Origin of the sequence: Bradyrhizobium sp. KB893862 SZCCT0404 (assembly GCF_018130885.1) — a bacterium.
GTDB classification, from domain to species: domain Bacteria; phylum Pseudomonadota; class Alphaproteobacteria; order Rhizobiales; family Xanthobacteraceae; genus Bradyrhizobium; species Bradyrhizobium stylosanthis.
On the sequence record NZ_JAFCLT010000001.1, the window covers coordinates 502,790 to 723,426 of the forward strand.

The following is a 220,637-nucleotide window of genomic DNA, read 5'->3' on the forward strand; positions in this document are numbered from 1 at the left end:
ACGAGCCTGGTGTTGATCAGCGCCACCGTCCCGCCAACGCTGCTGATGCCCAGCCAGCAGGCGAGGTAGTCCGGCCGGTTCGGCATCAGCAGGCAGACGGTGCCGCCGGCATGGAGGCCGAGGCCCCGCGCCCAACGCGCATAGCGGTTGATCCGGTCGGCGAGCTCCCGATAGGTGAAGGACTGGCCATGCCCGAGCAGGGCGGAGCGATCGGGCTGACGCCGGGCCCAGTCCTCGACGATATCGGCGAACAGGTGGTGGGGCTGGGTCTCCGGCCGTGCGGTTAGCGCGATGGCTTTCAGCCAACTCTTCGCGGCGGAGCGTCTGCGTGGCGGAGCGTCCACTCTCATCGCCGGCTCGGCGTGCGCGCGCACCCGTTCGATGCGGCTCGCCTCGTTGTCGAAGCAGGAGGTCTGTTCAGCCGGATTCATCCCGACCCGGATCCAAGCTGATTGAGTATCATCCGCTCCATCGCCTTCACCGATTGGAAATTTTCGGGCGTGATCTCGAGTTGGGGAAGGATGAGATCGAACTCGGCCTCGACCTTGAGCATCAACTCGACCATGCCCATCGAGCTCAATCCGATGTCCACGAGCCGCGACTCCGGATGCACATCGGCCACGATCTCGTTCTGCTGAAGGACGTTCCTGACGACCGACAGAACGCGGTTCTGAACGTTGACGGCAAAGCTGTGCATGTCAGCCGGTCTCCTGCCGCGGCCAAGCGTGATCGCATGGATGCGACGATACCTAACTGTTGCTTGGGTCAATAGCTCTGCTTCGGAGGTACCTCGCCCGGGACCGGAAGCCTCCTGATACCCACTTCTGCGCCAACGACGCGGTAGGGGAAGTGAGCTAGTTGTCGGTTTCGAGGGTAGATCTCCTCAATCTGTCTCGCATCGACTGGTCACCAAAACCATGAGACGGGAGGCCCGGCCTATGACTGTGCAGGAAGTCCAGTTTCGCGATGTCGCCAAGCAACTCGGGCGAATAGCGTTCTCTCCCGACAACTCCTCTTTCCGGCAGCGAACGGCAAAGGTCGCGGAAGTCGCCGCGGCAGAGGCCGAGACGGTCGATCGCACGGCGTGCTTCCCTCGGAAGGCGATCGACGCGGCGCGCAGGGAGAGACTTCTCGGGGCTCAGATTCCGATCGAGTACGGCGGAGGCGGGGCGTCGATCTCCGAGGTCGCTGACATGTGCTATACGCTCGGCCGCGCCTGCGCTTCGGTCGGGATGATCTTCGCGATGCATCAGACCAAGATTGCGTGCCTGGTTCGTCACGGCGCCGGCAGCGGCTGGCACGAGAATCTCATGCGCCGCGTGGCTGCCGAGCAGTTGCTGCTGGCATCGTCGACCACGGAAGGCCAGAACGGTGGAAACATACGCTTCAGCTCGGCTGCCGTGGAGCACGCCGGCACCGAGATTTCGTTGGTGCGGGATGCGACGGTGATTTCGTATGGCGCGGAGGCGGACGGCATCATCACCATCGCCCGTCGCTCCGACGCTGCCGCCGGATCCGATCAGGTGCTGCTGGCCATCACCCGGGATGACTATACGCTGGAGCGCACCCTCGAGTGGGAGACGCTCGGCATGCGTGGGACCTGCAGTGCCGGCTTCAAGCTGAATTTCAGGGGAGCCGCGGAGCAGATATTCCCGGTGCCATACGAAAAAATCCATGCGCAGACGATGACACCCGTCGCCCATCTGTGCTGGTCCTCGGTCTGGGCGGGAATTGCGGCAGCCGCGGTGGACCGGGCGCAACTCTTCATCCGCAAGGCTGCCCGCGGGTCGGGCGGCAACCTGCCTCCTGGTGCGACGCACTACACTGCCGCCAGGATGAGCCTGAACAAATTGCGCGCCGTGATCGCGGCGTGTCTCCAGTCCTATGAAGCGCGCGAACGCGATCTGCGCGCAATCTCGTCCGTCGATTTCCAATCCTCGATCAATCTTCTCAAGGTGGAGGCTTCCGAGCTTGCGGTTGCGACCGTCATGCATGCGATGCGCACCTGCGGCCTGTCTGGATACCGCAACGACACCGACGTGAGTATCGGCCGCCACCTGCGAGACGTGCTTTCCGCTCCGATCATGATCAACAACGATCGCATCCTCGCCAGCATGGGTACCGCCACGCTGATGAGCGCGGTTCCGGAGTCTCTGTGCGATTGATGTTGTTTTGAGAAGGAAAGGGCCCGATGAAGGTCGCCATCGTTGAAGCTCCGGCGGACGCCAATTCGCTTACGGCAGATCCGTTGGACCATCTTGCCGACACGCTGTTTCATGAGATGGGCTCGCCCGGCGTCTACGGCCGCACCGCGCTCTACGAAGACGTCGTGGAGCGGATTGCGGCGGTGATCTCGCGGAATCGCGAGCCGGACACCGAGGTGATGCGTTTCCCGCCCGTCATGAATCGGGCCCAGCTCGAGAAGTCCGGCTATCTGAAAAGCTTTCCCAATCTCCTCGGCTGCGTCTGTGGCTTGCACGGATTGGATAGCGAGATCGACGCGGCGGTCAGGCGCTTCGATTCCGGCGGTGACTGGACCGCGTCGCTGTCACCGGCGGATCTCGTTCTGTCGCCGGCCGCCTGCTATCCGGTTTATCCGATCGCCGCGAGCCGGGGACCCGTGCCGCCAGGCGGCTGGCGCTTCGACGTGGCCGCCGATTGCTTCCGTCGCGAACCCTCGCGCCATCTCGACCGGCTGCAGTCCTTCCGGATGCGCGAATTCGTCTGCATCGGGAGTGCCGATCTGGTCTCGGGATTCCGCGAGCGCTGGATGATGCGCGCGCAGAAGATCGCCCGGGATCTTGGGCTGACCTTCAGGATCGACCATGCCAACGACCCGTTCTTCGGCCGCGTTGGGCAGATGATGGCGGTGAGCCAGAAGCAACTGTCGCTCAAGTTTGAATTGCTGGTGCCTTTGCGCTCCGAGGAGCAGCCGACCGCCTGCATGAGCTTCAATTACCACCGGGATCATTTCGGCATGACCTGGGGCATCGTCGATGCCGCATCGGCGCCGGCCCACACGGCCTGCGTGGCCTTCGGAATGGACCGTCTCGCCGTCGCCATGTTCCACACCCACGGCAAGGACGTCGACCTGTGGCCGATCGCGGTGCGCGACCTGCTGGGCTTCCCGGAGGCCGACCGCCGGCCGATTTCGACAATCGAGGAATTGCGATGCGCCAAGGAAGTCGGGAGCTAGGCCGGGACCGGAGAGCCGTAGGGCCGGCGACCATGCGCAGAGAAACGCTCGCGGTCCACGGCGGCTTCGAAAGCGACCCGGCAACGAAAGCCGTTGCCGTGCCGATCTACCAGACCGCTTCCTATGTGTTCGACAGCGCCGATCATGGAGCCGCGCTCTTCAATCTCGAAGTGGACGGTTTCCGTTACACCCGGATCGGCAATCCCACCAACGCCGTGCTGGAGAAGCGCGTCGCCGCGCTCGAAGGAGGGATCGACGCACTCAGCGTTGCCTGCGGTCAGGCCGCCGTGAACTATGCGATCGTCAACATCGCGGAGATGGGGTCCAACGTCGTCTCGGTGCCGCAGCTCTACGGCACCACGCATACGCTGTTCGCCCACATCCTGCCGCGGCAGGGCATTGCGGTCCGCTTTGCGGAAGACGACCGGCCGGAGAGCGTCGCCGAACTCATCGACGACGATACACGGGCCGTGTTTTGCGAGAGCGTCGGCAATCCCGCCGGAAACGTCTGCGACATCGAGGCGATGGCCGACGTCGCCCACCGGCGGGGCGTCCCGCTGATCGTCGACAATACCGTGCCGACGCCGATCCTGCTCCGGCCGATCGAGTATGGTGCGGACATCGTCGTGGAGTCGCTGACGAAATTCATGGGCGGGCACGGCACGACGCTCGGTGGAATTATCGTCGACGGCGGCAGATTCCCGTGGGCGGAGCATCGCCGGCGCTTCGCGATGATGAACGAGCCGGAGAAATCGTACCACGGCCTGGTCTTTACCGAGCGTTACGGTGCCGCCGCCTACATTGCGCGCTGCCGCGCCGTCTCTCAAAGGACCACCGGGGCCGTGCTGGCGCCGATGAATGCTTTCCTGCTGCTTCAGGGCATCGAGACCGTCGCCCTCCGGATCGAGCGGCACGTGGAGAACGGCGAGAAGGTCGCACAATTCCTGCGCCATGACCGTCGCGTCGGATGGGTGAATTATGCGGGCTTTCACGACAACCCCTATTTTGCGCTGACGCAGAAATATCTGGCCGGTCGGGCATGTTCGCTTCTGACTTTTGGCGTGGCTGGAGGATTCGAAGCGGGCAAAAGATTTTACGACAGGCTGAATCTCTGCAAGCGGCTGGTCAATATCGGCGATGCGAAGACGCTCGCCTGCCATCCCGCATCGACAACGCACCGGCAAATGTCGGTCGAGGAACAGCACAAGGCCGGCGTACGACCGGAGATGATCAGGCTGAGCGTTGGAATTGAGCACATCGACGACATCCTCGCGGATCTCGACCAGGCCCTCGGCGCCGCGAACTGATGCTTCATCAAGCATAGAGGCAATCGAATGACTGTCCTGATCGACATCGAGTCGCACGAGCACCACCTCTCTTCGAGAGCGTCGGGGGCCGCCGACGCGAAGGCCTCACCGGGAAGGCGGGAGGAATATCTCGACATCGGGCTCGTCAACAACATGGCGGATGCCGCCTTGATGTCGACCGAGCGCCAGCTCTTCGACCTGCTCGATGCCGCTGCCGGACGGCTTTGCGTCAGGCTGCATTTCTACACGATGGAATCGACGCCCCGTTCGGATTGGGGACGCGATTACGTGCGCCGGTACTATCGCGGCATGGGCGATCTGCTGAACGGACGCCTGGATGGTGTGATCGTGACGGGTGCCGAACCCAGGGCCTCCTGCCTGACGGAAGAGCCATATTGGAGCACCTTCGCCGAGATCGCGGATTGGGCGACGGAGAATACCGTGTCGTCGATATTCTCCTGCCTGGCCGTCCACGGGGCGGTCCTGCACCTGGACGGCATTCCGCGCCACAAGCTGCCTGCCAAATGCTTCGGCGTCTTCGCTCAAACGAAGACGTGGCATCATCCGTTGATGCAGGACGTGCCGCGGACCTTCCGGATACCCCACGCCCGGTGGAACGAGGTGCAGGAGGAGGATCTCTCGGACTGCGGATATCAGGTTCTCACCTGGTCGACGGAGGCCGGGGTGGACTGCTTCGTCAAGCCGCAGAAGAAGAGCCTTTTCGTGCATTTCCAGGGTCACCCGGAATACGAAACCCAGAGCCTGCTGGGTGAATTTCGACGGGATATGGGACGCTTTCTCCGTGGCGAGAACGAAGTCTGTCCGACGATACCGCGGGGGTATCTGAACGAGGGCGCGGAAGAGATCCTGATCGCTTTCCGGCAGAAAGCCATTTCCGGCAGACAACCGGAGCTGTTCGCCGAGTTTCCGGTCGATCGGCTGGCGAAGGACCTGAGCAACGTCTGGCGTCTGCCGGCCCAGCGCATCTACCGCAACTGGTTGCTGTACCTGGCGTCGCAGCGAGCCGGGCGCTCAAAATCATCGGGCGCGCGAGACGAGACCTTCTCTGCGGCCCGGCGCCACGGACGCAGGTTGGTTGCCGCGCGATCGGCTCATCCGGCACGTGCGCAAGCCCGCTGACCAAAGGGCGACCCGGGTGCCGCGGGTGAAAGTTCGAACATGATCCGATGTCGTGAGATAGAAATCGTCGATCTCGACGCCATCGTCGATCTCTTGGCAAACGGCTTTCCGGTGCGTCCGCGCGACTACTGGATCGATGGTCTCCGACGCCTGGCCGTGCGCGAGACGCCCGACAGTTTCCCGCGCTTTGGCTATATGCTCGAGCATGACCGGATGCCGGTCGGTGCTCTGCTCCTGATCCACACCGCCAGGTGCGATGGCGGAAATATCTCGATCCGGTGCAATCTCTCCAGCTGGTATGTGCAGCCCGCCTATCGCAGCTACGCACCGATGATGACCAAGGTCGCGCAACGTCACAGGGACGTGACCTACGTCAACATCAGCCCGGCGCAATGGACTTGGGACGCCATCGAAGCGCAGGGGTTCCGCCGTTATTGCGCCGGCCTGTTCTTTTCCTTTCCGGCCGTATCGCGACCTCCAAAGGATATGCGCGTGGAAGTCGTCCGGCAGGATACGCAGGCTATTGAGGGATTATCGGAGTCCGACGTCGCCTTGCTTGCACGCCACGCGCTCTACGGCTGTCTCGTCCTGGTGTGCCGCGCCGTTGATGGCCGCGCCTTTCCGTTCGTTCTGCAGCCGATGCGGCTGGGCCGCGTCAGCTTGCCATCGATGCAAATGATCTATTGCGCCGATGTGGCCGACTATATCGCGTGCGCCGGTGCCATTGGTCGTTTCCTGGTTCGACGCGGTTGGATATCGGTTGCTCTCGACGCCAATGGTCCCGTGACCGGCCTCGTCGGTATCTACAGGGAGCCGATCGGTCGCAAATACTTCAAGGGTCCGCATTGCCCCCGGCTTGCCGATTTGTCGGACTCTGAACTGGTGATCTATGGGCCATGACTGGGGTTAGGCGCGCCGGCCGAGCGGCTTTCCAGGTGGATTGAGCGCCGGACGCCCTGGGAGTCTTGCTGCCGCACTTCGTTTCGTCTCAGCAAAGTGAGGTTCCAAATGGAACCTCGCTGTTTTTTTTGATTTGATTCAGGGAGGGCGAACGAAAGTCACGGACGAATGCCTCGATCCTGCGAGCCCATTGATCATTCGAGGAGAGGCGTCAATTGACCGACAAAGCGCCGATGCAGAGTAGATACTTCATTCGGATGGGCGGCAGAGGGTGGATGGTCTACGATCGAGAGCGCAGGGGGCCGGCAATGATTGGGACGGACCTGGCTGAGAATCTGACCAGGGAGCGGGCCGAGGAAGTGCGGCACATGCTGGCGGCTTCAGGGCGAGGGCAAACGGGATCATCTTGATCTCCCGAATTTGTTGAAAAGCGCGGGAGGGAGTTGTCGGACTGGGTTGCCGTCCTGCTGATTGTCGCCGAAGGCATGGACCAATGGTGGCGGGCCAATCTCGCGGACCCGAAAGCCGCTACAGTCTGCTGCGTGGCTGAAGCCGAGAACTTCCTCCGCGACGCCGATTGCTCCCGCAACGGCTTGACACGATTTCCAATGTGAGTGGTCGCTTTCAGGTTGCGGAGAGGGCGGATGAATTGGGATGCGTTTTCCCGTCCAACATAACTTCCGACATTTTGCGCAACAAAAACGTCCACCAAGACCCGTTGATGCCTCGTAAGATATTGTTTTATATAATGTAATCGTTTGGGGTGGCGCTCATCACCTGCTCCACCCGAACCTCTTCACCCGCGCCAATTCCCCACGGCATTTCCGAGAGTTGACCGCAGCGGCCGTTCTGTCAAAGAAGGACGTCACATCGAGGGTTGCCGCGAAGGGGCGGGCTGCCCGCGCGGTCAGCGGGAGTTAAGGGTTCATATGTCTGAGCGGATCGCTCTCATCACCGGCGTTACCGGCCAGGACGGCGCCTATCTCGCCGAATATCTGCTGTCGCTCGGCTATGTCGTGCACGGCATCAAGCGGCGCTCGTCCTCGTTCAACACCGCGCGCGTCGATCATCTCTACCAGGACCCGCATGTCGGCAACGTGCCGTTCCTGATGCACTATGGCGACATGACGGATTCGACCAATCTGATCCGCCTGGTGCAGCAGATCCGCCCCACCGAGATCTACAATCTCGCGGCCCAGAGCCACGTCGCCGTCAGCTTCGAGAGCCCGGAATACACGGCGAACGCCGATGCGATCGGCGTGCTGCGCCTGCTGGAAGCCATCCGCATCCTCGGCATGGAGAAGGAGACGCGGTTCTACCAGGCCTCGACCTCCGAGCTCTATGGCCTGGTGCAGGAGATCCCGCAGAAGGAGACGACGCCGTTCTATCCGCGCTCGCCTTACGGCGTGGCCAAGCTCTACGGCTACTGGATCACGGTAAACTACCGCGAGGCCTACGGCATGTTCGCCTCCAACGGCATCCTGTTCAACCACGAGAGCCCGATCCGCGGCGAGACCTTCGTCACCCGCAAGATCACGCGCGGCGTGTCGCGCATCGAGGTCGGTCTGGAAGACACGCTCTATCTCGGCAATCTCGAGGCCAAGCGCGACTGGGGCCATGCCAGGGACTACGTCGAGGGCATGCACAAGATCCTGCAGGCCGACAAGGCCGACGATTTCGTGCTCGCCACCGGCGAGATGCATTCGGTGCGCGAGATGGTCGAATTGTCCTTCGCGCAGGTCGGCCGCCGCATCGCCTGGCGCGGCAAGGGCGTCGAGGAGACCGGCATCGACGAGACGAGCGGCAAGACCGTCGTGAAGGTCGATCCGACCTATTTCCGCCCGACCGAAGTCGATCTCCTGATCGGCGATGCCAGCAAGGCGCGCGACGTCCTCGGCTGGAAGCCGAAGCGGAGCTTTGCCGAACTCGTCGCCGAGATGATGGCGAGCGATCTGGCCGAGGCAAAGCGGGACGCGGGCGATGGCAAGCGCACCGTTTGAGCTGAAGGGCAAAAGCGTCTACGTCGCCGGTCATCGCGGCATGGTCGGCAGCGCACTCGTGCGCCGGCTCGAACGCGAGGACGTCCGGCTCGTCACGGTGACGAGGGGCGAGGTCGATCTCTGCAACCAGGCCGCCGTGTTCGACTGGTTCGCGAAGGTGCGGCCGCAGGCGGTCTTTCTCGCCGCGGCAAAAGTCGGCGGCATCGTCGCCAACGACACGCTGCGCGCCGAGTTCATCTACGACAACATCGCGATCTCCGCGAACGTGATCCAGGCCGCGCGTCAGAACGGCGCCGAGAAGCTGATGTTTCTGGGCTCGTCCTGCATCTATCCGAAGCTGGCGCCGCAGCCGCTGCGCGAGGACTCGGTCTTGACCGGCCCGTTGGAGCCGACCAACGAGCCCTATGCGATCGCCAAGATCGCGGGCATCAAGATGGTCGAGGCCTATCGCAGCCAGTACGGATGCGACTTCATCAGCGTGATGCCGACCAACCTCTACGGTCCCGGCGACAATTATCACCCCGAGATGAGTCACGTCGTCGCCGCCCTGATCCGGCGCTTCCACGAAGCCAAGGTGTCGGGCGCGAAGAACGTCGTGGTGTGGGGCACCGGCACGCCGCGGCGGGAGTTCCTGTATGTCGACGACATGGCCGATGCCTGCGTGCACCTGATGAAGACCTATTCCAGCCCGGAACTGGTCAACATCGGCACCGGCGAGGACATCGCCATCGCCGAGTTCGCGCGCGTGGTGGCCGACATCGTCGGCTACAGCGGCGAGATCAGCTTCGACACGTCGCGGCCCGACGGCACCCCGCGCAAGCTGCTCGACGTCAGCCGCCTGGCAAAGCTCGGCTGGCGCGCGACGACCTCGCTTCACGATGGCTTGAAGCGCGCATATGCGGCGTATCAGGTCGAGGCGCCCGGGGCCGTGCAGAGGTAGGAACCTTCGCCACAAGCGCGAGTTGGCCGGTCGGGTAGGGCGAAAGCCACACGAGGCCAACCGTGCAAGAAGCTGTGCGCGTGCGCTCCACCGCGCAAATCGCGGGCCATCCGATTCATCCGATGCTGGTGCCGATTCCGATCGCGTGCTTCATCGGCGCGCTGCTGACCGACATCGCCTACGTCGTCAGCGCCGAGATCATGTGGGCGAATTTCTCCGCCTGGCTTCTCCTGGTCGGCGTCGTTTTCGGCGTGCTGGCGGCGATCGCCGGCCTCGTCGATTTCCTCGGCAACCGCCTGGTGCGGGCGCAGACGCCGGCCTGGCCGCATCTGATCGGCAACGCCATCGTGCTGGTCCTCGCCACCATCAACGCGCTGATCCACACCCGCGATGCCTGGACCTCGGTGTGGCCGGCCGGGCTCATTCTGTCGATCATCACCGTGCTGATCCTGCCCGTCACCGGCTGGCTGGGCTGGGCCATGGTGTATCGCCACGGCGTGGGAGTTGCGCGATGAAGTCTTCGATTGTCCGCGCGCTCGCGTGCATCTCGCTGCTGAGCTTGGCCGCTTGCGATGACGGCAGCGGCGATCCCAAGGCGCAGATCGGCGCCAACCCGAAGCTTCCCGACATCCAGCAATATTGGCTGCCGCCGATGCACATCGCGCGCATCGTCGGCTGGAAGAAGGACGAGACGCCGGCGGTCGCGCAGGGCCTGCAGGCCAAGGCCTTTGCCACGGGTCTGCAACATCCGCGCTTCCTCTACGTGCTCCCCAATGGCGACGTGCTGGTGGTGGAATCCAAGGCGCCCACATCCGCTCCGATCAAGCGGCCCAAGGAAATCGTGATGGGCTATATCGAGTCCTGGGCGACCTCGGGTGGCGATACCGGACCGAGCAATCGCATCACGCTGCTGCGCGACACCAACGGCGACGGCGTGCCGGACACGCAGAGCGTTTTTCTCGACCACCTCAATTCGCCCTTCGGCGTCGCGCTGGTCGGCAACGATCTCTATGTCGCCAACACCGACGCGATCGTGAAATATCCCTACACCGAAGGCGACACCAAGATCACCGCGCCGGGCACGGTGCTGACGCCGCTGCCGGGCGGGCCGATCGACCACCACTGGACCAAGAGCCTCGTCGCCAGCCCCGACGGCTCGAAGCTCTATGCCGGCGTCGGCTCCAACAGCAACATCACCGAGAACGGCATGGAGGCCGAGCACAACCGCGCCGCCATCCTCGAGGTCGATCGCGCCAGCGGGCGCTGGCGGATCTTCGCAAGCGGGCTGCGCAATCCGAACGGCCTCAGCTTCGAGCCGCAGACCGGCGCGCTGTGGACGGTGGTGAACGAGCGCGACGAGCTCGGTCCCGACCTCGTGCCCGACTACATGACGTCGGTGAAGGACGGCGGCTTCTACGGTTGGCCCTACAGCTATTACGGCCAGCACGTCGATCCCCGCGTCAAGCCGGAGCGTCCCGATCTCGTCGCCAAGGCGATCGTGCCCGACTACGCCCTGAGCTCGCATGTCGCCCCTCTCGGAATGGCGTTCTACACCGGCACGAGCCTGCCGAGCGCCTATCGCGGCGGCGCCTTCGTCGGCGAGCATGGCAGCTGGAACAGGCAGAACCTGAACGGCTACAAGGTGGTGTTCGTGCCGTTCAGCGACGGCAAGCCGAGCGGTCCGGCGCAGGACGTCGTCACCGGCTTCCTCAACAGCGACAACAAGGCGCGCGGCCGGCCGGTCGGCGTCGCCATCGACAAATCAGGCGCGCTGCTGGTCGCGGACGACAGCGGCAACACGGTCTGGCGCGTGACCGCGGCGCATCCGCAGCTCACGCAGCGTTAGACCCCGGATTTGATGGACTGGAGGATGAGACCATGGGCCTTGCTCAATACGCGATCGTGCCGGTGCAGGACGAATGGGGCGTGCTGCACGACGGCGACGTCAAGAGCCGATATGCCACCAAGGAAGCCGCCTTCGAGTCGGCGGTCGCTGCGGCGTCGCTGGCCCTGCGCGAGGGCCACGAGGTCCATGTCAGCGTGCCCGGTCGCGAGGCCGGTGAGAACGCGCTCGGCATCTAGCGCGGTCACACGATCAGTCGCCCGCGCCGCGCGGCAATTCCGATCGTGACCTCGGCGCCCGCGTTGAAGTCGAGGCGGTCGGCCTCGACGCCGTCGCTGAAGATGACGCCGTTTTCCGCCATCAGGGACCGGATGCGCAATTGATCCTCGGACGCCAGCCGGCCGCAGACGAGATTGGTCTGCGAGTGGCGGCTCGGGAAGGGTTCGCGCACGGCGAAGCGCAGCTCTGCTGCGTCCCAGGGCAGGGCGTCGTAGCTGGCCGGCGGGGAGGGCTGGCCGAAACTGCCGGCGATCGCAAGCGAGCCGGTGACGATGCTCTTGAACCAGGCGGTCGAGCCGAGCCCGGTCGAGACGATCAGCCCGCTCGAGGACTGCCGCTCCGTCGTCCCGCCGGCCGCGATCTCGTAGACGGCCGAGACATGCGTGCGTGCGCCGACGAACAGGTCGTTCACGGCGTGCAGCACCTGGCCGTCGGAGAGCCGCGCTTCCGCCATCGTCACGGCCTGGCTATCACGCTTCTCGGCGGCGACATCAGGCAGGAGCTTTGCGAGATCCCCAGGCGCGAAAGGCAGGAGAATGCCGTCATGGCGCGCCGGTTCCGGATTGACCCCGATCAGCGGATGGCCGTCGAGATATTTCATCGTGTTGGCGACGACGCCGTCCTGACCGAGCGCAACCACGATGTCGTCGGGCGCGAAGATGAAGTTGGGCAGGAACCCGCGCTCGATGACCTGATAGCGCCCCCATTGCTCCAGCACCTGCAGCGTCGCGTGACGCTGCGCCTGGTAGACCTCGTGCTCGCGCTCGTAGTCGGAGAAGTCGGCGCCGAGATGCTCGACGTAGAAGCGCGCCTGCGCCGGCGTCAGGTAACGCGCGATCAGGTCCTCGAGCCTGGTCCGGCGCGTCACCAGCACGATCTTGCGGTCATTGGCGGCGGGCATTGGCGGCCTCGGGCTTCGGCTTCTCCATCAACTGGCTGAGCAGGTCCGGAGAGACGTTGAGCTGGCCGATCTTCTCGGCCTTTTCGGCGATGCCGGTGAAGGCTTGCGCGATCAGCTGCCCCGGCTGCATGCCGGACGCGGCGAGCGCCTGGATCACGCGGGTGTCGACACCCTCGAAGATCTTCATCAGCGCCCCGACACGATAGGCCTCCGCGTCGGCCAGCGTCCTGGTGTTCTCGGCATTGAGGCCGACGAAATCCTTGCGCTTGCCTTCCAGCACGATGTCCGCGGCCATGCCGGCCTGCCTCAGCTCGTTGCGCTTGGCGGCGACGCTCGCCTCGGCGTCCATCTGGGTCTCGCGGATCGAGCGCTTCTTCTGCTCGACCGCGATCTCGGTGTCGAGCTCGCTTTCGCGAATGGCGCGCTCCTGCTCGACGGCGAAATTGCGCCGGGCGAAGATCGCTTCGTCCGCAGTCTTCAGGATCGCCTCGCGCGCTTCCGCTTCCAGCGCCTTCGCGGTGTCGGGCGTCGGCTTGATGCCGCGAATGGACACGCCGAGGATCTCGAGGCCGAGCGCGGCGATGTCGGCGCGCGCCCGCAAGCCTGCCGCGATGATGTCGGCGATGCGGTCGGAGGACTGCAGCGCGTCCTTCAGCGTCAGCTCCTTGATCGCCTGCTGGGCGAGGACCTCGACCGTGCCGAGGATACGCTGCGGCAGCTTCTCGGGATCGTCGGTCTCGTAGGTCCTGCCGTCGGCCTTCAGCGTGAAGTCGAGCATCGCGGCCGCCTTCTTCGGCTCGTTGATGCGGTAGGTGACATGGCCCTGCACCGTCAGCGTCTGAAAGTCGCGCGCGATCTGCTGGAAGATGAAGGAGGCGTCGCGGCTGCCGATCGGCACGGCGACGAGCATGGTCACCGGCGCGTAGTAGAGCGCGGACAGACCGGCGCCCTCGGCGACGACAGCGCCGGCGCGATACTTCATCAGATAAGTGGTGGGCTGGGCCTTGATGAACCTGACGCCAAACATGGCTTTCTCCGTGGGGTCCTTAGTAAGTGTGTCTGAGCAACTAAGTAAGTTGGACTGTACAACTAACCATGCTACTGTCAAGGCCGATCAGCGGAGGTGGCGATGGCAGGCGAGCCCAGAAGCAAAGACCTTGGAAAGTCAGGGCAATTGGACTTTCCGCGGCCCCTGACCACGGTCGACGTCGTGATTTTCAGGATTTCGGGCGACAGCCTCCAGGTGTTGCTGGTGCAACGCCCGGCGGACGAGGGCGAGCCGTTTCCGCAAGCCTGGGCGCTGCCGGGCGGCTTCGTCGACGTCGCCAAGGACCGCGATCTCGCGGCCTGTGCGGCGCGCAAGCTTAGGGAGAAGACCGGCGTCACGAGCCCTTATCTCGAGCAACTCGGAAGCTGGGGCAGTGCGACGCGCGATCCGCGCGGCTGGTCGGCGACGCACGCCTATTTCGCGCTGATCCCGGACGACGCCGGCACGCTCGCACCCGATGCGCGCTGGTTTCCGATTCAAGGGGGCCGGCTCAAGGACAAGCTCGCCTTCGACCACGGCGACATCCTGGCAACGGCTATCCAGCGCCTGCGCAACAAGGTGGAGTACACCTCGCTGCCCGCCTATCTGATGCCGGCGGAATTCACGCTGCCGGACCTGCAGCGCGTCTACGAGATCGTGCTCGACCGTTCGCTGGAGAAGAGTGCGTTCCGGACGCGGATCCTGTCGGCCGACATGATCGAGCCGGTCGCGAAGATGCGGCGCGGCCCCAACCGTCCGGCGCAGCTCTATCGCCTGAAGAAGGGCAGGGAGCCCGTGTATTTCGTGCGGACGTTCAATCCGCCGGAATGATGTCGCGGCGACCGAGTTCGTGACGCATGATCCGAGGTTCCGGTTCGGCGCTTGCATCACGTCTTGGGGCGGCTGCATCAATGGGCTGTCGCTGATGTCGCTCCTGATCTGACTTCACTTCGGCTTTCGGGGGCAAAGCGGCCGTGACCGGACCTGCTGCTGGCTGGACTCAGTCGTGAATTGGCCCGTTGAGGACAGTCGCATCGATTGGTGCTGCGAAGGAAACCTGACAGCGAGAGACCCGACCGGTCAGGCTTCTACTTCGGGCTTTTTCGAAAGACGTAGCTGTGTCCGTCCATCATCATGATGAGGCTTGTAGTCGCGACGTTGCTTCGGCGAAGTGATCCCGAAAGTCAAAAACTCTGCCCGCGAAATTGAGTAACGCGTGGCTCAATGGATCAATTGATCGCTTGTCCTTTCAATACAATGTCTGACAGCGCAGATGGGGCGACTCGATGTCCACAATCACGACCAATGACGGCGTAAACATCTTCTACAAGGATTGGGGATCAGGTCAGCCGATCGTGTTCAGCCACGGTTGGCCGCTGTCAGCGGACGACTGGGATGCCCAGATGATGTTCTTCCTTCATCACGGGTATCGGGTGATCGCCCACGACCGGCGCGGCCATGGCCGGTCCGACCAGCCAAGCACCGGCAACGACATGGACCGTTGGGTTGCCGACCTCGCGGCCCTGACTGAACACCTCAACCTGCGCGATGCGATCCACATCGGGCACTCGACAGGCGGTGGTGAGGTGGCTCGCTATGTCGCTCGCCACCAGGAGCGCGTCGCGAAGGCGGTTCTGGTCGCTTCACTGACGCCGAACATGTACCGGAGCGAGACCAACGCGTCGGGTCAACCGCAGGAGTGGTTCGAAGCGATCCGGGCAGGCGTGCTGGGCAACCGGTCGGAATTTTACCGTTTCGTCCCTGAGAATCCGTTCTACGGGTACAACCTCGATGGGGCCAAGCCTTCTGAGGCAATCATTGCGAACTGGTGGCGCCAAGGCATGGCCGGTGGTGCTCTCGCTCACCACGCAACTGTCGCCTCTTGGCTCGAAGATTATACTGAAGACCTCAAGAAGATCACCGTGCCGGTGCTGGTGATGCATGGCGAGGCTGATCAAGTCGTCCCGTTCGCAAGCTCCGTGCCGCGTGCGGTCAACTTGCTCAGGAACGGGTCGCTGAAGACCTATCCCGGCTACCCCCATGGCATGCTGACCACGCATGCGGATGTCCTCAACCCCGACCTGCTCTCGTTCATCAGATCTTGACGACATCTCTCATCCGTCATCGCCGTCCCGCGCGAAGGAGATGCCGTTTGCAAGGCGACCTCTCCTTTCAGTTCAGGAGACGGCATGCGACAGCCGCTTTTGGCCCTTAGCGCCATTTGGCTGCGCCACAGCCTGCGCAACAAGGTGGAGTACACCTCGCTGCCGGCCTATCTGATGCCGGCGGAATTCACGCTGCCGGACTTGCAGCGCGTCTACGAGAACAGGCGATTGATCCTTCGCTATCTGGCACGGTCTTTGAGAGCGAAGATAAGCCAGGGGGTAACGAGGGAGATGGCGTAGGCGGGCTGAATAAGGTCGCTATATCCGCCCAGTCCCTCAAAGGACCGATAGCCGCCGCTCGCGGCGATCCAACCCAATATTCCAGAGATCGAGGCGGCAACAAGCGAAGAGTGCTTGGCGAGCGCGGCAGCGCCTGCGGCAACCACGTAGATAATGGCCGTGGTGATCGTGGCGAATACAACGAGCATTGGCAACGTAACGACCATTCGGATGAAGAATTCGCCGCCGGCGCCTTTGTGAGTGATGGCGAGAAGCAGGGCGGCGCTGCTGAAGAAGGCCATCGCCAGAAGCGCGCATTTCATCGCTTGTCGCAACATGGCAATCTCGCACTCTCCGGGGTGCCTCTCGGTTAGGCCATGACCCACACGATAGCATGAGCAGGTTGGACGGATCGTAAACAAGCTTATGGTCGACCGCGCCCGCTGCAGGCCGGACCCAGTCGTGAATTGACCCAAGACAGGCACTGGCCAGTAGTCGCTATAATTTGAATCCTATTCTTCATGCGGACGAAAGCTCGCTTAGCTATTGTTGGTTGTAGGGCAAATGAGGCGCTTCCTTCCATGCCGAAATGGCTTGTTGTACTTGTCGCTCTCCTCGCGGCTAGGGCCTACATCCCTCAGGTCCGCCACAGGGTGATCAACTGGCTTAAGACGCACCCCACGCTCATTGGACCAGCTCTGATCGTCGTCGGAATAGTGGCGGTCTTGTATCCGTTCATCGATCCTACCACTGTCCTATTCTTGGCCGTTGTTGCAGTCATCTCTGGTCTCGCTGCATTTTTTGACCCAAAAACGTATCCCAGCCGATGAGACCCTCGTACGAACGGCAGCTCGCGGCCTTTGAAGCTGCATATGGCGAATTGCTCCTCTCGGCTTTGCAAGCGTGCGCCAAGGGACAATGGGGGCTCTTCGGCTCATACGAACGGGTCGGCCTGCGCAGCCCGGCAAGGGAGGAGCTACTTGAATTGGGCTCAAGAATTGAGCGCCTGCGCGACAAGTGCGGTATGGAATCCTTCACGCTTCATGCGCGGTTCCTGCAGATGGGCTCTCGCCATTCAAACACGCCCGGTGAGCTGAAATTGGCTCAGCAGTGGTTGGACGAGCTGACGTAAGGGATCTAGCGGCTGCAATCCTGCGTGGGCCAGCGCATCCCTTGGAATTCTGCTGTTGGCTTATAGGGGACATAGTGTCCAGCCTTGGCGGAGGTCAGCACTTGACCCAAAGCGGACGTGTCCTGCTCGCTAGGCCGCATTGCCGTGAATGTATTAGCCGCGCTAAAGATACATGATGATGGCTCGCCCGATACCCACGCCTCTCTGGTTCGCGGCGGCCCTCATCCCAATGGCAGTGTCGCAAATTGTAAGACTGCAACAGTCCGATCCGGCAGCATGGATCGCCTGGGATTACGCAGGCCGCCTCGGGGCCTTGGCAGTTCTGTGCGCGATACCTGCTGCGCGGAAGATAGCCTTCCGATTTGAACCACTTCGAATAGCGCGATGGGAAGCGACCATCTGGATTGTTGGCATTGTCCTCGTGGACCATTATGGGGCGGCTGGATCCGACGAACCATTGATGGAGTCCTACCTGCGACAGTGCTCGGGACATATCCTGAAGTGCAAGGCTGGCTACATGTCGTCGATATCTTTTTCGGTCTTGGGCTAGTCGCCTTAAGTGAGGAGATCTTATTCCGCCGCTGTGCGCGTCATCTGCTCAAGAGCTATTTGGATGACGGCTATGCCTTGATTCTCGCAACCTCATTTTTGTTTGGAGCCGTTCACTGGTGGACGGGTTTCGGGAATTTTGGCGCGGCTATGGTGACAGGCGGCTTGTTGATGATGTCGTACCGCCGATCCGCGGCACTTTGGCCTGCAGTTCTTGGACACTACGTAGCTGACATAGTGAACTTCGCGTTTTGAAAGGTTGCTTTTTGGCCCGTACCGGACCTTCCGCAAGCGTCACGTCCTCAACCGCTTTTGACCCGAAGCGTACGCGCGGCCGCATCAATTACGGTCGATTGAGCTCAATTGTACCTTTGATAGAAATCATAACGGTTCAGATCGTTTGAAAGCGTAGCTCCATGATGAAGCCGATCTCCGTCCAGTTGGCCGTTGAGCTTCTTGAGCCAGGGCAACTTGTTTTCGATGCCAACTGTGACTGGGTCATCCGTCACTTCGATGACAGCTTCGCGAAGTGCAACGCCAGGACCGAAGGCTGCAGCTAGATTTGCGGGCTCAACCTGTTCGACCGATTTGGGGTCATCGAGATCACGGAAGTGCACCAACATCGGAATTTCGTCCACACGCAACACGCGACGTGGGCGCTGTTCTTTTAAGAGTTGCACCTTCGGGAGTGGTTCGGCCTCGCGCTTGTGCACGTCGGCAAACGCATGAAACAGCAGCCATGCGGGACCCCCGAGAGTTCTGAAGCCGACGCTCTGCCCCCGCAACAGTGCGAAGAGCGTACCGCGAGGGCCAAGATTGACTATTACAGCTTCGCCATTTACCTCGCTCCCGGTACCTCCCATTGAGCCAAAGAGGGCTCTCATATCGGACTGCTTGACCTGAATGACGCCAGAGCCGCTCACGAGCGAGCCATCGACGTCTACGTTAAATGTCAATCGGTACCTGATGGTCTCGCTGAACGAGCCGCCGCAAGCTGTGAGAATGATGCCCAAAAGGCAGAGTACAGCCAGCCATCTCGCCCGCGACAGATCCATGACCTATACCAATACCTTGAAGCCGCTTACTGGCGAGTCAACGACCTTGGGTTGTGCATAACGAGCAGCTAAGGATTGGTAAATCATCCTGACCGCCAAAAAGGAAAGCTGGCTAGGAGTTCACTTCCGTTTCTGCCCCATCGCGCCATTTGGCTCCGCCACAGCATTCGGCCGCTATTGCTGCATAGCGGACTCTTGCATCTGTCCGCCCGGCAGATGGGCCCTCAGCCCAGATAACATCATGTTAGGTTTATCGCATAACAGGGTAATTGTGTTACCCCGGCGATAGCCTATTGTCGCAGTCAATCAGACACCCATCGGCAGTGACGAGCGCTCGCGGCGACCCGCAGGGCGACCGGAGAATGCTGCCCAATTTCGAGCGAAGCCCGCCAACGGGCCGTCAGCAAATCCAGTGGAGGAATTTTTCAGATGACCGCGACCCATCAGATGAGTCAGTCCCGGAAGGCTGCTGCCAGCGGCTGGATCGGTTCGGCTCTCGAATATTATGACTTCTTCATCTACGCGACTGCCGCCTCGCTGATCTTCCCGCAAATCTTCTTTCCGTCCGAAAACCCCACCGTCGCGATCGTCGCATCGCTGGCGACCTATGGCGTCGGCTATGTGGCGCGCCCCATCGGCGCCTTCGTGCTCGGACATTGGGGCGACACCCACGGCCGCAAGACGGTGCTGATCGTCTGCATGTTCCTGATGGGCATCTCGACCATGGCCGTCGGCCTTCTGCCGACCTATCATCAGGTCGGCATCCTCGCGCCGATCCTCCTCGTCATCCTGCGTCTCGTGCAGGGATTTGCCGTTGCCGGTGAAATCTCCGGCGCGAGCTCGATGATCCTGGAGCATGCGCCGTTCGGCCGGCGCGGCTTCTATGCGAGCTTTGCACTCCAGGGTGTGCAGGCCGGACAAATTCTGGCAGCCGCGGTCTTTCTGCCGCTGGCGGCCTATATGCCGACCGACGCCTTCAACAGCTGGGGCTGGCGCATCCCCTTCCTGCTCAGCTTCTTCGTCATCGTCGCCGGCTACATCATTCGCCGCGAGGTCGACGAGACCCCGGCCTTTGCCCGCGAGGGCGAGCGGGGAGAGACACCGCGGGCGCCGATCGTCCAGGCCATCAAGCTGAGCTGGCGCGACATGCTCAGGGTGATCTGCATGGCGCTGATGAACGTCATCCCCGTCGTCGCGACCATCTTCGGTGCGGCCTACGCGGTGCAGCCGGCCTATGGCATCGGCTTTGCCAAGGACGTCTATCTCTGGATCCCCGTGCTCGGAAACATGCTCGCCGTGTTCGTCATTCCCTTCGTCGGGCATCTCTCCGACAAGGTCGGCCGCAAGCCTCCGATCATCGTGGGCGCGCTGCTCTCCGGTCTGCTCGCCTTCGGCTATCTCTACGCCATCAGCATCAGGAACGTGCCGCTGGCAATCTTTCTCTCGCTGCTGATGTGGGGCGTGGTCTATCAGGGCTACAACGCGATCTTCCCGAGCTTCTATCCGGAGCTGTTTCCGACCCGCACCCGTGTGTCGGCGATGGCGATCTCGCAGAACATCGGCACCACCATCACTGCATTGCTGCCGGCGCTGTTCGCGACCGTGGCGCCTCCCGGCTCGGCCAACATTCCCCTGACGGTTGGGGCGATCGCGTTCGGCATCACGGTCATCGCCGCGCTGGCGGCCCTCACGGCCCGGGAGACCTACCGGATCAGCATCGACGATCTCGGCAATCCCAAGGCCGTGCCGATGCCGCGCGCCGACTACGAGCGGCGGCGCACGGAGGCCGCAAGCGGTGCGGCCGCCATTCCGACCTGACGGAAACGTGACGAGGCCATGCCGCTGCGAACCACGATATTTGCAGCGGCAGGGCTTCAGGCGTTATGTGTCTATCCGGCTTTGTGCGCGCGAGCGCGATCCTCATGAGGTCTCAAGATGAACCCCGTCGTCGTTGCCGTCGCCATCACCGGCTCCGTTCCGCGCAAGAAGGACAACCCGGCGGTGCCGATCCTGCCGTCCGAGCAGATCGAGTCGACGCACCAGGCCTTCGAGGCCGGCGCCACGCTCGCCCATATCCATGTGCGCAACGACGACGAGACGCCGTCCTCCGATCCCGAGCGCTTTGCCCTGGTGCAGCAGGGGATCAAAAAGCATTGCCCTGGGATGATCGTCCAGTTCTCGACCGGCGGGCGAGGGCGCGATCCCTCGGCGCGCGGATCGTCGCTCTATCTGAAGCCGGACATGGCCTCGCTGTCCACGGGCTCGGTGAACTTCCCGACCATCGTCTACGAGAACAGCGCCGCCCTCGTTGACTTGCTCGCCACCGGCATGAAGACGAATGGCATCCGGCCGGAAATCGAGATCTTCGATCTGTCGCACCTGCACGGTGCGCGCCGCCTGATCGAGGCGGGGCTGATGGACCAGCGTCCGCACGTGCAGTTCGTCATGGGCGTCAAGAACGCGATGCCGGCGGACGAGCATGTGCTCGATATCCTGCTGGGCGAATTGCGGCGGCTGATCCCGAAGGCGACCTGGACCGCCGCCGGGATCGGACGTCACCAGGCCGAGGTGATGGGCTGGGCGCTCGCGCGCGGTGCCGACGCGGTGCGGACCGGGCTCGAGGACAATATCCGGATCGACAAGACGCGCCTTGCCGCCAGCAATGCCGAGCTGGTGTCCGTCGCCTGCGAGGCGGTTACGCGCCACGGCCGGCGCGTTGCGACCGCGGCCGAGGCGCGATCCCTGCTCGGTTTGGCGGCATAGTGGCTGCTGCCTCCTCCTGACATGCTTCCGGCCGCCTCCTGCCATTCGGCGGCCGGCGTTCCCGCGCGCCGAGTCTGCGGGTAAGACGGGTAGCTCGGGCGTGATCGGCGCCTGCGGGGCAGGCGACGTTTGGAATGCGATTCTTGAAAACTGACGGCAGGCTCATCGGCGTCCTGCTGGTTCTCGCGATCACCCAATTGATCGGGTGGGGCACAATAGGTCTTCCGGCCGTGGTTGGCCGCGAGCTTGCCGACGGCCTCGGCATGAGCCTGCCGGCGGTGTTCGCGGGCAGTTCGGTGCTTTACGTCACGATGGGGCTTTGTGCGCCGTGGCTTGCCAGGGCCTTTGCGCGGCACGGTGCGCGCAAGGTGATGATGGTGGGCACGGTCGTCTCCGCGCCGGGCTACATCGTCCTGTTTTTCGCGCGTGAGCCGATGCTCTATTTCGCCGGCTGGGTCATTCTCGGCATGGGCGGCAGCGCCACGTTGTCGACCGGTGCCTACATCATGCTCAACGAGGTCGCGGGGCGAGGGGCCAAGAACGCCATCGGCGGGCTGATGCTGGTGACGGGCCTGTCCAGCAGCATCTTCTGGCCGACCACCTCGTTCCTGAGCGGTCATGTCGGCTGGCGCGGCACCTGTCTCGTCTACGCGGCCATGATGCTCCTCATCAATCTCCCGCTCTATGCATTCCTCGTTCCGCGCCGGAAAATTGCGACCGGCGAAGGCGGCGGGCCGGTCAAGGCGGCGCCGCCGCCTGCGATCCCGAGAAGCACCTTCGGTCTCGTCGTCTGCGTGATCACGATGAACGCTTTCGTCAATTTCGGCATCAGCGCGATCCTGATCGAGCTGCTGCGGGCGGAGGGCCTTGCGCCGGCGCAGGCGCTTGCGTTCGGCTCGATGCTGGGCGTGATCCAGGTCAGCGCCCGCGGGCTCGATCTCCTCGGCGGCGGCCGGTGGGACGGGATCACGACCGGGCTGGTGGCCGGCACCGCGCTGCCGGTCGCCATGCTGCTGTTGATGACGAGCGAGGGCGCGACCTGGGCGGTCGCGGCGTTCATCCTGATCTATGGCGCCGGCAGCGGGGCGATGGCGGTGGCGCGGGCGACGATCCCGCTCGTGTTCTACGACCAGGCCGAGTTCGCCAAGGCAATGTCGATGATCGCGCTGCCGCTCAATCTGGCGTCCGCGATCTCGCCGCCGCTCCTCGTCGGCCTGCTCACCCAGTTCGGCAGCCGCGGGGCGCTGGGTCTCACCTTTGTGTTTTCCTGCGCCACGGTGCTGATCCTGGTCCTGCTCGGCCGGCGGCGGCCGCAGGTGGCTGCGGCGGCCGCGACCTGAGGCGATATTCGCGGCACGGAAATTCGCCGCACGGCCGCTCCTGCGCCGGGGCAGGGATGGCCGTATGCCCGCAGTGCAGTGCTCGGGGCCCGAAAATGGTGTATCCGCAGGGAGCGCGGCCCCGCGATCTCGCCGCCGCGCCAAGATCAGCTCTAAGATCCAGTTCCCGGAGGAATTCGACATGTCGGCCTTGCCGCTCTCAGGCATCAAGATCCTTGACCTCACCCGCGTGCTTGCCGGGCCTTTGTCCGCCCAGATGCTGGGCGACATGGGGGCGGAGGTCATCAAGATCGAGCGGCCCGGCACCGGCGACGACGCGCGCGCCTTCGGCCCGCCTTACCTGAACGATCCCGAGGGCAAGGCGAACAACAACAACTCGTTCTACCTCTGCGCCAACCGCAACAAGAAGTCGGTCACCGTCAACATCGCCAAGCCGGAAGGGCAGGCAATCATCCGGGAGCTTGCCAAGGACGTCGACGTCTTCATGGAGAACTACAAGGTCGGCGACCTCAAGCGCTACGGCCTCGACTACGAGACGATCAAGGCGATCAATCCCGGCATCATCTATTGCTCGGTCACCGGCTTCGGCCAGACCGGCCCCTACGCGCCGCGCGCCGGCTATGACGCCATCCTGCAGGCCATGGGCGGTCTGATGAGCGTCACCGGCCACATGGACGGCGAGCCCGGCGAGGGCCCGATGAAGGTCGGTCCGTCCATCGTCGACTACATGACCGGCATGAACACCTCGATCGGCATTCTCTCGGCGCTCTACCATCGCGACGCCAATGACGGGCAGGGCCAGCACATCGACGTCTGCCTGTTCGACACCGTCATCGCCTCGCTGTCGCACTGGCTGCAGATCTACCTCGTCAACGGCAAGACCCCGCCGCGCCGCGGCACCTGGGGCAATGGCGGCATGCCCGCCGGCGTGTTCCGCTGCACCGACGGCGAGCTGATGCTGGTGGTCGGCAATGACGGCCAGTTCCGCAAGACCTGCGCCGTGCTCGGCGCCCCCGAGCTTGCGAGCGATCCGCGCTTCGTCAAGAACAACGACCGCGTCACGCACGGCAAGGAGATCATGGCGATCTTCGCCGGCCTGTTCCTGAAGCAGCCGGTGGCCTACTGGCTGGACAGGCTGGAGGAGGCCGGCGTGCCCTCGGGCCCGATCAACAATTTCGAACAGGTGTTCTCCGATCCGCACGTCCAGTCGCGCGGCATGCGGGTGAAGACCGAGCACAAGTTCGAGCCGGAGCTGTCGCTGATCCGCAACGCGCTGACCTTCTCGGAAACCCCGATCAAGACCTACCGCGCCCCGCCGCTGCTGGGCGAGCACACCCAAGAGGTGCTCGGTGGCAAGCTCGGCTATGACGCCGGCAAGATCGAGGACCTGAAGAAGCAGGGGATTATCTAGCGTCGGCGAAGCGGCGCGCGTTCTTGCCCTCTCCCCCTGCGGGAGAGGGTGGCTCGCCGCAAAGCGGCGAGACGGGTGAGGGGTATCTCTCCGCGAGTCCCTTCACCGTGTTTGTGGACACAGACCCCTCATCCGGCGCTTCGCGCCACCTTCTCCCGCAAGGGGAGAAGGGAAGAGGGCCGGCGCTCCTGGCGCGTGAACATTGGGATGAAATCATATGACCACCGGCAAGACCATCATCACCTGCGCCATCACGGGCAATCTCACAAAACCCGAGCAGTCGCCGTATCTGCCGATCACGCCCGAGCAGATCGCGACCTCCGCGCTGGAGGCGGCCGAAGCAGGTGCCGCCATCGCGCACATCCACGTGCGCGATCCCGCGACGGGACGGCCGTCGATGGAGATCGAGCTCTATCGCGATGTCGTGGACCGCATCCGCGCCCGCAACAGGAGCCTCGTCATCAACCTGACGACCGGCCCCGGCGGACGTTTTGTTCCCTCGCACGAGGATCCCCGCGTCGCCGGCCCCGGCACCACGCTGCTGCAGCCCGAAAAGCGCGTCGAGCACGTCGAGCTGATCAAGCCCGACATCTGCACGCTCGACCTCAACACCATGAATTCCGGCGGCGAGGTCGTGATCAACACGCCGCGCAACGTCCGCATCATGGCCGAGCGGATGAAGGCCGCCGGCGTGCTGCCGGAGATCGAGCTGTTCGATTCCGGCGACTGCCATCTGGCGCGTGACATGCTGGCCGACGGCTCGCTGAAGGGGCCGGGCCTGTTCTCGCTCGTGCTCGGGGTGAAGTACGGCTTCTCGGCGACATCAGAGACGATGTTCTACGCCCGCAGCCTGCTGCCGCCGGGGGCGATCTGGTCCGGCTTCGGCATCGGCCGCGCCGAGTTCCCGATGGTGGCGCAAGCCTGGCTGCTCGGCGGCCATGTCCGCGTCGGCATGGAGGACAATCTCTATATGTCCAAGGGCGTGCTGGCGAAGACCAATGCGGAACTGGTCGCGCATGCCGCAGGCATCTTGAAGAGTCTTGGCGCGAGCGTTGCCAGCGCCGAGGATGCGCGTGCCATTCTGGGACTGGCATGACGCTGCGCGGCACCGGATCACTGCGCATGGACTGGTGACCACAACGTGACGCTGGCGCGGCCTTGTCTGGAGCTTGCGCGCAATCCCCAGATAAACCCTGTCCGTAGTCGCACAGGCTTCCACTTCACGCGCGACTCTGATTCGATCTCTCCACGTGAGCCGGGAGGGAATGAATGTCCTACACGATCGGGTTTCAGTCCAAGAACCAGAAGTCCATTCTGGCAACCGAGGCGGCGACCGCCAATCAGGCCGTTGCCATCATTGCCGCGCTGCGGCAAAGCGCCGACGAAATAAAGTTCATCCGCTCGCCGCAGGAAGGCGAGATGGGCATCGAGATGCTGCTGCTGCTCGCCAAGGAGGAGGCCGAGGAGATGCCGCGGCGGGCCTGATCCCGACACCACCACAGTTCGAGCAGAAGCGAAGCATGCCGGCTACGGAATAATGTAGCAAGGCGCTAGTCTCGCTCGAACCGAAGGTGGCCCGCATGAAACGCGAAGCGCTCCGCGTCGAACCGATCTCGTCCTTTCTCGACCGCGTGAAGGCGCCGACCTCGCCGGTGACGCGCGCCGGCAACATGATCTTCGTCGCGGGCCTGCCGCCGTTCGACCCCGATACGGGCGAGATCGGCGGCATGGCAATCGAGCGGCAGAGCGAGATCATCATGGAGCAGATGAAGCTGTGCCTGCAGGCGGCCGGCGCCTCGCTCGACAATGTCATGAAGTGCAACGTCTACTGCACCTCGACGAAACACTTCGCCACGTTCAACACGGTCTATGCCCGCTACTTCCCCGTCGATCCGCCGGCGCGCATCTTCGTCGTGACGCCGGAATGGTTCGGCCCCTTCGACGTCGAGATCGACTGCATCGCGATGATGTGAGGGGAGCGGTTCGTTTACCTCTTCCCGCTTGCGGGGAGAGGTCGGATTGCATCGAAGATGCAATCCGGGTGAGGGGGGGCAGGTGCCACGACAATCTCGCGCGCGGAGAGAGGCCCCTCACCCCAACCCTTTCCCGTGAGAACGGGGCGAGGGAGCGCAGCGTCGGCGTGGTTAGGGTCTTTCGCTAGCGCGCCGCCACCTTTGCCGGCGCCTTCGCCTCGGCCTTGCCCGCCGTCAGCGCCATCGTCGCCACGCTGACGACGCGGGCGACCACGTCCTCGACGTCGTCGAGGTCGCATTTGCCTTCCGACAGCTTTGTCAGTCGCTCGCTCTCGCGGATGGTGTGGTGCGCCATGGCGAGCGCGAAGTTGAGGCCCCAATAGATATCGACGTCGCTGCGGTCGGGCAGGGACCTTCGCATCGCGCCGGCGAATTTGCGCAAATGGTCGATCTCGCGGTTCTTGATGCGGCGGATCGGCGGCACGGATTCGATCGAGGCGCGGATCATGAAGCGCGCCGCGGTGGAGCGCTGGTTTTCCGGCCCGAGGCAGCCGCGTAGCGTCGGTCCCACCAGCGCGCGCAAAATCACCTCGATCGGCGCGCGGCCGCCGCCGTCTTCTTCCGCCGCCTTCAGTTCGCGCAGGCGCTCGCGGTTGGTGGCGATCGAGCGGGTGACGAACAATTCCGCGATCAGCTCGTCCTTCGAGCCGAAATGATAATTCACCGCCGCCAGGTTGACGCCGGCCTCCGCGACGATGTCGCGCAGCGTCACGTCGCCGAAGCCGCGATCGGCATAGAGCCGTTCGGCGGCGGCGAGAATGGCAGATCTCGTATGATCGCTGGCCATGGCCCTTGTCCCGTCATTCCGGAGCGACGCGCGAGCGTCGAACCTGGAATCTCGCGCCACGATCTCGAGATTCCGGGTTCAGCCCTGCGGGCTGCCCCGGAATGACGTCGGGAGCGAGGGAGTTGCAATTCAAACAGTTGTATGAAACTATCGTTTGAAGGCCGGGAAAAGTCAATCCGCAATCGGGACTCGTTCGCAACTGCGACCGGTTCCGCTGGTGCTCGCAAGCAGCGCATTCGCGCTTGCGGGCCGCGCGCGGCGGGAGGACAGTCCGGCGCAAAACGACAAAGCGAGAGAGAAACGAGGAGCGTCCCATGGATTTCGATCTGTCCCCCAAGCAGAAGGAATGGCTCGACCGCGTGCGGTCCTTCATGGCCAAACACGTGCGTCCGGCGGTGCCCGTCTATGACGAGCAGGATCGCACCGGCGAACGCTGGAAGGTCATCCCGGTGCTCGAGGACCTCAAGAAGAAGGCGAAGGCCGAAGGCCTCTGGAACATGTTCATGCCGCCGAACGAGCATGAAGATGACGAATTCCGCGGCGCGGGATTGACCAATCTCGAATACGCGCTGCTGTCCGAGGAGATGGGCCGCATCACCTGGGCTTCCGAAGTGTTCAACTGCTCGGCGCCCGACACCGGCAACATGGAAGTGTTCATCCGCTACGGCTCCAAGGAGCAGAAGCGCAAATGGCTGCGCCCGCTGATGGACGGCGAGATCCGCTCGGCCTTCCTGATGACGGAACCGGCGGTTGCCTCGTCGGATGCCACCAACATCGAGACCCGGATCGAGAAGGACGGCGACCACTACGTCATCAACGGCCGCAAATGGTGGTCGTCCGGCGTCGGCGATCCTCGCTGCAAGATCGCGATCCTGATGGGCAAGACCGATCCGTCGCTCGCCAAGCATCAGCAACAATCGCAGATCCTGGTTCCGCTCGACACGCCCGGCATCAAGGTCGAGAAGATGCTCCCCGTGTTCGGCTTCGACGACGCGCCGCATGGCCACGCCCAGGTGCTGCTCGAGAACGTGCGGGTGCCGAAGGAGAACATCCTGCTCGGCGAGGGCCGCGGCTTCGAGATCGCGCAGGGCCGCCTTGGGCCCGGCCGTATCCATCACTGCATGCGCACCATCGGCAAGGCCGAGGAGGCGCTGGAGAAGATGGTGAAGCGGCTTTCCTCGCGCACCGCGTTCGGCAAGAAGATCATCGAGCACAGTGTGTGGGAGCAGCGCATCGGCGAGGCGCGCACCGACATCGAGATGAACCGCCTGCTGTGCCTCAAGGCCGCCGACATGATGGACAAGGTCGGCAACAAGACCGCGCAGCTCGAGATCGCCATGATCAAGGTCGCCGGTCCCAACATGGCGCTGAAGATCATCGATCAGGCCATCCAGGCCTTCGGCGGCGCCGGCGTCTCGGACGAGGCGGGCCTTGCCAAGGACTACGCCCACATCCGCACGCTCCGTCTCGCCGACGGTCCGGACGAGGTGCATAACCGCGCCATTGCCAGACTTGAACTTCGGAAGTATGCAAACTCTCCGCGTCACTGAGCACGTCATCGAGTGGGAGCGCCGCCCGGCGTTCCCGGCTTGAAGACAGGGCATGACCGGCATGGGCAACCGCTTGACGCAAGTGCGTCAGCGGGTACCCATTAGGATCATGCCGGACCTGAAATGGTCGGGACTGAAGAGGGAGCGTCACCGTGGCTGACGGCGTCAGGAAAGACGAGGAGTTCTCCGGCACCAAGCCGGTCGAGGAGCGGCATCGTTTCGACGAGCTCCGCCTCGAGGCATGGATGCACGAGAACGTCGAGGGTTTTGAAGGCCCGCTGGTGGTGCTGCAGTTCAAGGGCGGCCAGTCCAATCCGACCTATCGCCTCAACACGCCGAAGCGTTCCTACGTGATGCGCCGCAAGCCGTTCGGCAAATTGCTGCCCTCGGCGCATGCGGTCGATCGCGAATATCGCGTCATCGCGGCCCTTGGAAAACAGGGCTTTCCGGTCGCGCACGCCTATGCACTGTGCCAGGACGACAGTGTCATCGGCGCTGCCTTCTACATCATGTCGATGGAGGAGGGCCGCGTGTTCTGGGATCCGACGCTGCCGAGCCAGGATCCCGACGCGCGCCGCAAGATCTTCAGCAGCAAGATCGAGACGCTGGCCCAGCTGCACATGTTCGATCCCGTCGCGATCGGCCTCGGCGACTTCGGCAAGCCCGGCAATTACTTTGCGCGCCAGATCGATCGCTGGACCAAGCAGTACCGGGCGTCCGAGACCCAGCACATTCCGGAGTTCGAGAAGGTCGCCGAATGGCTGCCCAAGACCGTGCCGGAACAGGCGCGCGTCTCGATCGTCCACGGCGACTATCGCCTCGACAACATGATTTTCCACGCGACGGAACCGCGCGTGCAGGCCGTGCTGGACTGGGAGCTGTCGACGCTCGGCGATCCCATGGCCGACTTCACCTATCTCTTGATGCAGTGGATCATGCCGGGCCTGCAGGGCGCCGACCTCAAGGCGCTCAACATCCCGAGCGTGGAAGAGGCCGCGCAGATCTATTGCAACGTCACCAAGATGACGGTGCCGGACCTCAACTGGTACTTCGCCTATAATTTGTTCCGCCTCGCCGGCATCACCCAGGGCATCGCCGGCCGCGTCCGCGACGGCACCGCCGCCAACGCCAAGGCGCTCGAGTCCGCCAAGCGCACCGTGCCGCTGTCGAAGGCGTCATGGGAATACGCGCAGAAGGCCGGCGCGGTGTAAGAACGACAAAGGCGCGGCTGATGGCCGCGCCTTTTTTGTTTGGGTGAGGGGCATCCTCACGACGCGCTCGTGTCCCGGACGCGGTGCAGCACCATGAGCGCGTTTACGCGCGTCTTCGACGACTATGGTGCTGCTCCGCAGAGCCGGGACCCGGTTACGTCGGCAAGGTATTCAGCTCATCCGTGAGATCGCGCCAAACCGGATTGAGCTCTTCGATCAGCTTGAGCTTCCACGCACGCCGCCAGCGCTTCAGCGTATGTTCGCGTGCGCGTGCTTCGAGGATGGACTCGAACGTTTCGAAATAGACCAGCAGCGTGACGTCGTACTGCCGCGTGAATCCGGGGATCAGCTTGGCCTTGTGTTCGCTCAATCGGCGAACAAGATCGTTCGTTACGCCGACGTAGAGAGTCCCGTTTCGCTTGCTCGCAAGGATGTAGACGAAGAACGGCATAGCCGCGCAACCGGAGCTGACTGTACTGCTTCCTAAAGTTGCATACTTCAATGCCGTCGCCAAGCGCTCTGGGTCCCGGCTCTGCAGTGCGGTACTACGCACCGCACTGCGTCCGGGACACGAGACCGGAATGTTTTGGCGCCTACATCGTCCTCCGCAGGCTGGATCAGCGACCGCTCTCTCGTGTCCCGGACGCGGTGCAGCACGCAGTGCTGCTCCGCAGAGCCGGGACCCAGACTCTGTCGCGAGTGCCGGCTACGAGACAGCACAATGCGCGATCAGCTTCTCCACAAACCCCGCGCATTTCTCCAGCTCCGCCATCTCCACGAACTCGTCCGGCGTGTGCGCCTGCGCGATCGCGCCCGGTCCGATTACCACCGAGGGGATGTCGGCGATGCTGCTGAACAGACTGGCTTCGGTGCCGAAGGCGACCTTGGCGTGGTCGTTGCGGCCCGCGAGGCTCTTGGCGAGCGTGACGATCGCCGCGTCGGCCGCGGTGTCGAGCGCGGGATAGTCGAGGATCTCCTCGAAATCGATGCCGCACGAGGGATTCCTCGCCTTCATCGCCGGCTCGAGCTCGGCCTTGGCCCAGGCCACGATCGCGTCCGTCACCTCGCGCGACTCGGTGATGCCGATGCCGCGGCATTCGAAATCCACCGTGCAGGTATCGGGCACGATGTTCAGCGCGGCGCCGCCATGCACGATGCTGGTGAGCAGCGTCGAATGCGGAACGTCGTAGAGGCTGTCGGACGAGCGCGTGGCGGCCAGCTTCTCGGCGCGGCGGCGGATCTCGACGATCAGCTCCGCCGCATATTCGATCGCGTTGACGCCATCAGGTGCGATCGAGGAGTGGCGGGCGAGCCCATGGAACGTGGCGCGCACGCCGTGCTTGCCCTTGTGGCCGATGATGACCTGCATCTGGGTCGGCTCGCCGATGAAGGCGCCGAGAGGCCTGACCGTCTTCCTGGCGACCTCGCGCAGCATCGGCCGTACGCCGACGCAGCCGATTTCCTCGTCATAGGAGATCGCCAGGTGGATAGGCGTCGTCAGCTTCGCCTCCAGCATCTCCGGCACCATCGCAAGGCACACCGCCACAAAACCCTTCATGTCGGTGGTGCCGCGGCCAAACAGCTTGCCGTCGCGCTCGATCAGCTTGAACGGATCGTGGCTCCAGTCCTGCCCGACCACGGGCACGACGTCGGTGTGGCCCGACAGCACGAAGCCCGGCCGGTCCTCCGGCCCGATCGTGACCCAGAGCGCAGCCTTCTGCCCGGTCTCGTCGACGATGCGCTCGCCCTTGAGGCCGAGGAAGGCGAGATAGCTCTCGATATGGGCGATCAGGGGCAGGTTGGTGCGGTCGCTGATGGTATCAAAGCCGACCAGATCGGCGAGAAGGTGGCGGATGCGATCGGGTCTTGACGTCGGGAAGATCGGGTTCGGCATTGTCATTTCTTGTCGTGGGAACGGAAGCAGAAGCGCTTGCACGAACCATACCAATGTGCGCGTCGAATGGGCAAATCAACACGGGCCTGTAGCCCGGATGGAGCGCAGCGCAATCCGGGGTCTTGGTGCCGCATGGATGGATTCCCGGATTACGCTGCGCTCCATCCGGGCTACGGGGTTCCTCGGGCTACAAGACCTTGTGTTGCCCGGCGGGCAAAACACCCCGGCGATCGGTCAACCGGTGCAGCCGAAAATATTCCACTTTACCGAAATTCGGAAACGGCGTATCCATCGCCGCAACCCGGCCCTTGGGAAGAGGGGCGTATCGCGATCGTCACGAACGCGGGCCGGGCGGCGGTGGACGCGGATGGCGTCGGCGCGAACGGCCTTGCAGGGCGGGAGACCGTGAGCAAGGACCCCGCGCACACGACCGGTGCCATCAGCGTACGGCAAAATCGTGTGGTCCTGACGCCCGGGGTCTGTGCGTCAAGTCCCAGCGGTGATGTGGCGGCCCAACCGGGCTCGTGCATCAGCCATCTCGCGGGACGACGGGGGCAATAGTGCATCGCTCCCCGGGGAGAGCGCGACATAAGCCGTAAAGCCACTGCGCAGGGAGTGGTTAGCCCTAAAAATATCAATAAAATCAACATCTAAGCTGCTTTGTGTCCACCGTTGTGTCGCGATCCGCGATCTCAAAAATATTTTGCATCCATGCGCCTCACCCGATCACCCTGTACCGCTTGGCCCGCTTCCTTCTCGGCCCTGCGGCTCCGTGCCCCGCTTCAGCGCTCGCATCATCCCGATCCGCGCGAACATGACCGGCCCGCCGCTCACCACCAGCAACAGCGCCACTTGCCACTCGGGCTGATCGTGCACGGTCACAGGAAGCGCAGCGATGTATTCGCCCGCGTCGCGCAGGGTCCGCAGCGTCCTGCCGTCATCCAGCCTGATCGGGTCCTCGAACGCGAGGCCCCAGCCCACCTCAGCCATGGGGAGATTGTAGCATACTGAAAAGCGTCCGCTTAGCGGAGCCAACCGGAAGTCATCGCCTGAGGCCCAACCGACGCGATTGACCCGTTGCAAGCAATTCACAAGATCGATGTTGCGCCCGGTGTGCCTCGACGGGCTATTTTGCGTCCCTAAAGGCCTTGATTGCCACGGCTTCCAAGATGATCGTGTGCCCGGCTTCGGTCAGCAGCTTGATTTCACCATACATCTTCGTGACCACAGGCCCACGCTTAGCTGCCATATTTTCTGAGACGTCGGTCCCCGAATTCGATCCGAGCATCCAACCGGTAACTGCATCACCCGATGTGAGATGAACCACGACCTTCTTTCCGCCGAAGTCAGTGGCCTCTAGAACGATCTTTCTCGCATGCTCGTATTCTTCGGCCGTTGTGGTCCAGATTGGCATCGCTTGGCATTCCCTTGTCACAGCATGGTCGGTTACTTGGGAATTCCACGATATATGGCGTTGGGGCCGAATTTCCAAATGTATCGCTGGCGATTTGCCGACCGTCGCCGCCAGAGCGCGGCAAATCGGCCGCTGACGGCCGATTTCGCTCTCACTGCTCCGCGCTCTGGCAGGAAGCCCACCAGCGCTGTGCGATGAGTGCCTGCCGGTCGGCGCTTCATCCGCCTTATCCACAGGTGCCTCCGTAATCCCCCGGCTTCGCACTACCCTGAATTGTGGCATCGTCGTGGTTCCCGATTCGTCAGAAGGACGTACGCATGGCACTGAACGACGGAGAGATCGCGATTGTTAAAGGCATGCTGCTTCGCGGAGACCGGCAGCACGACATCGCAGCGTATTTCGGCATCAACGGTGGCCGCATTGCCGAGATCAGCACAGGACAAACCGGCAGCAGCATCACAGCATCTCCAGCAGAAGACTTGCCGCCTGCGGGGCCATACATGGCCGGCCGCTCGGCTCTCCGAGCGCGCGACACGCTGATCGCGCTCCGCGATCTGATCCAAGATGCGATCAACGACATCGATCTGTACGAAAAGCCGAAAGATTGAAAGAAGATGGATGACGTTATCTTCCTGTACGACCAAGCAATCGAGCATATCGTTCGACTGCATGGATTCTGCTCCAGCAAGAGGCGTGACCTAGGCGACGCTGGAGATGTTCAGGACGACGTGGACAGCGTTGCAGACTTGCTGGCTAAGCGCGATTTGCTCACCTTCTCCGCGTCTCTTCGTAACTTCGCCGAGGCTGCCAAGGCGGTGCAGGAACTACGACAATTGAGGGTTTCCACCTGCAAGCTCATAGCACCACCACAACCGCCTTACTTCGTGGACTCCGGCGAGACACTTTCGCTCTATCAAGTTCTTAGCCGGATCATCCATTCTCATACGGTTTCTATTCTCCGCTCGTCTTACGACTTTCATCTCCTCGTCGCCAAGACTGAGGAGGAATTATTTTCGATCCCATCGCAACCGATCAACGAATCCGGAACCATCTTGCTGGTCCAAACTGAGCAAGACCCAGTGACAATTGTAGCGCTACGCACCCTTATTCAGATCGCTTGCTCTTTCCTTGGGCCCGTGTCTGAGAGACTGCACATCATTCAGCGAGACGACCGCTGAATTGTCAGGAAGCGAGAAATCCCGCGGCACCATGAACAACAGGCTCAACCCGATTCGTCTTTGGTATGTGCTACTCGATAGCCGCCCGCTATCGCATATTTCTTGGTCGTCTATTCGCAGAATTGGTCAGTCACGACTTCTTAGCTTGACCATCATCGTGCCATTTCTGGGCTCAGTCATTCTGTTTAATCAAGCCGTCGTTGACTTACTGAGCATTTCGCCTGAGGTGGTGCGCCGCTGGTTTCACCTTACTAGTGAGCGGCCAGACGAAGCAAAAGCGGCAGCGCACACCCTTACCTTGTCGCGATTATACCTCGTGTACTTCGGACTGAGCTTTCTTGGCTTCGGGTCCGCCGTCTTTGCCCTTTTCTGCCCTGAGTCGATTAAGGAATATCCGTCCGTTACCAATTACCAAAGCGTCGAGGGGCCGTTGGCGACCAAGCCAAGGTTTCGCATCCTGCTGCGTCATGCGGCCCACCATTTCTGTTTCTGGCAATGGAGCATGTACGATGACTTGTTTCCTCTGACGGCGGCATCTCGAACCTTAAGGAGGCTCGGCGAGCCTGTCGATTTTCGAAGGCTATTCATAACAGTCATCCTTGAGGTCTATGGCTCATGGGGTCGCGCACGCGGGTCCGCTCCTGATGATCACGAGCAATATCAGGACGAGGACTCTGGGCGGCTCGATCCATGGAAACTAGCACGCCCTATGGCCTTCAGCCGCAGAACCGAGGAATGGTGGGTTGATGAACTAGCCGACACGTCGTTCGATGTGGCGACGCGCAACGATATCCTTGCTCTAAGCTATATGGCTTATGATCATAGCAAGCCACTTTGGAGGGTGCTTGCCGCTTCTTTTTATGCTGTGGGCTTTGCGCTCTTGCTGATCCCGACGTTTCAGACATTCTACAATGTCTTAAGTAGCTTGTTCGCTCGCCCAGTGTGACTAGAGCGCAGCGGCCTCGCAAGCGCCGCAAGTTGGAGGCCCTACGTTGTCAACCTTAGACCGATGGCGATCATTTCTGATCGCGCCGAAAGCTCTCACCTTTCCTCGAATGCAACTGATTGGACGCGACCACCTTCCTTCTCCGCTCGCAATCGGCAGCGGGACGATCAGCATGCAATCCCTATCGGACTTATCCTACGAATTTCAGGCTTCTTCGATGGATTTCACGTCGCTGATGGACACCATGCGTTATCAGCGGGATAATTCATACGATGCAAGCGCTCGCATGCGTCTCGAAGGTGTGGACGCGGATGGGGTCGAATGGTCATGCGGATACACAATCCCAAATCGAAGAAATATAGTCGAAGGACGGTTTGAGGGGGAACTGTCCTCGCTTATCTGTGACGATACAAGTGAGGGTATCACTCGAACCTCATGCACCGAACTGATCTATTCCGTTGATGGGCACCATCCTCTGGCACTTGCGCTGAACGGCCACAGGGGCAAGACAATTGAGATGCTCGGCTCGGCCATTACATTCACTCATGACCGGGAATCCCATTGCGTCATCGTTACAGCTCCGCATTCGGAGCAGCTTCCTCCAACGTATACAGAGCGATGGTTGGTCGAGCCATTTCGAGTGTTGTTCGGACAGCCTGTTATGCCGCGTCTCTATGCGCGGAATTTCGGCGACCGTTCGATGGTCTGTGTCTCCACTGTGCCGCAGGTGAAAAGTGCGGCTTGGTCCGCATTCTGGCACTGGGGAGATGACCAGAAGTGGGGGGATTTCTTTGAATGGTATAGCCAATTTCTAAGTTTGATCGCGCTTGCGAGAGATGATTGTGGCCGACCCAACTTCGCTCCTCATCCGATAACCAGCTTTTACGACGAGTTGGCGCAAGTTGCATTTGCTTCGCGTTGGGTCATGGCTCTTACTCTGGCGAGCGCGACCGAAGGCCTGACCAAGCTATTGCGCCCGGCAAAACAGGTGGCAAGCAAAGACAAAAAAGCTGATAAGGAGCAGAAAGCCGCTCTAGTTAAAGTAATCGAGAGCGCGACGGCTCCGGACCGGCTCAGGGGAGCGGCAATCAAGGCTGTTCAAAACTTTAGCTTTGAAAATGAAACGACCAAGAATGATCTGCGAAACCTTCGAGAGAGAGCGGCAATCACATCATCGCAGTTTTCGGCATGGAACGACATACGTAACTCGGTGATGCACGGAACGTTACTGTCGCCATTTTCGCAGGAGGAGGAAGATAAGAAGCTGGGTGATTTAGTCGAGCTGGTGCACGCGCTGACGCGCGAATTGCTTCGAGCCAATTATGCGACATATGAGGCCAAAGCATGCGGAACGGCCTATCATCACTAAAACCGTTATCGGCTGTGCCGTGTTTGCAGGCGCTGGTGTTTGCAGGCGCTTATACTCGGCGCCGCGCAAGACATGATGAAGGAAGCAATGCGATTTTCGAATTGGGTGAAGTTTGATCACCGAGACCTGCTGAGGAACACAAATTATCCCGGTGTATACGCCATCGCAATTTCTAGAACGAATATCGCAGGCAGGCGGTTCGGTTGGGTGAAGGAGATCTGCTACATCGGCTTCACAAATGGGGTCAGCGGACTTCGCGGTCGCCTCAATGCGTTCAATAATACGTTGCGTAATAAGTCGGGTCCGGGCCATGGCGGCGCCGAAAGGTTTCTCGGCAAGTACCGCAATGGCAATTCGCTTGCCAGAAAACTTTATGTCGCTGTCTGTCCATTCGAGTGCAACGTCTCCTCAAACCTACCTAGGGACTTGAGGATAATGGGCGATGTCGTCCGAGCTGAGTATCTTGCTTTCGCGAAGTACGCGGCCCTTTTCGGTAGACTGCCGGAGTTCAACGACAAGGAGAAATCACCCAAGAGGCAGATGCTCTGAGGGCTCGGGTTGCTTATCGAAGAAGTTTCCAGCCGAACCCCGTCCCCCGCCATGTTAGCTCAAACTGGCACGTAGCTTCTTTGCGCTTCCGGTTACATGGAGGAACGTCACCTCGTACCTCGATGAATATCTTTAGGGGCACTTGTCCGTTCTGATCCTCGACACGTTTGTCAAAGACGGGTTGCTGGAATTCCTTCTTCCAAGGTGATCCCGTTGCCTGCTCTGAATAGGCGTAGAGATCACATCCGTCGGTGGAGCATGCAGCGCTCCCGTGGAACGTGCAGATCTTACTAGGATCGAACACCGCCACACGCCTACCGTCTCCCCTCTGATACACGGAGATGGTCTTCTCCAAGTCACCGCCAGTGCCGTCCTCACCCGCTCCGTTGCAATCAGCAGCTATATCTTTGGCGGCTTGTCCGACCTCGGCGGGCAAATCGACGATGCGAACCCCTGTTGTTGAATGGTCCTGAGACGCTTTCGGTGGTTCCTGACAAGGAAACCTGTCTTTGAACGCCAACATGAGGGCTTCGGCAGCGGGCAGGTCACGCGCTTCTCTGTGGGCCATTACGTAGTCAAAGAATATCACGCTCATGTCTTTGACCGGCAAGCCTGTCGGGCAGAAAGATCGTGTGCCCTGCATGAAAGCGATGCGTGCGTCATCCCATCCATTTATATAGGCGTTACAGAACTTTGCGTACTCCTCCGACTTCTTGTCTCTCTTAATTCCCGGAACATTGCCCGCACACGCCAGCGCAAGGGCGGCTCCGGGCATATCGCTCGCGCGCACGGGAGTGATGATTGCCCCGAGCGCTATTACAAGCGCCAGCCGTAGCAATGTGCAGGAAGCTCTCAATAAGTGTTGCATGTCCGTTGATGGTTGATAGCTCGCGCGTCCGCCTTTGAAAAACTTTTGAGCTGCTGGCGATTTTGCTGGTTGGGAGTGCCGTGGTCCGCGCAATCGGCTCAGAGCCGGAGCCCAAAGCCGAAAGCGGATGTCCTTGGTGGACAACATCTATAGGGACTAGCCGCCCAATGCTGAATTGGGCGCGCTAATCTACTTGTGCGTCCCGTACTGGTTTCCACTGCTCGGGTTCGAATAGGTGCCACCCTTGTGAGACGATCCCGATCCGCCCGTGTAGGAGCCCCCGTGGCTCGACGTATGGGAGCCACCGCCATAGGAGGTACGGCCACCACTGCCGCCCCGAGCTTGAGCAAGGGTTGTTGAGCACATCAGTGCTACCGCGAATATCGCTAGTTTCCTCAAAACACCTCTCCTTGACCGTCTGATTGACGATGACGTTTCATGCTTAGACACGAGCCGCATTGACAAGGCGGAACTCATTCGTACGCACACGACTAAGGTCTATGCCCTTCAGTTTATGGCGTTTGTTGAAATCGCGTGCTGGTTGCGCTCATATTCGTCCGGGCTAGGGAAAGAATGCGATGTGCAAATTGGGTGTTGCGGTGCTTTGCGCCGCGTTGGGCGGATGTGTAGCAAACAGCGAAACAGTCCAATTCCGACCATCAAACCCGCAGCAGCAAGCGCTAATGCGGGACGGGCAAGCTGCTCTTGTCTCTCGTCAGAAGAGTTCCCTTGTGCTGGTGCGCCCTGCATCGCGACAAGTGCGGGCAAATGGACGGCCTGTCTTCGTCGTTGCGATTAACAATCTGAGCAAAGTCCCCGTAGATTTCCGGGTAGCCCAAGTTGAAGCTACCCAGCATGTGGCTGGGTCGGACTACGGCATGCAGGTGGTGACCTACGAGATGTTGGTTCAGGAGGAGAAGAACCGGCAAGTCGCTGCGGCCGTTTTTACGGGCTTGGCCGCCGCAGGAAACGCGTACAGCGCGTCTCAGGCGGGTTACGGCCATTACACGACGCCAAGCGGCAGAACGGGTACGTTCTATAGCCCAACTGCCGCAGCCATCGCGCAAAGCAACGCCAGTGCGCAGAATGAAGCTATGATCGCCGCTACCGTGGAGACCGGGCAGCGCAACATGGCCGTCCTTGAGCAGTCCGTCATCAAGGACAACACGCTCATGTCCGGCGAGTGGTATGGCGGGCAACTCCATCTCGCTCCGCCCGTTGCTAGTGAGAGCGGAGGGCCGAAGACTTACACCATCGTCATTACGGTCGGGACCGATCGGCACGTGATCGACATTGCGCAAGGGCCGGCCGGGGCATGAACAATGTGCCGGGTAGTTGCGCGGTCGCCATGACTTCGTTGACCTCAAACGTTGTTGGGCGTTGACCGCAGCGTAAAGCCGGAAAACTGGATATGCTGGTATCGAGCCTCGGGGTCCCCTTTAGATTTATACCCTCTTTTGTTCATCAGACCGTTCTCCTCCCGTGTAATCAGGACCGGGGCGTATTCGCCGATGATAGATGCAGCTTTGTCCACTGTTAGAGATGTGCCTTCGGCGTTCAGCATCTCATAGATTTGTTTGAGCGGTCGGGCATGCTCGAAGGTCACCAGCTTCCTCCAATTCCGGTCTCCGCTTCCCCTAATCTTTCGAGCCGCATCGCTGACGCGCGGATATGTTTTCCAATCCTCTTTGTAATTACCGCATTCCAGATACAGCGAGATCGCCCATAACATTTTCCTAATGTAAAAGCTTTGCTTCACGCCCGCGTGGATGAGCTTCACCGTCGCCTCAAGAAGAATTCTCGCCTTTGCAGCGTCGAGATTATCGTCGTGTATCGAGAACTTCATATTAATCGCCCCCGGCCACCAATTCCGATATCCTCGCTCGCGAAATGCGACGCATGCACATATGAAAGCCCGGCGACGGCCGATATGCAAATTATCAATCGGTTGAGTATGACCCGCAATCGCGGGTGCCACAGGCCCTGCCTTATTCGTGTTGGAGCGGCCCGCATGTTGGCCCACCCGTAAATTTCCCAAGTGCTTGCTGTTAGGCTCGCGGGTTAAGTGGCGCAAGTTGAGCGCCGCACATGAAGACACCGAAGCCAAAGCAATGGTCTGAGCAGGAAGTCCGCCGATTAATCAAGCTCGCCCGGCAGAGAGCGGGCACGTTGGAGATCGCCGCCGAGCTGGGGCGTCATGCCGGTTCAGTGAGGCGGATGCACGGTCTATGGGCCTCTTGTTGTTGAAGAAGTAGCCGTTCGACCACGTCATCTGCTTGCAGTCCCGCCACGCACCCGTAATTTTACGGGCATTGCATATTTATCCCGTTTCACATCTACTTGAGATTGTTTTTATGACGATCTTGGTTTTTTGACGGGGCGCCAATGAGCGTCAAAGCCTTGATAGCAGCTAGCCGCCGTCGATTTTCCTTAGTCGAACGCATGGATTCATCCTGCAAGTAAGCCGAGAGGTCAAAAGATGAAGATAGTTGGAGCTTTAGTTATCCTGCTTTCGATTGGCGGTGTTTCATTTGCGGCCGATCGTTGCGGATGCGATACTCGTAGAGATCAAGCGAGCGCCGCTTGCAGGGATCAGATTTGCGGTTCGAAAATTACGTCCGAATACTACGCATGCATGAGGGCATGTTTCCCGCAAACAGGCAATTCAGGAGCTAGTCGCTGAGACCGCGCTGTTAACGCGAATACTGATGATGAGGTGAACAGCAGTCGTCAGAGCAAATCATCATTAGTTCACCATCCCTAAGCGTCGGCCTTCTAAGTCACAGGGCCGCTGTTTACCGAAATTTACAGTAGCGAACAGCAGCGTTGGAGCGAGCAGGCGCGATCTTTCATCGCCAGTTTATCGTCTGCTGCCAAGGCCCCAGCCCGTTGCACTCGCGATTGAGAAAGGGATCTTATGAGGGCGTTACTAGTGAGCATGCTGTTCTTAGCAAGCGCGAGTACTGCGTTGAAGGCCGAAAAGTTGCCGTGCTCGAAGAATCCGGGTCCAAATTGTTACAACGATCTTCGGCCCAGCGAAAAACTAGCGGCCTGCGAGCATACTAAGGACGAGGCTAAGCTGAAATGTTACCAAAAATCTAGCTCGTCAGAACAGCGAGGCTGCATTGAAGTAGTGAATACGCAACATGCGTCATGTGTGACTAACGCCACACATTAAGTCTCGACACACGACTAATCGCTTTGACGGCGCCGAGATGGCCTTTTCCCGGCGTATTCGGTTCGGGGGCTTCGCTCGCTTCGAAACAGCAAAAGCAGCTTAATGACATTCTCGCAAGTTTCACCAGCGATACTACTGATGCCGCAATGCGTACTATCTGCGAATAGTGCTGCTGACACGGAGTTCTTTATGAGATGGACAGCAATCTTTGTTTTTTTCTTCGCAGTATTAGGATCATCTCCCTCGTCGGTCGCAAAGGATAAGTCGCCTCAGAAAGATGGAGGTCGCACCTCTACAGCGCCAGTGAAGTTTTTGCTCGATGAAGAGGGCGAGAGTTCGGGCCATGGCAAAGAGGTCACGAGATCAACGTCGCCGTCTCCCGGTTCATCGCAGCAGAAGCCCGCTTCTAGTAATGTCTCTCAGATGCCAACCTCTTCCTCAGACGTGCAGTCCCGGAAGGAAGCGGCTTACTCGGCGTGCCAATCAAAATGGATCGGAAAGTGCAACGATGGCTTTGAGAAAACAACAATAAGTTGCCGCCGAATATCCCTATTGTCAAATGCCCAAACTATGACTCTCGATCAGTGTGTGGACGCAGCAGCCGACTTTCGAGAAAAATGTTTGAGCAAAAGTGAGCAGCTTTGCCAGATGGAACTGAAGTAATCTGGACAAGCGATCGTCTACGGCATGAAGCTTCCAAGCTGACGTTGTGCATTACAGCCGAAGTCTTGCCGTGCGTACTCACGCCGAACCGCCATATCATGCCAGAGGCTATTTGCATTACCGCAAGGCTGCACGAGAGCTTTTGAATGCGAAAGATCTACATTCCAACGTCCGGTGCTGCGAGCTGGCAATCCCTTCTTGCCGATCCCGAAAAGCATTGGCGCATGGGATACTCCGCGCGGACACTCGCGCACTGCTGGGAAGCCTCAGATGGCCTGCCAACGGAAGTCGCCGCTCTGTTTGGATCAGATGCCGAGCTACTTATTGCAATCCCGGAACACAAGGTTTCGCTGCGCGATACAGGCAGAGAAAGTCAGACAGACCTATTTGCTTTGATCAAAGCGAACGATCGCACGATAGCCGTCGCCGTGGAAGGCAAGGTCAATGAGACGTTTGGGCCGCTCATCAAGGATTGGTTCGCGGAACCATCGCCCGGAAAGCAACAGCGATTGCAATTCTTGTGCGACCTCATCGGCATTGGCTGTCCGCCACCGGACCATCTTCATTATCAATTGTTTCACCGCACCGCTTCGGCCATTCTCGAAGCCGAACGCTTCAAGACGGATGATGCGGCCATGATCGTCCATTCGTTCTCCGCCGAGAACAAGTGGTTCGATGCCTATGCGGCGTTTCTTCATGCCCTTGGGCTAACCGCAGATTGTGAGCGACTTGTCAGCAAGAGGCTGGCAAACGGCCGTGTCCTATATTTTGGATGGGCCAAGGGTGATCCTAAGTTTCTGATAGCCTGATGCGTATTTGACCGTCTGTGAGTGATCAGCGCCTCTTCCTGCACCGATTGCCGAAGGGATGTAGTGCGGAGCAGCACATTGTGAGTGACCTTTTCAAATTCTGGCGCCGCATCGACCCCGCTGACGGCGTACACCCGGATGACGCGCCGACATTCAAGCGCCTGAATGGGCAGCATGGGTTCAGTTTGAACTGCCTGCCGTTGAGCTTCACGGGACCATTAAAGACCGCGCGCGTTGTGCTACTCTACCTGTCGCCCGGATTGCCAAAAGGGCTTGAAGGACACTCAAGATCGCCGGAACTTCAGGTGCTGTACGCTAAGCAGAGAACAGGCACGGCGGAGCTGCCCGACGCGAATTCTCCCGGACATCGATGGCGAGAAAGCCGACTATCGTTCCTAGGAGATTGGGAGCAGCACAGAGACGAGATCGCGGTATTCAATATCGGGGCTTATCACTCGAAAGAGTTCATTGACCACGATGTTTTGGCATCGTTGCCATCGAGCCGCATAGCGCTGGACTGGGCACAATCCGTCCTCTTTCCAGAAGCTGAGGCAGGGAACCGCGTCGTCATCTGCATGCGGGCAGCAAAGTATTGGGGACTTCGTGCGGGCCAGACGTTCGGCAAGTCACTGTTTGCGCCTGAAACGACCCGGGGCGGTCACATGGTGGCAGGCAAGCAACGAGAAGTCATCATCGAGAAGGCGCGACGAGCGCTCGGTACGCGACCACAATGACCAGATCGGATGAGATACGTTCACTTGCAAAGCAAGGCTTAAGTACTGCGAACATAGCTCGACGATTGGGCATTCGCTACCAGCATGCTTACAATGTGTTGAATAGCTCTGGCCCTCCCAAGCAGGCCACGGCAGCACAAGCTTTGATAAAGCCGTCCCTAGATGCAGCCGTACTAGTAAATGGCGGCTTCATACTGTCATCACGCTGGCGGCTCGCCGAAACACTTGAATTGAAGCTAGAGCAGCCGATAACTAAGGAGGTCGGCGTGTATGCTTTCGCCAAGGATAATATCGTTCTCTATGTGGGCGTAGCGACCATGGGGCTTGCCAAGAGATTATATTTTTACGCCAAGCCCGGTTCTACGCAGCGCACCAGTCAACGCCTCAATGAAATTTTGAAAACGGAATTGGCGGTGATGGACTACATCGACATTTATACGGCGACGCCGCCGGATTTGGAGTGGAATGGCCTTCCAGTTCACGGCGGCGCTGGCTTAGAGCTGGGGCTTATTAAGAAATATAGTTTGCCTTGGAACGTTCGAAGCGCTGGCTAGAAATCTCACTTGGAGTTGCTCCGCGCGACGCGGGCAAAAGCAACGCGAGAAATTGATCCCAATGAGGAAGTTGGCCGTGCCGCTGGGGGCCGTAGCTACGACGATGATGGTCTCGTCGGCGTCGCCTAGAGAGGTACCGACGTTTGACGCCGCCGCCTATTGCGAAGCAGAAGCAAGACGCGACAACGCGCTCAATGAAGGTGCGAAGACAGCTTTCGTTGGTCTCTGCGAGAGATCAGTCGAGCCGCACTTTGCTGAGGTCGTCGCCTATAAATGGGGGTACGTCCCCGACCAAATACAGCGTGCGTGCATCAGCTCCGCTCGGGGTAGCTATGAGAGGTTAAACCGCTGCCTCGATAACGCTCTCGACGTATACCCTAGCTCGTCTTTACCACAGATATGGATACTTGAGCGGGCCGCACGTACGATGGCTAAGTATTGGACCATCGACGAATGTATGTCGCGACGGAAACAGGCCGGCGGGGTCTGCCGACTTGGGTCCCCCTGATTTCGCGCTGCCGAGCTATTGTGCGGGTGTTCTTGTTAGCGTTGACCCGCAAGTGGCTTAAGTAAGATAAGCGCCGGACCCATTCGAGATCGCCCGACTGGATATTCCGCCGTTCCTTCGATCACGATGCGGACTGAAGGGGCTTTTACATTGCGCGAAAGCGGCTCGCCTCCAATTCGCTCTTGCGCCAAGCGGCCCGGCGCGCCTTCTCAGTCGCCACCGCCTTGCGCGTCACCACGTCAGAAATGATCTCGTCGATCTCGCGTCCATGCAACGTCCGCTTGATGCGCAGGACCGTAGAAAGCACCATCAAAACATCGCCGTAAGGCGCCAATAGATCACGGGCAACGACATCGCAATGCGCGAGAAACGTCTCGATTGCCTCATCGCTAGAGCAGATCAGCAAAGCCAGCTCACGGGCCTGCCGAAGATCGTCAATGGGATGGCAGGGCTCACCTTCCAGCAGCAGCCGCTCGGCGGCACGACCGGCGACGAATTCGATGCATTTGGCGTAGACGCTGCCGAAGACATCAGCAAGCGGGCTGCGGTCTTCGCCCGCCTTGGGCATCATTGGAGCGATCACGGCCCGTACATCTGAGGCATCGCCGTGGCCTTCAGAATACGCCTCCGCATGGCCGACATCCCAGCATAAGCCCTCCGAGCCACGGACCGGGTCCGGGTTGATCGTAACTCCGCCAACCTGATGGCCGAGCAACCGCGCACAGACCGCGTGACCAGCTTCGTGCACGGCAATCCGTTGATCCTGCTCTTCGGTCCGGCCGAGCGTTGAAAGCAGATAATCGTACTCGTCCGGCGGCTCATCAGGGCCGCCGCCAGACGCAGCGACGACCAATTCAGCGTCGGCGGCGGCCCCAGCTCCGGCAGAATGAACCGCATCCTCAGCGAAGCCATCCTCGACCGGATATTCGTTAGACATAACCGAGAACCTTCAGTTGACGTGCGACCATTCGCGCGCGGATAGCGGCAACGCGAGGGTCGGCAGGTTGCGGCATTGCGCGTGCGATCATCTCGGCGACGCGTGCCGGAATACCGCTTTTGTTCTGGGGATCGACGACCCAGCCGTCAACTCGACTGATGATTTTGTGCGGCTGCCAGCCGGGAGGTGCTGATTTCATGTGAAGGCTCCTCCTAGGTGGGACCGAATTTCGGCTTGATCGGGAGGTAACGGTAGTGGTCCTCACTTGGCGCGGGAGCAGGCACTTCAGCCAAAGCTCCCTCAGGCAACGGCAACTTGGCTGAAGCAGTACCCGCAAGCACAGCATCAGCATGGGCACGCAGCATCGTGCTGACGAGTTCGAGGGCCTGCGGAACCTCGGCAAGGCAGACCTTCGTAAAATTGTCGATGCCCAGAGCCTCGTAAACGATCGGAACAGCCCGACGGGTTTGTTCAGACATCCGCTGAGCAACACCATTGAATTCCGCGCCAATCTCGCCCAGCTTGCGAGCAAGCAGTTCGATTTCCGCAGCAGTCTCAGAACGCAGCTTGCGGTCAGCCATTTCGGCCTTGGTCCGCTCAAGATGGGCGATCTGCTGATCGATCTCGGAAAGCGCGCTCCGCAGCGTGACGGCGCGATCCTGAGCAGAACGAAGAGAAGTTTGGGCCGCGTCCAGCCCGGCGTCATCGCCGGACAGCGCGCAGTCCTTTGCAGCCGACGCGTGACGAGCAATGGCTTGGTCGCATTCGGTCAAGCGTGCGGACACTCGCTCACGATTGGCGGCCGCGGCTTCAATGTCGCGCTGAACCGTCTTTTCAGGTGTCGATTTGAAAATTCGCATGTGATCATTGCCCTCCTATCGCCAACATAGGTGACGAAACGGCGGAGAGCACGGGGTCAAATCCTTCGAAATCCTTCGCCTCTCGGGGCGGGAATGAGGCCCTGCTGCTGATCTCACTGTCGGTCCTAGTTCGGTCCAGAGCTGTGCTCTGGTAGCCAAGGCATGACCGTACTCCAGTGAGCCCCAAGGCGGCGGACCACGGATGAGCCTCAGTCACCGGCCAAACGGCGATATGCGCGACAATTCGCAAAGGGGATGACACAACCCATTGAAATTACTGCGTGTAACACGCTGGACGAGATATCGACATGCTATACACGCGGGGACTATGCAAATTGATGCAAATTTGAGAACGTAGCTTGTGGCATTATCGCCACGATCAACATTAGGGGTGCAGAATGTCTACGCTCTCAAATGCATTCTCAGACTTGGTTACCAACATCGGACGCTGTCCGTATTGTATGCGTAAAGCCTTTCTTTCAATGATGGCAAGTTGCGCGATCTTGATCGTTTTGTTGGTCTTTTCTGTCCCTAACTTATTACTGGCCTCTGCCGGCGCAGTAACAATCGTCTTAACCGCTTTGTGGCTATCGCACGTGACTTCTTACGCGATTAGAGCATCAGCAAAACCAGTCGTCAAAGCGGTAGACGTAAGCGCACGACGCTCTGCGTTCAAGCTTTTTGCAAAAGCACTGGCAGGTGCGGCCTTAGCGACAGCAGCCCCAAGGATCGCGCTGGCCGGGAGCTGCTCCACGACATGTGGAAGTACAAGATACTCGACAAGTTGCCCGGACGGCCATCAATGCAATTGTAACTGCAACCAAGGCTGCTACTGCAGCTGAGGCTACGGCCCTCGATAAACCCGCAGCCATCCCTGCGGGTCATCGAGCGCAGCAACATTACGGTCCACTTTCGGCCAACCGACCTTGGCCCAAAGCTAATCGGCAAGGTGACGCCCGGAATGCGTTCGAAAGAATGAAATCGTTTTCGGGCGTTCCATATAATGCCTGCTCGATAATTACGGGCTATCCGCTGATGATCTAATGCGCTTGATGAATAGCTGGCGGAAGCTGGGAATTCGGACGAACACAAGGATCTGAAGTCGGCTTGAGGTTAAAAAGCGGTTGTCGGGCACGAGTACGCCCTCCGACAGCACAACCCGGACCACCGTAGTTTGGCCGATCCATAGGGCCGCCGTCTATCGGCGCGACCGTGAAAAGCGCTGCCGCAAGCTCGTAACGTTCACGTGCCACCGGCCGCCCTCACGGCGGGCCTCGATCAAGCCCCGCTCGGCGCGCTTGCGAACCCACTCGTACTCAAGGCCGCACTCGCCAGCGGCGGCCTTCAGCGGCATCCACCGAGGCGGAGGACATTCAAGTTCTGCGATCCGCGTTCGCAATTGTTCGATCGTGCGGAGCAGGTCAGCAACGATCTCGCTTTCGATCAAGCTGAGGGCGGGCTCGGCCCGATTTGGTGAAGTCGATTTCATGGCGGTGCTTCGCAACCTTTAATTACAACACCCTTGTAAATGTCTATCGCTAGTTGACGCGGACGCGCAGGTGCGACCCGCATATGGCGTGGTCAGAGAGGAACCTATCACTGCGTGAAGAAGCCGCTCTCCATGTCACGCTTGCCACGCCTGTCCAGCGGGAGTGACAGCCGGGACAACCGTGGCAGCCTGTTTCATTTATCGACCCCCACGCGCGCGGGTAGGGGTCGTGGTAATGAGAAACAGCCGTCACGCTTGCCACGCCTGTCACTGATTACAGATCACGCATCAGAGCCGTCGTCCGGCTTCAAGGCAACGCCGCAAAACTCACGCACGTTGTTGCGCTTGCGGTAGGCAAAGCCCGCCTTCCGCATGCTTTCCTTGAAATCTGCCTGCGTGCCCGGCTTCGCGCCGACCGAGCGGGCGTACTCAGACCATGAACGATAAAGCGTGCTGCTGGCTTCGGAGATCGTGCCGCCAGCGATGCACTGTTCCTCTAACCAGCGCGGAAACACCTCCTGATCGCTGAAGTATTCCTCAGTAGCCTCTATGACGCAGTTCGGCCGAACAAGACCATTTTTCTGCCAGTCAAGACAGCCCTCAATCATCCACTGCAAGATGCCGGGCGCTTCAGTCAGCAGCTTCTCGGGAAGCTGACGATCGGGCGCGGAGGGCTTAAAGATGAACGGCACGATGTTGAACCGCCGACGAGCGGCTTCATCAACGTTGGTCAGGGTCGGCTTGTGATTTCCGATGATTGTCAGCTTGAACTGCGGCATGTAGGTGAAGAAGTCCTGCCGCATGAACCGCGCGCTTATGCGATCACCACCCGTCATCTGCTTGATGCGGGCCTCCGCCCAAGCACGGCCAGCCTCCGTCTCCGATGCCGTGACCATCCGCGCACCGTGCAACATCGCCAAGTCAGTTGGATGCTTATCGCTGGACGATGCGGTGAAGGTTTCCATCGCCGAGACAGCCGCGTAGTCGTGCAAGATATGCGACGTGGTGTTCAGGTACACGCTCTTACCGTTGCCACCGGGTCCATACACGAACAAGAGCGCATGTTCCGACGTGTCGCCAGTCAACGCATAGCCGCACCACTGCTGCAAGAAGCGGATCAATTCGTCGTCGCCGTTCGTCGCCTCCTTCAAAAAGTTGAGCCACAGCGGACAGCCCGTGTTGGTAGGCGTGACCGCTGTGGTTTTCGTGATGCCGTCCTTTGGGACGCTCGCACGCAGTTCGCCGGTACGCAGGTCGACCGTGCCGCCGGGCGTACCCAGCAACCAAGGATCGCGGTCCCAATATTCGCTGGTCACCGCGACGTTCTGATCATGTTTAGAAAAGCGCTCGACGCCAGCCGAGAAGCTGGTCTTATTGGTGATGTAACGCTTTCGCTCGTCTTGGTTCTCCGAAAGTTGGCGAGCGAGCTTACGGGCGAAGTCGAACGCGCGGCCGGTGCTGTCGGGCTTCCAACAGATGCCATTCCAAAAGAACCATGAGCCGTGCGTATGGCAGTAGCGGAGCTTTTCGCCATGCAGGTCAACAAACTGCTGCGCAGCACTGTCTTCAGTCAGGATGTCATTGGGCAGGTGCGCAGTGCCGGGCTGCGCGATGCTGCGATTGCTGTGGGTCGTCTGCGACGACACATTGGCGTACGCTGCACCCGCTTCCCTGTAGTCCAGCCATTCCGCGATCTTGCTCGCCACTTTCTCGCCGAACAGTTCATTCAGCGAGGGGTAACCGTACGTGCGGTCGCCCTTCTCATAGGCAATAGCGGCATCATGCGCCGCCCGAACACGATCTCGCCAATCTTCGTCATTCGCAGCCCGCGCGATGTACTCAGCGCACAGCTTAATATATGGCTTGCCGAAGCCGCAGCGGGCAAGAAAGCCGCCCACGATCAAGGCGCCGTCGTGGCGGCCGCCCTTCATCGGCCAGTAGCGTGCGAGCAAGCAAAGCGCGGCCAGCAGCTTGGCTTGCCGGAGGAGCTCATCGTCTGCAACCTGCGCAGGTTCACCACGCTCCTCCCAACAAATCAGCTCGCCGGTCTCATGCATCGAGCCGGGGAAGACGGTCTGGGCACCCTTGTTGCCACCGCCAATACGAACTTCCAGCAGCATTGTCTTCGTTTCAGGGTCCTTGAACGGCAACGAGCCCTGATCGAGGCTCTCCGCGATGGCGGTGTTATAGAGGTAATGGCTGTCGCGTTTTGATGAGCGACCGAAGATCGCACTAGTCTTCGGCAGCACCGCGCGCGCAATAGCCACAGCCTCCGGACAATCCAGATCGACGTCCGTAAGACCACCCGACTTCGAGCCGAGCTGCACGCCAATGTTCTGCGGCTTATCGCCGAAGAAGCGCTCAACCTTGCTTCCGGTGATGACGTGGTGCTGCCAATCGGTGCCAATCGGCGCTTTCTTACCGAGAGGGAGCGGGATAGGGTTCCAGCCGCGCATTGTATACTGGAGCGCGCTCCATTCTGGCGTACCCAACGTCGGCCACTTCTCGCCCAGCTCAAAGATATTGCCGCCGTCATAGGCCAAAGCGAATTCAGCAAACTCCTCAAACGGGCACTTTGCATTCTCATCGACAGATGTGGTAGTAGTCACGATGTATCCTTTCCAGAGGTACAGTTGGTCGTTTCCCGTGACCTGTGGCTAGGTCATAGGAAAACAGTGGGAATGATGTTGTGATTGGCTTTAAGGCGGCTTGTGACGAGCCGCCTTTTCTATGACTACGCAGTGCTGCTGCCGTTCTCACGCGCCCGCAGCCACACAGCGGCAGCCTCCCGCGAGATCAGCACGCGAGTGCCGAGATAGAAGGTCGGGGGCATCAAGCCCTCCGACTTCAGCTTGTAGAAGAGCCTACGGCTGATGCGGTGACGAGCGCAAAATTCATCAATGCTGTAGGCGTCAGCTTCAATCGTTGAAACTCGATGTGCCAGTTTGCGGCCGGTAACTTCGGGGCGCATTCTCGTCTCTCCACGTGCGTTGTTGTACGTCTCAACGCTGTGGTGTTTCGCGGGAATTTGGAAGCGAGTTACCAACAACTACTGGCAAAGGACCCCGAGTTACCGACATTCAAGTGGCCTGACCGCCAATCCACTTGAATTTGATGTGGACAATTTCCTGATCCAGCGTGCGCGATCGATGCTTAGCTACAACCGTTGCGCTCCCTTGCCCGGTCAACTCGCCAAAGCGATGAGGTTAGAGGTGGTCGTCGGTCCGTCCTGCAACAACGCATTCCGGAACATGTCGTCACCGTGTTCCACGATGTATTTCGAGTAGTGCGCTTCGATCATTCGCACGCTGGTGTTGTGAAGCGATGCCACGTAGCGGATTGGAACGTTCTTCAACAGCATCCGCACGATGCTGGAGTGCCGCAGCGCGTAGATTGTAGTCTCAGCCGGATCGAGGTCGATGCTGGTGACTATCTTGTCTACGTGGCGATGATAGCGCTGGCCGGGATTGTCGCCCCACGGGCTGCCGTCGCTTTGCAGGAGCAGAGCTTCGTCACTCGCACGATCCTTCACCGCCTCCCTCAGCTTCGCCGCCAGAGCTGGAGTGATCGGCACGGTGTAGCGCTCATGCCTCTTTTGGCTGCGGTTTCTCCCCCCACCCTTGGCGGACTTGGGCATCATCAGTTTCGGCCGAATGGGATGATCAAGGAAATCGCCGACCCGTAGCCGCACAGCTTGCGACGGACGTGCGCCGGTGATGGCGAGCACATCGACGAGGAGGCCCAGCTCATAACTGTCCTCGTAAGCGGCGGTGACGAATTCGCGCACCTTGTCGTCTGACAAGATCACGTTCCGCGCTTCGATTGCATCGGGAAGACCGGCAAGACCGACCTCCCATGCCGGTCGATTTTGAATGCGATCGTCATGATGTCTTGCAAGCTCCAGCGCGGCGCCGAGACAGCGGCAGAGCCGGTTGATTGTTGCGGCCGCCATCTTGTTGAGCAGGCTGTCGCGCCACGTCTTCAATTCGTGTGCGGTCAGCAACTGAACTGGCTTGCCCAACAACACGGAAGTCAAATGCTTGCGCGCCCAGTTAGCGTTATACGGATTGGCTCCTCGCGCTTTGAGATCGGTCTCGTAGGCAGTGAGCGCGCCGTCGATAGTGATCGGAGCGGTTCCCGTGTCGCCGCGCGCGATCTTCTTGGCGGCATCTTGAGCCTCATAGAACGTCAGCACACCCTTGCCGTCACTGTCCTCGAAGTCGTCGGCAAGCGCGAAGGCCTTGGTCCAGTAGGCGCCATGACCATCGCTGGCCTTGAGAACCCATGTGCCGTTGGTCTTGTTGCGGCGATACATCAGTGAGATGCCGCGTGCGAGCGATGGGCCGCTGTAGGGCCTACGGCGGACTTTCAGGCGGAGGCGAGCGCTGCGGCTTTCGAGAGCGCTAAAGCTGACTTTGCGAGCCATGATCGTGTCCCCGTTCCCGCGATGTGTCGCGATCGTGTCTGCGCACGCCGAAGCACGCGTACGGCATTATGGGGACAGAAGTTTCGAATAATCAATGAGATGAAGAGTGCGTCCGTGTGCGTGCGCGTGCGCGGGCATATTAATTTTTCCCCTGCGCAGGGAAGGCCGGATGCTTGGCTTCACCTGTATGCCGCTGTGCAAATTCTTGTTGCCACCTTTCGCACAGTGGACCGTGGGTGCCCGGCCGGCACCCGGTCTTCCCTGCGCCCTCTTTCAATCGGGCGTGAATCGATGAAGCAAAGCTCGGGCGAGTGAGCCGCGAGGATGCGAAGCTGTGTCTGCCGAGGCGTAGGATGGGTAGAGCACTTGCGAAACCCATCATGCTTCCGCGAGCGGGAAACGTCGATGGGTTTCGCTGCGCTCTACCCATCCTACGAGCTATTGCCTTACACTCCGTCATTGCGAGGAGCGAAGCGACGAAGCAATCCAGACTGTCCCCGCGAAAGGATTCTGGATTGCTTCCGCCTTCGCCAAGGCTCCGGCGGACAAGTCGCTGCGCTCGCAATGACGATGCAGTTGCGCGCCACAGTCCCGCTCTCGTGCCCCGGACGCAGCGCAGCGTCGCTTCGACGGTGCGCTGCAGAGCCGGGGCCCATGTTGCGGTGTGCCCGGGGCCTGCTGGGTCCCGGCTCTGCGGAGCGGCACTGCGTGCCGCACCGCGTCCGGGACACGAGACCCGTGCTACACCGGCTTGCCCGTATACGGCATCGACGCCGTCAGGCCGCCGTCCACCGGGAAGGCCTGTCCATTCACATACGAGGCTTCGTCGCTGGCCAGGAACAGTCCCATCGCCGCGAGCTCGTGCGGCTGGCCGGGGCGCTTGAGCGGATTGAGCTGGCCGATCTTGTCCTGGGTGCCGCGCTCCTTGGCGCGATCGAAGATCGGCTTGGTCATGCCGGTCTCGATCAGGCCCGGGCATACCGCGTTGATGCGCACACCGGTGCCGGTGAGCGAATAGGCGGTGGTCTGCACCAGGCTGATCACGCCGGCCTTGCTCGCGGCATAGGGATGCCCGCTGGCGCCGGCCTTGAGGCCCGCGACGGAGGCGGTCAGCACGATCGCGCCGGACTGCTGCTTCACCATGTGCGGCATCGCATGCTTCACCGCGAGGAACGGCCCGATCAGATTGACCCGCAACACCTCCTGCCACTGCTCCACGGTCTGCTCGCCGAGCGGGACCAGCCCGCCGGAGACACCGGCATTCGCCCAGATCACGTCGAGCCGGCCGTGCGTCTTCACCGCCTTGTCGATGACGGCGATGACGTCCTTTTCGGAGCCGGCGTCCGCAACCATCGCGTCCGCGACACCGCCGGCCTTCTTGATCTCATCGACGGTCTCCTTCACCGCCTCGGTGCGATCGACCGCGATCAGTTTCGCGCCTTCCCTGGTGAACAGCAGCGCGGCCGCGCGACCGATGCCGCTGCCGGCGCCGGTGATGATGACGGATTTGCCTTGCAGACGGCCCATGCGTTTCTCCCTGTGGTGCCTCGCACGACGCTTGCCGCGCGACGGAATTTCAAACAAGATTTCAAACGGTAAAGTGTTTTGAGACACGTTGCCTACTCACGTACAGCGACATCAGACGGGATGGAAGGGTTTCGATGGCAGCCGAAGACAAGCCCAATGTGGTCACGACAAGGTGGTGGTGGGTCCGTCACGCGCCGGTGCGCAACGACGGCGGCAACATCTACGGGCAGAGCGATCTGCCCTGCGACACCAGCGACACCTACGTCTTCAACGCTGTTGCCAAGGTGCTGCCACGCAAGGCAGTCTGGTATTCGAGCAATCTGATGCGCACGCACCAGACCGCGGAAGCGATCTGGGCGGCGGGCTACCCGAAGCCCGCGTCGATGCCGTGGGAAGCCGATCTCGCCGAGCAGAATCTCGGAAAATGGCAGGGCATGAATCGCGCCCAGTTCATCGCGAGCCGTCCCGTCGGCTCGAGCTGGTTCGCCGACATCAACGAGCCCGCGCCCGGCGGCGAAAGCTTCATGGACCTCTACAACCGCGCGCGCCGCACCATCGAACGGATCAACAGCGAGGCGGGCGGGCAGGACATCATCGCGGTCGCGCATGGCGGCACCATCAAGGCAGCGATCGGCCTCGCGCTCGAAGGCCAGGTGGAGAGGGCGCTGTCGTTCGACATCGACAATGTCTCGATCACGCGGCTCGACTATTTTTCAAGTCCCGGGCGCTCGGTGTGGCGGCTGCCGATGGTCAATCAGCAGCCGTGGATCGCCGATGATGCGCACGCGGAGATGCATCAGCCGGCGGGACCGGAAGTCAAGAAGCTCGCGTGAGTTAAGCTGTCATTCCGGGACGATGCAAAGCATCGACCCCGGAATCTCGAGATTCCGGGTCCGGTCCTCCGGACCGTCCCGGAATGACATCGCCTACGAAAATCAATCTGGGAGAGAAGCATGACCTTGTTCGACATGAAGGGGAAAGTCGCCGTCATCACGGGATCGACGCGCGGCATCGGGCTCGCGATCGCCGAGCGCATGGCCGAGCACGGCGCCAAGGTCGTGATCTCCTCGCGCAAGGCCGACGTCTGCGATGAGGTGGCCAAGGGCATCAACGACAAGTTCGGCAAAGGCACCGCGGTTGCGGTCGCCGCCAACATCTCGTCGAAGGAGAATCTGCAGAACCTCGTCGACGAGAGCAACCGCGCCTTCGGCAGGATCGACGTGCTGGTCTGCAACGCCGCCTCCAACCCGTATTACGGGCCGCTCGCCGGCATCTCCGATGATCAGTTCAGGAAGATCCTCGACAACAACATCGTCGCCAACAACTGGCTGATCTCGATGGTGGTGCCGCAGATGATCGAGCGCAAGGACGGCTCGGTGATCATCGTCTCCTCGATCGGCGGCCTCAAGGGCTCGACCATCCTCGGCGCCTACGCAATCTCGAAGGCCGCCGACATGCAGCTCGCGCGCAACCTCGCCTGCGAATACGGCAAGCACAACATTCGCGTGAACTGCATTGCGCCCGGCCTGATCAAGACCGATTTCGCGAAAGCGCTGTGGGACAATCCGGAGAACCTGAAGGCCTCGACCTCGCGCTCGCCGCTGCTGCGCATCGGCATCCCCGACGAGATCGCCGGCGCGGCCGTGTTCCTGGGCTCGAAGGCCGGCGACTTCATGACCGGCCAGACCATGGTGATCGACGGCGGCGCGACGATCAGTTGACGCGATAGAGCGTCATCCCGGGGCGCGCTTAGCGCGAACCCGGGATCTCGAGATTCTCTGGTGCGCAACTGCGCACCATAGTTCGATGCTTTGCATCGCCCCGGAATGACCCTGCGGGTCACTCCACCGCCGCGTACACGAGATCCCGCACCAGCGTGCGCGTAAAATCACGCTGTCCCGGGCCCTGGCTCATGAACACGGCGAACAGGTCCTCCTTCGGGTCGATCCAGAAGAACGTGCCGGCAATCCCGCTCCAGAAATAATTGCCGACGCTGCCGGGGAAGGGCGCGATGCCGGCGTCGCGGCGCACCGCGAAGCCGAGGCCGAAGCCGTGGCCGGGCGACAGCAGCGTGCCGTTGGTTTTGACGTCGGGCCCGAGATGATCGGATGCCATCAGCTCCAGCGTCTTGCGGCCGATGATCCTGTTGCCGTCGAGCGTGCCGCCGCTGCGCAGCATCAGCGCGAAGCGGGCGTAGTCCATCGTGGTCGAAACCAGGCCGCCGCCGCCGGACTCCATCACGGGCTGCTCGAGCATGTTGAACAGCGCGACTTTGTCGCCGGTCCAGGGATCGGCCGCAAAGGGCTCGGCGAGCCTGTGGGCATTGGTCTCGGAGGTGGAGAAGCCGGTCTCGGCCATCTGCAGCGGGGCGAGGATGCGTTCGGTCAGGAACGCGCCGAGCGATTTGCCGCTGACGACCTCGATGATGCGGCCGAGGATGTCGGTGGAGCGGCTGTAGTTGAACTCGTCGCCGGGCTGGCAGACCAGCGGGAAACTCGCCACCAGGGCGGCGTGCTCGGCATTGGTGATCTTGCGGCTGCGGACGCGGGACTCCTGGTAGAGCTTGTGCACGGGCCCGTCGCCCTGGTGCTCGTAGGTGAGGCCGGAGGTGTGGCGGAGCAGGTCCTGCACCGTCATCGGCCGCTTCGGCGGAACCAGCTCCAGCTTGCCGCCGCTGACCACGCCGACCTTCTGGTCGGCGAACTCCGGAATGAACTTGGCGACGGGATCGCCCAGCAGGAGGTGGCCGTCCTCCACCAGCGCCATGATGCCGACCGAGACGATCGGCTTGGTCATCGAGAAGATCCGGAAGATCGAATCGCGCGCCATCGGCGCCGGCCCGGCCGGGCTCTGCTTGCCGAGCGCCTCGAACCAGCCGACCTGGCCGCGGCGCGCCACCAGCACGGTGAGCCCGGGGACGGTTCCCTTGTCGATCTCGCGCCTGAACGCGTCCGACATGGCCTGGAGGCGGGCGCGCGACAGGCCCAGCGTCTCGGGGCGGGCCTCCGGGAGAGGCGGCGTCAGGGCTGCGGAGGCGGGATTGAGGGCGGCTTGGGCGTTCATGAGGGCTCCCGGGTTGTTATTGTCGTTCGGACCGAACTGTCGCCCAGAAGTCGCGGTGTGAACAAGCGCCCTTGGCGCGCTTCTCCCTTGCAAAGCGGGCGCCCTATGTGCTTGAAAGCGGCCCTGATCCGCGGCAACGCCGGGTCCGTAGGAGTGTAGCTCAATTGGTAGAGCACCGGTCTCCAAAACCGGGGGTCGCAGGTTCGAGCCCTGCCACTCCTGCCAGCAAAATCAATGACTTGGATTGAAGGCTGGCAGGGCGGGACGTAAGTCCCGCATGTCAAATCCCAAACAGGACGCCACCCCAACCGGATGGTCCCGGTCGAGGTCTACGACCGCCGCTCAGAGCGCTGCGGTCCGGCCGGCGTGCGTGGAGATCTGGCTGACGTCGATGTTGCGGATCGGCTTGCGGAACACCAACGCGACGATTGTCTGCGCGAGCTGCAGATAGGTGCGCAGGCGCAGCGCGCGCGACGATCCCTTCAGCTCCGCGTTCAGGCTCACGGGCACCTGCACGTGGGTGAGGCCGAGCTGGAGCAGCGAGATCAGGGAGCCGATCTGATAGCCGTAGCCGTCGACGTTCACCGCGATCTGGCGCAGCCATTTCACGGGATAGATGATCATGCTGTGATAGTCGGACAACCAGAAGCCGAACAGGCAGTTCAGGATGAAGCGCAGCGCATGCGACTGGATCGAGCGGTTGACGGAACGGTCCGACTGGTTGTCGCGGTAGGTGATGACGAGGTCGGCGGCGCCCGCCGCCTTGAACATCCTGGCAATGCCTTCGTTCTGGAAGGCGTGATCGCCGGGGATCAGGGTGATGGCATCGAACTTGGCGCGCGACAGGGCATATTCAAAGCCGGCGCCGACGCCCCGGCGCTCCGCGTTGTGATGCACGATGATGCGCGGCTCGCCGGCCGCGAACTCGTCCATGATCGCGCCGGTGGCATCGGTGCTGCCGTCGTTGATCAGGAAGATCTCGAAATCGTCCAGCAGCTCGCGCGCCAGCGGCAGCACACCATCGATGGTATCGGCGATCTTGTCCTGCTCGTTCAGCGCAGAAATGACGATCGTAAGCCGTCTTGCCGCCCTCGAAGGTGTCATCGGATGCTGCCCCGTTTCCGGCCACTCTGTACTGGTGGAACCCCGATAGAACTTTAGGTCATCTGGGCCGGGCGAACAACGCCGGGCGTGCAGGTCTGGGTCCCGGAACTGGGGAAGTGTGTATTTCGCGCAACTAATCGGCGAAATCGTAGAGACCGGTGTCGCCGATACCAAAGACGTGGCGCAGCCGTCCGACCCGGCCGGCCATGTTCCGGCCTGCCGCCGTGGGGGAAAAATGCGAGTTTTCGGGCTCCACCAGGCCCCCGTCGACGAGGACGTCAATTCGTCCCTGGAACAGACGTGGAACCTGCTGCTCGACGATCACGGAGAGCGGTGCGCTCCGTTCGGGCCGGTTGACGAGGCCAAGGAGGATGTCCAGCGAAACCGATTTGTACACCGCGCCAAAGGCGAAAACATACGCCATGACGAAAAATCCGAAAATCGATGCCGCGTCCCAGTAGTGGAACTGCGCGAGGAGGAGCGCGCCGAGGATCACGCCGAGGGCATGCGAGACGACCGCGGCGATCGCGATCAGCGTCACGGGCGCCAGCGGCCAGGCGCGAGCGCGGGCGATGAGCTGCAAGGCCGGTGCGAGCAGTGCGAAGATGACGACGCCGATGAGTCCGATGACGAAAGACATGGCGCCTACCCAAGACCCGTCGACAGACGAACAAGCTTGACGAGGCGCGCAACCGCCAGCCCCTTCGCCGTCGGGGCGAGCCGTCCGTTGGTCGTCATCACCATGCCCGAGCCGATCAGGAGCTTCAGGCGGTTGTGCGTGAAGGTGCCGAGGTCTCCGCCCTGCATGTAGGCCGCGGCCCATTGCTCCGAGGTGAGGGGACGTCCGGCCTGGACCAGCGACGTCAGCAGCGTCAGCGTGAAGCCCCAGGCCAGCAGGCTGAACAGGACGTAGAAAAACATGATGGCCGTCGCCAGCAGGAAGGCTCCGCCGACCACGTCGTCTAGCTGACGCTGACCCGGGAGTGCGATGCAGGCGATCACGAACAGGACGATCACGCTCAGGCAGCCCAGCCGGAAGCGACGGCCGGATCCGCGAATGATCCGCGCGTAGCAAATCAACAGCAGCGGAAGCGCGGCGCTGAGACAGATCGCAGCGATCTGCGCGGGGCCTGGTAGCATGTTCATTTCGGCAAATCGTCCCGGTTGCCTCTCCGGCCCGGCGAGGGTGGAAACCCTATAGGAGGTCGCTTTTTTACGGTCAAGGGAGACCGGCATCGCTCTCTTGCGGCGCCCCGGCGGGCGTGCCAAATCTGCGCCGATGACCTTCCCATCCCGTCCGGGCAAATCCTCACTGCTGCGCCCGATAGCCATTCTCCTCCTGGCTCTGCTGGCAGCGCACGCACCGATGCTGCTGAACGACGGGCTGTTCATGGACGACTGGTGGGTGCTCAAGCCGCGTCCGGATTTCGTCATCGACATCGATTTCCTCCTCACCGGTGCCGGCCACCCGATCTTCTACAGCTACGACAGGTTCGCGAACTGGACCGGCGCGCCTGTTGCCGTGATGGTGTCGATGGCGCTGGCCGGGATTTTTCTCGGCGCGACCTGTCTGGTGCTGACGGCAACGCGGCTCGATCTGCTCGACCGCGCCGAAGCGGTCTGCTTCGCGCTGATCGTCTGGACCTATCCCGGCTATCAGCTCTGGGCGGGCAAGGCGAATGCCGTCTATGTGTTCAGCTTCGGTCTCCTGTTCGTCGGAACGTGGCTGCTGACGCTCGCCTTCGGCGCGCGGGGGCTGCAGCGTGTGCTGCTTCGCATCGCCACTGCGCTCGTGTTCATCCTGAGCTTCGCGCTCAACTCGACGATCGTGCTTTATGCCTTCGCGATGCTTGGTCTGTTCGTTGCGACATGGCGGAGCGGCGAGGCGGCACACGGCTTCGTTCGTCGCACCTGGCGCGCGGGCTGGCGATGCGCCCTCGGCTATCCGGAACTGGTCGTGCTCCCTCTGGTCTATTGGGGCGCGCTCAATATCTGGTTCAAGCGGATCGGCGTGTACGCGCAGCACTATGGCGCTCATTTCCCGACGCCCGGCGAACTGGTGAGCGGCTGGAAGGCGTTTTTCGTCACGAGCTATGGGGATCTCGTGACCAGTGCGCTCAAGCTGGCGATCGAGGCACCCGCGTTGTTCGTCGTCGCCGCGCTCCTCGTCGGTGCCGCCCCGTTCCTGCTGCGCTCCGAGCCGGAGCCGACCATCGCCAATGACGCGACCTCTGCCAAATCCGCGGTTGCCGCGCCGCTCCTGCTCGCCATCGTCTTGTTCCTGGCCTTGTCGTTTCCCTATCTGGTCGCCGGGTTGCGGCCCTCCAGCCTGCACTTTTACGAGAGCCGTCATCTGTTGATGTTCGGGCTGCCGTCGGCACTGATCTTCCTTGGTCTCAAGCGATGGGGCCAACACTTCATCGGCTCGAAGGCAGCCCTCGTGGGCGTGCTCGGACTTGGATCGGTGCTGTCGATCGGCCTGCTATGGAACACCTACATCTTCATGCAGGCGAGGACCCTCAAGCTGGAAGCGCTCGCGCGCAATCTGGCGGCCCGGCCACAGCCGGCAGCAACGGTCTTTGCGCTCGACGACGGCTTTGTCGACTATCCGTCGCGGCACGTGCCGTTCGGCCTCGCCGAGGTCACCGGCATGCTTCGCCTGGCTTGGGGGAATCAGCCTTTCTTCGGATTTGCGCTGCGCGCCGAGCGGCCCACCATCCTCCAGGAAATGGAAGTGGCGCGGACGTCGCCGGGAAGCGCGTTCACTCATATCGATCCGTCGGGGCCGCAGGCGACGATCTCGTTCCAGCCGGGGCCGGGCGCGGTGCCGAACCAGGCTCTGGTGCGCAAATATTACGGATGCCGGCTGCTGTCGCGCTGCGACGTATCACAGCTCCTGCAGCAACTTGCGGACGTCACCATCAAGCCGGGACCTATCGCGGGAATATTGCCGGTCGATCGCTCGAAAACGGACGCCGCGCCTAGCCGCTGACCTTCGGCTTCCAGATCGCTTCGGCAAGCGCGATGTCGGTCACCGAATCTTCGCCTGACGCAACCGGTGTACCCTGTCCGACGATGTCGGCGACAAATGCATCGGCCTGACGCCGAAACGCCCAGCTGCCTTCGCCCGCGAGGCGCGTGATGTGTCCGCCCTGGTCGATGATGACCTCCGCCTCCTGCTCGGCAAAGGGCGGGGGCAGCTCGATGGTCACTGCGCCGCGCTCGAACTCGATCCTCAGCCCCTCGCGCCAGGTGCCTTCGGAGCCGTTCACAAGCTGCAGCGCGCAGGCAATTCCCGCGAAGTCGAGCGTCACGGTCGCAGCGCCGGAGGTCTCGACGCTGCTGGCGGCGACCGTCGGTGATGATCCGAGCGCGTAGCGCGAAAGATTGATGATATGGCTGAACACGTTCAGAAAATTGTCGTAGCCGGGCCGCAACGCGTCCGGCATCCAGTCGGGGCCATCCTGCCAGAGCTCGAGCCCGTCCGGCCGCGTTTCACCGGTCATGACGAAATTGTCGTGCGACCGCCCGGTGTCGCCGCCGAAGCACCAGCCTTTGGCTCCGACAATGCGCCCGAGGGACCCGCCGCTGCAGAGGCGCTTCAGTTCGGCCAGCGCGCGCGCCACGCCGGCGTCGTGTCGCTTCATGTAGCCGATGCTGTAGACGAGGCTCCGCCGCCGCGCGGCGTCTGCCAGCGATGCGGCCTGAAGCGCCGTATAAGCCATCGGTTTCTCCGACAGCACGTGGCGGCCGCTGTTCAACGCGTCGAGCACGATCGGACCGGTGGCACGACGCTTGGTCACGACGACGACCGCGGAGACCTCGGCGTCAGCGAGCAGCTCCCGATGCGTGGCGTAGATCCGTGGGACGCCGAATTTCTGCGCAGCCGCAGCGGCGAGGTCCGGCCGCAGGTCAGCGATCGCAACGACGCGGCAGGCGGGATTGGCGGCGAAATTGGCGAGGTGGCACATCTGGCCGACCATGCCCGTCCCGATGATGCCAATCCCTGGCTTCACTGCCTACGCTCCCTCGGAGCGCTTCCGGACAACGAGGAAATGCGCCGGCTGGCCCCAGGTGTTGATGAACGCAGGATCCGACTGGGTGAGGGCAGCGATCGCCGAGGCGTCGCGTCGTCCGATCGCGCTGAAGATGCGATGGAAGCTGTCGAGCGTTGCTACGATGGCGTCGATGTCGGCAGCATCATCGGCGAGAATGTCGGTCGTTCGGACCGCCTCGCGCAACGAGGCGAGGCTCGCGACCACGCGGGGCAGGCTGGCGCCGAAGGGGTCGTCGATCATGGCGTCGACGTCGAGCACCAGCGCCTCGATCGATGCCGAGATCGCCTCGACCGCGTCGATCCCGCCGGCCAGATAGAGCTTGCGCCCGCCGAGGAAGCTCAGGCGGCTGCGGCCGAGATGGCGCGTCGTGCGCCGCAATTTATCGTCGGCCGACAGGACTTTCTTGTGCCAGTAGACCTCGAGGCCGTCGCGATAGGAGGGCCACGCCGAATGGATGGCGAATCCCAGCCCATGCGCCGCGCTGCACAGGGCGGCCGCGTCGAGGAAGTAGCGATGGCGCACGAACGGATTTTCCAGCACGTCCATCAGCCAGGATTCGAAGCTGCGGGTGTGCGGAATGCTGTTCCACTTCGGCTCGAACAGCAGCTTCGCCGTTTCGAGCGCAGGGCGTCCCGTCAAGGCCTTGCCGGCTGCATGGATGGCCTTGAGCGCGAGCTCGAAGAAGCCGCCATAGCGTTCGTAATAGGACACGACGGCGTAGCCGTCCGGGTTGAGCAGCCGATGGAAGATGCCGAGCCAGTTTTCGGTCGGCTGCACCGTGTAGATGAAGCCCTCGGCATCGATGATGTCGAAGCGGCGCTCGCTGCGAAATCCTTCGACGTCGGCCAGTACGAGTTCCCGCAGACGCCCGGTCAGGCCGAAATGCGCGAAGTAGGCCTCGATTTTCGGATGCGCGTGCCGGTTCGGCTCGGCCAGCGTCATGTTTGCGCCCCAGCCGGCAAACACCAGCGCGTTCTCGCCGGAATCGGGTCCGAATTCGAGAACTTCCGCGTCGCGGAACAGCCGCGGCGGCAGCACGAGCTTGTCCGAAAACAGCTCGCGCCGCTGACTGGCGTATGCATCGAGTTCGGCGGCCGATTTGAAGTTCCCGAACGTCGGCAGGACGTCCTGACGTTCGTAGTAGTTGAAGAGCTTGTCCTCAGCCATGCCGCGTCCCAAGCGCCGCCTCGAGCTTGTCGAGCTCGCTCCAGATGTCGGAGGGCGCGAAGATGGAAACGATATGCAGCGGCCGCTTCACGCTCTCGCGCAGCCGGCTGCTCACCTTGGCCTCGTTCTCCTGGTTCACCGCGAGCAGGCAGACGAGCGGATCCGACTTGCCGGCGAAATCGTCGGGCGAGCGGATCGGGATGCCGGTGCCGGGCAGGAACAGTCCCTGGCGTTCCTTCTGGTCGTCGACCGAGACGTCGACGAGGTCCGCCAGTTCGTGCGCATTGGTGAAGGTGCAGGCGCGGCAGCCCGCGCCGTAGATGGCGATCTCGGTGCCATCAGCGCGGGCCTTGGCGAGGATCGGGCGCAGGCGGGCGCCGTACTCCCTGGCGCGCTGACCGAATTTCTCACCGACGCCGGCCGGCGCGGGCGGCGCCGTCACCGGGCCCGCAGCACGGCGGGCGGCGATCGCGAGACTGCCGCCACTGAAATTGTATTTCTTCACGGACACCGTTTCGAAGCCGTGGCGTGCGAGCAGCGCGACCAGCGTCGGCTCGGTGAAGTAGCTGACGTGCTCCTCCCAGAGCACCGAGAGATCGCCTGCCGTCGAGCCGGGTGCGAAATCGGGCACGTCGATGAACAGCAGCCCGTCGTCCTTCAGCGCGATCTTCACGCAGGCGAAGAAATTCTCGAAATCGACGATGTGCTCGAGCACCTGGCGCGAGATGACGAGGTCGAACTTGCCGGACTGAGCGACTGCGTCGTGGGCCATCTCAGGGCTGAGCATATCGGCATAGACCTTGATGCCGCGCTCGCGGGCGATCTTGCCCGACACCGGATTCGGCTCGACGCCGACCATGACCTTGGTGCCGCGCTCGCGAAGCTTGTCCATGAACAGGCCGTCGTTGCAGCCGATCTCGAACACGGATTGATGCTTCGAGAATTTCGCGATGGTGTCGAGCTCGTCAACCTGGTGCGGCTCGGGCTTCCAGCTGCTGAAATTGTAGTTGAACTGCCGGTACAGAATATCGGGATCGATCGGCTTGACGATCTGCGGCAGGCCGCACTCGCCGCATGCGAGCACCTCGAACGGATACCGTTCGTCCTGCTCGTTGCGGCTGTGTCGAAGCCGATGCGCAATCGGCATCATTCCGAGGTCGATGACCGGTCGCAGGTCGGTCGAATGGCAGAGGCGGCAATGATCGGTCACGGCTCTAGCTCTTTGCAGGAAAAGCAAGGGAACAACGGCGTCCCGGGGCGGCGCCCGGAGCTTCTAAAAGCCTATATAGCGGGGCAGGCCATGCTACAATTCCTAAGTTGTCCCGGTACGGCTTTTCACAAGCGGGAGCTTGTCTGAAGCTTGCGGCGGCACTCTTCCTGGCCGGCACCGCAGCTTTCATCATTCGCATGTGAAGACCTTGTCGAGGACCGAGGGATCCGCGCGCTTGCCGCCAGGAGGCAAACGGTGCTTCACCACCTCAAACGGCTCAACGCCGTAGGCCTCCCGGTAGATCTCCTTCGATCGGGTCCGTAACGCGGAAATGCCGGTCCCGGCCTGCGGATCCAATGTTTGAGCGCCGGTCTTCCAGGTCAGCAACCAATAGCTTGGCGTCTCGCTTTGGACGGCAAACCGATTCGCCAGTTCGGTCGGTTGAAACAGGTCGGAGAAACCGTTGAGCCAGAAGTCGCAATTCTGCTTCTGGACGTAGAACAGATTCACGCCGAGGGATCGAAGGGCGGCTTCCGCGGCATCGGCGGTCCCCAATGCGACCTTCCGGAAGTCGCGCGCGACGTCGCTCTCGTAGGTGTGGATGATCTTGCCTCGCGTGAGTAGCGGCGAGAAATAGCAGGGCACCATGGCGCGATAACCGTTGAGCGCCAGGATGCGATCCGAGCCGGTCGAACGCTGCAGCTCGTCACAGCGCTGCCAATCCAGGCTGACGCGGGGCATTTGATTGAGAGGCGCACCCTCCACGAAGGAGACGGCCTCATCAGCTATGAAGCTCTTCCAGGGATATTTTGCGGTTGTCCATGCGCAGGCCAGCAGAATGCCAAGGAGGGCGGCGTGGGGAGCGATGCGGTCGCTGAACCAGGCCGGCTTGAAGCGTCGCGCGAGGACCACTCCCCAGCAGGCGATCCCGACGGTCGAAAGCGGGAACAGCGCGTTCACGTGAATCGACAGTCTTATGAGGCTCGGAATATTCAGGGTCATATCCAGAAGCCGGACGCTGGCGACATAGGCGACAACGACGAAAAGTCCCGCAGGGTTGGGGAGCGGCGGCGGCTTTTGGAATTCCGGGGGATCGGAACGGAGCTTCGAGTCCACGACCGCGACGACACAAGTGCCCAGCACGAGGAGCAGTGCGAACTTGAGAACGGACTTGGTCTGCGCGACGAAGGCGAGAAATCCCCACTTGCTCAGAAAGTCGGTGACCTCCAGCGACTGCGACAGCACGAAATAATCCAGAATGTCGAGGCTGCCGAACCTCGCAAAGCGTTCCGCCGAAACGACGTGCCGGAAAAGCGAGTATGGATTTGTCGCGGGGATTCCGAGGTAAGCGTAGTTGATGGCGAGGGTCAGCAGGCACCCTGCGATCGCCCCAACGCCCAGCAGCACGCTGGTGACGAGGCCGGATTTGTCTCGCTGAATTGCCTTGGTGAACGCGCCCAACGACGAAATCACGAAGACGAGCGCTGCGTAGGGCGGATAGGATGCCGCGACGGCAACGGCGCAAATGCCCGCAGCGAACTTGTCCCGCTTTTGGGACGTTCGCACGACGACCAGCAGAAAATAGACGAAGAAGGCCGCCGTTTGCAGATGGTACTTGCCGAATTCCATGATGTAGAGGCCGGGCTTGACGCTCGGCATCGTTCGCGGCCACGCAAGTCCGAGGATCGCCAGGCCAAGTGCCATCGGTATCGCGGCGTCTTCCCAGCGGCGTCCGAGCGCCAGCCACGGCAGAACGATGCGGGCGAGCTCGAAAATGACCGCGCCGATTCCAACGAAATAGAGAAATGAAATGATCTGCGCGACGTGAGGGGGCAGGAACGTCGCAAACATCAAATGCAGGCCGTTGCCGTGGCCGATCTCGAAGTCGGAGAAGATCGGGTTGTCGGCCGCGAGCCAGATGCTGTGATTTCGCGCGACCTCCGCAAGATAGGGCGCATAGAGCTGCTGAACATCGGTCGAAATGACGTCGGGTATGACCGCGCGATCGACGAACACCGTTGCGAGCAGCCAAAGACCGAACAGCGATGTTGCCACGAGCGGCAACGTCACCGCGAGCTTTTGCGGTTTCCTGAAGCTGCGGCTATCCCACAGCAGGACTGCGATCGCGGATCCCAGGACGATCTGCGGATACAGCAGGGAAAGGGCGCCGAGCCCGAAACCGGTCAGTATGAGCGTCGCCGCGCCGACGAAGAATTCGTCGACCCGCTGGGTAGGCTCGTGCTTGATCAGGGAGAAGGTCAGGCGCCCGGTCGCCATCACGAGCCAGCCGAGATAAGGCGTCAGGATGATCCAGGCGATGACGTACAACCGCGTCGTCCAGCCACCGTCGAATAGCAGGGTACGGTATGTGTCGGGGCGGTTCAGAAGCCAGATGGAAACAGCGGCCGGCGTGCCGATGACGATACGCCACAACGCCGCCTGAACGAGGGCGCGCAAATTCGTTTGGGCAACTACCATTGCTTGACTTGTCCATGGTCATACAGCTGAAAAAAGCGTCGATCGACCGGGCGATCCCGCGCCGATCGATTGTGAAATGAGGTGTGGGGTCAGTATTCATGCGTGCCATGGCTAGACCGGTGTGGCGTCTGCCCGTTCGGCAATACCCCGCAGCTTGTCGGTGTTGAAGCCGGCGCGCTCCGGTGCGAAGAGCCATACCAGGCCGCCGATCAGTCCGACGATCAGGCCGCCGAGCCCCAACAATACCGATATCGCAAGCGCCTTCTCGGGCGCTATTCCCGCCAGGCTGAGCGCGGCAACCATTGCGCCCTCACGCACGCCCCATCCTCCGATCGAGATCGGGACCGCCGACGAGAGGATCACGAGCGGCACGAGAACGAATGCGTCGAGCGCGGAGAGCTGCGCCTCCAGCCCGAGCCCGAGGACATAACAGGCTGCGACCGTCATCAGATGGATGACGATGGCGGACACGATCAACGTGCCGCGCCCTTCGGTGGCCAGCAACGGCGCCCTGACCAGGGTCACGAATTGTACGACCTTGGCTGGCAGCAATGCGATCAGGCGAGGCGGCCACCAATCCAAGGTGACCAGGGCGATCAAACCGCAGCATGCGAATGCGAGCACGGTCAGGATCGCAAAGAGGAGCGAACTGTCGCTGATGCGCGGCAGAAGGAACGGCATCCCCAACAGGATGACGACGACGAGAGCCAGCAGCGCGAGGAAACGATCGGCGACGATGCTGCTGATGGTCTGCGACCATTGCTCGCCATGCCGCCGCAGCATCCAGATGCGCACGGCGTCGCCGCCGGCGGGCAGCACCTGGTTGAAGAATGTGCTGATGATGAGGATGCGCCACCCTGCGAGCCAGTCGAGGGAAACGCCCATCGCGCGGAGGATCAGAATCCAGCGGTGACAGAGAAGAAAGGTCTGGGCGAACAGCAGCGACACCGCAAGCGCGAGCATGTCGAGCCTGGCGGCGAGAAGATCCGCCTTCAACGACCCCAGATCCTGGCCGCGCATGATCAGCACGAGGATGCCGATCGAGACCACGAACTTGACCAGGGTCACCAGCGCTTTCGTACCGGGCAGCTTCATCGGCTAGTTCGTCCTCGAAGATTCAAGGCGGGGTCGGTGAGAAGCGGTCGTCGTCGAAGTCTATTTCCTTGTCAGATGCCCGGCGGCGAGCGCCCCCATCCTCGCCACGTAGTCCTGGACCGCAGCAGCGTCGCTGCCATCGGGGGCCCAGTCGGGAAATTCCGTGCGGGCCGGATCGAACGGGCCGGCGGTGGTTTCGTGAAACACCAGCCATTCCGAGGTGATCAGGATCGAGTGGAAGACCTTTTCCGGCATGCGATAATAGCAGCGCTTGCCCTGGCCGTAGGGCGCCATCTCGAGCACATCGCGGATGCTGCCGTCATCCTCGAAGATCACCACCTGCGCGGTGCCCTCGATCACGTGAAACGATTCAGGTTTGCCGAGATGCTTGTGGGGCCGGACATAGGCCTCGCGGTGATGCACGATCAGCATCTCGTGCAGGCCGGAGGAGGGATCGGGATGCGTGCACAGGCGGCTGCGCAGGCGCGGGTTGCCGGCGGCGATCCGCTTCAGCTCGCCGATCGTGGCATCGTCCGCGGTGACGATGGCGTCGTCGGAATAGTAGACTTCCGGGTTCTGCGCACGGAGCGAAGTCGCCGTGCGCGAACGCGCCGTCTCATTCGAAGAAGATGAACCCATGGTCGCCCCGATAGCCGCATTTGTCATAGATCCAGGCCCATGTCTGCGGGCCGTGGAAGCTCAGGCAGGTGAGCTGCCAGTAGAGGAGGTTCGCCTTCTCGCGCTCGTTGCGGAACGATTCCACCATCAGGTATTTCGAGGTGCCGCGTCCGACGCGCTCGATCTCGCCCACCGCGCGGAAGACGTCCTCGAGCGGGAGATTGTGCAACACGCCGAGCGACACCACGAGATCGAAGCTGTGGTCGGGGTAGGGGAGCTCGACGGCGCTGCCGACCTTCAGCTGCGGCCGCACCTCCTCCTTGGCGTTGGCGATGCCGTAGTCGGAGATGTCGATGCCGGCGATGGTGAGATCGGGGACGAGCTGGCTGAACTCGTAGAGCAAATAACCCTTGCCGCAGCCGACATCGAGCACGCTCATGCCGGGCTTGATGCCATAGCGGTCGATCAGGGTCTGGGCGAGCGGACGCCACCGTCCGTCATAGCGGTAGCCGCCATAGCCGTAGCGCCGGTCGCCGTCCCAGTAGTCGCGTCCCCATTGCCGCGCAACGGTCGCCGAGTCCGCCTTGTCATGCTCGACCACGCGCTGAACATAGTTCCGCTTGGTCGAAGCGTGCATCGGCTGGAGCAGGTTGACCTCGGCCATGGTCGTTAACCGGAGCGCGGCATCGTCACAGGATGGTCGCGTATTTATTGACGAGCAGGATATCCTCGACGGCCTGGATGTCCTTCTGCGAGGACAGTGTGATTTCCTCGACGGCGGCGTGCAGGTCGCAGCCCTCGCGCAGCACGCGGTCGTAGATTTCCCGTCGCCGTGCCTCGTCGGGCGGCAGCATGAAGATGCTGTAGAGGATCAGGCCATTCAGCCGCGGGAGCTCGTCGAGGATGTCCTCGAGCACCATGTAGCTGCCCGGCATGATATGCTCGACGGCGCTGAGCAGATATTGCAGGTTCTTGCGCCGTGCATAGTCGCGGATCACGATGTTCTGGACGTGCTGCGGGGAGCGGCTGCCGTTCAGCGGGCGGGCGCCGATATAGCCGCGATGGCCGGCTCGCTCAGCCATGGAAGCCTCCCGGCAGCTTGTATTGCATGCCGACGCGCGTCGCCGGACGCAGCAGGATCGGCTCGAAGAATTCGCCGAAGCGCTTGTCCGCGTAGGGCGACATGATGCTCTTGAACCGGCAGTTCATGCTCCAGCGCGTGCCGGGCTCTTCGTTGACGCGATTGCCGTGCATCAGGGTCTGATTGAACAGCATCACGTGACCGTAGGGAATTTCGATGAAGGTCGCGTGCGGCTTGATCGTCTTGTACAGCTCCTCGGCGCTGCGCAGGCTTGCCATCCGGTCCTGCATGTCGCCGTTCAGCGACGGCGGCAGCAGATACATCGCCTTGGTGCGGTGAACGTCCACCAGCGGCACCCACACCACGACCTCGAACGGCGAGTCCCCCGACCAGACGTCGGAATGGGTGGCAAGCAGCGAGGAATCGTCGCCGGGCATCTGGATGCTGAGATTGACGCGGCGCTGCATGCAGAGCTCGTTGCCGACGATGGTTTCGATCGTCGAGCGTGCCAGGCGGAAATAGGTCGGCCGGAACCAGGGCTCGGCGTTGAGGCCGTTGAAGACGTGCAGCCGCAGGCCGTTGAGATCGTCGACGCTCACGCGGGTATGGATGCCGTCGAGCATCGCATAGGGATCGTTGCTGTGCGGCAGCTTCAGATAGTCGGCGGCCAGCTCTGCGGCGCGCCGCTGGATCCGGTCGAGCCCGGCGCGGTCGTCGGCCGGCGTGGTGACGAAGCCGTTGTCGATGAAGCGCTGCGCCAGCGCCTGCTCATCGGCCTGGAGGAAGTCCGTATCCGTCATGCGAAGTACTCCCGCGCGGTCGCGCAGATATAGCTGATGTCGGCGGCCGAGAGGAACTGGTTGATGGGAAGCGTGAGGATCTGGTCCGCCTGCCGTTCGGTGACCGGAAACGCGCCGCGCCCGTGACCGAGATGCGCGGCGGCCGGCTGGAGGTGGATCGGGACCGGATAGTGGATCGCGGTCTCGATGCCCTTGTCGGCAAGATATTTCTGGAAGTCGTTGCGACGATCGGTCTGCACGACGAAGGTGTGGAAGGTGTTGAACTCGATGTTGCGGCAGGGCGGAATGAACAGCGGCAACCCTGCGAGCTCGGCGCGGTATTGCGCGGCGTTGCGCCGCCGGCGTTCGATCACCGAGGGCAGATTGCGCAGGCGGATGCGCAGCACGTCGGCCTGCAGCGTGTCGAGCCGCGACACAAGGCCCCATTCCTGGACGTCGCTGCGGTTGATCAGGCCATGATTGCGCAGGCGGCGGATGCGTGCGGCCATGTCGGCGTCGGCGGTGACGAGGAAGCCGGCATCGCCCGCGGCATTGAGGTTCTTCAGCGGATGCGCGGAGAAGCAGCCGAACGTTCCCATGGTGCCGCTCATGCGGCCGTCATAGGTCGAGCCGACGGCCTGGGCGCTGTCCTCGATCACGGCGAGCGCGTGCTTGCTCGCGAGCGCCATCAGCGGGTTCATGTCGGCCATGCGGCCGGTCAGGTGCACCGGCATGATCGCCTTGGTGCGCGGGGTAATTGCGGCCTCGACTGCGGCGGGATCGATGTTCTGGTCCGGCAGCACGTCGGCAAACACCGGCGTCGCGCCGACCGCGATGATCGCGGCGGTCGATGCCACGAACGAATTCGGCGGGGTGATGACCTCGTCGCCGGGACCGATGTCGAGCGCGCGCAAGGCGAGGATCAGCGCGTCGGTGCCGGAGTTCAGCGTCACGACGTGCGGCGAGCCGAGATAGGCGGACAGCTCTTCCTCGAGCTTGCCGACCGCCGCGCCGCCGATGAAGTCTCCGCGGGAGAACACGCCCTCGACCGCCTGCATGATCTCGGTGCGCTCTTCCTCGAATTGTGCGGGAAGATTGACGTAACCGATGCGGCGGCGGCCGGTGTCAGCGTCCATGGCAGAACTTCCTGACGGTCTCGATGACGCGATCCTGCTGCGCGCGCGTCAGATGCTGGTCGACCGGGAAGCTGATGACTTCCTTGGCATGTCGGTCGGTGACCGGGAAGGTGCCCGGCGCGTAACCGAGATGCTTGAGACCTTCCTGCTGATACAGCGGGATCGGGTAGTGGATCTTGGCCTCGATGCCGTTGTCCAGGCAGTACTTGTAGAGCTCGTCGCGACGCTCGGCGAACACCATGTAGAGGTGGTAGACGTGCTTCACGTTGGGACGGCGCGCCGGAACGCGCAGGCCCGGCAGGCCGGCAAGGCCCGCATCGTAATAGGCTGCGTTCTCGATCCGGCGGCGCGTGATCTCGCCGGTATGGCCGATCAGCCAGTTGCCGACGACGGCCTGCAGTGAATCGAGCCGCGAATTGCAGCCGAGGATCGAGATCTCGTCGCGATTCTTCATGCCGTGGTTGCGGATCAGGCGGAGCTTCTCGTTCATGGCGTCGTCGTTGGTGACGACGACGCCGGCGTCGCCCCAGACGTTGAGGTTCTTGAGCGGATGCAGGGAGAAGCCGGCCGCGATGCCGTGGGTGCCGGAGCGCTTGCCCGCGAACTCCGACAGGATGCCCTGGCAGGCGTCCTCGACCACGGGAAGGTTGTGGCGCTGGGCGATCGGCATCAGCTTGCCCATGTCGGTGACCTCGCCGGTCAACTGCACCGGCATGATCGCCTTGGTCTTCTTGGTGATGGCGGCCTCGACCTGGTCGACATTCATGCAGAAGGAGTCGTCGCAGTCGACCAGCACGGGCGTAGCCCCGGTCTCCGCGATGGCGCCGACGGTGGCGATGAAGGTGTTGGCGGCGGTGATGACCTCGTCGCCATGGCCGATGCCGAGCGCCTTGAGCGGCAGCTTGAGCGCATCGGTGCCTGATCCGACGCCGATGGCGTGACGCACGCCGATCAGCTCGGCAAAGCGCTTCTCGAATTCGGCGACGGGCTTGCCAAGGGTGAAATCACCGGTCGCGACCAGTCGGCCGATCTCGGCGAGGATCGGGGCGGGATCGGAGAATTGCTCGAGCAGGTAGGAATATCGAACGTCGTACATGGGGCCCGTCAGGTGGAATGGAGTTGAGGAGAGGAGGTGCGCGACGCCGCGAGCGCGTGCTCGATCGAGGTCGCAATGGCGTTGGCGGAGAGCCCGTGCTTCTTCAGCAGCGAGTCCTGCGAGCCGTAATTGTGCATGAAGCGGTCCGGCAGCGACAGCCGAAGCATCGCGGGCAGGCCGGAGCCGAGCTTGTCGATCAGCGTCTCGGCGACCGCACTGCCGAGGCCGCCGGAGGGGACGTGCTCCTCGAGCGTCACCAGGAGGCGCGTCGCGCGCACCGCCTGCAGCAGCGCCTCGGTGTCGAGCGGCTTGACCGTATGCATGTGCAGGATGCCCGCACGGATGCCTTGCGCGGCCAGCAGGTCGGCCGCGGCGAGGGCGCGCTGGAGCATGATGCCCGTGGTGACCATCACGACGTCGCCGGGCGGCCGCATCAGGATGGCCTTGCCGATCTCGAAGCCGTGCTCGGCCTTGGAGACGACGGCGTCACCGCCCTTGCCGAGCCGGATATAGATCGGGCCCTTCCAGTCCAGCGTCTGTTCCATCATGCGGGCCGCTTCGTCGGCATCGCACGGGCAGATCACCGTCATGTTGGGCAGCGCCCGCATGATGGCGATGTCCTCGATCGCCTGGTGGGTGGGGCCGAGCGGCGCATAGACGAGGCCGCCGCCATTGGCGATCAGGCGCACCGGCAGATTGTGCAGGCAGAGGTCGACCGCCACCTGCTCGTAGCAGCGCCGGGTCAGGAAGGTCGCGATGGTGTTCACGTAAGGAACAAAACCTTCCATCGCGAGGCCGGCCGACATGCCGATGATGTGCGCTTCCGAAATGCCCTCGATCAAATGGCGCTTCGGAAACTCCTTGCTCATGTTGCGCAAGGTGCCGGCGCCGGGATCGGAGCCGATGTAGAGCACACGCTCGTCGCGCGCGGCGAGCTTGTGGACCATGTTCATCGCGGTGTTGCGCATGGGGAGCCGATCAAAAATCGCCGACAGCGACGCGGATGGCGTCGAGCTCGCTGTCGGACAGCTTGTTCTTGTGATGCCAATCGGCGTTGGATTCCGCAGCCGGAAGACCCTTGCCCTTGACGGTATGGCAGATGATTGCGGTGGGCTTGCCGGCAACGGGCGGGATCTGCTTGAGCACGGTGCGCAGGGCGCCGACGTCGTGGCCGTTCACCTCCTGCACGGCGAAGCCGAAGCTGCGCCACTTGTCAGCAAGCGGCTCCAGCGGCAGCACGTAGTCGGTGGGGCCATAGCTCTGCAGCTTGTTGTAGTCGATCATCGCAACCAGATTGTCGAGCCCGTGCTTGGCTGCGCCCATCGCAGCTTCCCACACCGATCCTTCGTTGATCTCGCCGTCGCCGAGCAGGACGAAGGTTCGGTAGCTGCGCTCGCGCATCCGCGCGGCAAGTGCGAGGCCGACGCCGATCGAGAGGCCATGCCCGAGCGCGCCGGTCGACGCCTCGACGCCCGGCACCATGCCGTATTCGGGATGTCCGCCGAGGATGCTGTCGGGCCCGCAGAAGCCGTCCAGCTCCGACAGCGGGAAGAAACCGCGATCGGCCAGCAGCGCATAGAGCGCGAGGCAACCATGTCCCTTGCTGAGGATGGCGCGGTCGCGGTTCGGATCGCGCGGATTCTTCGGATCGATCCGCAGCACGTCGTCGTAGAGGACGCGGACCATCTCGATCAGCGACAGGGCAGGGCCGACATGGCCGCGTCCCGCGGAGCGGACAGAACCGAGGACCAGGCGACGCAGGTAGAGACTGCGCTCGTCCAGCGTGCAGGTGAGGGCGGCTTCAGCGTGGGGTGAGGTCTGGATCACGTTGGCAAATCGTTTGATGGAGCCGGCGGGCTTTGTCGAGCTGACCGGCAAGGCGGACCGTCAGATCGCCTCCTTGCGCAGCCAGGGCGCGCCGGGAGCGGCTTTCCGGCAAATAAGCATTCAGGACAATTAGGCACCAAATCGCCCCAAACAGAGGATACAGTACGTCTCGGCGGACCGCAAACGCGTCATCCCTAGCCGAGAAGGCTTGCGTGAGGCGTTCGATCAGGCGATTCGCGTCGTTTACGGGTAGATCGCTACCCGGGTGGATCGCGGTGTCGGACAGGAGTTTGACCGGATCGTCCCAGCCGAAATATTCGAAGTCGATGAAGCGCAGGCGGCCGTCTTCGCCGCGCAGGGCGTTGTGCAGTCCGAAGTCGGACGGGCTCAGCGCGCGATGCGCGGGCGCAAGGTCCGCCGCGGGATCCCGGCCCAGTTCCGCGTAGCGCCGGCGGAGCTGCCGGATGGCGATGTCGGTGCTGGGAACCAGGCTGCCGTCGATGAATGCGCGCAGGTCCGGATGATCATTGGAGGCCCGCCGCAGCCCGTCCAGGCGCTGCTCGTACTGGGCGATCGTCTCCTCGGGCGAGAAGATGGCGGCTGACGCGTTCCGCAAGGTCTGCGCGCCCTCGGCGTCGCGCAGCTTCTGAAGCTCGATCAGGAAGTCGGCGAGCTGATCCGCATCGCCGGCTTGCGGGCGCAGCACCGCCGCCTCGCCGTCGAACCATTGATACAGCGCGCAGTTCGCATCGACGTCCTTGGCGATCGGCCGCGGTGTGGATGTGATGCCATGCTGCGACAGAAACGAGAGCGCGTCGTATTCCTGACCCAGGCGATCGCGCCCGTCGGAGGGATAGTGCTTGAGAGCGAGCGGCGGCCCCTCGGCCATCTCCAGCCGAAACACCCTGTTGTTGCTGCCGGACCGTGCCGGCTGGGCGGACGCGGCCCGCGTGCCGGCAAGGCGGCTGCCGATCGCGATCGCATCCGGCGTGCTGATGTCGGGCTCGCTCATGCCGCGAAGACCTCGCGGCGGATATCGGCCCATGTCGCGATCGGTTCGCAGTGCTCGGGGTGAGGGGACTGCGACCGCGTGAACAGGATCGCGCGCGTCGTCTTCGGGAAATGCGGCTGCTCGAACACATCGACGAGGTCGTCGATGAAGATGTCGAGGTCGAGGCTTGCGAGCCGTTCGACCTTTGCCGCCAGCGTCGCTTCGAAATAGACCTCGCCGAGCGAGATCGCCGCATCGGGCGCATCGATCAGGCCCGCACCGCGCAGCCAGCCGCGCGCGGCGTCGCGCAGATCGACGCGGTCCGGGTCCTGATGGCCGAACTGGGTCTTGTGGCTGACGATGCAGACGCTGGCGCCGGCCTGCCGGCAGGCGGCGAAGAATTCGCGAACGCCGGGATAGATCTCGGCGCCGCCGATACCTTTGCCGTAGACGAAGCCCTGAAGCCCCTGCCAGGCCAGTTCTCCGCCCGGGCGGGACCGCAGATAGTCCCGCACGTCGGTTTTCAGTCCCGCCCATCCCTCGGGCAGCAGGGCACGCTGGCGCGCGACATCGGCAAAGACCTTGTCGTAGCAGATGATCGTATTGTCGAAATCGATGCCGATCCGCACGCCGCTCACTTCAGGCTGATGTTCTGCATCATCTTGATGTTGAAGTACCGGGGATTGTTCAGCGAGTCCGGCAGGCGACCGGACTTGAAGGCGTCCACCAGGCCGGAGACGGCCTGCTCGATCGTGTGCGTCGGGGCGAAGCCGAGCTCGCGGCGGATCTTCTCCGAGGAGACGTGGTAGGAGCGCAGATCGTCAGTCGGCTCGACCGCCACGTCGACGTTGTTGCCGACCACCGATTTGACGATGTCGGCGATCTTCATCAGCGAGTGGTTCTCGTAGCCGATATTGTAGGTCTTGCCGTCGATCTTCGCGTCATCCTGCTGGAGCAGGAACAGATAGGCCGCCGACATGTCCTGAATGTGCAGGTTGGGCCGCTTCTGCGATCCGCCGAACACGCGGATGCGGCCGGTGTTGACCGCAAGGTTGGTCAGGATGTTGACGACGACGTCGAGCCGCTGCCGCGGTGCGTAGCCGCACACGGTGGCGGGGCGCACGGTGCAGGTGACGAAGCCGGAGGCCGCCTCGTCGGCAAGGTCCGTCTCGCACATCGCCTTGAACTTCGAATAGTCGGTCAGCGGCTCGCAGGACAGCTCCTCGGTCACCTCGGCCTCGTCCTTGATGCCGTAGACGCTGGAGGAGGACGCATAGATGAAGCGCTTGATGCCGGCCTTCTTCGCCGCGCGCACCATCGGCCGGAAGCAGTCGTAGTTGATCGACTTGCCGAGTCCCGGGTCGAGCTCGAACGAGGGGTCGTTGGAAATGCAGGCGAGGTGGATCACCGCGTTGTTGCCGCGCAGGGCCTCGTTGATCGCGGCCTCGTCGCGGATGTCGCCCTTGATCAGGCGAAGGTTGGGATTGTCACGAACGGTATTGAAGACGTCGTCGCCGTACATGAAGAGGTCGAGCACGGTGACCTTGTGGCCGGCCGCGAGCAACTGGGGAACCAGCACGCTGCCGACATAGCCGGCGCCACCGGTGACCATCACGTTCCATTTCTGATCAATCACTGTCGTTCTCCAGATTTTTCGGTCGCGCTACTTCAACAACGCGGTGACAAACTTGACCAGCGGCGCCTTCTCGACCGAGCTGCGGTGGCCGACGATGCCGACCTTGATGGCGCCGGCTGCGTTACCGATGAAGGCGACGTCCTCGATGTTGCCGCCGGCCGCCACCAGCGGCGCCGTGATGGTCAGGAAGGCGTCGCCGGCGCCGACGGTGTCGACGACGGTCTTGGTGAATGCGGGCACGCGCGCCACGCCGGTCTTGGCCGAGAAGGGGTAGCAGCCGAAGGAGCCGTGCGTGATGATCATGTTGTCGCAATCGATCTTGGCGTGCAGGCCGTTCTCGATCACGGAGGCGATGTCGTTGAACTTGTCGGTGGCGGCCAGCCGCGCTTCCGGCGCGTCGATGCAGATGTAGTCGGCGCGCGGATATTTCGTGACCAGATTGTAGCCGTGATTTCCGCTGTTGCTCTGGGCGTTGACGGCCAGGAACTTGGAGTTCGCGATCAGCGTGTCGATCGTGCTGGATGCGATCATGCCGTGGCCGAAATCGGTGACGATGACCACGTCCGCCCCGCGCACGCGCTCGGCGGTCACGCGGTCGATCTCATTGCGCGCGGCCTCGTCGAGCGGCGTGTCGTCCATCGTGTAGACTTCGAACAGCTTGTGCAGGTAGCCCATCTCGACGTAGCGCAGCTTGCGGGTGGTCGGACGGCCCTGAATGCGGATCGGCGTCAGCGTGACGTTCGGGCGGACATGCGCGCGAATGAACTCTTCGGGGTAGTCGTTGCCACCGAGCGTCGTGACGATCTCGACCGACTTGCAGAAGCTCGCGACGTGATTGGCCGCGGCGATGACGCCGCCGGCAAACTGCTCGCCGTTCTTGAACAGGGTCGCGACGATGTTTTCCTTCGAGGCCTTTCCGAGCGCCGTGACGTACTGGTACTCGTCGATGATCGTATCTCCGACCAGCACGACGTGCATGTTCTGGATCTTGTCGATCAGGTTCAGCAGGCGTTCGGCGCCGCCACCCTCGCGCACCTTCTGCAGGTAGTCGCGCAGAGGGGGATCGTAGATGTCGAAATAGCGGTTCAGCAGCGTCGACGAGCTGAAGGTCACGTCGCGCGTGAAGACGATCCGTCCGCCATGGCGCTCGACGGCATCGCGCTCGGTGGCGATCTTGCCGGTGACGTCATCTTCAGGGTTTTCGTAGTCCGAGCCCTTCACATAGATGTCGGGGCGAACGGTATCGAGGACCGGCTCGGCGCTGGAGGTCCGGTTGATGCCGACGAAGTCGACCGTGCCGAGTGCCGCCAGCATCTCGGCGCGCATGTTCTCCGGAAAGATCGGTCGCCCGGGACCCTTGTTGACGAAACGGTCGGCGGTGATGGTCACGATGACCACGTCCCCCTCGTTGCGTGCAGCCAGAATGTGCCGGACGTGCCCCAGATGCACGAGATCGAACACGCCGTGGCAGAGCGCGACGGTGCGGCCCTCGGCCTGAGCGGCCCGCGCGATCGCGCCGAGCTCATCGAGCGACTTGATCTTCTCGTGCGGTGCCGGATGGACCGCTGCCTTGTTTGTCGGAGTATGACCCATGTTAATTACCCAAAGTGCCGGCCGGCATCAGCCGGACGGTCCGAAATTGATCGATTCGCGGCAACGATACCCGGCGAACCTGTTCAATAGCTTGCCTTCGGCGTGCCGGACGCCGCATCCTTGTCGTCGCCGAGATACTTGAACCAGTCCTTGGTGGCATCGGCGATCTTGTCGACCGTCCACAGCGGAGCGTCCTTGTACTGGTCCATCGACTTCAGCATCGTCGCGACGCCGTCCTCGAACTTCACCTTCGGGGCCCAGTTCAGGACCCGCTTGATCTTGGTGATGTCGGCGTAGGTGCAGTCGGGCTCGCCGGGACGCTTGGGAATGTGGACCTTGTCGCCGCCGAGCAGCTCGACAAGCCGGTTGACGCTGTAGGTGTTGTCCGAGCCGACGTTGAAGATCTCGTGCGAGACGTCGGACTGCGCGGCCGTGACGAAGGCGTCGGCGACATCGCTGACGAAGGTGAAATCGCGGGTCTGCTCGCCGTCGCCGACCACCGTGAACGGCTTGCCGGCAAGCTTCTGCGCCATGAACACGCCGAACACGGCGCCGTAGGTACCCGTGGTGCGATGACGCGGTCCGTAGACGTTGAACAGGCGCAGCGCGATCGCAGGCAGCTTATAGACCTGGCACCAATGCATGACGCACTGCTCGCCGAGATTCTTGGTCAGCGCGTAGGGATACATCGGCCGGATCTCGGCGCTCTCCGCCGTCGGATAGGCATCGGGGATGCCGTAGCAGGACGACGACGCCGCATAGACGAACCGGCGGGCGCCCGCATGCCGCGCGGCCTCGAGCACGTTGACGGTGCCGTCGACATTGGCGCGGTGATACGGCATCGGCGATTCGATCGAGGGCACGATGTCGGCGAGCGCGGCGAGATGAAAGACCCAGTCGACACCGTGGAAATACGGGCGGATCTGCTCGAGGTCGGTGACGTCGGCGCGCACGACCTTCAAGCGATTCGAATTGGCGTGCGAGGACAGATTTTCGGGACGGCCAATGACGAAATTGTCGAGCGCAATCACCTCATGTCCGTCGTCGAGGAGACGATCGACAAGGTGGCTTCCAATGAATCCGGCGCCGCCAGTAACGATGCATTTCATGGGGAACATCCGTGATGCGAATGCCCAGCGAAACAGGCTCGCCAATGTTGAGTGAAACCCGAAGCCGGTTACCAGCCACGCGCAAGTTTGGCAAGTATTATACCTTTGCAATCCCTAGTAATAGCCGGTATCACACGCCCACATTGCAGCCGAGCCGCGAGCCCATGCCCACCGAGTCCGTTGATCCCGATCACAAGGCTTTCCTCGTCGATTACATGGGGCGGCTTCATCGCGCGACGGCTGTCGACGACGCTGTCTTCGCCCAGATATCGGCCACCCGCGCGGCCTGGTTGCGCGCGCGCGAGCAGGGCGGCCGCGTCATCTTCATCGGCAATGGCGGCTCGGCGGGCATCGCTTCTCATCTGGCGATCGACCTGGCGAAGAACGCATCGGTGCCCGCGCTGTGCTTCAGCGATGCAAGCATGATGTCGTGCCTTGCCAACGATTACGGCTTCGAGGACTGGATTGCGCATGCGGTGCGGCTGAGCGCGCGTGCCGGCGACTGTCTCGTCGCGATCAGCTCGTCGGGGCGGTCGAAGAACATCATCAACGCGGTAGCGCAGGCGCGGACGATGAAGCTCGGCGTGATCACGCTGTCGGGGATGAATGCGGAAAATCCGTTGCGCAATCTCGGCGACGTCAACTTCTGGGTGGACAGCCGCAGCTACAACATCGTCGAGACCACGCACCAGTTCTGGATGATGGCCGCGATCGACCTCGTCATCGGTCGCGCGGAATATCCGGCATCCTGAGGCAGGCATCGATGCAGTCGCGGTTCAAGCAGGCGGCCCTGTTCTCGGTGAAGCTCCTGCTGTCGATCACCGTGCTCGTCTACATCGCACGCGGTCTCGATCTGAACCGGTTGCGCAGCCATCTCGTCTCAGTCGATCCCTCCCTGTTCATTCTCGCGTTGGCGCTGATCTTCCTTCAGACCTTCGCGCTCAACGGCCGGTGGGAGCTGATCATGCGCGCGCTCGGCGTGTCGCTGGACTGGCTCGCCGGCTGGCGGATCCTGATGATCAGCCTCTGGTTCAACCAGGTATTGCCGTCGTCGGTGGGCGGCGACGCCGTTCGGATGTGGATGCTGCGCCAGCGCGGCGTGCAGTGGCCCGAGGCGGTCAAGGGCGTTGCGGCGGACCGCTTCACGGCGTTGATCGGACTGATCGTGCTGATGGTGGCGGGATTTCCGTTCCTGATGTCGCGCGTCTCCAACGAGGCCGCGATTCTGGCGATCGGCGCGCTGACGCTGGCGGGCGTCGCCGGGACCGTGGTCCTGCTGACGCTTGATCGCCTGCCCAAGCGCCTCATCGCGTTTCCCGCGATCGCAAGCTTCGTCCGCTTCGGCACGCTGGTCAGGTTTCTGCTGCTTCGATCCGAGCATCGCGGCTTGCTGTTCGGTTCGGCGCTCTTCATCCATCTCGTGACCGCGACAGCCTGCTATGCCCTGGCGCGCGGCGTGGGGGCGCAACTCTCCGTCGTGGATGCCGGCATCCTGATTCCGCCGGTGGTTCTCCTGACGGCGGTTCCGATCTCGATCAGCGGCTGGGGCGTTCGCGAGGGCGCGATGGTCGCCTGTCTCGGCCTCGCCGGCATTCCGTCCGAGGAAGCGCTGTCGGTCTCGATTCTGCTTGGTGGCGTTAGCGTGATCATCGGTCTGGCTGGCGGCGTGATCTGGCTGGCAAGTCCGGAGCGCGGTTCCTATTCGGCGGACAAGGCAGCAAATGCTGCGGAAGAATCGCCGAATTACGGGCTGGCAAAGGCCGAGGAGGTATCGAGCCACCCTTGACACTCTTGAACCATTGCCGTCGATCTGATCTTCACAGGGCGGGTTCGACCCGCTCGCACGCACATCTCCGTTTTCCGGTCCTCTGATGCAAAACCTGTTCTACGTCCGCCATACCTGCCGTCTCTGCCATTCCGACAAGCAGGAGCTGGTCGTTCCGATGGCCGGCATGCCCATCGGCACGCCGAACTTCCAGGTGCCGAACGCCAGCGTTGACGATCCGGTTTTCCGGGCCGCGGTGCCGATGGCGCTGCACCTGTGCAGGGATTGCGGCCACCTTCAGATCCTCCATGTCGGCAATCCCGAGGTCCAGTACCGCAATTACGTCTACACGACCTCGCTCTCGCTCGGTCTGCGCGAGCACTTCGCCGGTTATGCCAACGACGTCGTCAGCCGCTTCGGGATCGCGCCGGGCTCGCTGGTCGTCGAACTCGGCAGCAACGACGGATCGCTGCTCGGCTACTTCAAGGAGCGCGGCATGCGGGTGCTGGGCGTCGATCCCGCCGTCGACATTGCGCGGCGCGCGACGGAGGCGGGGATCGAGACCATCGGCGATTTCTTCACCGACGTGATCGGTCACCGCATCCTTCAGAGCCATGGCGCGGCCAGCGTCGTGATCGCCAACAACATGATCGCCAATGTCGACAATCTCGATCCGCTGGTGATCGGCGTTCGCGACGTGCTGGCGCCGGACGGATTGTTCGTGTTCGAGACGCAATATGGCGTCGACGTCACCGAGAAGAACCTTCTCGACACCGTCTATCACGAGCATCTGTCGTATTTTAACATCAAGCCGCTGATCCGTTTCTTTGCCCGGCTGGGCATGGAGCTGATCGACGTCCAGCACATCTGGACCAAGGGCGGCTCGATCCGCGTCACGGTGCAGCGCGCCGGCGGCCCGAAGAAGCCGTCCGCGGAAGTTGCGCGCTTTGTTGCCGAGGAGGACAAGCTCGGTGTCGATCAGCCGGCTTATTACGCCCCCTATGTGAAGAGAATCGCCGACATCCGCAACGAACTGGTTGCGATGGCGGATGCCGCCCATGCGCGCGGTCAGTCGGTTGCCGGCTACGGCGTCTCGGTCGGTACCACGACGCTGCTGCCGCAGTTCGGCCTGGAGAACAAGATCGACTTCCTCGTGGACGACGATCCGAAGAAGGGGAACGTGATGGCCGGCCCGGGATACGACATCCCGATCCTGCCGCCCGCCGCCCTTTACGAGCGCAAGCCGGCCTTCGTCGTCGTCTTCGCCTGGCGCTATGTCGACCCGATCCGGGCCAAGCACGCCCGCTATTTTGCCGAGGGCGGAAAGTTCGTGGTGCCGCTGCCCGGCATTTCCATGGTCGACCGGGCCGACTGATAGGGCCGGGCCGGCAGGCGGGCGCCCGGTCGTGGGCGTTCCGCCGGATACCGGCCGGCGCCGGCACCGGCGGGGTTGGATAAGCCCTTGATCCGCATGGGCTCTGCAGGGCCGCCCGGAGGAGGGCGGTCTGCTCGCCCGGGCTGCCACGACCTTGACCTTTGGTCCCATCCGCAGTAGATACCCCGCACTCGCAGCCGGCCCGTTAGACGCGGATCTCCGGCGCGGCTTTTAAATCCCCGAACAATCGAGCCCGGTTTCCGGCTCATCCTTCGAGACAGAGGGCTGGGCCAACGGCGGCTGTTCGGATCCCTGAAATTCATTTGCGTCTATCGACGGACGCTGGACCCTAGGCGATGGCAGTCAGCCCGTTCAAGTTCTTGCAGGAAGTACGCTCGGAGACCGCCAAGGTCACCTGGCCGACCCGTCGCGAGACCACGATCACCACCATCATGGTGTTCGTCATGGTCGCGGTCGCCTCGGTGTTCTTCTTCGCCGCCGACCAGATCATCCGCGTCCTCATCACCTTCCTTCTGGGCATCCACTGATGGCTACAGCAACCGCTCAACTGTCCGACAAGCGCTGGTACATCGTCCACGCCTACTCGAACTTCGAGAAGAAGGTCGCCGAATCGATCCGCGAGCAGGCCAAGCAGCGCGGGCTCGAGGAGCTGTTCGAGCTGGTGCTGGTTCCGACCGAGAAGGTCACGGAAGTGCGCCGCGGCCGCAAGATCGACGCCGAGCGCAAGTTCTTCCCGGGCTACGTGCTGGTGAAGATGAAGCTGACCGACGAGGCGTTCCATCTGATCAAGAACACGCCGAAGGTGACGGGCTTCCTCGGCGCGGAAAACAAGCCGATGCCGATCTCGGAAGCCGAGGCGATGCGCATCCTGCATCAGGTGCAGGAGGGCGTGGAACGGCCGAAAGCGTCGGTGTCGTTCGAGATCGGCGAGAACGTGCGCGTGGCCGACGGCCCGTTCGCCTCGTTCTCGGGTGTGGTCGAGGAAATCGACGAGGCGCGCTCGCGCGTGAAGGTCGCGGTGTCGATCTTCGGCCGTGCCACGCCGGTCGAGCTGGAATTCGGTCAGGTCGAGAAGGTCTGACCGGACGAGGCGTGAGGCTTTCGGGCCTCGCGCGACAAGAGGCCGTGGGAGGACGAGGGCGGTTGCCAGCCGCACATCGGTCCCGACCACGAACCTGAAACCGCCGGCCCTGCCGGCACAACAGGAGTGATACATGGCAAAGAAAGTGACCGGATACCTGAAGCTTCAGGTCCCGGCCGGTGCGGCGAATCCTTCGCCCCCGATCGGTCCCGCGCTCGGTCAGCGCGGTCTCAACATCATGGAGTTCTGCAAGGCGTTCAACGCGCAGACCCAGAAGGAAGAGAAGAACACCCCGATTCCCGTCGTGATCACGATCTACGCCGATCGTTCGTTCACGTTCGAGATGAAGACCCCTCCGATGTCCTTCTTCCTCAAGCAGGCTGCCAAGATCCAGTCCGGCTCGAAGGCGCCGGGCCGTGACAAGGCCGGCAAGGTGACCAAGGCGCAGGTGCGCGAGATCGCCGAGAAGAAGATGAAGGATCTCAATTGCGACACCATCGAATCGGCCATGAAGATGGTCGAGGGCTCTGCCCGCTCGATGGGTCTGGAAGTGGCGGGGTAAGCGGTCATGGCAATCGGAAAGCGTTTGAACAAAGCCCGCGAAGGTGTTGACCGCGAAAAGCTTTACCCGCTCGCGGACGCCATCAAGATGGTCAAGGAACGCGCCAAGGCGAAGTTCGACGAGACCATCGAGGTCGCGATCAATCTCGGCGTCGATCCGCGTCACGCCGACCAGATGGTCCGCGGCGTCGTGACCCTGCCGAACGGCACCGGCCGTACGCTCCGCGTCGGCGTGTTCGCCCGCGGCGCCAAGGCTGACGAAGCCAAGGCCGCAGGTGCCGACGTCGTCGGCGCCGAAGACCTGGTCGAGAAGGTGCAGAACGGCGCGATTGATTTCGACCGCTGCATCGCCACCCCCGACATGATGCCGCTGGTCGGCCGTCTCGGTAAGGTGCTCGGCCCGCGCGGCCTGATGCCGAACCCGAAGATCGGCACCGTGACCATGGACGTCACCGGTGCGGTGAAGGGTGCCAAGGGCGGCTCGGTCGAGTTCCGGGTCGAGAAGGCCGGCATCTTGCAGGCCGGCGTCGGCAAGGCCTCGTTCTCCGAGGAGAAGCTGGTCGAGAACATCAAGGCTCTGGCCGATGCCGTCTCGAAGGCGAAGCCGGCCGGTTCCAAGGGTACCTACATCCAGCGCGTTGCGGTGTCCTCGACGATGGGCCCCGGCGTGAAGGTCGAGCCGGGCACCATTCTCGGCTGAGGTTTGGAAATTTGAATGAGGCGAGGGGCGGAATTGGGCAACCGATTCCGCCCCTCGTCGTTTGTGGCGGGGCTCACCGGAAACAAGAACAATGGCTGACAAGGTCCTGATCTTTTCGCGCTTTCCCAAGACGATGATGGCGCGTTTCGCCGAACGGTTCGAGCTGCTCGACACTGGTGGCAAGCCGGCGCATGAAATGTTTCCGACAGAGGAGTTGAGTGGCATCCGTGCGCTGCTCACCGCAGGCGGCTCGCCGCTCGGCGCGGAAGCGATGGACCAGTTTCCAAAGCTCGGGACCATCGTCTGCTACGGCACCGGTTATGACGGCGTCGACCTGAAGGCCGCCGCCGCACGCAACATCGCGGTCGGCCACAGCCCCGGCGCCAATGCGGCGTCCGTCGCCGACATCGCGATGACCCTGATGCTGGCGACGACCCGGCGGATCCTGGTCGCCGATCAATATGTCCGCAGCGGCGACTGGGCCGCCTCGAAGCAATCGCCGATGATGCGCCCGCAGGCCGGCATGCCCGGCCGCCGCATCGGCGTCTACGGCATGGGCGAGATCGGCCGCAAGATCGCGGCGCGCTGCGCCGCCTTCGAGAGCGAGGTCGGCTATTTCAGCCGCACCAGATACGATCTGCCCTATCAATATTTCCCGTCGCTGGAGGCGCTGGCCGACTGGTGCAGCGTGCTGATGATCGCGGTGCGGGCAGGGTCCGAGACCCAGCACGTCGTCAACGCCGATATCCTGGGGCGCCTCGGCGCCGACGGCTATGTCGTCAACATTTCGCGGGGCTCCGTCATCGACCAGAATGCCCTGGTCGCGGCGCTGACCGACAAGACCATCGCCGGCGCCGGCCTCGACGTCTTCGAGAAGGAACCGCACGCGCCCGACGCCCTGACCGCGCTCCCCAACGTCGTGTTCGCCCCCCATATCGGTGGCCACACCCTGGAATCGCACGTCGCCATGCAGAACTGCGTGCTGGCGAACCTCACCGCATTCTTCGAGGGCAAGCCGCTGCCTTATGGGGTCAAATCCTAGCGGGCGCGATCGAAGCGAAATTTGTCCTGCAACTCGCGCCGTAGCTTGTCGTCTTTCACCGAGGCAATGCGCGCCGCCGCGCGTTCGCGAAGCATCCGGGTCATGGGCGTCAGGGCGGGATAAGGGCTGTTCCAGCCCGCGGCTTGCAGGAACTGCTCGAGTCGCGCATCGGGGGCGCGATCGAGCTGCTGAGCAAGGAACTCGCGCTCCTCCTCATTGCGAATGAGGTAGACCCGTTTGAACGCCAGCACGCGGCTGACGAAGGCATCGCTGGCGTCGTCGCGTATCACACGAAAGCGCTGGCGCTGTTCCTCCACATATTGATCTGATTGATAGGCCGTCTTGTTGGCGAGGCGCAGCGCCAGTTCATATTCCCACGTCTTCAGGTCGCCTCGTTCCGCGAAGATCCGCGCGGCCTGATCCGCGACGCCGGGATATTTCTCAGCATCCCAAGGGAACGGCAGCATGACGTCGTTGTAATCGAAGCCGACGGCGGGGTCCTGCATCCGCGTGACGATCAGGTCGACGAATTTGCGCTGCCGGCCGGGGTCGAGCTTGTACCAGAATTTCTGCAGAGCTTCGCGGACGTTGCTGGGAAAGCTCGACAGCTCGATGAATGACGCCATCACGCCGAGCAGTTCGTCGTCGATGCCGCCCTTGGCCTGCACCGTCAGGGCGATGTCGAGCGCGGCGGTGCGGGTCGGCCCCCTCGAAATCTCGACAGCGCGGCGGATCAACTCGGCAGTGCTGAGATCGGGTGTCTTCGGCGGTGCGGCCCAGTCGATGCCGTAGACGGCAGCCGCGAGGTCTTCGCCGGTGAAGGTGGGGCCTCCGATCCAGACCATTTGCGATGGACCGCCCGAAAATCCCTCCCACAGCGACAATGTCGGGTCCGGCAGGTTGGGCTGCCCGAACAGGGGAGCATAGCTGAGCACGAGGCGACGGCCAGAGTGCCAGGTCGCAGCCACGTGTTCTTCGCCGTTCTGCCGGACATTGAGCGTGCCGACGGTGCAGCAGCCGACCATCGGGTAATAGGGCCTGGGCTTCATGCGAACCACGAGGCCGTCAGGGATGGCGTCGATCGTCGCTGTCTTCAGGCATTCGCCGATGCGCCCTGCGCGTTGCAGGAGTTCCGAGTTGCGCAGCTCGTCGCCGGTGCAATCCTTGGCTGCGGCAAGCTCGGTCATCCGGATGGGGCCGATATGGCCTTTCTCGTCGTCAGTGGCGTGGACGTAGCGATCGACCAGGCCGTCGGCGAGCAGCGTGATCTGACCGCAGCAGCCCCGGACCCCTGGGGTCACCAAGGTGACGGTACGAATGGACATTAATTCGGCCGGGATCGTGCGGACGGCGAGGGCGGGGTCGGTGGTCGCCTCGACGTGATAGCGGCTCCAGACTGATGCGCCGAACCAGATTGCGAAGAACACCGGGGGGGCGGCGATCAGGCCGGGATGTTTCCGGAGCGCGCCATACATCATCATGCCCAGGACCACGATCATCCAGACAATGTTGAGGCCGCCCACGATGATGTGCATGAGAAAGGCGAGGGCCAGCACCGGAAACGAACTGGTTCCCAACGCCCCGAAGACGGCAGCCAGGATCACCAGACCGATGATTAGGGTGACGATGTGCCGGGTCATGCTTGATTCGAATCTGGTCCCTGGACGGGAAGGGGCTCAACCTGTAGCTGAAAGACCTTGTCCGATCCGTAAGGCGTGTGTTCCGATGCGCCGTCGTGTGAAAAGGGTTCCCTAACCTTCGGCGGAAACGTGCCTTTTGCCTCGGTTCAAGCCCCGCCGGCAACGGATTGGAACTGGTGTGAATTTTGCTCTTGGCAAGCCGGCACAGAGCGGTTAAAGAACCGCCTCCGGACGTGCCGGCCTCGGCTGGCGCGTTCGTGCACGCATTCCGAAAACCCGACAGACAGGAGATCATTCCTTTTCAGGACGTCCGCGAGGATTTGCCGGAAAAGGAAGGAAAATCCGTCGGTTGGCTGGGATGCGGGCAGGGGTCGGGCGGTTCGCCGGCTGACCTCGTCCTGTCCAAGACTGCAGGCGCCCGCGGGAAATCTAGATTTCTCAACGGCTTAATCGCATGGCCTGCATAGACGGGTGAAGACCGGATTTCACTTCGTATCCAGCTTTAAGGGCTGGCTCTGCGAAAAGGGTCTGGTTCGGACCTCGACACGCCGTGGGCTCTGATGGGCTCCCGGAGGGCAGGCTTTGAATTGTCGTCTCGCCCGGCGCGTGTCCTGGGGGTTTTGACCCCGAGGTTCAGGTTTTGGGTGGGACGATGGGTGCAACCCGGCGGTCCCGCTTCTTGCGATGACCGCCAACCGGAAAGAGCTTGCTGTGGAACGAGCGGCAAAAAAGGAAGCGGTCGAACAGCTCAACGGGGTCTTCAAGACCACGAGCGTCGCGGTCGTTGCCCAATATTCCGGCCTCACCGTCGCCCAGATGCAGAAGCTGCGCCAGCAGATGAAGCAGGCGGGTGCATCGGTGAAGGTCTCGAAGAACCGTCTCGCCAAAATTGCTCTTGAAGGCACTGACGTCGTTGCCATCGGCCCCATGCTGAAGGGACCGACCGTGATCGCCACTTCGAACGATCCGGTAGCGGCGCCAAAGGTCGCCGTCGAATTCGCCAAGGCGAACGAAAAGTTCGTCATCATTGGCGGCTCGATGGGAAAGACCGTCCTGAATGTCGACAGCGTGAAGGCGCTTGCCTCGCTGCCGTCGCTTGATGAACTGCGCGGCAAGATCGTCGGCCTGCTTGTGGCCCCGGCGACCAAGCTCGCTCAGCTCGCCAACGCGCCCGCGGGCAAGCTCGCGCGCGTCATCCAGGCTCATGCCTCAAAGGGCGAAGCGGCCTGACGCCCTTCGCAAAACTCAAACCCGAACCAGACTTACACGTAAGGAAACTGAACAATGGCTGACTTGCAGAAGATCGTTGACGACCTCTCGAGCCTCACCGTGCTCGAAGCTGCCGAACTCGCGAAGCTCCTCGAAGAGAAGTGGGGCGTTTCGGCTGCCGCGGCTGTCGCCGTGGCCGGCCCGGCTGGCGGTGGCGCTGCTGCCGCTCCGGCGGAAGAGAAGACCGAGTTCACGGTCGTTCTCGCCTCGGCTGGCGACAAGAAGATCGAAGTCATCAAGGAAGTCCGCGCCATCACCGGTCTCGGCCTGAAGGAAGCAAAGGACCTCGTCGAGGGTGCTCCGAAGCCGCTGAAGGAAGGCGTGAACAAGGACGAAGCCGACAAGATCAAGGCCCAGCTCGAGAAGGCTGGCGCCAAGGTCGAGCTCAAGTAAGCACTGCTTACTGGCGGGGATCCCGGGCGGGCATCGGCTCGGCCCGGGATCCTGGTCCGCCCTCAATCGGGGTGGTCCGGATGCAAAAGGCGTGCGACGGAACGAGCCGACGCGGGCCGAACACGAAAAAGTGTGGGGATTTGCGGGTTTAACCCTCGAATCTGCACTATTGTCGCCCCATATCGGGTCGGCAGCACGAAAGCGCGGTGGGCAGGGAAGCCGGATTTTCCTGTAAGCCGTTGGGAGAGCAGGCTATTTCGGGCTTTTGCAGTCCGTGAAGACGATCGTTGTGACGGGCGGGCGCGCGCTAGCGCCCCGCGCGTCGTTTTGCGTTTTGAAGGTCTGAAGAACAGATTCAGGACATTCCCGCCTGAACCTGAGTTTTCCGACCCCCAAAACGGGTTCGAAAAATTCAACCCGGGGAGCGGCGGCAGCCGCGTTCCGGACGGCGCGCCCAGAGCGGGCGACGAAATGAGAGGCCACGATGGCGCAGCAGACATTCACCGGTCGCAAACGCGTTCGCAAGTTCTTCGGACACATCAAGGAAGTCGCCGAGATGCCGAACCTCATCGAGGTTCAGAAGGCGTCCTATGACCAGTTCCTGATGGTCGACGAACCCCAGGGCGGGCGCCTCGACGAGGGTCTGCAGGCGGTGTTCCGCTCGGTGTTCCCGATCTCGGACTTCTCGGGCACCTCGATGCTGGAATTCGTCCGCTACGAGTTCGAGCAGCCGAAATACGACGTCGACGAGTGCCGCCAGCGCGGCATGACCTTCGCTGCGCCGCTGAAGGTGACGCTGCGCCTCATCGTGTTCGATATCGACGAGGAAACCGGCGCGAAGTCGGTCAAGGACATCAAGGAGCAGGACGTCTACATGGGCGACATCCCGCTCATGACGATGAACGGCACCTTCATCGTCAACGGCACCGAGCGCGTCATCGTCTCGCAGATGCACCGTTCGCCGGGCGTGTTCTTCGACCACGACAAGGGCAAGACGCACTCCTCGGGCAAGCTGCTGTTCGCCGCCCGCGTGATCCCGTACCGCGGCTCCTGGCTCGACATCGAGTTCGACGCCAAGGACATCGTCTATGCGCGTATCGACCGTCGCCGCAAGATTCCGGTGACGTCGCTGATGTTCGCCCTCGGCCTCGACGGCGAGGCGATCCTGTCCACGTTCTATAAGAAGATTCTCTACAAGCGGACCAAGGAAGGCTGGCGCGTTCCGTTCGACGCCAACCGCTTCCGCGGCTACTCGACCGTCAACGACCTGATCGATGCCGACACCGGCAAGGTCGTGCTCGAGGCCGGCAAGAAGCTCACCGTCCGTGCCGCCCGCCAGCTCCAGGAGAAGGGGCTGAAGGCGCTGCGTTTGTCGGATGAGGAACTCGTCGGCAACTACCTCGCCGAGGACCTCGTCAATCCAAAGACCGGCGAGATCCACGCCGAGGCCGGCGAGGAAATCACCGACAAGAACATGAAGGCGCTCAACGAGCACGGCTACAAGGAGCTGCCGCTGCTCGACATCGACCACGTCAATGTCGGCCCCTACATCCGCAACACGCTCTCGGCGGACAAGAACATGACGCGTGAAGACGCGCTGTTCGACATCTACCGCGTGATGCGTCCGGGCGAGCCGCCGACGCTGGATTCGGCGCAGGCGATGTTCCAGTCGCTGTTCTTCGACGCCGAGCGTTACGACCTCTCCGCGGTCGGCCGCGTCAAGATGAACATGCGCCTCGACCTCGATGCGCCCGACACCCAGCGCACGCTGCGCAAGGAAGACATCCTCTCCGTCATCAAGACGCTGGTGGACCTGCGCGACGGCAAGGGCGAGATCGACGACATCGACCATCTCGGCAACCGCCGCGTGCGCTCGGTCGGCGAGCTCATGGAGAACCAGTACCGCATCGGCCTCCTGCGCATGGAGCGCGCGATCAAGGAGCGCATGTCCTCGGTCGACATCGACACGGTCATGCCGCAGGACCTGATCAACGCGAAGCCCGCGGCTGCCGCCGTGCGCGAGTTCTTCGGCTCCTCGCAGCTCTCGCAGTTCATGGACCAGACCAACCCGCTCTCGGAGATCACCCACAAGCGCCGCCTCTCGGCGCTTGGACCGGGCGGTCTGACCCGCGAGCGCGCCGGCTTCGAAGTCCGCGACGTGCATCCGACCCATTACGGCCGTATCTGCCCGATCGAGACGCCGGAAGGTCCGAACATCGGCCTGATCAACTCGCTCGCGACCTTCGCGCGCGTGAACAAGTACGGCTTCGTCGAGACGCCGTACCGCAAGGTCAAGGACGGCCGCGTCACCGACGAGGTCGTGTACCTCTCGGCGATGGAAGAGGGCCGCTACACGGTCGCGCAGGCCAACGTGCCGCTCGACCCGAAGGGCCGCTTCACCGAAGACCTCGTGGTCTGCCGTCACGCCGGCGAAGTCTTGCCGGTGACGCCGGACAAGGTCGACTACATGGACGTGTCGCCGAAGCAGCTCGTTTCGGTCGCCGCGGCGCTGATCCCGTTCCTCGAGAACGACGACGCCAACCGCGCGCTGATGGGCTCGAACATGCAGCGCCAGGCGGTGCCGCTGGTTCGCGCCGAGGCGCCGTTCGTCGGTACCGGCATGGAGGGCGTCGTTGCCCGTGACTCGGGCGCTGCGATCGCGGCGCGCCGTTCGGGCGTGATCGACCAGATCGACGCGACCCGCGTCGTCATCCGCGCCACGGAAGATCTCGATCCGACCAAGTCGGGCGTCGATATCTACCGTCTGATGAAGTACCAGCGCTCCAACCAGTCGACCTGCATCAACCAGCGTCCGCTGGTGAAGGTCGGCGACATCGTCAAGAAGGGCGACATCATCGCCGACGGTCCCTCGACCGATCTCGGCGAGCTCGCGCTCGGCCGGAACGTGCTCGTCGCGTTCATGCCGTGGAACGGCTACAACTTCGAAGACTCGATCCTGCTCTCCGAGCGGATCGTGAAGGAAGACGTCTTCACCTCGATCCACATCGAGGAGTTCGAGGTGATGGCCCGCGACACCAAGCTCGGGCCTGAGGAAATCACCCGCGACATTCCGAACGTTTCGGAAGAAGCGCTGAAGAACCTCGACGAAGCCGGTATCGTCTACATTGGTGCGGAAGTGCGCGCCGGCGACATCCTGGTCGGCAAGATCACGCCGAAGGGCGAGAGCCCGATGACGCCGGAAGAAAAGCTCCTCCGCGCCATCTTCGGCGAAAAGGCCTCCGACGTTCGCGACACCTCGCTGCGCGTTCCTCCGGGCGTGCAGGGCACGATCGTGGAAGTGCGCGTGTTCAACCGCCACGGCGTCGATAAGGACGAGCGTGCGCTGGCGATCGAGCGGGAAGAGATCGAGCGTCTGGCCAAGGACCGCGACGACGAACAGGCGATCCTGGACCGCAACGTCTACAACCGTCTTGCCGAGCTGCTCGAAGGGCGGCAGGGCATTGCCGGTCCGAAGGGCTTCAAGAAGGACACCAAGATCACCCGTGCGGTGCTCGAGGAGTACCCGAAGTCGCAGTGGTGGCTGTTCGCCTCGCCGAACGACAAGCTGATGGCCGAGATCGAGGCCATGCGGAAGCAGTACGACGAGTCGAAGAAGGGCCTCGAACAGCGCTTCCTCGACAAGGTCGAGAAGCTGCAGCGTGGCGACGAGCTGCCGCCCGGCGTGATGAAGATGGTCAAGGTCTTCGTCGCGGTGAAGCGCAAGATCCAGCCCGGCGACAAGATGGCCGGCCGTCACGGCAACAAGGGCGTGGTGTCGAAGATCGTGCCGATCGAGGACATGCCGTTCCTCGAGGACGGTACGCACGCCGACATCGTGCTCAATCCGCTGGGCGTGCCCTCGCGCATGAACGTCGGACAGATCCTCGAGACCCATCTCGGCTGGGCCTGCGCCGGCCTCGGCAAGCGTATCGGCCAGACGGTCGATGCCTACCTGTCGAAGCAGGACATCAAGCCGCTGAAGGAAACCTTGAAGAAGGTCTACGGCGAGGACGAGACCATCAAGTCGCTCAACGACAATGAGCTGCTCGAGCTCGGCCACAACCTCAGCCGCGGCGTGCCGATCGCAACGCCGGTGTTCGACGGTGCAAAGGAAGCCGACATCGAGGAGATGCTGAAGCTTGCCGGTCTCGACGCTTCGGGTCAGTCGACCGTCTATGACGGCCGCACCGGCGATGCGTTCGATCGTAAGGTGACGGTGGGCTACATCTACATGCTCAAGCTGCACCATCTCGTGGACGACAAGATCCACGCGCGTTCGATCGGCCCGTACTCGCTCGTGACCCAGCAGCCGCTGGGTGGCAAGGCGCAGTTCGGCGGTCAGCGCTTCGGCGAAATGGAAGTGTGGGCGCTCGAGGCTTACGGCGCGGCGTACACGCTCCAGGAAATGCTGACGGTGAAGTCGGACGACGTCGCCGGCCGCACCAAGGTGTACGAGGCGATCGTGCGCGGCGACGACACGTTCGAGGCCGGTATTCCGGAATCGTTCAACGTGCTGGTCAAGGAAATGCGCTCGCTCGGCCTCAACGTCGACCTGCACAACTCCAAGGTGGGACCGGCGCCGACGTCGGAAGCGGCCGAGTAATTCGACCTTTCATGCCCGGCCTTCGCGGCCGGGCATTGGCGCCCCTCCCGATGCCTTGAGGGCAGGGCGCCCCGCTAGATGATTTTCGAATTTGCGGCCGGAGGCGACCGGTCCGCGAGGAGAAGACGATGAACCAAGAAATTATGAATCTCTTCAATCCGACGACGCCGGCTCAGGTCTTCGACCAGATCCGCATCTCGATCGCGTCCCCGGAGAAGATTCTGTCCTGGTCCTACGGCGAGATCAAGAAGCCGGAGACCATCAATTACCGTACCTTCAAGCCCGAGCGCGACGGCCTGTTCTGCGCCCGCATCTTCGGGCCGATCAAGGATTACGAGTGCTTGTGCGGCAAGTACAAGCGCATGAAGTACAAGGGCATCATCTGCGAGAAGTGCTCGGTCGAGGTCACGCTGTCGCGCGTCCGGCGCGAGCGCATGGGCCATATCGAGCTCGCAGCACCCGTCGCCCACATCTGGTTCCTGAAGTCGCTGCCCTCGCGCATCGGCCTTCTGCTGGACATGACGCTGAAGGATCTCGAGCGGATCCTCTACTTCGAATATTACGTCGTGCTCGAGCCGGGCCTCACCGCGCTGAAGGACCGTCAGCTGCTGTCGGAAGACGAGTATCTGAAGGCGCAGGACGAGTACGGCCAGGACAGCTTCACCGCCATGATCGGCGCCGAGGCGATCCGCGAGCTGCTCAAGGGCATGGACCTCGAGAAGCTCGAGGCCAGCTTGCGCGTCGAGATGCAGGAGACCGACTCCGACATCAAGCACAAGAAGCTCGCCAAGCGCCTGAAGATCGTCGAAGCGTTCCGCCACTCCGGCAACAAGCCGGAATGGATGATCATGACCGTGGTTCCGGTGATTCCGCCGGACCTGCGTCCGCTGGTGCCGCTCGACGGCGGCCGCTTCGCGACCTCGGATCTCAACGACCTCTACCGCCGCGTCATCAACCGCAACAACCGCTTGAAGCGGCTGATGGAGCTGCGCGCGCCCGACATCATCATCCGCAACGAGAAGCGCATGCTTCAGGAAGCGGTCGATGCGCTGTTCGACAACGGCCGCCGCGGCCGCGTCATCACGGGTGCCAACAAGCGCCCGCTGAAGTCGCTCGCCGACATGCTCAAGGGCAAGCAGGGCCGGTTCCGTCAGAACCTGCTCGGCAAGCGCGTCGACTATTCGGGCCGTTCGGTGATCGTGGTCGGTCCCGAGCTGCGCCTGCATCAGTGCGGCCTGCCGAAGAAGATGGCGCTCGAGCTGTTCAAGCCGTTCATCTATTCGCGGCTTGACGCCAAGGGCCTGTCCACCACGGTGAAGCAGGCCAAGAAGCTGGTCGAGAAGGAGCGGCCCGAGGTCTGGGACATCCTGGACGAGGTCATCCGCGAGCATCCGGTGCTGCTGAACCGCGCGCCGACGCTGCATCGCCTCGGCATTCAGGCGTTCGAGCCCGTGCTGATCGAAGGCAAGGCGATCCAGCTTCACCCGCTGGTCTGCTCGGCGTTCAACGCCGACTTCGACGGTGACCAGATGGCCGTGCACGTCCCGCTGTCGCTCGAAGCGCAGCTGGAAGCGCGCGTCCTGATGATGTCGACCAACAACATCCTGCATCCCGCGAACGGCCAGCCGATCATCGTGCCGTCGCAGGACATCGTGCTCGGTCTCTACTACGTCTCGATCATGCGCGAAGGCCTGCCCGGCGAGGGCAAGATCTTCGGCGAGATGGCCGAGCTCGAGCACGCCCTGCACGCGAAGGTCATCCACCTCCACACCAAGATCAAGTACCGGTGGCAGGGCATGGATGAGACCGGCAAGGTCTCGACGCGCTGGATCGAGACCACCGCCGGCCGTGTCATGCTCGGCAACCTGCTGCCGAAGAACCCGCGGATCACGTACGAGATCATCAACAAGCTGATGACCAAGCGCGAGATCTCGGGTGTCATCGACCAGGTCTACCGTCACTGCGGTCAGAAGGAGACGGTGATCTTCTGCGACCGCATCATGGCGCTCGGCTTCTACAACGCGTTCAAGGCCGGCATCTCGTTCGGCAAGGACGACATGGTCGTGCCGCACGGCAAGTGGAAGATCGTCGACACCACCCGTACGCTGGCGAAGGATTTCGAGCAGCAGTACAACGACGGTCTGATCACCCATGGTGAGAAGTACAACAAGGTCGTCGACGCCTGGTCGAAGGCCACGGAAGAAATCGCCAAGGCGATGATGAAGGAGATCTCCGCCACCAAGAAGACGGCGAGCGGAGCCGATGCCGACATCAACTCGATCTACATGATGGCTCACTCCGGTGCCCGCGGTTCGCCGGCCCAGATGCGCCAGCTCGCCGGCATGCGCGGCCTGATGGCCAAGCCGTCGGGTGAGATCATCGAGACGCCGATCATCTCGAACTTCAAGGAAGGCCTCTCGGTTCTCGAGTACTTCAACTCGACCCACGGCGCCCGTAAGGGCCTCGCGGACACCGCGTTGAAGACCGCGAACTCGGGTTACCTGACCCGTCGTCTCGTCGACGTCGCGCAGGACTGCATCATCACGCAGTCGGACTGCGGCACCAAGCTCGGCATCAAGATGCGCGCCATCGTCGATGCCGGCACGGTGGTGGCTTCGCTCGGCTCGCGCATCCTCGGACGCACGGCCTGCGAGGACATCCGCGACAGCTCGGGCAAGGTGATCATCAAGCGCGACACGCTGATGGAAGAGAGCCATCTGGACGCCATCCAGCAGGGTGGTGTGCAGGAGGTGAAGATCCGCTCGGCGCTGACCTGCGAACTCGTCAACGGCATCTGCGGCAAGTGCTACGGCCGCGACCTCGCCCGCGGCACGCCGGTCAACCACGGTGAAGCCGTCGGCGTCATCGCGGCGCAGTCGATCGGCGAGCCGGGCACCCAGCTGACCATGCGCACCTTCCACATCGGTGGTGCGGCGCAGCTCAACGAGCAGTCCTTCGTCGAAGCCAACTTCGACGGCAAGATCGTGATCCGGAACAAGGCCATCGCCCGCAACAGCGAAGGTCACCTGATCGCGATGGTGCGCAACATGGTGGTGGCGATCGTCGATGCCGACGGCACCGAGCGTGCGACGCACCGCGTCCAGTACGGTTCGCGCCTGCACGTCGACGAAGGCGACATGGTCAAGCGCGGCCAGCGCGTCGTCGAGTGGGATCCCTACACTCGTCCGCTCCTCACCGAAGTCGAAGGTACGATCGGCTTCGAGGATCTGGTCGAGGGGCAGTCGATCTCGGAAACGCTCGACGAAGCGACCGGTATCGCCAAGCGCGTGGTCATCGACTGGCGCTCGACCCGCGGCGGCTCGGACCTGCGTCCGGCCATCGTGGTCAAGGGCAAGGACGGCAAGGTGCTCAAGCTCGCCCGTGGCGGCGATGCCCGCTACATGCTGTCGGTCGACGCCATTCTCTCGGTCGACGTCGGAGCCAAGGTCAACCCGGGTGACATTCTCGCCCGTGTCTCGACCGAAAGCGCCAAGACGCGTGACATCACCGGCGGTCTGCCGCGGGTGGCGGAACTGTTCGAGGCACGGCGTCCGAAGGATGCGGCGATCATCGCCGAGATCGCGGGCACCATCCGGTTCGGACGCGACTACAAGAACAAGCGTCGCATCTCGATCGAGCCGATGGACAAGACCGAGGAGCCGCGCGAGTACCTGATCCCGAAGGGCAAGCACATCCACCTTCAGGACGGCGACGTCGTCGAAAAGGGCGACTTCATCGTCGAAGGCAACCCGGCGCCGCACGACATCCTTGCGGTCAAGGGCATCGAGGAGCTCGCGGCCTACCTGGTCAACGAAATCCAGGAGGTCTACCGGCTCCAGGGCGTGCTCATCAACGACAAGCACATCGAGGTGATTGTCCGTCAGATGCTCCAGAAGGTGGAAGTCACCGACCAGGGCGACACGGACATGATCTCCGGCGAGCAGGTCGACAAGATCGAGTTCGACGCGCTGAACGAGAAGGCCAAGGAAGAGGGCAAGAAGCCCGCCACGGGAACGCCGGTTCTGCTCGGCATCACCAAGGCGAGCCTGCAGACCCGCTCGTTCTTCTCGGCGGCCTCGTTCCAGGAGACCACCCGCGTCCTCACCGAGGCGGCGGTCAACGGCAAGATCGATCCGCTCGAAGGCCTCAAGGAGAACGTCATCGTCGGCCGGCTGATCCCGGCAGGCACCGGCGCCTCCATGGCCAAGATCCGCGAAGTCGCAATGAAGCGCGACAAGCTGATCCTGGACGAACGCGAGAAGCAGGCGTCCGTCGTGCCGCCCGCGCCGGAAGCGGAGCTTCCTGCGCTGCCGCCCGCGGAATGATCGTTCATCCGTAGGAATACCGAGGACAATGAAAAGGCCGGCGCAAGCCGGCCTTTTTGCTGCTTTGTTTGCTTGTTGCGATGCGGGATCGACCTTTGTTCATCTTTCCTTCAGGCGCAAAAGCGCTTCTGCTAGGAGAGCTTAGACCGGTGGATCCCGTGACGGGGGCAGGGCCGGAGACCACGGAACGGATATGCTTGATCTCGCAATCGTAGGCGGCGGCCCCGGCGGGCTGATGAGCGCCTGGTATCTGAAGCGCAAGCTCGGCGACCTCTGCCGCGTCACCATCTACGAGGCGTCGGACCGGCTCGGCGGCAAGATCGTCACCCGCAAATTCGATTCCGCGCCCGCGATGTACGAGGCCGGCGTTGCCGAGATCTACGACTACTCGATGACGGGACCGGATCCGCTGCGTGAGCTGATCCAGCATTTCGGCCTGCAGACCATCCCGATGGACGCCGAGCAGGTGCAGTTCGGCGGCGAGCTGCTCAACGACGTGCCCGGCATGCGCCGCAAATACGGCGCCAAGACCGCGGCCGCGATCGAGGCCTTCCGCAAGCGCTGCGCCGAGGTGATGTCGCCGATCGAGTATTACGAGGGCGTCGGCGCGCACGACAACGAGAATCCCTGGGCCTACAAGACTGCCGAGCAGGTGCTCGACGAGGAGGTCGAGGACGAGACCGCAAAGCGCTTCTTCAAGGTGATGGCGCGCTCGGACATCGCGACCGAGAGCCACAACACCAACGGCCTCAACGCGCTCAAGAACTACCTGATGGACGTCGACGGCTATATCGGCCTCTATTCCATCCAGAACGGCAACGAGCAGCTGATCGAGTGCCTGCAGTCGGAAGTGAACGCCGACATCCAGCTCAATCATCGCGTGCTCACCGTCGGCAAGGCGCCGACCGGCCGCTACCAGCTCAAGATGATGAACGGCAAGGGGCCGGAGACGCGCGACTTCGATCTCGTGCTGGTCTGCCTGCCGCATTCCTGGCTCGCCACCATGGGGTGGGAAGGCGAGCAGCTGCGCAAGTCGATGGTCAAGCACGTCTCGTATTTCGACCGTCCGGCGCACTATCTGCGCGTCTCGATCCTGTTCGACTCCCCGTTCTGGGGCGAGAAGATTCCGGGCGCCTGGTTCATGTCGGAAGCCTTCGGCGGCTGCTGCGTCTACAACGAGGGCGCGCGCCACGACGTCAGCAAGCACGGCGTGCTGAACTGGCTCATTCCCGGCTCCGACGCGCTGGCCTTCGCCAATCTGTCGGACCAGGAGCTGATCGACGCCGCGCTGAAATCGCTGCCGGCCTCGCTCGGCGATGCCCGCGCGCATTTCGTGGAAGGCAAGATCCATCGCTGGCTGTCCTCGGTGAACGCTATACCGGGCGGGCTGCCCGTGCGCGACGTCATGACCAATCACCGGCCCGAGCCGAAGGAACATCCCGGCATCGTGGTGGTCGGCGACTACCTGTTCGACTCCACGCTGAACGGCCTGCTCGACTCCTCGGACGCTGCGACCGACATCATCCTCACCGAGATGATGCGCCTGCGCCGCGAGCGCGCGCAGGAAGAGGGTCAGCCGATCTCGGACAGGATCGATCGCGACTATTTCGAGAACTATCGCGGCCTCGGTCCCTACAGCGAAGTGTGGCAGCACTTCACCGATCCCGATTACCTGACAAAGCTGATCGGCATCGTCTGGGGCAAGGCGAAGGGCTCGAAGCTCCTGGTCGCCGGCTCGGCCAGCGGCGAGCTGGTTGGCGCGCTGCGCGATCGCGGCATCGATGCCTGGGGCATCGAGAACAACCGCGCGATCCATGCCAGGACGCCGAAGGCGCTGAAGAAGTACAACAAGCTCGGCTCCATCACCGACATGCCGTTCAAGGACGGTGCGTTCGACTTCGTGTTCGAGACCAGCCTCTGCCACGTTTCCCCGAAGCAGGTGGTGCGCGCGATCCGCGAGCTCAACCGCGTGGTGAAGACCGGCCTCGTGTTCGGCTCGATCACCTCGGACATGGCTTCTGTCGTGATCGACCGCTACGACCTCTTGCGCGGGGTCAAGAAGCTCGGCACCTGGTGGGAATGGTCCGAGCTGTTCTTCGGCAACGGCTTCGATCTGTCGATGCACCGCAAGGACTGCGCCGATGCGCTCTGGGAGGCGACGCTCGCCGCGGGCAAGGGCCCGGGCCAGTGGTACGCCGACGCGGACAGCCTGCGCTATTCGTTCTTCGACAAGGTCGAGGACGAGGACGACGACTAGTCCTTAAGGCCGGGTGAATTCGCCAATTGCTTTGCCGAATGCGTCGTGATCGCATAGAATCGGTGCGATAGCGGTTTTCCGCTGTTTCCTGCTTTCTCTGCGGTCATGCCGGCCGTCAGCATCGGTTGGTTTCATGGCGTCCAAGCCCCTCCCGCCCGACAAACAGAAGCTCGCCGCGGAAGAAGCGGCCGAGCTCGAAGACAAGCTCACCCCCGCCAAGCCGGACCTCGAAGACGACGAGGCCGACGACGACGAGGAGGATGACGAGCTGGAGCTTGATGACGACGATGAGGACGAGGACCTCGTCGTCTTTACCGCGCGCGAGGCCGCCGGCGCACTCGCGACCATCCTGGGTTTCGTCAAACCCGTCCTCGCCAATTACAAGCGGATGCTGTCGTTCGTGGCGTTCGGCGTCATCGTCGAGACGCTGTTCAACGTCATCATGCCGCTCAGCCTGAAGTACTTGATCGACGACGCGCTCGGCGAGGAGGACTTCCAGGCGCTGTACAAGATCCTCGGCGTGCTCGCGGTCGCCGGCATCTTCACCTCGATCGTCGCGGTCTGGTACGAGCGCTGGGATGCGAGGCTGGCCGCCTGCGTCATCTCCGACGTCCGCAAGCGCCTGTTCGAGCACGTCCAGGACCTGCCGGCGTCCTATTTCGGCCGTACCAAGCGCGGCGAGATCCTGTCGCGCTTCTCGGTCGACCTCTCGGCGTTCGAAGGCTCGGTCAAGACCTTCGCCAACAGCGCGGCGCTGCCGTTCCTGGAATTGATCGCTGGCATCATCCTGATGATATTCCTGAACTGGCAGCTCGCCGCGGTTGCGCTGCTGGTGTTCCCGATCACGCTGATCGGCCCGCGCATCCTCACTCCGAAGGCGGTGCAGGCCAATTACGAGCAGAAGCAGAACGAAGCCGCGCTGCTCGGCATGGTGCAGGAGAACATCGGCGCGCAGGCCGTGATCAAGGCGTTCAGCCTGCAGCGCAAGATGTTCGGCTTCTTCACCTTCCGCAACGACGAGACCCGCAACAAGATCGCCTCGGCCGCGTTCCTGTCGACCATGGTGGAGCGGACGGTCACGATCTCGGTCCTGATGCTGCATTTGGTGGTGCTCGCGATCGGCGCGTATCTGGCGACCAAGGGCCAGATCACAATCGGCACCTTCGTCACCTTCGAGAGCGCGTTCTGGGAAGTCTCCTACAACATCGCCCACGTGATGCATTTCATCCCGGTGTCGATCTCCTCGGCCGCAGCGATCCGCCACATCCAGGAGCTGCTCGACGAGCCGACGCGCGGCGCCGATCGCCCCGGCGCACCGGACCTGCCGCGCATCACCCACGACATCACGTTCGACCGCGTGACGTTCCAGTACGAGGGCAGCCAGACGCCGGTGCTGGACAATCTCAGCCTCAAGCTGAACGTCGGCAAGAGCATCGCCATCGTCGGCCCCTCGGGCTCGGGCAAGAGCACGCTGCTCAACCTGATCCTGCGGCTCTACGTGCCCGACGAGGGACGCGTCACCATCGACGGTGTCGACGTCCGCAAGGTGACGCTGGATTCGCTGCGGCGGAGCATGGCCGTGGTGTTCCAGGAAAACATGCTGTTCAACATGTCGATCCGCGAGAACATCCGGCTCGGCAAGGAAGGCGCGACCGACGCGGAGGTGGAGGAGGCCGCCAAGAAGGCCGAGATCCACCGCTACATCATGAGCCTGCCGCAGCGTTACGACACGCCGGTCGGCGAACGCGGCGACACGCTCTCGGGCGGCCAGCGCCAGCGCATCGCGATCGCGCGTGCGATCATCCGCAATCCCTCGGTTCTGCTGCTGGACGAAGCCACCTCGGCGCTGGACCAGACCACGGAAGCGGCGATCAACCGAACGCTGCTGAAGGTCGCCAAGGGCCGCACCATGATCTGGTCCACCCACCGCCTGACCTCGGTGGTCGAGATGGACGAGATCATCGTGATCTCGGGGGGCAGGGCGATCGAGCGCGGCTCGCATGCCGAGCTGCTCGCCCTGAACGGCACCTATCGCAAGCTGTGGAACGACCAGATCCACCAGCCGCACGGCGCGGCGGCTCAGGCCGACGACGACAGCGACGATGCCGACGAGGACGAAGACGACCTCGAGGATGATGAGGACGAGGACGACGACGAGGAGGAGTGACCGAGGAAGTTCGGCTCCAGGTCGAAAGCGCCTCCAAGTGGTCTCAACCATCCCTGAACCGACCAGGCGATGAAGCGCGCCCAGCGCTGCGCCGTCCAGTACGGGCTCGTGCCGGTCGTAACCGAGCGGAAGTCGAACGCCTTCGCCGCCGACCATTCGTCGCAGGCCCGCTTGACCGGATCGGCGTAGAACGCGGCGATCTTGGCTGCATCCATCCCGTCCGAGGCCAGCCATTGCGGGATGTAGATGTTGCAGAGCCGCTCGACGTCGGTGAAGACCTTGTCGCAGCCGGTGCCGGCGACCGGGCAGGAGGTCGAGAAGGCATCGCCCACCAGCACGAGGCCCGGCTGGCCGCTCGCCTCGTTCACATAGAGATCGACCGGGCGAACCTTCAGCTCGCCGGGAATGTCGAACGGGCCGGTGATGCGCTTGAGCCGGGGCAGGGCGGCATGCAGCGTCTCGGCCGGGGCGCGGCGCAGCTCGCGCAGCCAGGGATCGTCGAAGCTGCGATAGACGAACAAATTGGCGCGCATCCGCGTGCCGATCGGAAACAGCGTGATGTAGGGGATGTGGTCGCCCGGCCGCTCCGAGAAATAGGTCAGCGCCGGGAAGCCGAATGAATCCCGCCCGGCCGGGACCACGTCGAACCCGATCGAGATCGAATGGCAGGCGCTGACGATCGTTCGCGCGATGCCGAGCTGGTGGCGCAGGCCGACATTGAGGCCGTTGGCGAGCACAACCAAGCGGGCGGAGACGGTCTCGTCATTGGAGAGGGTGATCCGCTGTCGCTCCGGGCTGGTCTCGACCGCGATGGCCTTGGCGCAGATGCGCTCGACCCTCCCGGGGATCTCGTCGCGGACGGCGTTGACGAGGGAATCATAGAGGATGTTGAACTGCCGGCTCGGCGACCGGTCGAGCAGATAGCCGAATCGCGCGATCCAGTTCTCGCCGGAATAGGTCGCGCGCCGCAGCACCGATTCTGCGATTCCGGTCTTCAGGAATCGGCCGACCTGCACCTCGCCACTGAGTTTTTCGACTCGAAAGTCCGGCGGATAGCTCTCATGCGGATCGATCAGCACGGCCGAAATACCGGCGCGGCCGAGCATCGCGGCGGCGGTCGAGCCGGACAATCCCCCGCCGATGATGGCAATGTCGGTGTAGCGCATGACGCAAATCTCTGCCGAAGGCGTCAGATTGACGCATCAACAGGAAAAAAAGCCTTAGCAGGGGTTATAAAAGTATATTTCGCCCGGGTATAAATAGGTCGCTGGGGTAGCGGAACCGGGCAGGGATCGCCATATCGGGATGGCGCGGTGAGAGCGGTAAACCTCGATTTCGACAGGCGCGGGAAGCGTTTTGTGACTGTCGTTTCACCTTGACTTGACCGATTCTCACTTATAGAAAGCGCCTCACTTACGACAGGCGGTGAGCATCGCCAGCGTCGGAACGGGCCACCCGTCAGATCCTCCGGGATCGTTTTAAAACGGGCACCAACCTCGACGAATGCCGCTCAAACGCTGTCGATCATAGCTAGGCAATGCCAGTGCGATTCTAGGTCTCTTGAGCTCGTTCTCTTGAGGTCGAATTCGGATGCATGACCTCAGTGCGCGAGCCGCGGCGATTTCGCTGATCGGCTTCAATACTGCGGTCCTCTGTGGCGTCGAAGCGCTTTCTGCTCCCTGATGGAGCGGATGGCGTAATTCCGCTTTGTGTGGATTGTTCCGCGCGAGGCGGCCCCGTCGAGTGGGTGGCTCGAACAGAATTTGCGGTCCCGGTAACGGGCTGCGGCAAGACAGCAGGCCCGTGAGGGGCTGCGATAACAAAGGGTAAGGCCAGGATGCCGACGATCAACCAGCTGATCGCTCAACCGCGGGAAGTGCAGAAGTCGCGCAAGAAGGTGCCGGCGCTGCAGCAGTCGCCTCAGAAGCGTGGTGTTTGCACCCGCGTCTACACCACGACCCCGAAGAAGCCGAACTCGGCGCTTCGTAAGGTCGCCAAGGTGCGCCTGACCAACGGCTTCGAGGTGATCGGCTACATCCCCGGCGAGGGCCATAACCTCCAGGAGCACTCGGTGGTCATGATCCGCGGCGGCCGCGTCAAGGACTTGCCCGGCGTGCGCTACCACATCCTCCGCGGCGTTCTGGATACCCAGGGCGTCAAGAACCGTAAGCAGCGTCGTTCGAAGTACGGCGCCAAGCGTCCGAAGTAAGCGGGAACCAGGCCTATGTCTCGTCGCCACTCAGCGGAAAAGCGCGAAGTTCTCCCGGATCCGAAGTTCGGGAACATCATCGTCACCAAGTTCATGAACTCGGTGATGTACGCCGGCAAGAAGTCGGTCGCGGAAGGCATCGTCTACGGTGCGTTCGGCATCATCGAATCCAAGACCAAGCAGAACCCGCTCGGCGTGTTCGAGCAGGCACTCGAGAACGTCATGCCGACGATCGAAGTGCGCTCCCGCCGCGTCGGTGGCGCGACCTACCAGGTTCCGGTCGAGGTTCGTTCGACCCGCCGTCAGGCCCTGGGCATTCGCTGGCTGATCTCGGCCGCGCGCGAGCGCAACGAGAAGACCATGACCGAGCGCCTCTCGGCCGAGCTCCTCGACGCCTCGAACAACCGCGGCAACGCCGTCAAGAAGCGTGAAGACGTGCACCGGATGGCGGAAGCCAACCGCGCCTTCTCGCACTATCGCTGGTAACGGCGACACACGGAATTTAAGGAACAGCCCATGCCTCGCGTTCATGCCATAGAGAACTACCGCAATTTCGGTATCATGGCGCATATCGATGCCGGCAAGACCACGACCACCGAGCGCATCCTCTATTACACCGGCAAGAGCCACAAGATCGGCGAAGTGCACGAAGGTGCCGCGACGATGGACTGGATGGAGCAGGAGCAGGAGCGTGGCATCACGATCACCTCGGCTGCGACCACCGCGTTCTGGGCCGGCAAGCGCCTGAACATCATCGACACCCCCGGCCACGTCGACTTCACCATCGAAGTCGAGCGTTCGCTGCGCGTGCTCGACGGCGCCGTCTGCGTGCTCGACTCCAACCAGGGCGTCGAGCCCCAGACCGAGACGGTCTGGCGCCAGGGCGACAAGTACAAGGTTCCGCGCATCGTCTTCGCCAACAAGATGGACAAGACCGGCGCCGACTTCTTCAAGTGCCTGGCCGACATCGTCGACCGCCTCGGCGCCAAGCCGATCGCGATCCAGCTTCCGATCGGTGCCGAGAACAACTTCAAGGGTCTCGTCGACCTCGTGAAGATGCAGGGCATCATCTGGAACGACGAGTCGCTCGGCGCGAAGTTCGACTATGTCGACATCCCGGAAGATCTGGTCGAGCAGGCCAAGGAATATCGCGAGAAGATGGTGGAGGCCGCCGTCGAGCTCGACGACGACGCCATGGCCGCCTATCTCGACGGCAAGGAGCCGGATGAAGAGACGCTGAAGCGGCTGATCCGCAAGGCGGTGCTGACCGGCGCGTTCTATCCCGTGCTGTGCGGTTCGGCCTTCAAGAACAAGGGCGTGCAGCCGCTGCTCGACGCCGTCGTCGACTATCTGCCGTCGCCGATCGACGTGCCTGCGATCAAGGGCACCGACGATCTCGGCAACGAAGTCGTGCGCAAGGCGGACGACAAGGAGCCGCTGGCTCTGCTCGCGTTCAAGATCATGGACGACCCGTTCGTCGGCACCATCACCTTCTGCCGCATCTACTCTGGCGTTCTCCAGAGCGGCACCGGCGTCGTGAACTCGACCCGCGAGAAGAAGGAGCGCATCGGGCGCATGCTGCTGATGCATGCGAACAACCGCGAAGACATCAAGGAAGCCTATGCCGGCGACATCGTCGCGCTGGCCGGCCTGAAGGAAGCGCGCACCGGTGACACGCTGTGCGATCCCGACAAGCAGGTGATCCTGGAGAAGATGGAATTCCCCGAGCCGGTCATCGAGATCGCGATCGAGCCGAAGTCAAAGGCCGACCAGGAAAAGCTGGGCGTGGCGCTGGCCAAGCTCGCCGCGGAGGATCCGTCCTTCCGCGTCTCGACCGACCAGGAGTCCGGCCAGACCATCCTCAAGGGCATGGGCGAACTCCATCTCGACATCAAGGTCGACATCCTCAAGCGCACCTACAAGGTCGACGCCAACATCGGCGCGCCGCAGGTTGCGTTCCGTGAGCGCGTCACCAAGAAGGCCGAGGTCAAGTACACCCACAAGAAGCAGACCGGCGGTACCGGTCAGTTCGCGGAAGTGTCGATCGTGGTCGAGCCGAACGAGCCCGGCAAGGGCTACGAGTTCGAGTCCAAGATCGTCGGCGGTGCGGTTCCGAAGGAATACATCCCCGGCGTCGAAAAGGGCCTCAACAGCGTGATGAGCTCTGGCGTGGTCGCGGGCTTCCCCGTGGTCGACGTCAAGGTCTCGCTGGTCGACGGCAAGTATCACGACGTCGACTCGTCGGCGCTCGCCTTCGAAATCGCATCGCGCGCTGCATTCCGCGAAGCGCTGACGAAGGGCAAGTCCGTCCTGCTCGAGCCGATCATGAAGGTCGAAGTGGTGACCCCGGAAGACTACACCGGCTCGGTCATCGGCGACCTGAACTCCCGGCGCGGTCAGATCCAGGGTCAGGACATGCGCGGCAACGCCAACGTCATCAACGCGATGGTGCCGCTCATGAACATGTTCGGTTACGTGAACAACCTTCGCTCGATGAGCCAGGGTCGCGCGACCTTCACCATGCAGTTCGACCACTACGCAGAAGCGCCGGCCAACGTGTCGGCAGAAGTCCAGAAGAAGTTTGCCTGATTGTCGTCGGTTGAAAGCTGACGATTGAACGGAGAGTCAAATGGCCAAAGCAAAGTTTGAACGTAACAAGCCGCACTGCAACATCGGCACCATCGGTCACGTCGACCATGGCAAGACGTCGCTGACCGCGGCGATCACCAAGGTTCTCGCCGAAGCCGGCGGTGCAACGTTCACCGCGTACGACCAGATCGACAAGGCGCCGGAAGAGAAGGCCCGCGGCATCACCATCTCGACCGCGCACGTCGAGTACGAGACGCCGAACCGCCACTACGCCCACGTCGACTGCCCCGGCCACGCCGACTACGTGAAGAACATGATCACCGGCGCTGCCCAGATGGACGGCGCGATCCTGGTCGTGTCGGCCGCTGACGGCCCGATGCCGCAGACCCGCGAGCACATCCTGCTCGCCCGCCAGGTCGGCGTGCCCGCGCTCGTCGTGTTCCTCAACAAGTGCGACATGGTCGACGATCCGGAACTGCTCGAGCTCGTCGAGCTCGAAGTCCGCGAGCTGCTCTCGAAGTACGACTTCCCGGGCGACAAGATCCCGATCATCAAGGGTTCGGCGCTCGCCGCTCTCGAAGATTCCGACAAGAAGCTCGGCCACGACGCCATCCTCGAACTGATGAAGAACGTCGACGAGTACATCCCGCAGCCGGAGCGTCCGATCGACCAGCCGTTCCTGATGCCGGTTGAAGACGTGTTCTCGATCTCGGGCCGCGGCACCGTCGTGACCGGCCGTGTCGAGCGCGGCATCGTCAAGGTCGGCGAGGAAATCGAGATCGTCGGTCTCCGCGCCACCCAGAAGACGACCGTCACCGGCGTCGAAATGTTCCGCAAGCTGCTCGATCAGGGCCAGGCCGGCGACAACATCGGTGCGCTGCTCCGCGGCACCAAGCGCGAAGACGTCGAGCGCGGCCAGGTGCTGTGCAAGCCGGGTTCGGTCAAGCCGCACACCAAGTTCAAGGCTGAGGCTTACATCCTCACCAAGGAAGAGGGCGGTCGCCACACCCCGTTCTTCACCAACTACCGTCCGCAGTTCTACTTCCGCACCACCGACGTGACCGGTGTCGTGCATCTGCCGGAAGGCACCGAGATGGTGATGCCGGGCGACAACATCGCGATGGAAGTGCACCTGATCGTGCCGATCGCGATGGAAGAGAAGCTCCGCTTCGCGATCCGCGAAGGCGGCCGCACCGTCGGCGCCGGCGTCGTCGCCTCGATCATCGAGTAATTACGAGAAAAGGGACGGCGAGTAGCGAATGGTGACATTCGCTATTCGCTATTCGCCACCCACTGAAGAGAGACCACGGCAATGAACGGCCAAAACATTCGTATCCGTCTCAAGGCGTTCGACCATCGTATCCTCGATACGTCGACCCGTGAGATCGTGAACACGGCGAAGCGCACCGGCGCGCAGGTCCGCGGACCCATTCCGCTGCCCACCCGCATCGAGAAGTTCACCGTCAACCGTTCGCCCCACGTCGACAAGAAGAGCCGCGAACAGTTCGAGATGCGCACCCACAAGCGCCTGCTCGACATCGTCGATCCGACCCCGCAGACCGTCGATGCTTTGATGAAGCTCGACCTGGCCGCCGGTGTCGACGTCGAGATCAAGCTCTAAGATTTTGGATCCCGTTCGCGAAAGCGGACAAAGAGAACAGGAAGCAAGCCGATGCGCTCCGGAGTGATCGCACAAAAGGTCGGGATGACGCGGGTCTTTACGGAGGCCGGCGAACATATCCCCGTGACCGTGCTGAAGCTCGGCAATTGCCAGGTCGTAGGCCACCGCACCGAAGAGAAGAACGGTTACGTCGCGCTCCAGCTCGGTTCGGGCAGCCGCAAGACCGTTTACATGCCCAAGGCCGAGCGCGGCCAGTTCGCGGTCGCCAAGGTCGAGCCGAAGCGCCGGGTCGAGGAGTTCCGCGTCACCGCGGACGCCATGATCCCGGTCGGCGCCGAGATCCAGGCCGACCACTTCGTCGTCGGCCAGTTCGTCGACGTCACCGGCACCTCGGTCGGTAAGGGCTTCGCCGGCGGCATGAAGCGCTGGAACTTCGGTGGTCTGCGCGCCACGCACGGTGTGTCGATCTCGCACCGTTCGATCGGTTCGACCGGTGGCCGTCAGGACCCCGGCAAGACCTGGAAGAACAAGAAGATGCCCGGCCACATGGGTGTCGACCGCATCACCACGCTCAACCTCCGCGTCGTTCAGCTCGACGTCGAGCGCGGCCTGATCCTCGTCGAAGGCGCCGTTCCCGGCTCCAAGGGCGGCTGGATCCGCGTGCGTGACGCCGTCAAGAAGCCGCTGCCGAAGGACGCTCCGAAGCCCGGCAAGTTCAAGGTTGCTGGCGACGCTGACGCCGCTCCGGCTGCGCAGGAGGCGTGAGATGGAACTGAAGGTCACCACCCTCGAAGGTAAGGAAGCCGGCTCCGTCCAGCTCTCCGACGCCATTTTCGGTCTCGAGCCGCGCCAGGACATCATTGCACGCTGCGTGCAGTGGCAGCTCAACAAGCGTCAGGCCGGCACCCACAAGGCCAAGGGCCGCGCCGAGATCTGGCGCACCGGCAAGAAGATGTACAAGCAGAAGGGCACCGGCGGTGCTCGTCACGGCTCGGCACGCGTGCCGCAGTTCCGCGGCGGTGGCCGTGCCTTCGGCCCGGTGGTGCGTTCGCACGCCACCGACCTGCCGAAGAAGGTCCGCGCGCTCGCTCTCAAGCACGCTCTCTCGGCGAAGGCCAAGGACGGCGATCTGCTCGTGATCGACAAGGCGGCTCTGGAAGCCGCCAAGACCAAGGCGCTGCTCGGTCACTTCTCGGGCCTGGGGCTCACCAACGCGCTGATCATCGACGGTGCCGAGCTCAACAACGGCTTCGCCGCTGCAGCCCGCAACATCCCGAACATGGACGTGCTGCCGATCCAGGGCATCAACGTCTATGACATCCTGCGCCGTCAGAAGCTCGTTCTGACCAAGGCCGCCATCGATGCGCTGGAGGCGCGCTTCAAATGAGCAAGAACATCGAGCCTCGCCACTACGACGTGATCCTGTCGCCGGTCGTGACCGAAAAGGCCACGATCGCCTCGGAGCACAACAAGGTGCTGTTCAAGGTGGCCGCCAAGGCGACCAAGCCGCAGATCAAGGAAGCGATCGAGAAGCTGTTCGACGTCAAGGTCAAGAGCGTCAACACGCTGGTCCGCAAGGGCAAGACCAAGGTCTTCCGCGGCAATCTCGGCTCGCAGTCGAACTCCAAGCGCGCGATCGTGACCCTCGAAGAGGGTCATCGGATCGACGTGACCACCGGTCTGTAAGGTCGTACGACGATGGCACTGAAGACATTCAATCCCACGACGCCGGGCCAGCGCCAGCTGGTCATGGTCGATCGTTCGGCCCTGTACAAGGGCAAGCCGGTCAAGGCGCTTACCGAGGGCAAGCACTCCTCGGGCGGCCGCAACAACACCGGCCGCATCACCGTGCGTTTCCGTGGCGGCGGCCACAAGCAGACCCTGCGCATCGTCGACTTCAAGCGCGACAGGGTCGATGCGCCCGCGACGGTCGAGCGGCTGGAATACGATCCGAACCGCACCGCGTTCATCGCGCTGATCAAGTATCAGGACGGCGAGCAGGCCTATATCCTGGCGCCGCAGCGCCTGGCCGTGGGCGACACCATTGTCGCCGGCAACTACGTCGACGTGAAGCCGGGCAACGTCATGCCGCTCGGCAACATGCCGGTCGGCACTATCATCCACAACATCGAGGTCAAGATCGGGAAGGGCGGCCAGCTCGCTCGTTCCGCTGGCACCTATGCCCAGCTCGTCGGTCGCGACCAGGACTACGTGATCATCCGCCTGAACTCGGGAGAGCAGCGTCTGGTGCACGGCCGTTGCCGCGGCACGATCGGCGCGGTGTCGAACCCGGATCACATGAACACCTCGATCGGCAAGGCCGGCCGTAACCGCTGGCTGGGCCGCAAGCCGCACAACCGCGGTGTTTCGATGAACCCGATCGACCATCCGCACGGCGGTGGTGAAGGTCGTACCTCGGGCGGCCGCCACCCGGTCACCCCGTGGGGCAAGCCGACCAAGGGCAAGAAGACCCGCTCCAACAAGTCGACCAACAAATTCATTCTCCTAAGCCGCCACAAGCGGAAGAAGTAAGGAACGACGGACATGGTTCGTTCAGTCTGGAAAGGCCCGTTCGTCGAGGGTTCTCTGCTCAAGAAGGCAGATGCCGCCCGCGCGTCCGGCCGTCACGACGTCATCAAGATCTGGAGCCGTCGCTCGACGATCCTGCCGCAGTTCGTCGGCCTGACCTTCGGCGTCTACAACGGTCAGAAGCACGTGCCGGTGGCCGTCAACGAGGAAATGGTCGGTCACAAGTTCGGCGAGTTCTCGCCGACCCGGACCTTCCATGGCCACTCCGGCGACAAGAAAGCCAAGAAGGCTTGAGGATTAAACGATGAGCAAACCTAAGCGCGAACGGAGCCTCGCCGAGAACGAGGCCAAGGCGGTCGCCCGGATGCTGCGGGTGAGCCCGCAGAAGCTCAACCTGGTCGCCCAGCTCATTCGCGGCCGGAAGGCGTCTGCCGCGCTCGCCGACCTGCAGTTTTCGCGCAAGCGGATCGCGGTTGACGTGAAGAAGTGCCTGGAATCGGCTATTGCCAACGCCGAGAACAACCACGACCTCGACGTCGATGATCTCGTCGTGGCGCAGGCCTTCGTCGGCAACGGCCTCGTGATGAAGCGCTTTGCCGCCCGCGGCCGTGGCCGCTCGGGCCGGGTCTACAAACCATTTTCGCAGCTGACGATCATCGTTCGTCAGGTCGAAGCCGAAGCAGCGGCTTAAGGGACGCAGGAGAACACGATGGGTCAAAAGATCAATCCGATCGGTCTGCGTCTCGGCATCAACCGGACCTGGGATTCCCGCTGGTTCGCCGGCAAGCAGGAGTACGGCAAGCTGCTGCACGAGGACGTCAAGATCCGCGAGATCCTGCACAAGGAGCTCAAGCAGGCGGCCGTCGCCCGCATCGTGATCGAGCGTCCGCACAAGAAGTGCCGCGTCACCATCCACTCGGCTCGTCCGGGCGTGGTGATCGGCAAGAAGGGCGCCGACATCGACAAGCTGCGCAAGCGCGTCGCGGACATCACCTCGTCGGACGTCGTCATCAACATCGTCGAGATCCGCAAGCCGGAGCTCGATGCGACGCTGGTGGCGGAATCGATCGCCCAGCAGCTGGAGCGCCGCGTGGCGTTCCGCCGTGCCATGAAGCGCGCCGTGCAGTCGGCGATGCGTCTCGGCGCGGAAGGCATCCGCATCAACTGCTCGGGTCGTCTGGGCGGTGCGGAAATCGCGCGCATGGAGTGGTACCGCGAAGGTCGCGTGCCGCTGCACACGCTGCGCGCCGACATCGACTACGGCGTTGCGACCGCGTTCACGACCTTCGGCACCTGCGGCGTCAAGGTCTGGATCTTCAAGGGCGAGATCCTCGAGCACGATCCGATGGCCCAGGACAAGAGAATGGCCGAAGGCGAGACCAGCGGCGGTGGTGATCGCGGTGGCCGTGGGCGCCGTGACAACGCTGCGGCCTGATCCGCACTGAGAATTTGAGGGCTTAAAGCCATGATGCAACCTAAGAAAACGAAGTTCCGGAAGGCGCATAAGGGCCGCATCCACGGCGTTGCGTCTTCGGGCGCGACGTTGGCGTTCGGCCAGTACGGCCTGAAGGCGACCGAGCCTGAGCGCGTCACCGCGCGCCAGATCGAAGCCGCCCGCCGCGCGCTGACCCGCCACATGAAGCGCGCCGGCCGCGTCTGGATCCGCGTGTTCCCCGACGTTCCGGTGTCGAAGAAGCCGGCCGAAGTCCGCATGGGCTCCGGCAAGGGCTCGCCGGAATTGTGGGTGGCGCGCGTCAAGCCGGGCCGGGTGCTGTTCGAGATCGACGGCGTCAACACCCAGACCGCGCGCGAGGCGCTGACCCTGGCGGCCGCCAAGCTGCCGATCAAGACGCGCTTCGTCGAGCGCATTGCGGAGTAATGGCCATGGCCCAGATGAAGATCGAAGACATCCGCGCGATGAGCCCCGACCAGCAGGATGACGCCATCCTGAACCTGAAGAAGGAGCGCTTCAACCTGCGCTTCCAGCGCGCCACCGGGCAGCTCGAGAACACCTCGCGCCTGCGCGAGGCTCGCCGCGACATCGCCCGGATCAAGACCGTCGCCGCGCAGACGCGCGCGAAGAAGAAGTAAGGGGCTTACGAAGATGCCGAAACGTACTTTGCAAGGCGTGGTCGTCAGCGACAAGACTGCCAAGACCGTCGTGGTGCGCGTTGACCGCCGCTTCACGCATCCGATCTACAAGAAGACGATCCGCCGTTCGAAGAACTACCACGCGCACGACGAGGACAACCAGTTCAAGCCGGGCGACATGGTGTGGATCGAGGAATCGAAGCCGATTTCGAAGTTGAAGCGCTGGGTCGTGATCCGGGGCGAACACAAGAAAAGCGCCTGATCTGTTGGCTTTAGCCGACTGACTTCAGGGAAATGTTGAGCGCCGGCTGGGCTGGCGCAAAGAGAAAGAGGACGAGGTGCATCAATGATTCAGATGCAGACCAACCTCGACGTGGCCGACAATTCTGGCGCACGCCGTGTCATGTGTATCAAGGTGCTCGGAGGCTCCAAGCGCCGCTACGCCACGATCGGCGACGTCATCGTCGTCTCGATCAAGGAAGCGATTCCGCGTGGCAAGGTGAAGAAGGGCGACGTGATGAAGGCCGTCGTGGTGCGCGTCCGCAAGGACATCCGCCGCGCCGACGGTTCGGTCATCCGCTTCGACCGCAACGCCGCCGTTCTGATCAACAACCAGTCCGAGCCGGTCGGCACCCGTATCTTCGGGCCCGTGCCGCGCGAGCTGCGCGCGAAGAACCACATGAAGATCATCTCGCTCGCGCCGGAGGTGCTGTGATGGCTGCGAAGATCCGCAAGGGCGACAAGGTCGTCGTGCTGACCGGCCGCGACAAGGGCCGCACCGGCGAAGTGTTCGAGGTTCGTCCCGACGCCGGCACGGCACTCGTGCGCGGCATCAACATGGTCAAGCGTCACCAGAAGCAGACGCAGGCCCAGGAGGGCGGCATCATCTCGAAGGAGTCGCCGATCCAACTGTCCAACATCGCGTATGTCGGCAAGGACGGAAAGCCGACCCGCGTCGGATTCAAGATTCTGGCGGACGGCAAGAAGGTCCGCATCGCCAAGAGCTCGGGAGCTGAGATCGATGGCTGAGGCCGCTTACACCCCGCGCCTGCGCGCGGAATACGATGCGAAGATCCGCACCGCCATGACCGAGAAGTTCGGTTATGAGAACGTGATGCAGGTTCCGCGCCTGGACAAGGTCGTGCTGAACATGGGCGTTGGCGACAGCGTCAACGACCGCAAGAAGGCCGAGACCGCCGCTGCCGAGCTGACCCAGATCGCCGGCCAGAAGGCGATCGTGACCTACTCGCGTATCGCGATCGCGACCTTCAAGCTGCGTGAGAACCAGCCGATCGGCTGCAAGGTCACGCTGCGCAAGGCCCGCATGTACGAGTTCATCGATCGCCTGGTGACGGTCGCGCTGCCGCGCGTCCGCGACTTCCGCGGCCTGAACCCGAAGAGCTTTGACGGCCGCGGCAACTACTCGCTCGGCATCAAGGAGCACATCATTTTCCCCGAGATCGACTTCGACAAGGTCACGGAAGCCCGCGGTATGGACATCACCGTCTGCACCACGGCCAAGACCGACGAAGAGGCGAGGGCCTTGTTGACCGCTTTCAATTTCCCGTTCCGGCAGTGAGACGCTGACCTAAAGCCTCTCAAACGCGGATACCCAGGAGCCAAGCATGGCAAAGAAGAGTTCAGTCGAGAAGAACAACCGGCGCAAGCGGATGGTGAAGAACGCCGCCGCCAAGCGCGAGCGGTTGAAGGCGATCATCGCCGACAAGAAGCTGCCGATGGAAGAGCGTTTCGCTGCGACGCTGAAGCTGGCCGAAATGCCGCGCAACTCGTCGGCGACCCGCATCCGCCTGCGTTGCGAGCTGTCGGGCCGCCCGCGCTCGAACTATCGCAAGAACAAGCTGTCCCGTATCGCGCTGCGCGACCTTGGCTCCAAGGGCATGGTCCCGGGCCTCGTGAAGTCCAGCTGGTAAGGAGGGTCGTTTAGATGTCTACGCACGATCCAATCAGCGATCTGATCACCCGCATCCGCAACGCGCAGATGCGCTCCAAGACCAAGGTCTCCACGCCTGGTTCGAAGATGCGCGAGAACGTGCTCGAGGTGCTGAAGACCGAGGGCTACATCCGCGGTTACGCCACGCTCGAGCACTCCTCGGGCCGCAGCGAGATCGAGATCGAGCTGAAGTATTTCGACGGCGAGCCCGTCATCCGCGAGATCGAACGTGTCTCCAAGCCCGGGCGTCGCGTCTACGCCTCGGTGAAGAACCTGCCGCGGGTCAACAACGGGCTCGGCATTTCGGTGTTGTCGACGCCGAAGGGGATCATGGCCGACCACAGCGCGCGCGACGCGAATGTGGGCGGTGAAGTCCTCTTCACGGTGTTCTGAGAAGGATTTTTCATCCATGTCACGAGTTGGCAAAAGGCCTGTGGCGGTTCCGTCGGGTGTGACCGCGACCGTCGATGGGCAGACCGTCAAGATGAAGGGGCCGAAGGGCCAGCTTCAGTTCGTCGTCCACGACGATGTCGAGGTGAAGCTCGAGAACGGCCAGGTCAAGGTCAAGCCGCGCGCCGAGACCAACCGCGCGCGCGCCCTGTACGGTACCGCTCGCGCCCAGGTCGCGAATCTGGTCGAAGGCGTCACCAAGGGCTTTGAGAAGAAGCTCGAAATCACCGGCGTCGGTTACCGCGCCGCGATGCAGGGCAAGAACCTGCAGCTCGCGCTCGGTTACAGCCACGACGTGATCTATACGATCCCGGAAGGGATCACGATCACCGTGCCGAAGCCCACCGAGATCACGGTCACCGGCAGCGACATCCAGCGCGTCGGCCAGGTCGCCGCCGAGATCCGCGCCTACCGTCCGCCGGAGCCCTACAAGGGCAAGGGCGTGAAGTATGTGGGCGAATTCATCTTCCGCAAGGAAGGCAAGAAGAAGTAACGGAGCCGGTCATGTCCAAAGCCAAGGTTACGAATGCCCGGCGCAAGCGGAGTGTGCGGCTGAAGCTGCGCCGCTCCGGTGGTGGCCGTCCCCGTCTGTCGGTGTTCCGCTCGTCCAAGCACATCTATGCCCAGGTCATCGACGACCTGAAGGGCGAGACGCTGGCCTCTGCTTCCTCGCTCGAGAAGTCGATGCGCGACGGCGGCAAGACCGGCGCCGACATCGATGCGGCGAAGGCGGTCGGCAAGCTGCTGGCCGAGCGCGCCGCCGAGAAGGGCGTCAAGGAAGTCGTGTTCGATCGCGGCAGCTACCTCTACCACGGGCGCGTCAAGGCTCTCGCCGACGCGGCACGTGAGAGCGGGCTGAGCTTCTAACAGAATTTGAGGATTGAGGCGTAAGCCTCTGAAGGATTGGAAAAATGGCAGAACGCGAACAACGTGGTGGACGCGATCAACGCGGCGGCGGACGCGAACGCAAGGAGCGCGAGGAGCGCGACAGCGAGTTCGTCGACAAGCTCGTCCACATCAACCGCGTGGCCAAGGTCGTCAAGGGCGGCAAGCGCTTCGGTTTCGCAGCGCTGGTCGTGATCGGCGACCAGAAGGGCCGCGCCGGCTTCGGTCACGGCAAGGCGCGCGAAGTGCCTGAGGCGATCCGCAAGGCAACCGAGTCCGCCAAGCGCAACCTGACCCGCGTGTCGCTGCGCGAGGGCCGCACGCTCCATCACGACATCGCCGGCCGTCATGGCGCGGGCCGTGTCTACCTGCGTGCAGCTCCCGCCGGTACCGGCATCATCGCCGGCGGCCCGATGCGCGCCGTGTTCGAGACGCTCGGCGTCCAGGACGTGGTTGCGAAGTCGATCGGCTCGTCGAACCCCTACAACATGGTTCGCGCGACCTTCGACGCGCTGAAGCATCAGGATTCGCCGCGTTCGGTCGCAGCCCGCCGCAACATCAAGGTGTCCACTCTGCAGTCGCGCCGTATCGGTGGCGATGCCGAGGCGGCTGCCGACTAACGGAAGCTCTGGAGTAGACTCCCATGGCCAAGGCCAGCAAGACGATCAAGCTCGAGCAGATCGGCAGCGCGATCCGCCGCCATCACTCGCAGCGCTCGACGCTGATCGGGCTCAAGCTCAACAAGATCGGTCGCACCAGCGAACTGCAGGACACTCCGGCGGTCCGCGGCATGATCGAGAAGGTTCACCATCTCGTCCGCATCGTCGACGAGAAGTAAGTAACGGCGCGCGATCCCGAGAGCGGGTGACCTGCTTTCGGTGACGATCGTGCGCAAGACACAAGGAGAAGGGCGATGAAGCTCAGCGATATCGCCGACAACGCCGGCTCGCGCAAGAAGCGTATGCGCGTCGGCCGCGGCATCGGTTCGGGCAAGGGCAAGCAGTCCGGCCGCGGCGGCAAGGGCCAGACCGCGCGTTCGGGCGTGCGCATCAAGGGTTTCGAAGGCGGCCAGATGCCGATGCATCGCCGTCTGCCCAAGCGCGGCTTCAACAACATCTTCCGCGTCGAGTTCGCCGAGATCAATCTCGACCGGCTCCAGGAAGCGGTCGATGCCAAGAAGATCGACGCCGGCAGCGTCGTGAACGTCGAGGCCCTGGTGAAGGGCGGCGTGCTGCGCCGCGCCAAGGCCGGCCTGCGGCTGCTCGGCCGTGGCGAGCTCAAGTCCAAGCTCAACATCGAAGTGCATGGCGCCACCAAGACCGCGATCGCCGCGGTCGAGAAGGCCGGCGGTTCGGTGAAGGTCCTCGCCCCTGCCAAGGAAGAAGGCGAGGCGGCGTAACAACTGCGTCATTGGCCCGCGGCTCGCGGGCCTTTACGCAGGCGGGACGTGGACTTATCGAAGCCGAGCCCCAGATAATGTCCGGCGTCCGCTAGTTAGTAGCCCGGCCGCGGGCATGACGGCGCAACAGGCGGCGGGAGAAAGTCCAAGATGGTCTCTGCAGCGGAACAACTGGCAGCCAATCTCAATTTCGGCGCGTTTGCCAAGGCCGACGAACTGAAGAAGCGCATCTGGTTCACCCTGGGTGCGCTGCTCGTTTATCGGCTCGGAACCTACATCCCGCTGCCGGGCATCGATCCCAACATCTGGGAGCAGGTGTTCAAGTCGCAGGCGGGCGGCATCCTCGGCATGTTCAACATGTTCGCCGGCGGCGGTATCCACCGCATGGCGATCTTCGCGCTGAACATCATGCCGTACATCTCGGCCTCGATCATCATTCAGCTCCTGACCACCGTCTCGCCGCAGCTCGAGGCGCTGAAGAAGGAAGGCGAGGCCGGCCGCAAGACACTGAACCAGTACACCCGCTACCTCACGGTGATCCTGGCCGCGTTCCAGTCCTACGGTATCGCGGTGGGTCTCGAAGGCGCCGGCAACGTCGTCAGCGATCCCGGCATGTTCTTCCGCCTGTCCACGGCGATCACGCTGACCGGCGGCACCATGTTCCTGATGTGGCTGGGCGAGCAGATCACCTCGCGCGGCATCGGCAACGGCATCTCGCTGATCATTCTCTCCGGCATCGTCGCGGAGCTGCCCGCGGCGCTCGCCAACATGCTCGAGCTCGGCCGTCAGGGCGCGATGTCGACCGGCCTGATCCTGGTGGTCATCATCATGGCCGTCGCCGTGATCGCCTTCATCGTGTTCATGGAGCGCGCCCAGCGCCGGCTGCTGATCCAGTATCCGAAGCGCCAGGTCGGCAACAAGATGTTCGAGGGCCAGTCCTCGCATCTGCCGCTCAAGCTCAACACCTCGGGCGTGATCCCGCCGATCTTCGCGTCCTCGCTGCTCCTGCTGCCGGCCACGGTTGCGAACTTCAACGCGGGCAGCGGTCCGGAATGGTTCCAGTGGATCACGACCCAGCTCGGCCACGGCCGCCCGCTGTTCCTGATCATGTATCTGGCGCTGATCGTGTTCTTCGCCTTCTTCTACACCGCGATCGTGTTCAACCCGACCGAGACCGCGGACAATCTGAAGAAGCATGGCGGCTTCATTCCGGGCATCCGTCCGGGCGAGCGCACGGCCGAATATATCGACTACGTGCTGTCGCGCATCACCGTGCTCGGCGCGATCTATCTTGCCATCGTCTGCTTGATCCCGGAGATCCTGATCTCGTACGCATCGGTGCCGTTCTACTTCGGCGGCACCTCGCTGCTGATCGTCGTCAGCGTCACCATGGATACCGTGGCGCAGGTGCAGGGCTATCTGCTGGCCCATCAGTACGAAGGCTTGATCCGCAAGTCGAAGCTGCGCGGCCGCCGCAGGTAAGCCCGCCGCAAATGACGACCGAGCTCGCGCGCCGCATCGCTATCACGATCGGCGCGCTTCTCATTTATAGGCTCGGCACGCAGATCCCGATCGCTGGATTGGATGTTTCGCGGCTCTCCTCGTTCCCCAGCTTGAACGGCCGCCTTTCGCTCTTTGCGCTCGGCCTCATTCCCTATTTGACTGCGGCGATTTTCGTCCGGTTGCTGTCGGTGGTGTGGCGAGGCCTGAGTTCGCTGGAGCGATCGGGCGAGAACGGCCGGGGCAAGGTTGCGCGCGCCACGCTTGTGCTTACGCTGGCTCTTGCGGCCTTTCAGGCCTACGGCATCGCCTCCACGCTGATTTCCTTTCCGGAGCTCGTCAGGAATCCCGACGGCTGGTTCGTGGTAACCGCGACGGCCTCGATGGTTGGAGGTGTCTTCGCGCTGGTGTGGCTGAGCGAACAGATCACCCGCCACGGCATCGGCAACGGCCTGGCGCTGATCCTGAGCGTCGGCATGCTCGTCTCCCTGCCGCGAGACGTCGCCGGCATCGCCGATGTCGTGCGGAGCGGGGCGGTCTCGGGCAATCTCGTCTTCATCCACGCCGTGTTCTGGGCCGTGACCGTCGCCGTGATCGTGCTCGTCGAAGGCGCGCGTCGGAATGTGCGGGTCGCGTTCGGCGCGCTCAATGTCGGCGCGCGGCAATTGCCGGCGCGCGATGCCGTGCTGCCGATCAAGCTCAACAGCGCCGGGTTCCTGATTCCCGTTAGCGTAGCGCCGTGGATATTCTATCTGCCGCTTGCCTTTGCGGGCTTCGTCCTCGGAGGCGATCATCCCCTAGTTGCCGCAACCTACCGGCATCTCCAGCTCGGGCAGCCGGCGCACATGATCCTCGTGTCGATCGCCGTGTTCGCGCTCGCCTTCGTCTACACCGCCTATGTCGTCGATCCCGAATACACTGCCGAAACCCTGGCCCGGCATCGCGGCACTATTCCCGGCATCGCGCCCGGCGAGGCGACGGCCGCCCATCTCGATCGCGTGGTGTCATTGACGACGGTCGTCGGAGCCGTCTACCTGACTGCGTTGCAGTTGATTCCGGAGGTGTTCGACCTTTACGGGATCGGTCTGCCTTATAGTATGGTCGTCAATGGCGGTGCGGCGCTGGTTGTGGTTTGCACTGTCCTTGATATCAAAACACAGGTGCGCGACGTATCGCTCACCAATCCGGGGGGCGTACGCCGATGAGAATTATACTTCTGGGACCGCCGGGGTCGGGCAAGGGGACCCAGGCGCAGCTCTTGGTGCAGCGCTACGGCATCGTCCAGCTCTCGACGGGCGAGATGCTGCGCGCAGCCGTTGCGGCGGGAACGCCGGTCGGGCTGAAGGCCAAGGAGATCATGGCGAGCGGCGGCCTCGTGCCGGACGAGGTCGTGGTCGGAATCATCTCCGACCGGATCGACCAGCCGGACGCCAGGAACGGCTTCATCCTCGACGGCTTCCCGCGCACCGTGCCGCAGGCCGAGGCGCTCGATGAGCTGCTCCGGCACAAGCATCTCAAGCTCGACGCCGTGATCGAGCTCCGCGTCAACGAGAGCGCGCTGCTGAACCGGGTCGAGACCCGAGTCGCCCAGATGCGCGAGCGCGGGGAGGAGGTCCGGGTGGATGACACGCCGGAGGTCCTGACCAAGCGCCTCGCCAGCTACCGCACCCAGACCGAGCCGCTGATTCACTACTATTCCGAGCGGCGGAAGCTCTCCACCATCGACGGCATGATGGCCATCGACGAGGTCACCCGCGCCATTCACCGCCAGCTGCTGGCGCTCGGGGCGGTGGAACCCAAGACCCACGCCCGCAGCGCGGCCAAGTCGGCCCCGGCCAAGAAGGCCAAGGCAACCAAGAAGGCGACCAAGAAGGCTGCCAAAAAGCCGGCGAAAGCGGCCAAAAAGGCTGCTAAACCGGCCAAAACCGCCAAAAAGGCGGCCAAAAAGGCCGTGAAGGGCGCCAAGAAGGCAGCCAAGAAGACTGCCAAGAAAACGGTCAAAAAAGCCGCGAAAAAGACCGTCAAAAAAGGTTCGAAGAAGGGACCAAAAAAGGTCACGAAAAAGCGAGCCAAACGCTAGCAGCGGTTGACGAAAGCCCCTGGAATCCCCTAATAAGCCCCGCATCCAAGTCGGATAGTTTCAGACGATGCCGGGCCCCAGGAAGACCGGGGGTGGGCGTCGTGTTCGCGTTTGTGAACACCTGCCCGAGAAAGCAAGCACTTAAGCCCGATTTCTGACGAGGGATCGGCAACAGGAGAGAAGGCCGTGGCCCGTATTGCCGGCGTGAACATTCCCACCAACAAGCGCGTGCTGATCGCGCTTCAGTACATCCATGGCATCGGCCCGAAGATCGCCGGTGACATCATCGAGAAGGTGAAGATCCCCGTGGATCGTCGCGTCAATCAGCTCAGCGACGCCGAAGTGCTCCAGATCCGCGAAGTGATCGACCGCGACTATCTCGTCGAGGGCGACCTGCGTCGTGAGGTCGGCATCAACATCAAGCGTCTGATGGACCTCGGCTGCTATCGCGGCCTGCGTCATCGTCGCGGTCTGCCGGTGCGCGGTCAGCGGACCCACACCAATGCGCGTACGCGCAAGGGTCCGGCCAAGGCCATCGCCGGCAAGAAGAAGTAAGTTTTCGAATCCAATCGCGGCGTGTGGCGAAAGGGGAGACCCGTTCGCCACGCGCTTTTCGTTCCACAGGTGTAGCCGCTGGCATTACGGCGGCGTTTGAGATCTTCAGGAAAGGGACTCAATGGGCAAGGAAGCCACCCGCGTTCGCCGTCGTGAGCGCAAGAACATCGCCTCCGGCGTTGCGCACGTGAACTCGTCGTTCAACAACACGACCATCACCATCACCGACGCGCAGGGCAACACGATTGCCTGGTCTTCCGCCGGCACGATGGGCTTCAAGGGCTCGCGCAAGTCGACCCCGTACGCGGCGCAGGTTGCCGCCGAGGACGTGTCGAAGAAGGCGCAGGAGCACGGCATGCGCACGCTGGAAGTCGAAGTCGCCGGTCCCGGTTCGGGCCGCGAGTCGGCGCTCCGCGCTCTCCAGGCCGCGGGCTTCACGGTCACCTCGATCCGCGACGTGACCACGATCCCGCACAACGGTTGCCGTCCCCGCAAGCGTCGGCGCGTTTGATTTCTACAAGTTGCGGGCGCATCGGCGCCCGCAACGACTTTGCAAGAAGCCGCGGGAATGCTCTGCGGCCTTTCTCCAACGCCAGTATTTGATGCCTCAAATTGACTGGCCTGTATGGGTGAAACAGTGACGATCCAGAAAAATTGGCAAGAACTGATTCGGCCGAACAAGCTCCAGGTCACGCCCGGCAGTGACTCCTCGCGTTTCGCGACCATCGTCGCCGAGCCGCTCGAGCGCGGCTTCGGCCAGACCCTCGGCAACGCGCTGCGCCGCATCCTGCTCTCCTCGCTCCAGGGCGCGGCGGTGCAGTCGGTGCACATCGACGGCGTGCTGCACGAGTTCTCCTCGATCGCTGGCGTCCGTGAGGACGTCACCGACATCGTGCTGAACATCAAGGACATCTCGATCAAGATGCAGGGCGAAGGCCCCAAGCGCATGGTCGTGAAGAAGCAGGGCCCGGGCGTCGTCACCGCCGGCGACATCCAGACCGTCGGCGACGTCGTCGTGCTCAACCCGGACCTGCAGATCTGCACCCTCGACGAGGGCGCCGAGATCCGCATGGAGTTCACCGTCTCCACCGGCAAGGGCTATGTCCCCGCCGAGCGCAACCGTCCCGAGGACGCGCCGATCGGCCTGATCCCGGTCGACAGCCTGTACTCGCCGGTCCGCAAGGTCTCCTACAAGGTCGAGAACACCCGCGAGGGCCAGATCCTCGACTACGACAAGCTGACCATGACGATCGAGACCAACGGCGCGATCTCGCCGGATGACTCGGTGGCTTACGCCGCCCGCATCCTGCAGGATCAGCTCAACGTGTTCGTCAACTTCGAAGAGCCGCGCAAGGAAGTCGCCCAGGAGATCATCCCGGACCTCGCCTTCAACCCGGCCTTCCTCAAGAAGGTGGACGAGCTCGAGCTGTCGGTGCGTTCGGCCAACTGCCTGAAGAACGACAACATCGTCTACATCGGCGACCTCGTGCAGAAGAGCGAAGCGGAAATGCTCCGCACCCCGAACTTCGGCCGCAAGTCGCTGAACGAGATCAAGGAAGTGCTGGCCCAGATGGGTCTGCATCTCGGCATGGAAGTGCCGGGCTGGCCGCCGGAGAACATCGACGAGCTCGCCAAGCGCTTCGAAGATCATTACTGATCGACTTCACTGTCGCGGCCGGACATTCCGGCCGCGATTTTTATGGGCGAACGCAGGAAGCCCACCTGAGCAACTGATCCGACGAACCATCGCGGCAGTTCATAAGTAAGGAATAGACACATGCGTCACGGTAAGGTTCATCGGAAGCTCAATCGCACTGCCGAGCATCGCCGCGCGATGTTTGCCAATATGTGCGCCGCGCTGATCAAGCACGAGCAGATCGTCACCACGCTCCCCAAGGCCAAGGAATTGCGTCCGATCGTGGAGAAGCTGATCACCCTCGGCAAGAAGGGCGGGCTGGCCATGCGCCGCCAGGCCATCTCCGAGATGCGGGACAAGGACCAGGTCAAGAAGCTGTTCGACGTACTGGCGCCCCGCTACAAGGATCGCCAGGGCGGCTACACCCGCATCATCAAGGCCGGCTTCCGCTACGGCGACAACGCCGCGATGGCTGTGATCGAGTTCGTCGATCGCGACGTCGATGCCAAGGGCCAGGATTCGGGCCCGGTGCAGGAGAAGCAGGACGAGGCGGCGTAAGCCGTAATCGCAATCACGGAATTGAAAGCGGCGCCCTCGGGCGCCGCTTTTGTTTTGGGGCTGGCGATGGATCGGCCCGATTACTCCTCCTTGATCCCCGCCTTCTGCGCGATCTCCTTCATCTCGGCCGTCTCCTTGCCGATGGTGCCGGCCCAATCGCTATAGCGCACGAAGCCCGGCTCGAAGCCGACCTGGTTGAAGCGCTCGATGACGGAAGGAGTGTTGACGATCTCCTGCAGCGTCGTCGTCAGCTTGTCGCGAACCGCAGGCGGCAGCCCCTTGGGCGCGACCACCGCGCCCCAGGACGCGAAGTCGATGCCGGTGTAGCCGAGTTCGGCAAGCGTCGGCACGTCGGGCAGGAACGGCGTGCGCTTGCCCGAGAACACCGCGAGCACCTTGACGGTGCCGGCATCGATCTGCGGCTTCACGGCGATCACCGTGTCGACGTGATACTGGATGTGCTTGCCGATCAAATCGTTCATCGCCGGCGCGCTGCCCTTGTAGGGCAGGTGGACCATCTTGATTCCGGCAGCCGATTTGAACAGCTCGCCGGCGAAATGCGAGACGGTGGCGACGCCGAACGAGGCCAGCGACAGCTTGTCGGGATTGGCTTTCGCTTCAGTGACGAGCGCGGCCAGATCCTTGACCGGGTTGTCCTTGTAGGTGACCAGCGCCAGCGTGATCTTGCCGACCTGGCCGAGCGGCTCGAAATCCTTGGCGGCGTCGTAAGGCACCGTTTCCTTCACGGCCGTCGGCAATGTGAAGCTCGAGTTCGAGCTGAAGAAGATGGTGTATCCGTCAGGCGCCGAACGCGCGACTTCCTTGGCCGCGATCGTGGTGCCGCCGCCGGGACGGTTCATGATGATCACGGGCTTGCCGAGCCGCGTCTCCAGTTCGCTGCCGATGATGCGCGCGACCACGTCCGAGGCGCCGCCGGGCGGGAAGGGGACGATCAATTGCAGCGGCTTGTCCGGATAGACCGCCTGGGCCGGTGCAAGCGAATTGCCGCCCATCAGGCTGACCAGTCCAAGGATGATCGTGAGAGCCGTCCGCTTCATCGCTTCGTTCTTCCGTGTTCACGTGAGCAACAAGGAGACACTGTACTACTTGTTAACGGCCGTTCCAGCCCGCATCCGCGCCGCGCGTTGCCGAGGGAAGACCGGCTTGTTAGCCTGCTGCTCGCGAATCCGGGCCGGGGGGCTTTCGATGAGGGCGCTGTTTGGGATTGTGCTGGCGCTTGCGATGTCGCCGGCCGCAGGCGAAACGCTGCTCGAGCGCGGCGCCTATCTCGTCGGCAGCGTGATGGTCTGCCACAATTGCCACACGCCGCGCGGGCCGCAGGGGCTCGATCTGTCACGCGCACTCTCGGGCGGCAGCCAGGTCTTCGACGAGCCCGCCTTCAAGGTGTCTGGCTCCAACATCACGCCGGACAAGGACACAGGCATCGGCAATTGGAGCGATGCCGAGCTGAAGCGCTTCCTCGTCAGCGGCATCAAGCCTGATGGCACCAGGGCCGCGCCGATCATGCCGACCGAATTCTACACGGTGCTCACCGCCCGCGATCTCGACGCGCTCGCGGCCTATTTGCGTTCCGTACCGGCGATACGCCATGAGACGCCCGCGCCGGAATACAGGATCGCGCTGAAGCCGGAGGTGCCGACCTATGCCGGCAAGCAGGCGAGCGAGCAGGAGCTGGCCGACAAGCTCGCGCGCGGCCGCTATCTGCTGACCATCGCCCATTGCCTGGAATGCCACACGCCGGAGGGCCCGTCTGCGGTCCATGACTTCGCCGGCGCGAGCGGCAAGGGCGGCCGGACCTTCAGGGGACCGTGGGGCGAATCCGTCTCTCCCAACATCACCCCTGATCCTGCCGCAGGCCTCGGTCAGTGGAGCGACGACGAAATCAAACGTGCGATTACGCAAGGCATCGCGCGCGATGGTCACAAGCTCAAGCCACCGATGGCCTATGCTGCCTATGCCAGCATGACGGCCCAGGATCTCGATGCCATCGTCGCCTTTCTCCGGACACTACCGGCGCGCAACTGATCGCTCACGCGTCGGTGAGGGACGATTGAAGCTGCTTGTGCAGCGCACGATATCTCCGTCAGCTTCAATGGAGGTGAATGATGAAGATCGACCTTTCCGGAAAGACCGCACTCGTGACCGGCTCGACCGCCGGCATCGGCCACGCCATCGCCAAGGGCCTTGCCGGTTCCGGTGCCAGTGTCGTGATCAACGGGCGCGGCCAGGACAAGGTCGATGCGGCTGTGCGCAAGCTGGAAGGCGCGGGCGGTAAGGTGCGCGGCATCGCCGCCGACGTCTCGACCGCGGCGGGCTGCAAGGCGCTTGTGGCCGCGTTGCCCGAGGTCGACATCCTCATCAACAATGCCGGCATCTTCGAGCCGAAGGATTTCTTCGACATCCCGGACGAGGACTGGACGCGCTTCTTCGAGGTCAACGTGATGAGCGGCGTACGGCTCTCGCGCGCCTACATGAAGGGCATGCTCAAGCGCAACTGGGGCCGCATCGTCTTCATCTCCTCGGAGTCCGGGCTCAACATTCCCGTCGAGATGATCCATTACGGCATGAGCAAGACGGCGCAGCTCTCGGTCGCGCGCGGTCTGGCGCAGCTGACCCGCGGCACCGGCGTTACCGTCAACTCCGTGCTGCCGGGCCCGACCATGTCGGAGGGCGTCGAGACCTTCGTGAAGGATCTCGCCAAGCAAAACGGCCAGTCGGTGGACGAAGCCGCCGCGAATTTCGTCAAGCAGCATCGTCCGAGCTCGCTGATCCAGCGCTTTGCCAGCGTCGACGAGATCGCGAACATGGTGGTCTATGTCGCCTCGAAGGAGGCCTCCGCCACCAACGGTGCGGCGCTGCGGGCCGAAGGCGGTATCGTCAACACGATCGCCTGAGGCCGGATCATGTCGGCTTATGTGATCTCCGAAGTCGAGATGCGGGACCCCGATGGTTTCGAGGCCTATCGGACGCTCGCCGCGAAGACGATCGCGCAGTACGGCGGACGTTATCTCGTTCGCGGCGGCAAGGTCGATCTTGCCGAAGGCAACCTCCCGCCGAAGGCCATCGTCATCGTCGAATTCGAATCGATGGCACGGCTGAAGGAATGGTACGCCTCGCCGGACTATGCCGAGGCGCTGAAGATCCGCGCCGGCGCGCTGGAGCGGCGGCTGCTGTTCGTCGAGGGTGTGCCGGAAATGTAGGGTGGGTTAGCCCTGCAGATGGGCGACGCGCATCTGCTCGGCGTAACCCACCACTTCTGTTGCCGCGGAAAAAGACGTGATGGGTTACGCCTTCGGCTAACCACCCTACGTAGCTGCTACCACCCCTCCAGCACGATCTTGCCGCGCGACTTGCCGCTCTCGAGCAGCGCATGGGCGCGCTTGAGGTTGGCCGCGTTGATCGTGCCGAAAGTCTGGTCGAGGGTGGTGCGCAGCACGCCCTTGTCGATGAGGTCGGCGACATCATTGAGCAGATGATGCTGCGCGATCATGTCCGGCGTCTGGAACGAGGAGCGCGTGAACATCGATTCCCAGTGCACCGAGATCGCCTTGCCCTTGAAGGTGCTCATGGTGAATTCCGGGGGATCGTCGATCAGGCCGAACCGTCCCTGCGGCGCCATGAAGTCGGCGATGCTCTTGTAGTGCTGGTCGGTGAAGGTCAGGCTTGCCACCAGCGCGACCGGCGGCAGCTTGAGCTTGTCGATCTGCTCCTTCATCGGCTTGCCGTGGTCGATCACCGCATGCGCGCCGAGATCGAGACACCATTTCTGCGATTCCGGCCGCGTCGCGGTCGCGAGCACCGTGAGGCCGGTGAGGCGGCGGGCAAGCTGGATCAGGATCGAGCCGACGCCGCCGGCGCCACCCGTGATCAGAAGGGTGCGCGGATCGACGCTCTTGCCGGGCACGGCGCCGAGCCGGTCGAACAGCAATTCCCAGGCGGTGATGGAGGTGAGGGGAAGCGCGGCGGCCTGCGCGAACGACAGACTCTTCGGCTTGTTGCCGACGATGCGTTCGTCGACCAGATGGAATTCGGCGTTGGTGCCCTGGCGCAGGATCGAGCCGGCGTAAAACACTTCGTCGCCCGGCTTGAACAGCGTGACTTCGGGCCCGACCGCATCCACGACACCGGCGGCGTCATAGCCAAGGATCTTCACCTCGCCCTCGGGCGGCGCGGCGCGCTTGCGTACCTTGTAATCGACCGGGTTGGCCGAGATCGCCTTCACGGCAACGCGGATGTCGCGCCCCCTGGGATCCGGCTTCGCGGTCTCGAAATCGAACAGTGCGTCCTGATCCTCGATCGGGAGCGATTTCTTGTAGCCGACGGCCTTCATGGCTTGTCTCCATCAGATGGCGTATTCGCCTGCGGCTCTAACTGTCGCCCTGGCATCCATTTGGCAAGTACTGTAAATTCGGGGATATAGTCCCTGTTTGGATACCATCGGGAAAACACGCATGAAACGGCGCGACTTTACCCGCCGGCCGGGCTGCTCGGTCGAGGCGACGCTGGACCTGATCGACGGCAAATGGAAGGGCGTGATCCTCTATCACCTGCAGAGCGGCACCCAGCGCTTCGGCGAGTTGCGCCGCCGGATGCCCGGCATCACCCAGCGCATGCTCACCAAGCAGTTGCGCGCGCTCGAGGAGGACAAGCTCGTCATCCGCAAGGTCTATGCGGAAGTACCGCCGCGGGTGGAGTATTGCCTCTCGGAGCTCGGCGAGAGCCTCAGGCCGGTGATCGACATCCTGAAAGCCTGGGGCGAGAGCCACCAGCAACGGCTGTCCTCCGCGCCGGAGCCGGTGGTCGTGAAGAAGCCGAAGCGGGCGGCTTGAGTATCCGGGAGCGGTCCCTGCCGCTCCCGGACGAGATCGTCAGAACGCGAACTGCGTGCGCATCGCGATCGCATCGAACTTCGAGCCGACATCGGCGGTGGAAACCGGCGAGGCCTGCCTCGACACCGTGCCATGCAAATAGTCGAGCATGAAGCGGACGTTGCCGTTGACGTACCAGTTGAGCGCGAGCGTGTAGACCGTCTGGCGTCCGCCGGCGATGCCGGCGGCGGTCGCGAGCTGGTTGTTCAAATCCATCGTGGAGTAACGACCGGCGATCTCCCAGGCGCCCCAGCCACCGCCGTCGAGCGAGAACGGATGCTCCGGCTTGACGCCGCCATAGGCAGCGTTGCCCGGATTGTACTTGCGGGTTTCGCCGGTCAGGACGTAGGCCGCCTGGGCGTAGCCGCCCTGGAATTTCAGGCTTGGCGCTCCGATCAACGGCACGCTGGTATTCGCGTTGCGATCGACGTTGAAGAAGTAGTATTCGCCCTGGACCCAGAGCGATCCATAGGTGGCCGCCGCTTCCACGCCATAGACCTGTGCGCCCGCCACATTTGCAATCGCCCCGGTCGAGATCAGCGTCGTGGGGTCGATGCGCAGCTCGGGCCGGTCGCTGAGCGTGAGCGTTTGCGTGTTCGCGACCAGATTGCGCGGCGGCTGGATCAGCCACTGGGCGTCGCCGCCGAGATGCACCGAATAATCCTTGCCGCTGACGATCTGGCCGGCAACGCGGGCAGTCGCGCCGTATTGCTCGCTGGTGCCGGGAGGTGAAGCGCTCGAGGCGGAGTGAATCGCACCCGTGGTCGGACCGGTCACGTAGGCGCCGGCATAGAACACGTCGTTGTACCAGCGGGCACCGGCGGCAGAACGGAAGTCGCCGGCGGCGATGTTTTGCGCGATGATGCCGACCGTGGCGCGTTCCATGAAGGCGATGTCATTGGAGCTGGTGGACTCGTCCATGGTCCAGGCAATATCCATGACGCCGGCTTCGATCGCCATCTTGCCGCCGAATGGCTTCAGTCCGGTGTAGCTGATATAGGCGTTCTCGATACCGGAGGTGCCTCCGCCGGGCAGGAAGCCGACAGCAGTCCCGCCGGCGGCACCGGTGCCGCCAAATCCGTCGGACGAGCCGCCGAAATCGTAGATCAGCGCGAAATTCCAGTCGTTGAGGAATTTTCCGGTAACGCCGATGCGCGCGCGGCGGACGTTCTCGCCGCTGTCGAGCTTTTGCGGCACGGTTGCCGCCGTGTTGGGGCGATAATTATAGCCGCCGACATCCCAATGCACGCGGCTGGTGATGGCGACGCAGTTGGCCTCGTCGGCGGTGCAGATGGTCGGCCGGTTGTTCGGCATCGTGACCACGACACCGGAGGGGTGTACCGGTCCCTTGACCGGGATCGCCGCATTGGCGTTGGCGACCACGGCCTTCGCCTCCGAGCGCGCCTCGGCTTTCGCTTCGGCCTTTGCTTCGGCTTTGGCCTTCGCCGTGGCCGCCGTGTTTGCGGCAGTCTGGCTCTGCAGCTTGTCGAGCTTCTGCTCCAGCAACTTCAATTGCTGTTTCAGCAGCGCGATTTCCTGCTCGCTGCTGCTTGCCGATTGAGCCTGGGCCTGCGAGGCCGCCAGCACGCCGGCGAGACCAATCGCCGTGGCTGCCATTCTTCTCCTGCTCACGATACGCCTCCATCCTTTTGATGAACTTCCCCAAGTCGTCGGCGGAGAGCCTAGGTATGGTCGATGACTGCCCCGCGACGGTGCACCCCGGTTGCGCGGTTCCCACTGGTGCAAATTCGCCGCAACCGAATCCGTCACGGAACAGAATGCTGGATGATGCGCGTCATGCCAATCTGTCGCGCCAGGCGACTTGCGTTTTCGCACGGGGGCTTGCATTCCGGCGACACCCGAAGGGGGTGAATAATGCCGCCTGGCGGCCTTCTATTGCCCGGCGAACGCGCCTATATTCCGTCGTCTTTTCCGAGAGGTAGGAATGTTTCGATCGATCCGTCCGGCCGTTATCGTCACGGCACTGTGCATAGCGTTTTCAGCCCACTTCAATCCGGCCGCCGCGCAGGATCGCCGTGTTCCATCCTCGCCGGCCGAGCTGCGGCTGTCCTATGCGCCGATCGTGCAGCGGGTGCAGCCGGCGGTCGTCAACGTCTACGCCGCCAAGGTCGTGCAAAACCGAAATCCGCTGCTCGACGATCCGATCTTCCGCCGCTTCTTCGGCGTGCCGGGCCAGCAGCCCGAGCAGATGCAGCGCTCGCTCGGCTCCGGCGTCATCGTCGATGCCTCCGGCCTCGTCGTCACCAATGTCCACGTCATCGAGGGGGCGGATCAGGTCAAGGTGTCGCTGTCGGACAAGCGCGAGTTCGAGGCCGAGATCCTGCTGAAGGATCCGCGCACCGATCTCGCCGTGCTCAGGCTGAAGGACACCAAGGAGAAGTTTCCGACGCTCGACTTCACCAACTCCGACGAGCTCTTGGTCGGCGACGTCGTGCTCGCGATCGGCAATCCCTTCGGCGTCGGCCAGACGGTGACGCACGGCATCATCTCGGCGCTGGCGCGCACGCAGGTCGGCATCACCGACTACCAGTTCTTCATCCAGACCGATGCAGCGATCAATCCCGGCAATTCCGGCGGCGCGCTGGTCGACATGAGCGGCAAGCTCGCCGGCATCAACACCGCGATCTACTCGCGCTCCGGCGGCTCGCAAGGCATCGGCTTTGCGATTCCCGCCAACATGGTCCGCGTCGTCGTCGCCTCCGCCAAGAGCGGCGGCAAGGCGGTGAAGCGTCCCTGGCTCGGCGCGAAGCTGCAGGCGGTGACGCCCGAGATCGCCGAGAGCCTCGGTCTGCGCTCGCCGACCGGCGCGCTGGTCGCGAGCGTGGTGCCGAACGGTCCCGCGGCCAAGGCCGGCCTGAAATCCTCCGACCTCATCACCGGGATCGACAACCAGACCGTCGACGACCCCAATGCCTTCGACTACCGCTTCGCCACCCGGCCGCTCGGCGGCACCGCGCAGATCGACGTGCAGCGTGGCGGCAAGCCGCTCAAGCTCGGCATTGCGCTCGAGACCGCCCCCGACAGCGGGCGCAACGAACTCGTCATCACCACGCGCTCGCCGTTCCAGGGCGCAAAGATCTCCACCATCACCCCGGCGATCGCCGACGAACTGCATCTCGATGCGGACGCCGATGGCGTCGTCGTCACCGAGATCGGCGACGGCACGGCGGCGCAGAATGTCGGCTTCCAGAAGGGCGACATCATCCTCGCGGTGAACAGCCAGAAGATCGCCAAGACCGCCGATCTCGAGAAGGTCGCCAAGGACACGCCGCGGCTCTGGCGCATCACGGTGGTGCGCGGCGGTCAGCAGATCAACGTCACGCTGGGCGGATGAGTCCGAAGCGACCACAGGAGACACCGACGCTGTTTGCCGCGGCGGGGCTCGACCACGAGGCTCCGCATCCGCTGCCGGACCGCCTGCGCCCGCGTGCGCTGTCGGAGGTCGTCGGCCAGGATCATATCCTCGGCCCCGACGGCGCGCTGACGCGCATGCTGGAGACGCGCACGCTGGGCTCGCTGGTGTTCTGGGGGCCGCCCGGCACCGGCAAGACCACCGTGGCGCGACTGCTGGCGGACGCGACGGACCTGCATTTCGAGCAGATTTCCGCGGTGTTCTCCGGCGTCGCCGACCTCAAGAAGGCCTTCGACGCCGCGCGCGCCCGCCGCGAAATGGGCAAGGGCACGCTGCTGTTCGTCGACGAGGTGCACAGGTTCAATCGCGCCCAGCAGGATTCGTTTCTGCCCGTGATGGAAGACGGCACCGTGGTGATGGTCGGCGCCACCACGGAGAACCCGTCCTTCGAGCTCAACGCGGCGCTTTTGTCGCGCGCGCGCGTGCTGGTGTTTCGCTCGCTCGATGCCGCCGCGATCGAAAAGCTGTTCACTCATGCCGAGGAGGTCGAGGGCAGGAAGCTGCCGCTCGATGCCGAGGCGCGCGCGGTTCTGGTGCGGATGGCCGATGGCGACGGTCGCGCCTCGCTGACGCTCGCCGAAGAGGTCTGGCGCTCGGCGCGCGCGGACGAGATTTTCGACGCCGCGCAGCTGCAGGACATCCTGCAGCGCCGCGCCCCGATCTACGACAAATCGGCCGACGGCCATTACAACCTGATTTCGGCGCTGCATAAATCGGTGCGCGGCTCCGATCCCGATGCCGCGCTTTATTATCTCGCCCGCATGCTCGATGCCGGCGAGGACCCGCTGTTCCTGGCCCGCCGCGTCGTGCGCATGGCGGTCGAGGACATCGGCCTTGCCGATCCGCAGGCGCTCGTCATTGCCAATGCGGCCAAGGATGCCTTCGATTTCCTCGGCCATCCCGAAGGCGAGCTCGCCATCGCGCAGGCGGTGGTCTATCTCGCCACCGCGCCGAAATCGAACGCGGTCTACGCCGCCTTCGGCACCGCGATGCAGGTCGCAAAACAGGCCGGCTCGCTGCTGCCGCCCAAGCACATCCTGAATTCCCCGACCAAGCTGATGAAGTCAGAGGGCTACGGCTCGGGCTACGCCTACGACCACGACGCGCCCGATGCCTTCTCCGGCCAGGACTACTTCCCGGAGGCCCTCGGCCGCCAGACCTTCTACGACCCGCCCGAGCGCGGCTTCGAGCGCGAGATCAGGAAGCGGCTGGACTACTGGGCCAAGCTGCGCAAGGAGCGGGGCGGCTCGCGCTAGAAGTGGCCATTTCGTCGTGACGGAAGGCCGCTTTTAGGGTACGCAGGCAATCATGAGCCGCCGCATCAAGAGAATGAATCCAAAGCCCCGTTCGCGTGACGAGCGCGATGATTCGCGTCCGCAGCAGACGCGCGGCGCGAAGAAGGCAGGGGCGCGTCCGGGCGGCAAGCCCGGCGGGAAGCCGCCGCGCTTTGCCGGCGAGCGCGCCGAGCGGCGTGGCTCCGAGCGTGCAGAACGGCGTCCGCCCAAGGAGGCGCCGGAGAGGGCCGCGCCCGAAAAGCCCGTCGAGGCGCTGCTGCCGACCAAGGTGCAGACCGTCAAGGTCTCGGCCGACGAGAACAACATGCGCGTCGACCGCTTCCTGGAAGCGCGTTTTCCCGGCCTGTCGTTCTCCCACATCCAGCGCGTCGTCCGCAAAGGCGAGCTGCGCGTCGACGGCAAGCGCGTCGACAGCAAGGACCGGTTGGAGGAGGGGCAGAGCGTCCGCATTCCGCCGTTGAAGCTCGATGCGCCGAAGGTCGTCGGCGAGCTCTCCGAGGCCGCGCAGAAGACGCTCAAGGCGCTGAAGGACATGACCATCTATGAGGACGACGACGTCCTCGTTCTGAACAAGCCGGCCGGCCTTGCCGTGCAGGGCGGCTCGGGCATGACGCGGCACATCGACCAGATGCTGGAGGTGATGCGCGATTCCAAGGGCCAGAAGCCGCGTCTCGTGCACCGTATCGATCGCGAGACCTCGGGCTGTCTGCTGATCGCCAAGACGCGCTTCGCCGCCTCGCATCTGACCGGCGCATTCCGCTCGCGCTCGGCGCGCAAGGTCTATTGGGCGCTGGTGCCGGGCCTGCCGAAGCCGAAGCAGGGCCGCATCTCGACCTTCCTCGCGAAGGAAGAGAGCGAGGACGACACCATCATGCGCATCGCCCAGCATGGCGACGAGGGCGCCAGCCACGCGGTGACGTACTACGCGGTGGTCGAGACCGCCGGCAACAAGCTGACCTGGGTGTCGCTGAAGCCGGTGACGGGGCGCACGCATCAGCTTCGCGCCCACATGGAGCATATCGGCCACCCCATCGTCGGCGATCCCAAATATTTCAACATCGAGAACTGGCAGCTGCCGGGCGGCCTGCAGAACCGGCTTCACCTGCTGGCGCGCCGCATCGTCATCCCGCATCCGCGCGGCGGCGTGATCGACGCCACCGCACCGCTGCCGCCGCACATGCAGCAGTCGTGGAATCTGCTCGGCCTGGATGCCAGCCGTTTCGACCCGATCGAGAACGCGCCGGAGGAGTAGGGGGCTGAGGAGCGCGACGTTTCCCCGGCGTCGTCCCGGCGAAGGCCGGGACCCATACCGCGGTATCTATCTGTGACGCACGGTCTCAGTACCGTCGAACGAATGCAACGGCTGGTCTTCGCCAAACTTCTGCCTGGGGTTATGGGTCCCGGCCTTCGCCGGGACGACACCGAGGGTTTAGCCGGCGGTTCTCCTCCGACCCCTCAATTCCGGAACTGCTCCAGAAACATCCGCAAGCTGTCGTGCGGGCTCTCGACGTCCGTGATCAGCCAGCCCTCGGGTCCGTTCACCAGGACGAAGTTCAGCACCACCCGGCGGCCGTGATTGTCGAAATTCGCCGCGACATAGGTCTTGTCGTACTGCTTGCGGACGACCGCGATCACGACAGGGCCGAGCCGCCAGCTCGGGCTCTGCACCAGGAAATCATAGGGTTCGATCCTCGGCGTGCTCCAGGCTTTGCGCAGCGGAGGATCGAAGAACTGCTGGGCAGTCGCCGCGTCCCGCGGCAGGCCTTTGGAGAGCTCCGGCGCGCCTTCGCCGTAATGGGCATAGACGTTGCGGACCAGCGATTCCGGGGTGCGAAAGCCGGCCTCCGCCGCAGCCAGCCAAAATCCTGCCAACAGGGCTCCGATGCCCGCAAGTTCCCGCATGCCCGCCGCTCGCTTTATCGGCCACAGGTCTTATCTTAAAAGCCTAGCATTCAGAGACCGGGGCCGAAAACTCACATGCGCGAATTGTTCGAAGAAGCAGCAAGCCAGCCCCCGCCGGATCCCAGGGAATCGGCGCGCGCCTCCGCGCGCACGCCGCTGCGCAAGCGCTTCTACAAGGAGGCCGGCGTCGCGGAAGCCGAGGGCGGATTTGCCATCACCCTCGACGGCAAGCCGATCCGGACGCCGTCCGGCCGCCAGGTGGTGATCCCCGCGCGCGCGCTCGCCGATGCGGTGGCGGCAGAATGGGCGGCCCAGGGCGAGACCATCGACCCCGTGACCATGCCGCTCACCCGGATCGCAAACAGCGTGGTCGAGGGCGTGGTCGACCGCGTCGAGCTCGTCAGCGAGGACCTCGCGAGATACTTCGAGTCCGATCTGCTGTTCTATCGTGCCGGCCATCCCGAGGGTCTGGTGGCCCGCGAGGCCGCGCATTGGGACCCCGTGCTGTTCTGGGCCGCGGAGACGCTGGGGGCGCATTTCATCCTGTCCGAGGGCGTCATGCATGTGAAGCAGCCGGATGAGGCGCTGAAGGCCGCCCGGAGTGCGCTGCCGGGCGATCCCTGGTCGGTCGCAGCTCTTCACATGGTCACGACCCTGACCGGCTCGGCCTTGCTGGCGCTGGCGCTGGCCCATGGGGTGCGCGATGCGGACCAGGTCTGGGCCGCCGCCCATGTCGACGAGGACTGGAACGCCGAAAAATGGGGCGTGGACGAGGAGGCCGCCGCCCGCCGCGCGGCCCGCCTGAAGGATTTCCAGGCCGCCGTGGCCGTTCTGGCGGCCGTGAAGCCGCAGGCGGCGTAAAGGTCCTTAACGAGAGGTTTACGAGGCGGCCTTAGGGTGGGCACAGCATTCCCCGGGCCCCCTGAGATGCCGACGCCGATAAGCTCGATCCTGCCGGTCAGTGCCGCCAGCCCCGTCGCTGACGCGGCGACGCCCGATCTCGTGCTGCAGGCCGGCAGCGTGGTCGACGCCAGGGTGGTCAGCGTGATGGCCGACAATCTGGTGCGGATCGCGATCGCCAACCTCTCGATGGACGTGATGTCGGAGGTGGCGCTGACGCCGGGGCAAAACCTGCAGCTCGCGGTGTCGCAGAACGACGGCACCATCAGGCTTGCGGTGATGAACGGAGCAGGCGGGGCGACCCCCGATCAGGTCACGCTGACGCCACGTGCAGCCTCGCTTGTTGAAAGCCCGCCGCTTGCGCCATCCGCGGGCGCGGTGCGCAACACGCTGACGCCGTTGGAGCAGGTCGCCGTGACTGCCGCCTCGGCCGAGGCCGTCACCAAACAGGGCAGCCAGGCGCCGCTGTTCGCCAATCTCGCCTCCGTCGTCACCGGTAGCGATCTGCCGGCGGGATTGAAGCAGGCGGTGCTGGACGTGCTGGCGCAGCAGACGCCGCTAAGCCCCGCCCTCGATGGCGGCGACATCGAATCCGCGTTCCAGAAGTCCGGCCTGTTTCTCGAGGCTTCGCTTGCCGCGGGCACGATGCCTTCGTCCGGCAATGTGCCGGATTTGAAAGCCGCGCTGCTGGTGCTGCGCCAGACGCTGACCACGCTCGAGACCGCTGCACCGCAGAGCACTACAGCTCCGACGGCGACGACGGCAGCACCACAGGCGGCCGCCGCGCCGGCTCAGGCTGCAGGCGAGGCCGCGCAATCTGCATCGCCTTCCGGCCCCGAGATCGCGCAGGCACCGCAACTGCCGCGCAATGCCAATCTCGCCGCTGCCGTGCTGGCCGATATCGCCGGTAACGCTCAGCAAGCCGCAATGCCGCGCACCATCTCCGCAGGCCTTGCCGCAAGCCTGCTGCAGGAGGCCACGCAAAACCTGCCGCGCCTGACCGGTAACGTGCCGGGCTCGAACAAGGCCGTGCCCGACGGCCATATCTTCGAAGCCGCCGCGCGCACGGCGCCTCCGCCGTTCCGCGGCGCGCTGCCCGCGCCGCAAGCCATCGCCGCGCCAGCGCTCGCACCGGATACGCCGCTCTCCGCGACGGTGCATCGCCTGCTCGACGACACCGATGCCGCGATCGCGCGGCAGACGCTGCTGCAGGTCGCCTCGCTCCCCGATCGCACCGATGCCGGCGGACACCGCGTCGATCCGGCCGTGCCGCAGTGGAATTTCGAGATCCCGTTCGCGACGGCGCAGGGCACCGCGATGGCGCAGTTCGAGATCTCGCGCGATGGCGGGAACGAGTCCGCCGATCCCGCCACGCGCGCCTGGCGTGCGCGCTTCTCGCTCAATGTCGAGCCGGCCGGCCCGGTGCATGCGCTGATCACGCTGAACGGCGACAAGACCTTCGTGCGGATGTGGGCCGAGCGGCCGGCGACCGCGCAGCAGCTCCGCGCCGGCGTCAGTGAGCTCACTCAGGCGATGACCAGGGCCGAACTCAAGCCCGGCGACATCGTCGTGCGCGACGGCACGCCGCCGCAACCGGCACCGGCCCGCGCCGGCCACTTCCTGGACCGCGCCACATGAGCAATCCATCCAAGCTCGCGATCGCGCTGCATTACGAGAAGGGCTCCGGCGCGCCCGTCGTCGTCGCCAAGGGCAAGGGTACGATCGGCGAAAAGATCGTCGAGATCGCCAAGGCCAACGATATCCCGATCGAGGAGAACGAGATCCTGGCCGGCGCGCTCTCCAAGGTCGAGCTCGGCGACGAGATCCCGCCCGATCTCTACAAGGCCGTCGCCGAGGTGCTGGTGTTCGTGCTGCGGCTGTCGGGGCGGGGGCGGTAGAAACCATCTGTCATCGTTTCACCACGTCGCGGCTGCATGGTCGCGGGAGTTCTTCATTGCTCACGGATACCGCCCTTGCTCTCCCGCCGTTCCACCCTCGGTCTTCTCGCCGCAGCTTCGATCCTGCCGCAGCGTGCGCTCGCCCATGTCGCGCCACCGCGCAACGAGATCCGCGACAGCCTCGCAAAGCGCTTCACCGATCTCGGCACGGCAGGCACCTTCGTCGGCTACAAGGTCGAGGACTATTTGATCGTCGCCAGCGACAAGGAGCGCTCGGGCGAGGGGAAGCTGCCGGCCTCCACCTTCAAGATTCCGAACTCGCTGATCGCGCTCGAGACCGGAATCGTCGCCGACCCGGACAAGGACGTGTTTCCCTGGGACGGCGTGAAGCGCCCGATCGAGGCCTGGAACAAGGATCACACGCTGCGCAGCGCGATCGCGGTGAGCGCGGTGCCGGTCTATCAGGAGATCGCGCGCCGCATCGGGCAGGAGCGCATGCAGAAATATGTCGACGAGTTCGACTACGGCAATCGCGACATCGGCGGCGGCATCGACCAGTTCTGGCTCACCGGCGCCTTGCGCATCGACCCGGTCGAGCAGATCGACTTCGTCGACCGGCTGCGCCGCCGCGCGTTGCCGATTTCGAAGCGCAGCCAGGATCTCGTCGCCGACATCCTGCCGGTGACCAAGGTGGGCGACAGCATCATCCGCGCCAAGTCGGGCCTGCTGGGCGCCGAGCGCGGCGAGCCGTCACTCGGCTGGATGGTCGGCTGGGCCGAGAAGGGCGAGGCGCACACCGTGTTCGCGCTCAACATGGATTGCAAGGAGCAGCGTCACATCGAGGCGCGCATGAGCCTGACGCAAGCCTGCCTTGCCGAGATCGGTGCGATCTAGCGCTGCCCGCGCCCGTGCCGCTCGACTAGCATCCTTCCGGTCAAAAAAGAAAAACCGGGAGGACAAGGATGAACTCAACACCGCTCTGGCTGTCGTCGCTCACGCTTGCTGCTGCGGGCGGCTGGCTCGCCGCCACCATGTTCGCCGGCCCCGCCGCCAGCAAGGCGCCGCGCTTTCCGCAGCTCACCATGGACCAGCTCGATGCCAAGCAGAAGCCGCTCGGCGAGCAGATCATGAAGGTGTCGAGCGTCGGTATCGGCGGGCCCTACAATCCCATGATCCGGAGCCCCGTGCTCGGCCAGCGCCTGTTCGACCTGTTCTACTATCTGCGCTGGGAGACCTCGGTCCCGACAAAGCTGAACGAGTTCGCGATCCTGATCATCGGGCGGCAATGGCGCTCGCAGGTGGAATGGTTCGCGCACGCGCCGCTCGCGGCGAAGGCGGGGCTGCCGCCCGACATCATCGCGGAGCTCAAAGCGAACAAGCGGCCGTCGAAGATGGCCGACGACGAGGCCGTGGTCTACGACTTCGTCACTGAGATCACCACGACCAAGAAGGTTTCCGACGAGACCTTTGCGCGGGCGAAGAAAGTGTTCAGCGACCAGCAGATCGTCGACCTCACCGCGGTCGCCGGCAATTACGTGATGGTGGCGATGCTGCTGGCGATGGCGGAAGAGACGGTGCCGCCGGACAAGCAGGAGCCGTTCAAGCCGGGCGAGCCGTAAGGCTCGCTCTCTCGGCTCGTCATTGCGAGGAGCTCTTGCGACGAAGTAATCCAGACTGTCTCCGCTGTGGGATTCTGGATTGCTTCGCTGCGCTCGCAATGACGGAGCTTGTGGCGCCGACGCTGGCTCTCGCTGCCCCGGTGCCGTAGGGTGGGCAAAGCGAAGCGTGCCCACGAATTGCGGATGACGGAGAGAGAGCGTGGGCACGGCGCCGTGCGCCTTTGCCCACCCTACGGCACCGGAGGCCTATCCCAGCCTGAACAGCGCCTGCAAGAACTCCTCCACCGCCTTGCGCGACTCCGCGGCGGTTGTCGGATTGCCGCCGACATGCGGATTGAGCTCGACGCAGGCATCCTTGTAGGTGAACGGCGCGTTGGTGTCGCCGTTCATCAGGACGCCGCCGTCGCCCTCTTTGATCTTGCAGTTGCGCACGGTCTGCGCGTTGGCGGACACCGTAACGGCGTTGACGCCGAGCAGGCCGCTGTCGAAGCCGTGTGCGCTGTCGGGGTATTCGGTCAGCACGACATCGCGGCCGGCGGCCTTGAGCCGCTCCACGAAGGCCTTGCAGCTCCGCACCGGATTGTAGTCGTCGGGCGTGCCGTGGAAGATGCGGATCGGGCGCGCGGCGACGTCGCCGTCGCCTTGATACGTCGTCGAGCAGTCCGGATAGAACGGGATGTACGCGGCGAACTGGACGCCGGACTTGTTCCAGAGCTTGTTGAAGCGGTCGAGGCTCGCATAGAGCGTCGCCTGGCCGCCGCGTGAAAATCCCATCAGCACGATACGATCGGGGTCGACGCGCGGATGTTTCGCCAGGATCTCCAGCGAGCGATAGATGTCGACGATCAGATTGAGCCGGCCGAGCAGGGCCTGGTTCGGTCCCACCACCGTCAGCCCGCGGCCGGTGAAACCGTCGATCACGAAGGTCGAGATGCCCACGGCGTTGAAGGCGTGCACCCAGGCTTCCGTGGTGGCGCCGACGCCGCTGGAGCCATGCATCAGCACCACGACGGGAAGCTTGCCGCTGCCCTGCGCGACGCGGAATTCGCCGGCAACCGTCACCGGCTTGGCGGCGGCTACGTCGCCGCTGAGGAATTGCTGGTCGGAGAGGGTGAGCGAGGGGATCGGATAGATCTCGGCGCGGGTGGCGACTTCCTTCGGCAGTGCCTGCGCATTGGCAAGCACGGTGGACGCGCAGAGCGCAATGAGCGTTGCAACGACGCGGAATGCCGTCGGCATCGGATCCTCCCTTATGATTTTGGGGAAGTAGACCAACGGACTTGCGCGCTGTCAATTTGATGCCGATCTGCCGCCACGAGTCATGGCCGGGCATGACGATCTCGAGGCCTCAGCCCTTGTCGGCCGTCTTCTTCGCGGTCAGCGCCTGGTCGATGGCGAAGCCGCCGATCTCGCTCATCGCCTGCGAGATCACGTCGCCGCTTCGGGCAAAGCCGCTGGAGAGATAGTCGAACTGCGTGCGCGCCAGCCGCAGCACCTCGATCGGCACGGAGACCACGGTCTCGTTGAAGCTGTCGACGGAGGCGCGCAAGGCGTCCAGCTCGCTCGTGAGGTTGCCGATGTGGCTTTCAGCGTGCTGCATCAGCCCGAGCAGCTTGGTGCGCTCGGCATCGAAGGCCGCGCGCTCGGCGGCGGCCGCTGCGGTGACCTCGGCAAGCTGGCTGCGCAGCGCCTCGACCTGGCCGACCATGGCATCGGAGGCGAGCTCGGCGGCCTCGCGCAGCTCGGTGCTGCGCGTGCTCTCTTCCTGCGCCTGATGGTAGAGCCGCTCGGCCGACATGGCCCGCTTGCCCAGCTGCTCGATCAGGCTGGCAGCACGCAGCAGCATCTCGCCGTTGCGCCCCGACACCATGCTGGCCATGCGCCGCAGGAAGTCGATGGTTTCGGACGATGGGTTCGGCGGCAGTGGGACGACCGTCGCGGACATGGTGTTGCTGGAGCCAGGGCATGATGACAGCCGCCGTACCGACTGGGCTCACGCAACACTCGGCGCCTGATCGCAAGGCCTTGAAGCAAGCCTGAATCGCCCGGCCCGGTCAACTGGCTGTCGCGGCAAATACGGTCCCGTAGCCCGGATGGAGCGCAGCGACATCCGGGACAGGGCAGCTCGGGGAGGACCCGGATTACGCTTCGCTCCATCCGGGCTACGCAGCCAGCCGAAGCCGGCTCAGACGTCCTTCTGCCGCCCGATCCGACCGAGATGGGTGAAGCCGAACCCGGCGGAATATTTCAGGCCGTAGCCGAGTGCCCGGTCGATGCCGATATGGGCGAGCCAGATCAAGGCGATGGACAAAGTGAGGGGCGAGGCGAGGCCGAAACCCAGGGTCAGCAGCGCCACCGGCGCCATGTAGCTGTGGGCGGCGTTGTAGACGAGGGCGCCGAATTTGGCGTCGGACAGGTATGCCAGGAAGCTCAGATCGGGCACGAAGAACAGCAGGGCGAACACCAGCCAGGAGCCGTCCCAGGCCGCGTACAGCATCACCATGCCGACGAACAGGGTCAGGCCCTCCAGCCTCAGCAGGATGTTGACGCCGCCTGTTGCCGCACCCGTCTCGGCCGTTCCTTCAGTCATGCTCGTCTCCCGGACAAAACTTTGTAATTCCTTGCGCTTTCACGCTGCGGCAGGGCAGCCCTGCGGCGCCGAAAGCCGCTTCCCGGTCCGCAAAATGCCGTGTTAGAACCCCCGGCAAGCGTGGCTTAGTTAAATACTGGCGGGAGCAAATGAAACACATCCTGGACGCCCTTGAAGATCGTCGTGCCGGCGCAAAGCTCGGCGGCGGGGAGAAGCGCATCGAGGCGCAGCACGCCCGCGGCAAGCTGACCGCACGCGAGCGCATCGAGCTCCTGCTCGACAAGGGATCGTTCGAGGAGTTCGACATGTTCGTCGAGCACCGCTCCACCGAGTTCGGCATGGAGAAGAACAAGATCCCCGGCGACGGCGTCGTCACCGGCTGGGGCACCGTCAACGGCCGCAAGACCTTTGTCTTTGCCAAGGATTTCACCGTGTTCGGCGGCTCGCTGTCCGAGACCCACGCGCTGAAAATTACAAAACTGCAGGACATGGCGATGAAGGCGCGGGCGCCCATCATCGGCCTCTATGATGCGGGCGGCGCGCGCATCCAGGAGGGCGTCGCCGCGCTCGCCGGCTATTCCTACGTGTTCCGCCGCAACGTGCTGGCCTCCGGCGTGATCCCGCAGATCTCCGTCATCATGGGCCCCTGCGCCGGCGGCGACGTCTATTCGCCCGCCATGACCGACTTCATCTTCATGGTGAAGAACACCAGCTACATGTTCGTCACCGGCCCCGACGTGGTGAAGACCGTGACCAACGAGGTCGTCACCGCCGAAGAGCTCGGCGGCGCCTCGGTGCACGCCACGCGCTCCTCGATCGCGGACGGCGCCTTCGAGAACGACGTCGAGACGCTCTTGCAGATGCGCCGCCTGATCGACTTCCTGCCGTCCAACAACACCGACGGCGTGCCGGAATGGCCGAGCTTCGACGACATCGGCCGGGTCGACATGTCGCTGGACACGCTGATCCCCGACAATCCGAACAAGCCCTACGACATGAAGGAACTGATCCTGAAGGTCGTGGACGAGGGCGACTTCTTCGAGATCGCCGACATGTTCGCCAAGAACATCGTCACCGGCTTCGGCCGCATCGCCGGCCGCACCGTCGGCTTCGTCGCCAACCAGCCGATGGTGCTGGCGGGCGTGCTCGACTCTGACGCATCGCGGAAGGCCGCGCGCTTCGTCCGTTTCTGCGATGCCTTCAACATCCCGATCGTCACCTTCGTCGACGTGCCGGGCTTCCTGCCGGGCACCGCGCAGGAATATGGCGGCCTGATCAAGCACGGCGCCAAGCTGCTGTTCGCCTATTCCCAGTGCACCGTGCCGCTGGTCACCATCATCACCCGCAAGGCCTATGGCGGCGCCTTCGACGTCATGGCCTCCAAGGAGATCGGCGCCGACATGAACTACGCCTGGCCGACCGCCCAGATCGCGGTGATGGGCGCCAAGGGCGCGGTCGAGATCATCTTCCGCAGCGACATCGGCGACCCCGACAAGATCGCGGCACGAACGAAGGAATACGAGGACCGTTTCCTGTCGCCCTTCATCGCGGCCGAGCGCGGCTACATCGACGACGTCATCATGCCGCACTCGACAAGGAAACGGATCGCACGGGCGCTGGCGATGCTGAAGGACAAGAAGGTCGAAGCGCCCGCGAAGAAGCACGACAATTTGCCGTTGTGAGATGGACGTAGCCCGGATGAGCGAAAGCGACATCCGGGTCTTTGCCCAGTTCCCGCATGCCGCTTCGCTCATGCGGGCTACGCGCTGAGGATACCAAGTGGGCGATCTTCATCGAACTGTCTTCCTGAAGGAGCTAAAGGACTCCTTTCCGGACTTGAGGTCCGAGATCAACGCGCAGCACGGCCTGCTGTATCTAGAGGTGCACGTGTTTACCGACTTCGTGCAGCGAGGCATCGCCGCGAGAAATGCAGAGGAGGTCGCCTCGTGCTTCAAGCTTGCCGAGAAGTACTTCAGGGATGGAAATGATCATTTGCAGAATGCCATCGGCGTTTCCTTCCTCGAGCACCTGAACTTGCAAAACGCGCAATGGGCATGGGAGTTGCTGGGTCCAATTCTGCAGCGAGAGTATTTGCAGTTGGTCGACGCTGGCATGGCCAAGCCTCTACCCGATCGCCGCTAGCGTCCCCGATTGAGACACGATGACCGAAGACGATCCGACAGACGAAATATCCGACATCGAGGACCGGATCGAGGCTCTTGCCGAGATCGCCGAGCGATGCCGGAAGTACATCCTCGCGTCAAAGATCGCCATCGGTGGCGGGGCCGCGCTGTTGTTGATCACCATCCTTGGTTTGTTGGGGGCCGGCCAGACCGCGGCGCTTGGATCGATCGCGCTGGTGCTGGGTGGGATCGTCTCGCTTGGCTCGAATATCAGCACGTTGCGGCAGACGGACGAGGCGATCGGTGCTGCGGAGGCGCGGCGCGCTGCGTTGATCAGCAGCATCGACCTGCGATTGGTTGCAGACGCGCCGCTGAAGCTGGTGTAGCACGCTGCGGTAGGGTGGGTTAGCGTCAGCGTAACCCACCTCTTTTCTCTCCGCGGCGGCAGAATTGGTGGGTTACGCCGAGCGGACTGCGCTTCGCGCAGCCGCTAGGCTAACCCACCCTACGAGCACTACGCGTTCGCGCGTACCTTATCCGCGGCAGCGAAATGCGCCATCTGGTCGGCGTGAGCCTTGGCGAAGGCCGGACGACCCGTGGCGCGCGCGACGTAGGCGCGGCAGGCAGGACTGTCCGTGAGCCCGTCGAACTTATCGACGACGCGCAGCACGTCCGACATCAGGATGTCGGCGACGGAGAAGGAGCCCGCCAGCCATTCGCGCCCCGCCAGCACCGGCTCGAGATGCTTGAGGCGAAGCTTGAGGAAATCGTCCACGAATTTCCACGCGGCCGTGTCGGTCGGATGGCCCATGAACTTCGACATTCCCCAGGGCAGGCTCGCCATCTCCACCGAATTGAGCGCCGCGAACAGCCATTTCGTCGCCTCGCTGCGGCCGCGCGGATCCGGCGGCATCAGCTTGGCGCTGAGCCCGCCCAGATGCAGCAGGATCGCGCCGCTCTCGAAGATCGAGAGGTCGCCGTCGGTCAGCCACGGCACCTGGCCGAACGGCTGGTGCGCCAGATGCGTCGCGCTCCGGTCGCCGAACGGAACGCTCGCGACGCGATAGGGCAGGCCGGCCTCTTCGAGCGCCCAGCGCACGCGGAGGTCCCGAACGAGGCCGCGCGGGGGCGGGGGAACCCAGTCGAAGGTCGTCAAGGTGAGGTCGGGCATAGCGTGTCTCCGTGCTGTCCTAGGCATAGGACGGATGGAAGCCGCGCGTTCCGACATGGGAGAACGAATTTTCGTAGGATGGGTTTCGCTTCGCTCTACCCATCCTACAGGCCAATGGCTTCACCGGCACGCCGGGTAGCCGAAGCGCTTGACGATTTCGCTTCCCGAGATCGAATGGAAGGCGAAGGTGTCCATGAAATGGTTCTCGGTGACGTACTGGCGCAGGGCGGCGTTGTAAGTGCTCGCCATTTGCTGCGTGCGCGACGGGCTGATGATGCCCTTTCTCATGGAGCCGCCGGCGTGAAACAACAAGGTCGCACCTGATGTGACGCAGACATTGCGGATCGAAAGGAACATGGTGCAGGCGGATTGACAGTGACTGTCGATGCGGAAGCGTTCGCCCGACGAATTGTACTGCTGGATCACCGCCAGGAATCGATCGAACTCCGCAGGCGAGGCCGCGCCGTAGCCCATATGCAGGGACGATACCGAGCCGTCGGCATGGGCCGGTTGTGCAGCCAGGCTGCAGAACGTGACAAGAAATCCGAGCGTCCCGAGCGCTCGCGCCAATCGTTGCCATTTGTTCAAAGTGATCTCCCTGTAGATTGAGCTCGCAAGAAAGTAGTCATTTCATCACTTCGGCAGATGAGCCTCCGCCAACTCCTTCGCCGTGCGCGCGATCACTGTCCAAGCTTCGCAAGCTTGCTTTGCTTCGCTGTGAGTACGCTACTTTGGAAAGGGCAGGTCGTCGTCCGATTCCCAGAGGCCGGTGCTCCTGTTGTGAAACATGAAGCGCTTCCAATCAAACGATGAATAAAAGACGGGACTCTCTTTGCTTACGTCGCCTAGTAGATCGACGCCGAATTGCGACTTTGCGTGCTGTATGGATTGTAGAAGCTCGACGGCAATATCAAGCTTGTCTTCCGGTACATCAAGATCGGCGCCATGGATTGGAAGATCGATTTTGAGGTGACCTGCGACAATCTTAAACTCTTCGGACCACGTTTTGCGATACTTCCATTCAAATAGCAGTTTCCGTGAGAAGTCGAGTAAGAAGCGGCCCTTCAATGAGGGCGCGGTCTCAATCGATCGCATGGGAAATGCAGTTAGCCCAACACCGCGGAGCATTGTAAGGACCTCACGAAGGGAGGAGCCCCTGACTCCAACACGTTCTTCGAATGTTGGTCCGTGATGAATGCCTTCGCGATCAATCCAGTGAAGAGCTGCATACTTCAGGCCGACTAATCCTCCGTGATTGGAAAACGACCGAACGTCTGACGCATTGATCTTACCGAATACGACTCCAAACAGAAGGTCGTTTGTAATTTCCGATAAGAGATGATCTCTCATGTAGCCTCTGTCCCGTTCAGAATCGGCGTCGAAGCCGTCGGGAACAGGTATAAGTCTAAGGCCGCGCAGTAGAGGCCTCGTGGCCGCGTTGTCTCGATATGCTTTGACGATTTCGGCGATTGTTGCTCTGTTTTTTATGTTGTCACGTATGAAGTATAATTTGAGGGATGAGCCTCCATCAAACAACAATGTTCGGAGATCTTTGTCGATCCCTTCTCTATGATTCCAGAGTACTTGCGAGATTAGAGGTCGCGAGAAATCTCTCTGCAGGACGCAGGCATAATCAAATGTTCGGCGCTGGGCCTCGGATGACGCCAATAGCCTCGTTTCCGTAAAGTCATGCAAAATTTCATTGGTCGCGTCCGATATGTATTTGTGCTCTGGACTATCTGCCATTGCTCATGCCCCCAAAATAGACTCAAAAATGTTGGATTCAGGTAATTTAGTTCAGCCGAACTGGCCTCCTCACTGCCCGAGCTTCGCCAGCTTCCCTTGCTTCGCCGCCTCCACTGCACGCTCAGCATCCTCCGGCAGCAAGGTCCGCTCCGCCACCTGCCGTGCCGCCTCGCGCTTGACCGCCGCGACATAGGCGCCGTCGTCGGCATAGCGCTCCGCGATCGACAGCCTGGGATCGTGCACTTCCTTCCGTGCGGCTTCCGTCGGCGCAAAGGGCACCACGGCGCCCTGCAGCGGATAGAGCGCGGTCGGGCCAAAGCCCTGCGCGCGCGGATTCCACGCGGTGTAGGTCGCGCGCGGCACGGCCAAGGCAAGCTGGCGGATTCCTGCGATGGCCATGCCGTCGGTGTCCGCCTTCGGCACGAACACGGGATAGCGGCCGATTTCCTTCGGCGGCAGCACGCTCTGGTCGGAGAAGGCGGCGAGCGTATGGATGCCGGCATAGGGCAGGCCGGGGATGTCCGAGGGCACGGCGCCTTGCGCCGGCACCAGCGTGCCGTGGGCGCGCATGGGGACGCGGCTTGCGGGCGGCCTGGTGCCGTCGCTCATCCAGGCGTTGAGATCGGTGAGCAGCGCGCGCATCGGCATGCCAGCATGCATCGGGTTCTGCGGCAGCGACATCGCCGGCAGACCCTTCTTCATCACGTCGGCGGCTTCGGCGAAATGCGGCGTGCCGGAGATCATGTAGGCGCGGACGTTGTCGGGGAGATCGAGATGGTTGCCTGAGAGATCGGTGACCAACAGCGAGGCGTGCGAAGCCCACCATTCGTGCTCGCTGTCGGTCTGCATGATCCTGGGGCAGGTGGCCGAGAGCGAACAGCGGCGCAGCAGGCCGTCGGTCTTGCCGGAATAGGGATCGCTCAACGTCGCGTAGGTGAACGGGAACAGGTCGGCCTGCCACGCCGGATCCTGCAGATGGCGCGGGTTGCGGCCGGGCTGGCCGAAGCGGACGTTGGTCGCCATCCGCCTTGTGCCCGCGACATGCGGCATCAGGCCGTCGAACACCGTGCGGCCCGACAAATCCTCGTTGAAGCCGAGATAGAGGAAGTCGCGCAGGAAGCGGCCGGACTGCGAGACGCCGAAGCCGATGGCGCGGCTCACCGACGGATGCAATCCGTTCAACAGCGGATTTGCCGGCGTCTCGTCACGGCGCAGGAAGCTGACGACGTCGCGCACGGCGGCATAACCCATGCCGAGCGGCACCGGATCGCGCGCGGTGTAGGTGATCTCGTAGAGCGCGCCGGCATCGAAACCGTCGGGGCGGGCGATCTCGACCGTGTTGGGATCGATGATCTTCGCGGAAAGGCCCGGTGGCGTCTGCCGCGGATCGGCCCAGGCCGCGCGCACGGTGATGTTGAGGTTGGCGGCATCCGCCGCCGGCCATGTCAGCGTCGCGCGCGCGGGATTGGTCGTGTTGTCGAACACGAATTCTTCACGTACCGGGCCGGTGACGCCCTTCAGCGCCGGCGCCGTGAGCGCCATCTGGCCGGGCTTGGAGGGGATGTCGCCCTGCCAGCCGACCCAGACCATCGTAAAGCCCTGGCGGTGCAGGAAGCCGATGCCGGCATCCTCGGCCTTGTCGGCGTTGTTGGCGCCGGGCTGGGCGGAATCGTCGAACAGTTGCGGTGCAAGCTTGCGGCCGCGATTGGGCACGTCCAGCAGCAGCGTGCCGTTGCCGCGCGCGGGATCGCTGGGCCTGAGGATCACGACGTCGGCGGCGGCCTCGACCTTGCCGTCGGCGCCGCGCGGTGCGAGCGCAAGATCAGTGATCACGGCGTTGCGGTCGTCGGACGGGTTGAGCGCGAAGGTCGCGCGCGCGGTGATCCGTTCATAGGTGCCGACATTGCCAAAGCTGCGGCCGGCAAAGGCGGGCTCGCGCGCGAGGATGTCGAAGCGGACGATTTCGGCGGACGAGGCCGCAGGCCACAGGCAGGCGATCGCGATCAGACCCCGGATGATCCTGCGCATGGGCGTTCCTTCCCCGTGATCGCGCGAGGCGCGAGGCCCCGTCGCGTAGGTTGTTGTTTGTTGTCCCAATTCATAGCACGCGGCGGCCGTAGCCGATACGCCGGCCCGACATACGGCTCATGAGCCGATTGGTGCCCATCGGGCTGCAAGATTCCTGTTTCGGGTATCGCGCGGTTGTACTACCTTAGGATTATTGTTTTTCATATTTCAATCGAGGCCGATATGACACCCACCGACGAGACTCCGCAGGACGCGGAGAGGCCTGGCAATACTGAGCCGGCCAACGAAGCAGCGACGCCTCCCGTCGCAGAGACGGCGGCGGACGATCCGGCCCCGCCGCCGCCACTTCCGCCACCGACACCACCGGTCGTCGCCGCGGCGCGCGGAGTCGATCGCGCGCTCCTGCGAACCTACAAGTTCATGCTGATCTACCAGTTTGGCGGGGCGCTGCTGCTTGGCGGCGGAATGCTTGCATCGCTGCTCCTTGCTTACCTGTTCAAGGACAGGTTTCAGCCGCCGCTTCTGCTGCTCGTCGTGCTGGTGGGCATGTTGGGCGCGTTCTTCAGCGCGTTGACGCGGCTCTACAGGATCGAGCAGCTGGAGGATGCCGTGATATCACCGACGGTCAGCCAGCTGGGTGCGTTCTATCTGCTTGTCTTTTCGCTGATAGCGCCCCTGGTTGGCGGCATCGCGGCGCTCGTGCTCTACGTGTCCTTCGCGGGCGAGTTCCTCCAGGGCGGCCTGTTTCCATCGATCAAGTGCAAGGGGGAGTGCGGCTCTTTCGTCGACGTCATCGCCAATTATGTTCCCAACGAACCGAAGGACTACGCCAAGGCACTGGTCTGGGGCTTCATCGCGGGCTTCTCCGAGCGCCTCGTGCCCGACACCTTGCAGACGTTCGCAACGCAGCGGGGAGCGCAAAGGCCGGCGGCCTGATCGCGCGTCCGGGGATGTGCCGGCGGGTGGGTTTGGTGGCGGCCATCGGCTATGATGGCTGCCAATCAACAGGAGGAAATCCGATGCCCGCCGCATTCTTCGTCGTCCGCGCCACTGTCACCGATGCGAGCAAGCGCGCCGCGTTCGACAAATGGTACGAGACCGAGCACGTGCCCGATGCGGTGAAGGCGTTCGGCGTGAGCAAGGCCTGGCGGTTCTGGAGCCTGGACGATCCCTCGCTGCACCAGGCCATGTATGAGTTCGATGACGAGGCCAAGCTCGCGGCCATGCTGAAGGGCGATGCGCTGAAACAGCTGGTTGCCGATTTCAAGCGCGACTGGCCCGAGGTGAAGCGCACGCGCGAGACGCTGGTGCTGGCGCAACAGTTCGGGGCGTAACGACACAGTTCGTAGCCCGGATGGAGCGCGGCGTAATCCGGGTTCGTGCCCCAGCCGAAAACCCCGGATTGCGCTGCGCTCCATCCGGGCTACGGCAACTCCGAACGAACCTGAACGCGCGATTCAGCTTCGGTTCATGTCGTGACCGCGACACTTCCTCTGCATCACTTGCTCGCTATTCCAGAGGACATGTTCATGGAGCGTCGGAACTTTTTGAAACTTGCATTGGGCGTTGCGGCGGGAGCTGCCGCGCTGACCACTGCCGCGCAGGCTGCGCCGTTGTCGCCGCAGCCGCTTGGCGGTCCGAACCGGATGCCCGAAGGCAATCCCGACGCTCATCCTGCCGTCACCACAAGCGATGAAGCCGCCCAGCTCAAGCCCGAGCAGGTGCACTGGCATGGCCACCATCGCCACTGGGGCTGGCGCCGCCGTCATTGGGGCTGGCATCGCCGGCGCTGGCATCGCCGCCACTGGTAAGCGCTCGGCCGTCGAGCCAAGGGAACGGGGATCGCGCTTCGCGGTCCCCGTTTCGATTTGTGACTATCGCCGACGAGCCACTCGGAGGCCCGCAAAAGAAAATGGCCGCGCAGGCTGATCCTGCGCGGCCATCTCGCAATGTGGAAAGACGAGATCAGATCGGGCGGCAGCGGCCGGCGTACCAGCGGAAGCCATAGGGGCACACGCGCGGGCGCACCACGACGACAGGCGCGGGCGCGGGGGCAACGACGACAACCGGCGGACGCCCGGCCATCGGACGGCAGCCGCCATAGGGGCCACGGTACCAGCCGGGACCGCAGCCGCCGGCGGCGCTGGCCGCCTCGCTGAAACCGACGACGGCGCTCGCGAGCATGACGGCGGCAAAGAGATATTTCATTTGATCTTCCTTCTCGTCCTTGGGGCAGATTGTTTGGGGGAAAGTCTTCAGGGCAAGTCTTTGAGGCAAGTCGTTAGGGCTCGGCGCTTGCGGCGCACAATGAATCAAAAGACACGATTCGACACGTTAAATCTGGGGGATGCGTGCCGACACGTCGCGATCCAAACCTGCCAATCATGACCTGAATGCGGCATGAACGCTTCCCGCATCCTGCCTCAGGCGACATCCAGATGTCGCCACAGCATGATCCGGAAAACCGCAGCGCGGCTTTCCGGAAAGGTCATGCGTAAACAAGAACCTGAAGCGCGATGATCGTCCGCCCAGGTCTCATCGCGCCTCAGCGGCCGAGAAAGCCCAACACCAGCTCCTTGTACTTTTCCGGCGCCTCCAGGAAGACGAGATGCCCGGTGTCCGGGACCACCTCGGCGCGCGCGTTCGGCATCTTCGCGGCGAGCTGCCTGGCGAGTTCGGCGTTCTGCCCCATCTTTGCGCGCAGCGCCTCGGGCGCGAGCGGCCGGCCCGGCGCGTTGTGGTCGTCGGCGCCCATGATGAACAGCGTCGGCAGCGCGATCAGCGGGATCTCGTGCGCCACCGGCTCGCGATAGATCATCTGGCCGGACGAGACCAAGGCACGCAGCCAGCGCGGATAATCGGGGCTGCCCTTGATGTTGAAGCGGGCGTCGATGAAGGGCGTGATCGCCTCCGGCGGCAGCTTGATCGCGTAGTTGGTCTGGAGCTGCTTGCGATAGCCGTCCGGGGTGAGCTTGTCCTCGGACTCGACGATCTTCTCGGTCGGCGTCGGCGGCACGTAGAGGCGGTAGTCCTCGAGGCCAATGGGGGCCGTCAGGACAAGATGCGAGACGCGGTCAGGATAGGCGCGGGCGATGCGCACGCCGAGCATGCCGCCGAGCGAATGCGCGACGACCTCCGCCTTGTCGATCTTGAGATGGTCGAGCAGCGCGATGGTGTTGCGCGCCAGATTGTCGAAATGCAGCTCGCCCGCCGGCTTGGAGGATTTGCCGAAGCCGATCTGGTCAGGCACCACGACGCGGTAGCCGGCTTCGCTCAGCATCTTGATGACGGGTGCCCAATAGCTCGACGGAAAATTGCGCCCGTGCAGCAGCACCACGGTCCGGCCGTTGGGCTGTTGGGGCGCGACGTCCATGTAGGCCATGCTGAGCTGCTCGCCGTCGTTGACCACGGGCAGCAGGTGCACGGGATAGGGATAGGCAAAGCCTTCGAGCGCGATGCCGTAGGGTTCGTGTTGGGGCGTATCGGCGGCGCGGATGGGCGTGAGCGAAGTGGCAAGGAGGGCGGCCGCGAGCGCGGCGGGAAGGAGGCGGTTCATGGGGATCTCTAATTTGTTGCACCGTCATTCCGGGGCGCGCGCAGCGCGAAACCGGAATCTCGAGATTCCGGGTTCGATGCTTTGCATCGCCCCGGAATGACGGTGGGCTTAAAGACGTGGATGGCCGGGTCAAGCCCGGCCATGACGAGAGCCCGCGTTCACACGCAAACGTGCGATCTCACGCCTCTCGCGTGATCAATCCTTGCCGTTCCCGAACAGCGCCGCGAACTGCTTCTCGCCGGTGCGGGTGAAGTTCACGACGCGGCTGCCCGGGGTCGCATCGCGTGCCGCCCATTTCAGCTCGGCAAAGCGCTGCATCATGGCGGCGCCCAGCGTGCCGGCGAGGTGGTGGCGCCGCTCGCTCCAGTCGAGACAGGCCTTGCAGACGGGGCGGCGGGGGTGGGCGAGCATCTCGGCCGAGATCTGCAGATGCCTGGCGAGGAAGCGCTCGCCTTCGGTCGTCAGCTCGATGTCCTGCTTCTTCTGCCGGACCAGGTTGCGCTCGCGCATGGTGTCGAGCATCTGCACGCCGAGATCGCCGGCGAGATGGTCGTAGCAGATCCGCGCGCGCCGCAGCGCCGGATCCTTCGGCCCGGTGCGCACGCGCATGTGGCCGGTGCGCGCCGCAAGGCCGGCAAGGCCTTCGAGCACGCCTGCGACGTCGTCGTCGGTGAGGCGATAATAGCGGTGCCGGCCCTGCTTCTCCGGCTCGACCAGTCCGCCGGCCTCGAGCTTCGACAGATGCGAGCTCGCGGTCTGCGGCGTGATGCCGGCCTCCTGCGCGAGCTCGCTCGCGGTGAGCGCGCGGCCGTTCATCAGCGCCGTGAGCATGTTGGCGCGGGCGGGATCGCCGACCAGCGCAGCGACCATGGCAATGTCGGGTCCTGATTTCATGCTTCGATGGTAGCCGAAGCATTGTGGTCGGGCAAGGGCGTAGCGTGTTGCTGCAAACACGTCATTGCGAGCGAAGCAATCCGGCGCCGTAGGGTGGGCAAAGGAGCGTAGCGACGTGCCCACCAATCGTCGTTGCGGACAGAGGACGTGGGCACGCTTCGCTTTGCCCACCCTACGAGACCTGCGCTCGCAATGACGGTGTGGAAACAGGAGCCCACCATGTCCGTCACCGTCTTCATCCGCTACCAGCTCGATCCGTTCAAGCGCGCACAGTTCGAGGAATATTCGAAGCGCTGGCTCACCATCATCCCGAAATGCGGCGGCGACCTGATCGGCTATTTCATGCCGCATGAGGGCACCAACAACATCGCCTCTGCGCTGATCACCTTCGAGAGTCTCGCCGCCTACGAGGCCTATCGCGCCCGGCTGCGGCAGGATGCGGAAGGCATGGCGAATTTCAACTACGCCGAGGAACACAAATTCATCCTCGCGGAAGAGCGCACGTTCTTGCGCAAGGTGGTATTGTAGGCCTCCAACAAGAAGGAGAAGCCCATGATCGCCGTGATCTTCGAGGTCTGGCCCAAGCCGGAACACCGCCAGGACTATTTCGACCTCGCCGCCGATCTGAAGCCGATCCTGCAGACCATCGACGGCTTCATCTCGGTCGAGCGTTTCGAGAGCCTGACCGACAAGGGCAAGATCCTCTCGGTGTCGTTCTGGCGGGACGAGGCCGCCGTGCAAGCCTGGCGCAACACCATGGAGCACCGCCGCACCCAGGCCAAGGGCAGGGCGCAGATCTTTGCGGACTATCATCTGCGCATCGCCAGCGTCGTCAGGGACTACAGCATGACCGATCGCGAGCAGGCGCCGAAGGACAGCCGCGCGGTGCACGATGCGCACTAGCGCGCTCGATGATGCGTGCCTATGTCTGCGCGGCCAACAAGGGAGAGAAACATGCATGTGACAACCGCTGACAAGCGGGCCGCGTTCAGGAAGATGCACGAGAGCGGCTGCTTCATCCTGCCCAATCCGGTCGATGTCGGCAGCGCGAAAGCCTTGCAGCATCTCGGTTTCAAGGCGATCGCCTCGTCGAGCGCGGGCTTTGCCTGGACCATCGGCAAGGCCGACAACCACGTCACCGTCGAGGACGTCTGTCAGCATCTGGCAGCATTGAGCTCGGCCGTCGACATTCCCGTCAACGCGGATTTCGAGGGCGGCTTCGCGGTTGAGCCGGACAAGGTCGCGGACAATGTCGAGCGCTGTGTGCGCACCGGCGTCGCCGGCCTGTCGATCGAGGATTCCACCGGCGACAAGGACAAGCCGATCTACGAGCGCGCGCTCGCGGTCGAGCGCATCAAGGCTTCGCGCAAGGCGATCGGCGACAGCGGCACGCTGCTGGTCGGCCGCTGCGAAGCCTATCTGTGGGGCATCACCGATCTCAAGCTCGTCATCGACCGGCTCACCGCCTACGCGGACGCCGGCGCCGACTGCCTCTATGCGCCGGGCCTGAAGACACGCGAAGACATCGCCGCGGTGGTGAAGGCAGTCGCGCCGAAGCCGTTCAACCTGCTGATCGGTGCGTCCGGACTGTCGCTCAGGGAGGCCGAAGACCTCGGCGTGCGCCGCATCAGCGTCGGCGGCTCGCTCGCCCGCGCCGCCTGGGGCGGCTTCATGCGCGCGGCGAAGGAGATGGCGGAGAAGGGAACGTTTGCCGAGCTCGGCAGCGGTTATTCCGGCGGCGAGCTCAACAAGATGTTCAGCTAGCGGCGCAACGCGACAAACGAAAAGCGGCGTCGAGTCCCGCCGCTTTCTCGTCCTCTCGGCGTCATTCCCCGCTGGATCGCCCGGTCCTAGTGCGCAATTGCGCACTGGCCGGGCGATGACAATTGTGTGTTACGCGGCGACAGTCGCGACGTTACTTCGCGCCGTCAGACGGCGTCTGCGTATCCGGTGCCGGCTTTGCAGCAGGCGTGTCCGGAGCCGGATCGGCCGGCTTGGTCGGTGCCGCACCCGTGGTCATGCCCGGCTCGGTGTTGTTGCGCGGCGTCACGTCACGCATGCCGGGAGGCGCGGCCGGATTGGCCGGTGCCGTCTGCTGAGCAGTCCGCGACGTCGTCTCGGTGCTCGCCTGGTTGCCCGTGGTCGTGTTGTTCAGGCCGTAGAACACCGCGCCCAGCACCAGGGCGACAGCCACAGCGAACAATGCGACCTTGCCGCTGGAGGCGGGGCCTTCGCCAAGCTCGGGATCGGCTTGCAGGTCGCCGTCCCGGCGTGCCGCGCGAAGATACTCATCGTCGGCGAGGTTCGGGCGATACGGATCGTTGGGAAAACGGTCGTCAGCCATCGATTGGTCTCCTCGGTTAAGACGCCGGGACAACCCTCAGCTGCGAGATTCTGTTCCGCCCGCTTTATGCTTTCGTCGCATGTTGCCTCGGCGTAGGGAATCGGGAACCTGTCTCAATGGGAACCTCGTGCGCGAGTTCCATTGCAGGGGAGGAGGGAACACGGCGATGTGGAGCCTGCCGCCGACCGATAGCGTGCTGCATTTCCTGTCGCTGGTGGCGGTGGCCGCACAGGGCATGTCGGCTGCGCTCGCTGCGGGACGCCGCAGCATGGACTGGCTAGGGGTCTGCTTCCTCGGCTGCATCACCGCGCTCGGCGGCGGCACGCTGCGCGATCTCTTCCTCGGACATTATCCGCTGGCCTGGGTGCAGAACCCGATCTATCTCGCGCTTGCCGGCGGTGCCGCCTTTCTCACCATCCTGACCGCGCGTCTCGTGCACCGGCTGAGGGTCGCCTTCATCGTGCTCGATGCGATCGGCCTCGTCGTCTTCACCATGGCCGGCTGCAACGTTGCCTGGCAGATGGACGCGACGCTGCCCATCGTCATCGTCTCGGGCATGGTCACCGGCTGCGCCGGCGGCGTGCTGCGCGACGTGCTCTGCAACGACGTGCCGCTGCTGTTCCGCTCCGAGCTTTACGCCAGCGTTTCGGTGGTGACGGGCCTGTTCTACGCCACCGCGTTCGGCCTCAATCTCAACGCCGAGCTCTGGACCATTTTGACCTTCGTCCTCGGCATCAGCTTCCGCCTGCTGGCGGTGCGCTACAAATGGGAGATGCCGAAATTCGTGTTCACGGGGGATGAGGAGAGGTAGCGGCTGACTTCACAGCTCTCTCCGCGCCGTCATGGCCGGGCTTGTCCCGGCCATCCACGACCTTTGTCGCGGCACGAAGAACGTGGATGCCCGGGACAAGCCCGGCCATGACGACCACTGGTGAATTCCGTAGAGAGCCAACTATGGCTCTTGCCCACGAGCCTTCGCCACCTGCGCCGGCGTCACCAGCGGCGCGGCGTTGCCCCAGGAATTGCGGATGTAGTTCGTGACCGCCGCGATCTCGTCGTCGGACAATTGTTTCGCGTAGCCCGGCATCTCGCCGGTGTTCGGCGCGCGCGGTGTCGTCACGGTGTGGGCGCCGTCGAGAATGATGCGCAGGGTCGAGGCCGGATTGACCGATTGCAGCAGCGCGTTGCCGGGCAGCGGCGGATAGATCCGCGGCGCGCCTGATCCGTCGGCCTCATGACAGGCGACGCAGAGCTTCGCATAGACGACCTGGCCGGCCGTCATCTCGGCCTCCTCGGGCGGCGTCACGATCGTCTCGCGCCGCGCCGGCGGCAGGCTCTTCAGGTAAACCGCGATCGCGCGGACATCGGCATCGCTCATCTTCGCCGTCGAGTTGACGACGACCTCGGCCATCGGTCCGCCGGCATGGCTCCTGGCGTTGCGGCCGCTCTCCAGATATTCGGCGATCTCCTCGGCGCTCCAGGATTTCAAGCCCGTGCGCGCGGCGCCGTCGAGCCTTGGCGCATACCAGCCGCCGACCTCGTTGCCCGAGAGCGCCTGCGCCTGCTTGTCCGCGCCGAAATAGTTCTTCGGCGTATGGCAGGCGCCGCAATGGCCGAGCCCGGTGACGAGATAGCCGCCTCTGTTCCAAGCCGCGCTCTGGCTCTGGTCCGGCTCGAACAGGCCGGGCTTGAAATACATGGCGTTCCAGATCCGCATCAGGCCGCGATAGCCGAACGGCCAGCGCAGCTCCGGCGGCTTGTTGCGGCTGGCGACGGGCGCAAGGCTGCCGAGATAGGCCCGGATCGCCAGCGTGTCGTCCTTCGTCATTTTCGTGAAATAGGGGTAGGGGAACGCCGGGTAATAGTTCGAGCCGTCGGGCGCGATGCCATAGCGCAGGGCGCGGGTGAAGTCGGCATCCGCCCAGGCGCCGATCCCGGTGTCGCGGTCGGGCGTCAGGTTCGGCGTGTAGATCGCACCGAAGGGCGTGTCGATGCGTTTGCCCCCCGCAAACGGTTTGGCCGGATCGGCGGTGTGGCAGCCCGCGCAATCGCCGGCTTCGACCAGGGCCTTGCCATAGGCGATCAGCTCCGGCGCCGGCTCGGCGGCGCGGGCCAAGCCTGCAACTGCACTGCACAACGCAATCACAGCCAGAATCGTCCGCATGCTCGGTCTCTCCTGCGACCAATCGACCCCACCCGCATGAACGCAGCATCGATTCATTTCGCGGCGGCGGGGGTATGGTGACACAAACTGAAAATGCCTGGCATGTTTCAGGCCACGAAATTGCGATTTTTACCCGGCGCTCGCTTTGGTCCAGATTTGTGATGCGGAGCGTGAAATATCCGACATAGAGTGGCGAAGGTGGTCGGCGCGCCCTAGCTAAAAACAACGGGCAGGCAACGGCTTAAGCGATCTTAAGTGACAAAGACCCGAACAGGGCGCGGAAAGAGGACAGCATGGGAATCAACCAGGGTCCGATCAGTCTCGATCAGAAATACACCCAGGAGACCGGGCACGTCTTCACCACGGGCATCCAGGCGCTGGTCCGCCTGCCCATGGCCCAGATCCGGCGCGACCGCGCCAACGGCCTCAACACCGCGGGCTTCATCTCCGGCTATCGCGGCTCGCCGCTTGGCGGCTACGACCAGCAGCTCTTTGCCGCCCGCAAGCATCTCGAACAGTACAATATCAAGTTCCAGCCCGGCGTGAACGAGGATCTCGCCGCGACCGCCGTCTGGGGCTCGCAGCAGCTCAACCTCTCGCCCGGCGCCAAGTATGACGGCGTGGTCGGCATCTGGTACGGCAAGGGCCCCGGCGTCGACCGCTGCGGTGACGTGTTCCGCCACGGCAATGCCGCCGGCTCCGCCAAGAACGGCGGCGTGCTGTGCCTTGCCGGCGACGACCACGGCGCGAAATCCTCCACCGTCCCGCATCAGTCCGACCACGCCTTCATGTCGGCCTTGATGCCGTATCTCTATCCCTCGAGCATCCACGAGATGATCGAGATGGGCCTGCTCGGCATCGCCATGTCGCGCTACTCGGGCTGCTGGGTCGGCATGAAGGTGATCACGGAGACGGTGGAGACCACCGCCGAGATCGACCTCACCGACGAGATGAAGCCCTTCATCATCCCGCCCGATTTCGAGTTGCCGCCCGGCGGCCTCAACCTGCGCTGGCCCGACGACCGTTTCGAGCAGGACCGCCGCCTGCAGGATTACAAGGGCTTTGCCGCGATCGCCTTTGCGCGCGCCAACAAGGTCAACCGCGTCACCATGGATTCGCCGAACGCCCGTTTCGGCATCATGGCGTCCGGCAAGAGCTACGAGGACGTCCGTCAGGCGCTGCGCGAGCTTGGGATCACCGAGCAGGTCGCCGCCAAGATCGGCCTTCGACTTTACAAGATCGGCATGCCCTGGCCGCTGGAGCCGGAAGGCGTGCATGAATTCGCCGTCGGCCTCGAAGAGATCTTCATCGTCGAGGAGCGCCGCGAGATCGTCGAGAACCAGGTCAAGCAGGTGCTGTTCAACTGGCGCGACGACGTGCGCCCGCGCATCGTCGGCAAGATGGACGAGCACGACAAGCGCTTCCTGACCTTCGCCGCCGAGCTCAGCGTCGCCTCGCTTGCGACCTCGCTCACCGAGCGGCTTCTCAAGCTCGATCTCAACCCCGAGATCGCCGAGATGCTTCGCGCCAAGGCCGACTGGTTCAACGGCCGCCAGGCCTCGCAGATGCAGGCCACAGCGCCGGTCTCCCGCACCCCGTATTTCTGCTCCGGCTGCCCCCACAACACATCGACGAAGGTCCCCGAAGGCAGCCGCGCCATGGCCGGCATCGGCTGCCATTTCATGGCGCTGTGGATGGACCGCTCGACCGAGACCTTTACGCATATGGGCGGCGAGGGCGTGCCGTGGGTCGGCATCGCGCCCTTCACCAACGAGAACCATATTTTCGCGAATCTCGGCGACGGCACCTACTTCCACTCGGGCCTTCTCGCCATCCGGCAGGCAGTCGCCTCCAAGACCAACATCACCTACAAGATCCTCTACAACGACGCCGTCGCCATGACCGGCGGCCAGCGCCACGACGGCGATCTCTCGCCGCAGCAGATCACCTTCCAGCTCCACGCCGAAGGCATTCGCGAGATCTATCTGGTCTCGGAGAACCCGGATTCCTATCCGGCCAGCACCATCGCGCCGGGCGTGAAGCTGCACCATCGCGACGAGCTGCAGGACGTCATGAAGATGTGCCGCGAGTTCAAGGGCACGTCCGCGATCGTCTTCGTGCAGACCTGCGCCGCCGAGAAGCGCCGCCGCCGCAAGCGCGGCTTGATGGAGGACCCGGCACGCCGCGTCATGATCAACCCGGCGGTCTGCGAAGGCTGCGGCGACTGCTCGGTGCAGTCGAACTGTATCTCGGTCGAGCCGCTGGAGACCGAGTTCGGCCGCAAGCGCGCCATCAACCAGTCGTCCTGCAACAAGGACTATTCGTGCGTGAAGGGCTTCTGCCCGTCCTTCGTCACCGTGGACGGCGGCAAGCCGCGTCACCGCGCGCCGGCTGATCTCGGCGACATCGGCGCGCTCCCGGAGCCGGCGTCGCGTCCGACGCTCGATAAGCCTTACAACATCGCGGTCGGCGGTGTCGGCGGCACCGGCGTGCTCACCATCGGCGCGCTGCTCGGCATGGCCGCGCATATCGAGGGCAAGGCCTCGATGATTCTGGACATGTCGGGCCTGGCGCAAAAGGGCGGGGCGGTGCTCAGCCACGTCCGCCTGTCGGACCATCCGGCCGAGGTGACCTGCTCGCGCATCGTCACCGGCACGGCCGATCTCGTGCTCGCGGCGGACGAAGTGGTCGCCGTCGCCAAGGACACCATCTCGCTGTGCGACTCCGGCCGCACCCGCGGCATCATCAACAGCCACGTCATTCCCACCGCCGACTTCGTCCTCAACCGCGACTTCAACTTCCAGACTCGCAAGCTCAACGGGCTCCTGGAAACGGCGCTGCACAAGGACTCCGTCTTCTTCGACTTCACCAAGCCGGCCGAGCAGCTGCTCGGCGACAGCATCGCCACCAACATGATGATGATGGGCTACGCCTATCAGAAGGGGCTGTTCCCGCTGTCGGCCGAGTCGATCGAGCAGGCCATCGAGGTCAACGGCGTCTCGATCAAGATGAACAAGGAAGCCTTCCGCCTCGGCCGCCTCGCGGTCGCCGATCCCCAGCGCCTTGCCGGCATGCTGAAGGGAACGGACGAGGTGGCTGCGCCGAAGACGCTGGACGCCATGACGCTCGACGAAGTGATCGAGCATCGCGCCAAGCATCTCACCGCCTACCAGAACGGCCGCCTGGCCAAGCGCTATCGCAGGCTGGTCGATCAGGTTCGCGACGCTGCCAAGCAGGGCGGCTACGGCGATGCCTTGCCGCGCGCGGTCGCGGTGAACTACGCCAAGCTGCTGGCCTACAAGGACGAATACGAGGTCGCCCGCCTGTTCAGCGACGGCGCTTTCGAGCAGCAGCTCCGCGACCAGTTCGAGGGCGACTTCAAATTCAGCTTCAACCTCGCGCCGCCGATCCTGGCGTCCGGTGTCGACGCGCTCGGCCGCCCGAAGAAGCGCGTCTTCGGCCCGTGGATGCTGAGCGTCTTCCGCATGCTGGCGAAGTTCAAGTTCCTGCGCGGCACGCCGCTCGACATCTTCGGCCGCAGCGCCGACCGCAAGCTCGAGCGCGACCTGATCACCGGCTACGAGAAGGACGTCGCCACCGTGCTCGGCCTGCTGTCGCCGGTCACGGTCGACACGGCCGTCGAGCTGCTGTCGCTGCCCGACCGCATCCGCGGCTACGGCCCGGTGAAGGAGAAGGCCGTCACCGACGCCAAGGCCCGCTACGCCCAGCTCGCCGCCGACCTCGCCAATCCGCCGCCGGCGCCAAGGCAAATCGCGGCGGAGTAGGGATGCACCATTTTCGTCAAATATCTTAGTTGAGCATATTCTCTTCAGCGATCTTGAGTGGTACTATTGCCTCATTTCTAAGTGGAGGCGATAATGAAGCTTATTGGTCGTTTACTGTTGCTCAGCGTATTACTGAGCGTTCCAGTTGTCGTTTTGTCGGCACGGTCGGTTCTTGCAGATTGCTATAACAATCGCTGTCGCTGATCGAGCAAGACAGTGCTTTGGCAGACGATAGAAGATTGCCTTCCTTGGCTCCAGCACAATGCTTTGAGGTTGGCGGCGACGTCAGCCTCATGTGTGATTTTGTACGTTCTCACGGTGGGGATTCTGAGAGATAGAGCGGCACGTGGCCAGAGGACCTTGTTGCCGTGCTGTCGGCAGGCTTGGTCCTCGTCGGCTTCTTAATCCGGTTATATTTTGGCTCGTCGTTCATTCGCGTCGGTCGATGCGCTATTTATGATTGCCCGACTGCATGTGCGAATCGCTGAAGAAAAACGCGGTGCGGTGTCAGCATCCGCTATAGCCAGCTCAGATCTGGCCAACCCGCCAGCCGCGCCGAGGCAGATTGCTGCGGAATAGGGAGCAGCTCCCGGAGGGCGGATTAGCGAAGCGTAGTCCGCCACTTCTCCAATTATGGCTCCGGCTAATCCGCTCTACGAACCGAACCGGCTACGACACCATCCCTTGCGTCGCCCGCCGGGCAAAACACCCATCCCAGGGTCAATCCGCACCCCGTAAAATATTCCGCTTTACCGAAATTCGGAATTGTCGTATCCGTCCGCCACCTCATCCCCTCGGAAGGGGCGTATCGCGATCGTCACGAAACGCGGGGTGAGCGGCGGTGGACGTGGACTGCGTCGCGCGAGCAATCGTCTCGTGCACGACGGGCGCGGTCTCGCGTACGGCAAAGTCGTGTGGTCCTTGCGTCCAGTGCTTTTTGCGGCGCGTTGAAAGCGGGCTAAGCCACTGAAATTAAATCCACAATCTGACTGCTTACCGAACAATGGAGGCTCACCCGAAACGGCGAGGCCCTAATAGGCCCTAATCTCACGGGATGCGCTGGTGCGAGCTGGTCCCGGTGCCCTTCGAGCCCGTCGCCCGGCCGCGTTCTATTCTACGGCCTTGCCAGTGCGCTGGCGCGGCCCGCCCGGTCTTCCTATCGCCCTCGCGCGCCGGGTCTTTTACGGTCTTCCGGTGGGCTTGCACGTTAAGCCGCGCGCTACGTTTACCCCGCGCCTTTTGCGACCCGCGCGTTCAGCGCACGAATGACATCGGCACCGATCTGCTGCGTGTTCTTCATTTCCCCTTGAGAGTTAAGAATTTCGACGCCGAGTTCAGCCGCTATGGGCCTTAGAACATCTTTTACGACGACGGGTTGGACGACGCCGTTTCGCAGGATCCGGATTGCGCCACTCTCATAACGAACGATCTCGAAGTCTGAGTAGAGTGCCCGGGCAGTCACTCGCAGTTCTTCAATCGGTCGCTGTTCGCGTTGGGAAGTTCGAGGAATAGCATAAATGTAATTCGAGCCGCTGGGGCGCATCTTTCCTTTTGCAATGTCTGCGGGTTCGTCAAGAATTTCCTCAACAGATATGCCGTTCTCCTGATCCACATTTACTCGCAGCACAATGACGCGGTCGACAAACTCAAAGGTGGCAGAGTTAAATGACACGTGGTTGGAGGTCGTAATCGTTTTGACGGAAATGCGTTCGTTGAGCGCAGAGACGACATCATAGCCGCGTTGATTGGTTTCAAGCGCCATCTGCCCACGTGTGGTCATGGCGGCATAAAGCTCGCCAATTCGGCCCGTCAGATGGTTCAGCTCGCCGGGAGCTACGCCCCAGCCTAATTCCTTCTCGAACCAAGAGAGGGCCTCTGCGAGCGACTGAATAATTTGGACCTGAGTTAATGTCGGCTTGGTCTCGCCCATGAAGCTGCGCGCCTGCTTCGTTTTCACTTCATCTTGGTGCAGTAGAAGGCTGGTGCACTCTGCCCAGTCCCGAGCTTCACCTTCTTGATCTTCGGGTTACCGATGATCATGGCCGCGAGCGAGTGCATGCTCCCCTTACCCTGATCGGGCGGCACCTTGAACTCAACGCCAGCTGCCCGCAGGACCTTAGCGGCGTTGGCGATGTCGCTCCATCGAACCCAATTGGTGTGATTGGGTATGCGTGCTGGACGGTCTTTCATTTTCTGCCTCCTTTATGGCTTCGACGCAGACATGCGTCTGCTCTCAAAAGCGTTCCAGCGCGTGCGTAAGGCTGAGTCGTCCCGTAGGCCTTCATTGAGGAGGAGTATCGACTGATACTGTGCCGTCTTTTGAAACCCAGATCCAATGGATTTGGAGCTTGGACAATACCCACGGCGCGAACTGATCTGTCTGCTTCCGGAACTCAGGGATGTCCGGGATAGCAATTCCATATTGGTGTGCTCGATCTTTCATGCGTTGAACTAATTGACCGACACCGGTGCGAAAATCCAGACCGACTGCTGACGTCTTGCCTTTGGCCTCGATATGCCAAACTTTAGGTTCTCCCCCACTATCTCTCGATGCTTTCACGTCGACAAGGCGATCACGAAATACTCGAAAACCGTCCCTTGTCAGCCACTGTTCAACGGCCTGCTGGACGAATGCTTCATTAGGGAAGTCTGTCTTCCCGCGATAATCGGATGGACTTTGTTTCATCCTCTTGATCTCCGGTGTCGGTTCTTGGACCGTCGTCGCGACTGACTATGCCCGCATCACTCATCCTGAGCAGTGTCGACCTTATCCTCGATGTCCAAGCCGATCTCTCGCCAATGCTCAGCAATCTCGTAGTGCAGCTTATGGAGCAGCCGCCATCCCCGCTTCGTCATGATGTAGATCATGGTCCGAGAGCCCCTGCCAAGAATTTGGCGGAAGGTAGCATACACCGTGTATCCTGCGGCAACACCCAGGACGAAGTGCATTGGCACCCGGCGGAGCCGGTCAAATTGTGCGCTCTGCGCCGTCGCTTAGCCTTTTCGGTTTGCTAAGTGATGCGCTAACTTAGTTCATCGACACAGGAGGGACCAAGATGAAGAACAAAGGTTCAATGTCACGCAAGGCGACGAAGATCGGGCAATCGATTGTGCCCACCAACACCTTCCGGGAAGAAGGTGCGGCGCAAAAGAACAATCGCCACGCGCGGCGGCGCGATGCCAAGCTCGCGAAGAAAGACGATCAGAAATAGCCGAGGCGGCTATCCCTCGGTGTCTCGATGCCAAAAGTGGTGCGCGGAGTTGCGCGCTTCGCCGATGTTGGTCTCACTCGTCGCTCCAACGGCAAAATCATTGACCATCCCGTCGTGATGAAGCCGACCGCGCTCGGACCGCGCGGCCCCCCTGATGCCAACCGAAGGAGCCCGCGAATTGTGGCAGTGATACACCCGCCAAGGATGTGAAAAATAATTTCGCGCTCTGCGGCGCGAAATTCAGCTTATCTGTCAGCTCTATATCTTCGGAATCCGAGGAGTTTTACTTCAGGCAGCGATCCGCACAATTGCGGCAAAGGGCTGACGAATTTGCGTCGAGATTCAAATTACGTTGTAGCGATAATGACTAAGTAGAAAATCACGTGTCCCTTTTTGTCCCTGCTCTTTCAATGGCTTGTCTTGTGGATAACTTGACTGTACGTCGCTGACCGATCACGATGCGGCATCGGCGGGCTTCGTCCAGCCGCAGCCGATTTCACGAGCCTACGAGGCTCATCCAAACATAAACGACTGTCTTGTCGCGCGGGAGGCCGTGTCTGCCGATGGAGCCGCACGCGCGCGGAGGATGTTCGATGTCTACTCGAAAGACCCACCGACGACGCTCGACTGCCGCGACACGACGGCGCAACAGCGCGGACGGGCAAAACCCGCGCCGCATGCTGACCGAAAAGCAGGTTCTGGAGATCGTCCCGGTCTCGCCAGCGACGTTGTGGCGGATGGAGCGAGACGGCTTGTTTCCGAAAGGGACCTTCATCAGCGCAAATCGAAAGGTCTGGTTCACCGATGAGGTCGTCGGGTGGCAGAACGGCGTTAGCGGACGCCGACGCGGAAAGCATCATTACCCGAAGGTGGAAGTCTGAAGGCCCGCGCACGCGCGAAGGGCGGCCCCGTGGATCGCAGCAAGCGTGCGCACCAAGGACAGCGAGCGGTAAGAGGCACTCATGACGTCCAAAGGAAAGGCCCCCGAAAGCTGGGTTTGCGTCGATTGCAATGTCAACACCGCGCCGGGGTTGTGGACCCGCGAGCAAATTGATCGCGCCTTCGGCCTTGACGGTAGCGCGGCCATCCGTACCGCCACGCACGATAAGGTCGATCAATACTTCGACGACCGTTCGGAAGTTTACATGGTCACAGCCCGCGTATGGGCAAAAGCGGGCATGTCATCCATGGGCGGCTGCCTGTGCGTTGGCTGCCTCGAAACGCGGATCGGGCGGACACTGAGACCTCGCGATTTCATGAAGCACGAACTTAACACGGTACTCGGCTCGGCGCGGCTGCTCTCGCGACGAAGCCGCCCCTGCAGCGAGAAGCAGCTTTACAGAGAGCGCCGAGCAGCGCCACCCGCGACGCCGATCAAGTCTGCGAAAGGAGATCGCAATGCTGACCCGGGGAAGGAGCGGCAGATGCCAGCCGCAGAATGAAACGGCCGCACGCGAGCGAACGCGGGCGGCCGAAGCAGGACCGAATAGACGAGAACGGACTTTCTGAGCCCAATCCAAAATAGCGCGTCGTCGGTCCAGTTTCAATCTTCGCGTTTCGCCGCATGCAGCCCTTCTGAATAGAGGGGACGCGAACATGCGTGACAACATCACCCGCAGCGACTGGATCGATGACGATGCCGCGCCACTAACATCCTTGACGGCGCAGACCGTGAAAGCCGTAATCGATATTGCCGCCGGTGAAATGCCGGGTGCCGTAGCGAAGGCGGCGGTGGCGCTGGCCGAGTACGGCGCGACGATCTTTCGTCAGGATGATGTTCTGGTGCGCCCGATCACCGTGGAGGTGGCCGCCTCTGACGGCCGCATGACGCAAGCGGTGCGGCTGAAACCCATTGCGGTCGATAGTCTGCTGCTGTGGTTGGCGGACGCGGCGGATTTTCGCAAATGGGACAAGCGCGCCAAGGATGAGGCGACTGGAAAGAAAGGTGCGTGGGCGCGCTGCGATCCGCCGCGCACGCTGGCGAAAGCGATACTTGAGACGCCGGAGACGTGGACATTCCCGACGATTGCGGGAGTGATCACATGCCCGACCATGCGGCATGACGGGTCGATCCTGTGCTGCAACGGCTATGATCCGCAGACCATGCTCTATCTGGAAATCGATCCTGATTTGCAGATGGTCGAGGTGAGATTGAAGCCGACGCGGGAGGAGGCTCTCGCTGCGCTGGCGCGGCTCGCTGCATTGCTAAAAGAATTTCCGTTCAAGAGCGGTGATGGTGGGGTTGATCATTCTGTCGCGCTGGCGCAGATCATGACGTTTGCGGTGCGCAGCGCATTGCCGATCTCACCCGCCTTTTTGTGTCGCGCGCCTGTGCCCGGTAGCGGCAAATCGTATCTGAACGATCTCTCGAATGCCGTCACCTCAGGCCGCGACAAATGCCCGGTGATCTCGGCGGGCGAAACGATTGAGGAGACGGAGAAGCGGATCGGCGCGGCGCTGCTTGAGGGCGCAAACGTCGTCGCGATCGACAATTGCTCGCATGATCTCTCGGGCGACGCGCTGTGCCAGTTGACCGAGAGACCTCGCATGCGCATCCGCGTCCTCCGCTATTCCAAGATGCCGGAGATCGACAACCGCGCGGTGACGACGTTCAACGGGAACAACATTGGGCCGAAGGGCGACATGACGCGGCGGACCTTGCTCTGCAATCTCGATCCGAAGGTCGAACGTCCTGAGCTTCGCGAATTTGATCACAACCCGGTGGCGATGGTGCTGGCGAAGCGCGGCGCGTATCTCGCCGACATCTTCACGATCATTCGGGCCTACATCGCGGCGGGACGCCCCGACGTGGTCGGCCCGATTGCCAGTTATGAGCGATGGTCGGACATGGTCCGCGCGCCGCTGGTATGGCTCGGCTGTGCCGATCCTGTTGCCAGTATGGATCAGGCGCGCAATGAGGACGAAGGTTTAAACGCCATCGGCGAACTGTTCGCGCTATGGCAGCACTACCTCGTCGTCGCGGTGCCCTTCAGCGCGGCCGAAATCGTCGCGAAGGCAAGCGAGCGGGACGCTCGCGGCGATGGCTTCGCGCGTGGCGACTTCCGAGATCATCTGATCCAGATCGCCGGGCAGCGTGGCGAAATCTCAGCCCGGAATTTAGGCCGTTGGCTGCGCAAAATCGCAGGCCGCGTCGTCGGGGGATTGCGATTAGAAATCAAGGAAAGCAAGCAGCAAGATGAAAATCACCGCGCGCCGAAATTCATCTTGCGGAAGGTGCGGATCGAAACAGAAGAAGTCGCTGAAATGGCAGTCTCTCAGGGATGATGGGTTTGGTCCGCGCCGTCCGCACAGAAAAAGTGCGGCGGAAGCGGAAGTAAACCTATTGGACGCATGGAAAATGGCAGGGACACTTTCTATAGCAGTAAGGGGTCTCGCTCCGCTTCCGCCGCAATCGGGTTGTTTTGCGAGATCGCTCGCCTCAAGCTTGGAAAGCCGCAGAGATCGCTGACGGAACAAAGAAGATGCGTTGCAACATCGACGACGTGCTGCCCCGCCACCGCAGGGGCAGGGGCACTCAATCCCCCAGCCACGGCAGGTTTTTCTGGCGCGGGTACGAGGTCGAGATTGGGCGCATTCTGCTGTTCGGCGGCAAAGGGCGGCCTCGGCATCGCCACCGCTTCCGGTGTCGCTGCGGCCGTGGTGCGTACGTCCTGCACTTGGATGGCGATGCTCTCGTTTGCGGCTTCTGCTACGGCCGCCAGCGCGCGGTGACGCCGCTCGACCGCATCGCTTTCATTCGCCGCAAGCTCGACAATTCGCCGCAGTGGTGGCTGCCGGTGGTGCCGAAGCGATCATGGCGATGGCGGCCGTGGCGTGAGCTATTGCGCCAGTTGGCAGCGGCCGAAAGCGAACTGTATAGTTTGACCGGAAACGCCCTTTCCGAGTGCGAGGCGAGAGATGGCGGCGATCATCGAGGACGACAGCGACAGGCACGAGGCGATCTTCCGGGGACGGATCAGCGGAATGTCACCGCGACGGCTGGCGGATCAGCACGGCCTGTCGGTCGAAACGGTCAACGACATCGTCGCAAAACGATTGACGAAAATCGATAACCGCTATCGCGCCGAAGCTCTGGCGCTTGATCTTGAAGCCATCGGGCTGGCACAGGGGCGCGTTCTGAAAGAGGCGCTGGCTGGTGACATGGCCGCGGTTCATGCGCTGGCCAAGCTGGTTCAGCTCCGGGCCGATTTGCTCGGGACATTCGCACCTACCCGTGTTGACGTGACGGTTGCGCAAGCGGCGACGCAGACCAGCACCGACGAATTGGAAGCCGCTATTGAACTGCTGGTCAAAGGCCCCGCGCAGTCCCATTAGCGAGCCGCTGATGCGTTATTTTTTATCCCGCCCGATCTTGTCCCGGCCACGCAGAGCGCCCCAGCGAGCCTCCTATTGGAGTATCAAACTACTGGCCCGATGGATTGGCTTCGGGTTATCCGATCTGATACAAGTAAACGAACGTCAGCATGTAACAACATCGGCTCCGAGCCGTGGAACGTCCTTCTATGCCGCAGCCTGTCATCGCCTATGTCCGCGTCTCGAAACCGAAGCAAGGCCGCAGCGGCCTCGGTCTCGAAGCCCAGCAGGAAGCCATCGCGCGCTATGCCGAGGCCGAGGGCTACGTTGTCGCCGAGACGTTCGTGGAGGTCGAGACTGGCAAGGGAACCGATGCGCTGGAGAAGCGGCCGCAGCTACGGGCCGCCATGGACGCCGCGCGCAAGATCGGCGGTAGTCGGTCGCAGCGCGATGCCGCTCCGGTGCTCGTTGCCAAGCTCGACCGTTTGTCGAGAGATGTCCATTTTATCAGCGGCCTGATGGTGCAGCGGGTGCCCTTCATCGTGACGGCGCTGGGGCCGAACGTCGATCCCTTCATGCTCCACATATACGCGGCCGTCGCCGAAAAGGAGCGCGAGCAGATCGCCGAGCGGACCCGGCAGGCTCTGGCGGCTGCCAAGCGGCGCGGCGTCAAGTTGGGCAATCCCACGGCCGCTGCGCACAACAAGAGCGCCGCTGATGCTTATGCCGAGACCCTGCGGCCTGCCATCGCTCCGCTCGCAGGCCTGACTACGCGCGCCATCGCCGCACACCTCAACTCCCAAGGCATCATGACCGCTCGCGGTGGCCAGTGGCAACCGACCACGATCATGCGGCTGCAACGGCGGCTTGGCCTCAAGCAATCCGACGGCGTCGCCTCGGCCTGACGACCGCTCTCTGATCCCAACCTTCATCGTTTGATATCGCGCTGACCGCTTCCGGCGTCGTGGATGCTCGTCGTCCAGGCCCGGGGGGTTGTTTTGCCGGGCGCGACAAGTTCCCCGGCGGACTGGAGGCACCCCCTTCGCAGTCGTTCGGCGACCTTTCATGATCTGAACACCCGCTCACCGATTGGCGCAATGAAGCGGGATGCGGGCCCGCGTCCGAACGACTTCTCGATCATGCGCCATTTGCTTTGCCGATACGTCGTTTCGGCCTATGCTTGTCAAGTCGCGCGCCGCACTCGCATGCGCCCCTCGCGAAAAAGGAGATCAGTTCTTGGAAATCGCGCTTCCGAAGCGCGTGGAGGATTGATCATGGGCGAACATCTGACCGATCTGCTTGCCGAGGTGAAGGCGGCGCGTGCTGTTTTGGAAAGCGGTGATAGCGAGCGTGACAGGGCGATCAAGCAGCTCCGGAGCGACATCGACCGTTTGTCCTTGAAGATCAATCGGCCTGGTTTCGACGACGTCAGCGACCACGCCAATCGCAGGGCGGCGATTGGTCTGTTGCAACTCAAGCACGCATTGAAAATCCCCAAACACGATCCGCAGCATCCATTTGCGCCGTCGGAGGACGCGATCACGGAGGCAAAGGCGCACATCGACGCGATCCGGGCGTTGATGAAAACGACGGATGTCGCTCGCCTTCCCGATACCCAGCGGAAAGCTCTCAGCGCCTTTTCTTTCGGCGCGAGCGGTTTCGTGTTGCCGCCTGAGATGAGTGACCGCATCTTGTCATGTACGATTGATCAGACCGACGTCACGGCGCTGATGGGCAGCGCCACGCTGGCCGGTAACGCAATCAAGTTTCTGGTCGATAAGGGCGACCTCGACAACGCAGCGTGGGGCTGCGATGCGTCATGCTTCGCCAATTCGCCGAACAGTCACGATTTATCCAGCCTTCTCGGAGAATTGGAGATCAAGCCAGAGCCGCTACGTTACGTCGCGTGCGCGACCGGCGATCTTATCGAGGACAGCGCCTTCAATCTGGAATCGTGGTTGCTCGGAAAGGTTAGTCGCGCCTTCCGCAACACCGTCAGCGCCGCTGTTATGATTGGCGATGGAATCGGCAAGCCGATGGGCATCCTCAATCCGCAGGCAGGTATCCCGATTTGTGATACCGGCGCGCCTACGGCAACCGGGCAATTCAGCTGGCAGGATCTGGTCATGCTGCGATGGCAAGTGCCTGTTCAGTTTCAGGACCCGGCCTCGGCAGCCTATCTGATGAACCAGAACACTGCCGCCTTGCTGTTCACAATGAGCGACGCCAACGGCCGCCCCCTGATGGTGCCCAGTTTGCAAGACCCGACGCAGTTCACCTTGATGGGCGCGCCGCTCAAGATCGCAACACAAATGCCCGATCCGGTGCCTGGCGCAACGCCGGTCGCCTACGGCAATTGGAAGCAGACTTACATGGTCGCCACGCGCAAGGCCGTCACCATGCAGCAAGACCCGTATTCTGCGGGGTTCTGCGTCCTCTTCAAGTTCGAGAGCCGTATCGGCGGCGCGGTGGTCTGTCCGAACGCTGCGCGGCTCCTCAGGATCAAGTGAGGGAGAGAGTTATGACTGAGCAAGCCGCCGTCGATCTGTTTGCGCTGGCCGACGCTTACGCCGCCGAGCATTTGCTCGATCCGCTTGTTGGCGTGGACGAATACCGCGCTTTTTTCTACGGTCTGATGAAACTGCACCGGCAAGACCTCAACGACGCCGAGCGAGATATCTTGTTCGAGGTCTGGCGCGAAAAGACACTTGGCGCCTTGCGCATGGCGGCCGCCCGACAACGCGAGCACATGGTCGAGCTTGAACGCCAGCGGCTGGCGCTTTTCGGGGCGGACCGCTTCGGCCGCGCGTTTATGTGCGCTTGCGGCGAAATGTTAGCGGACGGATTTGATGTCGAGACGATACGCAAACACCGGCCGCATATGATTGCCGCTGGCGTTCTTCGAAACGATTGAGGTAACGCGATCAGCGGGGTCAGTCGCTGGCATCCTTCCCCGGCGAGCGCATACGACCGGGCCGAAGCTGCACAACGCGACGATGGCCAGCTTCCGGCTCAGCGAGTTCGCTATCCGATGGCCTGAGGCACTTTAATGCCTGACGGGCAAAGCACTCCGCCCGCTTGTTTCCGGTCTTCTCAATTTCTTCGGATGGCCCAGATCAACATCTGGACCGCTCCGTCCGCGCTTTCCCGGTTCATTTGTATGCTCGTTGTTCGAGCTACATCCAATCTGATAGTATACCTGTGGTAGAGCCGCCTCGGTCCAAAAGTGTACATTGAACGCTCTCAGAGTCCAATTACCAATGAGTGCATCTGTCATTCTATCGCCGCGCGAGAAACAACTTCTCAGGCGCATTGCGGCCGGGAAAACGGATGCGGAGATAGCAGGGAAGTTCGGAGGTGGCGTGAAGCGCGTTGCCGAGCAGCGAGCCCGGTTGCTGCAAAAATTGAAGATCAGCGAGCCTGCCGAGATCGTGGACGCAGCCTATCGGCTCGCAAGCTGGCGCACTTACAGGGGTGTCACATAGGCAGCGACGCGTGAGCTGGTGTCGGGGACAGGTCAAGCATCTCCTTGTTGATCAGCCGAATTCTTTGGATCAATCAAATCTAACGTCACAGTTGGAGCAACCTGCTCCAGTCCGGCACTGAATGTTTTCACAAGTTGCTTTTTTTCATGATCGAATGAGATGGTGCCAATCAAAACCGCAGCGGCAACATTGGGAAGGCGCTCCACCAAAGCGAGATAATTCCTGCGCGCAAGCGATATGACCGTCTTTCGCAGCGGGAATTCGTCATGGCGAAACTCTCTCTTCTTTCCCTCCGCCAAGCCGAGCACGTTCAAACAATAACCGAGATAGGCCGCGCTCCGATAATTCGGGTGTGTCCCAATGTCTTTTATCTCTTCGTACAAGAGCCGACGCACCTTAAAGAGCACGATCTTCCGCGTCTCACTCCGATCAAAATTGTTCAGCCGACTCCAGACGGCGCTGTATTGAATTGACCAGCCCTCGAATTCTTTGGTCTTCACGGCGGCCGCATGACCTATGACATCAAAAATCAACTGTGCGATTTTGTCGTGATAGTCTTCATACTGCCATTTGTGAGATTCGCCGCGCTTTCGCAGCTTTGGTTTTTGAAGGCCGGACTTCTGCAGCGCCTCGATTGCATCGTTTATAAAGCCCACAACGGCGCTGAGCCGGTCGCGTATGTCGCTCCTTTCCTGCGGGCTTAGCGGATCATTGAGCTTGTATAAGTCGGAGCAGGCATTTTCGATGATGCCGAAAGCGCGATTGAGTGCATAAGAGTGCAGACGCGGATTTCCCCTTGCGAGCGCGGCCTTGAGCGTTGTCAAGGTTGCCCGCGTGTATGCTTCGAGTTGTTTACCGTCAAACTTCCATCGAACATCGAGATCAACGTCGAGAGGCGAGTTTCCGTTTGTCGCGAGGGCTTCGACGAATTCAAAGTTTCCGAAGATTGTATTTGTAAACGGGCGAGTGTAGCCGAAGTACCCCGAAAAAAATCCGGCGTCCTCGTGATAGAGCATTGAATCCTTATTTAAGATCGCTTCTGTTGCCAGTGCCGATGAAAATTGAGACATTGGAACATTGTACTGCTTTGTCTTCGCCACAGCTCGGAAAAGTGCCATCGCAGTATTAGGCGCGTTACCCGCTACATGTCGGCAGAATCTCCTATTCCCAAGAATGAGAAGGAGATCGCATGCGTAATCTTCTGCTCTCGGTTTTCCACCATCGCGCCTATGTCGGAGGTGCTTCTGATCAAATGCCGCCGAGGCCATTTCGACGATTGAATTAGCTGAGCGCCCGATTTCGTCGGCAACGATGGAAAGATCACGATCAATTCCCTGCATGACGTAGTGATAGACGGCGCCCGTAAACCTGTACGCGTTAGTCCTGCCGAACTGTGGCGGACGAACGTAGGCAAACCAAAGCCATGTCAAAGCGAGTGCGAGGAACAGAGATCCAAGTATAACCTGCCAATAAGCTTGGCTCGCAAAAAACCATGGTAGCGGATACCGCTGAGCGAACCATAGGTCCGATAGTAGAGCAAAAGCCCCTATCGCTCCGGAAGCCCAATAAGTCAAAAGCCAGAGCCGAATGGGTGCCGTTTCGACACGAAATTGATATCGAGTCCCCGTGACGGTGAAGATCAGCACCAAAAGCGCGAACGCTTGTACAAACTCAGCGAAGCCGAATATGCCGCCGTCACTTTCAGGCGGAATGACGAAGCAGACGCCGAGGAGCTTGCGGACACATTCTTCGCCAATGGGCGAAGCGACTGTTAGCGGCGCGGGACGATGGTAAAGTGGCAATACGACAAAAAGCCATACTGCCAGTGCGAGCAAGCCGATGACGGCAATTCTCTCGTCAGAAATTCTTTTCATGGCGCAATGCGATTAGCTGATTGAAGGAGCTTATGGTGGCACAATGCACGCGGCCGGAGACATGGCGGATGGCTTGTCCCGACTATTCACAGGCTGGGTGAAGTTCGGGTGCACTAAGGTACAGCCCTGACGACCAAGCATTGGTCCGAACTTAGCTTTCTTGCTTCGCGTTTTCCCACGCTTAAGGTCGTGTCCCACACGCGATATGCAAATGTCTCCGGCGATTCGTACTTGCTGCGTCTCTCTGCGTAGGTTTTGGCGTACGACTCGATCTCAACTACAAGCTCGGTTGCCTTACTGTTGTAGGTCCGCCAGTACTTGTCCCAATCATCTTTTTTATCCGGGGCAGGAGAGCACTGCCGATACTCTTCAAGTTGTTTCGATAGAGTCTGTAGGTAGTACCAATCCTTACGTTGAGCAGGGTCTGTTATTTGCCCAAGTGCATGGCCGCCCCATAGGGAAACGACCATCAGCGCGAGCGTCGGCTTCAAGGGGACTTCTATTGGTCGCGTCATGCTTTGATCCTAACAGCGCTGGTAGTAAACAAACCCGGTTCGACCAATGCGGTCGAGGCCGTCAACCCCATCGGCGTCAGAGGCCGATGTCGAACACCAAGGCGCGTTCCACGGGCCGCCACCGTGCGTGGTAGTCGATTAGCTCGCCGGTCAACCCCAAATCATCGTCCCCAAGGTTGCCAGATTTCTCGGTCGTCGAAAATGCTTCGCGAAGCGCTCGCTCTTTCTGTTTCAGTTCGTCGGGGGGGCTGAGCGCCATACAAATCTCTTCTTCATGCCAAATCCCTGAGTTACCACTAATACGACGCACGTAGACGAGCGCGTCCACCTCAAAACCGCATCGCTGAGCGACCGCGAGCAAGCACACACCCTCAATCAGGGTAGGCAACTTGGAGGCTGAGATCGCTGCTTTTACATCGTCGCAGCGGATGTGCAGAACATAGCTGTTCTGTCTTTTAGTGAGATAGTCGTCTAACGAAATCACGCTGCCGCCCAAGCGGTTGGCCAATTCGCGGGCCAGCGTGCTTTTGCCAACGCCATCCATTCCATCTATGCCGATGCGGAGGCCTCCGACGCCTCCTCGGAATTGAGCAAGCCGGACATGCAGCTCTTCTTGTGATTTTAGGGGCTTGTCCTTCATAGCGCTGGACCTGCAACTCGGTTATCATCACCAAAGCTGGCGACAGAACCGCATATACTTTGCGAACAACGGTTGGCCAGTTTTGTAGAATTGCTCGATGCGACTCATCGCTTTGCGGCGGCGGCCCAGCGCCTCCGTTAGCTCTGTCGGCGAGAGACTTCCGCCAGCCATTTCGCTATCTGCGGTGCGGACATCTACTATGTCGTTCCAGAGCCTGTTGAGATAGTCATGAACGTCATCGCCGAAGAAGAAGTAGGCTCGTTCCATCATTTCGGTGAATTCGATTTCGCGGGCCTGATCGAATCCGGGTGACGAACTCACCATTTGTTGGACGGCCCTGCGGACAATTTGGAAAATGTCATGCCGCCGTTCGAATAGATCGAATGCGGCCTTATCTTGAGCCGTTCGCCACTGAAAGAAGCCGACCAGCGCGACAAAGAGCGCCGTGCCAGCCGCTACGGTCCATTGAATGACCTCCATTTGCCTCCCCCGTCCTGTCTCGGACATGTCTATCACAGGGGGCGTCCTATACTGCAACTGCTTGCAGCATTCCCCAGACAATGACAGCAAAAGCCCGGCCAGCGGCGAGCTGGCCGGGCCCGTGTTCTTGCTTGAGAGACTATTTAGGCTGCGAGGCGTAACCCTACTTGTTCAGTGGCCTTCGCCGTCACAGTCCCGACAATCCGCCGCAGCTCTGCCGCCACGCCGTCCAGAACCGCGCGTTTTTCCTTCATTCGCTGGGAATGATTGTAGACCTTGCCCGTGACAGTCGGCACGATCACATCACCCTTCCTGCTGACTGCATGGTCAAGGCACTTGGCGATAGCGGCATCGTCGAAGCCGAGGTCGCCCGCCAACGTCGCCGCCGTCCGCCGCAAATCGTGCGGCGTGAAACGCCGCAGGCCGAGCAGTTCGCACAGTCCGGGCGTCTTGGTCTTGTTCTTGTGTTTCTCGTGTTTTGTGCCCCGCAGCGCAGCAGCCATGGCTTTGCGATGGATGGGCTTGCCAGCGTAGATCGGGCTTTCGAAGACGAACTGCTGATTTTCCGAGATCAGCGCCTCTCTGATGATCTCGACCGCCAAATCGGACAGCGGCTGCTGGATCACCCGGCGCTTCTTGACCCGCTTCAAAGGCACATCGAAACGCGGATGCTCGCCGTTGAGGTCGAACAACTCGCTTCGGTGCGCTGGGAGAAGTTCGCTTGACCGCAGCATCGTGACCAACTCGAACTTGAGCGCGAGGCGTGTCCTCCGATCCCACGGCATGTCGTTGCGGTCGAGACCATGCCAGAACACCCGGATTTCATCTTCCGACAAGACCCGCGTGCGGGGATGCTCCGGGTCGAGCTTCGGCAGGTTGATGCAGGGGCTGGCGGTCACGTAGTCGCGGCCTGCTTCCGCCGCCCAGTTAAACAGGCCCGAGGCGGCTTTGCGCATGTGCCGCGCATTACTGACGGAGGGCTTTCCTCCGTGCTTGCCTGACACAATGTCGTTGGAGAGCGTGGCGATGTCGTGCTTGGTGACCTCCATGGCCAGCTTCTTGCCGAGGCGGGGGCTGAGGAACCGGCGCAGGTGGCTGGCAGTATTTTCCCAGCTTTCCAGCCGGGGCCGCTTCTCACCATCGGGCTTTCTGATCGGGGTCTTCATCCACTCGATCCGCTCCTCGATGATCTGATTGACCGTCTTGCCTCGCTTCAACTGACCCGCCTTCCGGTCGCGGAAGGTCTCGGAGAGTGCCTCGCCGCCCATGCCCTTGAGGCCGTAGACCCTGCTGCGGGCGTCCTCAACCGTAAAGGTCTCGGGATTGTAGACCCCGAGCCAACCGGTGCGCTGTTTGCCCGTCTGTCGGTCGGTGAACTTGAAGGAGAAGGTCGCAACACCGGCCGTGGTGATGCTGACATAAAGGCCGGGGCATTTGCGGTCGTAGATTTTCGTGCGTTCGGTCATCCGCTTCTCGCACATGCGGTCGGTCAGAATGACACTGGCCTTGCGACCCCGCTTGCGTGCGAGGGTGGCGACAATGGTAGTATTCATGTGGTTTCGGCTCCTGAGGCTTGAGACCAGAGGGCTCGGCTTTGAGGTCTTCAGTTTGTCGTGCGGACGCTGGACGCCTTAGGGCCGGGCCCTGATTTTGGCGAAAGTCGCTGAAAGCCGATGAGGGATGGTAGTGGAAAAACCCTTCGTTTGAAGGGGTTTGTTTCTTTCAGGACCTTTCACCGGCCATCAAAATATAGACGTGTGGTCCTGACGCCCGGGGTCTGTGCGTCAAGTCTTGCGGATCGCTCGCAAGGCGACGGGGGCAATAGTGCATCGCTCCCCGGGGAGAGCGCGACATAAGCCGTAAAGCCACTGCGCAGGGAAGGCCGGATGTTTGGCTTCACCTGTATGCCGCTGTGCAGCCTCTTGTAGCGCAACTCTCGCACAGTGGACCGTGGGTGCCCAGCCGGCACCCGGTCTTCCCTGCGCCCTCTGTTTCCGGAGGGAAGCAAGACGGAAGCAAAGCTCGGGCGAACGCGCCGCGAGGACGCGAAGCTGCGTCTGCGAGTTCGAGGCCGTAGGATGGGTAGAGCACTTGCGAAACCCATCACATTTCAGCACGCGAAAGCGAGTAGATGGGTTTCGCTTCGCTCTACCCATCCTACGGCACTGCTGCATGACCGTCACCCTGAGGTGCTCGCCTCTTCGGCGAGCCTCGAAGGGCGACGCCCGGCTGGGGCCGCGAGGAGTGCGCCGACACAGCTCGGCCGTGCATCCTTCGAGGCTCCCCAAGCGGCGCGCTGCGCCGCTTGCCTCGCACCTCAGGATGACGGTGCTGGTTTTGCGCCCACCCGCTGCCCTCTCGCGGGGCGGAATATTTCCGCGCTTGCCAATCCGGCCACCTCGGTTCAGAAAAAAGAGCCAAGAAGAAACGCGAGCGGAGACCTCTGTTTTGACCATCAAGGGCAAGGCCTACATTGCCGGGATCTACGAACACCCGACCCGGCATGCGCCGGACAAATCCACCGCCCAGCTCCACGCCGAGGTCGCCAAGGGCGCGATCGAGGATGCCGGGATCAGCAAGGATGACGTCGACGGCTATTTCTGCGCGGGCGATGCGCCCGGCGGCGCCTGGCCGATGGTCGACTATCTCGGCCTGAACACCAAGAAGCTGCGCCATGTCGATTCCACCGAGACCGGCGGCTGTTCCTACATCATCCATCTCGGCCATGCCGCCGAGGCGATCGCCGCGGGCAAGTGCTCGATCGCGCTGATCACGCTGGCGGGCAAGCCGCGCACCGGCGTGATGCCGCCGCGCGCAGCGGGCGCCGAGGTCGATTTCGAATCCGCTTACGGCGCGACCACGCACAATGCCTATGGCATGTGTGCCATGCGCCATATGCACGACTATGGCACCACCAGCGAACAGCTCGCCTGGATCAAGGTCGCGGCCTCGCATCATGCGCAATACAATCCGCATGCGATGCTCAAGGACGTCGTCACCGTCGAGGACGTCTTGAACTCGCCGATGATCTCCGATCCCCTGCACCGCATGGATTGCTGCGTCGTCTCCGACGGCGGCGGCGCGCTGATCGTGACGACGCCCGAGATTGCCAAGAGCCTGAAGAAGCCGCTGGTCAAGCTGATCGGCCATGGCGAGGCGATGAAGGGCCCGCGCGGCGGCAAGGATCTCGATCTCACTTACTCCGCCGGAATCTGGTCCGGCCCGCGTGCGTTCGAGGAAGCCGGCATCACGCCGAAGGACATCAAATACGCCTCGATCTACGACAGCTTCACCATCACGGTGCTGATGCAGCTCGAGGACCTCGGCTTCTGCAAGAAGGGCGAGGGCGGCAAGTTCGTCGCCGACGGCAATCTGATCTCGGGCGTCGGTAAGCTGCCGTTCAACACCGATGGCGGCGGCCTCTGCAGCAACCATCCCGTCAATCGCGGCGGCATGACCAAGATCATCGAAGCCGTCAGGCAGCTGCGTGGCGAGGCGCATCCGAAGGTTCAAGTGAAGAACTGCGATCTCGCCATCGCCCACGGCACCGGCGGCCTTCTCGGTGTTCGCCACGCCGCCTCGACGGCCATTCTGGAGCGCGTGTGATGAGCGAAGCAAAGAAATATCCGGCACCGGTGACCAATCCGGAAACCGCAGCGTTCTGGGATGCCGCGAAGCAGGGCAAGTTCATGATCAAGCGCTGCACCGCCTGCGGCGAGGCGCATTACTTCCCGCGCTCGATCTGTCCGTTCTGCTACTCCGACAAGACGGTGTGGGAGGAGGCCTCGGGCGAGGGCACGATCTACACCTGGAGCCTGATGCGGAAGTCGCCGACCGGCCCCTATGCCATCGGCTACGTCACGCTGAAGGAGGGGCCGTCGGTGCAGACCAACTTCGTCGACTGCGATCTCGAGAAGCTCAAGATCGGCCAGAAGGTGAAGGTGGTGTTCAAGCCCACGGACGGCGCGCCGCTGCCGTTCTTCACGGTGGCTTGATTGCTTTCTTCCTTCCCCCCTTGCGGGGGAAGGTGGCGCGAAGCGCCGGATGAGGGGTCTGTCTCCGCGGAGAGAGCTGTCGATGTGGAAGCAACCCCTCACCCAAATGAGTTCGCCGCACGGCGGCTCTCGCAGCCCTCTCCCGCAAGGGGAGAGGGCGCATTAACGAGCGCCGCTGCTCGCTGAGACGAATGCCGGGAGGAAACCAGAAAAATGTCCGCCAGATACGAAGAGCTCAAGGCCCTCAAGAACCTCGGCCAGAAATATGCCTATGGCGATCGCGAGGTCATGCTCTACGCCTACGGCATCGGCCTTGGCGCCGATCCGATGGATGAAAACGAGCTCGCCTTCGTCAACGAGGGCACGTTCACGCCGCGGCCGCTGAAGGTGGTGCCGACCTTTGCGTCCGTCGCCGCGTGGGGCTCGGGGCCGGGCGAGATGAATCTCAACCGCGTCATGGTGGTGGACGGCGAGCGCGACATCACCTTCCATCAGCCGCTGCCGGTCGCCGCGAACATCACGGCCGACTCCTCCGTGGTCGAGGTCTATGACAAGGGCAAGGACAAGGGCGTCGTCATCGCGCACCAGACCGTACTCAAGAACGAAAAGGGCGAGAAGCTGGCGACGCTGGTCGCCTCGCGCTTTGCCCGCGGCGACGGCGGCTTTGGCGGGCCGAACCTGACCCAGCCCGATCCGCACAAGATTCCCTCGCGCTCGCCCGACAAGACCATCGACATCGTCACGCGTCCCGACCAGGCGCTGGTCTATCGCCTCTGCGGCGACCGCAATCCGCTGCATTCCGATCCGGAGTTTGCGAAGAAGGCCGGCTTCCCGCGCCCGATCCTGCACGGCATGTGCACCTACGGCATCACCTGCCGCGGCGTGCTGCAGACCTATGCCGACTACGACGCCTCCGCCTTCCGCCAGCACGTCGCGCGGTTCTCGTCCCCGGTCTATCCCGGCGAGACCGTGACCATGGACCTCTGGAAGGACGGCAACACGATCTCGTTCGAAGCCAAGGTGAAGTCGCGCGGGGTGACGGTGATCAAGAACGGCAAGACGGTGCTGGGTTAATTCGGTCTCGTGCCCCGGACGCAGCGCAGCGCCCCTGGCGATGCGCAGCATCGTCCAGTGCGGTGCGCTGCAGAGCCGGGGCCCAGAAAGCCCAGGCGAAGAAAGAATTGGGTCCCGGCTCTGCGACGCAGCGCTTCACGCTGCATCGCGTCCGGGACACGCAAGAAAACAAAAACAAACAGGGAGAGGCCACCATGGGACTACTCGACGGCAAGGTTGCGCTGATCACCGGCGCGGGCGGGGGGCTCGGTGAGGCCTACGCAAAATTGTTCGCGCGGGAAGGGGCCTCGGTCGTCGTCAACGATCTCGGCGGGCCCCGTGACGGTTCCGGCGCCGACAAGTCGATGGCGCAGCTCGTGGTGGACGCGATCAAGGCCGAGGGCGGCAAGGCGGTCGCCAACGGTGCCGACATCTCCACCATGGAGGGCGGCCAGTCGGTGTTCGACGACGCCATCAAGCATTTCGGCCGCGCCGACATCCTGGTCAACAATGCCGGCATCCTGCGCGACCAGACCTTCTCCAAGGCCAGCGAATCCGACTGGGACAAGGTCATCAAGGTCCATTTGAAGGGTACCTTTTGTTGCACCATGCCGGTGTTTCGCTGGATGCGGGAAAACGGGGGCGGCGTCATCGTCAACACCTCCTCGACATCGGGCCTGATCGGCAATTTCGGCCAGACCAATTACGGCGCGGCCAAGGGCGGCATCTGGGGCCTGTCCAACGTGCTGGCGATCGAGGGCCGGAAGTACAACATCCGGATCTGGACCCTGGCCCCGGGTGCCCTGACCCGCATGACCGCAGACCTGCCCCGCTATAAGGAGAACCCCTCGGCGGCGCTGGGGCCGGACGGCATCGCGCCGGCCGTGCTATACATGGTCAGCGACTTGTCGGGCGACCAGACCGGCAAGGTGCTGGGCGTGTCCGGGCCCCGCGGCGTGCGCGAGATGCGGATGATGGAGATGGAAGGCTGGAAACCGCCGCATACGGGCTGGAACGCCCAGGACATCGTGGAGCATGCCAAGGAGATCTTCTTCTCCGAGGAGCAGATCAAGATGGGCGCGCGGAGGTTTTAGCCGTTGTTGTCGTTCCGGGGCACGCGCAGCGTGAACCCGGAACCTGGAGATTCCGGGTTCGCGCTGCGCGCGCCCCGAAATGACGGAGAAAGAGAGAGACTGATGAAACTGACCGCCGACGCCAAGGGCACCTTCGCAATCGCGCCGACGCCGTTCCACGATGACGGCCGGATCGACGAGCGCTCGATCGACCGCCTGACCGATTTCTACGAGGAGGTCGGCTGCGACGGCGTCACGGTGCTGGGCATCCTCGGCGAGGCCCCGAAGCTCGACGCCGCCGAGGCCGAGCAGGTGGCGGTGCGCTACGTCAAGCGCGCCAAGAAGATGCAGGTGATCGTCGGCGTCTCCGCGCCGGGCTTTGCCACCATGCGCTCGCTGGCCAAGGCCTCGATGGACGCGGGCGCGGCCGGCGTCATGATCGCGCCGCCGCCCTCGCTCCGCACCGACGACCAGATCACCGGCTATTTCAAGCAGGCGGCCGAGGCCATCGGGCCCGATATTCCGTGGGTGCTGCAGGACTATCCGCTGACGCTGTCGGTGGTGTTCACGCCGGCCGTGATCCGCAAGATCGTCATGGACAATCCGAACTGCGTGATGCTCAAGCACGAGGACTGGCCGGGCCTGGAGAAGATCTCGACGCTGCGCGGCTTCCAGAAGGACGGCTCGCTCCGCCCGCTGTCGATCCTGTGCGGCAATGGTGGCACGTTCCTCGACTTCGAGATGGAGCGCGGCGCCGACGGCGCGATGACCGGCTACGCCTTCCCCGAGCTGCTGATCGACGTCGTGAACCTCTCCAAGGCCGGCAAGCGCGATGCCGCGCATGACATCTTCGACGCCCATCTGCCGCTGATCCGCTACGAGCAGCAGCCCGGTGTCGGCCTGACCGTGCGCAAATACGTGCTGCAGAAGCGTGGCATCATCGCCTCCAGCGCGCAGCGCAAGCCCGGCGCGACGATAACGGCAACGGCGAAGGCCGAGGTCGACTATCTGCTGTCGCGCGTCGCCCGTTTCGACAAGCGCGCCAATCTCGGCCCGCAATCCAGCGCCGCAGGTTAGTTGCATGGCCGAGACATCAGCATCACGTCCGGCGTCGACGATCCTGCTGCTCCGCGACGGAGCCAAGGAGGTCGAGATCTTCATGATGGTTCGCCATCATCAGATCGAGTTCAACTCGGGCGCGCTGGTGTTTCCCGGTGGCAGCGTCGATGCCGGCGACAACGAGATCGTCGCCCGCGCCGACCTCTATTCCGGCGGCGAAGGCCTGAGTGAATCGGATCGCGGCTTTCGTATCGCCGCGATCCGCGAGACGTTTGAGGAGAGCGGCATCCTGCTGGCGCGCGCGAAGGACTCGGGCGCGCCCGTCGATGCCAAGCGTGCCGGCGAGATCGCGGACAAGCATCGCATTGCGCTCAACGAGCACAAGATCAGCTTCCTGAAAATCCTCGACGACAACGGCCTCCAGCTCGCCCTCGATACGCTGGTGCCGTACGCGCACTGGATCACGCCCGAGGGCATGCCGAAGCGGTTCGACACCTGGTTTTTCCTCGCCGCGGCACCGCCCGACCAGCTCGGCGCGCATGATGGCCGCGAGTCGACCGACTCGATCTGGCTCTCGGCGCGCGAGGCGGTGGAGGGCGGCGAGAGCGGCCGCTTCAAGCTGCCGTTCCCGACCACGCGCAACCTGATCCGGCTGGCTAAGCAGGGCAGCGTGAGCGCCGCGCTCGACCACGCCAGGGGCATGTCCATCGTCACGGTGATGCCGGTCATGACCAAGACTGCAACCGGCCGCCAGCTCCGCATTCCCCGCGAGGCCGGCTATGACGGCGAGGTGTTCGAGGTCGGCGCGGTCGGCTGATATACTTCGACACGCAGCGAAGTATCGGCGCGCGCGGACGCGCTAGGTTCCGTCCAACGCGGAATGGACGGGACGCCCAATGGACAGCAAGCAGGACACCAACATCGCCGTCGAGCTGGCGCTGCTGGTCGCGCTGGCAACGCTCTGGGGCGGCTCCTACACTTTCATCAAGCTCGGCGTCGCCACCATCCCGCCGATCACGCTGATCGCGGCGCGCACCGCGATCGCCGGGCTGCTGCTGCTCCTCGTCATGTGGGCGCGGGGCATCAGCATGCCGACGGATGCGGCGACCTGGCAGCGCTTCGCGTTCCAGGCCGTGCTCAACAGCGTCATCCCCTGGACGCTGATCGCCTGGGGCGAGCGCCATGTCGATGCGGCGCTTGCCACCATCCTCAACTCGGCCGGCCCGATCTTCACGTTCCTGCTGACCGCGATCGTCACCCGCCACGAGGCGACCACGGCGCGAAAGCTGTTCGGCGTGGTGGCCGGCATGGCCGGCATCCTGCTGATCGTCGGCACCGATGCCTTCCACGACATCGGCGGCGGCATCATCGCGGAGGCCGCGATCGTCGCCGCCACCATCTGCTATGCCTGCGCCGCGATCTTCGGCCGCAGCTTCAAGGGGCTCGATCCGATGGCGCCCGCGGCCGGCTCGCTGCTGGCGGGGGCGGCGGTCCTGATCCCGGCCTCGCTGGCCGTCGAGCAGCCCTGGACGGTGTCGCCCTCGCTCAGTTCCGTGCTGGCGTTGCTCGCGCTCGCGGTGTTCTCGACCGCGGCCGCGTTTGCGATCTACTTCCGCCTGATCCAGACCCTGGGCTCGGTCGGCACCACCGCGCAGGCCTATCTGCGCGTCCCGATCGGGGTCGCCATCAGCGTCGCCTTCCTCGGCGAAACCCTGAGCCGGACCGCCTGGATCGGGCTTGCCTGCGTCGTCCTCGGCGTTGCTGCCATGACGATCCCGGCCGGATGGCGGGCCAGCGTCAAAACGTCATAAACCGGACGCGGAAAGGGGGCCAAGTACCCAGATATTAAGGATGTTCCGGGGCGGCAGGCATGTTCCCCCGAGCCGGCAATATCGTATATTGGGCTTCCAGCAGCCCGGTCCTCAACGCAACCAATGTCCGCCGAATTGACGCCGCCCCCCGAGAAAAAGCGAATCTTTTCGCTGTCCATCGGCCAGTTGACGTTCGGAAGCTTCATCCTGGTGCTGGCGGTGATCATCGTCACCTCGGCCGCAAGCGTGATCGCGATCCGCCACATCGACACGACCTTTGCCGAGCTGCAGCGGCTCCAGAGCGTCGGCGACCTCGCCGAGGACATCGACCGCCGCATGAACGAGCTGCGGCTCGCCGCCCGCGACTTCGTCACCGATCCCGGCGCCGGCATCCAGTTCAAGCAGGTGGGAGAGGCGGCCTCCACCCTCAGCGACATCCTGAAGAAGACCCGTATCGAGCTCGCGCCCGAGCAGCAGGACATGATCGACGGGGTCACCGAGCGGCTTGCAACCTATCGCAACGGCCTCGAGCGGATCTCGACCCTGATCGACCGCCGCGCCCAGTTGCTCGCCGGCCTGCCGCCGCTGCGCGACCGGTTCGACGCGGCCGTCGCCGGCACCGCCGACCGCGAGCTGGCGTCCCGCCTGTCGGAGGCGCAGAGTCGGATCGCGCTCGGCCTGCTCGCGCGCAACCCGTCCGCGGCCGAGCAGTCCGCGCAGAGCATGCGGGCGATGGACATCGTCGATCCCGGGCTGAGGGCGGCCGTGAACGACTACGCCGAGGCGATCATGGCGGTGGCCGTCCGGGAACGGCAGATCGCCGACATCGACCGCGAGGTGCTGGGCACCGAGGGCCGGCTGATCGGCCGCGTCACCGAATTGCTGCGCGAGGTTTCAGCCCGCCGCGGCCACGTGCTGTCGCGCGATTTTGCCCGTACGCTGACCGAGGCACGCTGGCAGAGCATCGTGCTCGGCTCGATCGGCGTGCTGATCGGCATCCTCGCCGCCGCTTTCGTGGTGGGGCGAACGGTGCGTCCGCTGGCCCAGATCGCGCGGTCCATCCGCGCGCTTGCGGCCGGGCAGAAGGACACCTCGATCCCGTCGGCCGATCTCGACAACGAGATCGGCGACATCGCGCGGGCCGCCGAAGTGTTCCGCCGCGCGCTGGAGGAGGCCGACACCGCGCGCGAGGCGGCGGTGCGCGCGCTCACCGAGCAGCGGCTGGCCGAAGAGAGTTACCGCAAGCTGTTCGAGGGCTCGGTCGACGGCATCTATGTCACGACGCCGGCGGGCGATCTCCTCAACGCCAATCCGGCGCTGGCACGGATGATGGGCTATGACAGCCCGCAGCAGCTGATCGACAGCATCAACGACATCGCCCACACCATCTACGTCCATCCCGAGGCGCGCGACGAATATCAGCGGCTGATGGCGCGGGACGGCATCGTGCGCGAATTCGAGTACCAGGTGCGCCAGCGCAGCGGCAACGTCCTCTGGCTCTCCGACAGTGCCACGGGCGTGCGGGACGAGCAGGGCAATATCGTCCGCTACGAGGGCACGCTGCGCGACATCACCGACCAGAAGCGGGCGGAAGACGCCATCGCCGAAGGCCGGCGTCTGCTCCAGCAGGTCATCGACACGGTGCCCGCGGTCATCAACGTCAAGAACCGCGACCTGCGCTACGTGCTGATGAACCGTTACATGGCCGGCATCTTCGGCATCGAGCCCGGCGATGCGCTCGGCCGCACCACGGCCGACCTGATGTCGCGCTACGGCGCGGCCAAGTCCGACGAAAGCGACAAGCGGGTGCTCAAGCTTCGCAAGGGGCTCGGTTTCTACGAGGAGGAGTACAAGGACTCGTCCGGTCACATGCGGCAATGGCTGGTCAACAAGCTGCCGCTGCTCGATGCCGAGGGCGAGATCGAGCGCATCGTCACCGTTGCGCTCGACATCGGCGAGCGCAAGCGCGGCGAGCAGGAGATGCGCAAAGCCAAGGAAGCCGCCGAGACCGCGCTGCGCAATCTGCGCGAGACCCAGGCCTCGCTGATCGAGGCGGAGAAGCTCGCGGCGCTTGGACGTCTGGTCGCCGGCGTCGCGCACGAGGTCAACAATCCCGTCGGCATCAGCCTCACGGTCGCCTCCGCACTGGAGCGCAAGACCGCGTTGTTTACCTCCGAGGTCGAGCGCGGCGAGCTGCGCCGCTCCACGCTCAACGACTTCCTCAACACCAGTCGCGACGCGTCCTCGCAGCTCGTCTCCAATCTCAACCGTGCCGCCGAGCTGATCCAGTCGTTCAAGCAGGTCGCGGCCGACCGCAATTATTCGGACCAGCGCAGCTTCGACCTCGGCGACCTCACCGAGCAGGTGGTGATGAGCCTGCGGCCGGGCCTCCGTAAGCACAACCTGACGCTCAACGTCGAGTGCCAGCCGGATCTGACCATGAACAGCTATCCCGGGCCGTACGGGCAGGTGCTGACCAATCTGTTCCTCAATTCGGTCGCGCACGCCTTTCCGGACGGCCGGCCGGGGACGATCGACATCCAGGTGCGCGAGTCCGGCAAGGACAATGTCGAGATCATCTTTTCCGACAATGGCTGCGGCATGTCGCTCGACGTTCGCCGCCGCGCCTTCGATCCGTTTTTCACGACGCGGCGCGACCAGGGCGGCACCGGCCTCGGCCTGCACATCGTCTACAGCATCGTCACCAATCGCCTGGGCGGCCGGCTCGACCTGGATTCCGAACCGGGCGGGGGCACGCGCATCCAGATGATCCTGCCGCGCACCGCGCCACTGGAGCAGGCGGCGGAGTGATGTAGTCGGCTGGTGATCTAGTCGGCTTCGGCGAGCTTGTGCAGGGTGGCGCCGAAAATCAGGCTGGCCTTGCCGACGAGTGCGGTGCCCGTCATCTCCGCGCGCGTGTCGGTGTAGGTGCCGCTGACGCCGATGCCGACCGGAGCAGGACCGCCGAACAGCGGATTGTCATCGCCGCGCGGCGAGGTGTGCCGTTGCACCAGCACCTCGCCCTTGAAGGTGTGGTCGTCCTTCACCACGTAGCTGCCGGTGTAATAGAGATAGGCGTCGCCGCCAAGAATCTTGCCGTCGCGGAAAAGAATCACGCCGCTGCCCTTGCCAACTCGACCATCGAGCAGCGTGACGTGGATCGAATAGAGGCCGTTCTTCATCACGTCCCGTCGGCCGGCCGCCATCGCCCAATGGCGTAACCGGTCCTGCTTTTATGCCAAAGCCGATCCCGTCGCGCAACGCGGCAGTTTGCCGGCGGGCAAGCCTTTTGTCTGAGCGCGGACCGTAATTGTCCCGACTTGTCTGTGACTTCGATATGACGGTCTCATCATGAGGCGAGGCCAGTCACTGCGAATCAAGTTTGGCCCGCGAAATGCATAACCATTGTTGCACTGGCCGCGGGGTGCTGGAGCAAGACAAACGTGAGCAACTGGATCGATTCCGGCGGCGATGAGCCGCGTCTGTACAGTGCGCGTCCCACGAATTGCAAAAGCGAAGTATGGCGAATTGGCAGAGCGACACGCCGGCGAGGCGTGACGCGGCTGGCTTGCGCCGCAGCTCTGATCGCGCTCGCAGCGCCCTTGGGGCATGCACGCGACCGGGGGCAATTCGTCAACACCAATGCCGATTTGAAGGCCTGGTTCGACGGCCTGCGAAGTGCCAAGGGGCCGTGTTGCTCCGACGCCGACGGCTCGGCGCTCTCCGATACCGATTGGGAGAGCAAGGACGGGCACTATCGTGTCCGCGTCCCGCGCCACGGCGACGCGCGCGACGGCCAGCAGCAGGAACTCGTCTGGGTCGACGTGCCCGAGGAAGCGGTGATCTCGGAGCCGAACCGGGTGGGGCGCACCATGGTGTGGCCGATCTACGGCTACATGGGTGTCACCATCCGCTGCTTCATGCCGGGCAGCATGACATAAGCGCGCCAGGCGGCACACCGCCCGGTCGCGCTGTTGCTTGACGCGGCTCGCGCGGTGTCAGGTGTATTTCTTGTCGCGCTCGAGCAGCTCGATGGAGATGCCTTCGGGGCCGCGGATGAAGCAAATGCGCACGCCGGGCCGGATGGTGGTCGGCTCGCGCGTGAAGGTGACGCCCTTCGCCTTGATCTCGGCCGCGACGGCGTCGATGTCCTTCACCGTCAGGCCGAAATGATCGAGGCCCTGATGCGGGTGCGGGGGCGGCGGGTTGACGGCATTGTCGCCCTCGAGCGGGGCGATGAAGATTTTTGCGCCGCCGAGATTGACGTCGATCCGTCCCGGCGCGCGCACGATCTCGCCACCGAGAATGTCCCGCAGCCAAGCCGCCGTGGCCTCCGGATCGGGGCTGCGCAGATGGACGTGATCCCAGGTGACGGCGATTGGCATTTCGTATTCTCCCGACGGGTCTTTCGATGTTGCGGCGCATGTTAGCGGTCCGGGCCGGTAATCACCACCGTCCCCCGACTCGCCTAAAGCGCGCGGGAACCTTAGTTCCTCTCCCGGGTTAAGGTAAGCAGTGGACCACTGCGTCGTGCAACGCAGTTCGGCGGCAATCGGTGGTGAACCATGAATGCCAGGCTTGACCGGATCGGCTTGGGACGCTTTGCCGAGACCGGCGAGCGACTGGCCCGGGCCGTGACGGTTGCGAGCGTCTCGTTCGGCCGAGGCTTGCTGTGGCTGCTGGCGGCCGTCATCGTCGGTTGCGGCATCTGGATGCTGATGCCGTTCTCCAAGGGCAACAGCACCGAGCCGGTCAAGTCGGACGTGGCAGCCGCCGAGGCGGCTGCTCCGGGCGATGCGGCGGCGGTCTCGCCTGAGGCTGCAGCTCCGGTTGCCGCGGCGGCAGAACTGGATCGTCTCAGGATTTCATCGCAGACTTGGCGGCGTGGCGGCCTCGGCTCGAGGGCGCTGGTGACGTTCACCGTGCGAAATGACAACGACTATGCCGTAACAGATGTCGAGATCGTCTGCGCCTTCACGCGTCGCGACGGCACGCCTCTCACGGCTCGCAGCCGCGTGCTCACGGACACCGTCAGCATGAAGAGCCGCAAGACCTTCGCCCGCATTCCGGTCGGCTACGTCAACGTTAACGCCGATCAGGCGAAGTGCTCGCTGGTTGCTGCACGGCGGGCGTAAGGGCGCGGCGTTCACCGGTAGCGGAAAAGTTACCGTGTGCGGATGGGGTCCCGGTCTTGGGGAAAAACTTCTCGGCGCTATTTGAACCCAAGGGCCGGGCCAGGAACCAATCAGAGTATCGCCTGTTAAGGCGGAGAGCCCACGCGGGGATGCGGGGGGCGGAGTGCGGCCAATGCCCATCTTTCGGTATTTCGTGTTTGTCGGCGGAGCGTTGCTCGCGCTGCTGTTGGCGGTGAGCTTCGTTGCGCCGGCTTCGTCCGTGACGCAGGCCGTCGCGACCGCAAGCAACGACCAGCCGTTGATCCGGATCCGGTCCGATCGCCATCTGCCCGAGCGCGTCGTGCTCGACACCAGCCAACCGACCATTGCCCCGTCCGCGGTGAAGACCGCCGCGGTCGCAGCGCCGCAGCCGCCGGATGCCGCCTCGGCAGCGGCCCTGGCGGAGATGTCGGCCAAGGCGCGGGTGCGCGATACCTTTGCCCAGTTCACACCGGGATCGCAGGCTGATGCCGCCGCGGTCAAGAAGGCCGATGCCAAGCCGCAGCAGGCTCCGCCCAAGCGCAAGGTCGCCAGGGCGCATCCGGCCCCCCAATATCAATATGGCGGGCCGCAATATGGCCGGCCGATGATGGTGGCCCAGCAGCCGCATTTCGGCCTCTTCAACACGACCTGGTGACAAGCCGGTCATGACCCGCCTCGATCGAGGCGGGGAGGGCTTTTTATTGGCCTGCCTCTCTGCTAATTCGAACGCGTCCGAACGCCGTCCGGTGCGCTGGCTCGCCAGTCACGGTCCCGCGCGTCTCGGTTGCGGCCCGATCCCGGGCCAGGGCGCTCGTAGCTCAGCTGGATAGAGCATCGGATTTCGATTCCGAGGGTCGGAGGTTCGAATCCTTCCGAGCGCGCCAGCCCTTCCTGGTCCCACCACCGTCGCATTCCCGGGCAATGCCGAGGCCGGACGGCTCCGCCGCCGCTTGCGGCGTCGGCCGGTCTAAAGACCGGTGCGCCGTCCCCGTGCCAGCGTGTCCGAGGGGGCCTCGTGGAAGGTCGCGCGGTAGGCCGCCGCAAACTCTCCCATGTGATGGAAGCCCTGGGCGCGCGCGCAGGTGGCGACGCTGGCGCCGCCGCCCTTGAGCAGCCGGGCACGGGTCGCCCACAGCCGCTTCAGCCGGATGTACTGGTGCAGGCTCATGCCGCGGACCTTGCTGACGGCGCCGCTGAGCGTGCGGACCGAGACGCCGAACTCGCCAGCGAGATCGGCCGTATAGATCGGCGAGGTCGGATAGGCCGCGACGTAATCATCGATCCGCTGCACCAGCTTGGTCGACCGCCCGCCCTGGACCGAGGTGCCCCGGTCCGGACCCATCCCGATCCGGAACAGATCGTCGAGCGCGAGCAGCAGGCCTTCCTGCAGGTGCGAGGCCGCCTCGGTGGTCTCGAACAGGAACGGCTGCACGGAGGCGGTTCGCAGGATGTCGAGCACGAGCTGGCGCGTGTGGAGCAGCGCGGCCCGGTTCGCGGCATAGGCCCGCAAATCGTCGGCGTGATCGAACCAGCCCCGGTCTTTCAGGCCCGGCGAGAGGATGATCATCGCGTGATGGTTGGTCTGGGGCTCGACGAAATGGCACTCGTCGTTGCCGCGGAGCGCAACGAAAGAACGGGCATCGAGATCCATGCCCTTGGAATTGACCTGAAGGTCGTCGGTCATCGACAGGATCACCATCCCGCCCGGCATCCGATAGGCCGCATCGAGGATGCGCGCGAAGGAGCGCATCACGATGATGCGGCAGGCCGGCAGCGAGACGACGGCGCGGGCAGCCGCAAAACCGGTCACGTCGAGCGGAATGCTTCTCGCATCCTCCATCGACTCGATCGGCCTGAAGGCATCGACGTCGGCAAAGCCGATCAGTTGAAGCGCGGAGGACGGGACAAGGGCATCGAACATGCGTCTGGCCGTTGCTGCAATGTGACAATTAAATGAACGTCAGTACATTGCCATCAATGGCTAAACATCCTGCTTCCGTAAACCGGATTCCGGGCCGTAGTATTGCGGACATCATGCCAAGTTGTCCGCCGGATTTTGTCCCCGTCAACGGTCCCGGCTCATCGCCTGGCCGGAGACGAGGTCGATGAAATGGAGGCGCGTGCAGGCGGGGCATGCGAAGGACTCGAAGCTCCGTCCTTCGGGTCGCAGCTGCTTTTCCAGATGCGTCTGCACGTTCATGCCCGTCTGGGGGCATCGGAAAACGATCAAATCGGCCATGGGTGCAGCATGACGTCGCGGCGGATTTCCACTTTGATCTAGATCAGTTTTGGAATGGCTCCAGCCCGGCGCTGCGCGCCCATGGTGAATTCGCGATCTCGCAAAAGCGAAGGGGCCCTGAGGGCCCCTTCAAAACGTTACCAGCGGCGGTAGCCGTAATAGCCATAGCGCGGGCCGTAGCCGCCGTAATAGCGCGGCGGTCCATAATAGCGGGGGCCGTAGTACGGCCGCGGGCCGTAATAACCATAATAGTTCGGACGCCAGAAACAGCGCCCCCAGGCGTCGCAGACCATACGGACCTGCTCGACGTCGGAGACCTGCGGGACCGCAGGTGCAGGCGCAATAGGCATGGCTGACGCCGCCGGCGATGCCAGGATGGCACCAAACAGGGACGCGGCGACGAGGCCAATCTTAAGCTTCATGATGTCTTCCTCCGCTTACGCAATACAGGATATCGAAGTTGTTCTGATCAAATTGTGGCGGAACCGAAATGTAATGCTGATGAACAAATCTTCAGCTACTTCGCCGTATGACTGATCCAGCCTGGCAATACTAGCTCAGCTTCGTGCCGCTGGCCATGCTGCGCGGGACACCGCCGCAATGCTTGATCCTGCGCAAGTCGCGCCCGCCGCTTCGTGCCTAGTCTTGCCGTCGTGGGCAGTACTTCGCGGAATGCGAAGCGCGGCCGGCGGTTCGCATCGGTCCCGGCCCACTGTTGTTTGGAGCTGTGCAATGGACAAGATGAGAATCGACAAGGGCGACTGGCTGGTGGTGTGCGACGGGCGCAAGGCGCTCATCCTGGAAAATCTCGGCGACGAGATGTTTCCGAACCTTCACACCAGGGAGGTGCACGAGCAGCCCAATCCCTCGACGAGCGCGCAAGGAAGCGATGCGCCCGGTCGGCTGCACGGCGTATCCGGCGGTGCGCGCAGCTCGGTCGAGCAGACCGACTGGCACGACGAGGCCGAGCGCGCCTTCCTGCGGAGCCTCGCCGGCCGGCTCGACGCCGCGGTCAGCTCGGGCGAGACCACGGCCTTGACCATGGTGGCCTCACCGCGCGCGCTCGGCATGATCCGCGCCGACTATTCGGACGGCGTGCGCAAGGCGCTCCGGGGCGAGGTCGGCAAGGACCTCGTCAAGCTGCCGGTCTATGAGATCGAAAAGCAGTTGCTGCGGTCGGGCGCCGCGAAATAAGGGCGCCCGCCGTGGACGCGCCGGTGTCCCTCAGTAGCAGGGGTGCCGGCGGCGGTCCTGGCCGACATAGGCAGCCGAGCTCCGGTAGCAATGGTTGGTCGACGGACCGTCATAATAGGCAAAGGTGCCGGCGGTGATCCCGGGGCCGTAATTGTGCAGATAGCTGATCGGGTAGGGCAACGGGCTGGTGTAATGGCGGTGGTACCGGTGATGGTGCCGGGCCTCGGCAAGGCTGGGGGCGAGGATTGCGGCCGACAGGGCAGCAACTGCGGCTACAAGCTTCAACTTGCTCATCTCGATTCTCCGGAACCTGCGCAAATAGCTCAGCTGTTATAGCCATTTCGGACCGCCGGGACACCCTTCCGGCGGGCGGAATCCGGGGCCAATCCCGCAGATTCCCGGCTGGGTGTGACAGAATTGCCGGAAGGGCCGTCCCGGACTGCCCATTTTTGGCCTTTTCGGGATGCTTAACGAATTCCCCACACAAGTATGACCAAGAAGAATTCGGCTAGATTCCTGCCGGTCGCCTGGGGTGCTCTTCGAGGCCGGCCCGTTCCTGCAAGGTTTTCACCGTCCTTCGCCATGCGCATCACGCTTCTGAGCCTGCTGTTGCTCTGCTTCGCCGCCACGACGCCGGCGCGGGCCGATTTGCACATCACCCGCGACCATGGCGGCTACGTCGAAGAGTACAAGGTCAAGTACAAGCGGGTCCGCGACAAGGGCGAGCGCGTCATCATCGACGGCATCTGCAACTCGGCCTGCACGCTGGTGCTCGGTATCGTGCCGATGAACAAGATCTGCGTGACGCCGAAGGCCAGCCTCGGCTTCCACCAGGCCTATTACGACAAGGCCTTCACCTTCGGCATCAAGGTCACCAGCGCGGAAGGGACGTCCGATCTGATGTCCTACTATCCCGACACGGTAAAGGACTGGATCCGTCGCAATGGCGGGCTCACCACCGACATGAAGAAGATCAAGAACGGTGTCGAGCTCTGGAAGATCATCGATCCCTGTCCGGAAGAATGGTGAGCGGCTGAGCTGAGCCGCTTCCATCGCAGCGCAGCATCGCCGGCGAGAAATTCGCATTGCCGCACGGGGCCCCTTGGGGCAATGAGGGCGGCAATGGACCAAAATCAAGAAGCCCTGACCGCCCGCGCCGCGCCGATCCTGTTCGTGCTGCTCTGGAGCACCGGGTTCATCGGCACCAAATACGTCATCAACAACGCCGACCCCTTGACCTATCTCGCCATCCGCATGGCGATCGTGGTCGGCCTGATGGCGATCATCGCGGGCATTGCGCGGCCGAAATGGCCTGACCGCGCCGGCATCGCCCACAGCGCGGTCGCCGGCATCCTCGTCCACGGCTTCTATCTCGGCGGTACCGCGATCGCGATCGCCCATTCGATCCCGGCCGGGCTCTCCGCGCTGATCCCGGGCCTGCAGCCGATCCTGACCTCGACCATCGCCAACCGCTGGCTCGGCGAGAAGGTGACGCCGGTGCAATGGGCCGGCCTCGTGCTGGGCCTCGGCGGCGTGGTGCTGATCCTGCACAACCGCCCGATGACCGGCGAAGCCGGGCTCGGCTGGCTCGCCTCGGTGGTCTCCCTGATCAGCATCACGCTCGGCACGCTCTATCAGCGCCGATACTGCAATCACATCGACTGGCGCGCCGGCAATCTGGTGCAGTACGTGGCCGTGACGATCTTCTTTGCGGTCGGCGCCTTCCTGTTCGAGGACCGGGTGGTGCACTGGACGCGGGAGTTCGTGTTCGCGCTGGCCTGGCTTGCGGTCGCGCTCTCGATCGGATCGATCGGGCTCTTGTACTGGCTGATCCGCCACGCCGCGGCGACATCGGTCGCGAGCCTGTTCTACCTCGTGCCCGCGGTGACCGCGCTGATGGCCTATCTGCTGTTCGGCGAGAAGCTCGATGCGCTGGCGATCGCCGGCATGGCGATGTGCGCGGCGGCGGTCTTCGTGGTCAACCGGCGGATCTAGGCGGTGGAATACATCCCTGACGTGCGGGACGGGCCCGTGTTAGGCTGGGCTGATTTCAGCTTCCCTTTCACACGGTGATTTCCATGAAGAAGGCGCGGCGCGCACTGCTTGGCCGGTCCCTGAGGCCGGTCCGGATTGCCTGCATCAATTACGCGGACGAGACGATCAGCGGCCGCATGATGAGCAAGCTCACCGCGGCGCTGCAGAAATGCTACGACAGGCACTTCCTCCCGGTGTGGGGCTATCCGGTCGACCTCTATGTCACCGAGAAGCCGAAGCCTTCGGACTGGCAGCTCGTCTATTTCGATGATGCCTCGCACAAGAACATGCTGGGGCGGCATGAGCTGACCCATCGCGGCCAGCCGATCTCGAAGATCTTCGTCAAGGCGTTGGGCGACGAGCCCGTCAGCGTGGCGGCCTCGCACGAGCTGTTCGAGATGGTGCTCGATCCCATGGCCAATCTCTGGGCCGACAAGAATCCGAACACGCAATATGCCTACGAGGTCTGCGACGCCGTTGAGGAGGATTCCTTCCGCGTCGACGGCTTCGAGATGTCGAACTTCGTCTACCCGTCCTGGTTCGAGCCGTTCAAGCACCCGCGCGGCACCAAGTTCGACCACAAGGGCACGCTGAAGGAGCCGTTCTCCATGACGGAGGGCGGCTATGTCATCAAGAAAGTCAACGGCAGGAAGGTGATCAGGGCGTTCGGCTCGCCGGCAAAGCGGCGGCGCTTCAATGCCGAGGACCGGCGCGGTCATCGCAGCGAGTTCCGCGATCCGCAAGGCGAGCATCATCCGGGACGGCGCGCCGCCAAAAGGCGGGGGTAGGGGTACTGCTGGAGCCGTCTCCGGGCGCGCTTGCGCCCGGAGACGTGCCGTCGCTTGCGATCAGCGCTTGGACTTCTTGGCCTTCTTTTTCTTCTTTGCGGCCTTCTTCGCGGATTTCTTCACCGCCTTCTTGGCGGACTTTTTCGCGGACTTCTTGGCCGCCTTCTTCGACGACTTCTTTGCAGCCTTCTTCGAAGACTTCTTTGCCTTCTTCGGCGCTACTTTCTTCGCGACCTTCTTGGCGGCTTTCCTGACCTTCTTGACCGCGGTGACCGCGGCGTCCTTGGTCGCTTCCACGGCGGTGGTGATCGTCTCCATCGCCTGTTCGGTGATCGGCTTCTCGTCGTCCATAACCTGTCCCCCAGTGTTGTATGGAGCGATGACGATAGCGCGTTTCAAAATTGTGTCAAAGCAAGGCTCAACCTTTGCGGATCTTCGCGTAGGCGGCGAGTGCGCGCTCGCGTCCCTTCGCATGATCGACGATCGGTTGCGGATAGGTCTTGCCGAGCGTGATGCCGGCGCTCGCAAGCTCGATCGGTGTTGCCTCCCACGGCTGGTGGATCAGCTTGGCCGGCAAGTCCTTCAGCTCCGGCACCCAGCGCGCGACATAGGTTCCGTCAGGATCGAACTTCTCGCCTTGCAGGATCGGATTGAACACGCGGAAATAGGGCGCAGCGTCCGCACCGCAGCCGGCGACCCACTGCCAGTTGGCGGGATTGCTGCCGGCGTCCGCATCGACCAGCGTGTCCCAGAACCAGCTCTCGCCGTCGCGCCAGTCGATCAGCAGGTGCTTGACCAGGAAGGACGCCACCACCATTCGCACCCGGTTGTGCATCACGCCGGTGTGCCAGAGCTCGCGCAGGCCGGCATCGACGATGGGATAGCCGGTACGGCCGCGCTGCCAGGCGGCGAGCGCCTTCTTGTCGCCCTTCCAGGGGAAGCCGTCGAAATTCGCCTGCAGGTTTTCGGTGGCAAGGTCCGGGTGATCGTGGAGCAGGTGGCGGCAGAACTCGCGCCAGCCGAGCTCGCTCAGGAATTTCTCGACGCCTTGGCCGAGTGCCGGATCCTCGGCCGCAGCGAACCGTGCGGCGTGCCAGACCTGACGCGGGCTGAGCTCGCCGAACCGCAAGTGCGGCGACAGGCCTGAGGTGCCCTCCCGGTCCGGGCGGTCGCGGTCGCCGACATAATTGCGGGCGGTGTGCTTGAGGAAGTCGCGCAGGCGCGCGCGGGCCGCGGTCTCGCCCGGCGTCCAGCTCTCGCGCAGTCCGCCGGCCCAGTCGGGCTTGCTCGGCTCCAGCTTCCAGCTCTCCAGACTGTCGCTCGCGAGCTTCGGACCCGGGCGCAGCTCCTTCGGTGCCGGCAGCGGTTTTGGCGGATCGCCGAGCGACAGCACGCGCCGCCAGAACGGGGTGAACACGCGCAGGCCGCGGCCTTCCTTGTTGCGGATCGCCGAGGGCGGGACGAGCAGGTCGCCGGGGAAGATCTGCGAGTCCACGCCGAGCTTTGCAAGCGCAGCTTCGAGCTGTCGCTCAACCGCCTGATGCGGCGCCTGTGCGATCCCATTCCAGTAAACGGCGCGGGCGCCGCTCTCGCGCGCCAGCTCGGCGATCACCCTGGCCGCTGGCCCCTTGCGCAGGATCAGCGACCCGCCGCGCGCGGCGATATCCGCAGCCAGCGCCCGCAGCGACTGCGCCAGCCACCAGCGCGCTGCGCCGCCGACGGATCGCCCGGCCGCGTCGTCGAGCACATAGAGGCAAACCACGGGCGCGCCGGCCTTGGCGGCGGCGTGGAGGGCGGGATGATCGGACAGGCGGAGATCATCGCGGAACCAGACGATGACGGGCGGCGCACTTGGCGTGGTCAGGAGGGGCCTCGTTTACGATTTGGAAACCATGGCGCCGGCGGCGCCGTGAACCGTCGTTAATGCGGCCGTAAGCCGATTGCATGAATATGCAGGGATTCCGAGGGCTTTTCCAATCATGTCCAAACGTGCAACGGCGAAGTTCCTGCCGCAATTCAAGCTGGGTACCAAGGCCGTCCTGTCCGCCGTGCTGCTGATCGCCGTGAACACGGCGCTGGTGGTGGGTGCCGGCTATTGGTCGCTGACCTCCGCCTTCAACGATCGCGCGCTACGCGACATCGATGTCAATCTGCGCACCCTGGCGCTGGCCTTTGCCGAGATCGTTCCCGAGGCCAAGATCACAATGCGGGACGGCGCGGTCGTGCGCGCCGAGATCCCGAAGATGCCCGAGTTCAAGGACCATGCGATCGTCGATCGCGCGGTGTCCTATGTCGGCGGCAATGCGACCCTGTTCGTGCTCGACGACGCGAGCGGGCAGTTCGTGCGCCGCTCGACCAATGTGAAAAAGGAAAATGGCGACCGCGCCGTCGGCACCCAGCTTGCGGCCGATCATCCGGCGCAGGCCGGCTTGCGCCGTGGCGAGGCCTATAGGGGCCCGGCCGTCCTGTTCGGCAAGTCGTTCATGACCGCTTATTTCCCGGTCGTGGACGCGGCCGGCAAGGTCGCCGGCATCCTCTATGTCGGCATCCCCATGGCCCAGTTCGAGAGCATGCTGGCTCAGGCGATCTCGAGCATGGCCGCCGCCGCCGGACTTGCCGCGATGCTGGTCCTGGTCCTCACATTGCTGATCGTCCGCCGTGTCACCAAGCCGCTCAGCTCGGTCACGCACTCGCTGACGGCGCTCGCCAACGGCCAGAGCGACGTCGAGATCGATTGCGAGGATCGCGCCGACGAGATCGGCGAGATCGCCCGCACGGTTGCCGTGTTCAGGAGCAATTCGCTGGAGCGGGCGCGCCTGCGCAGCGAGCAGACGGCGGCCACGGCCGCCGCGGCCGAGCAGCGCAAGGCGGAGCTGCGTAACTTCGTCGAACAGTTCCGCGGCAGCGTCGGCGGCATCCTCGACAAGGTGCTGAACTCCTCCGGCGAGTTCGAACGGGCGGCGCGGCAACTTACCGACACCGCGCGCTCCACCGCCGACCTGTCGGCGCGATCGGCCGGCGCCTCCGAGGACGCCTCCGAGCATGTCCGCTCGGCGGCCGCGGCCTCCGACGAACTGTCCCAGTCGATCTCCGAGATCACCCGCCGGGTGCAGGAATCGAACCAGATCTCCGCCGAGGCCGTGCGGCAGGCCGAGGCCACCGACCAGCGCATCGCGCAGCTGTCCGAGGCAGGCTCGCGCATCGGCGATGTCGTCAAGCTGATCACCTCGATCGCCGAGCAGACCAATTTGCTGGCGCTGAACGCCACCATCGAGGCCGCGCGCGCCGGCGATGCCGGACGCGGGTTTGCCGTGGTGGCTCAGGAGGTCAAGACGCTGGCCGGCCAGACCGCGAAGGCAACGGAAGAGATATCGAACCAGATCGCGAGCATGCAGCTTGCGACCGAGGAGTCGGTGGCCGCCGTCAAGGGGATCGGCCAGACCATCGAGCGCATCAGCAGCATCGCGGGCTCGATCTCGGCTGCGGTCGAGCTGCAGCGCAGCGCCACCCACAACATCGCGGCCAGCGTTCGCGCCGCGGCCTCAGGCACGGCCGATGTCGCGGTCAATGTCCGTCACGCCGCCCAGGGCGCGAGCGAGACGGGCGAGACGTCGAGCCGTATGTTCGCCTCCGCCCAGACGCTGTCGGGCGAGAGCCTGCATCTGAAGGCCGAGGTCGACGGCTTCCTGGACCGCGTGCACGCGGCGTAGTTTCGCTTCGTCATTCCGGGGCGGTCCGCAGCACCGAACTCCGGTGCGCAATTGCGCACCGGAGAATCTCGAGATCCCGGGTTCGATGCTTGCGCATCGCCCCGGGATGACTTTTTGCGGCCGCTATCCGCGACCGCCAAAAGTCACTTCGGCTGCGGCACGATGCGGATGTACGGCTTCGGCTCTTTCCAGCCCTGCGGATAGATCGTCTTGGCCTCGTCGTTGGAGACCGAGCCGGCGATGATCACGTCTTGCCCTTGCGTCCAGTCGGCCGGGGTGGCGACGCGATGCTTGGCGGTGAGCTGGAGCGAGTCGACGACGCGCAGGATCTCCTGGAAGTTCCGGCCCGTGGTCATCGGGTAGACCAGCACCAGCTTGATCTTCTTGTCCGGCCCGATGATGAAGACGTTGCGGACGGTCTGGTTGTCGGCGGGAGTGCGGGTGAGGGGATCGCCCGAGGTCGAGGCCGGGAGCATCTCGTACAGCTTCGAGACGTTGAAATCGGTGTCGCCGATCATCGGGTAGTTCGGAGCCGCGCCTTGCGTCTCCTTGATGTCCTCCGACCATTTGGCGTGGCGGTCGACCGGATCGACCGAGAGGCCCATCAGCTTGACGCCGCGCTTGTCGAATTCCGGCTTCAGCTTGGCGAGCGCGCCGAGCTCGGTCGTGCAGACCGGGGTGAAGTCCTTGGGGTGGGAGAACAGGAGGGCCCAGCTATTGCCGATCCAATCGTGGAACTTGATCTTCCCTTCGGTGGTCTCGGCTTCGAAGTCGGGGGCGGTGGTGCCGATCGGGAGTGTCATGGTTCTACCTCATCACATTGAATTTGCTTGTGAATCTATTGCTGGCCGTCGCCTTGAGTATAGGCACTTGGCGAGGCCAAGTGAACGCTGACTGAACCGCTTCAAGTAAAATGTGAATTTCTTCTCTGAACGACCGAACTCCTAGCACTTTTCTGTTACAGGGGCGCGTGCGGCGAAACATCTCCTCCGGGGCTTCACGGTCTCGATTGCCCCGATAAAGCCTTTTATGACCCGCATCACGCTCGCCCGACGCTCTCCGGAACCGAAATGGTCCTCGTAGCGACTAATCGGCAACCATTGAGAAAAGTCGCGATCCCCGTACCGAATCATTAACCACCCCTTTACGGCCCGCATGGAAATGCTGGTCGCTCAGAAGAAATCTGGAAGTGAACTATGTCTGCCGCTGCGCCTAAATCCGTCGAGTCGCCGTCCCTCGAACCGTCCTGCCGCGATACCGCGGCTCATGCCCTCTCCATCGTGCGCGACGGCGTAATCACGGGCGAAGGCCCGACCACCAAGGGCCGGGTCCACTTTTCCCGCTCGCTCGATGCCGATGACACCGCCTGGTGCGCGCGCATCCTGACTGCGACCGCCGTCAACGACCAGCCTATCAGCCGGACCGAGGCCGAGATCCTGTTCGAGATCAACGAAGCCGCGACCGAGCGCACCGACGCCGGCCGGTTCGACGACCTGCTCGCCAAGGCCGTTGCCCATTATGCCGCAAGCGCCTCGGGCCTGAAGGTGCCGCCGCGCAGCGTCGCGCTGTCGGCCGAGACCGACATCGAGAGCTGGGCGCCGTCCTATGCCTCCAAGGTCAACAGCGAAATGCTGGAATGGATCGCCGGCCAGATGCGCGGCAAGCGCCAGAACAACCGCCGCCTGATGGCGATGGTGGCGACGTTCCTCGGCGCCACCGCGCTGCCCCTGGCGGGCCAATTGCCGAACGTGTTCGACATCGGCATGTAACGAGACGAGATTGTCGCGCCCCTTGCGGGGCGCGAGCGAAGCGGCGGGGTTATTTCCCCGCCGTTTTTTGTTTGCCGGCGTCCGGCTCGAGGCCCAGCGTGCGGCCGGGGAAGCCGGCGGCGTCGAAATAGCGCTGGCTGCCGACGCGCTGGACGTTGAGCACGGTCTCCAGACCGTTCTCGGACTTCTTCTTCGAGCGCTCCACGGCCTTGAATGCCTTCGGCACGATGCCGTTGGGCAGCGCCTCCGACATCACCCGGCCGACTAGGCCGCCATTCTGCGAGGCACGCAGGCCCAACAGCTGCGCCGCGGTCATGCCGACGTCGGCATTGCTGACCGGCAGCTCGTCGACGTAGCCGGCTTTGAAGTCCGGACCGATGGCGGCCATGAAGTTCATGGTGTCGCCGCGGCTGAAGCTGCCATGCATGCCCTGGCCCTGGCGCAGCACGGTGTCGGCGACCTGCACCGAGCAGTTGGTCGGCGCCTCGCCGCAATCGCTGGCATAGGAGCGGAAGTTGACGACGATCGACGGCGTCGGGGTCGCCGACTTGCCGCGCAGGTTGACGCTCGACAGCGGCAGGGTGCCGGGGAAGCGGCCGAGCGAGTCCTCGACGAACAGGCCGGAGACGTAGTCCTGCTCGAGCAGCGCCTTGATGGTCCTGGCTGCCAGCTTCTTGTCCTTGTTGGGCAGGTAGATCAGGTCGGAGCCGCCATTGGTGGCGACGACGAGGTCGGGCTTCTCCGGGTCCTTGCCGAGCACGCCGTTGCCGGCCTTGGGATGCTTGTTGCCTTCGATCTTCGCGTTCTTGTCGTTGGGATCGAACAGCGGCAGGTCGAGCGCCTTGGCGAGGTCGAGCGCCAGGAAGCCCATCGGCAGGAAGTCCTTCGGCGTGTCGTCATAGCTGACCTTGGCCGAGGGGCTGGTCTTGCTTTCCTTGGAGATGGTCGAGAAGCCGTGGTCGGCCTGCACCATGATGTTGGTCGTTGCGGCAAGGCCGAGCTCGTCGAGCGCCTTGCGGAGCTGGGCGAGGTTGTCGTCGGCATTCTTGATGCCGGCCATCGAGGTCGGCCCGTTGATGCCGGGCAGGATCTGGTTGAGGCTGTCGCCGGTATTGTGCTGGCTGCCGTCGGGGTCGCGCGACCAGAATACCAGCACGAACGGCTTGTTGCGCGCCTTGAACATCGGCAGCACCACCTTGGCGGCGACGTCGGCGAAATAGGCCTGCTGCGCGACGTTGGCGACCGTGGTGCCGGGCGTCTTGGCATCGCCCGCCTTGCTGTTGTCACCGCGCGGCGGGGTGGCGAGGGGCAGGCCGGCCTTGGTGAGTGCCGCCTTCACCTCGTCCGACAGCGCCACGCCGTTCTTGCCGCCGGTGGAGTCGTCGAACACGATCGAATGCTGCCCGGGCTTCTCGGGCTTGTCGGTGTGGTCGAACTGGTAGGTCGGACCGACCTTGCCGAGCGCCGCGGTGCTGTAGCCCTTGTCGCGGGCCATCTTCAGAATGGTCTCCTCGTTGAGATAGTCGCCCTTGAAATGTTCGTCGATGTCGCCGAGCACGGCGTCGTTCTCGATGAAGGGGACCACGGTGTCGCCCGCGGGGACGGAGGTGTAGTTGGTCCAGATCGTGTTGGAGAACACGCCGGTGTCGCCGAGATAATGGCCGGTCGACATCGCCGAGCCGTTGGCCATGGTGAAGGTCGGGAAGAGCGAATGCGAGTTCTTGAAGTTGACGCCCTTGTCGCGAACCTCGGCCATCGCCGGGGCCGTTTGAGGGGTGACTTTCAGCGCGCGCAGGCCGTCCGGAATGAACAGGATCAGGTTACGGGGGGTATTGTTCTGGGCGGACGCAAGTCCGGTGGACAGCACTGTCAGTCCGGCGGACAGCAACAGCAGTGAGCGACGCATGGAAGTCTCCTGGCGGTGAGCGGCATGGCCGCCGACCGCGGCCCCCGGCATTCGTTTAGTTTTGCTGTATGACAGTTTTGTTACAAGGCTTATTGCGGAGGCAAGAGGGCTGGGGAGGGGGCGATCCACTCTCGTGTCCCGGACGCGGTGCGGCACGTAGTGCCGCTCCGCAGAGCCGGGACCCAGTAGGCGGCGCAACTCGCTGTGACATGGGCCCCGGCTCTGCAGCGCACCGTCGAAGAGACGCTGCGCTGCGTCCGGGGCACGAGACCGAAGTTTGGCGCGCAACTGCCTCAACATCGTCATTGCGAGCGTAGCGACTTGTCCGCCGGAGCCTTGGCGAAGGCGGAAGCAATCCAGAATCTCTCCGCGGAGGCAGTCTGGATTGCTTCGTCGCAAGGGCTCCTCGCAATGACGGAGTGCGGAGTACTGCGCGGCTCTTTCAATTCGCATCCTCATTGCAGAGCTCGTAGGATGGGTAGAGCGCAGCGAAACCCATCGACGTTTTCCACTCGCGGACGCATGATGGGTTTCGCTGCGCTCTACCCATCCTACGCCCCTCGCACGCACGCCTTCGCATCCTCGCGGCTGATCTCGCCCGAGCTTTGCTTCCGTCGCCTCACCCCCAATGAAAGAGGGCGTAGCTCGTAGGATGGGTAGAGCGCAGCGAAACCCATCGACCGTTCCCGCTCGCAGCATGATGGGTTTCGCAAGTGCTCTACCCATCCTACACCCCTGCAGACACGCCTTTGCTCTCTCGCGGCTGGTTTCGCCCGAGCTTTGCTTCGATGCTTCACCCCCCAATGAAAGAGGGCGCAGGGAAGGCCGGGTGCCGGCCGGGCACCCACGGTCCACTGTGCGGAAGGTGGCAACAAGAATTTGCACAGCGGCATACAGGTGAAGCCAAACATCCGGCCTTCCCTGCGCAGTGGTCTTACGGCTTATGTCGTGCTCTCCCCGGGGAGCGATGCACTATTGCCCCCGTCGTCCCGCGAGATGGCTGATGCACGTGCCCGGTTGGGCCGCAACATCACCGCTGGGACTTGACGCACAGACCCCGGGCGTCAGGACCACACGATTTTGCCGTACGCTGATGACACCGGTCGTATGCGCGTGGTCCTTGCTCACGGTCTCCCGCCCTGCAAGGCCGTTCGCGCCAACGCCATCCGCGTCCACCGCCGCCCGGCCCGCGTTCGTGACGATCGCGATGCGCCCCTCTTCCTTGGGCCAGGGTGAGAAATGACTAACAAAAATCAGAATTCGAATAAAGCGAATTATTTCGATGCGCGTCGATTGACCCGGGCCTGGGTGTTTTGCCCGGAGCCCCGCACAAGGTGTTGTGGCCGCTCGTCACTCCGGCGCGGTCGGCGCCCGCGTCGTCTGCGCCAGCGGCGGAGCCGGCTTGACCGTTGCGGGGCCGGCCCCTGACTTGGCGAGGTCGCGCCGCAGCGAAAGCGGGACCGTCTTGAGCGCATAGATGATCGCGATCTGGGTCCGGTTCTGCAGGCGGTATTTGCGCATGATGTTGCCGATATGCGCCCGCACCGTGTTCTCGGAGATCTTGAGCTCGTAGGCGATGTTCTTGTTCTGCAGCCCTCGCGCGATCAGCATCATCAGCTCACGCTCGCGCGGTGTCGGTGTGATCGAATCCTTCGAATCCGCACTCATGGCTGGCACCTCCCTGGTCTTCGCGTTGATAAGGCCGCCCCCGGCATCGTCTTACTCCGTCTTCAGCGCCTCGATCGGGCTGAGCCTGGATGCCTTGTGGGCGGGATAGAACCCGAAGATGAGACCGGTCACGATCGAGAAGGCGAGGGCAAGGCCGATCGCCTCGCTGTCGATCGAAGTGACCCATCCGGCCATGCGCGCGACCGTCATCGAGAGGGTGATGCCGCCGGCAACGCCGATGGCACCGCCGAGCAGGCAGAGCACGAGGGCCTCGCAGAGAAACTGCAGGCGGATATCCCGCATCCGCCCGCCGAGCGCGCGGCGGATTCCGATCTCCCGCGTGCGCTCGGTGACCGACACGATCATCACGTTCATGATGCTGATGCCGCCGACGAGCAGCGACACCGAGGCGATGGCGACGAGCAGGAGCGCCACGGTGCGGATCGCGCCTTGCTGCGCTTCCATGGCGGCGGCCGGATCCTGGACCTTGAAGTCGTCCTCCTGGCCGGCAGGGATGCGATGGCGCTGCCGCAGCAGGCCCTCGATCTCCGCTCGCGCGCCGGCCATCTGACCGTCCGCGGCCACCTTGGCGATGATGTAGGCCACTGAATCCCGGTTGATGTTGCTGGCGCTGCCGAGGAAGCGCAGCTTGGCGGTCGAGAGCGGCACGAAGGCGACGTCGTCCTGCGCCGGGCCCTTGCGATCGAGCACGCCGACGACTTCGAGCGGCACCTTCATGATCCTGATCTGCGCGCCGATCGGATCGTCGCCCGGCGCGAACAGCTCGCGCGCGACGGTGCTGCCGAGGATGACGACCTTGCCGGCGCCGGACTCTTCCGCCCCGGAAAAATAACGTCCGGAGGCGAGCTGCCAGTCGCGCACCATGAAATGGCCGGTGGTCGTGCCGTTGATCGTCGTGTTCCAGTTCTTGCCCTCGTGGATGACCTGCGCCGTCCCGGCCAGCGAGCCGGCGGCGGCCTGGATCTCCGGGATCTGCTCGAGGATGGCCTGCACGTCGCCCTCGGTCATCGTCAGCTTGCTGCCGTCCTTGAGGCGCACGCCGCCCTGATAGACCGCGCCCGGGGTGATCATCAGGACGTTGGCGCCGATCGAGCGGATCTGTTCCTGCAGGCGAAGCTGCGCGCCGGAGCCGATCGCGAACACGGTCACGATGGAGGCGACACCGATCACGATGCCGAGCATGGTGAGGAAGCTGCGCAGCGGATTGAGGCGCAGGGCGTGCAGGGCGATCTGAAACCCCTGGAGCATCGTCATGACGCAGCGCTCCGTCTCGGCACCAGCTCGGCGACCCGCTCGTCGCTGACCAGCTCGCCGTCATGCAGGCGGATGGTGCGCCGGCACTGCGTCGCGATGCTGGGATCGTGCGTGATCATCACGATGGTCTGGCCGGTGCGGTTGAGGGCCGCGAACAGGGCCAGGATCTCGGCGCCGGTGCGGCTGTCGAGCGCGCCGGTCGGCTCGTCCGCGAGCACGATCAGCGGGGAGGCGATCAGCGCTCGCGCGATCGCGACGCGCTGCTGCTCGCCGCCCGAGAGCTGGCGCGGAAAGTGATGGGCCCGGTGCAGCATGCCGACGGACTGAAGGCACGCTTCGGCCCGCGCCAGGCGCGCCTTGCGGCCGACGCCGCAATAGACCAGCGGCAGCGCGACGTTCTCGATCGCGTTGTGGCGTGCCAGCAGATTGTAGGACTGGAACACGAAGCCGATGCTGCGGGCGCGCAGCGACGAGCGGCGGTCTTCCGTGAGCCCGGCGACATCGGCGCCCTCGAGATGGACCGCGCCCTCGCTCGGCAGGTCGAGCAGCCCGATCATGTTCATCAAGGTCGACTTGCCCGAGCCCGAGGGCCCCATCACGGCGACGATCTCGCCCTGCGCGATGTCGAAGCTGACGTTGCGGACCGCGGTCACTGCTATTCCGTCGGTGCGATAGGTCCTGGATACGGAGCGGAGACTGATGAGGGGCGACTGGTCGGTCATGATCCGAACCTGATTCCGAGGAACTCCATGCCCGCCGGCCGGATGGCCTGGCCGACGGCGACCTGGCTGCCTTCGACCAGGTCTCCGCTCTTGAGCGCGACCTGCTCGGTGCCGGCCGCACCGACCGTCACCGCGATGCGCTGGAGCGCGCCGCTGGCGGTCCGCACCCACACGCCGCTGCGTGCGCCGGCCGGCTCCGGCCGCGCGCCGGACGGCTGGAACCGGAGTGCGGCGAGCGGCACCTTCAGCACGTCGTCCTGCCGCTCGATCACGATCTTCACCAGCGCGGTCATGCCGGGCAGCAGCGCGCCGTCGATGTTGGAGGTCGACAGCACCACGGTGTAGGTAACGACGTGCTGCTGGTTCTGCGGAGCCTTGCGCACCTGCCGCACCACGGCCTCGAAGCGGCGGTCGGGATAGGCGTCCACCGTGAAATGGGCGCGCTGGCCGGGAGCGATGCGCCCGATATCGGCTTCATCGACCTGCGCGTGGATCTCCATGTCTTCGAGGCGGTGCGCGACCACGAAAGTGGTGCGCGATTCCAGGCCGACGGCGAGCGTCTGGCCCTCGTTGACGAACCTGCCGACCACGACGCCGTCGATCGGAGAGCGGATCACGGTGCGGTCGAGATCGGCCTGGGCGGCGGCGAGAACGGCCGCCTTCTCCGGTACCGCCATGCGGGCCTGCTGCAACTCGGCCTCGATGCGGCGGACGTCGGCCTGCGCGCCATCGACGGAGTAGGCGTTGAGGGACATCAGGACCTCCGCCTCGCGCTCCTGGGCGAGCCGCGCGGTGAACTCGGTCTGGGCGTCGTCGACCGTCGTCGTCGCGACCACGTTCTGCGACTGCAGCGCCAGCTTGCGCTGCAGGGTCTTCTGCGCCGAGGACTTGACCGCCTGGGCGCTCTCGAGCTTGGCGGCGAGCACGTCGCGGCTGCCCTTGGCGTTCTGCAGATCGATCCTGGCGCGGTCGAGCTTGGCGCGCGCGATGTCGACGATGGAATTGGCGACCGCGAGCGATGCCCTGGCCTCGTCGACCTTGGCTGCGAAGCTGCGCGGATCGATCAAAGCGAGCGGCTGATCCTTCGCTACCGTGTCGTTGAAATCGACATAGACCCGGGCGAGCTGCCCGGAGAGCTGAGACCCCACTTCGATCGTCTTGACCGGCTGCAGGGCGCCGGTGACGGTAACGGTCTGCTCGATGCTGCCGCGCTGGATCGCGGCATAGCGGAACACGGGGGCATCCGACCCGAAGGTCGGTGCGTCGCTGCGGCCGGGCACGAGCAGCTGCTTGGTCTGGTCGTAGGCGTGAGCCGCCTTGTCTGCCGCGCTCCCGGCAGCGCCGGTGATGACGGCTGGCCCCGCGGCATAAATGGCGGCGAGACCGCATGCAGTTCCGAGCAAGGCAATCGCTGGCACAAATCGCATATCAAAACCCGCCTCGTTGAAATGTTCGTTGGCGGAGGGAAAAAGTGGCAACTCGCTATGGTTGTAAATCATCTAGAAGTAGTATCGATCGTCAGTATGTCGCGCTCGCGGGGCCGACGGTCGGGTGCGCATCATCATCCAGTAGTAAAAGTCGGCGGCTGCGACCTTTCGTGATTTGCCGGGAATGCATACTCGTCGTATCGATACGCTGCGCGCGGTATCGATACTCGATAAGCTGACTGAACGCCTCGTATGATCCGGCTGTTGCGGCCGGGGCCGGCGTTCAAGCCGGCATGTGGGTTGCAATGCCATGACGCAGTTGGCGATGCTGCGGCCAAGATACCGGACTGTCGCATTCGCGATAGCGCGCTTCGCCATGATGCCGCCTGTGGCGCGTCGAAATCCCCGCCATCACGAAGCCCAATGTGTGAACGCCTTCACTCGCCTCGGGCGAGCATTGGCCCTAAGACGTCGAACCGGCGGACGGACGCCGATCGTTCGATTCCCGCGAATTGATCCAAGCACCTTGTCTTCGCTTGCAAGAAGAATGGACGGCGTTTTGCCGGTCCATCGAGCCCAAGCCGGGAGTTTGTTGAAATGAATTCAGGCCAGGCCACAGTCTATGTCGTCGACGACGAAATCCAGATTCGAAATGCGATTGGAAGCCTCTGCGAGGAGACCGGCCACCAGGTGAAGCTGTTCGCATCGACTGACGAGTTCCTCGCCGAGACTCTATCCGAGGGACCCTCGTGCCTCGTGCTCGACGTGCGCTTTCCCGGGACGTCGCCGACCGGTCTCGATCTGCAGCGCCGGCTCGTCGAGACCGGCGTGTTCATTCCGATCGTCTTCATCAGCGGCTACTCCGACGTCCGGGTTTCGGTCGAGGCGATGAAGCGCGGCGCGGTCGAGTTCCTGCCGAAGCCGTTCCGCGAGCAGGAGATCCTCGATGCGATCAGGCACGGCCTCGAGCGCGACCGCAGGCGGATCGAGCGCGAGGACACCGTCCGCGGCGCAAGACAGCGCGTCGAGATGCTGACGAGCCGCGAGCGCGAAATCATGATGCTGATGGCCGAGGGGCTCGTCGCCAAGCAGATTGCCGCAAGGCTCGGCGTGAGCGAGGTGACGGTGAAGGTGCATCGCGCCCGGATGATGCGAAAGCTGGAGCTGCGTTCGCCGATCGAGGTGGTGCGGCTGATCGACAGCATGGGGCGCGAGAGCGAAGCGCCGCGCGCCGGTGCGGGCTAGCCGCACATCGCGCGGCTCGCGCGCGCTCGAGCCGCGCAACGTCTAGTCGTTACCGACTAGCATGAACTGCAGTCTGTCGCGCGGCACATGATCGGTTCAGAGTATTCCCACGATGTCAGTCGCCTCCAGGACGGACATCCGAACCCAGTCAGACAACTTGGTCAGAAAGGAATACTCCATGCGCAAATTGTTTTTTGCTTCCGTTGCCGTGTTCGCCCTCTCGTCCGCCGCGCAGGCCGCCAACACCTCCACCACGGTGCAGGTCGGCGTCGTGAACGGCTCGAGCGTTTCGCAGCAGGGCCTCACCAATGACACTTCGTCGACCAGCCAGCTCGGCCTCGTCAACAGCGCGACCACGATGCAGGGCACCAGCTCCGCTTCGCTGAACAACGGCAGCACCGTGAACCAGATCGGCGTGCAGAACACGGCGACCACCGGCCAGGTAGCGTTCGGCAACAACGGCAGCTCGATCACCCAGAACTCGTTCGGGCCGCCCGCGCTGCAGAACAACGCGGCCAGCGTCGGCCAGCTCAGCGTGTTCGGCATCAACGGCAGCTCCGTCTCGCAGACGGCGCACTGACCCACGTCCCGTTCGGCCGGACGCACCCCCTTGGTGCGTCCGGGCCTTTCTCGAAAGCAGCGCAATCGGGCCAAACGACCCATCGCAATGGCTCGCTTATTGTCGCGGAGGAAATGACATGCGGATCACCTATTTTTTTGCGGCGGTCGCCGCGTTCGGCGCTCTGACGGCCGTCGATGCACAGGCCGGCAACTCGGCGAGCGTGCTGCAGTTCGGCACCACCAACAATTCCTTCATCTCGCAGAGCGGCTCCACCAGCAACAGCGCCACGACGTTGCAGTTCGGCGCGACCAATAATGCGACCACGGTGCAGACGGGATCGCTGTTCACCGTCAACACTTCGGTGATCGGGCAGGGCGGCACCACGCCGACGGCGTCCAACACCGCGCTGGCCGCCCAGGTCGGCGGCTCCAATTCGAGCCTGATCGGCCAGATCGGCGCCAACAACGCGGCCGGCGTCGGGCAGCTCGGAATCCTGAACGGCTCGACCATCCTGCAGCAGACGCCGTGAGCAATCCCGAAGCGGTGAGGCATGTCATGAAACCTCTCTCGAAACATCTGTTGGCAGTCGCGAGCGGCGCAGTGCTCGCGCTGTCGGCGGCCGGCGCCGGACCCGCCGGCGCCCAGACCGCCGACATCAAGACCATCGTGTCGGTCGGCGGACCGCCGGTCGTGCTGAACCAGAACAGCCAGCTCAACATGGCGGGCGTGTTCATGATCGGCGGTAGCACCAGCGCGACGGTGACGCAGAACGGCACCAACAATGCCACCGGCGTGCTGCAGTTCGGCGGGACGAATTCGGCGTCGGTCGGGCAGACCGGAACGAACAATTTCGTCTTCGTTGGCCAGACCGGCCAGGCCGCGACCAGCCTCGTGTCCCAGCTCGGCGCGATGAACAGTAGCGCGGTGATGCAATTCGGCCTGGTCAATAGTTCGACCGTCCACCAGACCGGACCGTAGATCGCGCGCGAACTCATCTGCGCCGGAACCAACGGGGAAGCGCGATGCGCTCTGGCAGGCAAATGTTGAAGCGGGTGATGGCTGCTGCGGCGGTGCTGGCCGCCATCGGCACCGCGACGCAGGCACAGGCGGGATCCGTCCAGCGCAGCGTGACGAACCGCAACGTGTCCATCGAGACGATCGTGCAGTTCGGCAACGACGTTCAGCCCGTCACGATCGAGGAGAACAGCCGGATCAACATCGCCCGGGTGATCCAGATCGGCGGGACGGGAACGGTCGACGCGACGATCATCCAGAACGGCACGCGCAACTATGTCAACGTGATCCAGGTCGGCGGCGCCACCAACGCCGCGGTCGGTCAGTCCGGTCTCAGCAACATCGCCGACATCACCCAGGTCGGCAATTCCACCAATGCGCTCCTGCTTCAGATCGGTGATATGAATACCGGAGCGGTGCGGCAATTCGGACGTTTCAATTGGCTGGCGATCTTCCAGTTCGGCCGATGATGGAGGTGTGACATGAAAGTGCTTCTGCTCGCATCCGGAATAGGACTCATGAGCGTGATCGCAGCCGCGCCGGCCGGCGCTGCCGACGGTCACACCACGGTGGTGCAGGACGAGAACGGCACGGCGTCGATCACGCAAAGCGGCGATCCGGCGCGGGCCGAGGTCAGGATCGAGAAGGAGCCCGGGCGCACGACGGTCTATCGCCGCAGCGGCGGAAACACCGCGATCGTGACGCAGGGCACCGGAAATGGCTCCGGAAATACTCAGGAGATGTTCGAGTGGCTGCGCAAGCAGTTCAGCGATCACTGACGCGCGAAGGCCCACCGTCCGGGCAAGGACGATGGGCCCCGGGGAACGTTACCAGCGATAGACCCCGGTGAGCGTGCCGTTGTTGTTGCCGTCCGGGCCGACATCGCCCTGCGTCGAGCTCGGTGCCGGATGGTTGCTGCCGTTGAGCGCGCCATACGGCGCCACGGCATCCGGATAGTAGGCGCGCGGCTGCACCGGTTCGTAATAGGCCGGCCCCGTGCGATTCCAGCCGACGCGCGGTCCGTCCCAGCCGTAGCCCTGCGCGGAGGCGGCCGTCGTGCCCGCGATCAGCGATGCCGCGACCAGGCCGAGGAGTTTCGACTTGTTCTGCATTTCAGGATGCTCCCTTGCTTCGTCGGGGCCAACGGATGCGATGGGGGAGCGTTCCGGCGCTATCCGGCCTGCGCGATCAACTCCGATCAACAGGAAATGAAGCGCCGCCGCAGGGAACGAAGTGCCTGAAAGGTGACGGGAATTCCGGGCGTTCTGCCGCACCCTGTTCCCCGTTAATCGCGTGCCTTAACCAACAATTAATTATACGTTTGCGGCTGGGCGACAGCCCGGCCTAGCGTGTGATGGGGAGCCGCGAAGCCAAACGAGTTGGTGCGTATCATGATGTCCAGATCCCGTCGCAGAGCCCTCTCATTCGGGGCGCTGTTCGCCTCATTCAGTGCAGCCGCGCTGCTGCTCAGCCCCAGCGACGGTTTCGCCAGATCCGCCGGCGCCGCGGCGCATGGCGTGGTGGGCGCTGCCGTACCGCCGGCCGCGGGCCGTCCGCCGATCGGGCCGGGCGCGCCGGGCGCGCGGTTCCATCATCGCCGCAACAATCCCTTTGTCTACTGGCCGGGCGGCGGCGGGTTCTTCTACGACGGCGCGACCTACAGCCAGCCCTTTGGCGATGTTGGACAGCCGCTCTCGAACGACGTGCGCTACACCTACAGCTACGACGTTCCCTGGGACTGGGCGCATCGTTTCCCGCCGAACGTGGTGCCGTCGGATCGGCCCTATGTGCCGAGCTGTCCGACGGAGCAGGTGACGGTGCCCGGCCGCGGCGGCGGCGAGCACACCGTCAACATCATGCGCTGCTACTGAATAGAGCTAGCCAAGCTCGAAGCTGGTCACGCCGAACACGCGGTCGATCCGCAGCGGCGGGATCGGCCCCGTGTACATCCGCGCCGTCTCGAACACCGGCTTGAGGCCGAGGCCTTCCGCGAGCGCGATGGCCTGGTGATTGACCGCGGGGACATCGAGGAAGATCTCGCCGCCATCGACACTTGCCAGCAAGGCCTGCACGACCGTCTCCGCCGCCGCGCGGTCGTCGGCGACGAGCGGGCCGATCTTGCATCCGGTCCGGCAGGGGCGGATCACGCCCCACGCGGCAAGCTTGCCGTCACGCATGAGCGCGCGGCCGGCGTGGCCCTTTGTCCCGATCCAGGCGTGCAGGAAAGCGCTTCGTCTGGCCGGGAAGACCGTGGCATCGTCCGCTTCCACAAGTCCGAACGGGACAGTCTCGAGCGCGACGACACCGGCCGGCGGCTTTGGTGCGGCGACGGTGCCGCCATAGCGGATGTTGGCATAGGCAAGCTGGAAGCCGGACTTTTTGTAGTTGTCCTGCTGGGCCACGACACCGTCGAGCCCGATCACGCGTGCGCCCGCATGCGCGATCGCTGCGTTCCAGATGCGCAGGCCGTGGCCGGCGCCGCGAAAATTCTCGCGCACGATGTAGAAGCCGAGGAAGGCGAAACGGTCGTCGTAATTGACGCAGGAGACGGTCGCGACCGGCTCGCCGTCGATCTCGCCGAGGAAGAAGCCTTGCGCATCGGGAATTGCAAAGCAGGCAGCGTCGGACCGGCCGGGATTCCAGCCCTCCGCCGCGGCCCAGTCGACGGCAAGGGAGATCTCTTCCGGGCGCAGGTTGCGGATGTGCAATTCGCTCATGATGGATGCCTTCGGCGGTGGACCTGCCGGCAGGTCCGGCGGTAGAAGCGCCCATGATAGGCCGGGCCTGCGGCTCGCCTCAACTCAAGGGATGTTGGTCATGGCAGCAGAGAAGGTCGCACTCGTCACCGCCGGCGGCAGCGGCATGGGGGCAGGGGCTGCGCGGCGGCTCGCGGCAGACGGTTTTCGCGTCGCGATCCTGTCGTCCTCCGGCAAGGGCGAGGCGCTGGCGGCCGAGCTCGGCGGCCTCGGCGTCACCGGCTCCAACAAGTCGAACGACGATTTGAAGCGCCTGGTCGACGGCGCGCTGGCGAAGTGGGGACGCATCGACGTGCTCGTCAACAGCGCCGGACACGGGCCGCGCGCGCCGATCACGGAGATCACCGACGAGCAGTGGCACACCGGTCTCGACACCTATCTGCTCAACGTCATCCGTCCGACCCGGCTGGTGACGCCGGTGATGGCGGCGCAGAAGGGCGGAACCATCATCAACATCTCGACCGCCTGGGCGTTCGAGCCGAGCGCGATGTTCCCGACCTCCGCGGTGTTCCGCGCCGGGCTCGCTGCCTTCACGAAGATCTTCACCGACACCCATGCGGCCGAGAACATCCGCATGAACAACGTGCTGCCGGGCTGGATCGACAGCCTGCCGCAGACCGACGCGCGCCGCGACAGCGTGCCGCTGCAGCGCTACGGCAAGGTCGAGGAGATCGCGGCGACGATCTCGTTCCTGGCATCCGACGGTGCCGCCTACATCACCGGTCAGAACATCCGGGTCGACGGCGGACTGACGCGCTCGGTCTGACGCCGCGCGCGGATTCGCCTCGCTGTTCTCGCGCACCTTGTCGTGGCGCGACGCCGACTTGCATCGCGCGCCTCTGCGGCGCGCGCGATGCGTGGCGCTCGGGCCACACTCGTCACAAGTCTTGCGCGATAAGTCACAGACTACGTCACAGTCCATACGATCTGCGCGGCAAACCGAGACGCGTGGACGGTGCATCTCCTATTCCCAGTCCGGCGCCGGATGGCTTCCGCCCGCGCGCATTCGAAACGCGAGATCAATCGCGTGGGCAAGGAGACTGGAATGAAGAAGATTTTGCTGGCGGTTGCATCGCTTGTGCTGGGCACCGCATCCGTGCAGGCCGCCGACCTTGCGGCGCAGTACACCAAGGCGCCCGTGATGGCAGCGGCCTATAACTGGACCGGCTTCTATGTCGGCGGCAACATCGGTGGGCAGTGGGGCAGCGCCGATCCCGCCACCTCGACGGTGTTCTCGCCGACAGGCTATTTTGCCGCCAGCAGCGTTCCCGCCATTGCCGCCGTCGGCGCGCAGGGCGTCAACAGCTCCAGCGTGACCGGCGGCTTCACCGCCGGCTACAACTGGCAGGTCAACCATGCCGTGCTCGGCCTCGAAGGCGACATCAACTATTTCGGCTTCAAGGGCAGTGCGAGCGGTTCGGCGCTCTATCCGTGCTGCGCGCCGACCGGCTTTACGGTGTCCTCGTCGGTCTCGGCCGATTGGCTCGCCACCATCCGCGGCCGCATCGGCTTCCTCGCGGCTCCGACCTGGCTGCTCTACGCCACGGGCGGTGCGGCGATTGCCGAGGTGAAGGGCAATTTCAACTTCACCGATACGTTCGCGGCCGCGACGGAATCGGCGGCGATCCGCGATACGCGTGTCGGTTGGACCGCGGGCGTCGGCACCGAATATGCGTTCGGCGGCGGCTGGTCGCTGAAGGCCGAATATCTCTACGTCGATCTCGGACGCGCCAGCACGACCAGCACGAACCTTGCGGCCTTCGTGCCGGCCGTCGCATTCCCGAGCAACGTCTACACCCACTCGGTCGATCTCAAGTCGAACATCGTCCGCGTCGGCGTGAACTACAAGTTCGGCGGACCCGTCGTCGCCAGGTACTGAGCTTCATCCCGTTCCGGATCTGGCGTCGAAAGCCCCGGCTCTGCCGGGGCTTTCTGTTTTGCGGGGCGGCTCAGTGCGAGGCCATGAGGCGCGCCAGCGCAGGCAGGATCTTGTAGCGCGCGATCTCGTGCGGATATTCGCCGCGATTGGCGAGCAGCACGATGCCGATCCGCCGCGCCGGCACGAGGCCAAGATAGCCGGAGGTGTTGTTGAGCCCGCCGGGCTTGTCGACGACGGTGACGCTGGGCAGGCGCACGGTCTCCCAGGCCATGCCCTGTCCGAATTTCTCGTCGACGCGCAACGTCTCGCGCTGCGTCATCCGCAGCGCCTCGCGCAGATGCGGATCGAGCGAGCGGCCGTCGACGCTGGCCCCAACGAAGGTTGCAAGGTCCCGCGCAGACGAGAACATCTGGCCGGTGCCGGGGAAATCGAAATAGCTCTGCTGGTTTCCGGGGGCACCGATCGCCATGCCCTGATCCGAATAGCCCTGGACCACGCGCTGCATCCAGGCTGCATCCATGACGGCACGATTGTCCTCGCCGCGCTCGGGCAGGGAGGTCGCGGTCATGCCGAGTGGCCCAAGGACACGCTGTTCGAGCAGCGTCGCGATCGGCGTGCGGTAGCAGTTTTCGAGCACGAGCTGGAGCAGCACGTAGCCGGCGTGGCTGTAGATGCGCTGTTTGCCGGGCGCGATGTCTGCGGGCGGTGTCCAGGCGTTGAGCATCCCGATGAACTGCGCCCGCGAGAACTGCTCGTTCGGCCATGGCGGATGATCGGTCGGCAGCAGCAGCCCCGACGTGTGGTTGACGAGTTCCCCGACCGTGATGCGGCGGACGTAGTCGCCGCCAAGCTCGGGAAGGTATTTTTGCAGGCGGTCGTCGAGCCTGAGCTCGCCGCGAAGCGTGCCGAGCGCGACCAGCGTCGCCTCGAACGGCTTGCGCAGCGAGCCGAGGTTGAACAGCGTATCCGGTGTCACCGGCCGTCGCGTGCCGTCGTCGGCAAAGCCATAATTGAAGAACTCGACATGGCGGCCGGCATAGAGCGCGGCGGCAAGGCCGCCCGGATGATCCGGCGTCGCGGTCGGCGCGAGCTCGGCGGCGACGATATCGCGCATCTGCGCGATCATATCGGAATCCGCCGACGCGTGGCGTGGCCGCAGCGCGATCGCAAACGGGATGAGCCCGGCCCAGGCGAAGCTTCGCCTGCTGATCGATGATGAGGTGACAACAGGCGGCACGTTGCTGATGAATGATGCTTGTACGCCCCCGCTATCTCTTAGCGGGGAAGGCGCGAGGTCCCAATTCACGATTCCGCGTTGTGGGTTCCGCGGGGGCGGGCCTGTAGCCCGGATGGAGCGCAGCGTAATCCGGGACCGCTGTCGCGTGTGGCGAGAACCCCGGATTGCGCTGCGCTCCATCCGGGCTACGGTGCCACAAATTATGACTTAGCCAATCGGCTAACAATTGTTGACGTCCGTCATCGAGCCTGTATAGTTAGCTTCATGGCTAACCAACAAACCCTCGATCAGGTCTTCGCAGCGCTCGCCGATCCCACGCGGCGGGCCATCGTGATGCGGCTGTGCGCCGGCGAAGCCTCGGTCGGCGAGCTTGCCGATCCCTTCGACATGGCGCTGCCGAGCTTCATGAAGCACATCCACGTGCTGGAGCTGAGCGGCCTCGTTCAGTCGGAAAAATCCGGCCGCGTGCGGACCTGCCGGCTCAGCCCGGACGCGCTCGTCGGCGCAGAGGATTGGTTCCAGCAGCAGCGCGCGATCTGGGAGGCGCGGCTCGACCGGTTCGAGGCCTATGTGATGCAACTGAAGAAGGAGAGGGCGGCCGCCAAGCGGCCGTCGCGTACAACCAAAAAGAAAGGTTCCGAGTCATGAATTATTCTGCCAACCCCGCTCTGTCGCAATGGTCGCTCGACCGCGAGATCGTGATGTCGCGCGTGATCGACGCGCCGCGCGAGCTGGTGTTCGAGGCGTGGTCCGATCCGAAGCACCTGCCGCAATGGTTCGGTCCGAAAGGTTTCAAGCTCGAGACCTTCGAGATCGACGTGCGGGTCGGCGGCGTCTGGCGCTTCAACATGATCGGCCCGGACGGCACGGTCTATCCGAACCGGATGCGCTTCCGCCGCATCGAGCGGCCGTCGCTGCTGGAGATGGATCACGGCACCGACCAGGACGTCGATCCCAACATGTTTCGCTTCACCGTCACCTTCGCCGAGCAAAGCAACGGCAAGACCGTGCTGATGATGCGGCAGCTGGCCTCGAGCACCGAGCAGCGCGACGGCATGATCGGCTTCGGTGCCGTCGAATACGGCTACCAGACGCTGGACAAGCTCGCGGCCTATGTCGCGGGGGTGAAACGCTAGGCGGACGTCGTCGTTCCGGGACGATGCCTGGCATCGTCCCGGAACGAACGGATCGATCGGCAGGCCCCTCGCAGCCGCAGGAACCATATCGGTCCTGCGGCTTTGCCGATCATGACCCACATTATCTT

At 63.2% G+C, this 220,637-nt stretch carries 227 protein-coding genes, 2 tRNA genes and 1 pseudogene (2 of these 230 running past the window's edge); 145 read left to right on the plus strand and 85 right to left on the minus strand.

What is annotated here, in order from left to right:
• Positions 1-350, minus strand: partial view of a long-chain-acyl-CoA synthetase gene (locus JQ617_RS02505; RefSeq protein WP_249156787.1) — the beginning only. 1,441 nt of this gene lie to the left of the window's left edge; 350 of the gene's 1,791 nt are visible here — the first part of the coding sequence; the start codon lies at positions 348-350; its stop codon lies beyond the left edge, outside the window.
• Between the two features lie 77 nt (positions 351-427).
• Entirely contained in the window at positions 428-697 is a 270-nt protein-coding gene (locus JQ617_RS02510) for a phosphopantetheine-binding protein (RefSeq protein WP_063682690.1), read from the minus strand.
• A 241-nt stretch (positions 698-938) separates the two neighbouring features.
• Here JQ617_RS02510 and JQ617_RS02515 point away from each other — a divergent pair, with 241 nt between their 5' ends.
• The 10 genes from JQ617_RS02515 to JQ617_RS02560 all read left to right on the plus strand — a co-directional run bounded on the left by JQ617_RS02515 (position 939) and on the right by JQ617_RS02560 (position 11,565).
• The gene (locus JQ617_RS02515) at positions 939-2,165 is read left to right on the plus strand and encodes an acyl-CoA dehydrogenase family protein (RefSeq protein WP_212024168.1); all 1,227 of its coding nucleotides are present in this window, start codon (positions 939-941) and stop codon (positions 2,163-2,165) included.
• Positions 2,166-2,191: 26 nt separating this feature from the next.
• The gene (locus tag JQ617_RS02520) at positions 2,192-3,196 is read left to right on the plus strand and encodes an amino acid--[acyl-carrier-protein] ligase (RefSeq protein WP_212024170.1); all 1,005 of its coding nucleotides are present in this window, start codon (positions 2,192-2,194) and stop codon (positions 3,194-3,196) included.
• 32 nt (positions 3,197-3,228) lie between these two features.
• Entirely contained in the window at positions 3,229-4,503 is a 1,275-nt protein-coding gene (locus tag JQ617_RS02525) for an O-acetylhomoserine aminocarboxypropyltransferase/cysteine synthase family protein (RefSeq protein ID WP_212024171.1), read from the plus strand.
• Positions 4,504-4,530: 27 nt separating this feature from the next.
• Positions 4,531-5,643: a homoserine O-succinyltransferase MetA gene (metA, locus tag JQ617_RS02530; RefSeq protein ID WP_212024174.1), complete on the plus strand. Its 1,113-nt coding sequence runs from the start codon at positions 4,531-4,533 to the stop codon at positions 5,641-5,643.
• Positions 5,644-5,682: 39 nt separating this feature from the next.
• Positions 5,683-6,543, plus strand: a complete 861-nt coding sequence (locus JQ617_RS02535; RefSeq protein ID WP_212024176.1) for an acyl-CoA acyltransferase — start codon at positions 5,683-5,685, stop codon at positions 6,541-6,543.
• 929 nt (positions 6,544-7,472) lie between these two features.
• The gene (gene gmd, locus JQ617_RS02540) at positions 7,473-8,543 is read left to right on the plus strand and encodes a GDP-mannose 4,6-dehydratase (RefSeq protein WP_212024178.1); all 1,071 of its coding nucleotides are present in this window, start codon (positions 7,473-7,475) and stop codon (positions 8,541-8,543) included.
• Entirely contained in the window at positions 8,524-9,483 is a 960-nt protein-coding gene (fcl, locus tag JQ617_RS02545) for a GDP-L-fucose synthase (RefSeq protein WP_212024179.1), read from the plus strand. The genes gmd and fcl overlap by 20 nt, the downstream gene beginning before the upstream one ends.
• 62 nt (positions 9,484-9,545) lie before the next feature.
• Positions 9,546-9,998: a DUF2231 domain-containing protein gene (locus tag JQ617_RS02550; protein WP_212024181.1), complete on the plus strand. Its 453-nt coding sequence runs from the start codon at positions 9,546-9,548 to the stop codon at positions 9,996-9,998.
• Complete coding sequence (locus JQ617_RS02555; protein ID WP_212024183.1) at positions 9,995-11,329, plus strand: PQQ-dependent sugar dehydrogenase; 1,335 nt, start codon at positions 9,995-9,997, stop codon at positions 11,327-11,329. Before JQ617_RS02550 ends, JQ617_RS02555 begins: the two co-directional genes overlap by 4 nt.
• A 32-nt stretch (positions 11,330-11,361) precedes the next feature.
• A complete protein-coding gene (locus JQ617_RS02560; protein WP_063682698.1) occupies positions 11,362-11,565 on the plus strand; it encodes a hypothetical protein in 204 nt (67 codons plus the stop codon).
• 5 nt (positions 11,566-11,570) lie between these two features.
• Here the strand turns inward: JQ617_RS02560 and JQ617_RS02565 are convergent, their stop codons facing one another.
• The gene (locus JQ617_RS02565; protein ID WP_212024185.1) at positions 11,571-12,506 is read right to left on the minus strand and encodes a diacylglycerol kinase catalytic domain-containing protein; all 936 of its coding nucleotides are present in this window, start codon (positions 12,504-12,506) and stop codon (positions 11,571-11,573) included.
• A complete protein-coding gene (locus JQ617_RS02570) occupies positions 12,490-13,533 on the minus strand; it encodes an SPFH domain-containing protein (protein ID WP_212024187.1) in 1,044 nt (347 codons plus the stop codon). Before JQ617_RS02570 ends, JQ617_RS02565 begins: the two co-directional genes overlap by 17 nt.
• A 102-nt stretch (positions 13,534-13,635) precedes the next feature.
• Between JQ617_RS02570 and JQ617_RS02575 the strand changes: the two genes are divergently transcribed.
• From JQ617_RS02575 to JQ617_RS40340, 3 genes and pseudogenes are all read left to right on the plus strand, one after another.
• Complete coding sequence (locus JQ617_RS02575) at positions 13,636-14,364, plus strand: NUDIX hydrolase (RefSeq protein WP_212024189.1); 729 nt, start codon at positions 13,636-13,638, stop codon at positions 14,362-14,364.
• Between the two features lie 455 nt (positions 14,365-14,819).
• Positions 14,820-15,638: an alpha/beta fold hydrolase gene (locus JQ617_RS02580; protein ID WP_212024191.1), complete on the plus strand. Its 819-nt coding sequence runs from the start codon at positions 14,820-14,822 to the stop codon at positions 15,636-15,638.
• A gap of 132 nt (positions 15,639-15,770) precedes the next feature.
• Positions 15,771-15,857, plus strand: a pseudogene (locus JQ617_RS40340) (DNA mismatch repair protein MutT); the annotation flags it as partial.
• Between the two features lie 20 nt (positions 15,858-15,877).
• On the opposite strand, the gene JQ617_RS02585 reads toward JQ617_RS40340, so the two are convergent.
• Positions 15,878-16,255, minus strand: a complete 378-nt coding sequence (locus JQ617_RS02585) for a hypothetical protein (RefSeq protein WP_212024193.1) — start codon at positions 16,253-16,255, stop codon at positions 15,878-15,880.
• 488 nt (positions 16,256-16,743) lie between these two features.
• Here JQ617_RS02585 and JQ617_RS02590 point away from each other — a divergent pair, with 488 nt between their 5' ends.
• Together JQ617_RS02590 and JQ617_RS40430 are read left to right on the plus strand one after the other, a co-directional pair.
• The gene (locus JQ617_RS02590) at positions 16,744-17,049 is read left to right on the plus strand and encodes a hypothetical protein (RefSeq protein ID WP_212024194.1); all 306 of its coding nucleotides are present in this window, start codon (positions 16,744-16,746) and stop codon (positions 17,047-17,049) included.
• A gap of 384 nt (positions 17,050-17,433) precedes the next feature.
• Positions 17,434-17,853 carry a CPBP family intramembrane glutamic endopeptidase gene (locus tag JQ617_RS40430; RefSeq protein ID WP_502754862.1) on the plus strand — a complete coding sequence of 140 codons (420 nt, stop codon included), beginning with the start codon at positions 17,434-17,436 and terminating at the stop codon, positions 17,851-17,853.
• 104 nt (positions 17,854-17,957) lie between these two features.
• Here the strand turns inward: JQ617_RS40430 and JQ617_RS02600 are convergent, their stop codons facing one another.
• On the minus strand, positions 17,958-18,653 hold the full coding sequence (locus tag JQ617_RS02600; RefSeq protein WP_212024198.1) for a hypothetical protein: 696 nt from the start codon (positions 18,651-18,653) through the stop codon (positions 17,958-17,960).
• 429 nt (positions 18,654-19,082) lie between these two features.
• Here JQ617_RS02600 and JQ617_RS02605 point away from each other — a divergent pair, with 429 nt between their 5' ends.
• From JQ617_RS02605 to JQ617_RS02635, 7 genes are all read left to right on the plus strand, one after another.
• Positions 19,083-20,471 carry an MFS transporter gene (locus JQ617_RS02605; protein WP_212024200.1) on the plus strand — a complete coding sequence of 463 codons (1,389 nt, stop codon included), beginning with the start codon at positions 19,083-19,085 and terminating at the stop codon, positions 20,469-20,471.
• Between the two features lie 117 nt (positions 20,472-20,588).
• Positions 20,589-21,416: a 3-oxoadipate:acetyl-CoA acetyltransferase gene (locus JQ617_RS02610; RefSeq protein ID WP_212024202.1), complete on the plus strand. Its 828-nt coding sequence runs from the start codon at positions 20,589-20,591 to the stop codon at positions 21,414-21,416.
• A 134-nt stretch (positions 21,417-21,550) separates the two neighbouring features.
• Positions 21,551-22,756 (plus strand): MFS transporter, encoded by a 1,206-nt coding sequence (locus JQ617_RS02615; RefSeq protein ID WP_212024204.1) that lies wholly within the window; start codon positions 21,551-21,553, stop codon positions 22,754-22,756.
• Between the two features lie 181 nt (positions 22,757-22,937).
• Positions 22,938-24,167: a CaiB/BaiF CoA transferase family protein gene (locus tag JQ617_RS02620; RefSeq protein ID WP_212024206.1), complete on the plus strand. Its 1,230-nt coding sequence runs from the start codon at positions 22,938-22,940 to the stop codon at positions 24,165-24,167.
• 217 nt (positions 24,168-24,384) lie between these two features.
• Positions 24,385-25,263: a beta-keto acid cleavage family enzyme gene (locus JQ617_RS02625; protein ID WP_212024208.1), complete on the plus strand. Its 879-nt coding sequence runs from the start codon at positions 24,385-24,387 to the stop codon at positions 25,261-25,263.
• Positions 25,264-25,436: 173 nt separating this feature from the next.
• Positions 25,437-25,652 carry a hypothetical protein gene (locus JQ617_RS02630; protein WP_018647192.1) on the plus strand — a complete coding sequence of 72 codons (216 nt, stop codon included), beginning with the start codon at positions 25,437-25,439 and terminating at the stop codon, positions 25,650-25,652.
• Positions 25,653-25,747: 95 nt separating this feature from the next.
• A complete protein-coding gene (locus tag JQ617_RS02635; RefSeq protein WP_212024210.1) occupies positions 25,748-26,140 on the plus strand; it encodes a RidA family protein in 393 nt (130 codons plus the stop codon).
• 184 nt (positions 26,141-26,324) lie between these two features.
• Here JQ617_RS02635 and JQ617_RS02640 read toward each other — a convergent pair whose 3' ends face one another.
• The gene (locus tag JQ617_RS02640) at positions 26,325-26,987 is read right to left on the minus strand and encodes a TetR/AcrR family transcriptional regulator (protein ID WP_212024212.1); all 663 of its coding nucleotides are present in this window, start codon (positions 26,985-26,987) and stop codon (positions 26,325-26,327) included.
• A 314-nt stretch (positions 26,988-27,301) separates the two neighbouring features.
• Here JQ617_RS02640 and JQ617_RS02645 point away from each other — a divergent pair, with 314 nt between their 5' ends.
• Positions 27,302-28,537, plus strand: coding sequence for an acyl-CoA dehydrogenase family protein (locus JQ617_RS02645; RefSeq protein WP_212024214.1), 1,236 nt, complete (start codon positions 27,302-27,304; stop codon positions 28,535-28,537).
• 152 nt (positions 28,538-28,689) lie between these two features.
• Positions 28,690-29,748, plus strand: coding sequence for a phosphotransferase family protein (locus JQ617_RS02650; RefSeq protein ID WP_212024216.1), 1,059 nt, complete (start codon positions 28,690-28,692; stop codon positions 29,746-29,748).
• A gap of 154 nt (positions 29,749-29,902) precedes the next feature.
• On the opposite strand, the gene JQ617_RS02655 is transcribed toward JQ617_RS02650, so the two are convergent.
• The 4 genes from JQ617_RS02655 to JQ617_RS02670 form a co-directional block, all read right to left on the minus strand.
• The gene (locus tag JQ617_RS02655; RefSeq protein WP_212024218.1) at positions 29,903-30,199 is read right to left on the minus strand and encodes a GIY-YIG nuclease family protein; all 297 of its coding nucleotides are present in this window, start codon (positions 30,197-30,199) and stop codon (positions 29,903-29,905) included.
• 255 nt (positions 30,200-30,454) lie between these two features.
• Positions 30,455-31,642: an acetylornithine deacetylase gene (gene argE / locus JQ617_RS02660; RefSeq protein WP_212024220.1), complete on the minus strand. Its 1,188-nt coding sequence runs from the start codon at positions 31,640-31,642 to the stop codon at positions 30,455-30,457.
• Between the two features lie 726 nt (positions 31,643-32,368).
• Complete coding sequence (locus JQ617_RS02665; protein WP_249156586.1) at positions 32,369-32,632, minus strand: hypothetical protein; 264 nt, start codon at positions 32,630-32,632, stop codon at positions 32,369-32,371.
• 136 nt (positions 32,633-32,768) lie between these two features.
• The gene (locus JQ617_RS02670) at positions 32,769-33,056 is read right to left on the minus strand and encodes a hypothetical protein (protein WP_212024222.1); all 288 of its coding nucleotides are present in this window, start codon (positions 33,054-33,056) and stop codon (positions 32,769-32,771) included.
• 317 nt (positions 33,057-33,373) lie between these two features.
• On the opposite strand from JQ617_RS02670, the gene JQ617_RS02675 reads away from it, so the two are divergent.
• The 5 genes from JQ617_RS02675 to JQ617_RS02695 all read left to right on the plus strand — a co-directional run bounded on the left by JQ617_RS02675 (position 33,374) and on the right by JQ617_RS02695 (position 37,098).
• Positions 33,374-33,664 carry a hypothetical protein gene (locus JQ617_RS02675; RefSeq protein ID WP_212024224.1) on the plus strand — a complete coding sequence of 97 codons (291 nt, stop codon included), beginning with the start codon at positions 33,374-33,376 and terminating at the stop codon, positions 33,662-33,664.
• 6 nt (positions 33,665-33,670) lie between these two features.
• Positions 33,671-34,234: a hypothetical protein gene (locus JQ617_RS02680; RefSeq protein ID WP_212024226.1), complete on the plus strand. Its 564-nt coding sequence runs from the start codon at positions 33,671-33,673 to the stop codon at positions 34,232-34,234.
• Between the two features lie 145 nt (positions 34,235-34,379).
• A complete protein-coding gene (locus tag JQ617_RS02685) occupies positions 34,380-35,180 on the plus strand; it encodes a hypothetical protein (protein WP_212024228.1) in 801 nt (266 codons plus the stop codon).
• 172 nt (positions 35,181-35,352) lie between these two features.
• Positions 35,353-36,549 (plus strand): hypothetical protein, encoded by a 1,197-nt coding sequence (locus JQ617_RS02690; RefSeq protein ID WP_212024229.1) that lies wholly within the window; start codon positions 35,353-35,355, stop codon positions 36,547-36,549.
• Between the two features lie 72 nt (positions 36,550-36,621).
• The gene (locus JQ617_RS02695) at positions 36,622-37,098 is read left to right on the plus strand and encodes a hypothetical protein (protein WP_212024231.1); all 477 of its coding nucleotides are present in this window, start codon (positions 36,622-36,624) and stop codon (positions 37,096-37,098) included.
• 13 nt (positions 37,099-37,111) lie between these two features.
• Here the strand turns inward: JQ617_RS02695 and JQ617_RS02700 are convergent, their stop codons facing one another.
• Positions 37,112-37,873, minus strand: coding sequence for a Rap1a/Tai family immunity protein (locus JQ617_RS02700; protein WP_212024233.1), 762 nt, complete (start codon positions 37,871-37,873; stop codon positions 37,112-37,114).
• Positions 37,874-38,844: 971 nt separating this feature from the next.
• Here JQ617_RS02700 and JQ617_RS02705 point away from each other — a divergent pair.
• Positions 38,845-39,285 (plus strand): hypothetical protein, encoded by a 441-nt coding sequence (locus tag JQ617_RS02705; RefSeq protein WP_212024234.1) that lies wholly within the window; start codon positions 38,845-38,847, stop codon positions 39,283-39,285.
• Positions 39,286-39,329: 44 nt separating this feature from the next.
• On the opposite strand, the gene JQ617_RS02710 is transcribed toward JQ617_RS02705, so the two are convergent.
• Complete coding sequence (locus JQ617_RS02710; RefSeq protein ID WP_212024236.1) at positions 39,330-39,812, minus strand: hypothetical protein; 483 nt, start codon at positions 39,810-39,812, stop codon at positions 39,330-39,332.
• Positions 39,813-41,953: 2,141 nt separating this feature from the next.
• Between JQ617_RS02710 and JQ617_RS02715 the strand changes: the two genes are divergently transcribed.
• The 3 genes from JQ617_RS02715 (at position 41,954) to JQ617_RS02725 (ending at position 43,904) form a co-directional block, all read left to right on the plus strand.
• The gene (locus tag JQ617_RS02715) at positions 41,954-42,616 is read left to right on the plus strand and encodes a DUF6946 family protein (protein ID WP_212024238.1); all 663 of its coding nucleotides are present in this window, start codon (positions 41,954-41,956) and stop codon (positions 42,614-42,616) included.
• A gap of 80 nt (positions 42,617-42,696) precedes the next feature.
• Positions 42,697-43,350, plus strand: a complete 654-nt coding sequence (locus tag JQ617_RS02720; RefSeq protein ID WP_212024239.1) for a hypothetical protein — start codon at positions 42,697-42,699, stop codon at positions 43,348-43,350.
• Entirely contained in the window at positions 43,347-43,904 is a 558-nt protein-coding gene (locus JQ617_RS02725) for a GIY-YIG nuclease family protein (protein WP_212024240.1), read from the plus strand. Before JQ617_RS02720 ends, JQ617_RS02725 begins: the two co-directional genes overlap by 4 nt.
• 653 nt (positions 43,905-44,557) lie before the next feature.
• Here the strand turns inward: JQ617_RS02725 and JQ617_RS02730 are convergent.
• The 7 genes from JQ617_RS02730 to JQ617_RS02760 all read right to left on the minus strand — a co-directional run bounded on the left by JQ617_RS02730 (position 44,558) and on the right by JQ617_RS02760 (position 53,651).
• On the minus strand, positions 44,558-45,349 hold the full coding sequence (locus JQ617_RS02730) for a hypothetical protein (protein WP_212024243.1): 792 nt from the start codon (positions 45,347-45,349) through the stop codon (positions 44,558-44,560).
• The gene (locus JQ617_RS02735; protein ID WP_212024245.1) at positions 45,342-45,548 is read right to left on the minus strand and encodes a hypothetical protein; all 207 of its coding nucleotides are present in this window, start codon (positions 45,546-45,548) and stop codon (positions 45,342-45,344) included. The genes JQ617_RS02730 and JQ617_RS02735 overlap by 8 nt, the downstream gene beginning before the upstream one ends.
• 13 nt (positions 45,549-45,561) lie before the next feature.
• Entirely contained in the window at positions 45,562-46,209 is a 648-nt protein-coding gene (locus JQ617_RS02740) for a hypothetical protein (protein ID WP_212024247.1), read from the minus strand.
• Between the two features lie 1,770 nt (positions 46,210-47,979).
• Positions 47,980-50,307, minus strand: a complete 2,328-nt coding sequence (locus tag JQ617_RS02745; RefSeq protein ID WP_212024249.1) for a phage/plasmid primase, P4 family — start codon at positions 50,305-50,307, stop codon at positions 47,980-47,982.
• Between the two features lie 125 nt (positions 50,308-50,432).
• The gene (locus JQ617_RS02750; protein ID WP_212024251.1) at positions 50,433-50,669 is read right to left on the minus strand and encodes a hypothetical protein; all 237 of its coding nucleotides are present in this window, start codon (positions 50,667-50,669) and stop codon (positions 50,433-50,435) included.
• Between the two features lie 213 nt (positions 50,670-50,882).
• A complete protein-coding gene (locus tag JQ617_RS02755) occupies positions 50,883-52,124 on the minus strand; it encodes a tyrosine-type recombinase/integrase (RefSeq protein WP_212024253.1) in 1,242 nt (413 codons plus the stop codon).
• A 741-nt stretch (positions 52,125-52,865) separates the two neighbouring features.
• A complete protein-coding gene (locus JQ617_RS02760) occupies positions 52,866-53,651 on the minus strand; it encodes an SDR family NAD(P)-dependent oxidoreductase (protein WP_063682714.1) in 786 nt (261 codons plus the stop codon).
• Positions 53,652-53,785: 134 nt separating this feature from the next.
• Between JQ617_RS02760 and JQ617_RS02765 the strand changes: the two genes are divergently transcribed.
• Both JQ617_RS02765 and JQ617_RS02770 read left to right on the plus strand, forming a co-directional pair.
• Complete coding sequence (locus JQ617_RS02765; protein WP_212024256.1) at positions 53,786-54,484, plus strand: histidine phosphatase family protein; 699 nt, start codon at positions 53,786-53,788, stop codon at positions 54,482-54,484.
• 120 nt (positions 54,485-54,604) lie between these two features.
• The gene (locus JQ617_RS02770; RefSeq protein ID WP_212024258.1) at positions 54,605-55,372 is read left to right on the plus strand and encodes an SDR family NAD(P)-dependent oxidoreductase; all 768 of its coding nucleotides are present in this window, start codon (positions 54,605-54,607) and stop codon (positions 55,370-55,372) included.
• 118 nt (positions 55,373-55,490) lie between these two features.
• Here the strand turns inward: JQ617_RS02770 and JQ617_RS02775 are convergent, their stop codons facing one another.
• On the minus strand, positions 55,491-56,714 hold the full coding sequence (locus JQ617_RS02775; protein WP_212024260.1) for a serine hydrolase domain-containing protein: 1,224 nt from the start codon (positions 56,712-56,714) through the stop codon (positions 55,491-55,493).
• Between the two features lie 149 nt (positions 56,715-56,863).
• Between JQ617_RS02775 and JQ617_RS02780 the strand changes: the two genes are divergently transcribed.
• A tRNA-Trp gene (locus tag JQ617_RS02780) sits at positions 56,864-56,939 on the plus strand.
• A 117-nt stretch (positions 56,940-57,056) separates the two neighbouring features.
• Here the strand turns inward: JQ617_RS02780 and JQ617_RS02785 are convergent.
• The 3 genes from JQ617_RS02785 to JQ617_RS02795 form a co-directional block, all read right to left on the minus strand.
• The gene (locus JQ617_RS02785) at positions 57,057-57,818 is read right to left on the minus strand and encodes a glycosyltransferase family 2 protein (protein WP_212024262.1); all 762 of its coding nucleotides are present in this window, start codon (positions 57,816-57,818) and stop codon (positions 57,057-57,059) included.
• Between the two features lie 133 nt (positions 57,819-57,951).
• A complete protein-coding gene (locus JQ617_RS02790) occupies positions 57,952-58,458 on the minus strand; it encodes a hypothetical protein (RefSeq protein ID WP_212024264.1) in 507 nt (168 codons plus the stop codon).
• A gap of 5 nt (positions 58,459-58,463) precedes the next feature.
• Positions 58,464-58,964, minus strand: a complete 501-nt coding sequence (locus JQ617_RS02795; protein ID WP_212024266.1) for a hypothetical protein — start codon at positions 58,962-58,964, stop codon at positions 58,464-58,466.
• 220 nt (positions 58,965-59,184) lie between these two features.
• Between JQ617_RS02795 and JQ617_RS02800 the strand changes: the two genes are divergently transcribed.
• A complete protein-coding gene (locus tag JQ617_RS02800) occupies positions 59,185-60,810 on the plus strand; it encodes a hypothetical protein (protein ID WP_249156588.1) in 1,626 nt (541 codons plus the stop codon).
• Here JQ617_RS02800 and JQ617_RS02805 read toward each other — a convergent pair.
• The 18 genes from JQ617_RS02805 to JQ617_RS02890 all read right to left on the minus strand — a co-directional run bounded on the left by JQ617_RS02805 (position 60,800) and on the right by JQ617_RS02890 (position 79,692).
• Positions 60,800-61,834 carry a Gfo/Idh/MocA family protein gene (locus JQ617_RS02805; RefSeq protein ID WP_212024270.1) on the minus strand — a complete coding sequence of 345 codons (1,035 nt, stop codon included), beginning with the start codon at positions 61,832-61,834 and terminating at the stop codon, positions 60,800-60,802. The genes JQ617_RS02800 and JQ617_RS02805 overlap by 11 nt on opposite strands.
• A 3-nt stretch (positions 61,835-61,837) precedes the next feature.
• Complete coding sequence (locus JQ617_RS02810; protein WP_212024272.1) at positions 61,838-63,043, minus strand: class I SAM-dependent methyltransferase; 1,206 nt, start codon at positions 63,041-63,043, stop codon at positions 61,838-61,840.
• Positions 63,036-64,253 (minus strand): class I SAM-dependent methyltransferase, encoded by a 1,218-nt coding sequence (locus JQ617_RS02815; RefSeq protein ID WP_212024273.1) that lies wholly within the window; start codon positions 64,251-64,253, stop codon positions 63,036-63,038. The genes JQ617_RS02810 and JQ617_RS02815 overlap by 8 nt, the downstream gene beginning before the upstream one ends.
• Before the next feature lie 189 nt (positions 64,254-64,442).
• Positions 64,443-66,731: a hypothetical protein gene (locus tag JQ617_RS02820; protein WP_212024275.1), complete on the minus strand. Its 2,289-nt coding sequence runs from the start codon at positions 66,729-66,731 to the stop codon at positions 64,443-64,445.
• Between the two features lie 111 nt (positions 66,732-66,842).
• On the minus strand, positions 66,843-67,826 hold the full coding sequence (locus JQ617_RS02825) for a lysylphosphatidylglycerol synthase transmembrane domain-containing protein (protein WP_212024277.1): 984 nt from the start codon (positions 67,824-67,826) through the stop codon (positions 66,843-66,845).
• A gap of 60 nt (positions 67,827-67,886) precedes the next feature.
• Entirely contained in the window at positions 67,887-68,465 is a 579-nt protein-coding gene (locus JQ617_RS02830; RefSeq protein ID WP_212024279.1) for a WbuC family cupin fold metalloprotein, read from the minus strand.
• A complete protein-coding gene (locus JQ617_RS02835; protein WP_212024281.1) occupies positions 68,443-69,108 on the minus strand; it encodes a class I SAM-dependent methyltransferase in 666 nt (221 codons plus the stop codon). The genes JQ617_RS02830 and JQ617_RS02835 overlap by 23 nt, the downstream gene beginning before the upstream one ends.
• 25 nt (positions 69,109-69,133) lie before the next feature.
• Positions 69,134-69,526 carry an LIC12192 family sporadic carbohydrate cluster protein gene (locus tag JQ617_RS02840; protein ID WP_212024283.1) on the minus strand — a complete coding sequence of 131 codons (393 nt, stop codon included), beginning with the start codon at positions 69,524-69,526 and terminating at the stop codon, positions 69,134-69,136.
• Positions 69,519-70,325: a sporadic carbohydrate cluster 2OG-Fe(II) oxygenase gene (locus tag JQ617_RS02845; protein ID WP_212024285.1), complete on the minus strand. Its 807-nt coding sequence runs from the start codon at positions 70,323-70,325 to the stop codon at positions 69,519-69,521. The genes JQ617_RS02840 and JQ617_RS02845 overlap by 8 nt, the downstream gene beginning before the upstream one ends.
• The gene (locus JQ617_RS02850; protein ID WP_212024287.1) at positions 70,322-71,440 is read right to left on the minus strand and encodes a DegT/DnrJ/EryC1/StrS family aminotransferase; all 1,119 of its coding nucleotides are present in this window, start codon (positions 71,438-71,440) and stop codon (positions 70,322-70,324) included. The genes JQ617_RS02845 and JQ617_RS02850 overlap by 4 nt, the downstream gene beginning before the upstream one ends.
• Positions 71,430-72,536, minus strand: a complete 1,107-nt coding sequence (locus tag JQ617_RS02855; RefSeq protein ID WP_212024289.1) for a DegT/DnrJ/EryC1/StrS family aminotransferase — start codon at positions 72,534-72,536, stop codon at positions 71,430-71,432. Before JQ617_RS02855 ends, JQ617_RS02850 begins: the two co-directional genes overlap by 11 nt.
• An 8-nt stretch (positions 72,537-72,544) precedes the next feature.
• A complete protein-coding gene (locus tag JQ617_RS02860; RefSeq protein ID WP_145660415.1) occupies positions 72,545-73,504 on the minus strand; it encodes a transketolase family protein in 960 nt (319 codons plus the stop codon).
• Between the two features lie 10 nt (positions 73,505-73,514).
• On the minus strand, positions 73,515-74,363 hold the full coding sequence (locus tag JQ617_RS02865; RefSeq protein WP_145660412.1) for a transketolase: 849 nt from the start codon (positions 74,361-74,363) through the stop codon (positions 73,515-73,517).
• Positions 74,338-75,375, minus strand: a complete 1,038-nt coding sequence (locus JQ617_RS02870; protein WP_249156590.1) for an aminoglycoside phosphotransferase family protein — start codon at positions 75,373-75,375, stop codon at positions 74,338-74,340. The genes JQ617_RS02865 and JQ617_RS02870 overlap by 26 nt, the downstream gene beginning before the upstream one ends.
• A complete protein-coding gene (locus JQ617_RS02875; protein WP_249156592.1) occupies positions 75,372-75,983 on the minus strand; it encodes an HAD family hydrolase in 612 nt (203 codons plus the stop codon). Before JQ617_RS02875 ends, JQ617_RS02870 begins: the two co-directional genes overlap by 4 nt.
• A gap of 5 nt (positions 75,984-75,988) precedes the next feature.
• Positions 75,989-76,990 (minus strand): NAD-dependent epimerase/dehydratase family protein, encoded by a 1,002-nt coding sequence (locus JQ617_RS02880; protein ID WP_063682735.1) that lies wholly within the window; start codon positions 76,988-76,990, stop codon positions 75,989-75,991.
• A gap of 27 nt (positions 76,991-77,017) precedes the next feature.
• Positions 77,018-78,583 carry a PfkB family carbohydrate kinase gene (locus JQ617_RS02885; protein WP_212024295.1) on the minus strand — a complete coding sequence of 522 codons (1,566 nt, stop codon included), beginning with the start codon at positions 78,581-78,583 and terminating at the stop codon, positions 77,018-77,020.
• 83 nt (positions 78,584-78,666) lie between these two features.
• Entirely contained in the window at positions 78,667-79,692 is a 1,026-nt protein-coding gene (locus JQ617_RS02890; RefSeq protein WP_212024297.1) for an SDR family oxidoreductase, read from the minus strand.
• A gap of 164 nt (positions 79,693-79,856) precedes the next feature.
• Here JQ617_RS02890 and JQ617_RS02895 point away from each other — a divergent pair, with 164 nt between their 5' ends.
• From JQ617_RS02895 to JQ617_RS02930, 8 genes are all read left to right on the plus strand, one after another.
• The gene (locus tag JQ617_RS02895; RefSeq protein WP_063682737.1) at positions 79,857-80,444 is read left to right on the plus strand and encodes an SIS domain-containing protein; all 588 of its coding nucleotides are present in this window, start codon (positions 79,857-79,859) and stop codon (positions 80,442-80,444) included.
• Between the two features lie 11 nt (positions 80,445-80,455).
• Entirely contained in the window at positions 80,456-81,478 is a 1,023-nt protein-coding gene (locus tag JQ617_RS02900; protein ID WP_212024299.1) for a lysylphosphatidylglycerol synthase transmembrane domain-containing protein, read from the plus strand.
• 85 nt (positions 81,479-81,563) lie between these two features.
• Complete coding sequence (locus JQ617_RS02905) at positions 81,564-82,832, plus strand: class I SAM-dependent methyltransferase (protein WP_212024301.1); 1,269 nt, start codon at positions 81,564-81,566, stop codon at positions 82,830-82,832.
• 356 nt (positions 82,833-83,188) lie between these two features.
• A complete protein-coding gene (secE, locus tag JQ617_RS02910) occupies positions 83,189-83,380 on the plus strand; it encodes a preprotein translocase subunit SecE (RefSeq protein ID WP_063682740.1) in 192 nt (63 codons plus the stop codon).
• Positions 83,380-83,934 (plus strand): transcription termination/antitermination protein NusG, encoded by a 555-nt coding sequence (gene nusG, locus JQ617_RS02915; protein WP_007602985.1) that lies wholly within the window; start codon positions 83,380-83,382, stop codon positions 83,932-83,934. The genes secE and nusG overlap by 1 nt, the downstream gene beginning before the upstream one ends.
• A gap of 133 nt (positions 83,935-84,067) precedes the next feature.
• Positions 84,068-84,496 (plus strand): 50S ribosomal protein L11, encoded by a 429-nt coding sequence (rplK, locus tag JQ617_RS02920; protein WP_008136439.1) that lies wholly within the window; start codon positions 84,068-84,070, stop codon positions 84,494-84,496.
• Positions 84,497-84,502: 6 nt separating this feature from the next.
• Positions 84,503-85,195 carry a 50S ribosomal protein L1 gene (gene rplA, locus JQ617_RS02925; protein ID WP_063682741.1) on the plus strand — a complete coding sequence of 231 codons (693 nt, stop codon included), beginning with the start codon at positions 84,503-84,505 and terminating at the stop codon, positions 85,193-85,195.
• 91 nt (positions 85,196-85,286) lie between these two features.
• Positions 85,287-86,237 carry a 2-hydroxyacid dehydrogenase gene (locus tag JQ617_RS02930; protein WP_212024303.1) on the plus strand — a complete coding sequence of 317 codons (951 nt, stop codon included), beginning with the start codon at positions 85,287-85,289 and terminating at the stop codon, positions 86,235-86,237.
• Here the strand turns inward: JQ617_RS02930 and JQ617_RS02935 are convergent.
• Positions 86,234-87,877, minus strand: coding sequence for a hypothetical protein (locus tag JQ617_RS02935; protein ID WP_212024305.1), 1,644 nt, complete (start codon positions 87,875-87,877; stop codon positions 86,234-86,236). The two genes, JQ617_RS02930 and JQ617_RS02935, sit on opposite strands and share 4 nt — an antisense overlap.
• A gap of 711 nt (positions 87,878-88,588) precedes the next feature.
• Between JQ617_RS02935 and rplJ the strand changes: the two genes are divergently transcribed.
• From rplJ to JQ617_RS02965, 6 genes are all read left to right on the plus strand, one after another.
• Positions 88,589-89,107, plus strand: coding sequence for a 50S ribosomal protein L10 (gene rplJ / locus JQ617_RS02940; protein ID WP_063684765.1), 519 nt, complete (start codon positions 88,589-88,591; stop codon positions 89,105-89,107).
• A gap of 54 nt (positions 89,108-89,161) precedes the next feature.
• Positions 89,162-89,539 (plus strand): 50S ribosomal protein L7/L12, encoded by a 378-nt coding sequence (gene rplL, locus JQ617_RS02945; protein WP_063682744.1) that lies wholly within the window; start codon positions 89,162-89,164, stop codon positions 89,537-89,539.
• 484 nt (positions 89,540-90,023) lie between these two features.
• Positions 90,024-94,142, plus strand: coding sequence for a DNA-directed RNA polymerase subunit beta (gene rpoB / locus JQ617_RS02950; protein WP_063682745.1), 4,119 nt, complete (start codon positions 90,024-90,026; stop codon positions 94,140-94,142).
• A gap of 128 nt (positions 94,143-94,270) precedes the next feature.
• Positions 94,271-98,467, plus strand: coding sequence for a DNA-directed RNA polymerase subunit beta' (gene rpoC, locus JQ617_RS02955; protein WP_063682746.1), 4,197 nt, complete (start codon positions 94,271-94,273; stop codon positions 98,465-98,467).
• Positions 98,468-98,660: 193 nt separating this feature from the next.
• Entirely contained in the window at positions 98,661-100,724 is a 2,064-nt protein-coding gene (locus tag JQ617_RS02960; RefSeq protein WP_212024307.1) for an FAD-dependent oxidoreductase, read from the plus strand.
• A gap of 133 nt (positions 100,725-100,857) precedes the next feature.
• Positions 100,858-102,891, plus strand: coding sequence for an ABC transporter ATP-binding protein (locus JQ617_RS02965; protein ID WP_145660385.1), 2,034 nt, complete (start codon positions 100,858-100,860; stop codon positions 102,889-102,891).
• Here the strand turns inward: JQ617_RS02965 and JQ617_RS02970 are convergent.
• Positions 102,804-104,057, minus strand: coding sequence for an FAD-dependent oxidoreductase (locus JQ617_RS02970; protein WP_212024309.1), 1,254 nt, complete (start codon positions 104,055-104,057; stop codon positions 102,804-102,806). The genes JQ617_RS02965 and JQ617_RS02970 overlap by 88 nt on opposite strands.
• A gap of 671 nt (positions 104,058-104,728) precedes the next feature.
• Here JQ617_RS02970 and rpsL point away from each other — a divergent pair.
• The 32 genes from rpsL to rplQ all read left to right on the plus strand — a co-directional run bounded on the left by rpsL (position 104,729) and on the right by rplQ (position 124,944).
• Complete coding sequence (gene rpsL / locus JQ617_RS02975; protein ID WP_007603006.1) at positions 104,729-105,100, plus strand: 30S ribosomal protein S12; 372 nt, start codon at positions 104,729-104,731, stop codon at positions 105,098-105,100.
• A 15-nt stretch (positions 105,101-105,115) separates the two neighbouring features.
• Positions 105,116-105,586 (plus strand): 30S ribosomal protein S7, encoded by a 471-nt coding sequence (rpsG, locus tag JQ617_RS02980; RefSeq protein ID WP_008136420.1) that lies wholly within the window; start codon positions 105,116-105,118, stop codon positions 105,584-105,586.
• 30 nt (positions 105,587-105,616) lie between these two features.
• On the plus strand, positions 105,617-107,689 hold the full coding sequence (gene fusA / locus JQ617_RS02985; RefSeq protein WP_063682750.1) for an elongation factor G: 2,073 nt from the start codon (positions 105,617-105,619) through the stop codon (positions 107,687-107,689).
• 40 nt (positions 107,690-107,729) lie between these two features.
• A complete protein-coding gene (gene tuf, locus JQ617_RS02990) occupies positions 107,730-108,920 on the plus strand; it encodes an elongation factor Tu (protein ID WP_008136415.1) in 1,191 nt (396 codons plus the stop codon).
• A gap of 81 nt (positions 108,921-109,001) precedes the next feature.
• Positions 109,002-109,310 (plus strand): 30S ribosomal protein S10, encoded by a 309-nt coding sequence (gene rpsJ, locus JQ617_RS02995; RefSeq protein ID WP_002712302.1) that lies wholly within the window; start codon positions 109,002-109,004, stop codon positions 109,308-109,310.
• 51 nt (positions 109,311-109,361) lie between these two features.
• Complete coding sequence (gene rplC, locus JQ617_RS03000) at positions 109,362-110,075, plus strand: 50S ribosomal protein L3 (RefSeq protein ID WP_063682751.1); 714 nt, start codon at positions 109,362-109,364, stop codon at positions 110,073-110,075.
• A 1-nt stretch (position 110,076) separates the two neighbouring features.
• Positions 110,077-110,697 (plus strand): 50S ribosomal protein L4, encoded by a 621-nt coding sequence (gene rplD, locus JQ617_RS03005; protein WP_011088150.1) that lies wholly within the window; start codon positions 110,077-110,079, stop codon positions 110,695-110,697.
• On the plus strand, positions 110,694-110,996 hold the full coding sequence (locus tag JQ617_RS03010) for a 50S ribosomal protein L23 (protein WP_027564406.1): 303 nt from the start codon (positions 110,694-110,696) through the stop codon (positions 110,994-110,996). The genes rplD and JQ617_RS03010 overlap by 4 nt, the downstream gene beginning before the upstream one ends.
• Positions 110,997-111,008: 12 nt before the next feature.
• On the plus strand, positions 111,009-111,842 hold the full coding sequence (gene rplB, locus JQ617_RS03015) for a 50S ribosomal protein L2 (RefSeq protein WP_063682752.1): 834 nt from the start codon (positions 111,009-111,011) through the stop codon (positions 111,840-111,842).
• A gap of 12 nt (positions 111,843-111,854) precedes the next feature.
• Entirely contained in the window at positions 111,855-112,133 is a 279-nt protein-coding gene (gene rpsS / locus JQ617_RS03020; protein WP_008136357.1) for a 30S ribosomal protein S19, read from the plus strand.
• A 10-nt stretch (positions 112,134-112,143) separates the two neighbouring features.
• A complete protein-coding gene (gene rplV / locus JQ617_RS03025) occupies positions 112,144-112,530 on the plus strand; it encodes a 50S ribosomal protein L22 (protein WP_024342451.1) in 387 nt (128 codons plus the stop codon).
• An 18-nt stretch (positions 112,531-112,548) separates the two neighbouring features.
• Positions 112,549-113,274 (plus strand): 30S ribosomal protein S3, encoded by a 726-nt coding sequence (gene rpsC / locus JQ617_RS03030; protein WP_063682753.1) that lies wholly within the window; start codon positions 112,549-112,551, stop codon positions 113,272-113,274.
• A 30-nt stretch (positions 113,275-113,304) separates the two neighbouring features.
• Entirely contained in the window at positions 113,305-113,718 is a 414-nt protein-coding gene (rplP, locus tag JQ617_RS03035; RefSeq protein ID WP_018647247.1) for a 50S ribosomal protein L16, read from the plus strand.
• A gap of 5 nt (positions 113,719-113,723) precedes the next feature.
• Positions 113,724-113,930 carry a 50S ribosomal protein L29 gene (gene rpmC / locus JQ617_RS03040; RefSeq protein WP_011088144.1) on the plus strand — a complete coding sequence of 69 codons (207 nt, stop codon included), beginning with the start codon at positions 113,724-113,726 and terminating at the stop codon, positions 113,928-113,930.
• A gap of 13 nt (positions 113,931-113,943) precedes the next feature.
• Complete coding sequence (gene rpsQ / locus JQ617_RS03045; RefSeq protein WP_008136346.1) at positions 113,944-114,192, plus strand: 30S ribosomal protein S17; 249 nt, start codon at positions 113,944-113,946, stop codon at positions 114,190-114,192.
• Positions 114,193-114,276: 84 nt separating this feature from the next.
• The gene (gene rplN / locus JQ617_RS03050) at positions 114,277-114,645 is read left to right on the plus strand and encodes a 50S ribosomal protein L14 (protein WP_063682754.1); all 369 of its coding nucleotides are present in this window, start codon (positions 114,277-114,279) and stop codon (positions 114,643-114,645) included.
• The gene (rplX, locus tag JQ617_RS03055) at positions 114,645-114,959 is read left to right on the plus strand and encodes a 50S ribosomal protein L24 (RefSeq protein ID WP_007603031.1); all 315 of its coding nucleotides are present in this window, start codon (positions 114,645-114,647) and stop codon (positions 114,957-114,959) included. The genes rplN and rplX overlap by 1 nt, the downstream gene beginning before the upstream one ends.
• Positions 114,952-115,509, plus strand: coding sequence for a 50S ribosomal protein L5 (gene rplE, locus JQ617_RS03060; protein ID WP_011088141.1), 558 nt, complete (start codon positions 114,952-114,954; stop codon positions 115,507-115,509). The genes rplX and rplE overlap by 8 nt, the downstream gene beginning before the upstream one ends.
• Before the next feature lie 46 nt (positions 115,510-115,555).
• A complete protein-coding gene (gene rpsN / locus JQ617_RS03065) occupies positions 115,556-115,861 on the plus strand; it encodes a 30S ribosomal protein S14 (RefSeq protein ID WP_018647251.1) in 306 nt (101 codons plus the stop codon).
• Positions 115,862-115,875: 14 nt separating this feature from the next.
• Complete coding sequence (gene rpsH / locus JQ617_RS03070; protein WP_027554158.1) at positions 115,876-116,274, plus strand: 30S ribosomal protein S8; 399 nt, start codon at positions 115,876-115,878, stop codon at positions 116,272-116,274.
• A gap of 16 nt (positions 116,275-116,290) precedes the next feature.
• Positions 116,291-116,824, plus strand: coding sequence for a 50S ribosomal protein L6 (gene rplF, locus JQ617_RS03075; protein ID WP_063682755.1), 534 nt, complete (start codon positions 116,291-116,293; stop codon positions 116,822-116,824).
• An 11-nt stretch (positions 116,825-116,835) separates the two neighbouring features.
• On the plus strand, positions 116,836-117,198 hold the full coding sequence (gene rplR / locus JQ617_RS03080) for a 50S ribosomal protein L18 (protein WP_007603036.1): 363 nt from the start codon (positions 116,836-116,838) through the stop codon (positions 117,196-117,198).
• Positions 117,199-117,242: 44 nt separating this feature from the next.
• Positions 117,243-117,836, plus strand: a complete 594-nt coding sequence (rpsE, locus tag JQ617_RS03085) for a 30S ribosomal protein S5 (RefSeq protein WP_008136332.1) — start codon at positions 117,243-117,245, stop codon at positions 117,834-117,836.
• A 23-nt stretch (positions 117,837-117,859) separates the two neighbouring features.
• Positions 117,860-118,054 carry a 50S ribosomal protein L30 gene (rpmD, locus tag JQ617_RS03090; RefSeq protein WP_063682757.1) on the plus strand — a complete coding sequence of 65 codons (195 nt, stop codon included), beginning with the start codon at positions 117,860-117,862 and terminating at the stop codon, positions 118,052-118,054.
• 75 nt (positions 118,055-118,129) lie between these two features.
• Positions 118,130-118,615, plus strand: coding sequence for a 50S ribosomal protein L15 (gene rplO / locus JQ617_RS03095; protein ID WP_212024311.1), 486 nt, complete (start codon positions 118,130-118,132; stop codon positions 118,613-118,615).
• 150 nt (positions 118,616-118,765) lie between these two features.
• Positions 118,766-120,097: a preprotein translocase subunit SecY gene (secY, locus tag JQ617_RS03100; RefSeq protein WP_063682758.1), complete on the plus strand. Its 1,332-nt coding sequence runs from the start codon at positions 118,766-118,768 to the stop codon at positions 120,095-120,097.
• Positions 120,098-120,108: 11 nt separating this feature from the next.
• Positions 120,109-121,320 (plus strand): preprotein translocase subunit SecY, encoded by a 1,212-nt coding sequence (locus JQ617_RS03105; RefSeq protein ID WP_212024313.1) that lies wholly within the window; start codon positions 120,109-120,111, stop codon positions 121,318-121,320.
• Positions 121,317-122,195 carry an adenylate kinase gene (locus JQ617_RS03110; protein WP_212024315.1) on the plus strand — a complete coding sequence of 293 codons (879 nt, stop codon included), beginning with the start codon at positions 121,317-121,319 and terminating at the stop codon, positions 122,193-122,195. Before JQ617_RS03105 ends, JQ617_RS03110 begins: the two co-directional genes overlap by 4 nt.
• A 186-nt stretch (positions 122,196-122,381) precedes the next feature.
• Positions 122,382-122,750 (plus strand): 30S ribosomal protein S13, encoded by a 369-nt coding sequence (rpsM, locus tag JQ617_RS03115; protein WP_063682761.1) that lies wholly within the window; start codon positions 122,382-122,384, stop codon positions 122,748-122,750.
• Between the two features lie 121 nt (positions 122,751-122,871).
• Positions 122,872-123,261 carry a 30S ribosomal protein S11 gene (rpsK, locus tag JQ617_RS03120; RefSeq protein WP_007603045.1) on the plus strand — a complete coding sequence of 130 codons (390 nt, stop codon included), beginning with the start codon at positions 122,872-122,874 and terminating at the stop codon, positions 123,259-123,261.
• A 114-nt stretch (positions 123,262-123,375) separates the two neighbouring features.
• Positions 123,376-124,407 (plus strand): DNA-directed RNA polymerase subunit alpha, encoded by a 1,032-nt coding sequence (locus tag JQ617_RS03125; protein ID WP_063682762.1) that lies wholly within the window; start codon positions 123,376-123,378, stop codon positions 124,405-124,407.
• Positions 124,408-124,527: 120 nt separating this feature from the next.
• On the plus strand, positions 124,528-124,944 hold the full coding sequence (gene rplQ, locus JQ617_RS03130; RefSeq protein WP_063682763.1) for a 50S ribosomal protein L17: 417 nt from the start codon (positions 124,528-124,530) through the stop codon (positions 124,942-124,944).
• A gap of 80 nt (positions 124,945-125,024) precedes the next feature.
• On the opposite strand, the gene JQ617_RS03135 is transcribed toward rplQ, so the two are convergent.
• The gene (locus JQ617_RS03135) at positions 125,025-126,002 is read right to left on the minus strand and encodes a Bug family tripartite tricarboxylate transporter substrate binding protein (protein WP_212024317.1); all 978 of its coding nucleotides are present in this window, start codon (positions 126,000-126,002) and stop codon (positions 125,025-125,027) included.
• Between the two features lie 148 nt (positions 126,003-126,150).
• Here JQ617_RS03135 and JQ617_RS03140 point away from each other — a divergent pair, with 148 nt between their 5' ends.
• The 3 genes from JQ617_RS03140 (at position 126,151) to JQ617_RS03150 (ending at position 128,165) form a co-directional block, all read left to right on the plus strand.
• Entirely contained in the window at positions 126,151-126,990 is an 840-nt protein-coding gene (locus JQ617_RS03140) for a c-type cytochrome (protein ID WP_212024319.1), read from the plus strand.
• 80 nt (positions 126,991-127,070) lie between these two features.
• On the plus strand, positions 127,071-127,859 hold the full coding sequence (locus JQ617_RS03145) for an SDR family NAD(P)-dependent oxidoreductase (RefSeq protein ID WP_212025955.1): 789 nt from the start codon (positions 127,071-127,073) through the stop codon (positions 127,857-127,859).
• A 9-nt stretch (positions 127,860-127,868) separates the two neighbouring features.
• Complete coding sequence (locus tag JQ617_RS03150) at positions 127,869-128,165, plus strand: DUF1330 domain-containing protein (protein WP_212024321.1); 297 nt, start codon at positions 127,869-127,871, stop codon at positions 128,163-128,165.
• Positions 128,166-128,281: 116 nt separating this feature from the next.
• Here the strand turns inward: JQ617_RS03150 and JQ617_RS03155 are convergent, their stop codons facing one another.
• Complete coding sequence (locus JQ617_RS03155) at positions 128,282-129,295, minus strand: zinc-binding alcohol dehydrogenase family protein (RefSeq protein WP_212024323.1); 1,014 nt, start codon at positions 129,293-129,295, stop codon at positions 128,282-128,284.
• 121 nt (positions 129,296-129,416) lie between these two features.
• On the opposite strand from JQ617_RS03155, the gene JQ617_RS03160 reads away from it, so the two are divergent.
• Positions 129,417-129,794 (plus strand): winged helix-turn-helix transcriptional regulator, encoded by a 378-nt coding sequence (locus JQ617_RS03160; protein WP_212024325.1) that lies wholly within the window; start codon positions 129,417-129,419, stop codon positions 129,792-129,794.
• A 39-nt stretch (positions 129,795-129,833) separates the two neighbouring features.
• On the opposite strand, the gene JQ617_RS03165 is transcribed toward JQ617_RS03160, so the two are convergent.
• Complete coding sequence (locus JQ617_RS03165) at positions 129,834-131,465, minus strand: OprO/OprP family phosphate-selective porin (RefSeq protein ID WP_212024327.1); 1,632 nt, start codon at positions 131,463-131,465, stop codon at positions 129,834-129,836.
• Between the two features lie 313 nt (positions 131,466-131,778).
• Between JQ617_RS03165 and JQ617_RS03170 the strand changes: the two genes are divergently transcribed.
• From JQ617_RS03170 to JQ617_RS03180, 3 genes are read left to right on the plus strand one after another with little or no spacing between them, the layout of a single operon-like run.
• Positions 131,779-133,188 (plus strand): DegQ family serine endoprotease, encoded by a 1,410-nt coding sequence (locus JQ617_RS03170; RefSeq protein ID WP_212024329.1) that lies wholly within the window; start codon positions 131,779-131,781, stop codon positions 133,186-133,188.
• Positions 133,185-134,522 (plus strand): replication-associated recombination protein A, encoded by a 1,338-nt coding sequence (locus tag JQ617_RS03175; RefSeq protein WP_212024331.1) that lies wholly within the window; start codon positions 133,185-133,187, stop codon positions 134,520-134,522. The genes JQ617_RS03170 and JQ617_RS03175 overlap by 4 nt, the downstream gene beginning before the upstream one ends.
• Positions 134,523-134,574: 52 nt before the next feature.
• Positions 134,575-135,813, plus strand: coding sequence for an RluA family pseudouridine synthase (locus JQ617_RS03180; protein WP_212024333.1), 1,239 nt, complete (start codon positions 134,575-134,577; stop codon positions 135,811-135,813).
• Positions 135,814-136,016: 203 nt separating this feature from the next.
• Here JQ617_RS03180 and JQ617_RS03185 read toward each other — a convergent pair whose 3' ends face one another.
• Entirely contained in the window at positions 136,017-136,463 is a 447-nt protein-coding gene (locus JQ617_RS03185; protein WP_212024335.1) for a hypothetical protein, read from the minus strand.
• 75 nt (positions 136,464-136,538) lie between these two features.
• On the opposite strand from JQ617_RS03185, the gene JQ617_RS03190 reads away from it, so the two are divergent.
• From JQ617_RS03190 to JQ617_RS03210, 5 genes are all read left to right on the plus strand, one after another.
• A complete protein-coding gene (locus tag JQ617_RS03190; RefSeq protein ID WP_212024337.1) occupies positions 136,539-137,324 on the plus strand; it encodes an ATP12 family chaperone protein in 786 nt (261 codons plus the stop codon).
• Positions 137,325-137,390: 66 nt separating this feature from the next.
• Positions 137,391-139,001, plus strand: coding sequence for a flagellar hook-length control protein FliK (gene fliK, locus JQ617_RS03195; RefSeq protein ID WP_212024339.1), 1,611 nt, complete (start codon positions 137,391-137,393; stop codon positions 138,999-139,001).
• On the plus strand, positions 138,998-139,261 hold the full coding sequence (locus JQ617_RS03200) for an EscU/YscU/HrcU family type III secretion system export apparatus switch protein (protein WP_212024341.1): 264 nt from the start codon (positions 138,998-139,000) through the stop codon (positions 139,259-139,261). Before fliK ends, JQ617_RS03200 begins: the two co-directional genes overlap by 4 nt.
• A gap of 36 nt (positions 139,262-139,297) precedes the next feature.
• Positions 139,298-140,155 carry a class D beta-lactamase gene (gene blaOXA, locus JQ617_RS03205; RefSeq protein ID WP_502754863.1) on the plus strand — a complete coding sequence of 286 codons (858 nt, stop codon included), beginning with the start codon at positions 139,298-139,300 and terminating at the stop codon, positions 140,153-140,155.
• Between the two features lie 68 nt (positions 140,156-140,223).
• Positions 140,224-140,880 carry a carboxymuconolactone decarboxylase family protein gene (locus tag JQ617_RS03210; protein ID WP_212024345.1) on the plus strand — a complete coding sequence of 219 codons (657 nt, stop codon included), beginning with the start codon at positions 140,224-140,226 and terminating at the stop codon, positions 140,878-140,880.
• A gap of 246 nt (positions 140,881-141,126) precedes the next feature.
• Here the strand turns inward: JQ617_RS03210 and JQ617_RS03215 are convergent, their stop codons facing one another.
• The 3 genes from JQ617_RS03215 to JQ617_RS03225 form a co-directional block, all read right to left on the minus strand.
• Positions 141,127-142,119 carry a dienelactone hydrolase family protein gene (locus JQ617_RS03215; RefSeq protein ID WP_212024347.1) on the minus strand — a complete coding sequence of 331 codons (993 nt, stop codon included), beginning with the start codon at positions 142,117-142,119 and terminating at the stop codon, positions 141,127-141,129.
• Positions 142,120-142,228: 109 nt separating this feature from the next.
• The gene (locus tag JQ617_RS03220) at positions 142,229-142,825 is read right to left on the minus strand and encodes a hypothetical protein (RefSeq protein ID WP_212024349.1); all 597 of its coding nucleotides are present in this window, start codon (positions 142,823-142,825) and stop codon (positions 142,229-142,231) included.
• A gap of 240 nt (positions 142,826-143,065) precedes the next feature.
• Positions 143,066-143,470 carry a DUF4260 domain-containing protein gene (locus JQ617_RS03225; protein ID WP_212024351.1) on the minus strand — a complete coding sequence of 135 codons (405 nt, stop codon included), beginning with the start codon at positions 143,468-143,470 and terminating at the stop codon, positions 143,066-143,068.
• 149 nt (positions 143,471-143,619) lie between these two features.
• On the opposite strand from JQ617_RS03225, the gene JQ617_RS03230 reads away from it, so the two are divergent.
• From JQ617_RS03230 to JQ617_RS03240, 3 genes are all read left to right on the plus strand, one after another.
• The gene (locus tag JQ617_RS03230) at positions 143,620-145,152 is read left to right on the plus strand and encodes an acyl-CoA carboxylase subunit beta (protein WP_063682782.1); all 1,533 of its coding nucleotides are present in this window, start codon (positions 143,620-143,622) and stop codon (positions 145,150-145,152) included.
• Positions 145,153-145,249: 97 nt separating this feature from the next.
• A complete protein-coding gene (locus JQ617_RS03235; RefSeq protein WP_212024353.1) occupies positions 145,250-145,612 on the plus strand; it encodes a DUF7674 family protein in 363 nt (120 codons plus the stop codon).
• A 19-nt stretch (positions 145,613-145,631) separates the two neighbouring features.
• Complete coding sequence (locus JQ617_RS03240) at positions 145,632-145,979, plus strand: hypothetical protein (protein WP_212024355.1); 348 nt, start codon at positions 145,632-145,634, stop codon at positions 145,977-145,979.
• Positions 145,980-146,107: 128 nt separating this feature from the next.
• On the opposite strand, the gene JQ617_RS03245 is transcribed toward JQ617_RS03240, so the two are convergent.
• The 4 genes from JQ617_RS03245 to JQ617_RS03260 form a co-directional block, all read right to left on the minus strand.
• Entirely contained in the window at positions 146,108-146,764 is a 657-nt protein-coding gene (locus JQ617_RS03245; protein WP_212024357.1) for a glutathione S-transferase family protein, read from the minus strand.
• A gap of 120 nt (positions 146,765-146,884) precedes the next feature.
• Positions 146,885-147,334: a hypothetical protein gene (locus JQ617_RS03250; RefSeq protein ID WP_212024359.1), complete on the minus strand. Its 450-nt coding sequence runs from the start codon at positions 147,332-147,334 to the stop codon at positions 146,885-146,887.
• 156 nt (positions 147,335-147,490) lie between these two features.
• Positions 147,491-148,114, minus strand: coding sequence for a hypothetical protein (locus JQ617_RS03255; RefSeq protein ID WP_212024361.1), 624 nt, complete (start codon positions 148,112-148,114; stop codon positions 147,491-147,493).
• Positions 148,115-148,579: 465 nt separating this feature from the next.
• Positions 148,580-150,538 carry an alpha/beta hydrolase domain-containing protein gene (locus tag JQ617_RS03260; RefSeq protein ID WP_212024363.1) on the minus strand — a complete coding sequence of 653 codons (1,959 nt, stop codon included), beginning with the start codon at positions 150,536-150,538 and terminating at the stop codon, positions 148,580-148,582.
• A gap of 222 nt (positions 150,539-150,760) precedes the next feature.
• Here JQ617_RS03260 and JQ617_RS03265 point away from each other — a divergent pair, with 222 nt between their 5' ends.
• From JQ617_RS03265 to JQ617_RS03275, 3 genes are all read left to right on the plus strand, one after another.
• Positions 150,761-151,474: a hypothetical protein gene (locus JQ617_RS03265; protein ID WP_212024365.1), complete on the plus strand. Its 714-nt coding sequence runs from the start codon at positions 150,761-150,763 to the stop codon at positions 151,472-151,474.
• Positions 151,475-151,557: 83 nt separating this feature from the next.
• A complete protein-coding gene (locus JQ617_RS03270; RefSeq protein ID WP_212024367.1) occupies positions 151,558-151,872 on the plus strand; it encodes a hypothetical protein in 315 nt (104 codons plus the stop codon).
• 195 nt (positions 151,873-152,067) lie between these two features.
• Positions 152,068-152,349 carry a twin-arginine translocation signal domain-containing protein gene (locus tag JQ617_RS03275; protein ID WP_063682790.1) on the plus strand — a complete coding sequence of 94 codons (282 nt, stop codon included), beginning with the start codon at positions 152,068-152,070 and terminating at the stop codon, positions 152,347-152,349.
• A 154-nt stretch (positions 152,350-152,503) separates the two neighbouring features.
• Here the strand turns inward: JQ617_RS03275 and JQ617_RS03280 are convergent, their stop codons facing one another.
• The 3 genes from JQ617_RS03280 to JQ617_RS03290 form a co-directional block, all read right to left on the minus strand.
• On the minus strand, positions 152,504-152,746 hold the full coding sequence (locus tag JQ617_RS03280) for a GCG_CRPN prefix-to-repeats domain-containing protein (protein WP_063682791.1): 243 nt from the start codon (positions 152,744-152,746) through the stop codon (positions 152,504-152,506).
• Between the two features lie 337 nt (positions 152,747-153,083).
• Positions 153,084-154,094: an alpha/beta fold hydrolase gene (locus JQ617_RS03285; protein ID WP_212024369.1), complete on the minus strand. Its 1,011-nt coding sequence runs from the start codon at positions 154,092-154,094 to the stop codon at positions 153,084-153,086.
• 195 nt (positions 154,095-154,289) lie between these two features.
• The gene (locus JQ617_RS03290) at positions 154,290-154,988 is read right to left on the minus strand and encodes a winged helix-turn-helix domain-containing protein (protein WP_212024371.1); all 699 of its coding nucleotides are present in this window, start codon (positions 154,986-154,988) and stop codon (positions 154,290-154,292) included.
• A gap of 219 nt (positions 154,989-155,207) precedes the next feature.
• Here JQ617_RS03290 and JQ617_RS03295 point away from each other — a divergent pair, with 219 nt between their 5' ends.
• From JQ617_RS03295 to JQ617_RS03305, 3 genes are read left to right on the plus strand one after another with little or no spacing between them, the layout of a single operon-like run.
• Complete coding sequence (locus JQ617_RS03295; RefSeq protein ID WP_063682793.1) at positions 155,208-155,516, plus strand: NIPSNAP family protein; 309 nt, start codon at positions 155,208-155,210, stop codon at positions 155,514-155,516.
• Positions 155,517-155,540: 24 nt separating this feature from the next.
• Positions 155,541-155,891, plus strand: a complete 351-nt coding sequence (locus JQ617_RS03300) for an antibiotic biosynthesis monooxygenase family protein (RefSeq protein ID WP_015685445.1) — start codon at positions 155,541-155,543, stop codon at positions 155,889-155,891.
• A gap of 51 nt (positions 155,892-155,942) precedes the next feature.
• Positions 155,943-156,752, plus strand: coding sequence for an isocitrate lyase/PEP mutase family protein (locus JQ617_RS03305; protein ID WP_212024373.1), 810 nt, complete (start codon positions 155,943-155,945; stop codon positions 156,750-156,752).
• Between the two features lie 151 nt (positions 156,753-156,903).
• Here JQ617_RS03305 and JQ617_RS03310 read toward each other — a convergent pair whose 3' ends face one another.
• Positions 156,904-157,332, minus strand: a complete 429-nt coding sequence (locus tag JQ617_RS03310; protein WP_212024375.1) for a hypothetical protein — start codon at positions 157,330-157,332, stop codon at positions 156,904-156,906.
• A 166-nt stretch (positions 157,333-157,498) separates the two neighbouring features.
• Here JQ617_RS03310 and JQ617_RS03315 point away from each other — a divergent pair, with 166 nt between their 5' ends.
• Complete coding sequence (locus JQ617_RS03315; protein WP_212024377.1) at positions 157,499-158,143, plus strand: trimeric intracellular cation channel family protein; 645 nt, start codon at positions 157,499-157,501, stop codon at positions 158,141-158,143.
• Between the two features lie 141 nt (positions 158,144-158,284).
• On the opposite strand, the gene JQ617_RS03320 is transcribed toward JQ617_RS03315, so the two are convergent.
• Positions 158,285-159,496 (minus strand): c-type cytochrome, encoded by a 1,212-nt coding sequence (locus tag JQ617_RS03320; protein ID WP_212024379.1) that lies wholly within the window; start codon positions 159,494-159,496, stop codon positions 158,285-158,287.
• Between the two features lie 293 nt (positions 159,497-159,789).
• Here JQ617_RS03320 and JQ617_RS03325 point away from each other — a divergent pair, with 293 nt between their 5' ends.
• Positions 159,790-163,281, plus strand: a complete 3,492-nt coding sequence (locus JQ617_RS03325) for an indolepyruvate ferredoxin oxidoreductase family protein (protein ID WP_212024381.1) — start codon at positions 159,790-159,792, stop codon at positions 163,279-163,281.
• A 1,225-nt stretch (positions 163,282-164,506) separates the two neighbouring features.
• Here JQ617_RS03325 and JQ617_RS03330 read toward each other — a convergent pair.
• The 4 genes from JQ617_RS03330 to JQ617_RS40170 all read right to left on the minus strand — a co-directional run bounded on the left by JQ617_RS03330 (position 164,507) and on the right by JQ617_RS40170 (position 166,149).
• On the minus strand, positions 164,507-165,238 hold the full coding sequence (locus JQ617_RS03330) for a DUF6998 domain-containing protein (RefSeq protein ID WP_349630591.1): 732 nt from the start codon (positions 165,236-165,238) through the stop codon (positions 164,507-164,509).
• A complete protein-coding gene (locus JQ617_RS03335; protein ID WP_212024383.1) occupies positions 165,235-165,471 on the minus strand; it encodes a hypothetical protein in 237 nt (78 codons plus the stop codon). Before JQ617_RS03335 ends, JQ617_RS03330 begins: the two co-directional genes overlap by 4 nt.
• A gap of 91 nt (positions 165,472-165,562) precedes the next feature.
• Positions 165,563-165,967 (minus strand): hypothetical protein, encoded by a 405-nt coding sequence (locus JQ617_RS03340; protein WP_212024384.1) that lies wholly within the window; start codon positions 165,965-165,967, stop codon positions 165,563-165,565.
• 56 nt (positions 165,968-166,023) lie between these two features.
• Positions 166,024-166,149: a hypothetical protein gene (locus tag JQ617_RS40170; protein ID WP_283842032.1), complete on the minus strand. Its 126-nt coding sequence runs from the start codon at positions 166,147-166,149 to the stop codon at positions 166,024-166,026.
• A gap of 188 nt (positions 166,150-166,337) precedes the next feature.
• On the opposite strand from JQ617_RS40170, the gene JQ617_RS03345 reads away from it, so the two are divergent.
• From JQ617_RS03345 to JQ617_RS03385, 9 genes are all read left to right on the plus strand, one after another.
• The gene (locus JQ617_RS03345) at positions 166,338-166,493 is read left to right on the plus strand and encodes a hypothetical protein (RefSeq protein WP_212024386.1); all 156 of its coding nucleotides are present in this window, start codon (positions 166,338-166,340) and stop codon (positions 166,491-166,493) included.
• Positions 166,494-167,086: 593 nt separating this feature from the next.
• A complete protein-coding gene (locus JQ617_RS03350; RefSeq protein ID WP_212024388.1) occupies positions 167,087-167,374 on the plus strand; it encodes a helix-turn-helix transcriptional regulator in 288 nt (95 codons plus the stop codon).
• Positions 167,375-167,455: 81 nt separating this feature from the next.
• Positions 167,456-167,935 carry a hypothetical protein gene (locus tag JQ617_RS03355; RefSeq protein ID WP_212024390.1) on the plus strand — a complete coding sequence of 160 codons (480 nt, stop codon included), beginning with the start codon at positions 167,456-167,458 and terminating at the stop codon, positions 167,933-167,935.
• Positions 167,936-168,089: 154 nt separating this feature from the next.
• Positions 168,090-169,778, plus strand: a complete 1,689-nt coding sequence (locus tag JQ617_RS03360) for a hypothetical protein (RefSeq protein ID WP_212024392.1) — start codon at positions 168,090-168,092, stop codon at positions 169,776-169,778.
• Positions 169,779-170,411: 633 nt separating this feature from the next.
• Complete coding sequence (locus JQ617_RS03365) at positions 170,412-170,828, plus strand: hypothetical protein (RefSeq protein ID WP_212024394.1); 417 nt, start codon at positions 170,412-170,414, stop codon at positions 170,826-170,828.
• 188 nt (positions 170,829-171,016) lie between these two features.
• Complete coding sequence (locus JQ617_RS03370; RefSeq protein WP_212024396.1) at positions 171,017-171,712, plus strand: recombinase family protein; 696 nt, start codon at positions 171,017-171,019, stop codon at positions 171,710-171,712.
• A gap of 369 nt (positions 171,713-172,081) precedes the next feature.
• Positions 172,082-173,317, plus strand: coding sequence for a phage major capsid protein (locus JQ617_RS03375; RefSeq protein WP_212024398.1), 1,236 nt, complete (start codon positions 172,082-172,084; stop codon positions 173,315-173,317).
• Between the two features lie 11 nt (positions 173,318-173,328).
• Positions 173,329-173,721 (plus strand): hypothetical protein, encoded by a 393-nt coding sequence (locus tag JQ617_RS03380; RefSeq protein WP_212024400.1) that lies wholly within the window; start codon positions 173,329-173,331, stop codon positions 173,719-173,721.
• 346 nt (positions 173,722-174,067) lie between these two features.
• Entirely contained in the window at positions 174,068-174,292 is a 225-nt protein-coding gene (locus JQ617_RS03385; protein ID WP_212024402.1) for a LuxR C-terminal-related transcriptional regulator, read from the plus strand.
• 32 nt (positions 174,293-174,324) lie between these two features.
• Here JQ617_RS03385 and JQ617_RS03390 read toward each other — a convergent pair whose 3' ends face one another.
• The 4 genes from JQ617_RS03390 to JQ617_RS03405 form a co-directional block, all read right to left on the minus strand.
• On the minus strand, positions 174,325-176,166 hold the full coding sequence (locus tag JQ617_RS03390) for a hypothetical protein (RefSeq protein ID WP_212024403.1): 1,842 nt from the start codon (positions 176,164-176,166) through the stop codon (positions 174,325-174,327).
• Positions 176,167-176,757: 591 nt separating this feature from the next.
• Positions 176,758-177,321, minus strand: a complete 564-nt coding sequence (locus JQ617_RS03395) for an adenylate kinase family protein (protein ID WP_212024405.1) — start codon at positions 177,319-177,321, stop codon at positions 176,758-176,760.
• Positions 177,322-177,348: 27 nt separating this feature from the next.
• On the minus strand, positions 177,349-177,801 hold the full coding sequence (locus JQ617_RS03400; RefSeq protein ID WP_212024407.1) for a hypothetical protein: 453 nt from the start codon (positions 177,799-177,801) through the stop codon (positions 177,349-177,351).
• Positions 177,802-177,944: 143 nt separating this feature from the next.
• A complete protein-coding gene (locus tag JQ617_RS03405; RefSeq protein ID WP_212024409.1) occupies positions 177,945-179,354 on the minus strand; it encodes a tyrosine-type recombinase/integrase in 1,410 nt (469 codons plus the stop codon).
• A gap of 895 nt (positions 179,355-180,249) precedes the next feature.
• Between JQ617_RS03405 and JQ617_RS03410 the strand changes: the two genes are divergently transcribed.
• From JQ617_RS03410 to JQ617_RS03445, 8 genes are all read left to right on the plus strand, one after another.
• Entirely contained in the window at positions 180,250-181,407 is a 1,158-nt protein-coding gene (locus tag JQ617_RS03410) for a thiolase family protein (protein WP_063682799.1), read from the plus strand.
• A complete protein-coding gene (locus JQ617_RS03415; protein ID WP_015685453.1) occupies positions 181,407-181,796 on the plus strand; it encodes a Zn-ribbon domain-containing OB-fold protein in 390 nt (129 codons plus the stop codon). Before JQ617_RS03410 ends, JQ617_RS03415 begins: the two co-directional genes overlap by 1 nt.
• A 213-nt stretch (positions 181,797-182,009) precedes the next feature.
• Positions 182,010-182,870: a MaoC family dehydratase gene (locus JQ617_RS03420; protein ID WP_145660300.1), complete on the plus strand. Its 861-nt coding sequence runs from the start codon at positions 182,010-182,012 to the stop codon at positions 182,868-182,870.
• 194 nt (positions 182,871-183,064) lie between these two features.
• Positions 183,065-183,943: an SDR family oxidoreductase gene (locus tag JQ617_RS03425; RefSeq protein ID WP_212024411.1), complete on the plus strand. Its 879-nt coding sequence runs from the start codon at positions 183,065-183,067 to the stop codon at positions 183,941-183,943.
• Positions 183,944-184,045: 102 nt separating this feature from the next.
• Complete coding sequence (locus JQ617_RS03430; protein ID WP_212024412.1) at positions 184,046-184,999, plus strand: dihydrodipicolinate synthase family protein; 954 nt, start codon at positions 184,046-184,048, stop codon at positions 184,997-184,999.
• A 4-nt stretch (positions 185,000-185,003) separates the two neighbouring features.
• On the plus strand, positions 185,004-185,798 hold the full coding sequence (locus JQ617_RS03435; RefSeq protein ID WP_212024414.1) for an NUDIX hydrolase: 795 nt from the start codon (positions 185,004-185,006) through the stop codon (positions 185,796-185,798).
• Between the two features lie 79 nt (positions 185,799-185,877).
• Complete coding sequence (locus tag JQ617_RS03440; RefSeq protein ID WP_212024416.1) at positions 185,878-186,792, plus strand: DMT family transporter; 915 nt, start codon at positions 185,878-185,880, stop codon at positions 186,790-186,792.
• Between the two features lie 123 nt (positions 186,793-186,915).
• On the plus strand, positions 186,916-189,603 hold the full coding sequence (locus JQ617_RS03445; protein ID WP_212024418.1) for a PAS domain S-box protein: 2,688 nt from the start codon (positions 186,916-186,918) through the stop codon (positions 189,601-189,603).
• A 17-nt stretch (positions 189,604-189,620) separates the two neighbouring features.
• On the opposite strand, the gene JQ617_RS03450 is transcribed toward JQ617_RS03445, so the two are convergent.
• On the minus strand, positions 189,621-189,974 hold the full coding sequence (locus JQ617_RS03450; RefSeq protein ID WP_212024420.1) for a GrlR family regulatory protein: 354 nt from the start codon (positions 189,972-189,974) through the stop codon (positions 189,621-189,623).
• A 261-nt stretch (positions 189,975-190,235) separates the two neighbouring features.
• On the opposite strand from JQ617_RS03450, the gene JQ617_RS03455 reads away from it, so the two are divergent.
• Positions 190,236-190,733 (plus strand): hypothetical protein, encoded by a 498-nt coding sequence (locus JQ617_RS03455; RefSeq protein ID WP_212024422.1) that lies wholly within the window; start codon positions 190,236-190,238, stop codon positions 190,731-190,733.
• A gap of 57 nt (positions 190,734-190,790) precedes the next feature.
• Here the strand turns inward: JQ617_RS03455 and JQ617_RS03460 are convergent, their stop codons facing one another.
• Positions 190,791-191,177: a VOC family protein gene (locus JQ617_RS03460; protein ID WP_063682807.1), complete on the minus strand. Its 387-nt coding sequence runs from the start codon at positions 191,175-191,177 to the stop codon at positions 190,791-190,793.
• 180 nt (positions 191,178-191,357) lie between these two features.
• Here JQ617_RS03460 and JQ617_RS03465 point away from each other — a divergent pair, with 180 nt between their 5' ends.
• The 3 genes from JQ617_RS03465 (at position 191,358) to JQ617_RS03475 (ending at position 192,832) form a co-directional block, all read left to right on the plus strand.
• Entirely contained in the window at positions 191,358-191,927 is a 570-nt protein-coding gene (locus tag JQ617_RS03465) for a hypothetical protein (RefSeq protein ID WP_212024424.1), read from the plus strand.
• Between the two features lie 172 nt (positions 191,928-192,099).
• Positions 192,100-192,603, plus strand: coding sequence for a hypothetical protein (locus JQ617_RS03470; RefSeq protein WP_212024426.1), 504 nt, complete (start codon positions 192,100-192,102; stop codon positions 192,601-192,603).
• A gap of 152 nt (positions 192,604-192,755) precedes the next feature.
• Positions 192,756-192,832: transfer RNA gene (locus JQ617_RS03475), tRNA-Arg, on the plus strand.
• An 83-nt stretch (positions 192,833-192,915) separates the two neighbouring features.
• Here the strand turns inward: JQ617_RS03475 and JQ617_RS03480 are convergent.
• From JQ617_RS03480 to JQ617_RS03490, 3 genes are all read right to left on the minus strand, one after another.
• Positions 192,916-193,869, minus strand: a complete 954-nt coding sequence (locus JQ617_RS03480; protein ID WP_212024428.1) for an AraC family transcriptional regulator — start codon at positions 193,867-193,869, stop codon at positions 192,916-192,918.
• A 144-nt stretch (positions 193,870-194,013) separates the two neighbouring features.
• Positions 194,014-194,187: a hypothetical protein gene (locus JQ617_RS03485; RefSeq protein WP_212024430.1), complete on the minus strand. Its 174-nt coding sequence runs from the start codon at positions 194,185-194,187 to the stop codon at positions 194,014-194,016.
• 137 nt (positions 194,188-194,324) lie between these two features.
• Positions 194,325-194,609, minus strand: coding sequence for a hypothetical protein (locus tag JQ617_RS03490; protein WP_212024432.1), 285 nt, complete (start codon positions 194,607-194,609; stop codon positions 194,325-194,327).
• Positions 194,610-194,919: 310 nt separating this feature from the next.
• Between JQ617_RS03490 and JQ617_RS03495 the strand changes: the two genes are divergently transcribed.
• Positions 194,920-195,381 (plus strand): host attachment protein, encoded by a 462-nt coding sequence (locus JQ617_RS03495; RefSeq protein WP_212024434.1) that lies wholly within the window; start codon positions 194,920-194,922, stop codon positions 195,379-195,381.
• A gap of 30 nt (positions 195,382-195,411) precedes the next feature.
• On the opposite strand, the gene JQ617_RS03500 is transcribed toward JQ617_RS03495, so the two are convergent.
• Positions 195,412-195,675, minus strand: a complete 264-nt coding sequence (locus JQ617_RS03500) for a hypothetical protein (RefSeq protein WP_063682829.1) — start codon at positions 195,673-195,675, stop codon at positions 195,412-195,414.
• A gap of 288 nt (positions 195,676-195,963) precedes the next feature.
• Here JQ617_RS03500 and JQ617_RS03505 point away from each other — a divergent pair, with 288 nt between their 5' ends.
• The 3 genes from JQ617_RS03505 to JQ617_RS03515 all read left to right on the plus strand — a co-directional run bounded on the left by JQ617_RS03505 (position 195,964) and on the right by JQ617_RS03515 (position 198,203).
• Positions 195,964-196,410, plus strand: a complete 447-nt coding sequence (locus tag JQ617_RS03505) for a hypothetical protein (RefSeq protein WP_063682830.1) — start codon at positions 195,964-195,966, stop codon at positions 196,408-196,410.
• 93 nt (positions 196,411-196,503) lie between these two features.
• Positions 196,504-197,376: a DMT family transporter gene (locus tag JQ617_RS03510; RefSeq protein WP_212024436.1), complete on the plus strand. Its 873-nt coding sequence runs from the start codon at positions 196,504-196,506 to the stop codon at positions 197,374-197,376.
• Between the two features lie 83 nt (positions 197,377-197,459).
• Positions 197,460-198,203 (plus strand): hypothetical protein, encoded by a 744-nt coding sequence (locus JQ617_RS03515; protein WP_212024438.1) that lies wholly within the window; start codon positions 197,460-197,462, stop codon positions 198,201-198,203.
• 60 nt (positions 198,204-198,263) lie between these two features.
• Here the strand turns inward: JQ617_RS03515 and JQ617_RS03520 are convergent, their stop codons facing one another.
• Together JQ617_RS03520 and JQ617_RS03525 are read right to left on the minus strand one after the other, a co-directional pair.
• Positions 198,264-198,554 carry a histone gene (locus tag JQ617_RS03520; RefSeq protein ID WP_212024440.1) on the minus strand — a complete coding sequence of 97 codons (291 nt, stop codon included), beginning with the start codon at positions 198,552-198,554 and terminating at the stop codon, positions 198,264-198,266.
• Between the two features lie 67 nt (positions 198,555-198,621).
• On the minus strand, positions 198,622-200,013 hold the full coding sequence (locus tag JQ617_RS03525) for a cryptochrome/photolyase family protein (RefSeq protein ID WP_249156813.1): 1,392 nt from the start codon (positions 200,011-200,013) through the stop codon (positions 198,622-198,624).
• Between the two features lie 169 nt (positions 200,014-200,182).
• Between JQ617_RS03525 and JQ617_RS03530 the strand changes: the two genes are divergently transcribed.
• A complete protein-coding gene (locus tag JQ617_RS03530) occupies positions 200,183-201,913 on the plus strand; it encodes a methyl-accepting chemotaxis protein (protein ID WP_212024442.1) in 1,731 nt (576 codons plus the stop codon).
• 143 nt (positions 201,914-202,056) lie between these two features.
• Here JQ617_RS03530 and JQ617_RS03535 read toward each other — a convergent pair whose 3' ends face one another.
• Positions 202,057-202,716: a peroxiredoxin gene (locus JQ617_RS03535; RefSeq protein WP_212024444.1), complete on the minus strand. Its 660-nt coding sequence runs from the start codon at positions 202,714-202,716 to the stop codon at positions 202,057-202,059.
• A gap of 393 nt (positions 202,717-203,109) precedes the next feature.
• Between JQ617_RS03535 and JQ617_RS03540 the strand changes: the two genes are divergently transcribed.
• The gene (locus JQ617_RS03540; RefSeq protein WP_212024446.1) at positions 203,110-203,682 is read left to right on the plus strand and encodes a hypothetical protein; all 573 of its coding nucleotides are present in this window, start codon (positions 203,110-203,112) and stop codon (positions 203,680-203,682) included.
• A gap of 49 nt (positions 203,683-203,731) precedes the next feature.
• Here JQ617_RS03540 and JQ617_RS03545 read toward each other — a convergent pair whose 3' ends face one another.
• The 5 genes from JQ617_RS03545 to JQ617_RS03565 form a co-directional block, all read right to left on the minus strand.
• The gene (locus JQ617_RS03545) at positions 203,732-205,588 is read right to left on the minus strand and encodes an alkaline phosphatase family protein (RefSeq protein ID WP_212024448.1); all 1,857 of its coding nucleotides are present in this window, start codon (positions 205,586-205,588) and stop codon (positions 203,732-203,734) included.
• Between the two features lie 1,350 nt (positions 205,589-206,938).
• Positions 206,939-207,256, minus strand: coding sequence for a response regulator transcription factor (locus JQ617_RS03550; RefSeq protein ID WP_063682839.1), 318 nt, complete (start codon positions 207,254-207,256; stop codon positions 206,939-206,941).
• A 51-nt stretch (positions 207,257-207,307) separates the two neighbouring features.
• Positions 207,308-208,531: an ABC transporter permease gene (locus tag JQ617_RS03555; RefSeq protein ID WP_063682840.1), complete on the minus strand. Its 1,224-nt coding sequence runs from the start codon at positions 208,529-208,531 to the stop codon at positions 207,308-207,310.
• The gene (locus JQ617_RS03560) at positions 208,528-209,253 is read right to left on the minus strand and encodes an ABC transporter ATP-binding protein (protein ID WP_212024450.1); all 726 of its coding nucleotides are present in this window, start codon (positions 209,251-209,253) and stop codon (positions 208,528-208,530) included. Before JQ617_RS03560 ends, JQ617_RS03555 begins: the two co-directional genes overlap by 4 nt.
• Positions 209,250-210,680: an efflux RND transporter periplasmic adaptor subunit gene (locus tag JQ617_RS03565; protein ID WP_212024452.1), complete on the minus strand. Its 1,431-nt coding sequence runs from the start codon at positions 210,678-210,680 to the stop codon at positions 209,250-209,252. The genes JQ617_RS03560 and JQ617_RS03565 overlap by 4 nt, the downstream gene beginning before the upstream one ends.
• A gap of 597 nt (positions 210,681-211,277) precedes the next feature.
• Here JQ617_RS03565 and JQ617_RS03570 point away from each other — a divergent pair.
• From JQ617_RS03570 to JQ617_RS03595, 6 genes are all read left to right on the plus strand, one after another.
• On the plus strand, positions 211,278-211,925 hold the full coding sequence (locus JQ617_RS03570) for a response regulator transcription factor (RefSeq protein ID WP_212024454.1): 648 nt from the start codon (positions 211,278-211,280) through the stop codon (positions 211,923-211,925).
• A 178-nt stretch (positions 211,926-212,103) separates the two neighbouring features.
• Positions 212,104-212,505, plus strand: coding sequence for a curlin subunit CsgB (locus tag JQ617_RS03575; RefSeq protein ID WP_212024456.1), 402 nt, complete (start codon positions 212,104-212,106; stop codon positions 212,503-212,505).
• A gap of 118 nt (positions 212,506-212,623) precedes the next feature.
• Positions 212,624-213,016 (plus strand): curlin, encoded by a 393-nt coding sequence (locus JQ617_RS03580; RefSeq protein ID WP_212024458.1) that lies wholly within the window; start codon positions 212,624-212,626, stop codon positions 213,014-213,016.
• Positions 213,017-213,042: 26 nt separating this feature from the next.
• Positions 213,043-213,465 (plus strand): curlin, encoded by a 423-nt coding sequence (locus tag JQ617_RS03585; RefSeq protein ID WP_212024460.1) that lies wholly within the window; start codon positions 213,043-213,045, stop codon positions 213,463-213,465.
• A 77-nt stretch (positions 213,466-213,542) separates the two neighbouring features.
• Positions 213,543-213,971: a curlin gene (locus tag JQ617_RS03590; protein ID WP_283842033.1), complete on the plus strand. Its 429-nt coding sequence runs from the start codon at positions 213,543-213,545 to the stop codon at positions 213,969-213,971.
• 12 nt (positions 213,972-213,983) lie between these two features.
• Positions 213,984-214,280: a hypothetical protein gene (locus tag JQ617_RS03595; protein WP_212024464.1), complete on the plus strand. Its 297-nt coding sequence runs from the start codon at positions 213,984-213,986 to the stop codon at positions 214,278-214,280.
• A gap of 48 nt (positions 214,281-214,328) precedes the next feature.
• Here JQ617_RS03595 and JQ617_RS03600 read toward each other — a convergent pair whose 3' ends face one another.
• Positions 214,329-214,613 (minus strand): hypothetical protein, encoded by a 285-nt coding sequence (locus JQ617_RS03600; protein WP_212024466.1) that lies wholly within the window; start codon positions 214,611-214,613, stop codon positions 214,329-214,331.
• A gap of 279 nt (positions 214,614-214,892) precedes the next feature.
• Between JQ617_RS03600 and JQ617_RS03605 the strand changes: the two genes are divergently transcribed.
• Complete coding sequence (locus JQ617_RS03605) at positions 214,893-215,372, plus strand: hypothetical protein (RefSeq protein ID WP_212024468.1); 480 nt, start codon at positions 214,893-214,895, stop codon at positions 215,370-215,372.
• Positions 215,373-215,378: 6 nt separating this feature from the next.
• On the opposite strand, the gene JQ617_RS03610 is transcribed toward JQ617_RS03605, so the two are convergent.
• Complete coding sequence (locus JQ617_RS03610) at positions 215,379-216,218, minus strand: GNAT family N-acetyltransferase (protein WP_212024470.1); 840 nt, start codon at positions 216,216-216,218, stop codon at positions 215,379-215,381.
• 100 nt (positions 216,219-216,318) lie between these two features.
• Here JQ617_RS03610 and JQ617_RS03615 point away from each other — a divergent pair, with 100 nt between their 5' ends.
• The gene (locus tag JQ617_RS03615; protein ID WP_212024472.1) at positions 216,319-217,023 is read left to right on the plus strand and encodes an SDR family oxidoreductase; all 705 of its coding nucleotides are present in this window, start codon (positions 216,319-216,321) and stop codon (positions 217,021-217,023) included.
• A gap of 279 nt (positions 217,024-217,302) precedes the next feature.
• A complete protein-coding gene (locus tag JQ617_RS03620) occupies positions 217,303-218,136 on the plus strand; it encodes an outer membrane protein (protein WP_212024474.1) in 834 nt (277 codons plus the stop codon).
• A gap of 70 nt (positions 218,137-218,206) precedes the next feature.
• Here JQ617_RS03620 and JQ617_RS03625 read toward each other — a convergent pair whose 3' ends face one another.
• On the minus strand, positions 218,207-219,262 hold the full coding sequence (locus JQ617_RS03625) for a serine hydrolase (protein ID WP_212024476.1): 1,056 nt from the start codon (positions 219,260-219,262) through the stop codon (positions 218,207-218,209).
• A gap of 375 nt (positions 219,263-219,637) precedes the next feature.
• Here JQ617_RS03625 and JQ617_RS03630 point away from each other — a divergent pair, with 375 nt between their 5' ends.
• The 3 genes from JQ617_RS03630 to JQ617_RS03640 form a co-directional block, all read left to right on the plus strand.
• Positions 219,638-220,021 carry an ArsR/SmtB family transcription factor gene (locus JQ617_RS03630; protein ID WP_063682850.1) on the plus strand — a complete coding sequence of 128 codons (384 nt, stop codon included), beginning with the start codon at positions 219,638-219,640 and terminating at the stop codon, positions 220,019-220,021.
• Positions 220,018-220,509 (plus strand): SRPBCC family protein, encoded by a 492-nt coding sequence (locus JQ617_RS03635; protein WP_212024478.1) that lies wholly within the window; start codon positions 220,018-220,020, stop codon positions 220,507-220,509. The genes JQ617_RS03630 and JQ617_RS03635 overlap by 4 nt, the downstream gene beginning before the upstream one ends.
• 111 nt (positions 220,510-220,620) lie before the next feature.
• Positions 220,621-220,637, plus strand: partial view of a hypothetical protein gene (locus JQ617_RS03640; protein WP_212025958.1) — the beginning only. Its footprint extends 250 nt past the window's final position; 17 of the gene's 267 nt are visible here — the first part of the coding sequence; the start codon lies at positions 220,621-220,623; the stop codon falls past the right edge of the window.

Excerpts from the sequence above, each read along its gene's own strand:
- rplV (WP_024342451.1), top strand. The coding sequence starts at position 112,144 with ATGAGCAAACCTAAGCGCGAACGGAGCCTCGCCGAGAACGAGGCCAAG.
- JQ617_RS02755 (WP_212024253.1), bottom strand. The coding sequence starts at position 52,124 with ATGGCTCGCAAAGTCAGCTTTAGCGCTCTCGAAAGCCGCAGCGCTCGC.
- JQ617_RS03320 (WP_212024379.1), bottom strand. The coding sequence starts at position 159,496 with ATGCGGACGATTCTGGCTGTGATTGCGTTGTGCAGTGCAGTTGCAGGC.
- JQ617_RS03380 (WP_212024400.1), top strand. The coding sequence starts at position 173,329 with ATGACTGAGCAAGCCGCCGTCGATCTGTTTGCGCTGGCCGACGCTTAC.
- JQ617_RS03595 (WP_212024464.1), top strand. The coding sequence starts at position 213,984 with ATGAAAGTGCTTCTGCTCGCATCCGGAATAGGACTCATGAGCGTGATC.
- JQ617_RS03360 (WP_212024392.1), top strand. The coding sequence starts at position 168,090 with ATGCGTGACAACATCACCCGCAGCGACTGGATCGATGACGATGCCGCG.
- JQ617_RS03470 (WP_212024426.1), top strand. The coding sequence starts at position 192,100 with ATGCCCATCTTTCGGTATTTCGTGTTTGTCGGCGGAGCGTTGCTCGCG.
- secE (WP_063682740.1), top strand. The coding sequence starts at position 83,189 with ATGGCAGTCAGCCCGTTCAAGTTCTTGCAGGAAGTACGCTCGGAGACC.
- JQ617_RS02810 (WP_212024272.1), bottom strand. The coding sequence starts at position 63,043 with ATGGCTGAGGACAAGCTCTTCAACTACTACGAACGTCAGGACGTCCTG.
- JQ617_RS02705 (WP_212024234.1), top strand. The coding sequence starts at position 38,845 with ATGCAGGTGGTGACCTACGAGATGTTGGTTCAGGAGGAGAAGAACCGG.
- JQ617_RS02715 (WP_212024238.1), top strand. The coding sequence starts at position 41,954 with ATGCGAAAGATCTACATTCCAACGTCCGGTGCTGCGAGCTGGCAATCC.
- JQ617_RS03370 (WP_212024396.1), top strand. The coding sequence starts at position 171,017 with ATGCCGCAGCCTGTCATCGCCTATGTCCGCGTCTCGAAACCGAAGCAA.
- JQ617_RS03295 (WP_063682793.1), top strand. The coding sequence starts at position 155,208 with ATGTCCGTCACCGTCTTCATCCGCTACCAGCTCGATCCGTTCAAGCGC.
- JQ617_RS03350 (WP_212024388.1), top strand. The coding sequence starts at position 167,087 with ATGTCTACTCGAAAGACCCACCGACGACGCTCGACTGCCGCGACACGA.
- JQ617_RS02785 (WP_212024262.1), bottom strand. The coding sequence starts at position 57,818 with ATGACACCTTCGAGGGCGGCAAGACGGCTTACGATCGTCATTTCTGCG.
- JQ617_RS03200 (WP_212024341.1), top strand. The coding sequence starts at position 138,998 with ATGAGCAATCCATCCAAGCTCGCGATCGCGCTGCATTACGAGAAGGGC.
- JQ617_RS03510 (WP_212024436.1), top strand. The coding sequence starts at position 196,504 with ATGGACCAAAATCAAGAAGCCCTGACCGCCCGCGCCGCGCCGATCCTG.
- JQ617_RS03345 (WP_212024386.1), top strand. The coding sequence starts at position 166,338 with ATGAAGAACAAAGGTTCAATGTCACGCAAGGCGACGAAGATCGGGCAA.
- JQ617_RS03270 (WP_212024367.1), top strand. The coding sequence starts at position 151,558 with ATGCCCGCCGCATTCTTCGTCGTCCGCGCCACTGTCACCGATGCGAGC.
- JQ617_RS02760 (WP_063682714.1), bottom strand. The coding sequence starts at position 53,651 with ATGGGCCGTCTGCAAGGCAAATCCGTCATCATCACCGGCGCCGGCAGC.
- JQ617_RS02840 (WP_212024283.1), bottom strand. The coding sequence starts at position 69,526 with ATGGCTGAGCGAGCCGGCCATCGCGGCTATATCGGCGCCCGCCCGCTG.
- JQ617_RS03385 (WP_212024402.1), top strand. The coding sequence starts at position 174,068 with ATGAGTGCATCTGTCATTCTATCGCCGCGCGAGAAACAACTTCTCAGG.
- JQ617_RS03210 (WP_212024345.1), top strand. The coding sequence starts at position 140,224 with ATGAACTCAACACCGCTCTGGCTGTCGTCGCTCACGCTTGCTGCTGCG.
- JQ617_RS02825 (WP_212024277.1), bottom strand. The coding sequence starts at position 67,826 with ATGAAGCTGCCCGGTACGAAAGCGCTGGTGACCCTGGTCAAGTTCGTG.
- JQ617_RS02765 (WP_212024256.1), top strand. The coding sequence starts at position 53,786 with ATGGCAGCCGAAGACAAGCCCAATGTGGTCACGACAAGGTGGTGGTGG.
- JQ617_RS02600 (WP_212024198.1), bottom strand. The coding sequence starts at position 18,653 with ATGGATCTGTCGCGGGCGAGATGGCTGGCTGTACTCTGCCTTTTGGGC.
- rplX (WP_007603031.1), top strand. The coding sequence starts at position 114,645 with ATGGCTGCGAAGATCCGCAAGGGCGACAAGGTCGTCGTGCTGACCGGC.
- JQ617_RS03375 (WP_212024398.1), top strand. The coding sequence starts at position 172,082 with ATGGGCGAACATCTGACCGATCTGCTTGCCGAGGTGAAGGCGGCGCGT.
- JQ617_RS02585 (WP_212024193.1), bottom strand. The coding sequence starts at position 16,255 with ATGTTGCGACAAGCGATGAAATGCGCGCTTCTGGCGATGGCCTTCTTC.
- JQ617_RS40430 (WP_502754862.1), top strand. The coding sequence starts at position 17,434 with ATGGGAAGCGACCATCTGGATTGTTGGCATTGTCCTCGTGGACCATTA.
- JQ617_RS03490 (WP_212024432.1), bottom strand. The coding sequence starts at position 194,609 with ATGAAGCTTAAGATTGGCCTCGTCGCCGCGTCCCTGTTTGGTGCCATC.
- JQ617_RS02860 (WP_145660415.1), bottom strand. The coding sequence starts at position 73,504 with ATGCGCAACACCGCGATGAACATGGTCCACAAGCTCGCCGCGCGCGAC.
- JQ617_RS40170 (WP_283842032.1), bottom strand. The coding sequence starts at position 166,149 with ATGATCTACATCATGACGAAGCGGGGATGGCGGCTGCTCCATAAGCTG.
- JQ617_RS03450 (WP_212024420.1), bottom strand. The coding sequence starts at position 189,974 with ATGAAGAACGGCCTCTATTCGATCCACGTCACGCTGCTCGATGGTCGA.
- JQ617_RS03625 (WP_212024476.1), bottom strand. The coding sequence starts at position 219,262 with ATGATCGCGCAGATGCGCGATATCGTCGCCGCCGAGCTCGCGCCGACC.
- JQ617_RS03610 (WP_212024470.1), bottom strand. The coding sequence starts at position 216,218 with ATGAGCGAATTGCACATCCGCAACCTGCGCCCGGAAGAGATCTCCCTT.
- JQ617_RS02555 (WP_212024183.1), top strand. The coding sequence starts at position 9,995 with ATGAAGTCTTCGATTGTCCGCGCGCTCGCGTGCATCTCGCTGCTGAGC.
- JQ617_RS02820 (WP_212024275.1), bottom strand. The coding sequence starts at position 66,731 with ATGGTAGTTGCCCAAACGAATTTGCGCGCCCTCGTTCAGGCGGCGTTG.
- JQ617_RS03585 (WP_212024460.1), top strand. The coding sequence starts at position 213,043 with ATGAAACCTCTCTCGAAACATCTGTTGGCAGTCGCGAGCGGCGCAGTG.
- rplE (WP_011088141.1), top strand. The coding sequence starts at position 114,952 with ATGGCTGAGGCCGCTTACACCCCGCGCCTGCGCGCGGAATACGATGCG.
- rpsS (WP_008136357.1), top strand. The coding sequence starts at position 111,855 with ATGGTTCGTTCAGTCTGGAAAGGCCCGTTCGTCGAGGGTTCTCTGCTC.
- JQ617_RS02750 (WP_212024251.1), bottom strand. The coding sequence starts at position 50,669 with ATGCGCCCCGAAGTTACCGGCCGCAAACTGGCACATCGAGTTTCAACG.
- JQ617_RS03530 (WP_212024442.1), top strand. The coding sequence starts at position 200,183 with ATGTCCAAACGTGCAACGGCGAAGTTCCTGCCGCAATTCAAGCTGGGT.
- JQ617_RS02565 (WP_212024185.1), bottom strand. The coding sequence starts at position 12,506 with ATGCCCGCCGCCAATGACCGCAAGATCGTGCTGGTGACGCGCCGGACC.
- JQ617_RS03565 (WP_212024452.1), bottom strand. The coding sequence starts at position 210,680 with ATGCGATTTGTGCCAGCGATTGCCTTGCTCGGAACTGCATGCGGTCTC.
- JQ617_RS03435 (WP_212024414.1), top strand. The coding sequence starts at position 185,004 with ATGGCCGAGACATCAGCATCACGTCCGGCGTCGACGATCCTGCTGCTC.
- JQ617_RS02835 (WP_212024281.1), bottom strand. The coding sequence starts at position 69,108 with ATGGCCGAGGTCAACCTGCTCCAGCCGATGCACGCTTCGACCAAGCGG.
- JQ617_RS02735 (WP_212024245.1), bottom strand. The coding sequence starts at position 45,548 with ATGAAATCAGCACCTCCCGGCTGGCAGCCGCACAAAATCATCAGTCGA.
- JQ617_RS02560 (WP_063682698.1), top strand. The coding sequence starts at position 11,362 with ATGGGCCTTGCTCAATACGCGATCGTGCCGGTGCAGGACGAATGGGGC.
- JQ617_RS02510 (WP_063682690.1), bottom strand. The coding sequence starts at position 697 with ATGCACAGCTTTGCCGTCAACGTTCAGAACCGCGTTCTGTCGGTCGTC.
- rplN (WP_063682754.1), top strand. The coding sequence starts at position 114,277 with ATGATTCAGATGCAGACCAACCTCGACGTGGCCGACAATTCTGGCGCA.
- JQ617_RS03255 (WP_212024361.1), bottom strand. The coding sequence starts at position 148,114 with ATGAGAGATCATCTCTTATCGGAAATTACAAACGACCTTCTGTTTGGA.
- JQ617_RS02795 (WP_212024266.1), bottom strand. The coding sequence starts at position 58,964 with ATGAACATGCTACCAGGCCCCGCGCAGATCGCTGCGATCTGTCTCAGC.
- JQ617_RS03575 (WP_212024456.1), top strand. The coding sequence starts at position 212,104 with ATGCGCAAATTGTTTTTTGCTTCCGTTGCCGTGTTCGCCCTCTCGTCC.
- JQ617_RS02640 (WP_212024212.1), bottom strand. The coding sequence starts at position 26,987 with ATGGCCAGCGATCATACGAGATCTGCCATTCTCGCCGCCGCCGAACGG.
- JQ617_RS02605 (WP_212024200.1), top strand. The coding sequence starts at position 19,083 with ATGACCGCGACCCATCAGATGAGTCAGTCCCGGAAGGCTGCTGCCAGC.
- JQ617_RS03570 (WP_212024454.1), top strand. The coding sequence starts at position 211,278 with ATGAATTCAGGCCAGGCCACAGTCTATGTCGTCGACGACGAAATCCAG.
- rpoB (WP_063682745.1), top strand. The coding sequence starts at position 90,024 with ATGGCGCAGCAGACATTCACCGGTCGCAAACGCGTTCGCAAGTTCTTC.
- JQ617_RS03400 (WP_212024407.1), bottom strand. The coding sequence starts at position 177,801 with ATGGAGGTCATTCAATGGACCGTAGCGGCTGGCACGGCGCTCTTTGTC.
- JQ617_RS03315 (WP_212024377.1), top strand. The coding sequence starts at position 157,499 with ATGTGGAGCCTGCCGCCGACCGATAGCGTGCTGCATTTCCTGTCGCTG.
- JQ617_RS03180 (WP_212024333.1), top strand. The coding sequence starts at position 134,575 with ATGAGCCGCCGCATCAAGAGAATGAATCCAAAGCCCCGTTCGCGTGAC.
- JQ617_RS02800 (WP_249156588.1), top strand. The coding sequence starts at position 59,185 with ATGCTGCTGAACGACGGGCTGTTCATGGACGACTGGTGGGTGCTCAAG.
- JQ617_RS02675 (WP_212024224.1), top strand. The coding sequence starts at position 33,374 with ATGGCACTGAACGACGGAGAGATCGCGATTGTTAAAGGCATGCTGCTT.
- gmd (WP_212024178.1), top strand. The coding sequence starts at position 7,473 with ATGTCTGAGCGGATCGCTCTCATCACCGGCGTTACCGGCCAGGACGGC.
- JQ617_RS02590 (WP_212024194.1), top strand. The coding sequence starts at position 16,744 with ATGAGACCCTCGTACGAACGGCAGCTCGCGGCCTTTGAAGCTGCATAT.
- JQ617_RS02770 (WP_212024258.1), top strand. The coding sequence starts at position 54,605 with ATGACCTTGTTCGACATGAAGGGGAAAGTCGCCGTCATCACGGGATCG.
- rpsG (WP_008136420.1), top strand. The coding sequence starts at position 105,116 with ATGTCTCGTCGCCACTCAGCGGAAAAGCGCGAAGTTCTCCCGGATCCG.
- JQ617_RS03230 (WP_063682782.1), top strand. The coding sequence starts at position 143,620 with ATGAAACACATCCTGGACGCCCTTGAAGATCGTCGTGCCGGCGCAAAG.
- rpsK (WP_007603045.1), top strand. The coding sequence starts at position 122,872 with ATGGGCAAGGAAGCCACCCGCGTTCGCCGTCGTGAGCGCAAGAACATC.
- JQ617_RS03580 (WP_212024458.1), top strand. The coding sequence starts at position 212,624 with ATGCGGATCACCTATTTTTTTGCGGCGGTCGCCGCGTTCGGCGCTCTG.
- JQ617_RS02775 (WP_212024260.1), bottom strand. The coding sequence starts at position 56,714 with ATGAACGCCCAAGCCGCCCTCAATCCCGCCTCCGCAGCCCTGACGCCG.
- JQ617_RS02610 (WP_212024202.1), top strand. The coding sequence starts at position 20,589 with ATGAACCCCGTCGTCGTTGCCGTCGCCATCACCGGCTCCGTTCCGCGC.
- rplB (WP_063682752.1), top strand. The coding sequence starts at position 111,009 with ATGGCACTGAAGACATTCAATCCCACGACGCCGGGCCAGCGCCAGCTG.
- JQ617_RS02635 (WP_212024210.1), top strand. The coding sequence starts at position 25,748 with ATGAAACGCGAAGCGCTCCGCGTCGAACCGATCTCGTCCTTTCTCGAC.
- rpsQ (WP_008136346.1), top strand. The coding sequence starts at position 113,944 with ATGCCGAAACGTACTTTGCAAGGCGTGGTCGTCAGCGACAAGACTGCC.
- JQ617_RS03220 (WP_212024349.1), bottom strand. The coding sequence starts at position 142,825 with ATGTCCGCGACGGTCGTCCCACTGCCGCCGAACCCATCGTCCGAAACC.
- JQ617_RS03240 (WP_212024355.1), top strand. The coding sequence starts at position 145,632 with ATGACCGAAGACGATCCGACAGACGAAATATCCGACATCGAGGACCGG.
- JQ617_RS02535 (WP_212024176.1), top strand. The coding sequence starts at position 5,683 with ATGATCCGATGTCGTGAGATAGAAATCGTCGATCTCGACGCCATCGTC.
- JQ617_RS02845 (WP_212024285.1), bottom strand. The coding sequence starts at position 70,325 with ATGACGGATACGGACTTCCTCCAGGCCGATGAGCAGGCGCTGGCGCAG.
- JQ617_RS03225 (WP_212024351.1), bottom strand. The coding sequence starts at position 143,470 with ATGACTGAAGGAACGGCCGAGACGGGTGCGGCAACAGGCGGCGTCAAC.
- JQ617_RS03460 (WP_063682807.1), bottom strand. The coding sequence starts at position 191,177 with ATGCCAATCGCCGTCACCTGGGATCACGTCCATCTGCGCAGCCCCGAT.
- JQ617_RS03390 (WP_212024403.1), bottom strand. The coding sequence starts at position 176,166 with ATGAAAAGAATTTCTGACGAGAGAATTGCCGTCATCGGCTTGCTCGCA.
- JQ617_RS03110 (WP_212024315.1), top strand. The coding sequence starts at position 121,317 with ATGAGAATTATACTTCTGGGACCGCCGGGGTCGGGCAAGGGGACCCAG.
- JQ617_RS03425 (WP_212024411.1), top strand. The coding sequence starts at position 183,065 with ATGGGACTACTCGACGGCAAGGTTGCGCTGATCACCGGCGCGGGCGGG.
- JQ617_RS03155 (WP_212024323.1), bottom strand. The coding sequence starts at position 129,295 with ATGAAGGCCGTCGGCTACAAGAAATCGCTCCCGATCGAGGATCAGGAC.
- JQ617_RS03245 (WP_212024357.1), bottom strand. The coding sequence starts at position 146,764 with ATGCCCGACCTCACCTTGACGACCTTCGACTGGGTTCCCCCGCCCCCG.
- JQ617_RS03145 (WP_212025955.1), top strand. The coding sequence starts at position 127,071 with ATGAAGATCGACCTTTCCGGAAAGACCGCACTCGTGACCGGCTCGACC.
- rpmD (WP_063682757.1), top strand. The coding sequence starts at position 117,860 with ATGGCCAAGGCCAGCAAGACGATCAAGCTCGAGCAGATCGGCAGCGCG.
- JQ617_RS02655 (WP_212024218.1), bottom strand. The coding sequence starts at position 30,199 with ATGCCGTTCTTCGTCTACATCCTTGCGAGCAAGCGAAACGGGACTCTC.
- rpsL (WP_007603006.1), top strand. The coding sequence starts at position 104,729 with ATGCCGACGATCAACCAGCTGATCGCTCAACCGCGGGAAGTGCAGAAG.
- JQ617_RS03420 (WP_145660300.1), top strand. The coding sequence starts at position 182,010 with ATGTCCGCCAGATACGAAGAGCTCAAGGCCCTCAAGAACCTCGGCCAG.
- blaOXA (WP_502754863.1), top strand. The coding sequence starts at position 139,298 with ATGGTCGCGGGAGTTCTTCATTGCTCACGGATACCGCCCTTGCTCTCC.
- JQ617_RS03615 (WP_212024472.1), top strand. The coding sequence starts at position 216,319 with ATGGCAGCAGAGAAGGTCGCACTCGTCACCGCCGGCGGCAGCGGCATG.
- JQ617_RS02725 (WP_212024240.1), top strand. The coding sequence starts at position 43,347 with ATGACCAGATCGGATGAGATACGTTCACTTGCAAAGCAAGGCTTAAGT.
- JQ617_RS02960 (WP_212024307.1), top strand. The coding sequence starts at position 98,661 with ATGCTTGATCTCGCAATCGTAGGCGGCGGCCCCGGCGGGCTGATGAGC.
- JQ617_RS03150 (WP_212024321.1), top strand. The coding sequence starts at position 127,869 with ATGTCGGCTTATGTGATCTCCGAAGTCGAGATGCGGGACCCCGATGGT.
- JQ617_RS02790 (WP_212024264.1), bottom strand. The coding sequence starts at position 58,458 with ATGTCTTTCGTCATCGGACTCATCGGCGTCGTCATCTTCGCACTGCTC.
- JQ617_RS02930 (WP_212024303.1), top strand. The coding sequence starts at position 85,287 with ATGGCTGACAAGGTCCTGATCTTTTCGCGCTTTCCCAAGACGATGATG.
- JQ617_RS02620 (WP_212024206.1), top strand. The coding sequence starts at position 22,938 with ATGTCGGCCTTGCCGCTCTCAGGCATCAAGATCCTTGACCTCACCCGC.
- JQ617_RS03515 (WP_212024438.1), top strand. The coding sequence starts at position 197,460 with ATGAAGAAGGCGCGGCGCGCACTGCTTGGCCGGTCCCTGAGGCCGGTC.
- JQ617_RS02625 (WP_212024208.1), top strand. The coding sequence starts at position 24,385 with ATGACCACCGGCAAGACCATCATCACCTGCGCCATCACGGGCAATCTC.
- JQ617_RS03555 (WP_063682840.1), bottom strand. The coding sequence starts at position 208,531 with ATGACGATGCTCCAGGGGTTTCAGATCGCCCTGCACGCCCTGCGCCTC.
- metA (WP_212024174.1), top strand. The coding sequence starts at position 4,531 with ATGACTGTCCTGATCGACATCGAGTCGCACGAGCACCACCTCTCTTCG.
- rpmC (WP_011088144.1), top strand. The coding sequence starts at position 113,724 with ATGGCCCAGATGAAGATCGAAGACATCCGCGCGATGAGCCCCGACCAG.
- JQ617_RS02670 (WP_212024222.1), bottom strand. The coding sequence starts at position 33,056 with ATGCCAATCTGGACCACAACGGCCGAAGAATACGAGCATGCGAGAAAG.
- JQ617_RS03485 (WP_212024430.1), bottom strand. The coding sequence starts at position 194,187 with ATGGCCGATTTGATCGTTTTCCGATGCCCCCAGACGGGCATGAACGTG.
- JQ617_RS02580 (WP_212024191.1), top strand. The coding sequence starts at position 14,820 with ATGTCCACAATCACGACCAATGACGGCGTAAACATCTTCTACAAGGAT.
- JQ617_RS03215 (WP_212024347.1), bottom strand. The coding sequence starts at position 142,119 with ATGCCGACGGCATTCCGCGTCGTTGCAACGCTCATTGCGCTCTGCGCG.
- JQ617_RS03520 (WP_212024440.1), bottom strand. The coding sequence starts at position 198,554 with ATGGACGACGAGAAGCCGATCACCGAACAGGCGATGGAGACGATCACC.
- JQ617_RS03535 (WP_212024444.1), bottom strand. The coding sequence starts at position 202,716 with ATGACACTCCCGATCGGCACCACCGCCCCCGACTTCGAAGCCGAGACC.
- JQ617_RS03365 (WP_212024394.1), top strand. The coding sequence starts at position 170,412 with ATGGCGGCGATCATCGAGGACGACAGCGACAGGCACGAGGCGATCTTC.
- JQ617_RS02855 (WP_212024289.1), bottom strand. The coding sequence starts at position 72,536 with ATGTACGACGTTCGATATTCCTACCTGCTCGAGCAATTCTCCGATCCC.
- rpsJ (WP_002712302.1), top strand. The coding sequence starts at position 109,002 with ATGAACGGCCAAAACATTCGTATCCGTCTCAAGGCGTTCGACCATCGT.
- JQ617_RS03465 (WP_212024424.1), top strand. The coding sequence starts at position 191,358 with ATGAATGCCAGGCTTGACCGGATCGGCTTGGGACGCTTTGCCGAGACC.
- JQ617_RS02970 (WP_212024309.1), bottom strand. The coding sequence starts at position 104,057 with ATGCGCTACACCGACATTGCCATCATCGGCGGGGGATTGTCCGGCTCG.
- rpsC (WP_063682753.1), top strand. The coding sequence starts at position 112,549 with ATGGGTCAAAAGATCAATCCGATCGGTCTGCGTCTCGGCATCAACCGG.
- JQ617_RS03415 (WP_015685453.1), top strand. The coding sequence starts at position 181,407 with ATGAGCGAAGCAAAGAAATATCCGGCACCGGTGACCAATCCGGAAACC.
- JQ617_RS03605 (WP_212024468.1), top strand. The coding sequence starts at position 214,893 with ATGATGTCCAGATCCCGTCGCAGAGCCCTCTCATTCGGGGCGCTGTTC.
- JQ617_RS02615 (WP_212024204.1), top strand. The coding sequence starts at position 21,551 with ATGCGATTCTTGAAAACTGACGGCAGGCTCATCGGCGTCCTGCTGGTT.
- JQ617_RS03140 (WP_212024319.1), top strand. The coding sequence starts at position 126,151 with ATGAGGGCGCTGTTTGGGATTGTGCTGGCGCTTGCGATGTCGCCGGCC.
- JQ617_RS03170 (WP_212024329.1), top strand. The coding sequence starts at position 131,779 with ATGTTTCGATCGATCCGTCCGGCCGTTATCGTCACGGCACTGTGCATA.
- JQ617_RS03010 (WP_027564406.1), top strand. The coding sequence starts at position 110,694 with ATGAGCAAGAACATCGAGCCTCGCCACTACGACGTGATCCTGTCGCCG.
- tuf (WP_008136415.1), top strand. The coding sequence starts at position 107,730 with ATGGCCAAAGCAAAGTTTGAACGTAACAAGCCGCACTGCAACATCGGC.
- JQ617_RS03545 (WP_212024448.1), bottom strand. The coding sequence starts at position 205,588 with ATGCGTCGCTCACTGCTGTTGCTGTCCGCCGGACTGACAGTGCTGTCC.
- JQ617_RS03160 (WP_212024325.1), top strand. The coding sequence starts at position 129,417 with ATGAAACGGCGCGACTTTACCCGCCGGCCGGGCTGCTCGGTCGAGGCG.
- JQ617_RS03300 (WP_015685445.1), top strand. The coding sequence starts at position 155,541 with ATGATCGCCGTGATCTTCGAGGTCTGGCCCAAGCCGGAACACCGCCAG.
- rplQ (WP_063682763.1), top strand. The coding sequence starts at position 124,528 with ATGCGTCACGGTAAGGTTCATCGGAAGCTCAATCGCACTGCCGAGCAT.
- JQ617_RS02830 (WP_212024279.1), bottom strand. The coding sequence starts at position 68,465 with ATGGGTTCATCTTCTTCGAATGAGACGGCGCGTTCGCGCACGGCGACT.
- JQ617_RS03340 (WP_212024384.1), bottom strand. The coding sequence starts at position 165,967 with ATGAAACAAAGTCCATCCGATTATCGCGGGAAGACAGACTTCCCTAAT.
- rplD (WP_011088150.1), top strand. The coding sequence starts at position 110,077 with ATGGAACTGAAGGTCACCACCCTCGAAGGTAAGGAAGCCGGCTCCGTC.
- JQ617_RS03540 (WP_212024446.1), top strand. The coding sequence starts at position 203,110 with ATGTCTGCCGCTGCGCCTAAATCCGTCGAGTCGCCGTCCCTCGAACCG.
- JQ617_RS02525 (WP_212024171.1), top strand. The coding sequence starts at position 3,229 with ATGCGCAGAGAAACGCTCGCGGTCCACGGCGGCTTCGAAAGCGACCCG.
- JQ617_RS03285 (WP_212024369.1), bottom strand. The coding sequence starts at position 154,094 with ATGAACCGCCTCCTTCCCGCCGCGCTCGCGGCCGCCCTCCTTGCCACT.
- JQ617_RS03175 (WP_212024331.1), top strand. The coding sequence starts at position 133,185 with ATGAGTCCGAAGCGACCACAGGAGACACCGACGCTGTTTGCCGCGGCG.
- rplO (WP_212024311.1), top strand. The coding sequence starts at position 118,130 with ATGAAGCTCAGCGATATCGCCGACAACGCCGGCTCGCGCAAGAAGCGT.
- JQ617_RS03445 (WP_212024418.1), top strand. The coding sequence starts at position 186,916 with ATGTCCGCCGAATTGACGCCGCCCCCCGAGAAAAAGCGAATCTTTTCG.
- JQ617_RS02740 (WP_212024247.1), bottom strand. The coding sequence starts at position 46,209 with ATGCGAATTTTCAAATCGACACCTGAAAAGACGGTTCAGCGCGACATT.
- JQ617_RS03290 (WP_212024371.1), bottom strand. The coding sequence starts at position 154,988 with ATGAAATCAGGACCCGACATTGCCATGGTCGCTGCGCTGGTCGGCGAT.
- rpoC (WP_063682746.1), top strand. The coding sequence starts at position 94,271 with ATGAACCAAGAAATTATGAATCTCTTCAATCCGACGACGCCGGCTCAG.
- JQ617_RS03550 (WP_063682839.1), bottom strand. The coding sequence starts at position 207,256 with ATGAGTGCGGATTCGAAGGATTCGATCACACCGACACCGCGCGAGCGT.
- JQ617_RS03560 (WP_212024450.1), bottom strand. The coding sequence starts at position 209,253 with ATGACCGACCAGTCGCCCCTCATCAGTCTCCGCTCCGTATCCAGGACC.
- JQ617_RS02730 (WP_212024243.1), bottom strand. The coding sequence starts at position 45,349 with ATGTCTAACGAATATCCGGTCGAGGATGGCTTCGCTGAGGATGCGGTT.
- JQ617_RS03265 (WP_212024365.1), top strand. The coding sequence starts at position 150,761 with ATGACACCCACCGACGAGACTCCGCAGGACGCGGAGAGGCCTGGCAAT.
- JQ617_RS03135 (WP_212024317.1), bottom strand. The coding sequence starts at position 126,002 with ATGAAGCGGACGGCTCTCACGATCATCCTTGGACTGGTCAGCCTGATG.
- rplC (WP_063682751.1), top strand. The coding sequence starts at position 109,362 with ATGCGCTCCGGAGTGATCGCACAAAAGGTCGGGATGACGCGGGTCTTT.
- JQ617_RS03355 (WP_212024390.1), top strand. The coding sequence starts at position 167,456 with ATGACGTCCAAAGGAAAGGCCCCCGAAAGCTGGGTTTGCGTCGATTGC.
- JQ617_RS03275 (WP_063682790.1), top strand. The coding sequence starts at position 152,068 with ATGGAGCGTCGGAACTTTTTGAAACTTGCATTGGGCGTTGCGGCGGGA.
- JQ617_RS03185 (WP_212024335.1), bottom strand. The coding sequence starts at position 136,463 with ATGCGGGAACTTGCGGGCATCGGAGCCCTGTTGGCAGGATTTTGGCTG.
- JQ617_RS03620 (WP_212024474.1), top strand. The coding sequence starts at position 217,303 with ATGAAGAAGATTTTGCTGGCGGTTGCATCGCTTGTGCTGGGCACCGCA.
- JQ617_RS03500 (WP_063682829.1), bottom strand. The coding sequence starts at position 195,675 with ATGAGCAAGTTGAAGCTTGTAGCCGCAGTTGCTGCCCTGTCGGCCGCA.
- fusA (WP_063682750.1), top strand. The coding sequence starts at position 105,617 with ATGCCTCGCGTTCATGCCATAGAGAACTACCGCAATTTCGGTATCATG.
- JQ617_RS03125 (WP_063682762.1), top strand. The coding sequence starts at position 123,376 with ATGGGTGAAACAGTGACGATCCAGAAAAATTGGCAAGAACTGATTCGG.
- JQ617_RS02885 (WP_212024295.1), bottom strand. The coding sequence starts at position 78,583 with ATGGGTCATACTCCGACAAACAAGGCAGCGGTCCATCCGGCACCGCAC.
- rplF (WP_063682755.1), top strand. The coding sequence starts at position 116,291 with ATGTCACGAGTTGGCAAAAGGCCTGTGGCGGTTCCGTCGGGTGTGACC.
- JQ617_RS02575 (WP_212024189.1), top strand. The coding sequence starts at position 13,636 with ATGGCAGGCGAGCCCAGAAGCAAAGACCTTGGAAAGTCAGGGCAATTG.
- JQ617_RS03440 (WP_212024416.1), top strand. The coding sequence starts at position 185,878 with ATGGACAGCAAGCAGGACACCAACATCGCCGTCGAGCTGGCGCTGCTG.
- secY (WP_063682758.1), top strand. The coding sequence starts at position 118,766 with ATGGTCTCTGCAGCGGAACAACTGGCAGCCAATCTCAATTTCGGCGCG.
- JQ617_RS02515 (WP_212024168.1), top strand. The coding sequence starts at position 939 with ATGACTGTGCAGGAAGTCCAGTTTCGCGATGTCGCCAAGCAACTCGGG.
- JQ617_RS02905 (WP_212024301.1), top strand. The coding sequence starts at position 81,564 with ATGCAAAACCTGTTCTACGTCCGCCATACCTGCCGTCTCTGCCATTCC.
- rpsN (WP_018647251.1), top strand. The coding sequence starts at position 115,556 with ATGGCAAAGAAGAGTTCAGTCGAGAAGAACAACCGGCGCAAGCGGATG.
- JQ617_RS02680 (WP_212024226.1), top strand. The coding sequence starts at position 33,671 with ATGGATGACGTTATCTTCCTGTACGACCAAGCAATCGAGCATATCGTT.
- rplP (WP_018647247.1), top strand. The coding sequence starts at position 113,305 with ATGATGCAACCTAAGAAAACGAAGTTCCGGAAGGCGCATAAGGGCCGC.
- rplK (WP_008136439.1), top strand. The coding sequence starts at position 84,068 with ATGGCAAAGAAAGTGACCGGATACCTGAAGCTTCAGGTCCCGGCCGGT.
- JQ617_RS02895 (WP_063682737.1), top strand. The coding sequence starts at position 79,857 with ATGCCCACCGAGTCCGTTGATCCCGATCACAAGGCTTTCCTCGTCGAT.
- JQ617_RS03430 (WP_212024412.1), top strand. The coding sequence starts at position 184,046 with ATGAAACTGACCGCCGACGCCAAGGGCACCTTCGCAATCGCGCCGACG.
- JQ617_RS03505 (WP_063682830.1), top strand. The coding sequence starts at position 195,964 with ATGCGCATCACGCTTCTGAGCCTGCTGTTGCTCTGCTTCGCCGCCACG.
- JQ617_RS02870 (WP_249156590.1), bottom strand. The coding sequence starts at position 75,375 with ATGAGCGAGCCCGACATCAGCACGCCGGATGCGATCGCGATCGGCAGC.
- JQ617_RS03260 (WP_212024363.1), bottom strand. The coding sequence starts at position 150,538 with ATGCGCAGGATCATCCGGGGTCTGATCGCGATCGCCTGCCTGTGGCCT.
- JQ617_RS02935 (WP_212024305.1), bottom strand. The coding sequence starts at position 87,877 with ATGACCCGGCACATCGTCACCCTAATCATCGGTCTGGTGATCCTGGCT.
- JQ617_RS03190 (WP_212024337.1), top strand. The coding sequence starts at position 136,539 with ATGCGCGAATTGTTCGAAGAAGCAGCAAGCCAGCCCCCGCCGGATCCC.
- argE (WP_212024220.1), bottom strand. The coding sequence starts at position 31,642 with ATGCCGAACCCGATCTTCCCGACGTCAAGACCCGATCGCATCCGCCAC.
- JQ617_RS02630 (WP_018647192.1), top strand. The coding sequence starts at position 25,437 with ATGTCCTACACGATCGGGTTTCAGTCCAAGAACCAGAAGTCCATTCTG.
- rpsH (WP_027554158.1), top strand. The coding sequence starts at position 115,876 with ATGTCTACGCACGATCCAATCAGCGATCTGATCACCCGCATCCGCAAC.
- JQ617_RS03590 (WP_283842033.1), top strand. The coding sequence starts at position 213,543 with ATGGCTGCTGCGGCGGTGCTGGCCGCCATCGGCACCGCGACGCAGGCA.
- fliK (WP_212024339.1), top strand. The coding sequence starts at position 137,391 with ATGCCGACGCCGATAAGCTCGATCCTGCCGGTCAGTGCCGCCAGCCCC.
- JQ617_RS03635 (WP_212024478.1), top strand. The coding sequence starts at position 220,018 with ATGAATTATTCTGCCAACCCCGCTCTGTCGCAATGGTCGCTCGACCGC.
- rplL (WP_063682744.1), top strand. The coding sequence starts at position 89,162 with ATGGCTGACTTGCAGAAGATCGTTGACGACCTCTCGAGCCTCACCGTG.
- JQ617_RS02710 (WP_212024236.1), bottom strand. The coding sequence starts at position 39,812 with ATGAAGTTCTCGATACACGACGATAATCTCGACGCTGCAAAGGCGAGA.
- JQ617_RS02850 (WP_212024287.1), bottom strand. The coding sequence starts at position 71,440 with ATGGACGCTGACACCGGCCGCCGCCGCATCGGTTACGTCAATCTTCCC.
- JQ617_RS02695 (WP_212024231.1), top strand. The coding sequence starts at position 36,622 with ATGATGAAGGAAGCAATGCGATTTTCGAATTGGGTGAAGTTTGATCAC.
- JQ617_RS02570 (WP_212024187.1), bottom strand. The coding sequence starts at position 13,533 with ATGTTTGGCGTCAGGTTCATCAAGGCCCAGCCCACCACTTATCTGATG.
- JQ617_RS03395 (WP_212024405.1), bottom strand. The coding sequence starts at position 177,321 with ATGAAGGACAAGCCCCTAAAATCACAAGAAGAGCTGCATGTCCGGCTT.
- rplA (WP_063682741.1), top strand. The coding sequence starts at position 84,503 with ATGGCAATCGGAAAGCGTTTGAACAAAGCCCGCGAAGGTGTTGACCGC.
- JQ617_RS03630 (WP_063682850.1), top strand. The coding sequence starts at position 219,638 with ATGGCTAACCAACAAACCCTCGATCAGGTCTTCGCAGCGCTCGCCGAT.
- JQ617_RS03495 (WP_212024434.1), top strand. The coding sequence starts at position 194,920 with ATGGACAAGATGAGAATCGACAAGGGCGACTGGCTGGTGGTGTGCGAC.
- nusG (WP_007602985.1), top strand. The coding sequence starts at position 83,380 with ATGGCTACAGCAACCGCTCAACTGTCCGACAAGCGCTGGTACATCGTC.
- JQ617_RS03600 (WP_212024466.1), bottom strand. The coding sequence starts at position 214,613 with ATGCAGAACAAGTCGAAACTCCTCGGCCTGGTCGCGGCATCGCTGATC.
- JQ617_RS03335 (WP_212024383.1), bottom strand. The coding sequence starts at position 165,471 with ATGAAAGACCGTCCAGCACGCATACCCAATCACACCAATTGGGTTCGA.
- rplR (WP_007603036.1), top strand. The coding sequence starts at position 116,836 with ATGTCCAAAGCCAAGGTTACGAATGCCCGGCGCAAGCGGAGTGTGCGG.
- JQ617_RS03105 (WP_212024313.1), top strand. The coding sequence starts at position 120,109 with ATGACGACCGAGCTCGCGCGCCGCATCGCTATCACGATCGGCGCGCTT.
- rpsE (WP_008136332.1), top strand. The coding sequence starts at position 117,243 with ATGGCAGAACGCGAACAACGTGGTGGACGCGATCAACGCGGCGGCGGA.
- fcl (WP_212024179.1), top strand. The coding sequence starts at position 8,524 with ATGGCAAGCGCACCGTTTGAGCTGAAGGGCAAAAGCGTCTACGTCGCC.
- JQ617_RS02900 (WP_212024299.1), top strand. The coding sequence starts at position 80,456 with ATGCAGTCGCGGTTCAAGCAGGCGGCCCTGTTCTCGGTGAAGCTCCTG.
- JQ617_RS02700 (WP_212024233.1), bottom strand. The coding sequence starts at position 37,873 with ATGCCCGGAGCCGCCCTTGCGCTGGCGTGTGCGGGCAATGTTCCGGGA.
- JQ617_RS02520 (WP_212024170.1), top strand. The coding sequence starts at position 2,192 with ATGAAGGTCGCCATCGTTGAAGCTCCGGCGGACGCCAATTCGCTTACG.
- JQ617_RS02665 (WP_249156586.1), bottom strand. The coding sequence starts at position 32,632 with ATGGCTGAGGTGGGCTGGGGCCTCGCGTTCGAGGACCCGATCAGGCTG.
- JQ617_RS03310 (WP_212024375.1), bottom strand. The coding sequence starts at position 157,332 with ATGGCTGACGACCGTTTTCCCAACGATCCGTATCGCCCGAACCTCGCC.
- JQ617_RS02645 (WP_212024214.1), top strand. The coding sequence starts at position 27,302 with ATGGATTTCGATCTGTCCCCCAAGCAGAAGGAATGGCTCGACCGCGTG.
- JQ617_RS02965 (WP_145660385.1), top strand. The coding sequence starts at position 100,858 with ATGGCGTCCAAGCCCCTCCCGCCCGACAAACAGAAGCTCGCCGCGGAA.
- JQ617_RS03280 (WP_063682791.1), bottom strand. The coding sequence starts at position 152,746 with ATGAAATATCTCTTTGCCGCCGTCATGCTCGCGAGCGCCGTCGTCGGT.
- JQ617_RS03325 (WP_212024381.1), top strand. The coding sequence starts at position 159,790 with ATGGGAATCAACCAGGGTCCGATCAGTCTCGATCAGAAATACACCCAG.
- JQ617_RS03305 (WP_212024373.1), top strand. The coding sequence starts at position 155,943 with ATGCATGTGACAACCGCTGACAAGCGGGCCGCGTTCAGGAAGATGCAC.
- JQ617_RS03480 (WP_212024428.1), bottom strand. The coding sequence starts at position 193,869 with ATGTTCGATGCCCTTGTCCCGTCCTCCGCGCTTCAACTGATCGGCTTT.
- JQ617_RS03405 (WP_212024409.1), bottom strand. The coding sequence starts at position 179,354 with ATGAATACTACCATTGTCGCCACCCTCGCACGCAAGCGGGGTCGCAAG.
- JQ617_RS02690 (WP_212024229.1), top strand. The coding sequence starts at position 35,353 with ATGCAATCCCTATCGGACTTATCCTACGAATTTCAGGCTTCTTCGATG.
- JQ617_RS02890 (WP_212024297.1), bottom strand. The coding sequence starts at position 79,692 with ATGAAATGCATCGTTACTGGCGGCGCCGGATTCATTGGAAGCCACCTT.